Below are 226,665 nucleotides of genomic sequence, written 5' to 3'. Positions count from 1 at the left end.
ACCAGACCCTGCGGATCCTGTCCGAACTCGACCCGTCGCGGCCGCTGGCCTCGCTGGACGAGGTGCGGCCGCGCCTGGACCGGGCGGAGAACTGGATCACCACCCAGGTGCCGGCCGAGCAGCGCACCGTGGTGCGGTCCGAGCCGGACACCGCGCGGCTGGCCGCGCTCGGCGAGGCCGAGCGGGGCGCGCTGAAGCTGCTGCTGGACGGGCTGGACGCGCACTGGTCGCTGGACGGGCTCACCACGCTCGTCTACGCGGTGCCGAAGGTCCAGGCGGGTCTGGAGCCGGACGCCAAGCCGACTCCCGAACTCAAGGCCGCCCAGCGGGCGTTCTTCGCGGTCCTCTACGAGCTCCTGGTCGGCAGGGACACCGGACCCCGCCTGCCCACCCTCCTGCTGGCCGTCGGCCAGCAGCGCGCCCGCACCCTGCTGGGCGGGGCCGCCTGACGCGAGGCCGCTGACGCGGGGGCCGTCGCCCCGGCCCCGAGCTGCCGAGGAGGCGGCGCATCCCGCCCGGGGTGCGCCGCCTCACGTCTGCCGGGCGTCCCACCCTGGACGGGTCATGGGCTGCGCGGGTCACGCGGACCGCCGCCGGGCGTCGGGCCCTGCAAGGGGTCAGGGGCGCGGGGTCACACGGGCCGTCAGGAGGACGCTGCGGCGCCGGGGGACAGGTGGCCGGCGATGCGGGTGGCGCAGGCGCGGGCTTCGGGGCGCAGGCCCGGGAGGTCGGTGCCGGGGGCGGCAAGCACGGTCAGGACGCAGCCGGCCCCCGCGGGGAACAGGGCGAGGCCGCCGGCGTCGCCGCGGACCAGCAGTTCGCGGAAGTCGCCCTGGCCGGCAGCGCCGGTCAGCCGCACGCCGACGGCCGCGGCCGCGGCGGTCAGCGCGGCGAAGCCGTCCGGTTCGACGTCGGGGGCGTCGGCGGCCAGTACGAGGCCGTCCGGGCTGGTCGCGAACGCTCCGGCCACACCGGGCGTGTCGGCCCGCAGGCGTTCCAGTTCGACGCGCACCTCGGCCTCGTGCATGGTCCCTCCTCTCGGCGGGCGGCCCGCGGTCGCGGCGATGACTGCCGCGCGTGCACCGCCGCCGGATCCGGTCGGCTAGGAGAACGCTATGCAGCCGGGCGGGCGGCAGGAGGACTTTGGCACTTTCCGGCGGAACATGCGTCCCGTGAGCCTAAAATGCCCCTCTGAGGCGCCGTGGTGCCCGTGGTGGCCGCCGGTCAGGGAATGCTCTCCGCGTTGGCCTCCGAGTTCCAGCGGTACCGCAGATCCCGTATGGCGTTGACGAGTTGGCGCTCCTGGGGCGGCGTGCCCTTGTACATGGTGGGCAGGAAGCGGGCCAGCTGGCGGGCCGTCGGCATGGCGCCGTGCTCCTGCACGTAGTTGCGGTAGGCCGCGAAGTAGGCGTCCTCCGCGGACACGTCCTCCGGCAGCTCCATTCCCGCCACCGGGTACGTCTCCAGTTCGAGCACCTCGGGCTCCGGCTCGGGCACGGACTCCGACGCGGGCGCGGCCTGTTCGGCCATCTGCTCGGGCTGCGGCTCGCGGCGCGGCCCCGGGAAGGGCCGTCCGTTCGCGCCGTTGGCACCGTTCCCACCCGCGTTCGCGGCGGCTCCGTTGGCGGCGGCTGGATTGACCGCCGCTCCGTTGACCGCGGCTCCGTCGGGCGAAGTGCCGTGGGGGTTGGCGCCGTTGAGGCCCCCGCCGTTCGGCGCGACGCCGTTGAACCCGTTGCCGTTCAGCGCGCCGTAGCCCAACGGCCGCTCCTGGAACGGGCCGACCGGCGCCATCACCTGCGGCTGCCCCGGCAGGGGGCCCTGCATCTGCGGGACCTCGCCCTGCTCGTACCCCTGCTGCGGGTACGGCTGCTGGTCCTGCGGCTGGTAGCCCTGCTGCGCGGCGAACCACGGACTGTCGTGCGGGGCGCCCTGGAACTGGTAGTAGCCCTGCTCGTACAACTGCTGCTCGTACGCCTGCTGCTGGGCGTACTGCTGCTGGGCGTACTGCTGCGCCGCGTACAGCTGCTCCGGCGTCAACTGCAGCTGGCCGCCGTCCATTTGCTGCCCCGGGGCCACGGCGCCGTCCATCCCGGGGGCGCCGTTCCCGGCCGCGGGAGCAGCCGCAGCCCCCGCAGCGCCCGAAGCGCCCGCAGCCGCCTGATCCGCCGCAGCCGCCGTCCCGGCCGAGGACGCCGCGCCCGCGCCCTCCCCGGCCCCGGCCGCCCCCGACTCCAACTGCCGTACGGGAGAAGCCACTTCGATGCCGGCGGCCTGAAGTCCGGCGTCCGCGGTCTCGGCCAGCGGCACCCCGTACTTCGCCAGCCGCAGCGGCATGATCGCCTCGACCGGCGCGCGGCGCCGCCATGCGATGCCGTAGCGGGCGCGCAGCCGGGCCCGGTAGACCAGCCGGTCCTGCTCGCGCCGGATGGTCTCCTCGTAGGAGCGCAGCTCCCACAGCTTCATCCGCCGCCACAGCCGGAACGTCGGGAACGGGGCCAGGATCCAGCGGGTGATGCGGACCGACTCCATGTGCTTGTCGGCGGTGATGTCCGCGATCCGCCCGATCGCGTGCCGGGCCGCCTCCACGGAGACCACGAACAGCACCGGGATGATCGCGTGCATGCCCACGCCCAGGGCGTCCGGCCAGGCCGCCGCGCCGTTGAAGGCGATGGTCGCGCCGGTCAGCAGCCACGCGGTCTGCCGCAGCAGCGGGAACGGGATCCGCATCCAGGTCAGCAGCAGGTCCAGGGCCAGCAGCACGACGATGCCGGCGTCGACACCGATCGGGAAGACGTTGGCGAACCAGCCGAAGCCCTTGTGCAGGGCCAGAGTGCGCACCGCGGCGTACGAGCCGGCGAAGCCGATGCCCGCGATGATCACCGCGCCCGCGACGACGATGCCGATGAGAATCCGGTGCGTCCGGGTCAAACGTATCGCGGCCACCCGCGACCCCTCCTGCCGCTCAGCTCCTGTCCCCGTGACTGGACGCCCCAGAGTGCCACATCAGGATGACGCCTGAGGGTGCGTCGGGGGCACTCGGGTCGGACAAACGTACGGATACGGGGGTGGAGAGGCGGCGGTTCGTTATGCGTTCGCCGCCGCGACCGCGGCCACGACGTCCTTCGCCGCGCGCTGGGCGCCGGAGGCGACGGTCGAGGCAGAGGGGTTCTTCTTGTCCTCCAGGCCGGCGCCGTTGTACTCCACGATCACCACGACGTTGCCGCTGCGCGCCACCACCGTGTCGTTCTGCGACGTGATGTGCGCCACCGTCGCCTTGCCCACGACCGACGTGGCCTGGTCGCCGACACCGGTGGACGCGGACGCGGTGAAGCCCTTGACCGCGCTCAGCGTGCCGACCTGCTCGGTGTACCGCTTCGTGGCCTGCTCCTCGCCCGAGCCCAACTGCGCGTCGGAGTCGAAGCGCTGGAGCGTCACCGACAGCCAGCGGTACTGGTAGCCGTCGGAGCCGTTGCCGGTCCACGAGCAGCCGCCGCGGGACTGCATCTCCGAGGTCGCCGCGGCGGTGCCGCGGCTGTCCTTCGCCTTCGGCACCAGCGCGGTGACGCTGGACTTCGTGACGGTCGTGCACGCGTTGGGCAGCGTCCGGTACTTCACCGGCGCGAGCGTGGGCGAGGCCGTGGTCGCCCCCGCGGTGCTCGCCGAGCCGGACGGCGACGTCCCCGCGGAGTCCTTGCCCGAGCCGGACCCGGACGAGCAGCCGGTGAGCACCAGGGCGGGCACGGTGGCGCAGGCCAGCAGGCCGGCCAGGCGCAGGGCGGTGCGTCGACGTCGTTCCATGGGGCCGGATCCTTTGCTCATGTGCTCGGGTCTCGTCTGCTCGTGACCCGCCGCCGCACACGGCGCCGCCGGGGTCGGCCCACCACACTAAGGGGTCGGCGGACCCGCCTCCGGCCTACTGCTCGACCTTGTGCTCCAGCTGACCGGCCACGTCCTGAGCGCCTTTCTGCAGGTCAGCGCTGGTGGCCGGGTTCGCGCCGCGGGGCTCCGCGGCCGTGTAGGTGACGCTCACCACGACGTTCGAGGTGCGGAAGACCACGGTCACGGTCCGCTTCGGGCCGGTCACCGGCGTCTTCAGGACGTCGTTGAGGAACGCGGCGTTCCCCAGGTCGGTGAGCCGGCGCGGCAGCAGGTCGGGGCTGCTCTGGCCGGTCGTGCTGTTGCCGCTGCCCGCGGTCTGGCCGGTCACCGGATCGGTGCCGGTGGCCGTCGGGGTGCCGTCCGGCGACGCCGGCGGCGGGATCGAGGCGTTCGCCGCGCGCTTCTCGAAGTCCGTCTCGGCCTGCGCCTCGTCGCTGATGCTCGGGTCGTAGGACACCGCGCGCTCGAAGTCCACGGCCAGCGTGCGGGTCGCGCCGTCGCTGGTGGCGTGCCAGGAGCAGCCCACCCGGCGGTCGGTGTCGTACGTCAGCGACTCGGTGCCGGAGTAGTCCTGCGCGCCCGGCACCAGCTGCTTCAGGGTGTCCTGGTCCACCGCGGCGCACGGCTGCGGCAGGTTCTTGTACTTGCCCGGGGGCAGCGGCGAGACGGTGCTGTCGCCGCCGGCCGCGACCGACTTGGGGTCGGTGGCGGTGTCGGCCGAGGAGCCGGCGCTGGTGCAGGCGCCCAGGGTCGCGAGGGCCAGCCCCGCGGTGACCGCCATCGCGGCCACGGCCGAGGGCCTGGCGCCGGCCGGCGCGGGCCGTCGTCGCGTGGTGCGCACTCCGCGGGCCCCCTTTCTCCTCGTTGCCGCTCACCTGCGAACGCTTTCGAACCGTTTCCGCCGGAAAGCGTACGGGCAGCGGTAATTCCTTGGCGTGCCCGAGCGGGCCTTGGACACAATGTCTACCGCACGCCTCACCGCTTCCGCCCCCCGGGGCGGAAGATCGGGTGACGCATGTCACGGTCGGGCGGACCGGGATGTACCGGCACAAGCCGGGTACCCGAGAGGGTGCCCGTCGAGCGCCGCGGCCCCGGCGGACCACGCCGCCGCCCGCCGTCACACTCATCGTATTTTTTACTGGGGGATGGCCATGTCGTACACCGAGGTTCCCGGGGTCCGGGTCCCGATCCGGATGTGGGCGGACCCGTCCACCGTCGAGGACGTCGCGATGCAGCAGCTGCGCAACGTCTCCTCGCTGCCCTGGATCAAGGGGCTGGCCGTCATGCCCGACGTCCACTACGGCAAGGGCGCCACGGTCGGCTCGGTCATCGCGATGCAGGGCGCGGTCTGCCCGGCCGCGGTCGGCGTCGACATCGGCTGCGGGATGAGCGCGGTCAGGACGTCGCTGCGCGCCTCGGACCTGCCGGGCGACCTGTCCCGGCTGCGCTCGCGGATCGAGCAGGCCATCCCGGTGGGCCGCGGGCTGCACAGCGACCCGGTCGACCCGGGCTCCTTCCACGGCATGCCGACGTCCGGCTGGGACGACTTCTGGTCCCGGTTCGAGGGCCTGGCCCAGGCCGTGCACTTCCGCGAGCAGCGGGCGGCGCAGCAGATGGGCACGCTCGGCTCCGGCAACCACTTCGTCGAGGTCTGCCTGGACACCGACGACGGGGTCTGGCTGATGCTGCACTCCGGGTCGCGCAACATCGGCAAGGAGCTGGCCGAGCACCACATCGGGCAGGCGCAGAGGCTGCCGCACAACCAGGGCCTGGTCGACCGCGACCTGGCGGTCTTCATCGCCGACACCCCGCAGATGGCGGCCTACCGCAACGACCTGTTCTGGGCCCAGGAGTACGCCGAGTACAACCGGGCGCTGATGATGGCGCTGCTGCAGGACGTCGTCCGCAAGGAGTTCAAGAAGGCCAAGGTCACCTTCGACCAGGTCATCTCCTGCCAGCAGGAAGATGCCGAAGGTCGGATGAGGACCGTCGAGTACCGCCCTGGTGTCATCAGTTGTCACCACAACTATGTCAGTGAGGAGCGGTACGAGGGGGCTGATCTGCTGGTTACCCGCAAGGGAGCGATCAGTGCGGGCTCGGGGGAGTGGGGGATCATCCCCGGTTCCATGGGCACGGAATCCTTCATCGTCCGCGGCCTGGGCAACGCGGCGTCCTTCAACTCCGCGTCGCACGGCGCGGGCCGGCGGATGAGCCGCGGCGCTGCGAAGCGTGCGTACTCGACCCGGGACTTGGAGGAGCAGACGCGGGGTGTGGAGTGCCGGAAGGACTCCGGAGTGGTGGATGAGATTCCGGGGGCGTACAAGCCGATCAGGAAGGTGATCGAGCAGCAGAAGGACCTGGTGCAGGTGGTGGCGAAGCTGAAGCAGGTCGTCTGCATCAAGGGCTGACCCGGAGGGTGGGGTGGTGCTGTGAGCCGGCGGCGTTATGTGGCCCGGGGTGTCCCGGGTGGCTACCGGATCTGGGACAACAAGGGGCGTCGATGGTGGGGCGATCTCTACGAGCTGTGCCCTGACGATCTCGTCGCAGAGCTGAATGGCGCCGCCGACCCGCAGAAACTCACGGCCCTGCTCAAGCGGTATCGAGCATTGAAGCGGTAGGCGGCCAGCCGCGAGATGGTTGCGCGGCTTCCGTTCTCTGAGGGGGACCTCAAATCATGCATATGGGATGATTTGAGGTGAGCCTGGAGAAGGCCCTGGCGATTGGCGCCGCGCGACCGGGAACCGGTTCGGTTGCGCACGAGGGGGCGCAGCCGGATGTGCGTGGTGTGACGGTTCGTACACTCCGTGGGGTGGGTGGACGTCGGGGCGGCCACGGCGGTTTCCGGTCCGGTGTGAGGGTGTCCGAGGAGCGGAGTGATGGATGGTGTGCGCAGTGAGCTTCCGCGGCTGCTGACCGCGACGGAGATGGCGGCGCCGGGGGAGGCCGTCGATGTGGTGGCGGAGGATCTCCTGCGCCGCTTCGGCGCCACTGAGGTGTCTTTCCTGATCATCGACCTGACGGGCAGGGCGGTGGTGCGGCTGTCGACCGCGGCCGTGGTGGAGGCTGGGCAGCGCTGGGATCGGGTGGAACTGCTCGGTAGCGTCTACGAGCAGGTGGTCCGGACCCAGCGGCCATGCCAGGAGACGACGGACCAGGGTGAGCGGGTGATCTACCCCGTCACCAATCGCGGGGATGCGATCGGCCTGCTGGAGATGCTCCTGCCCACCGGCCCCAGTGAGGGCGTCCTGGACGCGGTGGGCGGGGCCGCGCATGCCTTGGCCTACATCGTGATCGCCAACCAGCGCTTCACCGACCTGTACACCTGGGGCAAGCGCAGCAGGCCCTTCACTCTGGCCGCCGAGATCCAGCACCGGCTGCTGCCCCTGTCGCTGTCCTGCGAGGCGGCGCAGTTCGCCCTGTGCGGGGACCTGGCATCCTCCGAGGACATCAGTGGCGACACGTTCGACTACACGCTGGACCGTGACACGCTCCACCTTTCGGTGACCGACACCATGGGGCACGACCTTGATGCCGCGCTGTCGGCGACGATCCTGCTGGGCGCCTTGCGCGGTGCCCGCCGCATGGGCGCCGATCTCGTCGAACAGGCCCGGCTGGCCGATCGGGCGCTGGCTGACCACGGGCCTTCCGGCCACGCGACCGGACAGCTGATGCGTGTCAACCTCCGGACCGGAACAGCCCACCTGGTGAACGCCGGCCACCCCTGGCCGCTGCGCATCCGCGACGGCGAGGTGGAGGAGATCGCCTGCGAGGTGGATCCTCCCTTCGGACTCTCCCTTCCGGTCTCCCGCCATCCCTATCGATGCCAGGAACTCGAACTGCGTCCCGGCGACCGTCTGATCCTGCTCACCGACGGCATGTTGGAGCGCGACGCGGAGAAGGTCGACCTTCCGGTGCTACTGCAGGAGACCCGGCGCCTGCATCCGCGGGAGACCGTGCTGATGCTGACCACCGCGGTCCTCGACGCCTGTGGAGGCCTACTCCAAGACGACGCCACCGTGGTGTGCCTGGACTGGTACGGCATCCAGGACTCCAAGCGCCATGTCGGCTCCGGCGCGGACATCCGGCGCGCTTCGCCAGGCAGGACGTCACCGTAGAGCCGAACAGACCCAGCCCGTCGTGCGGGCCTCGATGGTGTTGTGTGCGCCGGGCCGCGCACGCCCTGGCGCGCCGGGCTCACGCTTGACCGAGTGAGATCCCGCGGCCGCGGCCGCAGGTGGGAGACCGTTGCCGGGCTGATGATTGTGCGCAAGGGAGCGTGAGTTGCAGTCAGCAGGAAGATGCCGAAGGTCGGATGAGGACCGTCGAGTACCGCCCTGGTGTCATCAGTTGTCACCACAACTATGTCAGTGAGGAGCGGTACGAGGGGGCTGATCTGCTGGTTACCCGCAAGGGAGCGATCAGTGCGGGCTCGGGGGAGTGGGGGATCATCCCCGGTTCCATGGGCACGGAGTCCTACATCGTTCGCGGCCTGGGCAACGTGGCGTCCTTCAACTCGGCGTCGCACGGCGCGGGTCGGCGGATGAGCCGCGGCGCTGCGAAGCGGGCGTACTCGACGCGGGACCTGGAGGAGCAGACGCGCGGTGTGGAGTGCCGAAAGGACTCCGGCGTGGTGGACGAGATCCCGGGGGCCTACAAGCCGATCAGGAAGGTGATCGAGCAGCAGAAGGACCTGGTGCAGGTGGCTGCAAAGTTGAAGCAGGTCGTCTGCGTGAAGGGCTGAACCTGACTGCTCCTTACAGAATGGACCCTCGGAACTTCCGGGGGCCTATGGCGCGGGAGGGGGCGGGTCACGCTGGACGTCTCACCGGCATGCAAAAATTCTCCTCGAAGCGGGTGACGTCGCCCGCTTTGAAGCCCGATAATGTGACATGATCAAATTCGCCGTCCCGCCGCCGGACAGCGAGCAGTTGCGCAGCTTCCGTACGCACGCCTCCTACGTTCGAGCCTTCCGCGAGCTCGCCCTTCAAGGAGGTTGGACAGATCTTGAGACTGCGTCTGTGCAGCTTCACTCCACGGCGGCCGAACGGCTCTTCAAGCCACCGCGCACACCATGGGCTGGCAATCTCGACCAAGTGAAGAGCTGCCTGCGACGTGCTTGGAACACGGCCTCGCTGCTTGAGGCCACCCACTCTCTGGCCGAGGAACCCGAGATCGTGAGGCTGGCCAACGGTTGGGGTGCCGTCCAGACCTACTACGTCCTCTACAACGTAGCCCAAGCCACGCTGGTTGCTGAGGGGCGCGAACGTCCCAAGCAGCATGAACAGACGAAGCGTCAGTTCGTGGACCTGTGGACCTATCGCGCGGCGAAGCTAGCCCCGTGGAGCCTTGCTGCCGCTCACACCAGCGCTAAGGAGTGCGATGAGGAAGGTTTCCTAGCTGGGCCAGGCCGTCCCCTGGATATGGGTCTGCACCCGTGGACTGCATGGCAGGGAGAGCAAGCATGGGATATCGGGGCAAAAGCGTTGCGAACTACACGTTCTGCCCTGATTGAAGACAGGCTGAGGAAGGCTCGGGACCAGAAACTGTCCGCTCGTCGCAAGCTCTGGTACACGGAGTGCGGTGAACGTGCCCAGCAGGGAAAGTCGGCACGGCCGGAGCCCAAGTCCGTCAAACTCACGGCTTCCGAGCGTTCGGCCACGGAGGTAGGACTTCGGCCCGTGACAATTGCCGACTACCTCTATCGCCTTCGTGTCAAGGCCAACTATGACGACATCACAGTCTTCGTAGACGGGCCTGCTTCGGACTCGGAAGCAACAGCGATGGCCTCCGACCTCGTCGACCTGGCTTCTGCGACACTGCTGGTTCACGAGGTGCGAATTGCCGCACGCATCGGTAGCAAGGAACTCGTACGTCTCATGGACGATGCGCTGCTTCGGAGTAGTGCGTACGTTGGGCACCTGAACATGCGCCGCGATCTGCACTCCCGCCTGTAGATGCGAAGGTCTGCGTACCACCCGTTTTCTGTGGAAGCAGATGGCGGGCGTGTCGGCGGAAGAGACCTGAGCGCAACCGGAGGAGATGCAAAGCGACTTGCGGTCGTTGCCCAACCGGCGGCCATGGCGGGAGTGGACTCTCTGCCGGCCGGGGGGAACAACCCTGGCACCCACTGATCAAGAGCTTGGTGATCAGTTAGCAAACCAGAGGTGCGACCGTAGGCCGCCTTCGCGACTTCACCTGCCCGGTCGAGGCCCCTACCTGGGCCAGCTGGACCTCTTCTCTCTCAAACATGTCCTGAGCAACTGGTGGAACTCAGCCGTAGATGATTTTTGGAGAATCACCCGGCGCCCAAACTGCCCGTCAGATACCCTGAGTGACCCTGTCCTTGGGGAGGACAGGAAACAAGATGGCGGGCCATGTCGAACGTTTGAACGAGACCCGGTGAGGGGCCGTGGTGGCGGGTGGCGTTACGTGCGCTGCGAAACCGAGACTGAAGGTGCCTAGCTGAGAAAGAACCTGGGGGTTGAGTTGCACATCAAGTCGTTCCGAGTGCAAAATTTTCGTCGCCTGAAGAACGTCCGGGTGGACTTGGACGAAAAGACAACTATTTTCGTCGGAGCGAATAACAGCGGCAAGACATCCGCCACCCACGTCTTCCAGCGCTTCCTGGATCCTAAGGTGCGTTTTCAGGTCTATGACTTCACTGCAGACTGTTGGGAAAAGTTCAATAGCTTTGCCTCAGGCGCTGACAGTGATGAGGAGTCGGAACTTCCAAAAATCTACTTTGACCTGTGGTTCGAGGTGGATGACGATAATCTACACCGCGTCGTAGAACTGCTCCCTGGGCTGGGTTGGGATGGGGAGCCGGTGGGACTGCGTATGGTCTACGCACCCCGCGACCCCTCCTCGCTGATGACGAACTACCAGCAGGCTCGCGAGGAAAGAAAAATGCCTCACGAGACTTCCGAAGCCGTTTACAAGCCATGGCCCGTGGACCTTACAGACTACCTGAGAAAGAGATTGACGAGCGAGTACGAGATCAAGTACTACGTCCTCGATAGGCGTCAATGCGATGATGACCTCAATCCTAACTCTGGCTATGAGCCATTTTACTTGGGATCAAGTGGGTCAGGCGCCGGTGCGGTGGTCAACTCCCTCGTTAAGGTGGATTTCCTTAACGCTCAACGGCACCTCACTGATGCGGAATCTCACGGCCGAGCCGAGGATCTTTCAAGGCGACTGAGCAGGTATTATCAGCGAAACTTGCAGAAGTATGAGACCGACCTTGAAGCACTGAGTGCGATCGCTAACTCAGAGTCTGCGCTCAATGAACATTTTGCTCAAGCATTCGGATCGATTTTTAAGAGCATTGAGCATCTAGGATACCCAGGCGCCACAAATGCTGGGCTTGTAGTGAAGGCTTCGTTCAATGTCCAGAACGTGCTGAGCACAAGCGCCCGTGTCCACTACGTGCTGGCACCCGCTAACGGTGGTCAGGCGTCGCAGTCTGCGCAGGCATTGCCAGATCAGTACAACGGTCTAGGGTTTAAGAACCTGATCTACATGGCGGTTGAGATCCTTGACTTCCATCACTCGTGGGAGGACGCGGAAGGCCAACGCCCGCCAGTACATCTCATCATGATTGAGGAGCCTGAAGCCCACCTGCATGCACAACTGCAGCAGGTCTTCATCCGTAGGGTGTTTGAATTGCTACCGGAGGCGAAGGCGGCATTCCAGACGCAAATGGTAGTCACCACTCACTCGTCGCACATATTGTACGAAAGTAGCTTCAAGCCAATCCGCTACTTTTGTCGCCTCAAGGATTCCGCCACAATTCATCGCAGTGAAGTCAAGAATCTCTCTGTCTTCTACGATGGAGAAGCAGAAGTAACACGCTCCTTTCTGCAGCAGTACTTGAAGCTCACCCACTGTGACCTCTTCTTCGCTGATGCCGCCGTCTTGGTTGAGGGTAATGTTGAGCGATTGATTTTGCCGCTCATCATTGAGCGTCAATTTCCCCAACTCAAGGCATGTCACCTAACTATCCTTGAGGTCGGAGGGGCATTCGCCCATAAGTTCCAGCAGCTAATTGACTTCCTGGAGATTACAACTCTGGCTATCACCGACCTCGACAGCGTCAGGGCGTCCGAAAATGGTGGCAAGTGTATGACCACCGAGTCCGGGGCCGTCACTTCGAATGAGAGCCTAAAACATTGGTTTCCGGAATTAGCTTCGATTGATGAATTTCTCGCCCTGCCCGACAGTGAAAAGATCATTGAGCGCGACGGCAAGGAGTGCGGGAATATTAGAGCTGCTTATCAGACGCGTCGCCCCGTCACCTGGGGAAGCGAGACTGCCGCGCTGGCCGGTCGAACGCTTGAGGAGGCCTTTGCGCTTGAGAATCTTTCCTGGACTCAAGACCGTGCGCGAAGGGCCCTAGGGCTGTGCATAGCCGACGCAAGTAAGTTGACTTTGATGGATTTACATGAAGAAATCTACAAGCGAGTTCGGAATCTCGACAAAACGAGATTTGCCCTCGGTCTGATCGCGGAGACTGACGCGACTTGGATGGCACCTCAGTACATCCTTGATGGATTGACCTGGCTTAGTGGCAGGTTGCTGCCGTTCACCGGGAAGCCCTTGCCTGAGCTTGGGGGCGAGCAGTGAGAACACGACTTTCTGCGCCCGATACGCCTGCTGACATTGAGTTGCGGCGAATCTTGGATAAACATCCGCTTACCTGCTTTGTTGCGGTTGCCGGCGCAGGCTCTGGTAAGACTACCTCGCTTGTCAAGGCGCTCGATCACGTAGTGCAGAAGCACGGCGCCCGACTTAGGGAGCGAACACAGCAGGTTGCTTGCATCACGTATACCGAGGTAGCGGCCAAAGAGATCCATTCAGATGTGGAGAATAGCCCCCTCGTCTTGGTCTCTACCATACACAGTTTTCTTTGGTCCCTAATCAACTCATTCCAGAGAGATATAGCGAAGTGGGTCCATTGCCGTTTAGAGGGCGCGATCCAAGAAATCGTGAAAAAGCAGGCTCAATACTCCTCCCGCACTCAATCTAAGACTATCTTCAAAGACGCATCCGACCTTGAAAAATTTCGCCTTCAGCTTCAGCTGATCAACAAGGTTGACCGTTACTCGTACGGTGTTGGGAGTGACTACGGAAAGGGGATTCTTGGGCACGAGGACATCGTTACCATGGTCCCCGAGTTGATCCTCGGCAGTAAGCTGCTCGGACGTATAGTCGCTACTAAGCATCCCTACATCTTTGTCGATGAGAGCCAGGACACCTTCCCTGATGTTGTCAAGGCCCTAAAGCACGTGGTAGCCCAGAGAGAAGGTGCTGTCTGTTTAGGGTTCTTCGGAGATCCTATGCAGCAGATCTACCAGCGAGGCGTGGGGTCGATTGTTCCTGAAGACGGTTGGGTGCGGATCGAAAAGCCGGAGAATTTCCGCAGTTCAAGAGCGGTGCTTCGCGTCATCAATCAAGTGCGGTCTGAAGCTGATGGGCTGATTCAAGTTCCTGGCCGAAAGGACAGCAGCCTGTCCGAAGGCGAGTGCTTCCTCTTTGTACTTCCCGCAGATGGCCAGCGAAGTCAGAGCCTGGAGCAAGTTCGGACCTGGCTCGGGCGGAATAGTAACGCAGGGAGCTGGGCCGCAGATTCGGTTGATGACGGCCAAGGTGCGAAGATTCTCATGATCGTCCACCGCATGGTAGCCAAGCGCATGGGCTTCGAGCAGCTATATTCCGCCTTCCATGAAAGTGGCTCGAAGAGCTTGAAGGAAGCCTTTGACGAGGGAAGCGCCTGGCCGCTGCGGCCGTTTGAAGAGGTTATGTTCCCTGTATGTGCAGCGGATAGCATTGATGACCCATCAGTGATTTCAGCGATCCGCAGGAAGGGGGCTGTGCTCAACCCTGACATGCCTGACTATGGCGTCAGGGCGAGCTTGGTTCTCGCGCGGGATGGCGTAATGAAGCTTCGTAGCACTATGGCGGAGGCTGGGCCGGGATCTGTTGGAACCTCGCTGAGGATTGCGGCCGATGCCGGCCTCATCGTTCCAGACCCCCGGCTCTCCGTATACCTTGACCCGAATGGCCAGCATTCGGAAATTGTGATTCCCTCCGAAGTGCGGGATACTCTGGACGCCTTCACCGCGTGTGACATAGGGGAAGTGTCGTCCTATTTTAAGTATGTCCGACGCCAATCCCCATTCTCGACCCAGCATGGCACTAAAGGGGCCGAGTTCTCTAAGGTGATAGTGGTACTGGATGATGAAGAGGGGAAATATAATCTCTATTCGTACGAGAAGTTGTTCGGAATCAAGGGGCTGTCGAGATCCGATAAGCAGAATTTGGCGGCCGGTAAGGAATCAATCCTTGAGCGAACGAGGCGCTTGCTTTATGTCTGCGTATCGCGTGCGGCTGACTCCCTTGCCGTAGTGGTGTTTGCTTCCGACGTAGCTGCAGCTACGTCGGCGATCGAAGAATCGACTGCCATGTCGTACGGGCGAGTCATGACTGCAACGGACATTCTCTAATAGGTTGGTGGGCGGTTTTTCCAGATTCGACGAGCTCTCGCTTTGTAGTACATGGCCCCCGGAGTGCCCGACCTTGCGGCGTGACCAAGAGTCAGTAAGAGGGCCGTGGTTGTCTCAACGAAGGCCAGGTAATGCAGGCCTTCTGCCTGGCAGAGAGTTTCCGAGGCCTCGTCGACCTTGAAGAGCCCGTAGGCGGCGGCGTGGTCCTGTTCGAGGCCGCGCCCGAGGTACTCAGGGGGCCCGAAGTATTCGGGCATGACGTGTGGTTGGCCGATGGAATCGGGCCTGATCGCCCGGAGGCCCGGAGGTCGGCCGTGTGACCTCGGCCCCTTGACCAGGACGGGACCGACCGCGCGGGCCTATATGCGGATGCAGAGGAAGCCGAAGTCGTCCTGGCCATCGTCGCCGCGAACGGTGTAAAAGCTTCACCGGAACGAGGTCAACAGATCGGCGAGGGTAGAAATAGCCGGAATTCGGAAGGCGCAGTCCGGCGGAGAACTCGCGAAGTTGGATGCGTGTGCTATGGGCGAAGCGCGCTCCGTACTCCGGCCCAAGAAATCGGACGACTCGTGCCTTGCTCGGGCCGTGAGGCGGGGCGGAGGTGCCGGGCAACTCCGCCGCCGTAGCCGTGGGGGTGTCCTCAGCATCTCGTTCGCGCGTTCTACTTGGTGCTTGACCGCCAGTAGGTAAGCCAGTCGTGGGCGTGGCGGGCCATGTTCTTCTTCCAGTCTTGCGCGTCTTTGCGTGCGATGTCGTCCCAGAGGGTGGCGTTGGCTGCGGAGAAAGCGGTGACGGCGACTGGCGGGGCGGCCTGCCACGAGGGGATGTGGGTGTGGGTCCAGTGGTCTGCGGTGGGTGCGGTGTGGCCTGCTTCCATCAGTCGCAGGATGAGGACTGCGGGGTCGATCCAGGCGGCTCCGCGAGTGGGCCATGCCCAGTCGATCAGGTGCGCACGGTCGCTGATGAGGACGTTGTGGGGGGCGAGGTCGGTGTGGAGAAGGGTCTGGCCGGCAAATGGTTCTGGCGTGGTGGTGTACGCGGCCCAGCGTTGGTCGGCTTGTTTGAGGCCGATGGGCGGGCATGGGGCGGACTGGAGTTCGTTCACGGCGGCGGCGATGAGTGGCAGGTCTGCCGAGTCCGGTGAGTAGTCGGCGTGGCGGCCGGTGAAGTGCTCGTAGCCGAGCAGGTCCCAGCCTGCGGTCTGGACTCGCCACAGGAGGCGTGGGCAGGAGGGAGGGAGGTGGGGGGCGATGTCGGCTTCGCGTTGCTGGGTGCGGGCCTGGGGGTGGTCGGCGGGCACGCCTTTGACGAACACGGACGTGGACAGGGTGTGCAGGGTGGTTGCGATGCCGGAGTTCGCGCCTGCCGTTGCGGTCTGGGCGTTCAGGATGGGCCCGGTGTGCTGCTCGACGGCATTCCGGGCCTGCTCGGGTAGGTCTACCCAGTGGATGCGGTCTACGGGCAAGGGGACTCCTGGCATGAGGCGTGCGGCCGCCCCCGACCCTATGACGGGCGGGGGCGGCTTGAGTGCAGCGGCTCGGCTTAGTAGGGGTTGTCGTCGCTGGAGTTGCAGTTGCAGCCGGCGGCTTCAGAGATGGTGCTGATGTCGTCGATGATGCGGAACTCGGTGTCGCTGATCGGGCGGGGAGTGATCGTTACCGGAACCGCGGCGGTGCGGGTGGCGGGGGCCTGGTCGAGGTTGGACGCGTGGAGCGCGGTGGTCATGGAGCTACCTCTTTCCGGGTTGAGTTTCCGTGTTGGCAGTACATCTGGAGTGGTGCCTTCGCCTCCTGGTAGAGCCGGGCCATGGGCCTGCACGTGGTGCAGGTGCCGTTTTGGCCGAAGGTACAGCCCGTGCATCCGCCGGTGCGAAGTTGGAGGCCGTCGGCGATAGGGCCGAGGCGTTTGAGGCCTTCGATGCCTTCGCGAAGGAGGGGGATGTGGGGTTCGCGGCCGATCTTGCAGATCGAGGCGTGGCCGAAGGGGTCGGCGTGGAAGAAAGTGTGGCCTGCGTTGCAGCCGGTGAACGGCTTGCGGGGTCGTAAGTAGGCGGCGGCCTGGGTGGGGATGGGCGCGGCGTCGCCGTCGATGGTGGGCGACATGTTGGTGAAGACGTTGAAGCTTCCGTAGCGCTCGGCGAGGTTCACCATTGCGTCGACCTCGTGCGCGTTGTCGCTGGAGACCATGATGTTGAGCTGGAGTCGTAATTTCGCCTCGCGGGCAGCGTCCAAACCGCGGGTGAAGCGGCCGAAGGCTCCGCGGCTCCGGGTGAATCCGTCGTAGGTCTCGGCGGTGGCACCGTAGATGCTGAGCGTGAGGTGGTGGGGCGGACGTTCGGCGAACGTGGCGAGGATCTTGTCTTTGGCGAGCTGGGATCCGTTGGAGGAGACCGTGAGCATCAGGCCCAGGTCGTAGGCGTAGGCGTATGCCTGGGGGAACTCGCGGTCGATGAGAGGTTCGCCGCCGGTGATCTGGAGCCAGAGGACCCCGGCATCGCGCATGATGTCCAGCAGTCGGGTCTTGTCGGGCCAGGGCATGCCCTCGAACCGTTTGGCTCCCAGGTAGCAGTGGGGGCAGTCGTAGTCGCAGCCCTTATTGATCTCCCAGGATGCGCGGGCCATCCCGTACTGCGACGGCGCGCGTACGAGGACGGTCTCTCGGAGCGGCCGGGCAGTGTCCAGTTCGAGCCGCCATGTCTGGCGGGTGGCGTCCACCAGCCATCCCGGCATCGGGCCGTCGGTGCTTGCGGCGTGGCTTGCTTGCAGGTAGCGGCTGAGCGGGATCTGCACGCCGCGGTCGTGGCCCGGGCGCAGGACGAGGTACTCGTCCAGGAAGGGACTAATGATCAGTTCATGGCTAGGGGCGGATTCGGGCGCCGATGCGTTGCTCACAGTGCCTCCGTGGGCCGGGTCTGGGCGCGGCGTTGGGGGTGTCCGCGCTGCGGTGTGAACGGTCCGGCCCGGCACTGGTCGGCGGGCCGGACCGGTTGTTCATGCGGCGGCGGGTGTCTCTGTGGGCTCGGTGGGGGCTCCTCGGTCCCTGCCCCGGACGAGGTCCCGGGGTGCCCCCGGGTGCGACAGGACCGTGATGGCGGCGAGAATGCGGCGGACCTGGTGGGCGGTGGTGTAGCGGCCGAGGTCGTACAAGTCGACCCACGTGGTGGCCAGAATTTCGGGCTTCTCGCCCGGCGCGGCGGGCTTGGGCAGGGTGAGTTTCGTTTCGGTGGGGATGATCCCGCCGTCGTAGACGAAGTTGACGCCCTCGACGGAGGTCTCGGTGGGCGGGGTGTAGTCGACGACGAGCAGGGAGCCGACGCGGAACCCGTTGGCGGCGTCGAGGCTGAGTTCTTCGGCGACCTCGCGCGCGCAGGCGTCGTGGGGTTCTTCGTTGGCCAGGGCCCCGCCTCCGGGGAGCTGCCAGTAGTCGCGGTAGCTGGTGTTTTCCAGCAGGATCCCGCCGCGGGGGTTGCGGATGATCGCCAGGCATCCCATACGGCGCGGGGGCGGGTTCTTCCAGTCGGTGTCAGCGTGCATGTAATCCCTCGTTGACGTGCGTCAGTGTGCTGGTGGCCAGTGGGCGGTGGGGCGGGGTTCTGCGTATCGGGTCCGGGTTCGGCTGAGGCTTGGGGGACTTGGGCACGCTCAGTTGCCGTTCTTCTTTTGCTCCTTGGCGGCGGCTCGCCGCTCGGCCCGGTTCCCGATGGGATTGGGCTGCACCCCTTCGGCTGGTACCCGACCGACGTAGATCGTCAGTCCGGCTGTGGAGCGGCCCTTCTTCGTTCCCATTTGCTTCCCTTATCTGTCGTGTTGTTCTGGTTGTCCCTGCGACGCGTCGCCTGCTTGCGACCCGCGGATCCGTGGCGGGTTGCAGGGCCGTTGGGTTGCAAGGCTGGTGACCACTGCGGCCACGCGGGGGTAGCGCCCACCTCCGCCGGGGGAGAGCGGAGACCTTCCCCATGGGGCTCTCGTGGCCGCAGTGGCGTTCAGGGGCGGCGGCGGTGCCGGCCGCTGGGCGGGGCGTGAGCGCTGAGGTGATGCATAGCGCCGACGGAGGCGTAGCCGGGCAGGTCGTGGCCGCCGATGTCCTTGGAGAGCTGGGCGTCAAGGATCTGGTCGTCCAGGGCCTTCACGCACTGGGCGCAGGCGAACAGGTGTCCCGTGACGCCGCTGCTACCGGTGCCGGAGCCGATCCACAGCACTCGGGCGGATTCCCGGCCGCACCACAACCAACACCGGCCGGTCACCCAGTGGTTCTGGTCGTCCGGCTCCGGCTGCGGGGGAAGACGGGAGATCCGTCGCACCGAAAGCGTGCCGCGCCAGGGGCGAACCTGGTTGCTGCTCATGCGCTCATCACCACCGCACCACGTGCATCGGTCGGTTGACCAGCGGCGTCTACGCTCTGCTGAACGTCACCGGCCACGTGCGCGGGGAGAGGCAGTCGTGCCCAGACGAGTTTGCCCGAGGTCGGGGATGGATGGGTGTAGCCCCACGCCTCGCTGAGCGCGTCCACCAGGTGCAGACCCCTGCCGCGTTCCGCTTCGATGGAGGGACTGCGAAGGACCGGCGGACGCCGGTCTGCGTCGTAGACCGAAACCGTGAGACCACGGTCGGTCAGCCACAGCCGCAGGCCGCACGCCACGGCAACCCGCTGGCCACCGACCGACTCCATCGGTTTCACGGCATGCTGCACGGCGTTGCTCAGCAGCTCGGAAACGATCAAGAGAGCGTCATGCGTGACCGACTCCTCCACGCCCCACTCGGCGAGGACTTCGCTGGCGTGCTTCCGGCCCCACCGCACGGCGGACGCCGACGATGCCAGATCGAACCGGCTGTGAAGAGGATGTCGGTCGCTGGTCATCGCTGCCCTCCATGCGCCTTCCTAGGACACAAGCGGCGCTCGCCGCTTGCCCTGACTGCTTGCACGCACTACGCAACCGTCTGCGTACGGAGCGCGGTACCGTTGAGGCGGCGTGCGAAGTGGAAAGCGTGGAAAGTACGTCCACATGCGGAGAGTGGCAGCATGGCTGAGCACGAGCCGAACCAAGGTCTTCGGGAACTTCTCCGTGAGGCGCGGTGGTCCCAGGTCGAGTTGGCCGCCGCGATCAATCGCGCCGCAATTGAGGCGAACGTTCCCGTGAGCTGCGACAAGAGCAACGTGAACAAGTGGCTCGGCGGAACGCGTCCGCAGGCCAAGTGGCATCCGCTGATCGTCGAAGCGTTCGCTCGCCGGCTGGGCCGTCCGGTGACTCACGCCGAAGCTGGCTTGCCGCCTTCGGTGGCTGAAACAGCGACCCTCGCGGCGCTGGCCTTGCCCGGGGACACTGTTGAGGGACTTGTCTCGATCGGAAGAGAAGACATGGATCCCTCTCGCCGTAAGTTCCTCACCACGACGCTCTACGCAGCCGCGTTACCGGTGCCGGCCTACATCGACCTGGCCGGACGGGCCGAAGCGCACGCGAGTGGCCGTGCAACGCGGATCGGTGCAGGCGAAGTTGCCACGGTCCGGACGATGACCGAGCGGATCGCCGACATCCTGGACGAGTTGGGCGGTGGGCATGCTCGCCCCATGGCAGCGGCCTTCCTGGTGAACACGGTTGCGCCCTACCTACGTGCCGACGCCTCCGACTCCATCAAAAAGGACATGCTCGCGGCTGCCTCGGACCTCGTGTACCTCACCGGCTGGATGGCCATGTACGAGAAGGCCCACGGCCTCGGCCAGCGGTACTACGTGCAGGCGCTCCACCTGGCTGGCGCGGCCGAGGACCACGTGACCTACTGCCGGACCCTTCGTGGGATGGCGCTCCAGGCTGCCAATCTCAAGCATGGCAAACGGGCGCTGGACCTAGCGGACTCGGCAGCCGAAGCAGCACCGAAGGCAGGCCCGCGCCTGCAAGCCTTCCTGACCGGACAACAGGCCCAAGGCGCGGCGCTCATCGGAGACAGGCGACTTGCCTACTCTCGCCTTGCCGAAACGCAGTCCGCGCTCTCAAAGGCCGACAACCGCCGCGATGCCATCGGCGGGTACGACCAGGCCGCCTACTTCTTCCACGTGTCCAGCGTTCTCTACGCCCTCGGCGACGTGGCCGGATCAATCAGCGCCATGCAGGACTCCAACCGTGTACGCCCGCCTATCGAGAAGCAGGGACGCGCGCACGCCAACGGCCTGCTGGCACAACGCCAACTCGAAGTTGGGCACTTGGAAGCGTCATGTGCCACCTGGCAGAGCTTCCTTGACGACTACGAGCATCTGTCCTCTTCCCGCGCCGACGAGCACTTCGAGACCCTCCGGCGCCGTCTCCGTTCCCACTTGAAGAACCGGCAAGCCGCTGAGGTGTACGACCGAGCCAGGGAGCTTGCCCGGCGGAAGTCCGCGTAGCCAGCCCGGACCGATCGGGTGAAGGGCCAGACCCGAGAGGTGTGCTTACGAACTGTGGGTGGTTGGCGAGTGTTGGGCCGGTGTCCTGCCTGGGCTGGGGTCGGGCATGTTCAGGGGGCCGTACGCTCGTTGGCAGCTCGGGCAGGTCTTTGGGCCTGACCGCAATGTGTCCGAGTGGCCCCCTGGGCTTGCCCGACGCGGGTCCCGGTCCGGGGAGGTGGCTCAAGACTCGCCGGCCGCCCACCCCCAGCCCTCGATGGGTTGACCTTGGCCACGGATAGCGGGATGCCAGAGGGGCGGGCGTGCCTGTTCAGCGGCGTCGGCTGCGCCTGGCCTTGTCTCGCCTGTCCGGCTTGTGCCTTGCCTGGCCCGTTGTGGTGTTGGCCTTGGGCTGGGCGGGCGTCTTTTGTGGTCTGGGGTGGGTCGCTGTTGTTGCGCGCTGAGCGGCGGGGGGCTGCCGAAGCGGGGCGGTAGACAGGAGCGACGGCGGCCACCGGTCGCCAGCGCGCGGCGGGGGGCGGGGGGGGGGCCCCCCCGCCCCCCGAAAAAAAAAAAAAAAAAAAACACACCCCCCCGGCGGGTGGAGGACACAACGAGGCCCGGGGGGGGGGGGGGGGGGTTTTGGGGGGGGGGGGGGGGGGGGGGGGTTGGGGGGGGGGGGGGTGGGGGGGGGGGGCGGGCGCCCCCGGGCCCCCCCCCCGCGGCGGCCCGCGTAGCGGGCCGCCCTTGATCCAGTAAAGAAACTTTGAACAGCACCTCGGCCGACTGGCGTTGACGGTCACAGCTGGGCACGTGGTGGTCATCGCGCGGCCTGGCATGGACGTTTGACCGTCCGGCGCTGAACTTGGCTGTCCTGCCTCTTGCTGTGGTGGTCTGTTAACCGGCGTTCTGGCGCTCGCCCAAGGAGGCCGTGGGTACGGACGTGGTGCAGGTCCAGGGGTTCCGCGGCCTGTTGCCGGCTGTCCCACTTTTCCGGCTGAGTGGCAGCTCCGGGAGTGAAGGACCTCCAGAAGAACCGCGGGGGCCGAATACATCCGCACTTCCGTATTACCCGCCACCATCCCCGCGCAGTTCCGTCGCTCCTTCGGGGGTTGGGCGTTACGGGGGATCCGGGCTGGTAGTCCTCGCCGTGGCTGCCGATCTGGAGGCTGAAATACAGGGGATTTAACTTCCGGAAGTGCGCACTTCCACCCCTTGACCTGCGCAAACTTGGCAGCTTGCTCTTAAAGTCGCATATGTACAGGTTTTTTCGAGTGTAGATCCGTTACCTCCTGATCTGGATTCTGGGAGGTGTCCGCTTACCAGCTTGATTGGGTGCTTGTCCGCGCTGAGCCTTGCTGGCTTCGCGGTGCTGCAAATTCCCCTGACCGAGCTGTCACAACCGGGCGTGTGAGGCACCTATAGGGGGGTGAAGGTCTGCTCCGCGGTTGGGGGGTTGGTGCTCTTTGCGTCGGTGTCCGGTCCTGGGTGTGTTGCGCGGGCATGGCTCCTGCCGGTTGTTGCCGGAGCTCGAAATTTTTTTCGCGGCTGTCACAACTGGCGTTCTCGGGGTGCTTGAAGCAGATGACAGGGCGAGGCCTGGCTTCGGGAGGTTCAGGTGGGTTCGGAAGAGATCGGCTGGTTTGGGGCTCGGGTGGGCGGAGTTTGTCCACAGGCTGTGGGGCTGAGGATGCGCTGGCCGCTGGATGGGACGGGCCGGTGGCGCCGGCTGAGTTCCTTGTGGCGGACCGGTGGGGCGAGGAGTTGTGGCGTCCTGCGGGACATGGAGGGTGCTGTCGACTCGCCCGGTGTCTGGTGGGGTGAGGGTGGCGGTGTGCCAGTGGGAGGCGAAGTGACCATGAGGGGAGTGAGCGTGATCTGCATCGGGTGTGAAGTGCGTCACAACACGTGGGGAGTTGAGGTGTCTCAGTTTCGCTCAAAGGGATTCAGTAGCAACCACCTTGTCTCGCTGAGGAGTTGGCGGCCGTGGCTGTTGAATCCGGGACGTTTGGCCCATCCGGATTTCGGGTCTACAGTCCGGAAACCCGGCGGCTGGAACGGGGGTGTCGGGGTCCGTGCACGGGCTGCGCCACGGTCTATAACACGGGAAATACCGTCAGGGAAAACGCGTTTCCTGCGGATGCTTGTAGTTATCCGCCGCGCAATGCGACACGGCGAACAGCACGACGAGGGAGGGGAGGTCGCGTTGGTGACACGCAGCGGCGCAGGGGCTTCTACCACGAGATCGCGAGTGGGCTCATCCGGCGTTCGCCTGAATCGTGGGACGCGCCATCAGGGCCTCCGGTTGGCGGAGACGAACGACAGGGAGCGGTGCGGCCATGCGTGAGACGGACGGAACTTCGGTCGACACGGGCGCTCCCAGCCACCACAACCACGGGGAGGATTCGGTGGAGGTTCACGCGCTACTGCGGGAGATCGCGGATATGGCGACGCGAATAACAGCGGAGGTCGAGGACCTCGAACGGCGAATCATGGCCCTTGAGACCGTCCCGGCTACTGCGGCGGCTGGGAGCCGGCCTTCGTCTCCAGCGCCTCAACCCGCTGCGTGAGGTCGGAGACTACAGCCGACAGCTCCCGCAACTGGTCCCGCACTTCCCGCAGGAGGGTACCGACCCCGGTCGATTCGACATCGCCGGTGCCGGCTCCCTCCTGCGGGACCGGACTGGAGTTGGCGGTGGCGGCATCGGCGACATAGGTGCCGCGTCCCTGGACGGAGTAGATCAGCCCTTCTTCCCGCAGCACCCGAAGCGCGGAGTGCACCGTGGCGTTCGCGATCCCCATCGTGTCCCGCAGCTCACGCGATGACGGCAGCCGGTCACCTGGCTTGAGGCGACCGGAACGGATCTGTTCGCGGAGCTCGTCGGCGGCCATCAGGTAGGGCGCCCGAGGGCCGTAGGCAGGCAGGGTCATCCGCCCAGGATAGTCCGCTCTAGACCAGTTCCGACAGGCAGCAACCTCTCCATGTGCTCTAGGTCACATGGTTCGAGGTGGATATCTAGAGCGCTCTAGGGTATCCATGTGAGTACTCCCGGATCGACTGGCGGTCCGGGCGAGAGAGAAGAGGACAACGTGGCTAACGCCATGGCACGCGTGCACGTCGACGGCTCCCTGTACCTGGTGGCTGTCTCCAAGGCACCGAAGATGCGGCAGGACGAGAAGGGCAATGCGGAGCAGGTGTTCAACTCCGCGACGGGTGAGGCGATGTCGGTGATCTCGCTGACCGAGGTGTTCGAGGGCAGGGCCCAGGTCATCAAGATCAGCGTTCCGGAGTCCCAGGTCCCTGAGACTGCGGTGCCGGGAACGGTGGTCCGCCCGGTGGGCCTGGTCTGCTCCCCGTGGGGCATGGCGGGCATGGGCAACCAGATCAACACCGGCCTGTCCTACCGCGCCGAGCGCATCGACCTGGCCGCCGCTTCCGTCCCGGCCCCCGCTCCGGTTACGGCTGGCGAGACCCGTTCCAAGGAGGCCCAGAAGTGAGTGTGGCCGAGGGACTGTTCGGCCCTCCCAGGGCCTACCCGCTCACCTTCACCAGCGGCGATGAGCGGTTCTCTGAGCAGCTCGTGAAGAACCTCGCGGCGCTGCTGGTCGCGCACGGCTACCCGCCGGTCGTGAACGCCTTCGACTGGTCCGACTTCGAGACCGCCCTGGCCGGATTCCTGTACCGCCACAACACGGAGCAGGGGGAAGCGTGAATCCCGAAGCCGTTCAACGCGGTTGCTTGCTGCTGGCGGTGATCTGCGCGGTTGGCGTGGTGGCCTGGTGGGGCTTCGCCCTCGTGCGGTTCTGCCGTGCGGACCGGCTGACCCGGGCCAGTATGCGGCAGGCGCTGCGGATGCGGCGGGGCTGGAAGCGGCTCGCGCCGATGGTGGGGCTATCGGTCACCGACCGCACCCCGACCTTCCTCGCCTCCTTGCAGACCAAGGACGGGCAGATGCCGAAACCGCGGGTGCTCACCCCGAGGTTGCGCACGGCCGCTGACCAGTTCGGGGTGATCGTCCACGCCACATGCCTGCCCAAAGTGGGCCTGGCGGAGTACACGAAAGCCGCTCCGTATCTGGCCGATGCATGGGGAGCTGTGCGGGTGTCGGTGCTGCCGGACGGGCCCGGCAAGGTCCGCATGCGCGCGGTGCGCACCGACCCCCTGACGTTCCCGACTTCGTTCCGTTCGTCTGGTCGGGAACCGGAGGACCTGACGGTGTGGGATCTGGGGGTGGACGAGTACGCCGAACTGGTCGCGTTGCAGATGGCGAACGTGCCCGGCATGACGGTTGCCGGCCTGCCCGGCTACGGCAAGTCGTCGTTGATCGCCCGGTTGTTCGTCATGCTCGCCCCTTCGGGCGCGGTGCAGTTCGCCGTTGCGGACGGCAAGGTGTCTGCGGCCGATGAAGGCGACTATGCCGACATCGTTGACCGGTGCTTCGCGTTCGTCGGTGACGACTTGGCCGACGCCAACGCGTTGTTCAAGCGGCTGGTGGAGTTGCGGCGGCGCCGCTCGTCCAGCATCAAAAGCCTGCTGGGCCGGGCGAACATGTGGCACGGCGGCCCCACCCGGACTTGGCCGCTGGTCGTGCTCATTATCGACGAGGCCCACACCTACTTCCGCGACTACAAGGGCAGCGACCCGCAGACCAAGAAGCTCGCTGCTCTGGCGGCCGAGAACGCCCGGCTGGTGGAAGACCTGGTCAAGAAGGGCCGATCGGTCGGCATGATCACCATCCTCGCCACGCAGAAGGCCACTGGGGATGCCATCCCCACCTTCATCCGCGACGTGTGCCCGGTCGGCATGTCCTTCGCCCAGAAGACCGCCGATGCCGCCGTCGCCGCATTGGGTGAGGACATCCGCAACTGGCCCGACGCCGACCCCGTCAACCTCCAAGACCCGGCCTACGTCGGCGTGGCCTCGATGTCCATAGCCGGACGGCCCGGCTTCACCCGGGTCCGCACCCCCCTGGTCGACCCCGACCACGTCGCCCAGATCGCCCACGCAACCGCTGACCTGACCACCGACCCCGCCCAACTCCTCGCCGACTACAGGGCACCCACGCTCAACCTGGCCAAGCCCCTGCCCGGCGCCGAGACGCCCCCATACGGCCTTGCCGAGTGACACCACACCCATCGACGTAGAAAGGAGGACCGACGCGATGACTGCCCGCTCAGACGCTCTGACTCAGCGCACTGTCACGGTTGTGATGGCGGTCATCGCAGCCCTCGCCTTTACCTTCTCCTTCGGCAACGTCTGGGCCCTGGCGCTGCGCCTGGGAGTGGCCCGGCCGATCGCGCCCCTGATCGCGCCCATGGTCGACCTGTCCGTGGTTGGTCTCCTCGTCGCCCTGCGGCACCTCGCCCTCAAGGGCGTACCCGCAGACCGACTGCGCCCGGCAACTCGGCTGATGCACGTGTGCGGGCTGCTCACCCTCGCCCTCAACATCGCCGAACCCCTCACCATCCGGCATTACGGACGAGCGGCCCTCGACACCGTCGCCCCCTTGCTCTTGCTCGGCTGGGGCAAAGTCGGTCCCCTCCTACTCCGCCACTTCCGCAACCCCAACCCCGCCCCAGCACCGGCAACCGACACGGCGACACCCATTCTCGAACCCGCAAGAATCTCCGCCGCGTCCCCGCCGGCCACCGTGCCTCTCACGTCCTCGGGCCCGCGTCAGCTTCCTGCCCCACTCGTGGCAGCCGGCCGCCGCATCGCTGACCAGCACCACAAGGCGCACGGCCGGACCATCACCGCCCTGGAGCTGGCCGCCCGTCTGAGCATCACAGCCCCGCTCGCCACCGCGCTGGCCGCCCAGCTCGACGGCTGACCCGCACCACCACACCCGCTCCTGTTCAGGTCCCGGCCGGGACACCCCTGCCTCCATGTCCCCGGCCGGGTCTTGGACCCCGCACACCCTCAACACCCCTGGAAGGACCCGCAGACATGACCTCGCACGCCCTGACCCCGGGCCTTCGTGAACTCCTCGCCCTGGCCGCCGACCCCGACTTCCCCCAGGTACAGCAGCAGATCGAACGCCTGGGTGGCTGCACCGCCCCGGTCCAGCTCACCGGCTACTGCGCCACCCTCAACGCCGACACCGGAGAAGCCCTCCACGTCTTCACCACCCACGACCACCCCACCAGCCGCCTCCTGGTGCCCTGCGGCAACCGCCGCGCCTCCCGCTGCCCCGCCTGCTCACGGGTGTATGCGGCCGACACCTACCACCTGATCAAAGCCGGCCTGTCGGGCGGCAAAGGCACCCCCGACACCGTCGAAACCCACCCCCGCGTCTTCGTCACCCTCACCGCCCCCTCCTACGGGGCCGTCCACAACCACGACAAGAACAGCCGCGGAACCCGCCTCACCTGCAAGTGCGGCAGCCGGCACACGCCCGATGACCCCCGACTGGGCACCCCCGTCAACCCGCGCACCTACGACTACGCCGGCGCCGTGCTGTGGAACGCCCACGCCTCCGCCCTGTGGGCCCGCTTCACCACCTACCTACGCCGCAACGTCGCCTGCGAACTCGACCTGACCAGCGTTGCCGCCCTCAACCGGGTACTGCGGATCTCCTTCGCCAAGGTCGCCGAATACCAAAAACGGGGCCTCATCCACTACCACGCCATCATCCGGTTCGACGGCCCCGAAGGCGGTGCTGAACTCCCCCCGGCGGACGCCACCACCGAAGTCCTCACCAAAGCCATCCAAGCTGCGGCCAAAGCCGTCACCGTCACCCTCGATGACGACGCGACCGTGGGCCGACAGGTCTTCCGCTTCGGCAAGCGCACCGACGTCCGCCCCCTCAGCGCCTCGCCCGGCCAGCTCACCGGCCGCAAAGTCGCAGGCTACGTCGCCAAGTACGTCACCAAGGGCGCAGAGGACACCGGCACCATCGACCGCGCGGTGACCTGCCCCCACTGCAAAGGCCGCGGCTTCCACACCACCCCCACCGGCCGCGCCGACTGCCACCAGTGCGAGGGGACCGGCGAAGGCGTCCCCGTCCGGCACCTCGCCGTCCAACGGCACGTACGGCAGATGATCCGCACCGCATGGGACCTCGGCGGCTCACCCAGCCTGGCCCACCTCAACCTCCGCAAGTGGGCCCACATGCTCGGCTTCCGCGGCCACTTCTCCACCAAATCCCGCCGCTACTCCACCACCCTCGGCGCACTCCGCAACACCCGCCGCACATGGCGCACCAACGCCGCCCACGCCCGCATCCTCGCCCAACTCCCACCCACCGAACGCGAACACACCACCACCCTCATCACCGAGTCCTCCTGGCAATACCTCGGCCTCGGCTACACCCCCGGCGAACACCTCCTCGCCGAACACGTACGCCACTACAAGGCCCACACCTTGCACCTTGCCACCGAAGGGCAGGGCTAGAGATGACCACTGCTCTCGAACGCCCTCGGACCGGGCGACATGAAACGTCCAGCGGTGCTGGGAGCTTCAAGGGCGCCATAGTGAAAGCAGGTCCCTCGGAGTCCAACGCCGAGGGACCTGCTGACGAACTATCCGCTGAGGAGCGCGAGTGGGTAGCCAAGTGGCTGGCTCGTTCCCCGGAGTGGAGCGCTGAGAAGTGGAACAGGGTCGGCCACGTCCTCGGGGTTCAGTTCAACTGAGCTTCTCTTCCTTCCAGACAGGGATGATCGTCTCCGGATCGAACTTGTGTGACCCCTTCACCCCGGGAAGGACGATCACCGCTTCGAGCGCATCGAAAATCACCGTGCGCTTCTGCTGGAGATCCATGCCCGTCCACTGCGCTCGCACGTCGGTCACCTGGTTCTTGATGACCTCCTGCCTTGCCGCCCATGCCCGGCGCTCGTTCGAGAGCCGCTTGATCTCGGCCTCCTCTGTCTTGAGCAGAGAGAAGAACGTCGAGTCACTGACCTCGCCGGCCTGCCAACGCGCCTCAAGCGCAGTCTTCCGCCGGCTAGCAGCGGCAAGTCTTTCTTCGTCGGCCCACGCCTCCTCGACCGTGACGCGCTGTGCGTTTCGCTCTTCGATCTTCCGGAGCACAAGGTGGGTGATCAGCTTGTCGATCGCAGGTCCCTGACGGCTCAGCTTGTCGCAACCCCCGTCGAGTACAGAGCGGCACCGGTAGCTGTGAGTCTTACGAGCGGGCGCACCGTGCATCTTGCTGTTGCACATATGTCCGCTCTCGTCCTTCCTGCCGCAGCGTAGAAGTCCCGTGAGGAGATACTTGCGGGCGGAGTGGGCCCCGTCGCCTTCGCCCGCCCATCCGCCCGAACTCCGCTTGCTCTCCAGGAGTGTGGTGACGGCGTACCACTCTTTCGGCGTGACGATCGCATCCCATTTGCCGATGACGGGATTGCCCTCGGAGTCAGTGACCAACTCGCCGTTGAGCTTTCGGTATCCGCAGATGCGCGGATTGCGGAGGATCTGCTTGACCGTCTGCAACTGCCAACTGTTGCCCATGGTGGACGTGTAGCCCGAGGCGACGAAGTTCCTCGCCACGGTGGTGATGCTCTTGCCCGCAAGTAGGTCCAGAACGCCCTGTCGGACCACCGCCGACTCCCCGGGGTCCAAGGTCAGCTTGTCATCCTTCCAACCGAAGGGACGGCGGCCGGCTACAGGCTCGCCCCGTTCAGCGCGTGCCAGGTGATTCAGGCGTGCGCGACGTTTCTTCTTCTTGGTCTCGGAACGCGCCGACGCGACCCCGAGGAGCCCGCGGTACTCGGCACCGTCCCCGTAAAGGTCGTGGCGGCCCGTGTCATCGGCGTAGACCCGGTCAGGGTGGGCGGTGAACGAGTCCACGAAGCGCTCGTAGGCGTGCGCGCCGCGGTACAGGCGGTCATCCGCCACGCACACGACGCCATCGACCGGGTAACCCTGGTCAGTCTTCCCGCGCTCCAGGGCGTCGATCATGCTGTCGAAGTCGTCGCGCACGACGTTCGCCTTGGAAGCGGACTTGTCGTTGTCGATGAAGCGGTGGACGATCACCATCCGCCCCATGGCAGCGATGCGCGCACAGTGCCGGGTCTGGTCCTCGACTCCGTGGCCATCTCGCTTGTGTGCGTCGTCGGAGATGCGGCAGTAGGCCACGACAAGGAACCAGCCGGCCTCCCGCATGGCCAACGCCTCTTGAAGGCTAGGGGCGTCTGCCGGTACCCCTCTCAGCCGGTTGACCAGTAGCTCCACCTCAGCTGCGGTCAGCTTCTTCCTGGGCTGTTCCTCTGCCACCATCAGTGGTTACCCCTCCCGTTCACGAGCATCATCATATGAGCCTCATGTGAGATTGGATGTAGTCCTGACACCACAACTACGTGGCGGAGGAGCGGTACGAGGGCATGGACCTGCTGGTGACCCGCAAGGGCGCGATCCGCGCGGGCGGCGGTGACTACGGGATCATCCCGGGCTCGATGGGCACGGGCTCGTACATCGTCCGCGGCCTCGGCAACACAGCGGCCTTCAACTCCGCGTCCCACGGCGCGGGCCGCCGGATGAGCCGCAACGCGGCGAAGAAGCGGTTCACCACGCGGGACCTGGAGGACCAGACCCGCGGTGTGGAGTGCCGCAAGGACTCCGGTGTCGTCGACGAGATCCCCGGCGCCTACAAGCCGATCGAGAAGGTCATCGATCAGCAGAAGGACCTGGTGCAGGTGGTGGCGAAGTTGAAGCAGGTCGTCTGCGTGAAGGGCTGACTCGGAGGGTGGGGCGGTGCTGTGAGCCGGCGGCGTTATGTGGCCCGGGGTGTCCCGGGTGGCTACCGGATCTGGGACAACAAGGGGCGTCGGTGGTGGGGGGATCTCTACGAGCTGTGTCCCGATGATCTCGTCGCAGAGTTGAAGTAGCGACCATCTCGCGGTCAGCCGCGAGATGGTCGCGCGGTCTTCGCCCTCTGCTCAGGACGGTCAAATCATGCATATGGGATGATTTGGGGTGAGGCTGGAGGAGGTCTCGTCGGCCGGCCCGGCGCAACTGGGAACCGGTTCGGTGGCGTGCGAGCGCTCGCAGCCGGCATTGGCGCAGTGTGACGGTTTCGTACGCTCAGTGATGAGGTGGGTGGAGGTTGGCGCTGGTGATGGCGGTTTCCGGCCCGGTGTGAGGGTGTACCGAGGAGCGGAGTGATGGATGGTGTGCACAGGGAACTTCCGCGGCTGCTGACCGCAACAGAGATGGCGGCGCCGGGGGAGGCCGTCGACGTGGTGGCGGAGGATCTCCTGCGCCGCTTCGGCGCCACTGAGGTGTCCTTCCTGATCATCGACCTGACGGGCAGGGCGGTGGTGCGGCTGTCGACCGCCGCCGCGGTGGAGGCCGGGCAGCGCTGGGATCGGGTCGAACTGCTCGGTAGCGTCTACGAGCAGGTGGTCCGGACCCAGCAGCCGTACCAGGTGGCGACAGACGAGGGCGAGCGGGTGATCTTCCCCGTCACCAATCGCGGTGATGCGATCGGCCTGCTGGAGTTGCTCCTGCCCACCGGCCCCAGTGAGGACGTCCTGGACGCGGTGGGCGGGGCCGCGCATGCCTTGGCCTACATCGTGATCGCCAACCAGCGCTTCACCGACCTCTACACCTGGGGCAAGCGCAGCAGGCCCTTCACCCTGGCCGCCGAGATCCAGCACCGGCTGCTGCCCCTGTCGCTGTCCTGCGAGGCGGCGCAGTTCGCCCTGTGCGGGGACCTGGCATCCTCCGAGGACATCAACGGCGACACGTTCGACTACACCCTGGACCGTGACACGCTCCACCTTTCGGTGACCGACACCATGGGGCACGACCTCGATGCCGCGCTGTCGGCGACGATCCTGCTGGGCGCGCTGCGCGGTGCCCGCCGCATGGGCGCCGACCTCGTCGAACAGGCCCGGCTGGCCGATCGGGCGCTGGCTGACCACGGGCCTTCCGGCCACGCGACCGGACAGCTGATGCGTGTCAACCTCCGGACCGGAACAGCCCACCTGGTGAACGCCGGCCACCCCTGGCCGCTGCGCATTCGCGACGGCGAGGTGGAGGAGATCGCCTGCGAGGTGGATCTCCCCTTCGGACTGTCCTTCCCGGTCTCCCGTCAGCCCTATCGATCCCAGGCCCTCGACCTGCGCCCCGACGACCGCCTGATCCTGCTCACCGACGGCATGCTGGAGCGCGCCGCCGAGAAGGTCGACCTTCCCGCCCTGCTGCGGGAGACCCGGCACCTCCACCCCCGGGAGACCGTGCTGATGCTGACGACCGCGGTCCTCGACGCCTGCGGCGGCCGACTCGAAGACGACGCCACTGTGGTGTGCCTGGACTGGTACGGCACCAGGGAATCCAAGCGCGATGTCGGCTCCGGTGCGGACCTCCGGCGCGCTTCGCCAGGTAAGACGGCACGGTAGAGCCGAACAGGCCAAGCGCGTCGTGCGGGCCTCGATGGTGTTGAGCGGGGCGCGGCTGAACCTGTCCGCCGCCGGCGGGTCCCCGGATTCTCCGGGGGCCCGCCGGTGCGTGCGCGCACCCGCCCGAACAGCCCTGTGACGGGCGGAGGTTGGTGGCGGGGCCCGCGACGGTGCATGATCCTTGCTCGGCAGTGCAGCAGGCAGTGCAGCAGGCAGCGTTCCCAAAGGCCCGGGGGGGTATCGACATGGGACGTCGATGGGTGAAGGTCCTGGCGATCGTGGTGGTGGTGCTTGCCGTGCTGTTCACGGCCGCCGACCGGATAGCCGTGCACGTCGCGGACGATGAGGCCACGAAGTTCGCGAAGGAGAAGTACGGCTACGCGAACACCACCGACGGCCACATGAACGTGTCGATCAAGGGCTTCCCGTTCCTGACCCAGGCGATCGGCGGGGACTTCGGTCACGTCACGCTGACCGCGGAGAAGTTCTTCATCGACACCACGGGCAACACACAGGGCGGCTATCTGAACGTCGCCCGCCTCCATCTCGACCTGCACGGCGTGAACGTCACCTCGCTGGCGGCGCGCAGCGCCGAGGCCAACCGGGTCACCGGCACGCTGACCCTGTCGTACGCGGACCTGTCCAGCGCGGTGACACGGCTGGCGGGCGGCGGCGGCCCGGTGCAGGTCTCCCAGGCCCCGGGATCGGACGGTCAGGCGGCACGCGTCAAAGTCTCGGGGACGGTGCGGGGGACGGCGCTGGACGCCACGGGAACGCTCCTGGCGCAGGGCACGGAACTCTCCTTCACCCTCCCCGGCGCCGAACAGGCCGCCACCGTCTGGCAGGTCAGCCTCCCTGAGGGCGTCGGCTTCACCGAGGCCCGCGCCACCGAGGACGGCGTCGAGATCAGCCTGGTCGGCCACCAGGTGACCCTGGGGTCGACCCGCTTCGGGCGGTGAGGCGCCCATCGTGCCTGCCGCCTGCGGCGATGCGTTGCCGGGGCCGGCTGCGGCCAGCTATGTTGCCCTCCGCATCGGGCGCATCGTGAAGGACAGCCATGGACGTGGGGCCGAGAGCCACCTGGGGAGAGCAGCCGCAGCCGTCCGAGGGGGAGGAGCCGTCCGAGGGGGAGACGCGGCTCCGCTACCGTGCGAGCCGGCTCCAGCGGCTGGTGGGGGCCGCCCCGCCGCTCTGCGTCCTGACGGCCATGTCAGCGAACCTGATCCAGTGGCACGGCTCGCCGGGAGCCGCCGGCCCGCCGCTCTGGGTGTGGGTGCAGTTCATCGCGTTGCTCGTGCTGTTCGTGCTCGTCTCCTGGGCGCAGGGCTGGTGGTTCGGCATCACGCTCACCCCGCGCGACGCCGTGGTGCACGGGCTGCGGCGACGCACCATCCCGTGGACGCGGGTGGCCGACGTGCGGGCGGAGCCCTTCGCCGGCGGCCGCCGGGTCGTCCTGTACGAGACGGACGGGCGCCGGACGCCGCTGCGGATGCCCAGCACCGCGATGCTGTCCTGGGACCGGGCGTTCGAGGCGAAGGCCGCGACGATCCGCGCGTGGTGGCTGCGCCACGGCCCGGCCGGGGACGGGACGGCCGCTTCCGGGACGGCGGCGGCGCCGGAACTGCTGACGGACCGCTTGCCGGACCGGCTGCGCCTGCGCCCGACCGCGGTCCAGGTGGTGCCGCCGGTGATGGTCATCACCCTCCTCGCCATCGAGTCCACGCTCGCCGGGTTCCTCGACGGGCCGGGCATGGACCACGCGACGGCGACCAGCCGCGTGCTGGGGGCGTGCGCGGTGGTCCTGCTGCTCGCGGCCGGCCTGCTCTGCCTGCGCCGCGGCATCACCCTCACCCCCGGGCATCTGAGCGTCGACGGGCTGCCGCGCCGCCGGCGGATCGCATGGTCGCAGGTGCGGGCGATCACGGTCGAACCCCGCCGCGGCGGGCGTCGCTTGGTGGTGACCGAACGGTCCGGACGGCGTACGCCGCTGCCCGCGCCCCGCGTCGGGTCCCTGCTGTGGGACCACGCCTTCGAGGTCAGAGCGGGGATCGTGCACCGCTTCTGGCGTGCTGGTCGCGGTGCGGACGGGGCCGCCGCCACGATTGCGGACGAGGGCGCGGAGGTGACGCCGGACCGCACCGCGGAGGTGGCCCCCGGGCCGGCGTCGCGGCTCGCCCCCTACAGCGGACCGCGCTTCTGGCAGCGCGCGGTGGTCGGTGTGGTGTGCGTCGGCGCCGGCTGGATGCTCTTCCTGTCGGTCCTGGTCGGGGCCCTGCTGCTCGCGTCCGGCTGAGCGCGCGTCCGGCGCCCGCGCAGGCGCGACGACGGGAGTCCCTGGCCACCGCCCGGCGCGGCAGGGCCGCGGTGCTCTCAGGGGGCCGGCGGGCGCTGCCAACGGTCTTGGTGGGTGGGGCGGTTGTGTGGGAAAGGGCTGGCCGGGGCCTGCCGTGGGCGGGGAGGATGGGGGGATGGTTGCTGCTGCTCCTCAAGGGCCGGTCGGTGTTCCGCGGGTGGTCGGGGAGGTGGCGGCGGGGGAGCCGGTGAAGGCCGTCTGGGAGAACGAGGCCGGGGGGCTGACGTTCCAGGTGGGGCGCGGGGCCGGGCGGCGGTTCGTGAAGTGGGCGCCGGCCGGGAGCGGGGCGGACCTGCCGGCCGAGGTGGTGCGGCTGCGCTGGGCGGCGAGGTTCAGTGCGGTGCCGCGGGTGCTCGGCGAGGGCGCGGACGGCGCCGGGTCGTGGATCGTCACCGCGGGACTGCCGGGGCGCTCGGCCGTGGACGACCGGTGGAAGCGCGACCCGGGCACCGCCGTGCGCGCCATCGGAGCGGGGCTGCGCGCCCTGCACGACACGCTGCCCGTCGCGGACTGCCCGTTCGACTGGTCGGCCGAACGCCGCCTGGAGAAGGCGCGGGCGCGCGCGGCGGCGGGCCGGACCGACCCGGCGGACTGGCACCCGGACGTCCGGCACGTCGGCACCGCCGAGCAGGCACTCGCCGTCCTCGCCGACGTCCCGCCGGTCGACGCGCCCGTCGTCTGCCACGGTGACGCCTGCGCCCCCAACACCCTGGTCGGCGACGACGGAACGTGCACCGGGCACGTCGACCTCGGCGCGCTCGGAGTCGGCGACCGCTGGGCGGACCTCGCCATCGCCACCTGGAGCACGCAGTGGAACTACGGCCCCGGCTGGGAGGAGCCGCTGCTCGACGCCTACGGGATCGCGCCCGACCCGGAGCGGATCGCGTACTACCGGCTGATGTGGGAACTGTCGGACTGAGCCGGGCCGATCGGGCGGACACGCGGCGCGGGCTACGATCACGGGTGTGACGGCGACCGAACGGACCGAGCGGACGATCCTGGCGACCTCGGGCGGGCACCGCGCCGCGGCCCGCACCCGGGTGGAGTTCGACGCGCTGGTGCACCACGCGGTGGAGCTGTCGGGCGTCCACGGGCGGCGCCCGCGCGTGATGTACGTCGGTACGGCCATCGGAGACGCCGAGCACTTCACGTCGCGGATGGCGGAGGCCGCCCGCGTGGCCGGGTTCGACCTGACGCCGCTGCACCTGTTCCCGATGCCCAACCTCGAGGACGTGGAGGGCGCCGTCCTCGACCAGGACGTCGTCTGGGTGATGGGCGGCTCCGCGGCGAACCTGCTGGCGGTGTGGCGGGTGCACGGCCTGGACCGCGTGATGCGCCGGGCCTGGGAGGCCGGCGTCGTGCTCAGCGGGGTCAGCGCGGGGTCGCTGTGCTGGTTCGAGGGCGGCGCCACCGACTCGTTCGGCCCCGAACTGCGGCCTCTGACCGGCGCGTTGGGCTTCCTGCCGTACGGCAACGGCGTGCACTACGACGCCGAACCGCGCCGCCGCCCGCTGACCCACCGCCTGGTCGCGGACGGCACGCTGCCCACCGCCCACTGCACCGACGACGGTGTCGGCCTGGTCTATCGCGGCACGGAACTCGTCGAGGCGGTGACCGAGATCGCGGGCAAGGGCGCCTACGTCGTCACGCGCGACGGCGACCGCGCGGTCGAGGAGCGCATCGAACCCCGCCGGCTGCCTGGCGCGCGCTGAACCCGTCCCCCGGCCCGGGTCCGGCCCCGGCCCCGCCGGTGGTCACGCGGTCACGCGGTCACGTGGTGCGCGAGCGCCGCGTGCGGATCGGCACCCTCGGCGGTGTGGTCCGTGTGCACGGTGGCGCCGGTCAGCCCGGGCACGGCGTGGATGAGGGCGTGTTCGGCCGCGACGGCCAGCGCGTGCGCCTGGACGACCGTCAGCCGCGGGTCGACCACGATGTCCGCCTCCGCGCGCAGGGTGTGCCCGATCCAGCGCATCCGGACCAGCCCGGCGCCGCGCACGCCGTCGACGCCCAGCAGCGCCGCCTCCGCGGCGTCGACCAGCGCCGGGTCGACCGCGTCCATCAGCCGCCGGTACACCTCGCGGGCGGCGTCCTTGAGGACCAGCAGGATCGCGGCCGTGATGAACAGGCCGACGACCGGGTCGGCCCAGGGCCACCCGACCGCCACCCCGGCGGCGCCGAGCAGGACGGCGAGCGAGGTGTACCCGTCGGTGCGGGCGTGCAGGCCGTCCGCGACCAGCGCCGCGGAGCCGATCCTGCGGCCCGTGGTGATGCGGTAGTGGGCCACCCACTCGTTGCCGACGAAGCCGACGAGCGCGGCGAGCGCGACGGCGCCGACGTGGTCGATGTCCTGCGGGTGCAGCAGCCGGCCGACCGCCTCGTAGGCGGCCAGCGCGGACGAGGCGGCGATGGCCAGCACGACGACGATGCCGGCGAGGTCCTCGGCGCGGCCGAACCCGTAGGTGTAGGTGCGGGTGGCGGCCCGCCGCCCCAGCACGAACGCGATGCCCAGCGGCACGGCGGTCAGGGCGTCGGCACCGTTGTGCACCGTGTCGCCGAGCAGCGCGACCGAGCCCGACGCAGCGACGACCACCGCCTGCACGGCCGCGGTGCAGGCGAGGATCGCCAGCGACAGCCACAGCGTGCGCATGCCCTCGCGGGACGCCTTCATCGCCGCGTCGGTCCTGTCCCGCGACGAGTGGCCGTGCGGATGGAGGGCGTGCGCGACACCGTGCCCCCCGCGCGCCGGCTTCCGCGTCCGCGCCGGCTTCCGCGTCCGCGCCGGCGCCTGCGCGCCCGCCCGGCGCCCGCCGTCCGGCGCGAACGCGGGCCCCTGCACGGGCCCGTGCCCTTGCGCCGGCCCGTGCTCGTGTTCGTACCCGTGACCGTGCTCATGACCGTGTTCCCGGTCCGGTGCCGACCCGTGTCCCTGGCCCGGCGCCGCCTCGTGCTCGCGCCCGTGCGTGTCCTCGCTGCCGTCCATGACACCACCATGCCGCGCGAATCCCGTTGCGGCGACCACCGTCCTACGCGCCCTGACCAGGTGCGATCCCCTTGCAGTAACGCGCGGCTCGCAACGGGCCGCCGGACGCCACCTGCCGCGGCGGCCGCGCCGTCCCTATCGTCGGGAGGGTGACGGTCAACGGGTACGACGCGTGTGCGGAGGAGTACGCCGCGGCGGTGGCGCGGCGGGAGCAGGCGGACGGCGTGGAGCGGGGCGACCCGTTCGGTCTACTGCCCCATGTGCTGCGGGAGTTGGGGGAGATCCGCAGGCGGCGGGTGCTCGACGCCGGCTGCGGTGAGGGGTACCTGTCCAGGGTGCTGGCGGGCGAGGGCGCCACGGTGACGGGAGTGGACGTCGCGCCGCGGCTCGTGGAGCTGGCCCGCAGCCGGGACCCGGGCGGGGAGATCGCCTACGAGGTCGCGGACCTGTGCCGCCCGCAGCCGGGGCTGGCCGGCCGGTTCGACGCGGTGGCGAGCTACCTGGTGCTCAACGACGTGCCGGACCACGAGGGGTTCGCCGCCACGCTGGCCGGCGCGGTGAGGTCCGGCGGCCGGGTCGTGCTGGCGCTCAACAACCCGTACGGCGCCGTCGTCCACGGGCATGTCGACGACTACTTCGCCTCGGGCACGGTCAGCCCGTACCGCGGGCTGTGGGCGGAGGGCGTCAGGGCCCACCACCATCACCGCACACTTCAGGAGTACCTGGAGGCGTTCCTCGGCGCCGGGCTGCGGCTGGACGGGCTGCGGGACGTGCCGGCGATGGCGGACGTGCCGGGGCCCGGCACCACGCTGCCGGCCGGCACGCGCTTCCCGCGGTTCATGGTGCTGGCGTTCAGCAGGGCATAGGTGCCGCGACCGGCTGCCGCACCATGAACACGTCGACCGGGTCCTGGCTCTCCACGGTGAACCCGTGCCGCTCGTAGAGCCGCCGGGCCGCGCTGCCCTGCAGCACGTTGAGCCGCACCGGCTCGCCGTCGGCGTCGGCCTGCCGCAGCAGTGAGCCGAGGACCGCGGAGCCCAGGCCGCGGCCCTGGAGGCGCGGGGCGAGGTAGAAGTGCTCCAGCCAGCGGCCGTCATCGGCCGGGCGGAGGGTGACGCAGCCGGCGAAGGCGCCGCCGGCCTCGATGACCGAGGTGTGCCGCGCGGAGAAGGAGTCCCGCAGCCGCTGCCGCACCCGGTTCTCGTCGTAGCGGCCCAGCCGCTCCAGGTCAGGGCGCATCACGGCGGCCCGCAGGTCGGCGATCGTCTCGACATCCGCCGGCCCGGCGGAACGCAGCACCCACTCCATGCCCGGAGTATCGCCCACCACCCGCGAGCGACCGCGGGCGCCCCCGGAGGGTTTCTCCTGGGCGCCGGCGCCACGGCCGGCAGGCGGACGAACGGCTGCTCAAGGACGTGGGGTTGCCGGGCCGCCCCGACCTGGTCGCCGAACCCCTCGGTGCGCGCGGGGGGCGGCGCGGCCCCGCGGCGACACCGGATCAGGTGACCACCTGGTCCGGCGGTCCAGCGGGATCGGGGCCGGGGCCGGACATGTGCCCTGGCCCGGCCCCGCCTGATGCCGGGACCGCCCGCCGGGAGCGGACGATCCCAGCGGGTCAGTCCGCCCGGCGCGTCGCCGCCAGCAGCTTCTCCACCTGCCCGAACTCCTCCGCGCCGAGCGGCCCGTGGGCCAGCGCCCCGGCGTTCTCCTCGACCTGGGCGACGCTGCGGAAGCCCGGGATCGGCACGGTCGCCCCGCTGCGTGCCCACAGCCAGGCCAGCGCGCCCTGGGCGAGGGTGCGGCCGCCGCTGGTGAGGACGTCGCGGATGCCGTCGATCGCCGCGAGCCACTCCGGGCTGCCGGCGCCGTCGCGGAAGTACGTCATCCACGCGTAGTCCATGCGGCGCACGTCGTCCGCGGCCACCTGCCGCCGGTCGTGGTACTTGCCGCTGAGCAGGCCCATCGCCAGCGGCCCGCGGTTGATCGAGGCCTGGCCGGCCGCCTCGCACACCGCGATCATCGCGGGGTTGTCGCGGAGCACGGACATGTCGTGCTGGATCGCGGTGCTGTGCGGGGCCTGCGCCGCGAACGCCTCGGCCCTGGCCGGGTCGTCGGTGCTCCAGCCGTACGCCCGCAGGCTGCCCGCCTCGACCAGCTCCTCCAGGGTGCCGACGAGGTCGAGGGCCTGGTCGAGCGGCAGGTCGCCGATGTGCAGCTGGTACAGGTCGACGTAGTCGGTGCCCAGCCGGCGCAGCGAACCCTCCAGGCAGCTGCGCAGGTAGCCGGCGCTGCCGTCGGCCCCCTCGGAGGCCCGGGTCTCCTCGTCGAAGGTGAAGCCCCACTTGCTGGCGATCACGATCCGGTCCCGCCGGTCCCGGAAGGCCGCGCCGAGCACCTTCTCGCTGTGGCCCGCGCCGTAGCTGCTGGCCGTGTCGTAGAACGTCACGCCGAGGTCGAAGGCGCGGTGCAGCGCCCGGGTGGACTCGGCGTCGTCCACCTCGCCCCAGCCGAACTGCTCGGTGCTGCTGTTGCCGTACGGTCCGCCGATCGCCCAGCAGCCCATCCCGAGGCCGCTCACCTCGATGCCGCTGCGTCCCAGAAGTCGTCTCATGGCGGCAACTCTGGTATCTGGAGCGCGCTCCAGGTCAAGGTTTCGGTTCCGGACCGTCGCGGACCGTGCCACGCTGGGCGGGTGACGACGACCTACACCCCGGCTGCCGCGTCCGCCCGCAGCGGGTTCAGCCTGGACACGCTGCGGTACTACGAGCGGATCGGGCTGCTCTTCGACATCCGGCGCACCACGGGCGGGCAGCGCGTCTTCACCGAGGACGACCTCGACTGGCTCGGCGTGCTGCGCTGCCTGCGCGACACCGGCATGCCCATCGCGGACATGCGCCGCTACGCCGAACTGGCCCGGGACGGCGAGGCCACCTACGCCGAGCGGCTGCGCGTGCTGCGCGAGCACGCGACGCAGCTCGGCGCGCACATCGCGGCGCTGCTCGACCAGCAGCAGCACCTGCACGACAAGATCCGCTGGTACGAGGCCCAGGAGAACTCCCTGCCGGACCCGCACGCGGTCGCCGCGGCCCGGCCCGCCGCCGCGTCCGGCACCTCGCAGGACGGCCGCTGAGCCCGGGGCGCCCGCTCCCCGCGCGGAGGTGAGCCGTGGCGCCCCGGGGAAATCCGCGTGCCCGCGGGCGGCCCCGCGGTTAGCGTGGCCCCCCATGACCGACGCCGCTGACGCCACCGCCGCCACCACCCTCGACGCCGGGCGTCCCCCGCGCCTGACCCGGCTGACCTTCCACGGCCCGCTCTCCGAGGCCCGCGCCGCACGCCTCGTCGAGCGCCTGGCCCGCACCACGCCCGCGACGGTCCTCGATGTCGGCTGCGGCTGGGGCGAGTTGATGCTGCGGGTTCTGGAAGCGGTGCCGTCCGCCACCGGCGTCGGGATCGACCTGAACGGCGAGGACCTGGCCCGCGGACGGGCCAACGCCGGGGCCCGCGGGCTGGCCGGCCGCGTGGAGTTCGCCGAGGAGTCCGGCACCGGCACCGCGCGCGGTCCCGCCGACCTCGTGATGTGCCTGGGCGCCGGCCACGCCCTGAGCGACGAGGAGCCGCCCGGCCACCTCCCCGCGGCGCTCGCCGAGCTGCGCCGGCTGGTCGCCCCCGGCGGGCGGGTGCTGTTCAGCGAGGGCTACTGGCAGCGCACCCCCACCACCGCGGAACTGGCCGCCATGTGGCCCGGCGCGCACGCCGGCGAGCTGACCGACCTGGCCGGGCTCGTCGACCTCGCGGTGGCCGCCGGCTTCCGCCCCGCCTGGACCGAGACCGCGAGCACCGCCGAGTGGGACGACTTCGAGTCCGGCTACCAGTCCGACGTCGAGGAGTGGCTCGCCGCCCACCCCGGGCACCCCCTGGCGGACGAGACCCGCGAGCGCGTCGACGGCCACCGCGCCTCCTGGCTGCGCGGCTACCGCGGCGTCCTCGGCATCGCCTACCTCACCCTGATCCCGGTCGCGTGAACTGCCGCCTGCGGCAGCTCACTTGGACAGGGCGGCCATGACCCGGACGACCGACTGCCTCATGGCCGGCACGAAACGGTCCAGGCTGGGGAGCCTCGCCGGGTAGCCGTCGGCGCCCGTCGGAGGGTCCTCCACGTTCACGGGCTGCTGCAGGGCGGACAGGTCCACGGTGAACACCGCCCCGCCGTGCCGGACCAGCAGCGTGAGGCGGTCGTCCTGGCGCGTCAGCAGGAACGCCTCGTCACCGAGGCCGGGTACCGCCGTGGAGCGGCCGGTGTCCGCGCTCCCGGCCATGGAGTACGGGTCGACCTGGGTGTGCGCCCGTACGCGGTCCTCGAACTCGGCGGTGGGGTCCGTCTTCTTGTGCAGTTCCGCGGTCACGGTGACGGCGTACTGGCCCTTGAACTCGGTCGAGATCGGGCCGCTGGCGGTGAGCGTGCACTGTGCGGCGTCCAGCGCCGAGCCCGACTGCAGCTGGGCCGGTGTCGCCCCGGCGTCATCGGAGCGGAACGCGTCCGTCAGCGGCTTGAGGTTGTCGCCGTAGCAGGGCGACTCGGCGTGGTAGCCGTGCAGGTCCGGCGCCTTGGTGTGCCCGTAGCCGACCGCCTGGAGCACCAGGGCGGCCACCGCGCAGGTGACCGCGGCCGTGCCCACCACCCAGGGCCAGGGGCGCCGGCGGCCGCGCCCGTCCTGCGCGCTCACCACCTCGGCCGGAGCCTCGGCTCCCTCCTGCGCGTCCGGCTCCTCCGCCATCTCCGGATCCGTGATCACCAGGTCCCCCCCAGCTCGTCGTCTGCGCACTGTAGAGCGCGTGCCGGGGCGGGGCGGGCGGAACGGCGGGGAATTGAGCAGGGTCTGAGGTGGCCCGCACCACCCGTCCCGCGGAGCGGATCCGCGCGCGGTCAGTCCTTCAGGTCCACCAGGACGGCCGCGTGGTCGGAGGGCCACACGCCGTCGACGGGGGCGTCGCCGGCGCGCCGGACGGAGCGGACGGAGCCGAGGCCGGCGGGGCCGGGCGGGCCGACGTGGATGTAGTCGATGCGGACGCTCGGCGGGTCGAAGGACTCGGCGACGTACGGGTTGGCCGCGTCCCAGGTCGCCGACGGCTGCGCCGGGTCCGCGTACTCCCAGGCGTCGACGAAGACCTGGCCGGGCGCGGCCGGCGCGGTCTTGTAGCCGCCGAAGCGGCGCACCTCGTCGGAGTCCGGCCAGGCGTTGAAGTCGCCGGTGACGACCGGCGGGAAGTCCGTGCCGCCGCGGTGCTCCGCGACGAACGCGGACAGCGCCGCCACCTGCTCGCAGCGCACCGCGGACGCGTCGGACGCCGAGGTGAGGTGGGTGGTGAAGAACGGCACCTGGTGCCCAGGGGCGTCGATACGCGCGTGCAGGGCCAGCTTGCCGTCCTCGTCGCCCGGGCGGGCCGGCAGCTCCGCGACCTGGCGGTCCGCGATCGGCCAGCGGCTCAGCACGGCGTTGCCCAACGCGACCGACGGGTCGCCGAGCCGCCGCTGCCAGCGCTCCGGGGCGCGCGAGGGCGCCCACGTCCACTGCATGCCGAGCTGGGACGCGAACCACTCCGCCTGGTTGTCCCCGCCGCAGGCCCACACCTCCTGCAGGCCCACGACGTCCGGCCGCAGCTCGGCCAGCACGGCGAGGATCGCCTTCTGCCGTTCCTGCCACGGGCCGAACCGCCACCACACGTTCCACGTCAGCACGCGCACCAGTGCCCCCTCACGCCTCTGCGCCCCTCGACGCCCCGTCCTGCCGGGCCATCCTCACCCGTTGGCGTCGAGGAAGGCCAGGGCGCGGGAGGTGAGAAGGGCGGTGGCGGGCGCGTCGTAGTCCGGGAGGCCCGGATCGGCGAACAGATGGCCGGAGCCGGGGTAGAGGAACAACTCGGCGACGTCCGGGGCACTCTCCACCAGGGCGCGCGCGGCGTCGATGTCGCCCTCGTCGACGAACGACGGGTCGCGGTCCATGGAGTGGATCTGCACCGGCACCGCCGCGGGCCAGGCGCCGCCGAACTCCGAGGTGGGCACGCAGGAGTGGAAGAACAGCGCGCCCCTGGCTCCCGGCCGGGTCTGCGCCAGCATCTGCGCCGGCAGCACGCCCAGCGAGAACCCGGCGAGGACGATGCCGGCGGGCAGGCCCTCGGCCGCCGCCCGGCCGCGCTCGATGACCGTCCCGAAGCCGGTCTTCCGGGCGAACCCGACGCCGTCGTCCAGGTTCTCGAAGACGTGTCCCTCGTACAGGTCGGGGACGTGGACGGTGTGGCCGGCCCCCCGCAGCCCCTCGGCGAACTCCTCGACGCCCGGGGTCAGTCCGTGCGCGTGGTGGAACAGCAGTACCTCGGCCATGGCTTCCTCTCGCAGTCCCGTGCGGGGCCCGCGGCCCCCGTGCCGACGAGTATGGCCCCGGCCTCCGACAACGCCGGCCTCCGACAACGCCGGCCGCCGCGCGCGCCCGCTCCGCTCCTGCCGACGCCCCCGGCTCAGTCCCCGTGCCAGGAGTGCCACAGCGCCGCGTACGTCCCGCCGGCGGCCACCAGCTCGTCGTGGGTGCCGAGTTCGGTGACCGTGCCGCCGGCCATCACCGCGATGCGGTCGGCGTCGTGGGCGGTCTGCAGGCGGTGGGCGACCGCGATGACGGTACGGCCGTGCAGCGCCGCGGCCAGCGCCCGCTCCGTGCTGCGGGCGGTCGCCGGGTCGAGCAGCGCGGTGGCCTCGTCGAGGATCAGGGTGTGCGGGTCGGCGAGCAGGACGCGGGCCAGGGAGAGCTGCTGGGCCTGCGGGCCGTCGAGGTCGGGGACCGCCTCCAGGTCCGCGGCCCACTCCCCGGCGCCCACCGCGGCGAGCGCGTCCCGCAGTTCCGCGTCGCCGGCCGTCGGCCGGGCCAGCAGCAGGTTGGCGCGCAGGGTGTCGCGGAAGACGTGGTGGTCCTGGGTGACGAGCGCGATCTGCCGGCGCAGGCGTTCCGGCGGCAGGTCGGCGACCGGCACGCCGCCGACGGTGACCGTGCCGGTGCGCGGCCGGTCGATGCCCGCGATCAGCCGGCCCAGCGTGGACTTGCCCGCCCCCGACGTGCCGACGACCGCGAGCCGCTCACCGGGCCGCACGTCCAGGTCGACGCCGTGCAGCACGTCCGCGCCGCCCTGGTAGGCGTACCGCACGCCACTGACCACGATCCGGTCGTCCGCCGGCCGGGGCACCGGGCCCGCGGGGGCGGGGCCGCCGGGGACCGCGGCCAAGCCCTCGATCCGCGCGAACCGGGCGGTGCTGCTCTGCACCTGCTCCACCCACAGCAGGACGGCGTTCAGCGGCTCGACCAGCTGCCGGAAGTAGACGGCCGCGGCCACCACCGCGCCGAGCCCCACGGCCCCGCGGTCGTAGAGCGCGGCGCCGGCCGCCAGCACGCCCACGACGGGCAGCGTGGTGGCCAGGTCCACGCTCGGGAAGAGCACCGAGCGCAGCCACAGGGTGTGCAGCCGGGCGCGGCGGGCCTCGCCGATCGCCGCCTCGGTGGCGTCGATCCGCTGCCGCTGGAGCCGCAGTGCCTCCACGGTGCGCGCGCCCACCGTGGTGGTGGCCACGGTGTCGGCCACCGCCGCGGTCGCCGCGCCCTCGGCGAGGTAGCCCTCGCGGGCCCGGCGCAGGTACCAGCGCAGGGCGACGGTGACCACGGCCAGGCACGCGAGACCGCACGCCCCGAGTAGCGGGTCGAGCAGCAGCACCGCGACGACGATGAACAGGCACTGCAGGCCCGCGACGAACATCTGTGGCGCGGCCAGGCGCAGGGTCGCGGCGACCGAGTCGACGTCCGCGGTGCCGCGGGTGGCGAGGTCGCCGGCCGGGGCGTGCTCGACCGCGACCGCGGGCAGCGCGAGGACGCGGTCGGTGAACCGCTCTCTGACCCGCGCGGCCGCGCGCTCGCCGAACCGCGCCCCGGCGTACAGCGCGTACCGGGACAGCACGGTCTGGGCGAGGGTGGCGACGACGATGAGCAGCGCGAGCCGGTCGACGGTGTGCACCGCGGCGTGCCCGGTGGACCGCTTGACGGTGTCGACGATGGAGCCGAGCAGCCACGGGCCGACCAGGCCCGCCGCCGCGGCCAGCGCGTTGAGGGTCAGCACCGTGGCGAACGCGCCCTTGTCCGCGGCGATCTCGCCGAGCGCCGCGCGGCGCACCTGGGTCCGTCCGGCGACCGGCAGCGGGGTGGTCACGGCGCCGCCGTCTCGGTGGCGCCGGTGTCGCGTGCGACCAGGGCCCGGTAGGCGGGGGCGGCGTGCAGCAGGTCGTGGTGCGGTCCCGCCGCCGCGACCTGGCCGTCGACGAGGTGGAGCACGGTGTCGGCCTGCTCCAGGACCAGCGGCGAGGTGGTGGCGACCACCGTGGTCAGCCCGGCACGGGCCGCGCGCAGCCGGCCGGCCATCGCGGCCTCGGTCAGCGCGTCCACGGCCGACGTCGGCTCGACCGCGAGCAGCACCTCGGGCGCGGCGTACACCGCCCGCGCCATCCGCAGCCGTTGCCGCTGGCCGCCGGAGAGGTTCCCGGCCTGCGCGGTCAGCGGCGCGTCCAGCCCGCCGGGCAGCGCCTCGACGACGTCCTCCGCGACGGCGGTGCGGATCGCCGCGAGCAGGTCGGCGTCCCCTTCCCCGCTGTCCGCCACGGCCTTGCCGCCGCCGGCGAGCGCGTCCGTGTCGATGTCCGTGTCAGCGTCAGCGTCAGGCCGTCCCCCTGTCCCGCGGCCGGCCACCGCCTCGCGGAGGGTCGTGCCGAAGAGCACGGCATCGTTGTCGGCGAGGAGGATGCGGGCCCGGACGCGGGACAGGGGGACGGCCTGCAGGGGGGTGCCGCCCCAGGTGGCGCCGGACGGGGCGAACCGGGCGAGGCGGTCGAGGACGGCGGCGGAGTCGCCGGGGCGGGCGGCGGCCAGCGCGGTCAGCGTGCCCGGGGCCACGGCCACACCCGATGCGGGGTCGTGCAGCACCGCCGGTTCGCCGGGGGCCGGCTCCGGGTGGGCGCCGTCCTGGTGGCGGGGCTCCAGGGACAGGAAGGAGGTGACGCGGCGGGCGGCCACCAGGCCGCGGGCGATGTCGTTGCCCGCCTCGATGAAGAAGGTCACCGGCACCACGAGCATCGCCGTGTAGCCGTAAACCGCGACGAGGTCGCCGATGGCGAGCGTGCCCTCGGCGGCCATGCGGGCGCCGAGCCAGGTGACCAGGGCCAGGAAGAGCGCGGGCAGGCCGGTGGCGAGCGCCCCCACCCAGCTGGTGACGGCCCCGACGCGGTAGCCCTGGTCGCGCAGTTCGCCCGACCGCCGCCGGTACCGCGCGGCGTACACGTCCTTGCCGCCGAGCCCGCCCAGCACCCGCAGGCCGCTCACCACGTCCACCAGCAGGCCCGTCAACTCGCCCTGCTGCTGCCGGTATCCGGTGCCGACGTGCTGCAGCCGGCGCTGCAGCGGCCCGACCGTGGCCGCCACCAGCGGGACGCCCGCCAGCACCACGGCGGCCAGCAGCGGGGACAGGGACAGCAGCAGCACGGCGACCACCACGTAGCCGACGACCGAGCCGACGCCGGGACCGGTGACGGTCAGGGTGTCGGCGACGACATGGACGTCGTTCATGGCGATGGTGGCGACCTCGCCCGCGTCGGTGTGGCGGCGCAGCGCGTCGCCGAGGCCCGCGGCCTGCCGCACGGTGGCCCGCACGGTGCGGAACACGGCGTCCATCCGGACGCGGGTCATGGTGCGGTGCCGGGCGATGGCCGCCGCCGCGTTGACCGCGCCGACCGCGAGCAGCGCGCCCGTCCAGCCGAGCAGCGCGCCCGTGTCGTGCGCCCGCAGGCCGTCGTCGACGGCCCGGGACAGCAGGTACGGCGGGACGGTGAGCCCGGCCATCCACACGACGCTGATCGCCGCACCGGCCGCCACCCGCCCCCGCTGGCGCTTCACCAGCCACCACAGATAGCGGGCGGGGGACCGCAGGTCCTTGGCGTCGGGCGGGGTGAAGGCCATGGCCCCACCCTACGGAGGCGGCTCGGAGCCCCGGTCAGAGCTCCCGGTGGACCTTGGAATTGGAGGCCTGGGCGCGCGGGCGCAGGACCAGCAGGTCCACGTTGACGTGCGCGGGGCGGGTGACGGCCCAGGCGACGGTGTCGGCCACGTCGTCGGCGGTGAGCGGCTCCGCGACGCCGGCGTAGACGTTGGCGGCGCGCTCGGCGTCACCGCGGAAGCGGGTGAGCGCGAACTCCTCGGTCCTGACCATGCCCGGCGCGATCTCTATGATCCGGACCGGCAGGCCGTTCAGCTCCAGCCGCAGCGTCTCGGCGATGACGTGGGCGCCGTGCTTGGCGGCCACGTAGCCACCGCCGCCCTCGTAGGTGGCCAGGCCCGCGGTCGAGGAGAGCACCACGACGGTGCCGTCGCCGGAGGCGGTCAGCGCGGGCAGCAGGGCCTGGGTGACATTGAGCACACCCAGGACGTTGACCTCGAACATCGTGCGCCAGTCGGCGGGGTCGGCGGTGGCGACCGGCTCGGTGCCGATGGCGCCGCCCGCGTTGTTGACCAGCACGTGGCACGCGCCGAGGCCGGCGGCGAAGTCGTCCACCGCGGCCCGGTCGGTGACGTCCAGGGCGTGGACGGCCACGCTGCGGCCGGCCGCGGAGAGCTCCTCGGCGAGCGCCTTCAGGCGCTCGGTGCGGCGGGCGGTCAGCACGACGTGGAACCCGGCCTCGGCGAGCCTGCGGGCGGTGGCGGCACCGATGCCGCTGCTGGCACCGGTGACCACGGCGGTGCGGGGGCTGGGGCTGCTCATGGCGTGCTGCCTTTCGCGACGGGCGACGGGATCTGCTCCGCAGCATATGCGGCGGCTTTCAGGCGGTGGCCTCGGCGGGTGCGAGCGGGGCGGGCTCGGCGGCCGGTACGACGTCGGCCGCGGCGGCGGCGTCGGCCGCCTGAGCGGCCTGGGCGGCCTGGGCGTCGAGTGCGCGCAGCATCACCTTCTGGTCGAAGGCCAGCAGTCCGACGGTGGCGGCGCACATCAGCACCGCGAGGCAGGCGTGGGCGAGGGGCGAGGTGGCCTGCATGCCGATCACGCCGAGCACGGCGTGCAGGCCGACGCGCAGCGCGATCAGGCCGAGGGCCAGTATCCGGGTGCGCTTGCCCTTGAGGATCGCCTTGGCCATCTTCAGCCGGCCGCGGAGCACGGTGCGGGCCAGCACGATGTTCACGGCGAGCCCGGCGGTCAGCACGATCCAGCCGTAGTGGCTGGACTTGACCACGTCGTAGGAGGCGCCCATCAGCCCCTCGAAGGCGAAGAACCAGACGGGGACGGCTTTGAACGCGGGGGCGGCTTTGAACGCGGGGGCGGCTTTGGACGCGGGGGCGGCCGGGGGGGCCTCGGTACGTGCGACGGTGTGAGCCATGCGATGAGTTTTGCTGTCGCCCCTCGTCCGCCGGCAGAGCGGGAAATCCCCACCTCCACATGACAGATGTCACGCCTCCCCCTGAGCTAGCCCGGCTACGGCTCCCGGGGTGCCTCGCGCTGCGCGTGGCCGTCTGCTGGTCTCGTCGTGGCTGGTCGCGCAGTTCCCCGCGCCCCTGGCGGTGCACCTTCGGTGGGTGGGGTCGGGGCCGCCACGGGAGTGTCTCCTCGGAACTGTGCGCGCGGCTTTGCCCATTGGCTCACCCGGGAGGATGCACAGTTCCTGCGGGGACACTCCCGCACCGTCCCCTCCCAGCCCGTCCCCCGTCTGCGGGAGGAATGGGGACGCGGGTCACCCATGGGGGCGCGGGGTCCCCCAGCGCTTCGCCTGGGAGGTGCCCCCAGCGCGACCAGCCACGACGCACGGCGCAGCCGGCAGCGAACCTCCGGGGGCAGCCCAGATCCCGTAGGGGCGCGGGGAACTGCGCGACCAGCCACAGCCGGTCCGCACCCGGCAACGCACCTCCGGGGGCACCCCGGATTCCCGCCCCGGAGGGGCGATGCTCCAGGAGCGCGGGGAACTCCGCGCCCAGCCACACACGCACGTCGCAGACGGCAATTCACCCGGCAGGGCAGCCCAGTTGCCGCAGGGGCGCGGGGAACTGCGCGCCCAGCCACCCACGCACCGCGCAGCCGGCAACGCACGCCCGGGGGCAGCCCGGATTCCCGCCCCGGAGGGGCGATGCTCCGGGAGCGCGGGGAACTCCGCGCCCAGCCCAAACGGGCCGTTCGACGGCAATGACGCCCAAGGGGCAGCCCAGATCCCGCAGGGGCGCGGGGAACTGCGCGACGAGCCACGGCGGACCGTTGGACGGGGACGTAACCCCCGGGGGCTGCCCGGTTGCCGAGGGAGCGCGAGGGGCGGGTCAGATGGAGGAGGCGGCCTGGACGGTGTGGTGGAGGAGGAGAGCCGTGGTGAGAGGGCCCACACCCCCGGGCACGGGGGACACCGCGGCCTTGCGGCCGACCTCCTCGGCGGCCACATCCCCCACCAGCCCCCCGTCCTCCGTGGCGTTCGTGCCGACGTCCACCACCACCGCCCCGTCCCGCACATGCGCCGCAGTGATCAGGCCGGGCCGGCCCACGGCCGCGACCACGACGTCCGCCCGCCGCGTCACCGCGGCCAGATCGGGGGTGCGCGAGTGGCACACGGTGACCGTCGCGTCCCGGTCGAGCAGCAGGTGGGCGAGCGGCTTGCCGACCACCGTGGAGCGGCCCACGACGGCCGCCGACCTGCCGCGCAGCGGCACCTCGTGGGCGTCGAGCAGCTGCACGACGGCCTCCGCGGTGGCCGGGGCGAACGCGGGCAGCCCGGCGGCCAGCCGGCCCAGGCTCGACGGGTTGGCGCCGTCCACGTCCTTGGCCGGGGTGATGGCCCCGGCGAGATCCGCGGCGACCGCCCCGGGCGGCAGCGGCGTCTGCAGGATGATCCCGTGCACCTGCGGGTCGTCGCTCAGCCGGGCGAGGGTGTCCCGCAGCATTCCGGGGGCCGCGTCGGCGGGCAGCGCGACGACATCGCAGGCCACCCCGGTCTTCCCGGCCGCCCGGGCCAGGGACCTGACGTACCAGGCCGTCGACTCGTCCTCGGTGGCCACCACCACCGCCAGCCGCACCGCGACCCCGCCAGCGGCCAACTCGGCGGTGCGCGCCGTCACTTCGGCCCGGATCTCAGCCGCGCGCGCGGATCCGGTCAGGCTCGGTCCCAGGGCGGGGGCGGTCATGGGGCGGTCTCCTCGTGCTCCGGGCGTGCGGTGGTGAGCGGGCGCGCCGGGGCGGACCGGCGCGCGGTCATCGGGTGATCCGGTGGCGGACGCCCGCCGTGACGGACTCCGCGCGGGAGGCGAGGGCGTCGACGTCCGCGACGGTCGCGGCGAGGTCGGCGCGGGCGGCCTCGTCCTTGATGCCGCCGAGGTTGATCTCGACGTTCACCCGGGCGGTGGCGGCCGCCGCACGGGCCGCCTCCGCGGCGGCGGCGACGTCGGTGACGACGTTGGGGTTGCCGATCGGCAGCAGTTCCTCGGCCAGGGCGACGATCGCGGCGGCCACGGCGACGACCTCGGCCGGCGGCCGCGCGGCACCCTGCAGCGCCGCGGCGATCGCCCGCGAACGGACCGCCTTCTGCGTGTCGTCGGCCCGCGGCAGCGCGTACGCGTCGGTGACCGCGGTGAAGGCCCGCGCGTCGTCATCCGCCAACTGCAGGGCGCGGGCGCGCAGTTCGTCGCTGTCCGCGGTGATCCTGGCGATCGCGCCGGCGTGTGCCGCGTACTTCTCGCCGGTGGTGTAGCGGGCCACCATGCCGAGCAGGGCCGCGCCCTGGGCGGCGTGCAGCGCGGCGGCCGCGCCGCCGCCGGGGGCGGGCTCGCGGGCGGCGAGCCGGTCCAGATAGCCGCCGATGGTCTGGTCGTGCACCTGATGCCGCCCTTCGCGCGCTGGCCGTGTCCGGCGCCATGCTCCCATGGCCGGGCCCGCGCCGGCGGCACGGGTCAGCCGGTCAGCCGCCGCAACAGGGCCAGCAGGGTGGCGCGTTCGTCCTGGTCGAGGGGGGCGAAGGCGTCGGCGAGTACCTCGTCGGCGATGCGGTGGCCGGCCGCGAGCAACTGCTCGCCGGCCGGGGTGAGGTGGTGCTCGATGCGGCGGCCGCGGCCCGGGCGGCGCTCGATCAGGCCCTGCACGGCGAGCCGGCCGGCGAGCGTGCCGAAGGACTGCTCGGTCTGGAACGTCTCGCCGGCCAGCGCCCGGGCGGTCGCGCCGGGGGAGCGGCTGATCGCGCGCAGCGCGTCCCACTGGGCGAGCGTGGTGCCGGCCGCGGCGAGCCGGGTGTCGAGGGTGCGGTGCTGGCGGTACTGGACCTCCTTGACGGTCCGTCCCAGGAGCTGCAGTTCGGCGGGCGTGTGCGCGGGCATGGGTCGAGCCTAGCACTGATTAAGCTTGCTTATATAAACATCCTTAGTTACGGTGGACGGCATGACGCAGACGACACAGCTCGCGGTGGACGAAGCGGGCGCCGGCCGCCCCGTCCTGATCCTGCACGGCGGGGGAGGCCCGGCCACCGTCGCCGGTATCGCCGCCCACCTGTCCGGCGGCGCGGCGCCCTCGGCCCGCACCCTGACTTCCACCCATCCCGGCTGGGACGGCACGCCGCGGCCCCCGTGGTGCACCGGCATCGGCGCGCTGGCGTCCGGATACCTGGAGATGCTGGCCGAGCGCGGGCTGCGCGACGTGGTGGTCGTCGGCTCCTCGCTCGGCGGCTGGACCGCCGCGGAGATGGCCGCCCGCGACACTGCCGGCCTGGTCGGCGGCCTGGTGCTGATCGACGCCGTCGGCATCCACGTCGAGGGCGAGCCCGTCGCCGACTTCTTCGGCATGGATCCGCGCACCGCTGCCGCGCACTCCTGGCACGACCCCGACCGCTACTTCGTCGACCCGGCCGCCCTGCCCCCCGCGCAGCAGGCGGTCCGCGCGGGCAACCAGGCCGCCACCCGGGCGCTCACCGGGGGCCCGGCGATGGCCGACCCCGGGCTGCGCGACCGGCTCGCGGCCGTCGACGTGCCCGTCCTGGTGCTGTGGGGCGCCTCCGACCGCATCGTCACCCCGGTCTACGGAGCCGCCTACGCGCGGGCGTTCCCCCGGGCCCGCTTCCAACTCGTCGCGGACGCCGGCCATCTGCCGCACATCGAGCAGCCGGCCGTGACCTTCGGGCTTCTCGACGCCTATCTCGCCGGGCCCGGCAAAGAGAACCGGAAATGAAGCGGGAGTGAAATCCCCTGCCGCGGGGGAAAGTAGGAGCCGGGCGCCCGGACAGCGCTTTCTGCTCATCGCGCCGGGGTCATTTCCCGGCCCCGGTCAACTCTGGCGCGTGTGCGTGCCGTTGCGGTGATCCGCCACACGGAAAACCGGAGGATCCGGACCTGTCGGACGCGGCGGTGCGGGTCGGCTGAGCGCGGGGGCTACGGCCAGACCAGGCAGTAGAGCTGGTGGCCGGACTCCTCGCAGCGGCGGGCGAAATCCTGCCATTCGTGGAGCATCTGGTAGATGACGAACGCGTCGCGCGGTCCGCGCCGGTCGGGCACCGTCGACCAGATGAACGCGGCCGCGCCGAGCGACTCCTCGTCGGCCTTGCGCAGCGGCTCCACCACGGAGGCGGGCAGCCGGACCACGGCGTAGTCGGGGTGGAGCACCACGAGTTCGAGCGGGGGCACCTTGGACGGTGCTATGCCCTCGATGCCGGTGAGCACCATCGCCGCCATGGTCTCCGGCTTGACCTTGGTGTACATGCCCTGACCGAGTTCGTCGCCACCGAGTTCCTCGGGACGCATGGAGATCGGGACGCGTGCCGCAGTGGCACCGTCGGGCGCGCCGAAGTACTTGTAGGTCACCCCCACTCGGCCACCCCTGCTCCTGCCTTCTGCGGTCGGTCCTGCGGTCGATCGGCCTGTCTGCGAGCGCGGTTCGCGCTGCGTGTGCTGGTGCTCGTGGTGCTCGTGGTCGCGGTCCTCGGTGCTGCGGTCCTCCGGTGCGGGCCGGTCCTGCGGGGCGCGGCGCCTGCCCGTGGGTAGCGGATGCTCGGGGTCGCGGTCGCCCGGCCCCTCGCCCCGTCCGCAACCGCGGTGTTGCATTCCACTACCCGACCATCTGCTGACCCAACCATGCAACCCGATCATCGTCTCAGATGCACGGTTGAGACGTTACGGCGCAACGCCAGGCATTTGAGAGCATGTCCGCGTGAGCAATCCCCTGAGCTATCCGTACGAAGCACCAGTGTCCCAGGAACTCTTCGACCGCGCGGCGGCCGTGACGCCAGGAGGCGTGAACTCTCCGGTGCGGGCGTTCCGTGCCGTGGGCGGTACGCCCCGTTTCATGGTGTCCGGTGCCGGTGCGTACCTCACCGACGCCGACGGCCGGGAGTACGTCGACCTCGTCTGCTCGTGGGGCCCGATGATCCTCGGCCACGCCCATCCCGAGGTGATCGCCGCCGTGCAGGCGGCGGTGGCCCGCGGCACCTCCTTCGGCACGCCCGGTGAGGGCGAGGTGGCGCTGGCCGAGGCGATGGTGGCCCGCGTCGCACCGCTCGACCAGGTGCGGCTGGTGTCCTCGGGCACCGAGGCGACGATGTCCGCGATCCGGCTCGCGCGCGGCTTCACCGGCCGGACGAAGGTGGTGAAGTTCGCCGGCTGCTACCACGGCCACGTGGACGCCCTCCTGGTCGCCGCCGGATCCGGTGTCGCCACGTTCGGGTTGCCGGACACCCCCGGGGTGACGGGCGCCCAGGCCGGCGACACGATCGTGCTGCCCTACAACGACGTCGAGGCGGTCCGCCAGGCGTTCGCGGCGCACCCCGGGGAGATCGCCTGCGTGATCACCGAGGCGTCGCCGGGCAACATGGGCGTGGTCCCGCCGCGTGACGGCTTCAACGCCGCGCTGAAGCAGCTGTGCGCCGACGACGGGGCGCTGTACGTCTCCGACGAGGTGATGACCGGCTTCCGGGTCAGCCCGGCCGGCTGGTACGGCCTGGACGGCGTCCGGCCCGACCTGATGACCTTCGGCAAGGTCATGGGCGGCGGCTTCCCGGCCGCGGCCTTCGGCGGCCGCGCCGACGTGATGGCGCAGCTCGCCCCGGTCGGCCCGGTCTACCAGGCCGGCACCCTGTCGGGGAACCCGGTCGCGACCGCCGCGGGCCTGGCCCAGCTGCGGCTGCTGGACGACGCCGCGTACGCCACGGTGGACGCGGTGTCGCGGGAGATCCAGGGACTGGTGACGCAGGCGCTGGCCAAGGAGGGCGTCGCCCACCGGCTCCAGACCGCGGGCAGCATGTTCTCCGTCTTCTTCACGGACCAGGAGGTCCGCGACTTCGAGGACGCCAAGCAGCAGGAGGCGTTCCGCTTCACCGCCTTCTTCCACTCGATGCTGGCGCAGGGCGTGTACCTGCCCCCGTCGGCGTTCGAGTCCTGGTTCGTGTCGACCGCACACGACGAGCGGGCCGTGGAGCGGATCGCCGCTGCGCTGCCCGCCGCCGCACGTGCCGCAGCGGAGGCCCACGCATGAGCAGCACCACCGAGCCCACCGGCGCCGCGGGCGACGGCGCCCGCCCCGACGGCGAGCTGACCGTCGTCCACCTCATGCGGCACGGCGAGGTGCACAACCCCGGCGGCGTGCTCTACGGCCGCGCGCCCGGCTACCACCTGTCCGAGCTGGGCCGGAAGATGGCCGACCGGGTCGCCGAGCACCTGGCCGACCGCGACATCCGGTACGTCGTCGCGTCGCCGCTGGAGCGCGCCCAGGAGACCGCGTCGCCGATCGCGACCGCGCACGGGCTGCCGATCGCCACCGACGAGCGGCTGATCGAGGCGGAGAACAAGTTCGCGGGCAAGACCTTCGGTGTCGGCGACGGCGCGCTGCGCAAGCCGGCCAACTGGAAGTACCTGACCAACCCGTTCCGGCCCAGCTGGGGCGAGCCGTACGTCGAGCAGGTCGTGCGGATGACGGCGGCGCTCCACGCGGCCCGTGACGCGGCCCGCGGGCACGAGGCGGTGTGCGTCAGCCACCAGCTGCCGATCTGGATCGTGCGGTCCTTCGCCGAGCACCGCCGGCTGTGGCACGACCCGCGCAAGCGGCAGTGCACCCTGGCCAGCCTGACCACGTTCACCTTCCGGGGCGACGAGATCGTGTCGGTCGGCTACAGCGAGCCGGCGATCGACCTGGTGCCGGCGCATCTGCGCGCGGGCGCCAAGCCGGTGAAGGGCGCGGGCAAGGCGTACGGCGCCTAGCGGCGGGCGCCGCGTCCGGCCCGGCGGCACCGCGGCCGCGCCGGGGTCCCGCGGGATTTCGAAGGGGGCGTCCCCCGGGACGCCCCCTTCGGCTTGCCTGCGCGCGGGGAAGTGCCCAGGCTGGTGTGGGGACGGGGAGCGGCGGTCGCCGCTCGGTGCGGCCGCGCCGTCATGTGCTGGCGCCGCCGGTGCCGTCCCGTACCGGTGCAGAGCCTCTCGGCGCCTGTGCCGGAGCTGTGCGGGCCCGCGTCGCCGGGTCCCTGCGGGCCGCTTCCATGCGCCCCTTTTTCCGCTGCCGCGGGCGGTCATGCCGTGGCCCGCGGTTTCGCCCGGGTGGCGGAACGCGGACGGCGAACCGGTGATACGGATGGTCCGTCCAGGGGAGGCAGTCCTTCGGATTGTCATATTGGACGTCACCATGAGGAACCTGTGAACGTCATGGTGGGTGACCACTCTTCAGTCGTCTCCGAAGACGGCCCACCTTGACCACGTAGGGCCGGGACGCCGAGAACGGGGAACCGCACATGAGCCTCATGAGCCGAAGGGCACTGCTGACCACGACCGCCGGAGCCGCCGCGGGGCTCGCCGTGGCGGGGTGCGGCGACCAGAAGCCGGGCAAGGCGGCCGCCCCGCCACCCGCCCGGAAGACCGGCGAGGGGTCCGGTGCGAGCGGCGCGCACCTTCCGGACCAGGCCGTGACCCTGATCGGGGACGGCTCCACCGCACACACCGGGCCGCAGCCCAACCAGCCCACCGTCGACCGGCTGCAGCCCGGGCAGACGCCCCCGCAGTTCGTGATCTTCTCCTGGGACGGCGCCGGCGAGGTCGGCAACGGCCTCTTCCCGCGCTTCCGCAAGCTCGCCGCCGACTACGGCGCCTCGATGACCTTCAACCTCTCCGGGCTGTACCTGCTGCCCGAGGACAAGAAGATGATGTACGACCCGCCGAACAGCCCGCTCGGCGCCTCGGACATCGGCTACCTCGCGGACGACCACATCAAGATGACCCTCGACAACCTGCGCAACGCGTGGCGCGAGGGCCACGAGATGGCCACCCACTTCAACGGCCACTTCTGCTCCGGCCGCGCCAGCGTCGGCCGCTGGACCCCGGCCGACTGGCAGAGCGAGATCGACCAGGCCGTGTCCTTCGTCACGCAGTGGAAGACCAACACCGGCTGGCACGACGACGAGCCGCTGCCCTTCGACTACGCGAGCGAGCTGACCGGCAGCCGCACGCCCTGCCTGCTCGGCCAGGGCAACCTGATCCCCACCGCCGCGGCGCTCGGCTGGCGCTACGACACCAGCAACCCCGGCGGCATCCAGGTCTGGCCGGACAAGATGCAGGGCGTCTGGAACTTCCCCCTGCAGGCCATCCCCTTCCCCGGGCACAAGTTCGAAGTGCTGTCGATGGACTACAACATGCTGGCCAACCAGTCCCACGCGGCCACCAAGTCCGACCCGCGCAACTACCCCGGCTGGCGCTCGCAGGCCACCGCCTCCTACGTCGCCGGTTTCCAGCGCGCCTACGAGACCAACCGGGCGCCCATGTACATCGGCAACCACTTCGAGCAGTGGAACGGCGGCATCTACATGGACGCCGTCGAGGAGGCCTTCAAGCACATCGCGTCGGTCGCCGAGACCAGCAAGGACGTGCGGCTGGTGTCCTTCCGGCAGTTCGTGGACTGGCTCGACGCCCAGGACCCGCAGGTGCTGGCGCGGCTGCGTACGCTGGGCGTCGGCGAGAAGCCGGCCGGCGGCTGGGGCGAGTTCCTGTCCGCCTCGGCGACCGCTCCCCAGGGCGCCGCCAAGGACAGCGTGACGTCCGCCACCTGACCGCACCTGATCCTTACTTGGGGCAATTGCCGCTTTTGGTGTCGGCGTCGGGGGTGCGACAGATCGCCACAAGGGCCATGCGAAACTTTTCACATGAGTCCTACGCGCGCCCCCCGGCGCCGCGCCGCCCGCGGTGCCGCGGCCCTGGCCGCCACCGCCGCACTTGTGCTGTCCGCTGCCGCCTGCTCGTCCAGTTCGTCCTCGACGTCCAAGGACGGCGCCAACTTCGTCGGCGGCAACGGCGAGATCATCACCGTCAAGCCCGCCGACCGCAAGGACGCGCCCGCGCTCAGCGGCAAGACCGTCGACGGCGGCACCGCGAGCCTGGCCGCCTACAAGGGCAAGGTCGTGGTGATCAACGTGTGGGGCTCGTGGTGCGCCCCCTGCCGGGCCGAGGCCCCCAACCTGGCCGAGGTCGCCAAGACCGACGCGGCCAAGGGTGTGCAGTTCCTCGGCATCAACACCCGCGACACCGACGTGGCCAACGCGGTCAGCTTCGACAAGCGGTTCGGCATCACGTACCCGAGCTTCTACGACCCGTACGGGAAGCTGATCCTGCAGTTCCCCAAGGGCACCCTCAACCCGCAGGCCATCCCCTCCACGCTGGTCGTCGACCGGCAGGGGAGGGTGGCCGCGCGCGTGCTCAAGGCGCTGAGCACCGCGGAGCTGCACCAGCTGATCGACCCGATCGTCGCGGAGAAGTGACGTGGCCGGCAGCACGCTGACCGTCCTTGCGGCCGACCCCAGCCAGACGGTGCTCACCGGAGCGCTGCTGGCCGCGATACCGGTCGCGATGTTCGCCGGGCTCGTCTCCTTCTTCTCACCGTGCGTGCTGCCCCTGGTGCCCGGCTACCTGTCCTATGTGACCGGGGTCACCGGCACGGACCTCGGCGAGGCCCGGCGGGGCAGGATGGTCGCCGGCGCCTCGCTGTTCGTCCTCGGCTTCAGCGCCGTGTTCGTCTCCGGCGGCGCGCTGTTCGGCAACTTCGGCGTGACCCTGCAGGCCCACCGGGAGGTCCTCACCAAGGTCTTCGGCGCGCTCACCATCGTGCTCGGTCTGGCCTTCATGGGGTTCGTCGGCGGCATCACCCAGCGGGAGTTCCGCTTCCACACCCGGCCGGCCGTCGGCCTGGCCGGCGCGCCGGTACTCGGCGTGCTCTTCGGCCTGGGCTGGACGCCGTGCATCGGCCCCACCCTCGGCGCCGTCAACACCCTCGCCTTCCAGGACGCCAGCGCGGGCCGCGGCGCCCTGCTGATGGTGTTCTACTGTCTTGGTCTGGGCGTGCCGTTCATCGTCGCGGCGGTCGCCTTCCGCCGTACGCTCGGCGCGTTCGCGTGGGTCAAACGCCACTACAAGTGGGTCATGCGGCTCGGCGGCGGGATGCTCGTCGCCGTCGGCGTCCTGCTGGTGACCGGCGTGTGGGACCACATCACCTACCAGATGCAGATCTGGTCGAGCAGCTTCACCCCAGGGGTCTGAACCCATGAGCATCACGCAGAAGAACGGCGGCGACGCTGCGGAGACCCCCGCGGCGTCGAGCTCCCCGCAGGACCCCGAGGACCCCGGGACCGCCGGGAAGTCCGAGAGCGAGGAACTCGGCGCGGCCGGCGCCCAGCTCAGCACCCAGCCCGTCGACACCCTGGCGCAGGCGCCGGGCCTCGGCCTGATCGGCTGGGCGCGCTGGATGTGGCGGCAGCTCACCTCGATGCGGATCGCGCTGATCCTGCTCTTCCTGCTCTCGCTGGCCGCGATCCCCGGCTCGCTCATCCCCCAGCACTCCGACCAGCTGAAGGTCGACGCGTTCAAGAAGGCGCACCCCACCATCAGCCCGCTCTACGAGCGGCTGGGGATGTTCCACGTGTACAGCTCGCCGTGGTTCTCGGCGATCTACATCCTGCTGTTCGTCTCGCTGGCCGGCTGCATCGTCCCGCGCACCTGGCAGTTCGTCGGGCAGCTGCGGTCCAAGCCGCCGGCCGCGCCCCGCAACCTGACCCGGCTGCCCGCCTACAGCACCTGGCGCACCGACGCCACGCCCGAGCAGGTCAGCGCCGCCGCCGAACGCGCGCTGCGCGGGCGCCGGTTCCGCACCAGCGTCACCGGCAGCTCGGTGGCCGCGGAGAAGGGCTACCTGCGCGAGGCCGGCAACCTGCTGTTCCACGTGGCGCTGTTCGGGCTGCTGATCGGCTTCGCGGCCACCTCGCTGGAGGCGGCCCAGGGCGGCAAGCTGATCGTCGAGGGCGACGGCTTCACCAACAACCCGACGCAGTACGACGACTTCAGCGGCGGCACGCTGTACGGCAAGAGCGACCTCAAGCCGTTCGGCTTCTCCCTCGACAGCTTCGACGCCAGCTACGCCAGGACCGGGCCCGAGCGCGGCTCGGGCCGGAAGTTCCAGGCCAACATCCACTACTGGAACGGCGCGGACGGCAAGCCGGTCAAGGGCTCGATCTCGGTCAACCACCCGCTGAGCATCGGCGGCGAGCAGGTCTACCTGATCTCGCACGGCTACGCGCCGGTGGTCACCGTCAAGGACGCCCAGGGCAACATCGCCTACCAGGGCGCGGTGCCGTTCCTGCCGCAGGACAACCTCGGCACCGCGATCGGTGTGGTCAAGGTCCCGGACGCGCTCGGCAAGGACGGCAAGCCGGACGAGCTGGCGTTCCGCGGGATCTTCACCCCGACCTTCGCGCTCGACAAGGTGCAGGGCCCGCACTCGTCCTTCCCGGCCCTGGACTACCCCGCGCTGATCCTCAACGCCTACCACGGCGACCTGGGGCTGGACGCCGGGCTGCCGCAGAACGTGTACCAGCTCGACACCACCCACATGACGCAGCTCAAGGACGACAACGGCGAGCTGGTGAGCAAGGCCCTCAAGCCCGGCGACACCCTGACGCTGCCCGACGGCCGCGGCTCGCTGCGGTTCGACGGGGTCAAGACCTGGGCCAGCTTCACCATCTCCCACCAGGCGGGCAACGAGGCCGCCCTGGTGAGCGGCGCCGCCGCGATCCTCGGCCTGATGGGCTCGCTGTTCATCCAGCGCCGGCGGATCTGGGTGCGCGCACTGCCGCAGCAGGACGGCACCACGCTGGTGGAGATGGGCGGCCTCGGCCGCAGCGAGTCCGCCAGGATCGCCGACGAGATCGGTGACGTCGCCCTGCAGCTCCAGCCGGACGCACCCGCCAGACCGGACCCTGACGAGGCCCCGGACGACGACGACGGCCCGGACCCCGCCAGGACCCCTGGCAATTCAGCCCCTCAGACCGCAGACGAAGGAGCCCGCGCGTGAACATCGCTGCCGCGGTCAACGAGAACTTCGCCAACTACAGCAACTACCTCATCCGCTCGGCGATGTTCGTCTACGCGCTCGCCTTCCTCGCGCACCTGGCCGAGTGGGTGTTCGGCGCCCGCAGCCGGGTCGCGGTGCAGTCCGCCGCGCTGACCGGCGAGGCCGAGCAGAAGAGCGCCGCTCCCGGGGTGACCGTCAAGGTCACCGCGCGCGGCGGCACCACCACCCTGGAGCGGCCCAAGGTCATCACCCGCGCCTCGGCCAGCGACCGCGGCATCGCGGACGGCCCCGGCGCCGCGGGCGGCTCGGAGAAGGGCGACCTGTACGGCAGGATCGCGGTCTCCTTCACGGTGCTGGCCTGGCTGCTGCACTTCGGCGGCGTGGCGTTCCGCGCCGCGTCCGTGCAGCGCGCGCCGTGGGGCAACATGTACGAGTTCTCCACCACGTTCGGCATGGTCGCGGTCGGCGCGTACCTGGTGCTGCTCGCGCTGAAGAAGGACGTCCGCTGGATCGGCCTGTTCCTCACCACCACGGTGCTGCTCGACCTGGGCCTGGCCCTGTCGGTGCTCTACACCTCCAGCGACCAGCTGGTGCCGGCGCTGCACTCGTACTGGCTGTGGATCCACGTGTCCTGCGCGATCATCTCCGGCGCGGTGTTCTACCTGGCGGCCGTCGGCAGCCTGCTCTACCTGTTCCGGGACCACTTCGAGGTGGCGCTGACCGCCGGGCGCGCCCAGGAAGGGCGTTGGGGCGACATCATGCGGCGGCTGCCGTCCGCGGCCACCCTGGACAAGTTCGCGTACCGGATGAACGCGCTGGTCTTCCCGCTCTGGACGTTCACCATCATCGCCGGCGCGATCTGGGCGCAGGCGGCGTGGGGCCACTACTGGGAGTGGGACCCCAAGGAGACCTGGTCGTTCATCACCTGGGTCGCGTACGCCGGTTACCTGCACGCCCGCGCGACCGCCGGCTGGAAGGGCCGCAAGGCCGCCTACCTGGCGCTGGCCGCCTTCGCGTGCTTCCTGTTCAACTACTACGGCGTGAACATCTTCGTCACAGGAAAGCACTCCTACGCCGGCGTCTGAGCCGTGCGGCGGCCGCTGCGGCCGGGGGTCACTCGCCCTCGGCCGGCGGCCGGGTGTCGCCGTCCGGGCCGTTCCGCCGGTTCTGCCGGTTGAGTTCGCTCAGCGACCGGAGGAACTCCGGGTTGTCGTCCGGGGGTATCCAGTCCGCGGCCGGCGGCTCCGGCAGCTGCTGCCCCTCGGGGGAGTACCGCACGGCACCGGCGTCGGGCCGGTACCCGCGGTGCCACTCGGCGGGCGTGGCGCCGCCGGCGGCGGCCCGGCGGCCGCGGCGGCGGCCGATCAGCAGCCAGGCCAGCGGGCCGATCAGCACGGTGCCGAAGAACAGGATGATGAGCACCCAGACCACCTTGGGCATCCCGCGCACGTCCCGCTCGGGCGTGCCCAGGCAGTCCACGAAGGCATAGATCCACAGCGCGAACAGCACGAGATACGGCAGGTAGCGCAACACGGCTCGGCATCCCCCCAGGAACGGCCACGGGGGTTTTGGCCACCCCGCGATGACCCCCAAGCGTACGTTGTGCACGGAATGGAAGACTGAGCCCCATGGCTTACGACGATCTCCGCTCGTTCCTCCGGGCCCTGGAGAAGGACGGCGACCTGCGCCGGATCACCGCCGAGGTGGATCCGTACCTGGAGGTCGGCGAGATCACCGACCGGGTGAACAAGGCCGGCGGTCCCGCGCTGCTCTTCGAGAACGTCCGGGGCTCGGTGGCACCGCTGGCGATGAACGTCTACGGCACCGACCGACGGCTGCTCAAGGCGCTGGGCCTGAACGCCTACACCGACATCGGCGACAAGATCGCCGGGCTGCTCAAGCCGGAGCTGCCGCACGGCTTCGTCGGGGTGCGCGAGGCGTTCGGCAAGCTGGCCGGGATGGTGCACGTCCCGCCGAAGAAGGTGAAGTCCGGGGACGCGCCGGTGCAGGAGGTCGTGTTCACAGGCGACGACGTGGACCTGGACCGGCTGCCCGCGCTGTTCACCTGGCCGCAGGACGGCGGCTCGTTCTTCAACCTGGGCCTGACCCACACCAAGGACCCCGAGTCCGGCGTCCGCAACCTGGGCCTGTACCGGCTGCAGCGGCACGACCGCCGCACCATCGGCATGCACTGGCAGATCCACAAGGACAGCCGCAACCACTACCAGGTCGCCCAGCGGCGCGGCGAGCGGCTGCCGGTCGCGATCGCCTTCGGTTGCCCGCCGGCGGTCACCTACGCCTCGACCGCGCCGCTGCCCGGTGACATCGACGAGTACCTGTTCGCCGGCTTCGTGCAGGGCAAGCGGGTGGAACTGGTCGACTGCAAGACGGTGCCGCTGCAGGTGCCCGCGCAGGCCGAGGTGGTGCTGGAGGGCTGGCTGGAACCGGGGACGATGCTGCCGGAGGGGCCGTTCGGCGACCACACCGGCTTCTACACCCCGCAGGAGCCGTTCCCGGCGCTGACCGTGGACTGCGTGACGATGCGCAAGCGGCCGCTGTTCCAGTCGATCGTCGTCGGCCGGCCGCCCACCGAGGACGGGCCGCTGGGCCGCGCCACCGAGCGCTTCTTCCTGCCGCTGCTGAAGATCATCGTGCCCGACATCGTGGACTACCACCTGCCGGAGGCCGGCGGCTTCCACAACTGTGCGATCGTCTCGATCGACAAGAAGTACCCCAAGCACGCGCAGAAGACGATGCACGCGATCTGGGGGGCGCACATGATGTCGCTCACCAAGCTGATCGTGGTGGTGGACTCCGACTGCGACGTGCACGACCTGCACGAGGTGGCCTGGCGGGCGCTGGGCAACACCGACTACGCCCGCGACCTGACCGTCGTGGAAGGGCCGGTGGACCATCTCGACCACGCCTCGTACCAGCAGTTCTGGGGCGGCAAGGCGGGCATCGACGCCACGCGCAAGCTCCCCGAGGAGGGCTACACGCGCGACGGCGGCTGGCCGGAGATGGTCCTGTCGGACCCGGAGACGGCTGAACGGGTTACCAAGCGCTGGAAGGAGTACGGCCTGTGAGCGACGCACGCGAGGCAGCCGGCGCGCAGGTCGGCGTGAGGGCCGTGGAGTCGGGCCGAGCGGGCGGAGAAGCGAACGGAGAGACGCTGTGAGCGACGCACGCGAGGCAGCCGGCGCGCAGGTCGGCGTGAGGGCCGCGGAGTCGGGCCGAGCGGGCGGAGAAGCGAACGGAGAGACGCTGTGAGCGACGCACGCGAGGCAGCCGGCGCGCAGGTCGGCGCGAGGGCCGCGGAGTCGGGCCGAGCGGGCGGAGAAGCGAACGGAGAGACGCTGTGAGCGACGCACGCGAGGCAGCCGGCGCGCAGGTCGGCGCGAGGGCCGCGGAATCGGGCCGAGCGGGCGGAGAAGCGAACGGAGAGACGCTGTGAGTGCTGAGTCGGCCACCCCGGAACTGTTCCGCCCGGAGCCGCGGCCGGAGGGCAAGGTCCGCGCCTTCCTGCGGCTGGTGATGATCGAGCACTCGGTGTTCGCGCTGCCGTTCGCGTACATCGCCGCGCTGACCGCGATGTTCCGCAAGGACGCGAGCGTGCACTGGGGCGAACTGCTGCTGGTCACCTGCGCGATGGTGGGCCTGCGGACGTTCGCCATGGCGGCGAACCGGATCATCGACCGCGAGATCGACGCCCGCAACCCGCGCACCGCGAGCCGCGAACTGGTCACCGGCGCCCTGTCGGTGCGCACCGCGTGGACCGGCGCGCTGATCGCGGTGGTGGTCTTCCTCGGCGCGGCCGCGCTGCTCAACCCGCTGTGCCTGGCGCTGGCGCCGATCGCCGTGGTGCCGATGGTCGTGTACCCCTACGGCAAGCGGTTCACCAACTTCCCGCACGCGATCCTGGGTCTGGCGCAGGCCATGGGTCCGATCGGCGCGTGGCTGGCGGTCACCGGCAGCTGGTCGTGGGACGCGGTGATCCTGGGACTGGCGGTCGGCGTGTGGATCGGCGGGTTCGACCTCATCTTCGGCTGCCAGGACGTGGCCGCCGACCGGGCGCACGGCGTGATGTCGGTGCCGGCCAGGTTCGGCATCCCGGCCGCCCTGCACGGCGCCCGCGCCTGCCACGCCGTCACCTCCGGCCTGCTGATCTGGTACGGCGCGGCCACCGGCGCCGGCGCGTGGTGGTGGGTGGGCCTGGCGATCGTGATCGGCGCCTTCCTCTACGAGCACTCGATCGTCACCCCGCACGACCTGTCCCGGCTCAACCGGGCGTTCTTCACGGTGAACGGCGTGATCGGCATCACGCTGTTCGTGTTCGCGCTCTTCGACCTGATCAGCCGCGGGCTCGTCGGCTAGCGCGCGACCGTCGCACGACAAGGGCGCGGCCCCGGACCGAACCGGTCCGGGGCCGCGCCCTTGTCGTGACTGCGGCGTCAGAAGTCGCTGCTGTCGTCCTCGGAGACGGGCATGCCGGACATGAACAGGGCCACCAGGTCCTGCGGGTTGAGGACCTGGGCGTCCTTGGGGGCGCTGATGGAGTCGGCGCTGCCGTCCAGGGTCAGGGTCAGCGGGAGCTTGCCCTGGGCCTTGGTGTCGAGCTGCGCGACGTCGAAGGTGATCGCGGACAGCGAGCCGCCCTTGATGGCCACGTCCACCGACAGCTTCTTGTCGGGCACCTTGGCCGGGTCCAGGGACTTGGCGTCGTAGCCCGGGAGGTCCTTCAGCGCCGGCGTCAGGCTGTCCGAGAGGGCACTGGCCAGCTGCCGCGCGGGCGCGGTGACCTCGACGTGGTCGGCGCCGTCACGGCTGCCGAGGTCCTTGTACGTGACGTTGGTGGCCAGCGCCTTCTTCAGGGCGGCCGCGATCTGCTTCTGGGTGGCGGCGTCCAGCTTCGGGCCGCCGGGCAGGCCGGACAGCGGCGAGGCGGCCGAGTCCGAGGAGCCGGAGGCGCCGCCCAGGCTCTTGGCGAACTCCTGGAAGGCATTGGGGTCGAGGCTCACCCACTGGCCGTTCAGCGCGGCCTTGACCGAGGCCAGCGAGGACGGCAACTGGTCGCTCTGCGCCAGGAACTGGTCCAGCGGCGAGCTCTTGCCGCTCGGGCTCAGCTTCTCCAGGCCCTTGAGGTCGACCCGCAGGTAGGCCTTCTGGCCGACGTAGCGGATCTCGGCGAGGCCGTCCTTGGAGTCGTCGCTGGACAGGGAGAACGCGACGGCGCTGTCCTTGCCGCTCTTGCCGTCGGCCTTGCCGAGGAGGCCGACGGACTTCTGGGAGCTGACCGACAGGGACAGGTGCAGCGAGGACAGCAGCTTGGCGTTGTCCCGCGTGAAGTCGTCCTCGCCCTTGAGGGCGTTGTAGATGTCGTCGGCCGAGCCGTCGAAGCCGAGGCTCAACGTCAGGGTGTTCTGATTGCCCAGCTTCTCGAAGGCGTTCTTGACCTTGCCCTGCGGGGTCGTCGTGTCCGATCCGCAGGCGCTGGCACCCACGGATATCAGGGCCACCACTCCGGCGGCGGCCAGGCCCTTGCGCATGGTGATGATGGCGAACTCCTCGGAAGCTTTGAGAAATCTTTACGGAACTGCGTTGAGCTAAGAGTACTTGTGTCCGAGCTGTGCTCTCACGGGGGTTTCCTGTCACCTTCGCGGAGCCCTTGCTGCCGGGTTCCGGAAACGAGCCGCCGGGCGAACCCGGGGACGGGGCCAGGGACTTCGGCGAGGGGCGCGGAAGGGGCCGGGCGACGGGCTGCGCGGCGGGCGCCGCACGCCCGCCCAACAGGCGTTTCAGCGGGCGGAGCTGATGGCGTCGCGTTCGCGGAACAGGAAGGCCGCGGCCACGCCGCCCACCAGCCCGAACAGGTGGCCCTGCCACGACACCCCGGTGGCGCTGGGCAGGACCCCCCACAGGATGGAGCCGTAGAGCACGCCGACGATCAGGCCGACCACCACGTCCAGCGCCCGGTGGTCGACGAACCCGCGGATCAGCAGGTAGCCGAAGAGGCCGAAGATCAGGCCCGAGGCGCCGGCGGTGTTGGTGTGAGCGGGGGCGACCAGCCACACGCCGAGCCCGCTGATCACGATGATGGTGAACGCCACGGCCAGGTAGCGGCCGATGCCGCGCAGCGCGGCGATGAAGCCGAGCACCAGCAACGGCAGGCTGTTGGAGGCCACATGACCGAAGCCGAAGTGGGTGAACGCGGCCGGCACGATGTCCAGCAGCTCGCCGGTCTTGCGCGGGGTGATGCCGAAGGTGTCCAGCCGGTGGCCGGAGATGACGTCGACGGCCTCCAGCACCCACAGCAGCCCGACCCAGCCGGCCATCAGCGCGGCGGCGGCGGTGACCCTGGTGCCGGCGCGCAGCGGCGCGAGCACGACGTCCGTCAGTCCCGTCCGTGGTCGCGCGGGTCGTCCCGCTGCCTGTCCGTACGTCACCGCATCCCCCCTCCGGCCCAGCGGCACGGTTCCCTCCACCCGTCAGTAACGCCAGGGCGCCCGCCGCGGTTCCCGCGGCGGGGCCTCGATCGGGTGACCCGGGGGCGCACGCTCTAAGCTCGACGGCGTGAGACGAGGAAGCCACGGCCGGCAGGGCGAGCGCAGGCCCTGGGTGGTGGGGGTGTCCGGCGCGTCCGGCACGCCGTACGCGGCGTCCGTGCTGCGCGGGCTGCTGCACGCCGGCGAGGACGTCGACCTGGTGGTCAGCCGGGCCGCCCGGCTGACCCTGCTCGACGAGACCGGCAGCGCCTTCCGGGACGCCCACTGGCAGCAGGATCTGGCCGCGTGGCTGGCCCGCGGCGCCGACGGCAGCCCGGACTTCTTCCCCGCGGGCCAGGACCTGTCCGCGGTCCGCCACTGGCCGGCCGGCGACCTGGCGGCCGGGCCGTCGTCCGGGTCGTACCCGGCCAAGGGCATGCTGATCGTCCCGGCGACCACCGCGTGCGTGGCCGGGGTGGCGCTGGGGCTGTCCAAGGACCTGCTGCAGCGCGCCGCGAGCGTCACCCTCAAGGAGCGCCGGCCGCTGGTGGTGGCGGTCCGCGAGACGCCGCTGAGCGGGCAGACGCTGCGCCACCTCACCGCCCTGGACGACGCCGGGGCCGTGGTGCTGCCGGCCTCCCCGGCCTTCTACTCCGGCCCCGCGCACATCCAGGACCTGGTGGACTTCGTCGCCGGTCGGGTGCTGGACGCGGCAGGCGTCCCGCACAAGCTGTACCGCCGCTGGGAGGGATCGCTGGGTGGGGGGCGGGAGCGGGCCGGCGGTGGGCGGGAGCAGGCCGACGGCGGCCGGGCGGTGGGCGGTCCGCGGGCCGGACGAGCACCGGCGGAGTAGATGCGCAGGGCACGGACCCGGTTATGCCTTAGATTCTTGTCTCGACAGCGCAGTCACGGGACGAACGGGAGGGTCCATACCGATGGACGCGGTGGACAGACAGCTCATCCAGGCGTTGCGTGAGAACGGCCGCGCGTCCTATGCGGAGCTGGGCCGGCTGGTCGGGCTGTCGGGCCCCAGCGTCACCGACCGCATCAACCGCCTCGAACAGGCCGGCGTCATCACCGGCTACCGGGCCACCGTGGCTCCCGCCGCCCTCGGCCTCGGGGTGACCGCGCTCGTCGGGCTGCAGTTGTCGGACGCCGCCGACCACGAGGACGTGGCCCGCAGGCTGCGGGACGTCGGCGAGATCGAGGACTGCTGGTTCATCGCCGGCGACGACTCGTACATGCTCAAGGTCAGGGTCGGCGACGTCGACGGCCTGGAGCACACCATCCGCCGGCTGTCCGGCACCCAGGGTGTGGCCAGGACCCGGACGACCATCGTGCTGTCGACCAAGTGGGAGAACCGGGTCGGCGAACTGCCCGACGAGGTGTAGGGCGCGCCCGGCCGCGACGGGCGGCAGGCGTATGGTCGGTCGGGCCGACCGAACGCGGCGGAGGAGGAGACACATGGACGCCGGGCTGAAGCGTGAGCTCGAGGAGAAGGTCTACGCAGGGGAGCGGCTGACCCGCGAGGACGGCATCGCCCTCTACGAGTCGGACGACCTCGCCTGGCTGGGCGGGCTCGCCCACCACGTGCGTACGCAGAAGAACGGCGACGTCGTCCACTTCAACGTCAACCGCCACCTGAACATGACGAACGTGTGCACCGCGTCGTGCGCCTACTGCTCGTTCCAGCGCAAGCCGGGCGAGAAGGACGCGTACACGATGCGGATCGAGGAGGCCGTCCGGCTGGCCAAGGCCATGGAGGGCGACAACCTCACCGAGCTGCACATCGTCAACGGCCTGCACCCGACGTTGCCGTGGCGGTACTACCCGCGGTCGCTCAAGGCGCTCAAGGAAGCGCTGCCGCAGGTGTCGCTGAAGGCGTTCACGGCCACCGAGATCCACCACTTCGAGACGATCTCCGGCCTGTCCGCCTCGGACATCCTCGACGAACTCATCGACGCCGGGCTGGAGTCGCTGACCGGCGGCGGCGCGGAGATCTTCGACTGGGAGGTCCGGCAGCACATCGTCGACCACCGCACCCACTGGGAGGACTGGTCGCGGATCCACCGGCTGGCGCACTCCAAGGGCCTGAAGACCCCGGCGACCATGCTCTACGGCCACATCGAGGAGCCGCGGCACCGGGTGGACCACGTGATGCGGCTGCGCGAACTGCAGGACGAGACCGGCGGGTTCCAGGTCTTCATCCCGCTGCGGTACCAGCACGACTTCGTGGACATGAAGGACGGCAAGGTCCGCAACACCCTGCAGGCGCGCACCACCATGGCCAGCGGCGCGGAGGCGCTGAAGACCTTCGCGGTGTCCCGGCTGATGTTCGACAACGTGCCGCACGTGAAGGTGTTCTGGGTCATGCACGGCCTGTCCACCGCGCAACTGGCCCTGAACCACGGCGCGGACGACATGGACGGCTCGGTCGTGGAGTACAAGATCACCCATGACGCGGACCAGTTCGGCACCCCGAACAAGCTGACCCGCGACGACATCCTGGACCTGATCCGCGACGCCGGCTTCCGGCCGGTGGAGCGCAACACCCGCTACGAGATCATCCGCGAGTACCCGGGCCCGGACGCCGCGCGGCGCGAGACCCCGCAGCCGATGCGGGCGTAGCTTCCCGGCGTTCTCCGGTGCGGGGCCGGGGGCCGGGGAGGGTCGGGTAATAAGTACTATTGCCCTATGACCCTTACGTGCCAGCTGGACCCCGAGATCGACGACGAGGTCAGGGACGGCATCAGCGCGCTGTGGACCGACGTGTCCAACGCGGGCGGTGCCGTCGGCTTCGTGCCGCCCGTGACCGCGGACGACATCCGTCCCGACCTCGACCGCTCGCTGGCCGAGGTCGCGTCGGGCCGCCGCCGGCTGGTCCTCGGCCGCGACGAGGACGGCCGGATCGCGGCGACCGCGTTCCTGACGTACAACGACCACCGCCTGATGCGGCACTGGATGTGGCTGTACACGGTGATGGTCCACCCCCGCCACCAGGGCAGGGGCTACGGGCGCACCCTGATGGACACCGTGGAGCGGGCCGCGCGGACCTTCCCCGGCATCGAGGCGATCCGCCTCACCTGCCGCGGCGGCACCGGCGTCGACGGGTTCTACGGCGGCTGCGGCTACAAGGAGGTCGGCCGGGTGCCGGGCGCCATCCGGGTCGCCCCGGGTGACGACCGCGACGACATCTCGATGATGCTCACCCTCTGAGCTCCGGCCCCGGTGCCGGCCGTACCGCGGTCCGCACTCCGGCCCAGGTGCGGGACCGTGTCCCGCTGCCGCCCGGACCCTGCGGGCAGAGCCGCGGCCGGGCCGTGCTTCACTGGATCCATGCTCCGTTACACCGCACTGCGCTTCGGCCTCATCGTCGCCAGCTTCGGGGTCATCTGGGGCCTGGTCCGGCTGCGCCTCCTGCCGGCCGGGCTCGGTGACTCGAACTACCTGTGGGTGGGCCTGCTGGCCCTCGTCGTCTCGGCCCCGCTGAGCTGGGTGCTGCTGCGCGGCGTCCGCGAGAAGGCGGCCCTGCAGGTCGCCCAGCGCGTCGAGCGGACCCGGGCGAACCTCGTCGCCGCCGCCGGCGAGGAGGACGAGGCCGACGAGGCCGCCCGCACCGCCGGCGAGCCCCACACCGCCTGAGCCGCACCCGCCCGACCCGCTTCCGGCGGCTCCGCGCCCGCGTCGGCCCCGCGCGGCCTGACCCCCGCCCCCTTCTCCGCCTAGGCTGGCCCCCGGGGGACGCGAGGGGAGAGGTGGGCTGGTGGGGACACAGGGCAAGCAGCGGGTGCCGCGCGCCATACGCGAGCAGCAGATGCTCGACGCGGCGGTCGCGACGTTCGCCAAGCGCGGGTACCGGGCGGCCTCCATGGACGAGATCGCGGTCGCCGCGGGCGTCAGCAAGCCCCTGGTGTACCTCTACCTGAACTCCAAGGACGAGCTGTTCAGCGCCTGCATCCGGCGTGAGGCCGACGCCCTGAAGGCGGCCATCAGGAGCGCGGTCGAGCCCGGCGCGGCGGCCGACCGCCAGCTGTGGAGCGGGCTGCTCGCCTTCTTCGAGCACACCGCCGCGCACCCCGACGGCTGGGCGATCCTCTACAGCCAGGCGCGCACCGTCGGCGAGCCGTTCGCCGAGGAGGTCGCGGCGATGCGGGCGGAGATCGCGGAGTTCGTCCGCGTCCTGATCGCCGCCGCGTCGGTCGACGCGGGCTGCGACCCCGCTCTCGCCGACCGCGAGGTGGCCGCGCTGGCCCACGCCCTCGTCGGGGCGGCCGAGTCGCTGGCCGGCTGGGGTGCGGCGAACCCCGCCCGGGACGCGGCGAACTCCGGCCGGGAGAACGCCGCGACCCTGATGAACTTCGCCTGGTCGGGCCTGGCCAACCTGATGCACGGCCGGCGCTGGGAGCCCTCCCCGCGCTGACCGCACGCAGGGGCGGTCCGACGGGGTGCGCCCAGTCCCTGATGCGGGTGCGGGGTGTGCGCCCGCGGGCCCGGGTCTCAGCTCGCGGTGAGCCCGGTGACGTGCAGGCCGGCCCGCGAGCGTACCTCGAACCGCGGCCCTTCCGCGCAGTACGCCACCGTCGACGGCAGCAGTACCGGCCGGCGGAAGTCCGCGGTGATCCGCGTCGCGCCAGGGGCCGCCGCCACGCAGCGGGCGACCGTCCACATGCCGTGCACGATGGCCCGCGGGAAGCCGAGCGGCCGGGCGGTCACCGGGTGCAGATGGATCGGGTTGTAGTCGCCGGACACCCGCGCGTGCCGCCGCCCCAGGTCCGCGGGCAGCCGCCAGGTCTCCACCTCCGGCAGGGGAACCGGGGGTGCGGCGGGCTCGGCGGCGGGCGCCGTCTCCTCGTCGACCCGGTGCCGGGCCAGGTACGCGCTGCGGTCGGTCCACACCGCCTCCCCGCCGAGCCGCGCCTCGGTCACCATCACCACCTCGGTGCCGCGCCTATGGGCGCGCAACTCCTCGGCGTGAACGACGAGTTCGGGCCGGTTCGCGAGGGTCAGCGGGGCGTGCGCGACGATGTCGACGGAGGTGTGCACCAGGCCCATCAGCGGCAGCGGGAAGCCGCGCGCGGCCATGATCCGCGCGGCCAGCGGGAAGCCGAGGATGTGCGGGTAGGTCAGCGGCAGCAGGTCCGCGCCGCCCCCGGGCGCGGGGAATCCGCAGACCCGCGCGTAGGCCGCGATCCGCGCCGGGTCGATCCGCACCTCGCTCTCGGAGAGCCGGACGTCGGGCAGGCCGGCGCGGGGCGACGGCCGCTTGCCGACACCGGTGACCGCGCCGCGCGCGAGGGTGAGCAGCAGTGCCATGGCGGTCACGCCCCCAGCAGCGACTGGCCGCACACCCGGACCACCTGGCCGGTGACCCCGCCGGAGCCGGGCTCGGCGAACCAGGCGACCGTCTCGGCCACGTCCACCGGAAGGCCGCCCTGGCCGAGGGAGTTCATCCGGCGCCCGGCCTCGCGGATGAACAGCGGCACGGCCGCGGTCATCTTCGTCTCGATGAACCCGGGTGCCACCGCGTTGACGGTGATGCCCCGCCCGCGCACCTCGTCCGCGCCGGAGAGCGCCCGGACGAAGCCGATGATCCCCGCCTTGGACGCGGCGTAGTTGGTCTGCCCGGCGTTGCCGGCGATGCCGCTGATCGACGCGGTGGCGACGATCCGACCGCCGGGGTTGACGGTGCCCTCCTTCAGCAGGTGCGCGGTGGTGCGCAGCACGCTGCCGAGGTTGACGTCGAGCACCGCGTCCCAGCGGTCGCCGTCCATGTTGGCCAGCTTGCGGTCCCGGGTGATGCCGGCGTTGTGGACCAGCACGTCCAGGCCGTCGGGGAGGGCCGCCGCGATCCGCTCGCCGGCGTCGGGCGCGGTGATGTCCACGGTCAGGGCGGTGCCGCCGAGCCGGCCGGCGACCTCGGCCAGCGGCGCGGCGGCCTGCGGCACGTCCAGGCAGACCACGTGCAGCCCGTCGCGCGCGAGCGTCCCGGCGATGGCCTCGCCGATGCCGCGGGCGGCGCCGGTGACCAGCGCGGTACGCGGCCGGGCCGGGTCTGCCGGAGCCCCCTCGGCCGTCGCGGGCGGGCCGGGCGCCGGGCCGATCGCGATGACCTGGCCGCTGACGTACGCGGACTTGGGGGAGAGCAGGAAGTCCAGGGTGGAGCCGGCCGCCGCCCCGGGCGCCAGCCGCAGCAGCTGCACGGTCCTGCCCCGGCCGATCTCCTTGCCGAGCGAGCGGACGATGCCTTCGAGGGCCTGCTGGGCGGCGGCCTGTCCGAGGTCGGACGGGTCCGGCGGCGCGCCGAGCACCACCACCCGGCCGCAGGCGGCGAGGCCGCGCACCAGGGGGTGCAGCGTGGTGTGCACCGCGCGCAGCCCGGCCGGATCGGCGATCTCGGTGGCGTCCAGGACGATCCCGGCGTACGAGCCCGGTTCGCGGGCAGGAGAGACCTCACCGGCGGTCAGTCGCAGGACCGGCCCGTCGAGGTCGGGGCGCGCGGCGGACCAGCGGCGCAGCGGGGTGGGCTGGGGCAGGCCGAGGCTCCGGGTCAGGAAGCGGCCGGGGGCCGTACCGGTGAAGCGAAGGTAGCGATCGGCCATTGGCCTTCTCCTTACTCTGGAGTAAGTTTACCGGCGGTAAGGCTACTGGTGAGTCACCGCTCAGGCCAAGAGCGGCCAGCGCAGTCCCGGGAGACCGCATGCAGACCGTCCGCCGTGTCGCCGTCGTCGCCGGCAACCGCATCCCCTTCGCCCGCTCCGACGGCCCGTACGCCACCGCGTCCAACCAGGACATGCTCACCGCGGCCCTGAACGGCCTGGCCGAGCGCACCGGCCTCCAAGGGCAGCGGGTCGGGGAGTTCGCGGCCGGCGCGGTGCTCAAGCACAGCCGCGACTTCAACCTCGCGCGCGAGACCGTGCTCGGCTCGGTGCTCGCCCCCGACACCCCCGCCTACGACGTCCAGCAGGCGTGCGGCACCGGGCTGCAGGCGGTGTTCGCGGTCGCGAGCAAGATCGCGCTCGGCGTCGTCGACAGCGGCATCGCCGGCGGCGCGGACACCACCAGCGACGCCCCGCTCGGCGTCAACGACGAGCTGCGGCGCACCCTGCTCGCCGCCCGCCGGGCCCGCTCGCTCGGCGGCCGGGCCCGCGCGCTCGCCGGCCTGCGCCCGCGCCACCTCGTGCCCGACATCCCCCGCAACGCCGAGCCGCGCACCGGCCTGTCCATGGGCGAGCACGCGGCGGTCACCGCGAAGGAGTGGGGCATCGCCCGGCAGGCGCAGGACGAGCTGGCCGCCGCCAGTCACCAGCGGCTCGCCGCCGCCTACGACCGCGGCCTGTTCGACACCCTCGTCACGCCCTACCGCGGCCTGGAGCGCGACCAGAACCTGCGGCCGGACTCCACCGTCGAGAAGCTGGCGCGGCTGCGGCCGGTCTACGGCGGCCCCGAGGGCACCATGACCGCGGGCAACTCCACGCCGCTCACCGACGGGGCCGCGGTCGTGCTGCTGGCCAGTGACGAGTGGGCGGCCGAGCACGGCCTGACCCCGCTGGCCTACCTCACCGCCTACGAGACCGCGGCCGTCGACTTCGTGTCCGGCCGCGAGGGCCTGCTGATGGCTCCGGCCTACGCCGTCCCGCGGATGCTGGCACGGGCCGGGCTCGGACTGGCGGACTTCGACCTCTACGAGATCCACGAGGCGTTCGCCTCCCAGGTGCTCGCCACGCTCGCCGCGTGGGAAGACAAGGAGTACTGCGTCCGGCGGCTCGGCCTGGAGGGGCCGCTGGGCACGATCGACCGCGATCGGCTGAACACGGCCGGCTCCTCGCTGGCCACCGGGCACCCGTTCGCCGCGACCGGGGCGAGGATCGTCGGCACCCTGGCCCGCCTGCTCGCCGAGCGGGACGGACCGGGGCGCGGCCTGATCTCCGTCTGCGCCGCCGGCGGCCAGGGCGTGACCGCCGTCCTCACCCGCCCCTGACCTCGTCCCGTACGGCAGGAAAACCCTCAGGAGCCGCAGCAATGACGACACGTCAGACCCCCACCGTTCCCGGGCAGGCCGCCGCCGCGGGCGATCCGCAGACCGTGCGGGAGGACGGCCGCGTCGTCCAGGCGGCCGTACCGCCGCTCGTGCCCGCGCCGCGGCAGGGCAGCCTCGCCGACATCCCGTACGCCAACGCGGCCGAGGCGGCGGCCGAAGTGCTGCTGTCCCGCAAGGACGGGACCGGCGCCTGGCGGGACGTGACGGCCGACGCCTTCTGCCGGGAGGTCACCGCGGTCGCCAAGGGCCTGATCGCCTCCGGCCTCAAACCGGGCGACCGGCTCGCCATCATGGCCAGGACCAGCTACGCCTGGACGCTGCTGGACTTCGCCGGCTGGGCCGCCGGCCTGATCACCGTGCCGATCTACCCGACCTCCTCCGCCTCCCAGACCGCCTGGATCCTCGCCGACTCCGGCGCCGCGGCCTGCGCGGTGGAGAACGTCGAGCAGAGCCGGCTGATCAGCGGGCGCCGCGGCGAGCTGCCCGGGCTGCGGCACCTGTGGCAGATCGACGCCGGCGCGATCGGCCAGCTGACCGCCGAGGGCCGCGAGCTGCCCGACGCCCTGGTCACCGCGCGCCGCCAGGCGTTGAGCCCGGACTCCGTCGCCACGCTGATCTACACCTCGGGTACCACCGGCCGCCCCAAGGGCTGCGTCCTGACGCACGGCAACTTCTTCGCCGAGGTCGACAACGCCATCGAACTGCTCCACCCGGTGTTCAAGTCGGTGAGCACCGAGCCGGCGTCCACCCTGCTGTTCCTGCCGCTGTCCCACGTCTTCGGCCGGATGGTCGCGGTGGGCTGCCTGCGCGCCCGGGTCCGGCTCGGCCACGCGCCGAGCATCGCCACCGAGGACCTGCTGGCCGACCTCGCCGGGTTCAGGCCGACGTTCCTGCTGGCCATCCCGTACGTGCTGGAGAAGGTCTACAACACCGGCCGGGCCACCGCCGAGAAGATGGGCCGGGCCTCGTCGTTCGACCGGGCGGCCAGGATCGCCCAGGCGTACGGCGAGGCGCTGGTCGCCCGGCAGGTCGGCACCGGGCCCGGCCCGTCGCTGGGGCTGCGGCTGGCGCACGCGCTGTACGACCCGCTGGTCTACCGGCGCATCCGGGCCGCGCTGGGCGGCAAGGTCCGCTACGCGATCTGCGGCGGCTCACCGCTGGGCAAGCGGCTGGCCGCCTTCTACGCCGGCGCCGGCGTGATGGTCTTCGAGGGCTACGGCCTGACCGAGACCACTGCGGCGGCCACCGTCACGCCGCCGCTGCGGCCCCGGCTCGGCACGGTCGGCTGGCCGCTGCCCGGCACCGCCGTGCGGATCGCCGAGGACGGCGAGGTGCTGCTGCGCGGCGGCCAGGTCTTCGCCGGCTACTGGAACGACGGGAACGGCGGAGTGCCGCAGGTCGGCGGCTGGTTCCCCACCGGGGACATCGGGCAGCTGGACGAGGACGGCTATCTGACCATCACCGGCCGCAAGAAGGAGATCCTGATCACCGCGGGCGGCAAGAACGTCGCGCCCGCACCGCTGGAGGACCGGCTGCGGGCCCACCCGCTGGTCGCCCAGTGCATGGTGGTCGGCGACAACCGGCCGTTCGTGGCCGCGCTCGTCACGCTGGAGCCGGACGGGCTGGCGCACTGGCAGCGGATGCACCGCAAGGAGGGGCTCCGGCCGGTCGTGCTGGCCGCCGACCCGGAACTGCTGGCCGACGTGCAGAAGGCGGTGGACGAGGCCAACTCGACCGTCTCGCAGGCCGAGTCGATCCGGCAGTTCGCGGTGCTGCCGGTGGACTTCACGGAGGAGGCCGGCCATCTGACGCCGTCACTGAAACTCAAGCGGGCCGCCATCGCACGGGACTTCGCCGAGGAGATCGAGGAGCTGTACCGGCGCCGGCGCTGAACGGCCGGCCGGCGGCCGCGCAAAGGCAGGGGCCCCGCACAGGTGCGGGGCCCCTTGGTACTGCAGGTTCTGGGCGCGATCCGCGCCGAGTCCCGGACTAGCGGTGACTAGTTCGGGGTGACGTTCTCCGCCTGCGGACCCTTCGGGCCCTGCGTGACGTCGAACGAGACCGCCTGGTTCTCCTCGAGGGAGCGGAAGCCGGTCGCGTTGATCGCGGAGTAATGAACGAAGACATCCGGGCCGCCGCCGTCCTGGGCGATGAAGCCGAAGCCCTTTTCAGCGTTGAACCACTTCACGGTTCCGGTAGCCATAAAGCCCTCCTTGGGCCCAAAGGGTTGCCCTGCTCCAGAACCTGCACCAAGCGAGTCTGAAAATTACAAAAGCCTGCGGGTCACATGCTCCGCAGGCTTTGTACTGCAAGGAAACCAAACTGCAACTTGCGTCGAGCCTAGCATGAGGGGTCTTGGCGCGGGAAGAGCAACAAGATCCCTCTTCGCGGGTCGTGCGACGCGCCCGGGCCCCCCGCCGAGGAGGCCGCAGGAACCAGGAGTAGCGTCCGCGATATGGACACATCGGTGCATGACGAACGCGGCGGTCGGGTCCGGCCCAGGGTCGGCCACATCCAGTTCCTGAACTGCGTCCCCCTGTACTGGGGGCTGGCCAGAACCGGTGCACTGCTCGACCTGGAGATGACGAAGGACACCCCGGAGGTCCTCAGCAACCGGCTGGTCGAGGGCGACCTGGACATCGGTCCGGTCACCCTCATGGAGTATCTGAAGCACGCCGACGAGCTGGTCGCCCTGCCCGACATCGCGGTCGGCTGCGACGGTCCGGTGATGTCCTGCGTGATCGTCTCCCAGCTCCCGCTGGACCGGCTGGACGGGGAGCGGGTCGCCCTCGGCTCCACCAGCCGCACCTCCGTGCGGCTGGCCGAACTGCTGCTCACCGAGCAGTACGGGGTGGCGCCGGACTACTACCGGTGCCCGCCGGACCTCTCGCTGATGATGCAGGAGGCGCGGGCCGCCGTCCTCATCGGCGACGCGGCGCTGCGGGCCTCGCTGCACGACGCGCCCCGGCTCGGCCTGGAGGTCCACGACCTCGGCCAGATGTGGAAGGACTGGACCGGGCTGCCGTTCGTCTTCGCCGTCTGGGCCGCCCGGCGCGACTACCTCGCCGCGCACCCGGAGGCCGTCCGCGAGGTGCACCGCGCGTTCCTCGCCTCCCGCGACCTGTCGCTGGAGGAGGTCACCAAGGTCGCGGAACAGGCCGCCCGCTGGGAGGCGTTCGACGAGAAGCTGCTGGAGCGCTACTTCACCACGCTCGACTTCTCCCTGGGCGCGGACCAGTTGAACGGCATCGCCGAGTTCGCCCGCCGCGTCGGCTTCCCCCCGGCCGCCCGCGTGGACCTCCTCCCGCCCCTCTGACGGTCCTCTCGCCCTGTGACCTCCACGGTCACCCCCGGCCCCTCCTCCCGGCCGCCCCGGCCCGCCCTCCGGCGGGAACCCGGTGGGCGGCCGGTCGCGTCCTGGGTACTACAGAACCCAAGGATGAGGCGACCGACCGAATGCGGTGACCGACCGCACTGGGGTGGTGGGGGATGGGCAGGCCGACGGATTGGCATGTGCTGGATCTGGATCGGGATCCGGTGCCGGGGGAGCCGTACGAGGTCAGGGAACTCGCGCGGAAGTTGGGGGCGTTCGCCGATGACGTGGCCGGTGCGCTGCGGTCGGTGCGGGGTCTGAACGGTGACACCGTCATCCAGGAATGGGCCGGCCTGTCGGGGGATGAGTACCGCACGCAGTTCGGTGACCTGCCGGGCGAGTTGGACAAGCTGGAACGCTCGTACCGCCTGGCGTCGGGTGCCTTGGACGACTACTGGCCGCAGTTGGAGACGGCGCAGGCCGATGCCGATCGTGCTCTGTCTCAAGGGCGGCAGGCGCGGGCGGACTTGGATACCGCGAAGGGTCAACTGACCAACGCCGACGCCTGGGTGAAACGCGCCCAGGACAAGTCCAAGGAGTACCAGCAGGATCCGAAGCCGGGAGTGCCGCCGCCGTCGGAGCAGGACGTCCGCGACGCCGCCCGCAACGCCACCGACGCCGGCAGCGCCCACAGCACCGCCTCCGCCGCCGTCCACGACGCGCAGTCCCGTCTCGACGCGGCCAAGGAACTGGCGGCTCAGGCCGCCGGTGTCCGTGACACCGCCGCGTCCAAGGCCGAACACGCCCTGCACGAGGCGTCGGACGCCGGTATCCACAACAAGCACTGGTGGGAGAAGGCGGTCGACTGGGTCGCCGACCACTGGGACGACATCGTCGCCGCCTGCAAGATCATCGTCGCGGTCCTCGGCATCGTCGTGATGATCATCGGCGGGCCACTCGCCTGGCTGGTGCTGGCCGCAGCCGTGATCGTGCTCGCGGACACCGTCATGAAGTACCTGCAAGGCAAAGCGTCGTTGTGGGATGTGCTGTTCGCCGCGCTGGACTGCATACCGATGTTCAAGGGCCTGACCACGGCGGGCGGGCTGCTGAAGATGGCCCGTGAACTGCCGACCCTGATCAAGTCCGGTGAGGCGCTGGAGCGCATCGCGAACGCGGTGCGCAAGGGCGGCGGGTTCATCCGGTCGATGAGCCGGGACATCAAGACGCTGTTCACCTGCGGCGACCCCATCGACATGGCCACCGGTGAGATGGTCATGTCCGCCACCGACACCGAACTGCCCGGGGTGCTGCCGCTCGTTCTGGAACGCCACCACCGTTCCGGTTTCCGGGGCGGTCGATGGTTCGGCCGCTCGTGGGCCTCCACGCTGGATCAACGGCTGCTGCTGGACGACCAGGGCGTGCGGTTCACCACCGCCGACGGCATGACCCTGTACTACCCGATACCCGAGCCGGACATCGCGGTGATGCCGGTGGAGGGCCCGCGCTGGCCGCTGGTCTGGAACGGCCGGGCCGGCGCCACCATGACCGTCACCCGGCCAGAGACCGGCCACACGCTGCACTTCCGCCCGCAACCGGACGGCACACTGGCGCTGGCGGCGATCACCGACCGCAACACCAACCGGATCACGATCACCTACGACGAGCACGGCGTCCCCACCGAGGTCGCCCACAGCGGCGGTTACCGGATCGCCGTCACCACCGACGACGGCCGGATCACCGCCCTGCACCTGGCCTCCGCCGACGACCGCCCCCGCATCCTCGGCTACGGATACACCGACGGTGACCTGACGACCGTCACCAACTCCTCCGGCCTCCCCCTGCGGTTCGCCTACGACGACGCCGGACGTATCACCCGCTGGCAGGACCGCAACGACCACTGGTACGCCTACGACTACGACGACGCGGGACGCTGCGTCCGCACCGACGGCACCGACGGCATCCTCGCCTACACCTACACCTACCGCGACAGCCCGCGCGTCACCGAAGCCGTCAACTCCCTCGGCCACACCACCACGTTCGCCTACAACGACCACTACCAACTCGTCGCCGAGACCGACCCACTCGGTCACACCACCCACCGCACCTGGGACCGCTACGACCACCTCCTCTCCCTCACCGACCCCCTCGGCCGCACCACCACCTACGCCTACGACCCCGACGGCAACCCGACCACCATCACCCACCCCGACGGCAGCAGCGCCACGGTCGAGTACGGCGGCGTCCGGCTGCCCGTCGCCGTCACACAGCCGGACGGCGGACGCTGGCAGTACACCTACGACGAGCAGGGAAACCAGCGGAGCGTCACCGATCCGACGGGTGCGACGACGGTGTTCGAGCGGGACGGCCGGGGCTCGCTGGTCTCGGTCTCCGACGCGCTGGGCACCGTGCAGCAGCGCATCGAGAACGACGCCGCGGGCATCCCCCTGGTCCTGACCGACGCGGTGGGAGCCGTGGTGCGGCTCGACCGGGACCCCTTCGGGCGGATCCAGGCCGTGACCTCCCCGGCAGGGGAGACGACCGCCATGGTCTGGACGGTCGAGGGGCTGCTCGAGGAACGGGTGCTGCCCGGTGGCGCCACCGACCGGTGGACGTACGACGGCGAGGGGAACACCGTCGAGCACCGCGGCCCCGACGGGTGGGTCACGCGGTTCGGGGTCTCCGGCATGGACGCCACCACCGGGCGGACCGGTGCGGACGGAAGCGGGTACGCGTACACGTACGACACCGAACGGCGGCTTCTCTCGGTCACCAACCCGCTCGGACTCACCTGGACGTACGAGCGGGACGCGACGGGTCGGGTGGTCCGGGAGACGGACTTCGACGGGCGGTCCGTCCGCTACGTCCACGATGCCGCGGGGCAGCTGACCGAGCGGGTCAACGGCGCGGGGGAGAGCACCTGTTACACGCGTGACGCGATGGGCCGGGCGGTCGAGGTGCGGGCGGGCACGTCGCTGACCACCTACAGGTTCGACGCCGCGGGCCGCATGGTGCAGGCCGTCAACGAGGACTGCGAACTGGCCCTGACGCGTGACGCTGCCGGACGGGTGGTGGCCGAGACCGGAAACGGGCGCACGGTCACCGTCGAGTACGACGCGCTCGGGCGCCGGGTGGGCCGCGTCACGCCGTCGGGAGCGCGGTCCCGGTGGGAGTACGACCCGGCGAACAGCCCCGTGGCGCTGCACGGCGCGGGCGGGACCGTCTCGTTCGGCTACGACCGGGCCGGCCGGGAGGTCGAACGCCGCAGCGGGGACCGCCCGTTCCTCTCCCAGGAGTGGGACGGCACGGGACGCCTGGCCGCGCAGACGGTCCTCGACGCTCCCGGTGCCCCGGCACGGCGCACGGACTACCGGTTCGGCGCCGACGGCTACCTGGCGGGAATCGGCGAGGCGTCGGCGGACCGCCGGCTGACCACCGACGCGGCAGGACGCATCACCGCGGTGGACGGCGCCGGCTGGTCCCAGCGCTACACGTACGACGCCGCGGGCAACCTCACCTCGGGCGGCCCGGCGGAACCCGGAGCGGAACGGCCCGAACCCGGCGGCGAGTACACCGGTATGCGGCCGCAGCGCCTCGGCCGCACCCGGTACGCCTACGACGCCCAGGGCCGGCTGGTCCGCCGCACCCGCTCGCTGCTCTCGGGCGGCAGCAAGGAGTGGACGTACACCTGGGACGCCGAGGACCGCCTCGTCGGGGTCACCACTCCGGACGGCGCGATCTGGCGCTACCGGTACGACGCGCTCGGCCGCCGGACAGCCAAGGAACGGCTCGGCGCGGACGGCCGGGCGCTCGAACGCACCGACTTCGTCTGGTGCGAGACGCAACTCGTCGAACAGAGCGAGACCGCGGGCGACACGGTCACCACCACGACGTGGGACTGGACGCCCGACGGCGATGCCCCGGTGGCGCAGACCGAGCGCACCGCCCTGCGCGGCGCCGCCGACGAGGAGATCGACCGGCGCTTCTACGCGATCGTCACCGACCTGATCGGCACCCCCACCGATCTGATCGGCGAGGACGGGCGGGTGCACCGGCAGGGCCGCGCGACCGTCTGGGGAGCACCGCTCACCCCGCCGGACGGCGGAGCGCACTGCCCGTTACGGTTCCCCGGCCAGTACGCCGACCCGGAGACCGGACTCCACTACAACCACTACCGGTACTACGACCCCGAGTCCGCGCGGTACCTCAGCCCGGACCCGCTGGGTCTGGCCCCCGCGCCCAACAACTACGCCTACGTCCACAACCCGACGCTGTGGTCGGACCCGCTGGGCCTCGGCCCGTGCATCTCGGAGATCGCCTACGCGTCCACCGACCTGGCGAAGGCGGCTTTCGAGGCGCGCTTCAAGGACGGCATGCAGTTCTTCCCCGGCGTGCGCAACGTCGCCGCGGCCCGCGTGGAGGGGCTGGACGACATCGTCATCGGGTTCAGCAAGGGCAACAAGCTGCACGCGGAGATCGACATCATCAACCAGCTGAAGGCCAAGGGCATCAGCATGGACAAGATCACGGAGCTGTACACCGAGCGGTACCCGTGCTCCAAGATCTGCCTGCCCGCGCTGAAGGGCGGCCTCAAAGGCATCGCGAAGATCACGTACACCGTTCCCTATGCTGAGGACCACGAATTCGCCGGAGCTGCCCACGACATGCTGGTCGGTCTGATCGGTGGCGCCGCCCGTGCGCGCGGATGGAACCCGCTGAGCTGGTGACGAGGAGAGCGAGGACGTGTCGATGAACGGTCCCAGTGACCAGACGCTGGCGGCGATGCGGCGGCTCGCGGGGCAGGTGCAGGACGAGCTGGCCCTGGCCGGTCTGCCGGTCGCCGCCGGGCTGCACCGGCTGGTGAGCCAGGGCGTGCGGGTGGAGCTCGACGCGCTGGACGACGACGACCCCGGCGTCGTCGTGACCTGGCGCCCGCACCCGAGCCTCGCCAACGCCGCGGACCGCGCGGTGGCCGCGCGCGACGTCGACGCCGGCACGATGCAGCGCTTCGGCGAGATCCAGCGGGCGGTGGTCCCGGCGATCGCGGCCGTGCTCACCGCGGCGGGCTTCGTCGTCGACACCGAAGCCGGCCTGCCGCCCCACGTCGTCCGCATCACCGCGGCTCCCCCCGACGGCGGCACGGTCGGCCTGCTGGAGCCCTGAGCCCGAAAGGACCTGCCGCAGCAGGGAGTCGGGCCGCCCGCGAAGCCGGACGGGAACCATGGGGACGGGCCCGGCCGTCGTATCCCGTACAGGTCCGGTGGAGCGGCGAGGGGTGTTGGGTACGGTCGGGGGGAAGGTCGGGGGAAGGCCCAGGGGAGGCAGACGTGGGTGGGAAGGCCGATCGGCTTGCGGTCGATCTGACGGGACTCGAGGACTTCGCGCACAACCTGGACACCGTGCGGACGACCATGAACGGGACCAGGAAGCTGTTCGACTCCTACGAGGCCAAGCTGGGTTCGGACAAGGTCTCCGGTGCGCTCGACCACTTCGAGCACGGCTGGAAGGACGGCCGCAAGGAGATCGACGGGCAGTTGGAGGGGCTGTCGAAGATGGCCAACACGGCCGTCGACCAGATCCGCAAGGCAGACAAGGACCTCGCCGACCAACTGGAGAAGGCGGGCAAGGACGACGGTAAGGGCAACGCCAAGTGACCACTCCTGCAGAGCCGTTCGTGCGGGTCATGCCCGTCGAGCGGGAGGGCTTCAGCCTCACCGTGCCGATGAACTGGTGGGAGTTCGACCTGCACCCCGCCACCCGTGACGACTCGGTGCGCCGGCTGATCGCCCAACGGGTCAAGGAGAACCCGGCGTTGGCCGACCATCGGGACGTGCTCACCCGGTTCCTGAAGAAGGCCGCCCGCGACGCCTACGAGAGCGGCGCGGTCTACATCGGCTGCATGGCGCAGAACTTCGACCGGCTGCCGCTCACCGCGTCGGTGACCGTCTCGCTGGTCGGCGCCCGCCGGCCCGACGGGCAGCTGCTGCCCGCCGACCCCGCCTCGATCGCGGCGAGCCTGCGCCCCAAGGAGGCGGCCCGCGAGGGCGACACCTGGCGCAAGGTCACCACCGTCGAGATTCCCGAAACCGGCCTGGCGGCAAGGACGTTCGGCATCGAGGACGTCGCGGTGCCGGGTGACTCGCGCACCGTGCGGGCTGCGCTGATGCAGACGTTCATCCCGCTCCCGGGCCGTGCCGACCACGTCGCGCTGGTGGCGGGCAGCAGTTCCGTCGTCGACCTCGCGGAGTCCTTCTTCGACGTCTTCGACGCCGTCACCGCGTCCTTCCGATACCGGGAACCGGGGGCTGCACCCGTCACGTCCTCCCCTGTAAGTTGATGCACATCTCAGGCGCCACGGGGGTCGGCCCTGCGGCACGCGTTCGATGAGGAGTCAAGCCGCTATGGCTAATGTGAACGTAACGTACCAGGACATGCGGGACGCAGCGGGCAAGCTGCGTACCGGCCAGCACGAGATCACCGAGAAGCTGCACGCACTGCAGAAGTTCGTGCAGGACCTGGTGAACGGCGGCTACGTGACGGATCGCTCCTCGAAGCAGTTCGAGACGTCCTACAACGAGTTCAACACCGGTGCCACCAAGACCATCGAGGGTCTCGACGGCATGGCCAAGTTCCTGGAGTCGGCGGCCGACGCCTTCCAGCAGGCGGACGAGCAGCTCGCCAAGGGCCTCGGCGGCCACTGATCCCGGCCGCCCCGTACGCCCTGGTACGGAACGTGTGCGCCGCAGCGGAGTGCTACCCGCTGCGGCGCAGGCGTGTCTGCGGCGGGGCGCCCCGGACGGATCACCCGGGCGGATGCCCCGGGCTGATCCCCGGGCTGAGCCGGCCGGCCGGGGTCGGCCCTTCACCGGCCGCGCGGACCCCTGGCGTACGCTGGCGTGGTCCGATCCACCCCTGAGAAGGGACCGCCCCGGTGACTCCTCCGAACTCCCCGGCCGCCCCGGCGAGCGACATCGCAGCCGTCCTCGACCGCGCCGCCGCCGGCGGCAGGATCACCCCTCAGGAGGCGCTCGACCTGTACCGCAGCGCCCCGCTGCACGCGCTGGGCGCCGCCGCCGACGCGGTGCGCCGCCGCCGGTACGCGGGGATCGACCACATCGCGACGTACATCATCGAGCGGAACATCAACTACACGAACGTCTGCGTGACGGCGTGCAAGTTCTGCGCGTTCTACGCGGCGCCCAAGGACACCGACAAGGGCTGGACCCGCGGGCTCGACGACATCCTGCGGCGGTGCGCCGAGACCGTCGAACTCGGCGGCACCCAGATCATGTTCCAGGGCGGCCACCACCCCGACTACGGCGTGGAGTACTACGAGGAGCACTTCTCGGCGATCAAGCGGGAGTTCCCCCAGCTGGTGATCCACTCGCTCGGCGCGTCCGAGGTGGAGCACATGGCGCGGATCTCCGGGGTCAGCGCGGAGGAGGCGATCCGCCGGATCCACGCGGCCGGCCTGGACTCCTTCGCCGGCGCCGGCGCGGAACTGCTGCCCGAGCGGCCCCGCAAGGCCATCGCGCCGCTCAAGGAGTCCGGCGAGCGGTGGCTGGAGATCATGGAGACCGCGCACGGGCTCGGCGTCGAGTCCACCTCCACCATGCTGATGGGCACCGGTGAGACGAACGCCGAGCGGATCGAGCACCTGCGGATGATCCGCGACGTGCAGGACCGCACGGGCGGCTTCCGGGCCTTCATCCCGTACACCTACCAGCCGGAGAACAACCACCTGAAGGGGCAGACGCAGGCGACGCTCTTCGAGTACCTGCGGATGATCGCGATCGCCCGGCTGTTCCTCGACAACGTCGCCCACATCCAGGGCTCCTGGCTGACCACCGGCAAGGAGGTCGGGCAGCTGTCGCTGCACTACGGCGCGGACGACCTCGGCTCGGTGATGCTGGAGGAGAACGTGGTCTCCTCGGCCGGCGCCAAGCACCGCTCCAACCGGATGGAGCTGATCCACCTGATCCGCTCGGCCGGCCGCGTGCCCGCGCAGCGCGCCACCACCTACGAGCACCTGGTGGTCCACGACGACCCGGCGAACGACCCGGTCGACGACCACGTGGTGTCCCACCTGTCCTCGACCGCGATCGACGGCGGCACGGCGCATCCCGAGCTGAAGCTGCTCGTCGGCGAGCGCTGAGGCGCCGCGCGGTGCTGAGCCTGCACGCGGCGGACGCGGTGGAGCCCGGCGGCGGGCGGCCGGCGGTGCCCGGCGGAGCGGTGCTCGTGGACGGCGACCGGATCGCCGCGGTCGGCCCGCTGGACGAGCTGGCCGCGGCGCATCCCGCCGCGCGGGTCCGGCGCTGGGCCGGCACGGTGCGGCCCGGGCGGACCGAGGTGCTGGTGCTGCCGGACAGCGCGGATCCGCGCGAGTGCGGGGAGGACGTGCGGCGGCAGCTGCACGGGATGCTGCGGCGCGGGGTGACCGCGGTGGACGACGGCGCGGCCGACGGGGCCGCGCGTTCCGCGCTGGACCGCAGCGGGTTGCTCCGCGGGTCGGCGCCCGCCCTCACCGCCGGCGCCCGCGCCGACTTCGCCGCCTTCGCTCCCGACGGCACCTGCCTGGCCACCGTCCTCGCAGGCCGCCTCGTCCACCGCCTCGCCTGACTGACGTCAGGGTCAGTCCGCCCCCTCCCGCAGGGGCGCTTTGGTCCGCCCCGGCCCACCGGCCGGTGGGTGGCCGGCCGCGCTGGGGCACCTCCCAGGCGAAGCCCTGGGGGACCCCGCGCCCCTGAGGTGGCGGACGCCGTCGCCTCCGTGCCGGGGTGTGCCTCCGGGGTGGCTGGGGCAGTCGGCGGGGGCGGCCCCGGGAGGGGGGAGTTCGGGGGGCTGCGGGGCGGAATAGGGTGGGGGGGTGACGCGAGCCTCTTTGGAGAAGCAGCCGCAGGACGTCGCCGCGATGTTCGACGACGTCGCGGCGAAGTACGACCTGACGAACGACGTGCTGTCGCTCGGCCAGACCCGCTTGTGGCGGCGAGCCGTCGGGCAGGCGTTGGACGTGCGGCCGGGGGAGCGGGTGCTCGACCTCGGGGCTGGCACCGCCACCTCCTCGCTGCCGCTCGCCGCGGCCGGCGCCGCCGTCGTCCCCTGCGACTTCTCCCTGGGCATGCTCCGCGAGGGCAAGAAGCGCCACCCGGAGCTGCCGCTCACCGCCGGCGACGCCACCCGGCTCCCGTTCGCCGACGGCGCGTTCGACGCCGTCACCATCTCCTTCGCGCTGCGCAACGTGCACGACACCGACGCGGCGCTGCGCGAGATGCTGCGCGTGGTCAGGCCCGGCGGCCGCCTCGTGATCTGCGAGTTCAGCCAGCCGACGTACGGCCCGCTGCGCACCGTCTACTCCGAGTACCTGATGCGCGCGCTGCCGCCGGTCGCCAAGTCGGTGAGCAGCAACCCCGACGCGTACGTGTACCTCGCCGAGTCGATCCGGGCCTGGCCCGACCAGCGCGCGCTGGCCGGCCGGCTTCAGGGCGCCGGCTGGGGGCGCGTCGCGTGGCGGAACCTGACCGGCGGGATCGTGGCCCTGCACCGCGGGACGAAGCCGGCGGCGTAGCGCGCCGCGCGGGACGGCGATCGGCCGCGTGACGGACCGTTCGCGTGGGGCGGATGCGCCGCACGGGGACCAGGAGACACCGCGGCGTGCGGATCCGCGAACGAGTGGATCACGGGCCGCCAGGAAGCAGTCATTCCGGGAGCGGATCGGGGAACTGCCCCTCTACTCTGCGGTGTCTGAGGGGAGGACGGATCCCCGATCATCCCCGGAGTGGCCCATGTCGAACTGCCCTGCGTGCGGTAACCCCGCCTCCCCCGACGCGGACGCCCGCTTCTGTGCGCGCTGCGGCAGGGAGTTGCCGGGTGCGCCCGCAGGGCAGACCCCCGTACCGCCGCCCCCGCCCACCGCGCCGCCCGCCGCGCCCCCCACGGCTCCGCCGGCCGGCTTCCCGCCGCCCGGCCAGGCGCCCGCCGGCTACTCGCCGACCGCGTTCGTGCCCGCCGCCCCGGCCGGCTACCCGCCGGCCCCGTCCGGGCCTTCGCCCGCCGGGCAGTTCCTGCGCCGGACGTTCACCGGCCGCTGGGACGTGCCCGCGGCCGCCGCCGTGGTGCCCGCGCTCTGCTTCGCCGCCCTGGCCGTGGTGATCGGGGTGTGGACAGGCGCGTCGGTGCACGACCCGGGGGTGGGGTTCGCCACCAGGACGCGGCTGGCGCTCGCGGTGCTGCTCACCGGCGTCGGCGCGGTCCTGCACTTCAGCACGCGGGTCCCGGACTACTCCGACACAGGCTCGGCGTTCGGGGACTCCAGCGGGGCCTTCGGCGACTCCGGGGACTCCGGCTACTCCGACACCTATGTGACCTCCCACTCCACGGTCTCGCTGATCGCGCTGGCGATGACCCTGCTGTGGGTGGGCGCGCTGGTCGTCTCGCTCCGCAGGTCGCGGGCCCGGCTGGCCCCCACCGGGGGGTCGGGCGGCGCGGAGGCCGCAGTCCGCGTGGCCCTGGTGGCCGCCGCGGCCGCCCTGGTGCTCGGGCTGGTCGCCCAGCCCTCCGCCGACGACGTGCACGTGGGCACCGGTCCCGTGCTGCTGACGCTCTGGGCGTTCCTGATCAGCCTGGTCACCGCGCTGCTCACGCTCTGCTCCGCGGACGTCCGCCGCTGGCTGGCCGAACGCCCCGGACCGGCGACCGTGGTCCGCGCCCTGCGCACCGCGCTGATCGCGCTGCTGATCACCGTGGCCCTGGGCGGCCTCGTGGTGTTCGTCGTGGTGGCGGCGCACGCCCACGAGACCAGCGGCTGGGGCGTCGCGGTCGCCGCGCTGCTGCTGCCCAACCTCGGTGTCTCCGGCCTCGGTCTGGGCTGGGGCGCGCCGTTCCACCTGAGCGAGACCGGCCGTTCGTCGGAGGGCGCCCACTACTCGTTCGGACTGGGCGAGTTGGGCCATGTCTGGGACGGCTGGGCCTCCGTCGGCGCGGTCGCGGGCGGTGTCGTGTGCGCGCTGGTGATCGGGGTGCTGGCGGTGCGGCGGTCCGCCGACCGGGTCGAGCAGTTCCTCGTCGCGGGCCTGTTCACCGGCCTGTTCGTGCTCCTGGTGGCGTTCGGCGGGGTGTCGGAGGACGGCGGCTCCGCCGGCCTGACCGGGCTCGGCTCGGGCAGCGGCCACACCGCGGCCGCCACGAGCGTGCCGGAGGCGCTGATGTTCGCGCTGCTGTGGACCTGCGGCGGCGTCCTCGTCGGGCCCTACGCGTGGCGGGCGCTCGGCGGGACCGTGCCGGAGCCGAAGGCCCGCGCGTACGCGGCGGCCGGAGGCGCGACCTTCGGCCCGCAGCAGGGGCAGCCGCTGCCGTACGGGCAGCCGACGCCGTACCCGCAGCCGCCGACCCCGCCGCAGCCGCAGGCGCCTGTGCAGCCTTCGGTGCCGCAGCAGCCGACCGCGCCTGGGCAGCCCGCCGCACCCGGGCAACCGGCCGGCGCGCCGGGCCGCGGGCCGGACCAGCCGACGGTGCACGACCAGCCGACCGTCCACGACCTCGGCATGGTCCAGCCGCCCCGGCTCAACAGGCCGCCGGACCACCGCTGACCGCTGCCGGACCGCCGCTGACGGCGGAGGGGGCGTGCGGAACGGCGCTGCGCAGGAGAGCCGCCGACGCGCGGCGGGCGGTCGCCTCATACACTCGACCGCATCGTGCAGCAGCAACGCCCCCTCGCCGAAACGGGAGAGCCCACCGTGACCGACACCGCCGCCCTGTCCGAGCGCAGCGCCGATGTGATCGTCGTGGGCGCAGGGCCCGCCGGATCGACCACCGCGTACTACCTGGCGAAGTCGGGACTCGACGTCCTGCTGCTGGAGAAGACCGCGTTCCCGCGCGAGAAGGTGTGCGGCGACGGTCTGACCCCGCGGGCCACCAAGCAGCTGGTGTCGATGGGTGTCGACATCTCCGAGGAGGCCGGCTGGCTGCGCAACAAGGGCCTGCGGATCATCAGCGGCGGCATGCGGCTGGAGATGGACTGGCCGGACCTGGCCGCGTACCCGGACTACGGGCTGGTCCGCAAGCGCGAGGACTTCGACGAACTCCTCGCCCAGCAGGCGGTGAAGTCCGGCGCCCGGCTGTACGAGCGGTGCAACGTCGGCGCCCCGATCCTCGACGAGCGCACCGGCCGCATCACCGGCGTGCAGGCCAAGCTCGGTGAGGAGAAGACCCCGGCGGCCTTCTACGCGCCGCTGGTGGTGGCCGCCGACGGCAACTCCACCCGGCTGTCGCTGGCGATGGGCCTGCACCGCCGCGAGGACCGCCCGATGGGCGTGGCCGTCCGCACCTACTTCACCTCGCCGCGGCACGACGACGACTACCTGGAGTCGTGGCTGGAGCTGTGGGACCGGCGCGGCGCCCAGCCCCGCCAACTGCCGGGCTACGGCTGGATCTTCGGCATGGGCGACGGCACCTCCAACGTGGGCCTGGGGATCCTCAACTCCTCCTCGGCGTTCCGCGAGCTGGACTGGCGCGACGTGCTCAAGGCGTGGGTCGCCTCGATGCCCGAGGACTGGGGCTACACCCCGGAGAACATGACCCACCCGATCCGGGGCGCCGCGCTGCCGATGGCCTTCAACCGCCAGCCGCACTACACCCGCGGCCTGCTGCTCGTCGGCGACGCCGGCGGCATGGTCAACCCGTTCAACGGCGAGGGCATCGCCTATGCGATGGAATCCGGCCAGCTCGCCGCCGACGTCATCTCCCAGGCGCACGCCCGGGCCGGCGCGACCCAGCGGGAGCTGGCGCTGCAACGCTACCCGCGCATCCTCAAGGACACCTACGGCGGCTACTACACGCTGGGCCGCGCCTTCGTGAAGCTCATCGGCAACCCGAAGGTGCTGCAGATGTGCAGCCAGCGGGGCCTGACCCACCCGGTGCTGATGAAGTTCGCGCTCAAGCTGCTCGCCAACCTCACCGACCCGACGGGCGGCGACGCGATGGACCGCGTCATCAACGGCCTGACGAAGATCACCCCCCGCGCCTGACCCTCCCGCACTGTCCCGACCCTCACCCCCGGCCGGCCCTCGGGCCCGCCGGGGGTGTGTTTCTGGCGGGGGGTCAGTTGCTCGTCGGGGGGATGGCGTTGCGCCAGACGGTGACGTCGGCGACGACGTAGGTGCTGGCCTCGCTGCTCTTCGACGAGCGCTTGTACGTGATCAGCGCGACCGCGCTGTCGGTGCTGGCGCAGATCTGGGAACCGGGCGACAGACGGGCGGTGTCCACCTGCGTCGTGTAGCGGGTGTCCTTGAGGCAGGTGTCGAGGGAGCCGGTCTCGTCGCTGTCGAGGAGGACGAGCCGCTGCGAGTTCGTGCCGAAGTGACAGCCGGGATCGATCATGTCGGTGCAGAAGTAGTAGAGGTCGTCGTCGAGGCCCTTGGCCGGCTTGAAGTCGGCGTCGGCGAGGACCAGGTGGTACTCGTTGGCCAGCTGGACCCCGGGGTGCTGCTCGGGCTTGGGCGCCGGCGGGGTGTGGGTCCGGGTCTCCGAACCGCTGCCGGTGGAGTGCTGCGACGGTGCCGAGCTGCTGCCGCCGCTCTTCCCGGCGTTGTCGTCCTTGCCGCCGCCGCCCGCCTTGACCACCAGCGGCACCACGACGGCCAGCACGAACACCGCGATGACGGCGGGCACGATGTACACCGCCTTGCTCTTCTTCGGCGGGAGCGGCAGCGGCCGGGGCACCCCGCCGTGCGGGCCGGGAGCGCCGTGCATCGCCATCGGGTGCTGCTGCTGCGGGTAGCCGTAGCCCGCCGGGCCGCCGTGCTGCGGATAGGACGGCTGCTGCACCGGCGGGTACGCGCCGGTGCCGGGCCCGTACCCGGCGCCCGGCGGCGGGGTGGGCGGCGGCACGGGTCCGCCGGGCGGCGGCGTGCCCGCCGCCTGGGTCGCCTGGTAGGCCGTCGACGACCCGGCGGCCTGCGTGGGCTGGTGGGGGCCGGTGGACGGCGGCGCGGTGGGCGGCGGCGTGGGCGCGGTCTGCGTCGGCTGGTAGGGCCCGGGCGCCTCGCCGTCGGGGCGGGTGACGCCGGGCGGCGGAGTGCCCGCCGACTGCGTCGGGGTGTAGCCGGGCAGCGCGTGCCGCGGGATCTCGGCGGCGAGCGCGCCGGGCAGCCACTGGTCGGGGCGGCGCAGCTGGGTCCCCTCCGACGCGGCCTGGCAGAGGGTGACGACCTCCGCGGTCGAGGGGCGACGGGCCGGGTCCTTCTCCAGGCAGCGTGCCACCAGCGCCCTCAACTGCTCGGGCAGCGCGGACAGTTCGGGTTCCTCGTGCACGATCCGGTACAGCACGGCGTGCGACGGGCCCTCGCCGTACGCGGGGGCGCCCAGGGCGGCGTACGCGGCGACCTGGCCGAGCGCGAAGACGTCGGTGGCCGGGGTGATCTCGCGCATGGCGGCCTGCTCGGGCGCCATGAAGGCGGGGGTGCCGACGGTGACGCCGCTGTCGGTGAGCGCGGTGGCGTCCGCGGCGCGGGCGATGCCGAAGTCGATGACGCGCGGGCCGTCGGCGGCCAGCAGCACGTTGGACGGCTTGAGGTCGCGGTGCACCAGGCCCGCGGCGTGCACCGCCTGCAGGGCCTCGGCGATGCCGGCGACGAGCAGCAGCACCGTCTCCACCGGCAGCGCGCCGTGCTGGACGACGGCCGAGGACAGTGTCGGCCCCTGCACGTACGCGGTGGCGAGCCAGGGGGGCGAGCCGTTCGCGTCGCTGTCGATGACCGGCGCGGTGTACAGGCCCTGCACCCGCTGCGCGGACTGCACCTCCTGCGCGAACCGCCGCCGGAAGTCCGGGTCTTCGGCCAGCTCCGGCCGGATCACCTTGACCGCCACCGGCCGCCCGGCCGGGGTGTACGACAGGTACACCTTGCCCATGCCGCCGGCGCCGAGCCGGGCCGCGAGGCGGTAACTCCCCACGGCCTCCGGGTCGTCCGCCGCCAGCGGCTGGAAAACCGTGCTGTCCCCCGAGCTCATGTCGAACCGTCCTCGTCCCCGTGAAATGCCGCTTCTTTACGTCCTCTTGGCGGCATGGAGACTACCGGCACCACCGGCCCCGGGTACGCCCCCCGATCCCCCGGTTTCGTCATCCGCACAGGATCGTGACCCGCCAGTGCCCGACGGCTTCCCGCCAGGCTCGGGCGACGCCGTACGCTTCAGCCGCTCGCCGTGGAGCTGCACCACCTGACCACCCGGCTGGCGGGAGCAGCAGCCCGGTCATAGTCGCCGTGGACGTTCCGTGGCCGTTGCCGGAGCGGTGGTGGGACGCCAGGGGTTGGTGAGCTCGTAGCAGTGGCCGCCTGGGTGGCCGGCGTACTGGCTGCACGTCTCGTCCAGTGGCTCGGGGGCGCGGACGCGGCAGTCCGGCAAGACGGTCAGCGTGATCGGGGCGTCATCACTGTTCCCGCCGGAGCTGTGGTCCCAGCGGGCCCAGACCGCGCCGGAGTCGTGGCCGTCGAGGTGCAGGACGTGGGCGTGATGGTCACCGGCGGTGTGCGCCTGCAGGACACACCTCAAGTCGTGTTCGACGTCCTCGGGCTCGGTGGTGTCGGTCGGGTCGAATGCGCCGGCCACGGCCATGAGGTGATCGGGCAGCGTGCGGCCCGCGTCGCACACGGGTAACAGGGCGGGGACGAACTCGGTCGTGCGGAAGCCTTCCGCGAGGGGCGGCGGTGCGCTCGGCGACAGCATGGGGGCAGCCTGATCCAGCTCGTCGGGCGTGACCAGCGCCCATACGGCCTTGCCGTTGCTCTTGCCGTCCAGGACGCCCCACCGCCCACCGGTCAGCGCGTCCACCAGGGCCAGGCCCCTGCCGCTCTCGTCGTCCCCACCGGCTCGCTTCAGCGCGGGCTGCGCCTGTCCGGCGTCGTACACCTCGATCCGCATTCCGCCGTCCATCGGCACGAAACGCGTCGCAATCCCGTCCTCCTTGGTTGTGCGCCCATGCCGCAGCGCGTTCGTCATCAGCTCCGACAGCACCAGAGTCGCCACGTCCGAAAGGGCGGCGAGCCCCACCTCACCCATGAACGATGCCAGTTGCCGACGTGCCTGGCCGACGGCTCGCGGGGAGGACGGCCACTGCCGGGCCACGTCGCTCATGCGCACGGTCGGTGTTGCGTTCATCGATCGCGTCCTTAACTCGTCGCCGTCGATCAGACCCGGCGGTTGCCTTGCTCTCGATCAGTGAAGCGGCGGTCACGCATAGTGGGTAGCGTGGTGAGCGGACGGACCGGTATACGCGGTTTAACCCTGCACGGAGGTGTCGTGGCGACCCCGAGGAAGCCGAACACGCAGCTTCGCGAGGCCATTGCCGCGGTTGGGTGCACGTACGACGCGCTGGCGAAGGACGTCCGGCGCATCGCGGCCGAGAACGGCGAGATGCTCCAGACCAACAAGTCCGCAGTCGCGCACTGGGTCAACGGCGCAAAGCCGACCGGGCAAGCGGGTCAATATCTGGCTGAGGCGCTCTCCCGCCGGGCGGCCCGGCCGGTCACGCTGACGGAAATCGGGCTGAGGGCACTCTCCGAGCTGCTGCCTTCTGACATCGACCCGGTCATCACGGCAACGGACTTGGGCCGGGCGGAGGCGGAACGCCGTCGCTTCCTTGCGGTGGCGGCCTTCACAAGCGCCGGTGTGGCCATGCCCCTTGAGTACGACCATGAGGCCACCGCCCGTACGCTCCGGGCCCGTTGCGGGCACACGCGAGTGGGCGAGGCGGACATCGAGGTCGTCCGCCACATCACCGCCGCGTTCAGCGCGGCGGACGAACGCCTCGGCGGTGGTCATGGGCTGACCACCGTCAGCGCCTATCTCGCCGACACGGCTGCCCCGATGCTGCGGGCGCGATTCCCCAACGACCGTTGTCGCGCGGCTGCTTTCGGAGCCGTCGCCGAACTGGCGTACCTCGCGGGCTGGAAACACCACGACCTCGGCCATGAGGGCGCTGCCCAGCGCTACTACCACGTCGGTCACCAACTGGCTTGCGAGGCTGACCCGCACGGGCACGCGGCCTGGATGATGCGCGCCCTCGCCCATCAGGCACTCAGCCTCAAACAACCACGCCACTGCGTCGCACTGATCGAAGGCGCTCTGGTGCGTGGACTCGGTCACGTCGACGGCCGGACGGAAGCTCTGCTCCACATCACCCATGCTCGCGCCTACGCTGCCGCAGGCGAGAACGCACGGGCGGCTCGCGCGCTGCTCGCCTCGGAGGACGCCCTCGGTCGCGACAGCCGCCCTCAGGCCACGTTTTCCCTCGTCAGCGGTCCCGCTGAGGGTACGGTTGCCAGCCACACCGCGCGTACGCTGACCGACCTCGCCGACCACGTCGGAACTGAGCGGCAGCACCGCGCGGCCCTCAACCGGTGGGACGCGGTCACCTACAAGCGCGTCCACGCGCTCACGTACGCCGACCTCGGCGACAGCCTCGCCGCTCAGGCGCGGGCCGACGAGGCTGTGACAGCCTGGGCTCAGGCGCTCGACTTGATGGACGGCATGACGTCGGACCGCGCCCGCAAGGCGATCGCGTCGCTGCGCTCGACCCTCGCGGTCTACCAGCGGCGCAAAGTCCCAGGAGCCGCAGAGCTTGCCCGGCGGGCACGCGCAGCAGTTGCCTAGGTCCCTACCGATGGCCGACGAAGGGAATCCCGTGGTTCAGCCGAACACCCACGACCGCTCCCGAGCTCTCCCGCCCGCAGCGGAGTCCATGACGCTGCTGGTCGCCGCCGTCATCGTCCACGACACGGTCCGCGACCGTGTCGTCCTGCTCCAGCGCGGCGAACAGGCCAAGTTCGCCCAGGGCATGTGGGACCTGCCGGTCGGCAAGAGCGAACCGGGGGAGCCGATCACGGAGACGGCGGTGCGGGAACTCCGCGAGGAGACCGGCCTGATCGTCCCGCCCGAGGCCCTGCGGATCGCGCACATCATCCACGGCGCTTGGGGCGTCGAATCCCCCAACGGCTTCCTCACTGTCGTCTTCGCCACCCGCGCTTGGTCCGGCGAGCCCGAGAACCGCGAGCCCCGCAAACACGCCCAGGTCCGCTGGATTCCCACCGACGCCCTTCCCGGCTCCTTCGTTCCCAGCACCGCGGAAGCCCTCCGCTCCTACCTCTCCGGAGGCCAGGCGGTCTCCCTCCACGGCTGGGACTGACCCCGCCCGTTGCGGCCACCGCCCCCGCCGCCGGCGCCCGCGGGCGCGGGGGGCGCTGGTCCTACGCCCTGGGACCGAGGCGGGGGAGCGGGGGGCGTGGATAGCGTGGCGGCATGACGCAGAACGCCGTGCAGGACACGGAGGAGAAGAGTACGGAGGGGCCGCGGACGCGGGAGCAGCGCAAGGACGACGCGCTGCGGCGGCTGGCCGGGGACCTCGACGTGTGGGTGGCGACGGCCTCCGCGGAGGGCGTGCCCACGCTGGTGCCGCTGACGTTCTGGTGGGACGGCGAGGCGGTGTGGCTGTCCACCCGGCCCGACAACCCGACCGGCGCGAACCTCCAGGAGTCCGGCACGGTCCGGCTGTGCTTCGGGACCACGCGGGACGTCGTGCAGGTCGAGGGGTCCGTACGGACGTACACCGCACAGGAGTTGCCGCCCGGCGTGGGCGACGGCTTCGCCGCCAAGGACGGCTGGGACCCGCGCCTGGACCCGGAGCGCTACGACTTCTACCAGGTGACCCCGCAGGTGCTGCGGGCCTGGGGGACCGTCGCCGAGCTCAAGAGCCGGCTGCTGATGAGGGACGGCGCCTGGCTGGTGTGAGCCGCGCCCCCCACGCAGCGGAGGCCGCACGCAGTGGCACCCGCACGCAGCGGAGGCCGCCGCACGCTTCCCTGCCAGGGGCGTGCGGCGGCCTCCGCCGTCGTGTGCGCGGCTGTTCCGGTCGGGCCGGGCCCGCGTCAAGCCGGGCCGCGTCCGTCGGGCCGCGTCAGGTCAGGCCGTGTCCGGTCCGGTCAGAGGACCCGGACCGCCCAGTCGGGCATGTAGTCGGCCATCTGGTGAATGCCCACCGGCGTCGAGGAGTTGGCCGCGTCCAGGTACTGGCCGTTCCCGATGAAGACGCCCACGTGGTACGCGCTGCCCTGGCCGCCCCAGAAGATGAGGTCGCCGGGCTGCAGCGCGGAGATCGACACCGGGGTGCCGACCGTGGACTGGTCCTGCGAGGTGCGCGGCAGGTTCACGCCGACGGTGCCGAAGGCGACCTGGGTGAGCCCGGAGCAGTCGTAGGAGCCCGGTCCTGTGGCGCCGTACACGTACGGCTTGCCTATCTGGGACTTGAGGAAGACGATCAGCTGGTCGACCTTGCTCGACGACGCGGGCGCGGGGCTCGCGGACGAACTGGTGGCCGCGGTGGTCTTCGCGGTCACGCTGAGCGGCGTGCGCTGCGCGGAGCGCGACGCGGCGGCCTGGGCTGCGGCCCGCTCCTTGGCGGCCTGCGCGGCGGCCTCGGCCTTCGCGGCGGCGGCGTCGGCCGCCTTCTTCTTCGCCGCGGCGGCCTTCTTCGCGTCGGTCGCGGCCCGCTCCTTGGCGGCGGCGAGCGAGACGTCGATGGCGTCCTGCTCCAGCGCGGCCGCGGCCTGGCGGGTGGTGACGACGGTGGACAGCGTTGTCAGCGTCGCGGCGGCGTCGGCGGCCTGCGGTGCGTGAGCGCCCGTGGGCGCGGAGTGGTGCGTGTTGTCGGCCATGGCCGGAGCGGCCGCGCCGCTGAGAGCGAGCGCGCTGACGACACCGCCGACGAGTCCGGCCCTGCGCGCCCACTTGGCGTCGCGGGGCGCCGCGTGCCGTCGGCGGCCTGTATGGGTATGCGAATCGGACATCGGCGTCCTGGGTGAGTTCGGGGACATGCGTCACTGGCTATCAGGAACGAATGGTTCCGTTCAACAAAGGTGGGATGCACCACAGTTGACGTGCTCACGGCTCAAATGCCCTTTTCGTGATCTTGCCGCTCAGGCGCTTTGGTCCGTTTTCTGGCGTCCGGTTACGTATGCGTTCGTGCACGCGTTCACGCGCGCGATCCCTGCGGGTTTCCCGGGATCCGCCCTCCCGACCCCCGGGGGCGGCGGCGCTATCACGGGGTCCGGTCCAGGGCGAATTTGCCTCGATCGATGATCACTTGATAATGCGCGCAGTATGCTGACCAGCAGGAACGCCGTTGAATATGACGCGAAGTGATCGTTTGGCCCGCATGCGCCACATGATCACCGCTCATCCGACTTCATGATCGTTCGCCAGGTGGTGGAGATCACAAAGCTGGTCCCCACCCCCGTGTCGCAGATCACAGACCGGGAGGCATAGGATGCAGGCGACTTGGGCTTGTGAACTGCCTCACATAGACGCGATCTTCGTGTTTTCGTGACGCAGCGCAGACCGGAAGTCACGGTCCGTGCATATCAGTCACTGTCGACTGGAAGGAGCGGGGGACGGTGAACGCCTACGCGCCCATCCTCGTGTTGGGAGGCCTCGCGGCCGGCTTCGCGATCTTCTCCGTGGTGATGGCCTCGATTATCGGCCCGAAGCGCTACAACCGGGCCAAGTTGGAAGCGTACGAGTGCGGCATCGAGCCCACTCCCACGCCGGCCGGCGGTGGCCGCTTCCCGATCAAGTACTACCTGACGGCGATGCTCTTCATCGTCTTCGACATCGAGATCGTCTTCCTCTACCCCTGGGCCGTCACCTTCGACCGGCTGGGGATGTTCGGGCTCGTCGAGATGCTCCTCTTCGTCCTCACCGTCTTCGTCGCCTACGCGTACGTGTGGCGGCGCGGCGGCCTGGAGTGGGACTAGCGGACGAGCGAGCGGGCTGACGAGGGGACCAGGGGACCGAGGAGACCAGGAGCCAACCCATGGGTATCGAAGAGAAGCTGCCGAGCGGATTCCTGCTCACGACGGTGGAGACCGCGGCAGGGTGGGTGCGAAAGGCGTCGGTCTTCCCCGCGACCTTCGGCCTGGCCTGCTGCGCCATCGAGATGATGACCACCGGTGCCGGGCGGTACGACATGGCCCGGTTCGGCATGGAGGTCTTCCGCGGCTCGCCGCGGCAGGCCGACCTGATGATCGTCGCCGGCCGGGTGAGCCAGAAGATGGCGCCCGTGCTGCGGCAGGTCTACGACCAGATGCCGAATCCCAAGTGGGTCATCTCGATGGGCGTCTGCGCCTCCAGCGGCGGGATGTTCAACAACTACGCGATCGTGCAGGGCGTCGACCACATCGTGCCGGTCGACATCTACCTGCCCGGCTGCCCGCCGCGGCCCGAGATGCTGCTGGACGCGATCCTCAAGCTCCACGAGAAGATCCAGCACTCCAAGCTCGGCGTGAACCGCGAGGCGGCCGCCCGCGAGGCGGAGGAGGCGGCCCGCAAGGCGCTCCCGACGATCGAGATGAAGGGGCTCCTGCGATGAGCGACGCACCCGCGACGCCCAACGGCGGCAACGGCAACGGCGGCAACGGCGAGAACCTGCCCACGCAGCGCGACGACACCGGCGAGGTGATCGGCGTCCGCCGCGGCATGTTCGGCGCGAACAACGGCGGCGACACCTCCGGATACGGCGGCCTGGTCCGCACCGTGCGGCTGCCCGGCGCGACCGCCCGGCCGTACGGCGGGGTCTTCGACGAGATCGCCGACGAACTCGAGGGCGCGCTGGAGGAGCAGGGCCTGGTCCCCGGCGACGCGATCGAGAAGGTGGTCGTCGACCGCGGCGAGGTCACCTTCCACATCGCCCGCGAGCACCTGCTGCAGGTCGCCAGGACGCTGCGCGACGACCCCGCGCTGCGCTTCGAGCTGTGCACCGGCGTCAGCGGCGTGCACTACCCGGGCGAGCAGGGACGCGAGTTGCACGCCGTCTACCACCTGCGGTCGATCACCCACGGACGGCTGATCCGGGTCGAGACGAGCGCGCCGGACGCCGACCCGCACGTGCCCTCGCTGGTCCCGGTGTACCCGACGAACGACTGGCACGAGCGCGAGACGTACGACTTCTTCGGGATCGTCTTCGACGGCCACCCGGCGCTGACCAGGATCATGATGCCGGACGACTGGCCCGGCCATCCGCAGCGCAAGGACTACCCGCTCGGCGGCATCCCCGTCGAGTACAAGGGCGCCCAGATTCCGGCTCCCGACCAGCGGAGGTCGTACAGCTGATGTCCACCCACAGCACACCCGGCACCCCCCACGCGCCGACCCAGGCGGAGGAGCGGGAGACCACCGAAGGCCGGGTCTTCACCGTCACCGGTGGCGACTGGGACGAGCTCGCCGAGTCCGTCGCCAAGGCGGACGACGAGCGGATCATCGTCAACATGGGTCCGCAGCACCCCTCCACCCACGGGGTGCTCCGGCTGATCCTGGAGATCGACGGCGAGACGGTCACCGAGGCCCGCTCCGGCATCGGCTACCTGCACACCGGCATCGAGAAGAACATGGAGTTCCGGACGTGGACCCAGGGGTCCACGTTCGTGACGCGCATGGACTACCTCACGCCGCTGTTCAACGAGACGGCGTACTGCCTGGCCGTGGAGAAGCTGCTCGGCATCACCGACCAGGTCCCGGACCGGGCGAGCGTCATCCGCGTGCTGCTGATGGAGCTCAACCGGATCGCCTCGCACCTGGTCTGCATCGCCACCGGCGGCATGGAGCTGGGCGCCACCACGATCATGATCTACGGCTTCCGCGACCGCGAGATGATCCTCGACATCTTCGAGCTGGTCACCGGCCTGCGGATGAACCACGCGTACGTCCGCCCCGGCGGCCTCGCCCAGGACCTGCCGCCCGGCGCGGTCGACCAGGTCAGGGAGTTCGTCAAGAAGTTCCGCAAGAACCTGCCGGAGTACGACAAGCTCGCCACCGGCAACCCCATCTTCAAGGGCCGCATGCAGGACGTCGGCTACCTGGACCTGGCCGGCTGCATGTCGCTCGGCGCCACCGGCCCGATCCTGCGCGCCGCCGGCCTGCCGCACGACCTGCGCAAGTCCGACCCGTACTGCGGTTACGAGAACTACGAGTTCGAGGTGCCGACCACCGACACCTGCGACTCCTACGGCCGCTTCCTGGTCCGGCTGCACGAGATGGCGCAGAGCCTGCGGATCGTCGAGCAGTGCCTGGACCGGCTGGAGCCCGGCCCGGTGATGGTCGAGGACAAGAAGATCGCCTGGCCCGCGCAGCTCGCGCTCGGTCCGGACGGCATGGGCAACTCCCTCGACCACATCAAGAAGATCATGGGCACCTCGATGGAGGCCCTGATCCACCACTTCAAGCTCGTCACCGAAGGCTTCCGGGTCCCGCCCGGCCAGGCGTACGCCGCGGTGGAGTCCGCGAAGGGCGAGCTGGGCGTGCACGTGGTCAGCGACGGCGGCACCCGCCCCTACCGGGTCCACTTCCGCGACCCCTCCTTCAGCAACCTGCAGTCCATGGCCGCGATGTGCGAGGGCGGCCAGGTGGCCGACGTCATCGTCGCGGTGGCGTCCATCGACCCCGTGATGGGAGGTGTCGACCGATGAGCGGCGAAGTGTCCCTGGGAATCCCCGAGATGCCCGCGCCGGACTACCCGGCCGACGTCCGGGCCCGGTTGGAGAACGACGCCCGCGAGGTGATCGCCCGCTACCCCGGTTCGCGCAGCGCCCTGCTGCCGCTGCTGCACCTGGTGCAGTCCGAGGAGGGGTACGTCACCCGCACCGGCATCCGCTTCTGCGCCGAGGTCCTGGACCTCACCACCGCCGAGGTCACCGCGGTCGCCACCTTCTACACCATGTACCGCCGCAAGCCGAGCGGCGAGTACCAGGTGGGCGTGTGCACCAACACGCTGTGCGCGGTGATGGGCGGCGACGCCATCTTCGAGGAGCTGCAGCAGCACCTGGGGATCGGCAACGACGAGACCACCGCCGACGGCAAGGTCACGCTGGAGCACATCGAGTGCAACGCGGCCTGCGACTTCGCGCCCGTGGTGATGGTCAACTGGGAGTTCTTCGACAACCAGACCCCGGAGTCCGCGAAGGCGATGGTCGACGACCTGATCGCCGGCCGCGAGGTGCGCCCCACGCGCGGCGCCCCGCTCTGCGGCTACCGGCAGACCGCCCGCATCCTGGCCGGCTTCCCCGACGAGCGCGAGGGCGCGGTCGAGGCGGGCGGCGGTGCGGGTCCGGCGTCGCTGGCCGGTCTGAAGCTGCACCGCGGCGAGGTCGCCGCGGCCCGGGTCGTGCCGCCGCGCGCGGAGCCGGCGGGCACCGACGTGACCGAGGAGGACGGCGAGTGATGACCGTGGAACCGGCCGAGAAGCTGCTCGCGCCCGTCCTGTCGGCGTTCTGGGACGACCCGCGTTCATGGACGCTGGACACCTACCGCAGGCATGAGGGCTACCAGGCGCTCACCAAGGCGCTGGCCATGGCGCCGGACGACGTGATCGCCTACGTCAAGGACTCGGGGCTGCGCGGCCGCGGCGGCGCCGGCTTCCCGACCGGCATGAAGTGGCAGTTCATCCCGCAGGGCGACGGCAAGCCGCACTACCTGGTGGTCAACGCCGACGAGTCCGAGCCGGGGACCTGCAAGGACATCCCGCTGCTCTTCGCCAACCCGCACTCGCTGATCGAGGGCATCGTCATCGCGTGCTGGGCGATCCGCTCCCACCATGCCTTCATCTACCTCCGCGGTGAGACGGTCCCGGTGCTGCGCCGGCTGCACGAGGCGGTCCGCGAGGCGTACGCCGCCGGCTACCTCGGCAAGAACATCAAGGGCAGCGGCTTCGACCTGGAGCTGACCGTGCACGCCGGTGCCGGCGCGTACATCTGCGGTGAGGAGACCGCGCTGCTGGACTCGCTGGAGGGCCGGCGCGGCCAGCCGAGGCTCCGGCCGCCCTTCCCCGCCGTCGAGGGGCTCTACGCCTGCCCCACCGTGGTGAACAACGTCGAGTCCATCGCGTCGGTTCCCGCGATCATCCAGCGCGGCAAGGAGTGGTTCCGGTCGATGGGCAGCGAGAAGTCCCCGGGCTTCACGCTGTACTCGCTGTCCGGGCACGTGGCCCGGCCCGGCCAGTACGAGGGCCCGCTCGGCATCACCCTGCGCCAGCTGCTGGAGATGGGCGGCGGCATGCGGCCCGGCCACCGGCTGAAGTTCTGGACGCCGGGCGGCTCCTCCACCCCGATGTTCACCGACGAGCACCTCGACGTCCCGCTGGACTACGAGGGCGTGGGCGCCGCCGGATCCATGCTCGGCACCAAGGCCCTGCAGTGCTTCGACGAGACGACCTGCGTGGTGCGGGCGGTCACCCGGTGGACCGAGTTCTACGCCCACGAGTCGTGCGGCAAGTGCACCCCCTGCCGCGAGGGCACCTACTGGCTGGTCCAGCTGCTGCGCGACATCGAGGCGGGCAAGGGCCACCACGAGGACCTCGACAAGCTCTACGACATCGCCGACAACGTCAACGGCAAGTCCTTCTGCGCGCTGGGCGACGGCGCCGCCGCCCCGATCTTCTCCTCTCTGAAGTACTTCCGCGCGGAGTACGAGGAGCACATCGACGGCAGGGGCTGCCCGTTCGACCCGGCCCGCTCCACCGCCTGGGCCGACAAGTCCCGTACGGAGGTCAACGCGTGACCGTCACTACCAACGCACCCGCCGGGGGCGGGCAGGCGGTGCCGCCGGAGGACCTGATCTCCGTCACCATCGACGGCATCGCGGTCTCCGTCCCCAAGGGCACCCTGGTCATCAGGGCCGCGGAGCTGCTCGGGATCGAGATCCCGCGGTTCTGCGACCACCCCCTGCTCGACCCGGCCGGTGCCTGCCGCCAGTGCATCGTGGAGATCGAGGGGCAGCGCAAGCCCGTCGCCTCCTGCACCATCACCTGCACCGACGGGATGGTGATCAGCACCCAGCTCACCTCGCCGGTGGCCGAGAAGGCGCAGCGCGGCGTGATGGAGCTGCTGCTGATCAACCACCCGCTGGACTGCCCGGTCTGCGACAAGGGCGGCGAGTGCCCGCTGCAGAACCAGGCCATGCAGGTCGGCGACCCGGACACCCGGTTCGAGGGCCGCAAGCGGACCTACGAGAAGCCGGTGCCGATCTCGGCGCAGGTGCTGCTGGACCGCGAGCGCTGCGTGCTGTGCGCGCGCTGCACCCGGTTCAGCAACCAGATCGCCGGCGACCCGATGATCGAGCTGCTGGAGCGCGGCGCCCTGCAGCAGGTCGGCATCGGCGAGGGCGACCCGTTCGAGTCGTACTTCTCCGGCAACACCATCCAGATCTGCCCGGTCGGCGCGCTCACCTCGGCCGCGTACCGCTTCCGGTCCCGCCCGTTCGACCTGGTGTCGTCGCCGTCGGTGTGCGAGCACTGCTCGGCCGGCTGCGCGACCCGCACCGACCACCGGCGCGGCAAGGTCATGCGGCGGATGGCCGCCGACGACCCCGAGGTCAACGAGGAGTGGCTGTGCGACAAGGGCCGGTTCGGCTTCCGCTACGCGCAGCGGCCTGACCGGATCGCCCAGCCGCTGGTGCGCAACGCCGACGGCGAGCTGGTCCCGGCCAGCTGGCCCGAGGCGCTCGCCGCGGCCGCGGCCGGCCTGACCGCGGCGCACGGCCGGGCGGCCGTGCTCGCCGGCGGCCGGGTCACCGTCGAGGACGCCTACGCCTACGCCAAGTTCGCCCGGGTGGTGCTCGGCACCAACGACGTGGACTTCCGGGCCCGCGCGCACTCCGCGGAGGAGGCCGACTTCCTGGCCGCCGCGGTCGCCGGGCGCGGCGTCGACCTGCCGGCCGGCGGCGGGCTCACCCACCGGGCGCTGGAGGAGGCCCCGGCCGTGCTGCTGGCCGGGCTGGAGTCCGAGGAGGAGGCGCCCAACGTCTTCCTGCGGCTGCGCAAGGCGCACCGCACCCGCAAGCAGCAGACCTACGCGCTGGCCACCCACGCCACCCGCGGCCTGGACAAGGCCGGCGGCATCCTGCTGCCGGCCGCGCCCGGCACCGAGCCGGAGTGGCTGGACGCGCTGGCCGGCGGTGTCGGCCTGGACGAGACGGGCCGGCAGGCCGCCGAGGCGCTGCGCGCGCAGGGCGCGGTCATCCTCGTCGGGGAGCGGCTCGCCGCCGTGCCCGGCGCGCTGACCGCGGCGCTGCGGCTGGCCACCGCCACCGGCGCCGCCCTGGCGTGGATCCCGCGCCGGGCCGGCGAGCGGGGCGCGGTCGAGGCGGGTGCGCTGCCCGGGTTGCTGCCCGGCGGCCGCCCGGTCACCGACCCGCGGGCCCGCGAGGAGGTCGCCCGGATCTGGGGCCTGCCCGCACTGCCCACCCGTACCGGCCGGGACACCGGCGAGATCGTCGAGGCCGCCGCGTCCGGCGAGCTGAAGGCGCTGCTCGTCGGCGGCGTCGAGGTCGCGGACCTGCCCGACCCGGCCCGCGCCAGGGCCGCGCTGGACGCCGTCGACTTCCTGGTCAGCCTGGAGCTGCGGCCCAGCGAGGTCACCGAGCGGGCCGACGTGGTGCTGCCGGTCGCGGCGGTCGCCGAGAAGGCCGGCACCTTCCTCAACTGGGAGGGCCGGGTGCGGATGTTCGAGGCCGCGATCAAGCCCGACCAGGCCACCACCCGGCACCAGCTGCCCGACGCCCGCGTGCTGACGATGCTCGCCGACGCGCTCGACGTGGCGCTCGGCCTGTCCGGCCCGGCGCAGGCCCGCGCCGAACTCGACCGGATCGGCGCCTGGTCGGGCGCCCGCGGCGCCGCCCCGCTGGCCGGCTCGGTGCCGCTGCCGCGGCCCGACCAGGGCCAGGCGGTGCTCGCCGGCCACCGGATGCTGCTCGACCAGGGCCGGCTGCAGGACGGCGACGACGCGCTGGCCGCCACCCGGCACGCGGCCGTCGCCCGGCTGTCGGCCACCACGGCCGCCGAGGCCGGGGTCGAGGACGGCGGGCTGCTCACCGTCACCGGACCGGCCGGCACCACGACACTGCCGCTGCAGGTCACGCCGATGCCCGACCGCGTGGTCTGGCTGCCGCTGAACTCCACCGGCGGCGGGGTCGCGTCGGACACCGGGGCCCGCCCCGGGCAGGTCGTCGGCATCGGCGCGGCTGCCGCCGCCCACGAAGGCGAAAGCGTGGAGGGAACGCGATGACCGCCCTGTTCACCGGCGGCAGCCAACTCGCCGCCACCACCGAGGACCTGTCGTTCTTCGGCCACGACGTGTGGTGGCTGATCGTCATCAAGGCGGTCTTCTGCTTCGCGTTCGCGATGCTGACGGTGCTGATCTCCATCGTCTGGGAGCGCAAGGTCGTCGCCTGGATGCAGCTGCGCATCGGCCCGAACCGGCACGGCCCCTGGGGCATGCTGCAGTCGCTGGCCGACGGCGTGAAGCTGATGCTCAAGGAAGACGTCGTCGTCAAGCGCGCGGACAAGGTGGTCTTCATCCTCGCGCCGGTCGTCGCCGCCATCCCGGCGTTCATGGCCTTCGCGGTGGTCCCGTTCGGGCCCGCCGACAACGAGGTGTCGATCTTCGGGCAGCGCACCGCGCTGCAGCTGACCGACCTGCCGATCGGCATGCTCTACATCCTGGCCACCGCGTCCGTCGGCATCTACGGCATCGTGCTGGCCGGCTGGTCGTCCGGTTCGACGTACCCGCTGCTCGGCGGCCTGCGCGCCTCGGCGCAGATGATCTCCTACGAGATCGCGATGGGCCTGGCCTTCGCCGCGGTGTTCCTCTACTCCGGTTCGATGTCGACCTCCACGATCGTCGCCTCGCAGCACGACCGCTGGTACGTGATCCTGCTGCCGGTGTCGTTCCTGGTGTACATCGCGACGATGGTCGGCGAGACCAACCGCGCGCCGTTCGACATGCCCGAGTCCGAGGGCGACCTGGTCGGCGGCTTCAACACCGAGTACAGCTCGATCAAGTTCGCGCTGTTCATGCTCGCCGAGTACGTGAACATGGTGACGGTCTCCGCGGTCGCCACCACCCTGTTCCTCGGCGGCTGGCGCGCCCCGTGGCCGGTGTCCACCTTCTGGGAGGGTGCGAACCACGGCTGGTGGCCGATGCTCTGGTTCATCGTCAAGGTCCAGCTGCTGCTGTTCTTCTTCATCTGGCTGCGCGGCACCCTGCCCCGGGTCCGCTACGACCAGCTGATGAAGCTCGGCTGGAAGGTGCTCATCCCGGTCTCGATGGTCTGGCTGATGCTGGTCGCCGCGGTCCGCGCGATGCGCAACGAGAACTACGACTTCACCAAGATCGTGCTCTATATCGGCGGCGGGGTGCTGGCCCTGCTGCTGCTCTCGCTGATCGTGGACCTGTTCCGGGACCGCGAGGAGAAGCGCGCGGCCGGCGAGGGCGGCGCGCTCGCGCCCCCCGAGCGGTTCGACCCGATGGCCGGCGGCTACCCGGTACCGCCGCTGCCCGGCCAGCAGGCCGAGCGGGTGCCGCGGCGCCCCAGCCGCACGCAGCCCCAACTGGTGGGCGCGAACGGATCATCCGAAGCGGACGCTGCGGAGACGGAGAAGAAGGAGGACGGCGATGCCTGAGTTCCTCGGCCCGGTCGCAGGCTTCGGCGTGACCTTCAAGGCCATGTTCAAGAAGCGCCTGACCGAGCAGTACCCGGAGTACAAGAAGCCCACCGCACCGCGGTTCCACGGCCGCCACCAGCTCAACCGGCACCCGGACGGCCTGGAGAAGTGCATCGGCTGCGAGCTGTGCGCCTGGGCCTGCCCGGCCGACGCGATCTACGTGGAGGGCGCGGACAACACCGAGGAGGAGCGCTACTCCCCGGGCGAGCGGTACGGCCGCGTCTACCAGATCAACTACGCCCGCTGCATCCTGTGCGGCCTGTGCATCGAGGCGTGCCCCACGCGGGCGCTCACGATGACCAACGAGTACGAACTCGCCGACCGCACCCGCGAGTCGCTGATCTTCACCAAGGAGCAGCTGCTGGCCGGCCTGCAGGAGGGCATGGTCGACAGCCCGCACGCGATCTTCCCCGGCATGGACGAGGGCGACTACTACCGCGGCGAGGTCACCGAGGCCGCGCCGGGCACAGTCCGCCAGGTCGCGGTCTCCAAGGGCGAGAAGCCTGACGAGACGGTCGACGGCCAGGGCGCCGAGGGCGGGAACGAGAGCGCCGGCGGGAACGGCAAGCCGGCGGGAACGGGGGCCGAGGGATGATGACCGCCCTGTCCGCGCTGGCGCCGGCGTCGCCGACGATGTCGCTGGCCGCGGAGATGACCCGGACCTCCAGCGGTGAGGCCGTCCAGTTCTGGGTGCTCGGCACCGTCGCCGTCCTCGGCGCGCTCGGCACCGTCCTGATGAAGAAGTCGGTGCACAGTGCGCTGTGCCTGGCCGGCACCATGATCGTGCTCGCGGTCTTCTACCTGGCCCAGGGCGCGTACTTCCTGGGCGTGGTGCAGATCGTCGTCTACACCGGCGCGATCATGATGCTCTTCCTGTTCGTCGTGATGCTGGTGGGCATCACCGCGGCGGACTCGCTGAAGGAGACGCTCAAGGGCCAGCGGTGGATGGCCGCGGTGTGCGGCCTCGGCTTCGGCATCCTGCTGATCGCCGGCATCTCCAACGCCTCGCTGCACACCTTCGCCGGCTCCGGCCAGGCCAACTCGGGCGGCAACGTCCAGGGCCTGGCCCGGCTGGTGTTCACCAAATACGTGTGGGCCTTCGAGATCACCGGCGCGCTGCTGATCACCGCGGCCGTCGGCGCGATGGTGCTCACCCACCGCGAGCGCACCGAGGAGCGCCGCACCCAGCGCGAGCTGTCGCAGGCCCGCGTCAGGGAGGGCCTGCAGGTCACCCCGCTGCCGGCGCCCGGCACCTACGCCCGGCACAACGCGGTGGACATCCCGGCGCTGCTGCCCGACGGTTCGACGTCCGATCTGTCGGTCAGCTCCACGCTGCGCAGCCGCGGCCAGATCCGGGACGTGTCCGGTGACGCGATGCGCCGGCTGGCCGCACTGGACCAGAGCGCGGGCGAGTGGCTCGGGCGCAAGGGCCTGGAGGCCAAGGGCCCGGAGGAGTCGTCGGAACCGTCGGATGCTTCGGCGGGGGCTGACCGGACCGAGGAGGGTGCCAAGTGAGCCCGGCCAACTACCTGTATCTCGCGGCGCTGTTGTTCACCATCGGCGCCGCAGGCGTCCTGATCCGCCGCAACGCGATCGTGGTCTTCATGTGCGTGGAGCTGATGCTGAACGCCTGCAACCTGGCGTTCGTCACCTTCTCCCGGATGCACGGCAACCTCGACGGGCAGGTGATCGCCTTCTTCACGATGGTCGTCGCCGCCGCCGAGGTGGTGGTCGGGCTCGCGATCATCGTGTCGATCTTCCGTTCACGCCATTCGGCCTCGGTCGACGACGCGAACCTCATGAAGCTGTAAGGGGCTGCGACAGTGGAAACCCTGATCGGACTGCTCGTCGCTGCGCCGCTGCTGGGCGCGGGCGTGCTGCTGACCGGAGGCCGGCGGCTCGACCGCACCGGCCACCTGATCGGCACCGTGCTCGCGCTGGTGTCGTTCGCCTTCGCCGTCGTGCTGTTCGCCGACATGCTGGGCAAGAGCGCGGACCACCGCACCCTCACGTCGCACCTGTACACCTGGGTGCCCGTCGAGAGCTTCCAGGCCCAGGTCGGCTTCCAACTCGACCAGCTGTCCATGACGTTCGTGCTGCTGATCACCGGTGTGGGCTCGCTGATCCACATCTACTCGATCGGCTACATGAAGCACGACGAGAACCGGCGGAAGTTCTTCGGCTTCCTCAACCTGTTCCTGGCGGCGATGCTGCTGCTGGTGCTGGCCGACAACTACTTCCTGCTGTACGCCGGTTGGGAGGGCGTGGGCCTCGCCTCGTACCTGCTGATCGGCTTCTGGCAGCACAAGCCCAGCGCGGCCACCGCCGCCAAGAAGGCGTTCCTGGTCAACCGGGTCGGCGACATCGGCCTGTCGGTGGCGATCATGCTGATGTTCACCACCTTCGGCTCGTTCGCCTTCGCCGACGTCTTCCCGAAGGTCGGCCAGGCGTCCACCACGCAGCACGCCACGCTCACCGGCATCGGCTTCATGCTGCTGCTCGCCGCGTGCGGCAAGTCGGCCCAGGTGCCGCTGCAGTCCTGGCTCGGCGACGCGATGGAGGGCCCCACCCCGGTGTCGGCCCTCATCCACGCCGCCACCATGGTGACCGCCGGCGTGTACCTCATCACCCGGTCCGGCGCGCTCTTCAACGCCGCGCCCGACGCGCAGACCGCGGTGGTCGTCGTCGGCGCGGTCACGCTGCTGTTCGGTGCCATCGTCGGTTGCGCCAAGGACGACATCAAGAAGGCGCTGGCCGGCTCCACGATGTCGCAGATCGGCTACATGATCATGGCCGCCGGGCTCGGCCCGATCGGCTACGTCTTCGCGATCATGCACCTGGTCACCCACGGCTTCTTCAAGGCGGGGCTGTTCCTGGGCGCCGGTTCGGTCATGCACGGCATGAACGACGAGGTGGACATGCGCCGTTACGGCGGCCTGCGCAAGTACATGCCGATCACCTTCGTCACCTTCGGCCTCGGCTACCTGGCGATCATCGGCTTCCCCGGCCTGTCCGGCTTCTTCTCCAAGGACAAGATCATCGAGGCGGCCTTCGCGAAGGGCGGCACCGAGGGCTGGATCCTCGGCGGCTGCGCGATGCTGGGCGCCGCCATCACCGCGTTCTACATGACGCGCGTGATGCTGATGACTTTCTTCGGCGAGAAGCGCTGGGTGCCGGACGCCGAGGGCCACCAGCCGCACCCGCACGAGTCGCCGGCCTCCATGACGATCCCGATGGTCGTGCTGGCCTTCGGCTCGGTCTTCGCCGGTGCGCTGTTCTCGATCAACTCCCGCTTCGTGCACTGGCTGGAGCCGGTCACCGGGTTCGCCGAGGGCGACTCGCCGGTGAGCGCCGGCACCGTCACCGCGGGCACGATGGTGGTGCTGGTGCTCGGGGTGGGCCTGGCCTGGCTGATGTACGGGCGCCGGCCGGTGCCCGCGGTCGCGCCCCGCGGCAGCCTGCTGACCCGGGCCGCCCGCCGCGACCTGCTGCAGGACGACTTCAACCACGTCGTCCTCGTCCGCGGCGGCGAGCACCTCACCCGGTCGCTGGTCTACCTCGACCACTCCCTGGTGGACGGCGTCGTCAACGGCACCGCGGCCTCGGTCGGCGGCCTGTCCGGCCGGCTGCGGAAGCTGCAGAACGGCTACGTCAGGTCGTACGCCGTGTCGATGCTCGGCGGTACCGCGGTGGTCGTCGCCGCGACCCTTCTGATGAGGGCGGTCTGAAACAGCCATGGCAGACTCTTCTTTCCCCATCCTGACGGTCACCGCCGCGCTGCCCGCGGTCGGAGCGGTCGTCACGGCGGCCGTGCCCGCGGCCCGGAAGGCGGCCGCCAAGTACACGGCGCTGCTGTTCTCGCTCGGCACCCTGGTGCTGTCGCTCGTCACGCTGTTCCGGTTCGAACCGGGCGGCGCCCGCTACCAGTTCACCGAGACGCACACCTGGGTGAAGAGCTTCGGCCTCCACTACGACCTGGGGGTCGACGGCATCGGCGCCGTCATGGTGGCGCTGACCGCGCTGCTCATCCCGTTCGTGATGCTGGCCGGCTGGCACGACGCCGAGCCGCTGGAGGACACCGCGGGGCCCAACCGGCGCTGGCGGCCCACCCAGGGCTTCTTCGCGCTGATCCTGATGGTCGAGGCGATGGTGGTGCTCTCCTTCGAGGCCACCGACGTCTTCCTCTTCTACATCTTCTTCGAAGCCATGCTCATCCCGATGTACTTCCTCATCGGCGGCTTCGGGGACCGCGCCCACGCGGGCGGTGAGGACGAGGCGGCCCGCCAGCGCTCCTACGCCGCGGTCAAGTTCCTGCTGTACAACCTGGCGGGCGGCCTGATCATGCTGGCCGCGGTGATCGGCCTGTACGCGGCCACCGCCAAGCAGCTGGGCACCGGCACCTTCGCGCTGCAGGACATCCTCAACGCGCGCTCGGCCGGCAAGTTCCAGCTGGCCACCTCCACCGAGCGGTGGCTGTTCCTCGGCTTCTTCTTCGCCTTCGCGGTGAAGGCCCCGCTGTGGCCGCTGCACACCTGGCTGCCCAACGCGATGGGCGAGTCGACCGCCCCGGTGGCCGTGCTGATCACCGCGGTCGTCGACAAGGTCGGCACGTTCGCGATGCTGCGGTTCTGCCTCCAGCTGTTCCCGGACGCGTCCAAGTGGGCCACGCCGGTGATCATGGTGCTCGCGGTGATCAGCATCATCTACGGCGCCCTGCTGGCGGTCGGCCAGCGCGACATCAAGCGGCTGATCGCCTATGCCTCGGTGTCGCACTTCGGCTTCATCATCCTGGGCATCTTCGCGATGACCAGCCAGGGCCAGTCCGGCGCGACGCTGTACATGGTCAACCACGGCATCTCCACGGCCGCGTTGATGCTGGTCGCCGGGTTCCTGATCTCCCGCCGCGGCTCGCGGCTCATCGCCGACTTCGGCGGGGTGCAGAAGGTCGCGCCCCTGCTGGCCGGCACCTTCCTGGTCGGCGGCCTGGCGACCCTGTCACTGCCAGGACTCGCGCCGTTCGTCAGCGAGTTCCTGGTCCTGGTCGGCACCTTCAGCCGGTACCCGGTGCTCGGCATCGTCGCCACGCTGGGCATCGTGCTGGCCGCCCTGTACGTGCTGGTGCTCTACCAGCGCACGATGACCGGCCCGGTCAAGGCCGGCGTCGAGCGCATGTCCGACCTCAAGGCACGTGAACTCGTGGTCGTCGCACCGCTGATCGCGCTGCTGCTCTTCCTCGGCGTCTATCCCAAGCCGGTGACGGACATCGTCAACCCGTCGGTCCAGCACACGCTCTCCGACGTGCACAAGACCGACCCCAAGCCCGCGCTGGAGGCGAAGAAGTGAGCGCATCCGCTGTCGCGCCGTCCGTCCACAGCCTGTGGACGGCCGCAGCGCCCGCCACGGAGAAATTCCCGTCCCCGCACATCGAGTACGCGCAGCTGTCGCCGACGCTGATCGTCTTCGGTGTGGCCGCGCTGGGCGTGCTGGTGGAGGCGTTCCTGCCCCGCAAGTCGCGCTACACCGCCCAGGTCGGCCTGGCGGTGGTCGGCCTGGCCGCCGCGTTCGCCGCGGTCGTCGCGCTGGCGGAGAAGGGCTACGGCACCACCAAGGCGCACATCGCCGCGATGGGCGCGGTGGCCGTCGACGGCCCCGCACTGTTCCTGCAGGGCACCATCCTGCTGGTCGCGCTGGTGGCGGTGTTCACCTTCGCCGAGCGGCGGCTCGACCCCAAGGCCCACGGCCGGCACGTCGACTCGTTCGCCGCGCAGGGCTCCGCGGTGCCCGGCGGTGACCAGGAGCGGTCCGCCGTGCGGGCCGGCTTCACCACCACCGAGGTCTTCCCGCTGCTGATGTTCGCGGTCGGCGGCATGCTGATCTTCCCGGCGGCCAACGACCTGCTGACACTGTTCGTCGCCCTCGAGGTCTTCTCGCTGCCGCTGTACATCCTGTGCGCGCTGGCCCGGCGCAACCGCCTGATGTCCCAGGAGGCGGCGGTCAAGTACTTCCTGCTGGGCGCCTTCTCCTCGGCCTTCCTGCTCTTCGGCATCGCGCTGCTCTACGGCTACGCGGGCACCGTCTCCTACTCCGGCATCGCGTCGGTGATCGACGGCACCGCGAAGACCACGCCCGTGCTGGCGTCCTCGACGCAGAACGACGCGCTGCTGCTGATCGGCCTGGCGATGGTGGCGGTCGGCCTGCTCTTCAAGGTCGGCGCGGTGCCGTTCCACATGTGGACGCCCGACGTCTACCAGGGCGCGCCGACCCCGGTCACCGGCTTCATGGCCGCGGCCACCAAGGTCGCCGCGTTCGGCGCGCTGCTGCGGCTGCTGTACGTGGTGCTGCCGGGCCTGCGCTGGGACTGGCGTCCGGTGATGTGGGGCGTGGCCATCGTGACGATGGTCATCGGTGCGGTGATCGCGGTCACCCAGACCGACGTCAAGCGGCTGCTGGCGTACTCCTCGGTCGCCCACGCGGGCTTCATCCTCGCGGGCGTGATCGCCATCGACAAGAGCGGCGTCTCCTCGGTGCTGTTCTATCTGGCGGCGTACTCGTTCGTGACGCTGGGCGCGTTCGCGGTGGTCACGCTGGTGCGGGACGCCGGCGGCGAGGCCACCCACCTGTCGCGGTGGGCCGGTCTGGGCCGGCGCTCCCCGCTGGTGGCCGCGGTGTTCGCGGTGTTCCTGCTGGCCTTCGCGGGCATCCCGCTGACCTCCGGCTTCGCCGGGAAGTTCGCGGTGTTCAAGGCGGCGGCGCAGGGCGGGGCGATGCCGCTGGTCATCGTCGGTGTGATCTCGTCGGCGATCGCGGCGTTCTTCTACATCCGGGTGATCGTCCTGATGTTCTTCAGCGAGCCCAAGGCGGACGGCCCCTCCGTGGCCGTGCCCAGCCCGCTGACGTCCACGGCCATCGCCGTCGGTGTCGCCGTCACCCTGGTCCTGGGGCTCGCCCCCCAGTACTTCCTGGACCTGGCCGACAAGGCCGGCGTCTTCGTCCGCTGAGCCGCTTTTATCGCCGCGCCTCTTATTGCCGCGCCCTCGCCTCCGGGCCCTTTTGGGCCCGGTGCCTGCCGGTCGATCGTGCTCGGCCCCTCGTTCCTCGGGGCCTGCGCGCGTTCTCCCTCCAGGCACCGGCGGGCCCTTCGGCTCGGGCGCTACAGAAACGGGTGAGCCAGCACGCGCAGTGAACCCCCCGGGGGCGCCCACCAGGGCGCCCCCGGACTGCTTCCTGGACGATCCCTCTTCAGCTGGTGGCGGGGGCGTCGAGGGTGAAGGGGGGCATGCTGGTGGGCATGTCCATCGAGATCTCCGCTTGCACGTAATCCCTGCCCGCGCGGACGAGGGTCGGGGTGGGGCCGGGGTGGTGGGGGCCGGCGGCGGCGCGGAGCAGTTCGCCGTCGCCGGCGGTGTCGGAGAGGTGGAACACGAAGTCCGTGTGCTCCACCGCGCCCTTCGGAAGCAGCGTCAGGATCGCGGGCTTGCCGATGTCCACGACATCGTGCGCGCGGATCGACCGGATCGCGGACGCGGCGTCCCCGGAGTGCCGCAGCCACACGTCGTAGGTGCCGCCGTCGCCGGGCGTGACCCGGCCCGTCCAGCCCTCCGGCAGCCGCCGTGCCATGTTCCGCTCCATGGCCATGGGGTTCACCGCGGACCCGTGCCGGCCGTCGTCGTCGCCGGCCCCCTCGACGACGAGGATCCCGGCTATCGTGGCCGCCCCCACCATGACGATCCCGCCGCCCAGGGCGACGAACCTTCTTCTCCCCATGTCCCGGAGGGTACGCGGCATCGCCGGTCGCCCGTCGCGCGGATCAGGCGGTGGCGTGGACGAGCAGCGCCGTGTGGGGGAGGGCGAGCAGGCCGTCGGGGCGGCGGAACCCGCCGGCGAGGTCGTCGTAGGCGCCCCTGATCCGGGCGACGACGGCCGGCGGCTGGCGGGTCACGACCTGCCCGATGAAGGCGATGCCGGCCGCCGCGCCCGCCCACCAGTCGTCCGGGTCGACCACGTGGTCCCAGTGCTGGGGCGCGCACGCGGCGTCCGCCAGGCCGGCCTCACGCAGCAGCGCGGCCAGACCGTCCGCGGTGCGGGGGAAGTCCTCCTCGGCGGCGAGGCCGCCGGGCATGCCCGCAGGACGGGACGCGCCCGCCGCCTCCACGGCCCGCCCCAGCAGGGCCTGGCCCGGCGCGCCGGGCGACGCCCAGATGGTGAGCGCGATCCGGCCGCCGGGCGCGGTGACCCGGGCCAGCTCGGCGAGGGCGGTCCGCGGCCGTGCCACGTGGTTGAGCACGAAGTTGCCCACCACCGCGTCGAACGCGCCGTCGGCGAAGGGCAGCCGGGGGAGCGTGGCCTGCTGGACGTCGGCCCGCGGCACGTTGCGCGCGGCGAGCGCGACCATCGACGGCTCCGCGTCGACGGCCGTGACCCGGGCGCCGCGTGCGCAGGCCGCCGCGGCGACCGTCCCCGGGCCGGTCCCGACGTCCAGCAGCCGCAGCCCGGGCGCGGTGCCGTCCGGCAGCCCTGCCGCGTCCAGCAGCGCCGGCGCCGTGCGGGCGCACAGCCGCCCGAAGGTGCGCGCGTAGGGCTCGGCCCGGCTGTCCCACGTCACGCGCTCGAAGGCGTCGAAGGCATCCATGACCGGCCAACTCCGCGCCCGGCCCGGGGGTTCCCGGCCCACCGGGTACGCTGCGCCGATGAGCACCGACAACCGGGTGGGCCCCCCGAACTTCGGCACCGAGCGCGAGATGCTGCGGGCCTTCCTCGACTACCACCGGGCCACGCTCGCCATGAAGTGCGAGGGGCTGACCGACGAGCAGCTCAAGGAGCGCTCCTCGCCGCCGTCCACGCTGACGCTGCTCGGTCTGGTCCGGCACATGGCCGAGGTCGAACGCACCTGGTTCCGGCGGGTGTTCGAGGACCACGACGCGCCGATGGTGTGGTCGGAGACGCCCAACGACTTCCAGGCCGCGTACGACGGGAGCGCCTCCAGCCGGGCCGAGGCGTTCGCCGTGTGGGAGGCGGAGGTCGCGCAGGCGCGGCGCATCGAGCACGCCGCCGAGTCGCTGGACGCGGTGGGCTACCAGCCGCGCTGGGAGGAGGAGGTCTCGCTGCGCATGGTGATGTTCCACATGCTCCAGGAGTACGCCCGCCACAACGGCCACGCCGACTTCCTGCGCGAGGGCGTCGACGGCGTGGTGGGCGCCTGAACCACGCCTGACGGCCCGCGCCTGACGGCCGGCGCCCGGCCGCCGCCCAGGAGCGGCGGCCGGGCGAACCGACCCTGCGACGTGGCCTAGTTGGGCACCGCGAGCAGCAGCGCGAAGCGCTCGGCGTCGTCCGTCCACCACTGGCGGACGGTGAAGCCGCCCTCGTGCAGCTCCTCGGTGAGGGTCTCGCGGCGGAACTTGCAGGACAGCTCGGTCCGCAGATCCTCGGCCTGGGCGAAGTCCAGGGAAAGGTCGAGGTCGGGGATCTTCACGGTCTGGGCGATCCGCGACCGCAGCCGCATCTCGATCCGCTCCTCGCCGGCGTCCCACAGGGCGACGTGGTCGAACGCGTCCGGGTCGAAGTCGGCGCTCAGCTCGCGGTTGAGCACGTGCAGCACGTTCTTGTTGAACTCCGCGGTGACTCCGGCCGAGTCGTCGTAGGCGCGCACCAGCACCTCCGGGTCCTTGACCAGGTCGGCGCCGAGCAGCAGCACGTCGTCGCCGCTGAGCGCCAGCGACAGGGTGCGGTAGAAGGCGAGCCGCTGCGCGGGGTCGAGGTTGCCGATGGTGCTGCCGAGGAACGCCACCAGCCGCGGGCCCGGCTCGTCGGACAGCGCCAGGTCCGACTCGAAGTCGGCGACCGTCGCGGACACCCGCAGCCGCGGGTAGTCCCGGCAGACCGCCTCGCCGGCCTCGGCGAGCGCCGCCGCGCTCACGTCGAGCGGCGCGTACTGCTGCAGGGTGCCGCGCGCGGTCAGCGCGTCCAGCAGCAGGCGGGTCTTGCGGGACGAGCCGGAGCCCAGCTCGACCAGGGTGGCGGCCCGGGTCGTCTCGGCGATCTCCGGCGCCCGCCGCTCCAGGATCTCCTGCTCCGCGCGCGTCGGGTAGTACTCCGGGAGCCGGGTGATCTGCTCGAACAGGTCACTGCCGCGCTTGTCGTAGAACCACTTGGGCGGGAGCGTGCGCGGCGAGCTGCCGAGACCGGCGAGCACGTCGGCGTGGAGGGTGTCGGTGAAGTAGCCGGCGGGCAGCCGGTCGTCGAGGGTGAAGCGGCTCTCGCTCATGTGCGTGTCCTTGCTGTCGGTGCGCACGGGGCGCAGCGCGCTGACCCGGACGCCGGCCGGGGTGGCCAGCAGCAGCGAGCGGTCGGGGACTTCCGTCCACTGCCCGGGCGCGTCGTCGGGCTCGGAGGCGACCAGTACGTGATCGGGGCCGGTGCGGTACCACAGCGTGTCGCCCCACGCGGTGGCCGCCAGCGTCCGGCCGTCGGTGAGCAGCAGGTTGAGCCGGGCGGTGGGCCGCGCGGCGGCCACCTCCCGCACCACGGCGGACAGCGCGCCCCCCGGCGGCTGCCCCTGCCGCAGCAGGTGCAGGGCCATCGCCCACAGCAGCGCGGAGTCCGACCGGGCCTCCATGGACAGGAGTTCGGCCGCCGGCAGCGACGTGGGCAGCCGCGTCCAGTCCGGGACCGCGCCGTTGTGGCTGAACAGCCAGCGGCCGGCGCGGAACGGCGCGGCCGCCGACTCGTCCTGGGTGGTGCCCGCGGTCGCCGAGCGGACCGCGGCGAGCACCGCGCCGCTGCGCACCGTCCGCAGCAGGTCGGCGAGGTTCTCGTCGGCCCACATCGGGACGGCCCTGCGGTAGCGGGCGGGCCGCGCGGCGTCGTCGGGCCGCGGCGCCGCGCCGTCCGGCCCGACGGCGGCCGGACCGTCGTGGCCCGAGCGGGCCGGGCCCGAACTCCCGGGCTCCGCACCGCCGTCGGCGGCCGGCGGGTACCACCCCACGCCGAACCCGTCGGCGTTGACCGTGCCGTGCCGCTGCCTGCGCGGCCGCCACGCCTGCTCGTACAGGCCGCGCGGCGGCTCGGTCAGCAGCCGCGCGAGCGCCACGGGCGGGCCCAGGTAGGCCAGGTGACGGCACATCAGGCGGCCTCCCCGGGGGCCGCGTCCCGCGCGGTGCGGAACCCCGCGAAGATCTGCCGGCGGATCGGGTAGTCCCAGTTGCGGAACGTGCCCCGGCACACCACCGGCGACACCCCGAACGCACCGCCGCGCAGCACCTTGTACTCCGGGCCGAAGAACACCTCCGAGTACTCCTTGTACGGGAACGCGGCGAACCCCGGGTAGGGCGCGAAGTCCGAGGACGTCCACTCCCACACGTCGCCGATCAGCTGCCGCGCCCCGCTGGGGGCCGCGCCGGCCGGATGGCTGCCGGCCGGCGACGGCTGGAGGTGGCGCTGAGCGAGGTTGGCGTGCTCCGGCCGCGGGTCCTGGTCGCCCCACGGGTAGCGGCGGGACCGGCCGGACGCCGGGTCGTGCCGCGCCGCCTTCTCCCACTCAGCCTCGGTGGGCAGCCGCCGCCCGGCCCAGCGGGCGTAGGCGTCGGCCTCGTACCAGCACACGTGCAGCACCGGCTCGTCGTCCGGCACCGGTTCGACGTGCCCGAAGCGGCGGCGCGTCCAGCCGTCGCCGTCCCGCGACCAGAACAGCGGCGCCCGGAGCCCGGCGTCCTGCACGTGGCGCCAGCCCTCGGGCGACCACCACTGCGGGTCGCGGTAGCCGCCGGCGGCGATGAACTCCTGGTAGGCGCCGTTGGTGACCGGCACCGTGTCCAGCCAGAACGCCGGGACCTCGACGGTGTGCGCGGGCTGCTCGTTGTCCAGCGCCCACGGCTCGGTGGAGGTGCCCATGGTGAACGGCCCGGCGGGGACCAGCACCTCGCGCGGCAGCGCGGCGGCGTCCGCGGGCGCGGGCGGCGGCGTGGGCGCGTCCAGCACGGCCGGGCCCTTCCGCAGCTGGTGCGTGGCGAGCATCGTCTCGTCGTGCTGCTGCTCGTGCTGGGCGAGCATGCCGAAGACGAAGGCGCCGGCCAGCAGCGGCTCGGGGTTGCCGGGCGAGACGTCGGCCTCCGCCAGCACCTCCGCGGTCTCGGCCCGGACCGCGGCCACGTAGGCGCGGGCCTCCGCCGGGCCGAGCATCGGCAGCGCGGGCCGGTCCGCACGCGGCGTCTGGAACGCGTCGTACACGTGGTCCAGGTCCGGCCGCAGCCCCGGGCGGCGGCCGGCCTCGCGGACCAGCCACAGCTCCTCCTGGTTGGCGATGTGGGCGAGGTCCCACACCAGGGGCGACATCAGCCGCGAGTGCTGGGCGACCAGGTCCTCCTCGGACACCGGGTCGGTCAGGGCCATGGTGCGCCGCCTGGCGGCCTCCAGCGCGGCCCGGGCGCGGGCGGCCGGGTCGGCGGGTTCCGCGGCCCCGGCGGCGGCGTCAGCGGCCGCCTCGGCGTCCGGCACCGCAGGGCCGTTCTGCGGTACGGACGGGCCGAAAGCGTCAGATGAGGCTGAAGGTGCAGGTGAGACGGGATTTCGGGCAATGCCGGTGCTCGTGGTGCGAGGGTTTGTCACGAGAAGCCTTCCAGTGGGTCAGGCGCGGCTCAGCGCGTCCAACTGGTCGTCTGCGGGACATCGGCCGCGTTCCGGATAGCGCTCGGCGAAGCAGGCCAGGGCCTGGCGCAGCGCGGCGGGGGCCCCGGAGCGCGCGAGGGCGCTCTCGGCCGCGGCGAAACAGGTGCGGGCCGCCTTGGCGAGATCGGGGTCGGCCGGCCCGATCCTGGCGGCGCGCCGCCATACCTCGTCGTGGGGGAGGGGGTCCAGGGGGTCGCCCAGGTCGGCGCAGAGCGGCTCGGTGGCCGCCCAGGCCGTGGCGGCGGCCACCGGATCGTCCATCAGGGTCGCGGCCAGGACGGTGGGCACGATCCAGTCGTCGCCGTCCTGCGCGTCGATCATCCGCAGCTCCAGCCAGCCGCGCGGCCGGACCGGCGGGAACAGCGTGCTCAGGTGGTAGTCCAGGTCGGCCCGGGTGGGCCGGCGCAGGTCCGGGGCCGCGCCGCGCAGCCAGTCCCGGAAGGTCAGCCCCGGCGGTGCCGACCAGTCCCCGGCCGCGTCCGGGCGCCGGACGCACAGCAGCCGGGCGTCGAGCGCGTACCCGGCCCAGGCGGTGCCGGGGTCGGGGTGGTGGCGGGGGTGGCGGGTGCGGCCCGGGTCCATCCGGGCCCAGGTGGCCTGCCGGGTGGACAGCCATCCGGTGGGGCCGCCGGTGCCGAGCGGGGAGTTCGCGAAGGCGGCGACGAGGACCGGGCCGAGCCGGTGGGCCAGCGCCCAGCGGTAGCGGTGGCCGGTGACGCCGGGCGAGTCGTCGCCGCAGTCGAGGTTGACCTGGAGGGAGGCGGTGCGCCGCATCATGGCGCGGCCCCAGGGGCCCTCGCGGTCGAAGTAGCCCTCCATCGCCCGGTAACGCGGGTGGTCGAGCACCCGGGGCGGTTTTCTGAAGGGGTCGAGGCCCTTGCCGACGAGGACCAGTCCGGCCCGGTCGGCGGCCTCACGGAGTACGGCGAGGTCCGTGGCCATCGCCTCGACGCACGCGCCGAGCGCGGGTGCGGGCGGGGAGCTGAGCTCCACCTGGCCACCCGGCTCGCGGGTGATCCTGCTGCCCCGGGGAAGCGCCCCTGGGGCCTCGACCGGCGCGAGGGCCGCGTCAAGCCGGTCGGCGGATATCAGTGCACGGGGGTCGGAGCGGTCCTGGACCAGCCACTCCAGTTCCACGCCCGTTTGCTCGGGCGGACCGGTCTTGAAGCAGACGCCGCGCACGTGCGCTTCGGCCTCGTTCTCGTCGAGATCTCCGAGATCCTCGAGGCCGTCGGAGCCGGCTGCCATCGATCCACCTCCTCTCTGCCGGGTCGGGCGCGGGGTCACCGCGTCCGAAGCGAGGACATGTCACAAGGTGCTCTGGCGAGTGTAGTTGCCCCGGTGGCGGGACGGTCCGATCACCCGGGGGCGGGTCATTACGGAACGAGGACGCCCGCATCGGTGCCAAGGCGGCCAGGAGCGCGCAATCCGCCCTTCACCCTCCTGCTGTCTCCAGGGCCCCTCCCGTCATCCTTCCGAGGGGAGCAAATGTGTGCAATTCCGGTAATCAGGATTATACGTGCAGTGACCGGGTGCGGCCTGGTCGCAGTGCCAGGCGACGACGGTGATCCACATGCGACCGGCTACCCTGCCGTTATGAGCAGCACCAGGCTGCGCCGGAAGCTCAGAGCCGCCAGAGCCAGGGAGACTCCGGGCCGCACCTGCGGCCGGGAGTCAGATCAGCGACAGGAGTACCCCTCGTGACCGTCGTCGAGCCTTTCGGGCTGAGCGTGTGGGACGAGGCCCTCGAGGCCGACATCCGATCCGGTCTCGCGGCCGTGGAGGAGGGTCTGCTGGAGGCCACCAAGAGTGACGTGCCGTTCATCACCGACGCGGCCCGGCACCTGGTGAAGGCGGGCGGCAAGCGGTTCCGGCCGCTGCTGGTGATGCTCTCCGCGCAGTTCGGCGATCCGCACGCCCCCGGCGTGGTCCCGGCCGCCGTCGTGGTCGAGCTCACGCACCTGGCGACGCTGTACCACGACGACGTGATGGACGAGGCCGCGGTCCGCCGCGGGGTGCCCAGCACCAACGCCCGCTGGGGCAACTCGGTGGCCGTGCTGACCGGCGACTTCCTGTTCTCCCGCGCCTCCCACCTGCTCGCCGACCTCGGGCCCGAGGCGGTCCGGGTCCAGGCCGAGTCCTTCGAGCGGCTGGTGACCGGCCAGATCATGGAGACGGTCGGCCCGCGGCCCGGCCACGACCCGCTCGACCACTACATGGAGGTCATCGCCGGCAAGTCCAGCTCCCTGGTCTCGGTCTCCGGCCGGTTCGGCGGCATGATGTCCGGCGCCGACGAGTCGGTGGTGCGCATCCTCACCACGTACGGGGAGCGGATCGGCGCCGCCTTCCAGCTCGCCGACGACATCCTGGACATCACCAGCGACAGCCACGAGTCCGGCAAGACGCCCGGCACCGACCTGCGCGAGGGCATCTTCACGCTGCCGGTGCTGCACGCCCGCCGCTGGTACGCGCAGTCCGGCGGCAACGCCACCGCCGAGGAGCGGCGGCTCGACCAGCTGCTCGACGCCGACCTGACCGACGACGCCCTGCACGCCGAGGCGCTGGAACTGCTGCGCCGCCACCCGGCGCTGGAGCTGGCCCGCCGCGACACCCTGGAACTCGCGCACCAGGCCCGGACGCTGCTGGACCCGCTGCCGGACAACCCCGCCAAGTACGCGCTGGCCGCGCTGTGCGACGCGGTGGTGCACCGCACCGGCTGACCTGCCGCCCCGCACCTGCTGACGGTCCCTCGAACGCCGCGGGTGGCACGCGAGTTCCGCACTCCGACCCCGAGACGACCCGGAGAAAACCCGGTACCCGGCGGGGTACGTCCGGCCGTTGCGTCATCCCCGGGGCGTACGGTGGGTTGCTTCCGGCGGCTGATGTGCCGCCTTGGCCGATTTGGTGGGATGGAGACACCACTTCACGGCGGACCGGGTGACAATGGGGCCCGGGGAGTGGACGAGTGCAAGGCAGCTGACCGCCGCTGACGACGGAGGTAGGAACCCAATGGCACCGATCCAACCGGCACGCTACGACGACGAGGACGCGCCGGGCGGCGGAGGACGCGCACGCAGGGCGGCACGCTACGCCGTGCCCGTGGCCGTCGCGGGAGTGGCGGCCGCGACCATCAGCCTGGTCCCGGCGCTCGCGGACAGCGGCAACCCGTCGCTGCCCTCGATCACCGCGGAGCAGCTCCTGACGAAGATCGCGGCATCCGACACGCAGACCGTCGACGGCACGGTGAAGGTCACCACCGACCTGGGCCTGCCGTCGCAACTGACCGGCAGCGCCGGCGGCGCGATGTTCGGCGGCGAGGCGAGCAAGGTCCAGGGCCGCGGCGGCCAGTCGCCCGCGGCGCCGCAGTCGCAGCTCGTGCAGCTGCTGGCCGGCACCCACACCCTGCACGTCGCGGCCGACGGCCAGGACAAGCAGAAGATCTCGATCATCGAGTCCGCCGCCGAGTACAGCATCATCCACAACGGCACCCAGCTGTGGGCGTACGACAGCGCCTCGAACCAGGCGTACCACCAGACCCTGCAGCAGCACTCCGGCCAGGGCCACGAGGCCACGACGCCGCAGGACATCCCGGCCACCCCGCAGGACGCCGCCCGGCAGATCCTCAAGGCCGCCGACGGCACCGCGTCGATCACGGTGGACGGCACCGCCCGCGTCGCCGGGCACAGCGCGTACCAGCTGCTGGTCACCCCGCAGCACGCCGACACCACCACGGTCGGAGCGATCCGCATCGCGGTGGACGCCAAGACCGGCGTGCCGCTGAAGGTCACGCTGACGCCCAAGGGCGGCGGCAAGGCGGTGTTCGACGTCGGCTACACCCGGGTCAGCTTCTCGGCGCCGTCCGCGAGCACCTTCACCTTCACCGCGCCCAAGGGCGTGAAGGTCACCGAGGGCAGTGCGCAGCAAAAGGCCAAGCCCGAGAACCGCGACCGCTCCGGCACGAAGGGCGCCGAGCCCACCGTGCTGGGCCAGGGCTGGGACTCCATCGCGGTGGTGAAGTCCCAGGGCGGCCCGCTCGCCGGCGGACCCGCCGAGAAGGGCTTCAAGGGCCGGCACGGCGACGGCGGCGCCGGGTCGCTGATGAACAGCTTCGGCACGCACGTCAACGGCGCCTTCGGCTCCGGCACCGTCTTCCACACCCGCCTGGTCAACGCCCTGCTGACCGACGACGGCACCCTGTACGTCGGTGCGGTCACCCAGTCCGCGCTGACCGACGCGGCGAACGCCGCCGCCAAGTAGCACGCCCGCAAGGGGTGCCGCCCCGCCCCGGACGGCGGGGCGGCACCCGTTCCGGGCCCGTGGGGCCCGGGAGCCAGGCCCGAGAAGGAGTCGCATGGCACAGCCGTTCGTCCCGCCGCCGCAGGCCGCCCCGGTGGCCGAGGCCGGGACCGACGTGGTGATCGAGACCCGCGGTCTGGCCAAGCAGTACCGCGGCACCCTCGCCGTGGACGGGATCGACCTGCGGGTGCCGCGCGGCAGCGTCTTCGGCTTCCTGGGGCCCAACGGCTCCGGCAAGACCACCACCATCCGCATGCTCATGGGCCTGATCGCGCCGACCGCGGGCACCGCCCGGGTCCTCGGCCGGCCCATGCCGCAGTCCACCAGGAGCGTGCTGCCCAAGGTCGGCGCCCTGATCGAGGGCCCGGCCCTCTACGGCTTCCTGTCCGGCCGGGACAACCTGCTGCGCTACGACTCCGTCGACCCGACCGCCGACCCCCGCACGCGGCGGGTCCGGGTGGCCGCCGCCCTGGACCGGGTGGGCCTGTCCGCGGCGGCCGGCAAGAGGGCCAAGGCGTACTCGCTGGGCATGAAGCAGCGGCTGGGGCTGGCCGCCGCCCTGCTGCAGCCCCGCGAACTGCTGGTGCTGGACGAGCCGACCAACGGCCTGGACCCGCAGGGCATGCGGGAGATCCGCACCCTGGTCAGGGAGCTGGCCGCGGACGGCACCACCGTCTTCCTGTCCTCGCACCTGCTCGACGAGATCGAGCAGGTGTGCACGCACGCCGCCGTGATGGCACGCGGCCGGCTGATCACCCAGGGGCCGGTCGCCGAGCTGGCCAAGGACACCCGCGGGCACCTGGCGGTCACCGGCCCCGACCCGGCCGAAGCGGCACGGGTACTGGCCGGGCTCGGGGTGACCGGGCTGGTCACCGACGGCGAGCGGGTCACCGGCGACCTGCCCGCCGACCCGCCTGATCTGGCCGAGATCAATGCCGCGCTCGTCGCCGCCGGGGTGCGGGTGCGCGGCTTCGGCCTCGAACGCGCCTCGCTGGAGGACGCGTTCGTGGCCCTGACCGGGGAGGGCTTCGATGTCGCGGGCTGAGGCGAAGGCGGGCGGACCGGCGGTGGGCGAGCCGGAGCCGGCCGCCGTACGGGCGGACGGGTCGTCCGGCACGGCGGACGCGGGCGGACCCGCGGGGGCGGTCGCCGTCCGGGCGCCGAGCCCGCTCTGGACGCTGGGGCTGTTCCGCTCCGAGCTGGTCACCGTCTTCCGCCGCCGCCGGACCATGGCGCTGTGCGCGGTGCTGGCGGGCGTGCCGCTGCTGGTCGGCATCGCGGTGCGCATCGAGACCCGCGACGGCGGCTCGGTGGGCGGCGGCCGCGGCAACGGGCCGGCGTTCATCGAACAGGTCAGCAACAACGGCCTGTTCCTCACCTTCGCGGGCCTGGCCGCCACCCTGCCGTTCTTCCTGCCGATGGCGGTCGGCGTGGTCGCCGGCGACGCCATCGCCGGCGAGGCGAGCGGCGGCACCCTGCGCTATCTGCTGGTCGCCCCGGCCGGCCGAACACGGCTGCTGATCGCCAAGTACGTCTCGGTGCTGGTGTTCTGCCTGGCCGCGACGCTGGTGGCCGCGGTGTCCGCGCTGGTGGTCGGCTTCGCGCTGTTCCCGGTGGGGGACGTCACCACGCTCTCCGGCACCACCCTCTCGCTGCCCGAGGGCATGCTCAGGGCGCTGCTGATCGCGCTGCTCGTCGCGGCGTCGCTGGTCGGCATCGCGGCGCTCGGGCTGTTCGTCTCCACGCTCACCGACAGCGGCATCGGGGCCATGGCGACCACGGTCGGCCTGCTCATCACCGTGCAGATCGTCGACAGCTTCCCGCAGCTGCACGCCTTCCAGCCGTACCTGTTCACGCACTACTGGCTGAGCTTCGCCGACCTCCTGCGCGACCCGGTCACGTGGACCGGCATCGGCAAGAACCTCGGCCTGCAGGCGCTGTACGCCGCGGTGTTCGGCTCCGCGGCCTGGGCCCGCTTCACCAGCCGCGACATCACCGCATGAGGCCCGTCACGGCATGAGCCGCGTCACCGCATGAGCCGCGTCAGGGCCGTGCGGCGCCTCAGGGCGTGAAGAACGTCTTGGCGCGGCGCAGGGCCGCGTGGTCGGCGAGGACGTCGCCGGGCCGCGTGCCGTTGCCGAGGAGGACGCCGCCGAACCGCATCCGCATGTAGCGGGCGGTCAGCTCCAGGGTGCCGGCGAGCGGGTCGGCGTCGGAGGGGTCCTCGCCGGCCAGCGCGGTCACGCCCCACAGGGTGCGGCCGGCCATCCGCGCCCGGAAGCCGACGCCCGGCACCCGTAGCCAGCCCGACCAGTGGTCCAGGTAGAGCTTGGTGGAGCTGCTCACCGAGTACCAGTACAGCGGCGAGGCGATCACCAGGTCGGTCGCGCTGAGGGTGGCCGCCAGCAGCTCCCCGGCGTGCCCGCCGGGCTGCGGGTAGCGGGCGCCTTCGGCGTGCCGGACGTCCCTGAACACCGGCTGCGTCAGGTCGGCCAGCCGCAGCCAGCGCTGCGTGACGTGTTGCGGGAGCTGCTCCGCGGCCCGGCGGGCCAGCAGCTCGGTGTTGCCGCCGGCGCGCGAGCTGCCGAGCAGGAACAGGAAGCTTCGGTCGCCGAAGGCGGTGGAGGAGCCCGGGGCGGGGTCGGCGGTGGGGCCGATGCCGGGGTCGGCGGCGGGGGCGGCGGTCGGTTCGGGCGCGGGGTCACCAGAGGCGGCCGGCTCGGCAATCTCATGCATGTGCATATATTGCGCGGGCCGGGTTTCCCGGGTCAAGCCCGGTACGGGCGACGCACGTCACGTCGGGCGCCGGGGGCGTGCGGGCCTGCGGGCTCGGCGGGCGGCCGGGGCGTCCGGTGCTGCGGGCGTGCGGGCCTCAGGTCCCGGCCGCCGCCTCGGGGCGCTCGGGCGCGGGCCGGGCGGCCGTGGTCTCCGCCGCGTCCCGCAGTGCGGCCGCCTGCCGCCGGCCCCTGCGGGCGGTCCGCAGCGCGTCCCAGCTCAGCAGCACCAGCGCCACCCACACCAGCAGGAACCCGGCCCAGCGCTCGGCCGGCATCTTCTCGTGGAAGTGCACCAGCCCGATCACGAACTGGAAGACCGGCGCGAGGTACTGCATCAGCCCGATCGTGGACAGCGGCAGCCGGGTCGCCGACATGCCGAAGAAGACCAGCGGCACCGCGGTCACGAGCCCGCACGCGGCCAGCAGCGAGGCGTGCCCCGCGCCGTGGTGGGTGAACGTGGAGTCGCCGCGGGCGCCCAGCACCATCAGGAAGCAGAACGCGGGCAGGAACTGCACGGAGGTCTCGGCGGCCAGCGACTCCAGACCGCCCATCGCGATCTTCTTCTTCGCCAGCCCGTACACCCCGAAGGACAGCGCGAGCGACAGGGCGATCCACGGCAGCCGCCCGTAGCCGATGGTCAGCACCACGACCGCCGCGACGCCGATGCCGACCGCCGCCCACTGCGCGGGCCGCAGCCGCTCGTGCAGCACCAGCACGCCCAGGGCGATGGTGACCAGCGGGTTGATGAAGTAGCCGAGCGCGGTCTCCACGACGTGGCCGGAGTTGACGCCCCAGATGTACATGCCCCAGTTGACCGACACCACGGCCGCGGCGAGCGCCACCAGGGCCAGCCGCCGCGGCTGCCGCAGCAGCTCCCCGATCCACGTCCAGCGCCGCAGTGCCAGCAGCATCACCGCCACGACCGCCAGTGACCACACCATCCGGTGGGCCAGGATCTCCAGCGCCCCGGACGGCTCCAGCAGCGGCCAGTAGAGCGGGAACAGGCCCCACATGCCGTACGCCACGAAGCCGTAGACCAGTCCCGCGCGCTGCTCGCCCATCGGATCGTCCTCCCCTGCGCCGTGCGATCGGCGCGCGGCCCTCCGACGGTAGCGGCCGCGGCGCCGGGCTGCCAGGCCCGTTCCACAGAACGGTCATGACACCCCGGGCCGGGTTCCGTCCGCCGGATTCCGTCCGCCGCCGTCGCGGGCCGCAGAAATCCCGGCCCGCCGTGCAACCCGGCGGCGCCGCACGGGAGTACCTACGGTCGGACCGCCGACGGCAGTCGGCGGAACGCCGCACCGCGCAACCCGAGCACCGCACCGCCCACCCGATCCCCGCAGCAGGAAGAACGGTCCTTCGTGCAGTCGACCCACGCGCATACCCAGGAGCGCCACCCGGACGAGGAGTTCACCCGGTTCGTGGCGTCCCGCTGGCGTGCCCTGGCGCACACCGCCTACCTGCTCACCGGCGACTTCCAGGAAGCGGAGGACCTGGTGCAGACGACGCTGGCCCGGGTCTACCCGCGCTGGCGCCGGATCCGCCGCGACACCGCCGAGAGCTACGTCCGCCGCTCCCTGGTGAACGCCCACCGCAGCCGGTACCGCCGCCGCCGGGTCGTCCAGTTACTGCTGCCGCACCTCCCCGAGTCCTCGCTGGTGGAGGAGGGCCGCGACCGGCCGGGCGACGAGCGGGACGTGCTGCTGCGCGCCCTCGCCGACCTGCCGCAGCGCCAGCGGGCGGTGGTGGTCCTGCGCTACTGGGACGACCTGCCGGCGGAGGAGGTGGCGGCCACGCTCGGCTGCTCGGTCGGCACCGTCAAGAGCCAGGCGTCCCGCGCGCTGGCCAAGCTGCGCCACCACCCCGCGCTCAGCCACCACCCCGCAGCCGGCCGCATCCCGCTGCCCGACCTTCCCGGAGACCCGCGATGACCCCTGAACCCGGCCCCGACGAGCCGCTGCGGGCAGCGCTCGCCCGCTCGGCCGCCACGTACCTGCCCCCGCCCGCGCCCGTCGACCGGATCCTCGAACAGGGCCGGGCCCGCCGCGCCCGGCGCCGCGCCGGATACACGGCGGTCACCGCCGCCGTGCTCGTCGTCGGGGCGGCCGTGCCGATGGCGCTGCACCAGGGCCCGGCGGGACGGGCCGCCTCCGGCCCGGCGGCAACGGGCACCGTGCACGGGACCGGCGCGCCCACGACGCCGGCCGGCCGCACGAAGTCCGCCGCGCCGGCGGACGCGACGCCCGTCACCACGGAGGTGAGGAGCGGGCGGACGGACGGCACGGACTGGTCGGTGACCCTGGTCTTCTACCCGCGGAAGCCCGCGGGCTTCCCGACCGCCCGGCCCATGCGGGGCTTCACCCCGCCGCCCAAGTCGTCGGCGATCTGCGCGCACGTCGTCATCGGCGGGGTGCGGGTCGACCACCAGGGCGGCCGCTGGTCGGACTGCGACGAGGTGAACGGCGCCGCCGATCCCGAGGAGGGCGACTTCTTCGAGGGCCCGTGGGGGCTGCACGGCAAGGGGCTGTCCGGGACCCGGGTCTTCGTCAGCTCCCTGCGGGCCGCCGCGTCCGGTACCGTCACCCTCACCGACGGGACCGAGGTCACCGGCCCGTCGGTGACCGTCCCCGGGACCGCCTACCGCGCCTGGGCCGCCCCGATCCCCCGCGGCGCGACCATCGCGAGCGTCGACTCCTTCGACGCCCGCGGCCGCCGGATCGCCCACCAGACGAACTGGCACTGACCCGGCCTGCCCTCGTGCAGCATGCGCAGAGCCCGGCCCCGGTGGTACCGGAGCCGGGCTCTGCGCTTGCCCTGCCTTGCTCTGTGCCTGGGCCGGCGCCCTATCCGGCGACGGTCCAGGTGTCGTTGCCGGCGAGCAGCTTGGCCAGGTCGCCCTTGCCCTGCTGGACCACGGCCTGGTCCAGCTGCTCGGCCATGTCCGTGTCGTAGACCGGGCGGTCCACGTCCCGCAGCACGCCGATCGGCGTGTGGTGCAGGGTGTCCGCGTCGGCGAGGCGGGACAGCGCGAAGGCCGTGGTCGGGGAGGCGGCGTGCGCGTCGTGGACCAGTACCCGGCCCGTGTCGGCTCCGTCGGCCGTCAGGTCGATCACCTGAAGGTCGCCGGTGGCCGGGTCGCGGACCACGCCCCGGGACCCCAGGCCGTCGGCGGCGGGCGCGCCGAACCGGATGGGCTGCCCGTGCTCCAGGCGGATCAGCGCCTCCTGCGCGCTGTCCTTGTCCTTGAGGCTGTCGAACGCGCCGTCGTTGAAGATGTTGCAGTTCTGGTAGATCTCCACCAGGGCGGTGCCCGGGTGGTCGGCGGCGGCGCGCAGCACGCTCTGCAGGTGCTTGCGGTCGGAGTCGATGGTGCGGGCGACGAACGACGCCTCGGCGCCCAGGGCCAGCGAGACCGGGTTGAACGGCGCGTCCAGCGAGCCCATCGGCGTCGACTTGGTGATCTTGCCGATCTCCGAGGTCGGGCTGTACTGGCCCTTGGTCAGGCCGTAGATCCGGTTGTTGAACAGCAGGATCTTCAGGTTGACGTTGCGGCGCAGTGCGTGGATGAGGTGGTTGCCGCCGATGGACAGCGCGTCGCCGTCCCCGGTGACCACCCACACGCTCAGGTCCCGCCGGGAGGCGGCGAGCCCGGTCGCGATGGCCGGGGCACGGCCGTGGATGGAGTGCATCCCGTAGGTGTTCATGTAGTACGGGAAGCGGGAGGAGCAGCCGATCCCGGAGACGAACACCACGTTCTCGCGGGCCAGTCCGAGCTCGGGCATGAAGGACTGGACGGCGGCCAGGACCGCGTAGTCCCCGCATCCGGGGCACCAGCGCACTTCCTGGTCGGACTTGAAGTCCTTCATGCTCTGCTTGGCTTCGGCCTTGGGCACCAGCGCCAGCGCCTCAGACATCCACGCTCTCCTTCACGATGGCCTGCGCCAACTGCTCGGCCTTGAACGGCAGTCCGGTGACTTGCGTGTACGAACGCGCATCGACCAGGTACTTCGCCCGCAGCAGGTGGGCGAGTTGGCCGAGGTTCATCTCGGGGACGATCACCCGCCGGTAGCCGCGCAGGACGTCGCCCAGGTTCTTCGGGAACGGGTTGAGGTGGCGCAGGTGCGCCTGCGCGACCTGGCCGCCCTCGCGCCGGATCCGGCGGACGGCCGCGGTGATCGGCCCGTACGTCGAACCCCAGCCGAGCACCAGCGTCGCGGCGTCGCCGTCCGGGTCGTCGACCACGACGTCGGGCACCTCGATGCCGTCGATCTTGGCCTGCCGGGTGCGGACCATGAAGTCGTGGTTCGCCGGGTCGTAGCTGATGTTGCCGGTGCCGTCCTGCTTCTCGATCCCGCCGATGCGGTGCTCCAGACCCGGGGTGCCCGGTACCGCCCACGGGCGGGCGAGCGTCTGCGGATCGCGCAGGTAGGGCAGGAACGCCTCGGTGCCGTCGGCCGCGGTGTGGTTCGGCCCGGTGGCGAACTGCACCCGCAGGTCCGGCAGTTCGTCCAGCTCCGGGATCCGCCACGGCTCCGAGCCGTTGGCCAGGTAGCCGTCGGAGAGCAGGAACACCGGGGTGCGGTAGACCGTGGCGATCCGGGCCGCCTCCAGCGCCGCGGTGAAGCACTCCGCGGGGGTGGCCGGCGCCACGATCGGCACCGGTGCCTCGCCGTTGCGGCCGTACATCGCCTGCAGCAGGTCGGCCTGCTCGGTCTTGGTCGGCAGGCCGGTCGACGGCCCGCCGCGCTGGATGTCCACCACCAGCAGCGGCAGCTCGAGGCTGACCGCGAGGCCGATGGTCTCCGACTTCAGCGCCACGCCGGGCCCCGAGGTCGTGGTGACCGCCAGCGAGCCGCCGAACGCCGCGCCCAGCGCGGCGCCGATCGCGGCGATCTCGTCCTCGGCCTGGAAGGTGCGCACGCCGAAGTTCTTGTGCCGGGACAGCTCGTGCAGGATGTCCGAGGCCGGGGTGATCGGGTACGAGCCCAGGAACAGCGGCAGCTCGCTCTGCTGCGAGGCGCTGATCAGGCCGTAGGCCAGCGCCAGGTTCCCGGAGATGTTCCGGTAGGTGCCGGACGGGAACGCGCTGGCGGCCGGCGGCACCTCGTAGGAGACCGCGAAGTCCTCGGTGGTCTCGCCGAAGTTCCAGCCCGCGCGGTAGGCGGTGATGTTGGCCTCGGCGATGTCCGGCTTCTTCGCGAACTTCTTGCGCAGGAACGCCTCGGTGCCCTCGGTGGGGCGGTGGTACATCCACGACAGCAGGCCGAGCGCGAACATGTTCTTCGCCCGCTCGGCGTCCTTGCGGGCCAGCCCGCTGTCCTTGAGCGCCTCCAGCGTCAGCGTGGTCAGCGGGACCGGGTGGACCGCGTAGCCGTCCAGCGAGCCGTCCTCCAGCGGGCTGGCGGCGTAGCCGACCTTCAGCATCGCCCGCTTGGTGAACTCGTCCGTGTTGACGATGATCTCCGCGCCGCGCGGCAGGTCGCCGATGTTCGCCTTCAGTGCCGCCGGGTTCATCGCCACCAGCACGTTCGGGGCGTCGCCCGGCGTGAGGATGTCGTGGTCGGCGAAGTGCAGCTGGAAGGAGGAGACGCCCGGCAGGGTGCCTGCGGGGGCCCGGATCTCGGCCGGGAAGTTCGGCAGGGTCGACAGGTCGTTGCCGAACGACGCGGTCTCCGACGTGAAGCGGTCCCCGGTGAGCTGCATGCCGTCTCCGGAGTCACCGGCGAACCGGATGATCACCCGGTCGAGCCGCTTGGTCTCCTTCGCCGGTTTGCGCTGTTCTCCCAGGACGCCGACGGCAGGCGTGTCTCCCGGGGTCATGGGGCTGCTGACCTGGTTGGTCACTGAAACGGACCTCCTTCGAGGCGGCGGCTCACCGGTCATCGTACGTCGGTAAGGGTCGCCTTCCCCGTAGCGTCCCGGAATGTGGAGGGACGCGCGGGCAGGGGGCGGCCGCTTCCGGGGCCGGGCGGCCCGGTGTTGTTAGACAGACTGTCAGCAGTTCAGGAGTTCAGATAGGTCAGGACCGCCAGCACCCGGCGGTGATCCCCGTCACTCGGCGCCAGCCCCAGCTTCAGGAAGATGTTGCTGACGTGCTTCTCCACCGCGCCGTCGCTCACCACGAGCTGCTTGGCCACGGCCGAGTTCGTCCGGCCCTCGGCCATCAGGCCCAGCACCTCCCGCTCCCGCGGGGTCAGCCCGGCCAGCACGTCCTGCTTGCGGCTGCGGCCCAGCAGCTGCGCGACGACCTCCGGGTCCAGCGCCGTACCGCCCTCGGCCACCCGCACCACCGCGTCCACGAACTCGCGGACCTCGGCCACCCGGTCCTTGAGCAGGTAGCCGACGCCGCGGCTGCTGCCGGCCAGCAGCTCCGTCGCGTACTGCTCCTCCACGTACTGCGACAGCACCAGCACCCCGACCCCGGGGTGGTCCCGGCGCAGCTGGACCGCGGCCCGCACGCCCTCGTCGGTGTGCGTGGGGGGCATGCGCACGTCGGCGACGACCACGTCCGGCGGGGCGCCCTGGTCGGCCAGCTCCCGGACCGCCTTGATCAGGCCCTCCGCGTCGCCGACGCCCGCGACGACCTCGTGCCCGCGGTCGGTCAGCAGCCGGGTCAGTCCCTCCCGGAGCAGTACCGAGTCCTCGGCGATGACCACCCGCACCCTGTCCTCCACGTTTTCCGACGTGCGTTTCCCTATCGACTGTCCCAGCATCCCAGCATCGGCGGGGTAATGGGGAATACGGTTCCGGTGGGCAAGGTTGCGCCCGGCGAAATAGGGGTGGCGTGTTCGTGCGCCGCCCGGGGAGAGGAGAGCGTGTGCGTGCGGTCGGTTTCGACGTCATCGGGGGTCCCGAGGTCCTGCGGCAGGTGGAGCTGCCGGTACCCGCACCCGGACCCGGTGAGGTCCTGATCCGCGTCGCGTACGCCGGCCTCAACTACGGCGAGGTCCAGCACCGGCTCGGCGACTTCGGGGCGCCGGACGGCATCGAGGTGCCCGGCCTGGAGGGGGCCGGCGAGATCACCGCCCTGGGCCCCGGCGTCACCGGCCTGGCGATCGGCGACCCGGTCGCCGCGTTCCTCCCCTCGGGCGGGGGCTACGCCGAGTACGCCGTCGCCCCGGCCGAGTTCGCCTTCCCGCTGGACGGCATCTCGCTGCGCGACGGCGCCGGCGTCCTCGCCCTGACCACCGCCTACGGGGTGCTGGCCGGCGCGGCCCGGCTCGCCGCGGGCGACACCGTCCTCATCCACGCCGCGGCCGGCGGCGTCGGCTCGGCCGCCGCCCAGATCGCCCGGGCGCTGGGCGCCGCAGCGGTCCTCGGCACCGTCGGCTCGCCCGCCAAGGCCGAGTACGCCAAGCGCTTCGGCTACGACGCGCTGCACCCGCGGGAGACCTTCGCCGACCTCGTCTGCGACGTCGACGTGGTGCTCGACCCGGTCGGCGGCCCCACCCGGCTGGCCAGCCTCGACGTGCTCGCGCCCTTCGGCCGGGTCGTCGTCTACGGCGAGGCCGCCCGCCACCCGGACCTGGAGCTGCCGGTCCAGCCGCTGTGGAAGAACAACCGGACGGTGTCCGGCTACAACATCGGCGACCTCGCCCGCCGGGCCCCCGCCCGGGTCCGCGCCCACGCGCTGTCCGCGCTGTCGCTGCTGTCCTCCGGCGCCATCCGCCTGGACGTCACCGCGGAACGGCCGCTGTCCGAGGCGGCCGAGGCGCACCGGGCGCTGCAGTCCGGCAGCACCATGGGCAAGGTGCTGCTCCGGGTGGGCTGAGGCCCGCCCGGAGCAGCGGGCGCCGGCCGGTCAGGGCCGGCGCCGGGGGGATCCCCGTTGAGGACAACCGAGGCGCCGGTCAGAGGGTGATCCGGGTGCGCCCCGCGCCCACCTTCGTCGTCCGCGGCCTGCCGTTCTCCGGGAACAGGTGCAGCTGCGCCTGGCCGTCGGCGTTCACCTCGAAGCTCGCCCCGGTCGGGGTGAGCAGGAAGTCGCGGACCGCCACGCGCGCGCCGGTCGCCCGGAACACCACCTGGCCGTCCCGGGTCAGCACCGTGGTGTGCGCGTCGGCCGACACGTCGTAGACGTGCCCGCGCAGCACCACGTTGGAGATGGTGTTGGCGCCCGGCAGCGACAGCGTGCCGAACATCAGCGCCTCGGGGTCGCCCCACGGGTTGTCCGAGAGCAGCTCGTGCAGGCTCTGCACGGCCATCGCGTTGGACCACGAGTAGGTGCGCCACGCCGTGTCCACCGCGGAGTCCATGATCGACTGGCCGGGCTCGGGGTCGAAGGACTCGGGGAACCAGCTGTCCTTGTCCCAGGCGTCCAGGTACATCGCCGTGCTGCGGGCCGCGAACTGCCCGGCGACGTCGTCGAAGCCGTACCGCTTGACGCCGTCGTAGACGGTGGCGTTCATCGGCGGCCACACCGCGCCCTTCCACTGCTCGGGCGCGCTCCCCTCGTTGTACCTGTCGAAGAACTTGAAGTGCTCCGACTGCGGGTGGACCGGGCCGCCGCTGCAGTACGTCGGGTCGTTGCGGGCCACGCTGGGCACCACGTAGTCGCCCCAGAACATCTCCGGGTCGAGCAGGTGCTCGCGCACCAGCACCGTGGCGCGCTCGGGGGTCGCGATGCCGGCGAACAGCGGGTAGAAGACGGTCGGCGTCACGACCTCGTTCCACGTGCCGTCCAGGTAACGGCTCAGGTACATCCGGCGCTCGGGGTGCCACAGCCGGGCGTTGAGCAGGTCGGCGATCCTCGCGTGGTCCGCGGAGAACCGGGCCTGGTCGGCGGACTTGCCCAGCACCCCGGCCATCTTCGCCAGGACCTCGGCGAACAGCGCGTAGTAGGAGTTGAGGGCCACGTCGGTCAGGTTGGAGTTGTCCCGCTTGTCGCCGCTGCCGCCCTTCTTGGGGATCCGCTGGTAGGCCGCGTACACCGGGCTGTCGTCCAGGCCCAGGTGGTTGCCGCGGCCGCCGATCCGGTCGCCGAAGTACGGCGACTCCAGCAGCCCGTCGCCGTCGGCGTCCCACTCCGGCAGCAGGTCGTAGAAGGTCACCAGCTGCGGGTAGGTCCGCTGCACCAGGCTCAGGTCGCCGTGCTTGGCGTACAGCCGCCACACCGCGTAGGCGTGCATCGGGCCGGAGTTCTGCTGGTCGTAGCGCGGTCCGTTGATCGGCACCTGGTTCGGCGGCGCGGGCGCCGCGAAGACGTCGGTCTCGTGCTGCAGGGCCAGCGGGGTGCTGACCAGGGCGGCGCTGATGGCGTCGAACGACGAGTCCCAGCCGGTGAACAGGCCGCCTCCGCCGCCCCAGCCCCACATCACGTAGTTGCGGTGGTTGTCCTTGTCGTAGTTGGTGTTCAGCGACAGCGCGTCGCGCACCGCGTCGGCGGCCCGGCCGGCCGCCCCCGACCCGGTCAGGAACGAGGCCCGCACCCGCGACTCGGCGGCGGTGAGCGTGCGGTGCACGGTCTGCGCGTCCGGCGCGGACACCGTGAGCGGCTGCCCGCCGACGGCCGCGGTGAAGCTGAGGGTCTCGCCCTCCGCCAGCTCGTAGCGCAGCGCCGCGGCGGCGGTGCCGGACGCGCCGGAACCGCCGGTCATGGCGGCGATCATGTCGGTGACCGAGGCGTAGAAGCCGCTGGAGACCGCCGGCTGCGAGGGCGACAGCTGGAAGTAGCCAGTGGTTCCGGCGTCGACCAGGCCCTGCTCGCTGCCGGTCACCCCGGCGCCCGAGGGCGCGAACGACGCGGCCTCGCCCCACGGGGTGGCCACCTCGAGGAAGATCGTGGTGTCGTCGTCGAGCGCGGTCACCGAGCCGGTGAGGGTGCTGCCGTCCCCGGTCCTGGCATAGCGCACCTCGATGGTCCGCTTCTGGGCCTGCGCGAGGTCGTAACCGGCCTTCAGGCCGGGCAGCTTGGCGGTGGCGTCGGCGACCTCCGCGGCGGAGTACCAGTCGGGGTGGTCGATCACCTCCTGCATCGCGTCCAGGTGGGCCGGCATGATCTTGCGGTCGTCGGTGCTGACCTGGACCTGCTTGTAGGTCCCGTCGGGCGCCATCGGGCCGATCCGCCACAGGTTGTTGGTCATCTTCTCCCGGATGACCTTGTTCGCCTTGGTCAGCAGCACGATCCGCAGCGCGAACCGGGACTCGCCCTCCCCGACGAACAGCGCGCCCGTCCAGTCCTGTTCCTTCACGCCGGGCATGGCGAACGGGCGCTGCTCGGTGGGGTACGGCAGCCCGCCGCCCTGGGGGGTGCCCGCGGCCGGGGCGGTGGTGCCGGCGTCGGCGGACGCCGGGGTCGCGGCCGCTGCTCGCGCGGTACCGGGGACCCCGAGCGCGATCACCGAACCGCTGAGTCCGGTCATTCCGACGGTCTTGAGAAAACCTCGTCTTGGTACGTCGTGGTGCGTCACGTGGCGAGTTCCGTTTCCTGAGAGGACGGGGGCGGACCCGTCGACGGGAGGTCGTCGAGGGGGGCTGCCGTCCGGGCCGGCATCGTCCGGTGGACGGACCGTCGCGGGTCCGTCCACCGGGTACGACGACACCTCCCTGGCGGCGAAGACCAGACTGTGAGCGCTAACAATCTGGGCGGCTCAACTGCGCTCGAACGTGGGGGGTGGGGCACCGAGACGACGTCAACGTGGGGGTCCGGTGTCGATGGCCGAGTGTTCTCGCTCAACTTGAGGCTGTCAACCCCTCGCGTCATGAGCCCTGTTGGCGGCCGCACCGGGCCGTCGGCGACGCGGAACGGGACACCGACGGGACCATCACGGGACGACGCGGCGCCCGGCTGCGGCAGTTGCCGGCCGGGCGCGCGCCACGGCGGCCGGGGCTCCCCTTCGCGCCACCGGCCGCCGTCTTGGTGTTCCGTTTGTGCCCGCGGGCGGTTCGCGTCAGGCCCGCCAGGGCAGTTCGGCGGTGATGCGGGTCGGGCCGCCCGCGGGGGAGTCGACGACCAGCACCCCGTCCACGGAGTCCAGCCGCTCGGCGAGCCCCGCCAGTCCGGACCCGCCGGTGAGCGCCGCGCCGCCGCGGCCGTTGTCCGACACCTGCAGCATCAGCCGGTCCTCGACCTGCCACACGTCGACCGTCGAGCGGGACGCGCCGCTGTGCTTGGAGACGTTCTGCAGCAGCTCGGAGACGGTGAAGTAGGCGATGCCCTCGATGGCCGGCACCGGCCGCGCGGGCAATTCCACCGTGACCGCGACCGGCACCGTGCAGCGCGCGGCCACCGCGGAAAGCGCCGGGCCCAGGCCGCGGTCGGTGAGGATCGCCGGGTGGATGCCGCGGGCCAGGTCGCGCAGCTCCTGCAGGGCGATCTTGACCTCGCTGTGCGCCTCGTCCACCATCGCCGCGCCCGCGTGCGGGTCCTCCAGCAGCTTCTCCTTGGCCAGGCCCAGGTCCATGGCCAGCGCCACCAGCCGGGCCTGCGCGCCGTCGTGCAGGTCCCGCTCGATCCGCCGCAGGTCCGCGGCCGCGGTGTCGACCACGACCCCGCGGTCAGACTCCAGCTCGCTGACCCGGTCGGCCAGCTTCGACGGCCCGAGCAGCCCGAGGACCAGGACCCGGTCCACGTGCGCCATCCCGCGGGTCAGCCACGGCCCGGTCAGCACCAGCGCGCCGCCGGCCACCACGCACAGCAGCATGTCGGCCGGGGTGTGCAGCCACCAGCCGTGGTGGCCGTCGCTGCTGCCGTAGACCTGCAGGCCGTCCTGCCCGAAGTAGACCGGGAACACCCAGCGCCACAGCGGGTAGGTCAGCAGGCCCCAGCCGTAGGTGAAGAGGCTGATCGAGACGGTGAAGGTGAAGATGCCCCACGGGAAGTGCACGAGGGTGTAGATCACGTGCCGCCAGTTGACGCCGCTGCCCAGCTGGGCGCCGAGCTTGGCCAGCAGGCCGCCGCGGCTCCTGTTCTTCGGGCGGACCGGCGCCGGCTCGTCCACGTCCAGCCAGAGCAGGGAGCGGGCCCTGGCCCGCTCCACGACCCCGATGGCCCGGCAGCCGCCCAGCGCCAGCGCCAGCACCGGAAGTCCGATGAAGGTGATCAGCAGGCCCGCGCCGAGCGAGAGCATGGTCACCGTCCACACGAAGCCGACGATCCCCATGGGCAGGTTCAGCAGCAGGTAGCCGAACTCGCGCCAGGTCCGCGCCTCGAACGGCGCACGCAGCACCGGCGGCAGCCGGTGGTCGTGCGCGGCCCCGCGCTCCGGGGGCGGGAAGGCGTCAGCCATGGTCGGGACCGTCCTTTCTGCACTGCTCGTCATACGTCCAGACTGGCCTGTCGCGGCCCCGGACCCCATGGTGCGGATCGGCGTCTTGGGGGTGGGGCTATCCCTACCCTGCCAGGACGGCGCGCCGCAGCTCAGCAGCCGCCAGGTGGACGCACAGGTGCGGCGCGGGGCCGCCCGGCCCCGCGCCGCACCCTGGTGCGATCAGCGGACGCAATCGTCCGCGGTTCAGCTGCGGACCTGGCCCGCTTTGCGGAACTCCCGGTCACGCCACGGCAGTTCGGCGGTCACCGCGGTCGGGCCGCCGACCGGGGAGCTGACCACGAACAGCCCGTCGACCGAGCCGAGCCGCTCGGCGAGACCGGCCAGACCCGACCCGCCCGACACGTCGGCCCCGCCCCGCCCGTCGTCCCGCACCTGGATCATCAGCCGGTCCTCGGTCCGCCACAGGTCCACCGAGGCGTGCCGGGCGCCGCTGTGCTTGGAGACGTTCTGCAGCAGCTCGGAGACGGTGAAGTAGGCGATGCCCTCGATGGCCTCCGCGGGGCGGGCCGGCAGGTCCACGGTGACCGTGACCGGCACCGTGCAGCGCGACGCCACCGACGACAGCGCCGCGTCGAGGCCGCGGTCGGTGAGGATCGCCGGGTGGATGCCGCGGGCCAGGTCGCGCAGCTCCTGCAGGGCGATCTTGACCTCGCCGTGCGCCTCGCCGACCATCTGCGCGGCCGCCTCCGGGTCCTCCAGCAGCTTCTCCTTGGCCAGGCCCAGGTCCATGGCCAGCGCCACCAGCCGGGCCTGCGCGCCGTCGTGCAGGTCCCGCTCGATCCGCCGCAGGTCCGCCGCCGCGGTGTCCACCACGACCCCGCGGTCCGACTCCAGCTCGGCGATCCGCTGCTCCAGCTCGCTCGACGGCTGGAGCAGGCCGCGCACCATCGCCCGGTCCACCGTCGACATGCCCCGGGCCACGAACGGCAGCACCGGCCACGCCACGAACAGCGAGGTCAGCGTGATCGCGAAGGTGACGATGCCCCACGGCAGCCGGCAGCCGAAGTACAGCGCGTGCCGCCAGGCGACCGGGTCCTTCAGCGTCGCCCACAGCCACGGCAGGAACCCGAGGGTGCTCATCCGCAGCGGCCGCGGCTCGTCCACGTGGACGCCCAAAAATTCGCGCGCCCTGGCCCGCTCCATGGCGCCCAGCAGCCGGCAGCCGATCAGGCCGAACGCCAGCAGCGGCAGTCCCACCACCGTGACCGACAGGCCCGCGCCGATCGCCAGCACCGTCACCACATAGACGAAGCCGCCGATGGCCACCGGCAGGTTCAGCAGCAGGTTGGCGATCTCCTTCCACGTCACCGCGTCGAAGGCGAAACGCGGCGGTGGCAGCGGATCGGTCACCGAGGTGGGGGTGTCGGGGAGCGGCCGTACGGACGGCCCGGGATGCGGCGAGGCGTTCATGCCCCAAGCCTGCCGGTATACGTGCGGAGTGCGCCATGGGGTGCGCGCTCCGCCGGGGGTGGGGTTATCCCCCGGTCAGCGGGTACGCGTGGGCCGGGCGGAAGGTACGCGAGGGCCCGGTCGGGACCGATGCGCGGACACCGGCAAGGGCCGGTTAAGCCAGGGCCTAGACTCCCTCCGTATAAATCGTCTAAAGATCCATCGGGATCGCTGGACACCACGGTACGCAAGGGAACGAGGAGCGGACGGACGTGGACTACTTCCACGGCTACGCGGTCGTCGGCCTGGTCGCGGTCGTCGGTGTGCTCTTCGTGACGGTCGCGTTCGCGGCCGGCCGGCTGCTGCGGCCCGTCGTGCCGACACCGGAGAAGCTGCTCACCTACGAGTGCGGGGTCGACCCGGTGGGCGAGGGCTGGGCGCACACCCAGATCCGCTACTACGTGTACTCCTACCTCTACGTGATCTTCGCGGTGGACGCGATCTTCCTGTTCCCGTGGGCCACCGTCTTCGCCGCACCCGGCTTCGGCGGCGCCACGCTCGTGGAGATGTTCGTCTTCCTCGGCTTCCTGGCCGTCGGACTGCTCTACGCCTGGAAGAAGGGCGTACTGGAATGGACATGACCGCCGGCGCCCCGAGCGGGCAGCACCGGGAAGAGCAGCAGGCGCAGGCCGAGCCGCAGGTCCTGCCCGAGCCCCGGCGGCTCGGGCCGCTGGCCAGGCTCGCGCCCGAGCCGATGAAGGTGGTCCTGAACTGGGGCCGCCGCTACAGCCTGTGGGTGTTCAACTTCGGGCTCGCCTGCTGCGCCATCGAGTTCATCGCCGCCTCCATGGCCCGCCACGACTTCATCCGCCTCGGCGTGATCCCGTTCGCGCCGGGACCGCGCCAGGCCGACCTGATGGTCGTCTCCGGCACCGTCACCGACAAGATGGCGCCCGCCGTCAAGCGTCTGTACGAGCAGATGCCCGAGCCGAAGTACGTCATCTCCTTCGGCGCCTGCTCCAACTGCGGCGGCCCGTACTGGGACTCGTACTCCGTCACCAAGGGCGTCGACCAGATCATCCCCGTCGACGTGTACGTGCCCGGCTGCCCGCCGCGGCCCGAGGCGCTGCTGCAGGGCATCCTCAAGCTGCAGGAGAAGATCGCCCGCGAGTCGCTGGGGGAGCGGTACCGCGGTGCCGGCCCGCGGCCCGGCGCCGCCGCGCTGACCAGCGGGCTGGTCCAGCCGCCCGCCACCCCGGAAGAGGGTGGACGGTGAGCGGGTTCGACCGGCTCCCCGAGGCGGCCGCGGAACTGTTCGGCGAGGGTGCGACGGCCGCGGAGGCCTACGACCTGCTGACCGTCGACGTGCCCGCCGCGTCGTGGGTCGCGGCCCTGACCACGGCCCGCGACGACCTGGGCTGCACCTTCTTCGACTGGCTGAGCGCGGTGGACGAGCCGGGCACCGGCTTCCGGGTCTGCGCCCACGTGGTCCGGCTGCAGGGCGGCGTGCGGCGGCTGCTGATGCGCACCACGGTCCCGCACGACGCGCCCGCGCTGCCCACCGCGACCGGCGTCTACGCCGGCGCGGCCTGGCACGAGCGCGAGACCCACGAGATGTTCGGCGTGGAGTTCCCCGGGCACCCCGGCCTCGCGCCGCTGCTGCTGCCCGACGAGTTCGAGGGGCACCCGCTGCGCAAGGACTTCGTGCTGGCCGCCCGCGTCGCCAAGGCGTGGCCCGGCGCCAAGGAGCCGGGGGAGTCGCACGACGGCGGGCCCAAGCGGCGGCAGATGCTGCCGCCCGGGGTCCCCGACCCCAACGAGTGGGGCCCGCTCAAGGGCCAGCTGCCGCCTGCCCCGGCCCGGCCCGCCCGCGGCGCCAGGGCCGCGGGGGCGGGCGGTGCGGCGGGGGCGCCGGGTGCCTCGGGTGCCGCGGGCGCCGCGGGGGAGCGTCCCGCGCGGCGGATGCGCAGCGCGTCCGAGGGCTCGGCCAGCCAGGCGGCCGAGGGAGCCGAGCGCCCCGCGCGCCGGATGCGCAGCGCCTCGGGCTCCACCAGCCAGCGTGCCGAGGCCCCGGGCGAGGCCGCGGCCACCCCAGGCGCCGGCGCCGAGCAGGCCCCGGCGCGCAAGCGCGTCCCCGACGCGCCCTGGGAGCAGCCGCGCGAGCCCGAGCCGCGCGAGACCGCATCGAGCGAGCCCGCGCCCAGCCAGCCCGCGTCGAGCGAGCCCGCCGAGACCGCGGCCGACACCGTGCCCGGGTCCGACGCCGGACCCGCGGCCGAGACCCCTGATGAGGGCCGGTCCGAGACCCCTGACAAGGACCGAGCCGAGACCCCTGACCAGGACCGGGCCGAAAACCCTGACGAGGACCGAGACGAACCCCCGGCCGGAGGCGATTCGGCGTGAACGACATGCTCGACGTCGTGCTGCGGCTGGTCGCCGTCCTCGTCGTGTTCCTGGTGCTCCCGCTGCTCGTGGGCCAGACCGAGCACAAGGTGATGGCCCACATGCAGGGCCGGCTCGGCCCGATGTACGCGGGCGGCTTCCACGGCTGGGCCCAACTCGTCGCGGACGGGGTGAAGTTCGCGCAGAAGGAGGACGTCGTCCCGGCCGACGCGGACCGGCGGATCTTCCAGCTCGCGCCCGCGGTGGCCCTGCTGCCGTACCTGCTCGTGCTGATCGCGATCCCGGTCGGCCCGCACGGCTTCGTCGGCCAGGCCCTGGACGCCGGCCTGTTCTTCGTGCTGGCCGTGATGGGCGTCGGCGTGCTCGGCTCGCTGATGGCCGGCTGGGCGTCGGCCAACAAGTTCTCGCTGCTGGGCGCGCTGCGCACCGCCGCCCAGCTGATGGCGTACGAGCTGCCGATGCTGCTGGCCGCCGCCTCGGTGGCGATGGCCGCCGGCACCCTGTCGCTGCCGGGGATCGTCGAGTCGTACCACTGGTGGTGGACGCTGTGGCAACTGCTCGGCGGCCTGGTGTTCTTCACCGCGGGGCTGGCCGAGCTGCAGCGCCCGCCGTTCGACATGCCGGTCGCCGACTCGGAGATCATCTTCGGCGCCTACACCGAGTACACCGGCCTGCGGTTCGCGCTCTTCCTGCTCTCCGAGTACGCCGGCATCGTCGTGCTGTGCGGGCTGACCACCGTGCTGTTCCTCGGCGGCTGGCACGGCCCGTGGTCCGGCAGCGTCGGCTGGCTGTGGACGCTGCTGAAGGCCGCGCTGCTGTCGTTCGTGGTGATCTGGCTGCGGGTCAGCTACCCGCGGCTGCGCGAGGACCAGCTGCAGAAGCTCGCCTGGACCGTGCTGATCCCGCTGTCCCTCGCCCAGATCGCCCTGACCGGCGTCGTCAAGGTGGTGATCTCCTAAGCCATGGGTGTCCCCGGATCCGGACTGGCCAAGGGCCTGGCCGTCACGCTGCGGACGATGACCAGGAGGTCGGTCACCGCCCAGTACCCCGAAGCGCTGCCCGAACTGCCGCCGCGCTCGCGCGGGGTGATCGCGCTGTTCGAGGAGAACTGCACGGTCTGCATGCTCTGCGCGCGCGAGTGCCCCGACTGGTGCATCTACATCGACTCCCACAAGGAGACGGTGCCGGCGGCGGCCCCCGGCGGGCGCGAGCGCAGCCGCAACGTGCTCGACCGTTTCGCCATCGACTTCTCCCTGTGCATGTACTGCGGTATCTGTATCGAGGTGTGCCCCTTCGACGCACTGTTCTGGTCGCCCGAGTTCGAGTACGCGGAGACGGACATCCTCGATCTGACCCACGAGCGCGACAAGCTCCGCGAGTGGATGTGGACCGTGCCGGCCCCGCCCGCGCTCGACCCTGCCGCGGAGGAGCCCAAGGAGATAGCGGCCGCCCGCAAGGCGGCGGAGAAGGCCGCGGCCGCGCGCGCCGCCCAGCAGGACGCGGCGGAGGACGCCGCCGACACTGACGGTGCCGCCGACACTGACGGTGCCGCCGACACTGGCGGCGCTGACGGCGCTGACGGTTCGAAGGGTGCCGGCGGCGCGGCGCAGGACCGGGCACCGGGGGAGGGCGACGCATGAGCCCCGGCACCGTGCTGGCCGCGGCCGCCCACCACCCGGGCTTCCTGTCGCCGACCGGCGTCGAGATCACCTTCGTCCTCGTCGGCCTCGCCACCCTGGGCGCGGCCCTGCTGACCGTCACCACCCGGCAGCTGGTGCACGCCGCGCTGTGGCTGGTCGTCGCCCTCGGCGGGCTGGCCGTGGAGTACCTGCTCCTCACCGCCGAGTTCATCGCCTGGGTGCAGGTCCTCATCTACGTCGGCTCGGTCGTCGTCCTGCTGCTCTTCGGGCTGATGCTCACCCGGGCGCCCATCGGCCGCTCCCCGGACGCCGACTCCGGCAACCGGTGGGTGGCCGTCGCCGTCGCCGGCGCCGCCGCGGTCACCCTGGTGTGGGTGGTGGTGGACGCCTTCCGCTCCACCTGGATCGACGTCCACGGCGCTGTCCAGGGCACCTCGCACGCCACCGGCACCAGCCTGTTCCGGCACTGGGTGCTGCCGTTCGAAGCGCTCTCGGTGCTGCTGCTCGCGGCCCTGGTCGGCGCGATCGTGCTCTCGCGCCGCGACGACGGCGGCAAGGAGACGGAGTAATGCACCTCGCCTATCCCGCCGTCCTCGCCGCCCTGCTGTTCTGCGTGGGCGTCTACGGCGTGCTCGCCCGGCGCAACGCGATCCTCGTCCTGATGTCCGTCGAGCTGATGCTCAACGCCGTCAACCTCAATCTGGTCGCCTTCGACGTGTGGCTGCGCGACGCGCTCCACTCCGGCCAGGCGCTCACCCTGTTCACCATCACCATCGCCGCCGCCGAGATCGGCCTCGGACTGGCGATCGTGCTGCTGGTCTACCGCAACCGCGGCAGCTCCGACATCGACCGCCTGACCGCCCTCGCCGACCCGGCCGGACCCGGTGGCGACGGTCCCGCGCGCCCGGGGTCCGGCGCGGCGCAGGACGGGCCCGGCACCACCGCCGGCGACGAGAAGGCAGAGGCCACCGCGTGACCCTGACCGCCCTAGCCGCGCTCGTCCCCCTCCTTCCCTTCCTCGGCGCGGCGGCCGGCCTGCTGCTGGGCCGCACCGCTCCCGGCTTCGTCCGCCCGCTGGCCGTGCTGCCGAACGCCGCCTCCCTGGTGCTGGCCTCGATCGTCGCCGCCCGGCAGGGCACCGGCGCCCCGACCGACGCCGCCCACCGGCTCGCCGCCACCGGCTCGGTGCCGATCGACCTGGCCCTGCACCTGGACGGCTTCTCCGTCCTGATCGCCGTCCTGGTCGGCCTGGTCGCCACCTGCGTGCAGGTCTACTCGCTCTCCTATCTGCGCGACGACCCGCGCTACCCGTCGTACGCGGCGCTGGTCTCGCTGTTCACCGCCGCGATGCTGCTGGTCGTCTACACCGGCGACCTGATGGTGCTGCTCGTCGGCTGGGAGGTCATGGGCATCTGCTCCTACTTCCTGGTCGGCCACTACTGGGAGAGCGAGACCGCCCGCTCGGCCTCCCTCAAGGCGTTCCTGGTCACCAAGCTCGGCGACGTGCCGTTCCTGATCGGCGTGTTCGCGCTCGCCGCCGACGCCGGGACGTTCCGGATCAACGGCATCCTGGCCGCCGCGGCCGAGGGGCGGCTGCACCACCCGACGGTGATCGCGCTGCTGCTGCTCGCCGGTGTGGCCGGCAAGTCCGCGCAGTTCCCGCTGCACACCTGGCTGCCCGACGCGATGGCCGGCCCCACCCCGGTGTCCGCGCTGATCCACGCGGCGACCATGGTGGCCGCCGGCATCTACCTGGTGGCCCGGCTGCTGCCGGTGTTCACCGCGTCCACCGCCGCCCTGGCCGTGCTCGCCGCGATGGCCGCCGTGACCATGATCGGTTCCGGACTCGCCGCGCTCGCGCAGGACGACATCAAGCGGGTGCTCGCGTACTCCACGATCGGCCAGCTCGGCTACATGGCCGGCGCGCTGGCCGTCGCCGACCGCAACGCGGCCGTCTTCCACCTCCTGTCCCACGGCGCCTTCAAGGCGCTGCTGTTCCTGGGTGCCGGCGTCGTCATCCACGCCTCCGGCACCAACTCGCTGACCGCCATGTCCCGCATGGGCGGCATGGGGCGGCGCATCCCCGACGCCCTGTGGACGATGGGCCTGGGCCTGGCCGCCCTCGCCGCGCTGCCCCCGCTGTCCGGCTTCTTCTCCAAGGAGTCGGTGCTGCGGGCGGCCGAGCACGCCTCGGCCGGACACACCGCGCACGTGCCCGCCGCCGTCGGCTGGACGGTGCTCGTCGCGGGTCTGGCCGCCGCGGTCCTCACCGGCGCCTACGCCACCCGGCTGTTCCTGCTGGCCTTCCGCGGCAGCGGCCCCGAGGTCCCCGACCACGGGCGGCAGCCCGCCGCGATGACCACCGTGCTGTGGGTGCTGGCCGTGCCCACCGTGGGCTTCGGCGGTCTGGCGTACCGCAGGCTGCCCGACTGGTTCGGCGGCGCGGCGCCCAGCAGCCTCGGCCCGGTGCTGGTCACCTCCGTGCTCGGCACCGGACTCGCCGTCGTCGGCGTGCTCGCCGCCTACGGCGCCTGGCAGGGCGCCGCGGCCATCCGGGCCGCCAACCCGATCGGCGCGGTCGTCGCCGAGCCGGCGGACGCCGAACCCGCCCTCGTGGAGGCCGAGGCGATCGCCGTCCACGAAGAGGTGTACGGCGACGTCGCGGCCGCCGAGGACCGCGGCGACCCCGGCCGGCTGCTGCTCGGCCCGCTGCACCGGCCCGCCGCCCACGGCTTCCACCTCGACGCCGTGTACACCACGCTGTTCGTCCGCCCGGTGCTCGCCGCCGCGAGCCTGGTGCGCTTCCTGGACAGCCAGGTCGTGGAGACCTACGTCAGGGGCGCCGGCGGCACACCGAAGCTGCTCGGCGCGGCCGTCCGCAAGGCCCAGACCGGAAACGTCCAGACGTACCTCGGCGCGCTGCTGGCCGGTGCGGTCGTCCTCGCCGTCCTCGTCGCCGTCGGAGCGTGAGATCCCGTGAACGACACCGCACTCCAGTACGTCCTCGCGGCGATGCTCGTGCTGCCGCTGCTCGGCGCCGCGGGCGCCCTGCTGCCGATCCCCCGCGCGCTGCGTCTGGGCCGGACCCGCGAGCAGGCGCTGCTCGGCCTGGGCGTGCTGGTCACCGGCGCCGTGCTGGTGCTGGCGATCGTGCTGGCCGCCGGCTTCGACCACGGCCACCCGGCCACGATGCAGGCCACCACGGACCTCAACTGGATCCCGGCGCTGCGGATCCACCTCCACCTCGGCGTGGACGGCATCTCGCTCCCCCTTCTGGTGCTGACCGCGCTGCTGACCTTCCTGTGCGCGCTCTACTCCTGCTTCTCGATGCCGAAGGGCCCCGGGCCCCAGGCGTTCGTTGCCCTGCTGCTCCTGCTGGAGACCGGCACGCTCGCCACCTTCGCGGTGCTCGACCTGATGCTGTTCTTCCTGGCGTTCGAGACGGTGCTCATCCCGATGTACTTCCTCATCGCCCGCTGGGGCGGCGAGGGCCGGGAGCGCTCGGCGATGCGGTTCATCGTGTACACCCTCCTCGGCTCCGTGATCATGCTGCTCGGCCTGCTCCTCATCGGCGTGAAGGCGGGCACGTTCGACATGGTGACACTCGCCACTGACAACGGGTCACACCTCAGTCACTCCACGCAACTGATCGCGGCGCTCGCGGTCGGCCTCGGCCTGGCCGTCAAGGCCCCGATGTGGCCGCTGCACAGCTGGCTGCCGGACGCCCACACGTCCGCCCCCACCGTCGGATCGGTGCTGCTGGCCGGCGTGCTGCTGAAGATGGGCACCTACGGCATGGTGCGCATCCTGCTCCCCGAGACCCCCGGCGGCATGCAGACCTACGCCCCGTACCTGGGCGCGTTCGCGGTCATCGGCATCGTCTACGGCTCGCTGGCCTGCCTGGCGCTCGCCCGGCAGGGCAACGGCGGCGACCTCAAGCGGCTGATCGCCTACTCCTCGGTCGGCCACATGGGCTTCGTGCTGCTCGGCATCGCCACCCTCACCGCGACCGGCGTCAACGGCGCCCTGTTCGCCAATGTCGCCCACGGCCTGATCACCGGGCTGCTGTTCTTCCTGGTCGGCGCGGTCAAGGACCGCTACGGCTCCAGCGACCTCGACCAGCTGGCCGGACGCACCGGCGCGGCCCTCTACGGCCGGGCGCCGCGGCTCGGCGGGCTGCTCGCGTTCGGCGCCGTCGCGTCGCTCGGCCTGCCGGGCCTGGCCGGGTTCTGGGGCGAGATGCTCGCCATGTTCGGGTCCTTCAAGCCGGCCGCGGAACTCAGCCGCCCGGCCTACCTGACGTTCACCGCGATCGCCGCGTTCGGCACCCTGCTCACCGCCGCGTACCTGCTGACCGTGGTCCGCCGGGTGTGCATGGGCGACCGGGAGACCGCGGAGGCGCGCCCCGCGCTCGCCGACGTCCGCGGCTACGAGTTCGCCGCGTGGACCCCGCTGGCCGCCCTCACCGTCGTGGCCGGCCTGTGGCCCGCCGTCCTGCTCGGCCTGACGGAACCGGCCGTGCGCACCCTGCTCGGAGGCAACTGATGCCGTCCCTCGTGCAGTCCGTCGACTGGGTGGCCCTGACCCCGGTCGTCATCCCGGCCGCCCTGGCCCTGGCGGTCCTGGTCGCCGACCTCTTCCTGCCGCCCGCGCGCAAGGCGCTGCTCGGCTGGGTCACCGCCGCCGGACTGCTCGCCGCCGGCCTCACCCTGCTGCCGCTGCGCGACGGCCACCGCAGCACCTTCTGCCAGACCCCCGGCGCGTCCTGCTCGTACACCGCCGACCACTTCGCGCTGGTCGTCCAGGTGCTGGTGCTCGGCGGCGCCCTGCTCACCGCGCTGCTGTCGCTCACCACCGGCACCACCGACGAGACCGGTGAACTCCCCGGCGGCGAGTACTGGTTCCTGCTGCTGTCCTCCGCTGCCGGCGGCGCCCTGCTGCCCGCCTCGCGCGACCTGATCACGCTGATCGTCGCGCTGGAGGTCACCACCCTGCCGGCCTTCGCGCTGGTCGCGCTGCGCCGCGGCGACCGGCTGGCCAGCGAGGCCGCGCTGAAGTTCTTCCTGTCCTCGGTCACCGCGACGGCCGTGTCGCTGCTCGGCATCAGCTTCGTCTACGCGGCCACCGGCACCGTCAACCTCTCCGAGGTCGCGCACGGCCTCGGCCACACGCCCGGCCAGCTCGACCACCTCGCGAAGGCCGGCGTCGCCCTCACCCTGGTCGGCTTCGCCTTCAAGCTGGCCGCCGCCCCCTTCCACTTCTGGGTGCCCGACACCTACGCGGGCGCCCCGCTGCCGGTCGCCGCGTACCTGTCGGTGGTCGGCAAGTCGGCCGGCTTCTCCGGTCTGATCCTGCTGGCCGTGATCGCGTTCCGGCCGTACCACGACGTGTGGGGCCCGGCGTTCGGCGTGCTGGCCGCGCTCACCATGACCGTGGGCAACGCCGGGGCGCTGCGGCAGCGGCCCGGTGCCGAGCGCAGCGCCGTCCGGCTGCTCGCCTGGTCCTCGATCGGCCAGGCGGGCTACCTGCTGGTGCCGATGGCCGCCGCCTCCTCCACGGCCGACCCGGCGCACGAGATCGGCACCACCGTCGCGTACGCGCTGATGTACGGCGTGGTCAACCTCGGCGCGTTCGCCGTCGTCGCCCTGGTGAACCGCACCGCACCGCGCGGCCGGCTCACCGACTACCGCGGCCTGTACGCCCGCCGGCCGCTGGCCGCCCTCGCGCTCGCCTTCTTCCTGCTGTGCCTGGCCGGCCTGCCGCCGGGCGTCATCGGCCTGTTCGCCAAGGTCGCGGTGTTCTCCTCCGCGGTCGGCGCGCAGCACGGCTGGCTCGCGGTGATCATGGCCGTCAACGTGGTGATCGCCCTGGTGTACTACCTGCGGTGGACCGCCCTGCTGTTCACCCGTACGGAAGCGCCCGCGCCGGTGCCGGGCGCCGAACCGGCCGCCGCCGGCGAGGCACCCGCCCTGGCCGCCGGGACCCCGGTCGCGCTCGCCGTCGCCATCGCGCTGACCGCCGTCGCCGGCCTCGCGCTGTCCGGGGCGCCGCAGCTGGTGCTGCGGTACGCCCAGGGGACGCTGCTGTGACCGGCGCGGGCGCGAGCGAGGCCGGTGGCTGGGGAGGCGGACCGGATGCGCCGGGGCAGGGGAGGCGGCCGGGGCGGTCGCGCAGCGTGCGCACAAGGGAACTAACGGCGCTCGGGTGGCGTTGATCTGAGCAGGAGGTTCTCCTGAAGGGGGAGGTTCCCCAGCTGCACACCTTGGAGGGCGCACCGTGCACAGCCGGCACAACGGGTTGAAGACCGCCGTACTTCTCGGCGTTCTGTCAGCATTCATCCTGTTCATCGGCAGCTTGTTCGGCCGTACCGGTCTGATCATCGCGCTCGTCATCGCCCTGGGCACCAACGCGTACGCCTACTGGAACAGCGACAAGCTGGCGCTGCGCGCGATGCGCGCCCGGCCGGTCAGCGAGTTCGAGGCGCCCGCGCTCTACCGGATCGTCCGCGAGCTGTCGACGAGCGCCCGCCAGCCGATGCCGAGGCTGTACATATCGCCCACCGACGCGCCCAACGCCTTCGCCACCGGACGCAACCCGCGCAACGCCGCGGTCTGCTGCACCTCCGGCATCCTCGCCATCCTCGACGAGCGGGAGCTGCGCGGCGTCCTCGGCCACGAACTGAGCCACGTCTACAACCGGGACATCCTCATCTCCTCGGTCGCCGGCGCCCTCGCCTCGGCCATCGTGTTCCTGGCCCAGTTCGCCATGTTCCTGCCGATCGGGCGCTCCGACGACGACGAGGGCCCCGGCATCGTCGGCATGCTCCTGCTGATGATCCTCGGCCCGGTGGCGGCCTCGCTGATCCAGCTGGCCGTCTCCCGCTCCCGGGAGTACGAGGCGGACGCGTCCGGCGCCCGGCTCACCGGCGACCCGCTGGCCCTCGCGTCGGCACTGCATAAGCTGGAAGCAGGCACCAAGCAGCTGCCGCTGCAACCGCGCCCGGAACTGGAGACCACCAGCCACCTGATGATCGCCAACCCCTTTCGTCCCGGCGACGTCTCGAAGCTGTTCTCCACGCACCCGCCCATGGCCGATCGCATCAAGCGACTTCAGGAAATGGCAGGGCCCACACGATGAAGACGATCCTCAACATCATCTGGCTGGTGCTGTGCGGTCTGTGGATGTGCCTCGGGTACTTCCTGGCCGGACTCCTGCTGTGCATCACCATCATCGGTATCCCGTTCGGCATCGCCGCCTTCAGGATCGGCGTCTACGCCCTCTGGCCGTTCGGCTACACCGCCGTCGACCGCCGGGACGCGGGCGCCGGCTCGCTGATCGGCAACGTGCTCTGGGTGATCCTGGCCGGCTGGTGGCTGGCCCTGGGGCACATCCTCACCGGCATCGCGCTATGCCTGACGATCATCGGTATCCCGTTCGGCATCGCGAACTTCAAGCTGATCCCGCTGTCGCTGATGCCGCTGGGCAAGGAGATCGTGCCGAGCGACCGGCCCTTCGCCACCCGCTGAACCACCGTGTCCCGGCGCCGTGCCGATGCGCGAGGATGACCGTGAGCCGCAGGGCCACCGCTGCGGCCACGACATCAAGGAGACGGCGATGAGCCTGCAGGTCGGCGACACGGCACCGGACTTCACCCTCCCCGACCAGTCGGGGACGCCGGTCACCCTCAGCGAGAGGCTCGCGGAGAGGGTCGTGGTGCTGTACTTCTACCCGAAGGACAACACCCGCGGCTGCACCGCCGAGGCGTGCAGCTTCCGCGACACCTACGAGAACTTCACCGACGCCGGCGCCGAGGTGATCGGCGTCAGCTCGGACACCGTCGAGTCGCACGAGAAGTTCGCCGGCCGCCATGAGCTGCCGTTCACCCTGCTGTCCGACCGGGGCCGCACGGTGCGCAAGCAGTACGGCGCCACCACCATGGGAGTCGTGCCCGGCCGCATCACCTTCGTCATCGACCGCGGCGGCGTGATCCGGCACGCCTTCTCGGCCATGGGCAGCATCAGCACCCACGTCGACGACGCGCTGCGCGTGGTCAAGGAGCTCACCGCCACAGCCTGACTCCGCGCCGGGCCCGGACGGCTGCGGGGGCGCGGCAGTACGGCGTCGCGGCGTTGTCCACAGGCCGCCGGTTCATCCCCGACGGCGCGTCCCCCCGCGCTGTTAGAGTCGAACGCCCGGAGGCGGCGAAGGGGGGCGGCGCGATGGCAACCGACGTGTACGCCGGCGCACTTGACGAGGCGACGACCCGCGCATGGTGCGAGCGGCGGCGCAGGACCGCCCGCACGCTGCGCGCCGTCTGCGCGGTGATGTCGATCCCCGGCTGGGCCGTGCTCTTCGCCCTCGCCGACGCCGCGGGCTGGATCAGCTTCGCCTTCTGGCAGGCCGCCGCCGCGGTCGTCCTCACCTTCGCCGCCCTGGTCTGGGCCGACCTGCGGCTCGGCCGGGTCCGGCGCTACGAGCGCATCCTCGCGGCCTACCCCTGGCAGGTGCACACCGGTGCCCTGTTCACCGCCGGCAACAAGCAGCCGTACCTGCGGATCCCCGACCCCGAGCAGCCCGGGCGGTCGGTGACCGTGCGCATACGCCGCCCCGGGGTGCGGCGCTGGCAGCGCCTGGCCGGGCAGGGCGCCGGGCAGGAGCTCTGGTTCGCCGGCGACCCGCGGATCGGCGGCGCGCTGGCCCTGCCCGGCCCGGCCGCCCTGTCGCTGGCCCGGCAGAACGGCGCGGCCGGCCGGGCGAACGCGGCCGAGGCGGGACGCGACGGCGGCTCCCTGCGCGGCGTCGGCGAGGACGCCCTGGAACGGGCCCGGGCCGCGGGATTCGCCTCGGACCGGGAGTTCGAAGGGCTCTTCCAGCGGCCCTGGCGGTGACCCCTGCCGGCCGGGGTACGAAACCCCCGGCGGGGTACGAAACCCCCGGCCGGCCAGGGCTCTACCCGCTCTCCCCGCCGCGCCTCAGCGGTAGCGTCCGGCTGCCGTCAGCCCCGGCTGGTAGCCCACGCCCGCGCTGCTCGCCCCGGACGCCGTTCCCACACCGACGCTCAGTGGATCGAAGCGGCCGCCGAACACCGTGCTGGTGACGAGCTGCTTGGTCACGGCGGTGGTGAAGCCCTTGGCCGTGCCGAGCACGATCTTGGACGCCTCGGTCTGCCCGTTCATGAACATCTGCAGATGACCGAGGCTGCGGCGGGCGGCGGGGGTCATGCTCGCCAGGTCGCCCCGGTAGAACATCCGCGGGATCTTCGAGAAGCCCTTGTCGAGGAGCTCACCGGTGCCCGCACCGATGGCGTTGCCCGCCACGTTGCGCAGGAAGTTCTTCTCGACGTTCTTCCAGCCGCCGTTCATCGCGTCCTTGAGGGTGTCCTTGCCCAGCCCCTTGGCGAACGTGAACGCGAACTTGTCGAAGCCCTTGAGGTCGCTGCCGGTACGCCACACCTTGATCACGGGCGCGAACCTGCGCTCGGCACGCGCGATGCGCAGCGCCCACTTCAGACCGCCCAGCCGCCCCGCCTTGGCCAGCATGGCGAGCTTGCCCGCCACCGGGATGCAGTCGAGCGCGGCGAACAGCACGTCGCCCCAACCGGCCTTGCCTTGCGTGAACTTGATGATGGTGTCGGCCAGCACCAGCAGTGCGGCCGCCATCACGATCCACACCAGCGGGCCGCCCAGGAACAGCAGGGCGATGCCGCCGATCGCCACCACCAGCTTGGCCAGCGGGATCAGGTAGTCGTTCCACGCCTTGACCAGCGCGTCGCCGAGCTTCTGGTACCACTTCTTGTTGTGGATGCCGGCGTCCGAGGCTTCGTGCAGGTCCCTGGCCAGCACGGTGACCGCCGTGTCGTGCTGGTGGCCGGCCGTCTGCGCCTTCGTCCGCAGCTCGGCGAGCTGGGCCTGCAGGCCCGCGACCTGGCCCGCCACCTGCTGTTGGTGGGCGCCGGCCTGCTGGGCGTTGCGGGTGGCCTGCCGGACCTTCTCCGGGTCCGGCGGCGGCACGCTCGCGCCGCCTGACGGGTCCGGGTGGTCCAGTGCCGACTTCGCGCTCGTCGCCCGGTCCGCGGCGTCCTCGGCCCGGCCGAGTTCCGCCTGCTTGGCGGCCAGGTCCCCACGCAGGATCCGGGCCTGCACCAGGGCGCCGTCCGCGGCGCTCTGCTCGGTCTCCACCGAGCGGGCGAAGGTGACCAGCGCGTCCCCGGCCTTGCCGTAGGAGTCGTGCAGCTTGGTCAGCTGTCCCGGGAGCCGGCCGATCCGCTCGCGGAAGGCCGCGGCGGCCTTGCCGTTCCACTCCTCCAGAGTGTGGTCCTTGGCCGCGTTGTTGAGCAGGCCCTGAACGGTCGCCACGTCCTCGGCGAAGGTCTGGAAACGCCGGCCCTCGGTCCGTATCGCGTACACGTCACCCGGGGTCGGGTCGCCGTCCAGGTCGAGGTTGTGCCAGTCGGTGGGGCGCGCCATGAGTGTGCTCAGCCTTTCTGGGGCCGGCCGTGCCGGGGCGGGCGTGCCGGGGGCGGGAGTCAGCCGCCGGTCCGGCAGGGTCAGGGAAGGAAGCGGAACGTCTCGCAGATGCCGTCGAAGAGCTCCAGCATCGGCTCGGCGAGGGCGAGTTGGTGGGTGGCCGCGCTGATCACGGCGATCCGCGGGTCGGTACCGGGGAACGGGACGAAGGTCTGCATCATCACCATGCGCACGGTCCGGGTGTCGCCGCGGATGACCACGTCCTCGATGCCCTCGCTGCGGGCGGCCGTGGTGCCTGCGTCCGGCAGGTCGACCAGCCGTACGCGCCGCCAGGGATCGGTGGGCCTGCTGCCGCGCGGCAGCGGGGCCAGTGCGGCCATCACGCCCTCGAGCCCGCCCTGGGGTGCGCCCTCGTCGGCGGTGTCCAGGACGGTGACGGTCAGGCTCGCGGTCAGCGGCGCCTCGTCGTCGACCTCGGCCATCGCGCCGAAGTACACGACCCCGCTCTCCCACGCCTCGTCGGCCACGCGGCGCAGGGTGCGCACCAGCTCCGAGCGGCACTTCGCCAGCTCCGGCCGCTCCCGCACGCGGGCGCCTACGGCGTCGCGGATCGCCTGGTCGCGGGTCGCGGGGTGGATGTCGAACTCGTACCAGGAACTCGGCACGAGGAGGGTGATGCGGTGGACGGGCGGCCCGTCGAGGCCGGCGGCGGTCACCTGGACGTCCCCGCCGGGGACTTCCGCTGCTGCTCGTGGTCGGCCAGCGCCTTGGCGAGGTCCCCGTCGGTCTTCGTCAGCTGGTCGACCACCGTCTGCGCCATCTCGGCCACGTTGTCGATGCCGCGGTCGATCTCCTTGCGGCCGTCGCGCCAGCCGTGCAGGAAGCCGTCCAGGGCGTCCAGCGCCTCGGACGAGCCCAGCTCGCCGTGTCCGAGGGCGCGGTCCACCTGCCCGGTGTCGTCCATGCGCTGCTTGATGGACCTGAGCTCGTCGGCCAGGTCGCTCAGCCCGATCAGGCTGAGAGTGAGGTCTCCTTTGGAGCCCATGCGTGAACGTCCCCCGTCCGCGTGGCTTCACCGGTCGTGCCGGCGGTCCCGCGCCGGGGGCCAACTGCCGCCGGGGGACTGCCGGTTGATCCGACAACCCTATCGGTCCGCGGGCTCCGGCGACGGGGGAGTCCGATGCCGCGGGGGACGCGGCGCTTGGACCGGTGCGGCCGGGGCGGTGGCGGCGGGCCGCCGCCCCGGGAGCCGCGTCAGGCGTGGTTCCGCCTGCGTTCAAAGGGTTGGTCGACGACCGTCAGCGGTAGTTGACGAACTGCAGGGCGAAGTCCAGATCCTTGCCCTTCAGCAGCGCCTGGACGGCCTGCAGGTCGTCCCGGCTCTTCGAGCTGACGCGCAGCTCGTCGCCCTGGACCTGGGCCTTGACGCCCTTGGGGCCCTCGTCGCGGATGATCTTCGCGACCTTCTTGGCGTTGTCCTGGGAGATGCCCTCCTCGATGGACGCGAAGATCTTGTACTCCTTGCCGGAGAGCTGCGGCTCGCCCGCGTCCAGCGCCTTCAGCGAGATGCCCCGCTTGACGAGCTTGGTCTCGAAGACGTCCAGGATCGCCTTCACGCGGTCCTCGGAGTTCGCCTCCATCAGGATCTTCTCGCCCGACCACGAGATCGACGCCCCGACGTTCTTGAAGTCGTACCGCTGCGAGATCTCCTTGGCGGTCTGGTTGAGGGCGTTGTCGACCTCCTGCCGCTCGACCTTCGAGACGATGTCGAAACTGGAGTCGGCCATGTTCAGTGGGCTCCTTGGCTGTGTTCCCTGCTGCTTCCCTGGCGCCGGCACCACGGTGCCGGCTGCGGCCCCGACCCGGATCCCGACCCGGCGCCGCCACCCCGAAGCCTAGCCACCAGACCCCCGCGAAGCCCTGATCAATCCGGTGGCGAACCACCCCTGCGCATCGGGTATCGTTTACGTCGTCGCCACGGAGCAGCGCCCTGCGGGCCGCGATCCACGGCGTCATCCCATGGCGGTATGCCCGAGTGGCCAATGGGAGCGGACTGTAAATCCGTCGGCTTAGCCTACCGTGGTTCGAATCCACGTGCCGCCACGCGCCTTGAGGGGCCTGTGACCAGCGATTTCGCTGGGAGCAGGCCCCTCAGTCGTTGGGGGTGCAAGGGGGCCCGCGGCGGTCGGGCGGGGGCCGTTTGGGGCGGCGGGGTCAGCCGGGGGCAGGCGGAGTCACACTCCAGCGGTCTTACGTCGGGACGTCCTGCCAGGGACAATGCATATGCCACGACGGTTCTGTACGTCGTTTCCGTGAGCCGCCGAAGCGTGCGATGTCCGGGCGACGCCCTCAATGGGGAGGGGGACCGCTGGCGCCCCCCGGGACGGGGGTGCCTACGCGCGCGATCTTCGACTCAGGGAAGGTACGACCCATATGCGTGTCATCGAGCCGCTGTACGCGGAAGTCCTCCGCCGCAACCAGGGGGAGAACGAGTTCCACCAGGCGGTACGGGAGGTCCTGGAGACCCTCGACCCCGTACTGGAGCAGAGGCCGGAGTTCCTGGACGCCCGGATCATCGAGCGCATCTGCGAGCCGGAGCGCCAGCTCATCTTCCGCGTGCCGTGGTCCGACGACTCCGGCGACATCCACGTCAACCGCGGCTTCCGGGTCGAGTTCAGCAGCGTGCTCGGACCGTACAAGGGCGGGCTGCGGTTCCACCCCTCGGTGAACCTGGGCATCGTGAAGTTCCTCGGCTTCGAGCAGATCTTCAAGAACGCGCTCACCGGCATGCCCATCGGCGGCGGCAAGGGCGGTGCCGACTTCGACCCGAAGGGCCGGTCCGACGCCGAGATCATGCGGTTCTGCCAGTCGTTCATGACCGAACTGCACCGCCACATCGGCGAGTACACCGACGTCCCCGCGGGTGACGTGGGTGTCGGCGGCCGGGAGATCGGCTACCTGTTCGGCCAGTACAAGCGGATCACCAACCGCTACGAGTCCGGCGTCCTGACCGGAAAGGGCGTGGTCTGGGGCGGCGCCCAGGCGCGCACCGAGGCGACCGGGTACGGCTGCGTCCTCTTCACCGCCGAGATGCTCCGCCGCAGCGGCGAGGACCTCGACGGGCAGCGCATCGCGGTCTCCGGCTCGGGCAACGTCGCGATCTACGCGATCGAGAAGGCCCAGCAGCTCGGCGCGACCGTGGTGACCTGCTCCGACTCCGACGGCTACATCGTCGACGAGAAGGGCATCGACCTCGACCTGCTCAAGGAGATCAAGGAGGTCGGCCGCGGCCGGGTCTCCGAGTACGCGGCGCGGCGCGGCCCGCACGTCACCTTCGTCCCCGGCACCGGCCTGTGGAACGTCCCCTGCGACGTCGCCCTGCCCTGCGCCACCCAGAACGAACTGCACGAGGCCGATGCGCTGGCCCTCGTCCGCAACGGCGTGAAGGCGGTCGCCGAGGGCGCCAACATGCCCACCACCCCGGAAGCCGTCCGCGTCTTCCAGGAAGCGGGCGTCGCCTTCGCCCCCGGCAAGGCGGCCAACGCCGGCGGCGTGGCCACCAGCGCCCTGGAGATGCAGCAGAACGCCTCGCGCGACTCCTGGACGTTCGCGCACACCGAGGAGCGGCTCGCGGAGATCATGCGCCACATCCACGACTCCTGCTACACCACCGCGGAGCGCTACGGCAGCCCCGGCAACTACGTGGTCGGCGCCAACATCGCCGGCTTCGAGCTGGTCGCGGACGCCATGCTCGCGCAGGGACTCATCTGATCCCTCGCTCCGCCCCGCCGGCTGCCCGGCTCCACCCCCCTCCGCAAGCGGGGCAGGAGCCGGGCAGCCGCGGTTCTGCGGCCGGTCGGGCGGATCGCGGGCGGGCCCGGCGGCGCGCCTCCGGGTCGGCGGGCGGACCGCCCGGCCGGGTCTTCCGGGCGGACGGCGGGTCCCTCGTGAGGGTGGGCAGGCGTGCCAGGAGGCGGGCTCGGGTCGCAGGACCCCTCGGGTCGTCGCACTCTGATGGCATGAGTGAGACGTCGTCACGGCAGGACCCGCCCCCGGAGCCGGCCCCGCAGGCCGCGGCGGCGACGCCGCCCGGTGTCCCCCCGCCGGGCGGCCACCACCTCACTCCGCCGCCCCGGCGCAAGTGGCCGTGGATCGTGGCGGCCCTCGCGGTGGTCATCGTGGGCGGCATCGTGGCCCTCGCGGTGGCCGCGCACCACCAGGCGACGCAGCCGGTCACCGTGAGGTACAGCGTGACCGGCAACGCCCATTCGGTGGGTATCGACTACTCCACCTGGGACAACCAGACCATCTCCACCACCAAGCTGACCGCGCCGGCACTGCCCTGGGCGAAGCAGCTGACCACCACCGGCTTCGTGCGCGGCGGCTCGCTGACCGTGACGCTGGGCGCGTCCGGCGGCACCGCGACCTGCTCGGTCACCACCAGCGAGAACAACAAGACGTACACCGCCACCGCCACCGGCCCCTTCGCGAGCGCCCAGTGCCGCGGGTTCTGACCGGCGGCGGCGACGGAACCGCCGGGTCCCGGCCACGAACGACGGGCTGACGAGGGCCGACGACGGGCTGACGAGGGGCCGACGAGGGGCTGACGACGGGCCGACGGCTGCCGATGGCGGGCGGGTGAGGGTCCGCGCAGGGCGCGCGGACGCGCACGGCACGGCCCGGCTCGCGGCGCGGCGTACGACGCGGGCCCCCCAAAGGCATGACGCGCCCCCTTCACCGCATCGCGCCCGCCCACCCTCGCCGGAATGCCACGTTCTGCGCATATTGGCGTATGGCCACGGCCACCGGGGGAGGTGCATGGTAGCCCCATCCCCCTCCGCGCCCCGCCGCGCCCCCGTCGGCGGGGCGCACCCCTGTCCAGCCGCGTGCGGGCGGCGGGGACGGGTGTCGATGGCGGGCGTCGGCCAAGCGGACCCTCCTCCTAAGGTGTGGGCATGTCGCTGAGTTACGTCAACCTCACCTCCGGCCGGACCGTCGACCTCACCGAGGTGCGGCTGAGTTCCACCTACGGCGGGTTCCTGGAGGGCTATCCCTGCCGGCGGATCAACGACATGTCGGTCAGCGGGCTGGAGCGCGGCGCGAAGGCGGCGCACCCGCACTCGCCGGTCCACCTGGTCGCGCCCGCGCGCGAGTATCCGGAAGGGGACGCGGCCCCGGGGCCCTTCGGGCCGGTCGAGGTGCTGCCGGCCGTCCGGTGCGTCGGTGTCTTCACGTCGAATCCGGTCGACCCGGACCTCGATCCGGTGCTGCACCGGTCCGGTCTCGTCGTCGCCTGGTACCAGGCGGATCCTGACGTGCCGTCGGGGGACCGGGCGGACCAGGGGCTCCGCGACGTGCCCTGGGACGAACTGGCCGAGGACTTCGAGCTGTAGCGCGGGCAAGGGCAGGCGGGCGCGGGCAAGGACGGGCGAGCGCGGGCACCGCCGGACGCCCCGCCGGACGCGGCGGCGGGCGCGTTCGGACGAGCAGGGCGGCTGCTATGTTCGGCCGGTCGGTGGTGGTGTGAGCGCTCACGCGAGGAGTCGTCATGCGGTATCGCCCGCTGGGTCGCAGCGGCCTGCAGGTGTCGGAGATCGGGTACGGGGCCTGGGGGATCGGGGAGTCCGCGTGGATCGGGGCCACCGAGGAGGAGTCGCTGCGGGCACTGCACCGCGCGCTCGACCTGGGGGTGAACCTGGTCGACACCGCGCGCGGCTACGGGGAGAGCGAGCGGATCGTCGGCCGGGTGGTGCGCGAGCGCGCCGGGCGCGGCGGCGAGGTGCTCGTCGCCACCAAGGTGCCGCCGCGCAACGGCGTCTGGCCCGCGCCGGCCGGCCTCGACCCGGCCGAGACGTTCCCCGGGTCGCACATCCGCGAGAGCCTGCAGACCAGCCTGCGGGCCAGCGGCCTCGACCACTTCGACGTGCTGCAGTTCCACGTGTGGAGCGATGACTGGGTGGGCCGCGGCGATTGGCTGGAGACCGTCGCCGACCTCAAGCAGGAGGGCCTGATCCGGCTGTTCGGGGTGTCGATCAACGACCACGAGCCGGACAACGCGCTCGCCCTGGTCCGCAGCGGCGCCGTCGACAGCGTGCAGGTCATCTACAACGTCTTCGACCAGTCGCCCGCCGACGCCCTGTTCCCCGCCTGCCAGGAGCACGGCGTGGGCGTCATCGTGCGGGTCGCCCTCGACGAGGGCGGGCTGACCGGCCGCATCACCGCCGGCACCACTTTCCCCGAAGGGGACTTCCGCAACCGCTACTTCAAGGACGACCGCCCGGCCCAGGTCGAGGCCCACGTCGACGCGCTGACCGCGGACCTGGGCATCGAAGCAGCCGAACTGCCGGAAACGGCCCTGCGGTTCGTGCTCAGCGCCCCCGCGGTCTCCACCGTGATCCCCGGCATGCGCAGCGTCCGCAACGTCGAGCGCAACGTCGCCGTCAGCGACGGCGCCGCCCTCGGCGCCGACCGCCTGGCCGTCCTCGCCAAGCACCGCTGGCAGCGCAACTTCTACCAGTGACGGCACGGGCCGCCGGCTCCCGTCAGCCGGCGGCCCGCTCCCGTCAACAGCCGCTCGCCCCCGGCATCTTGGCCGTGCCCGGAGCCACCCGGCGTCCCGCTCGCACACAACGCCTTCCGGCGTCTCGCTCGCACCCGACGCCGCCAGGCGCCCGGCGTGCGTCCCGTTTCAGGCGTCTGATGCGCGTCCCGCGTCAGCCGGCCGCCGCGCTCCGCACCGCGTCGTCGATCGCCGTGTCCCCGGTGACCAGTTCGAGCGTGGCCCCCGCGGTCCGCGGCGCGTCCAGCAGCGCCACCAGCACCGCGGCCACGTCGTCCCGCGGGACCGCGCCGCGCCCGGTGGCGGGCGCGAGCCGGACGCGGCCGGTGCCCGGCTCGTCGGTGAGGGAACCGGGCCGCAGCACCGTCCAGTCCAGCGCGGACCGCGCGCGGATCGCGTCGTCGGCGGCGCCCTTGGCCTGGAGGTAGGCGCGGAACGTCTCGTCCGGGTAGGCGGAATCGGCGTCGGCGCCCATCGAGGAGACGATGAGGAAGCGCCGCACGCCCGCGCTCTCCGCCGCGTCCGCGAGCAGCACCGCGGCGTCCCGGTCCACCGTCGTCTTGCGGGCGATGCCGCTGCCCGGGCCCGCGCCGGCCGCGAAGACCGCCGCGTCCGCGCCCCGCAGCACCGCCGCGACCTGCTCGACGGTCGCCGACTCCAGGTCGAGCGCCACGGGTTCGGCGCCCGCCGCCCTCAGGTCGTCGGCCTGGTCGGGGTTGCGGATCAGCCCGGTCGCGCTGTCCCCGCGCGCGGCGAGCAACCGCTCCAGCCGCAGTGCGATCTGTCCGTGTCCACCTGCGATCACCGTACGCATGCGGCGACGTTACGCCTCGCGGTGCGACTGGCGTGGGAGGTCGAGCGGCGTCTCACCCGCCGAGTCGCAGTACTCGCGGACGGCGCTGGTGCGCGAGACCACCCTGCCGCGGTGGATGACGATCCGGCTGTAGCCCAGCGACAGCACCGCGGCGACGCCCTCGCCGCGCACCGCGAGCAACTCGGCGGGGAAACCCGCCTCCACGCGGACGTCCGGCAGGCCGAGCGCGGCCCTGGACTGGCCGCTGATCAGGTCGTACGACCGCACCGGCCCGCAGGCACCGTGCGAGGCCAGCAGGAACGCGGCCTCCAGCGGATCGCCGCGCCCCACCGGGTTGGCGAGGTCGCCGAGCGCGCCACTGCCCGCGCACACCCGTACGCCCGCGGCCCGCAGCGTCCGCACCGGCGCGACACCGCCGCGGTCCAGCACCGCGCAGCCGCCCTGCGGCAGCGCGGCGACCGTGACGCCCGCGGCGGCCAGCCGCTCGGCGGCGGTCGCGACCAGCTGCGGCGGCAGCGCGCCCAGGCGGTGGCAGGGGCCGAGCGTGACGCCGGGCCGCATGCCGCCGGCCATGGCCGCCAGCCGGGCGAGCCGCGCCGGGTCGTCGCCCGCGGTGTGCAGGTCGACCGGGAGGCCGAACTCCGCGGCCAGCGAGAGCACCGCCTCCGCGTACCCGCTCGGGTCCGGGTCCAGGTCCGGGCAGCCGCCGGCCGCCGAGGCGCCCATCTTCAGCGCGTCGCGCAGCATCGCGTAGCCGTCGGCGCCGGCCGCCCCGGTCAGCAGCCGTGGGACGGCGACCACCTGCACGTCGACCAGGCCGCGCAGCGACCGCCGGGCGGCGAGCACCGCCTCCAGGTCCTGGAGCCCCTGGACGTCGCCGATCCGCACATGGGAGCGGATCGCGGTGGCGCCGTGGCCGAGTTGGAGCAGGGCCGCCTCGACCGCCCGGCGCTGCACGTCCTCGGGGTCGCCCGGTGGCGGACCGCCCGCGGTCAGCGCCAGGTCGAGGTGGGCGTGCGGCTCGGCGGGGGCCGGCAGCAGCAGATAGCCGCGCAGGTCGATCCGCGTGCTCTCGGGGCCGCGGCCGGTCCGGCCCGGGGCCGGCGCCAGGCTGCCGGCGGTGCCGACGGCCTCGATCCGGGGGCCGCTCAGCCGCACGTCGACGGTCCGGCCGTCGACGAGCCTGGCCCCGCACAGCAGTACGGTGGCCGTCTCCTCAGCGGTCTCGTGACGGCTGTCACGGGGGCTGTCGGTCATCGCGCTCCTCCGGTGCGGGCAGGCGGGCGACGGGGGCGACGCGGACGGCGCGGGGGCCGCCGGTGTCGTCGGTGTCGTCGGTGTCTTCGGTACGGAAGCGGGCGTCGTGCGGAGGCAAGATCACGCGAGTCGAGCCTAGGGCGCGGTGCTGCCACTGCCCGGTACGACCCGAAGTGTGCGGATTAGTCGTACCGCGCGTCCCGGTGAACGGGGGGTCGGGCGCGGCCGCCGACGGCTGTCCGAGGGGCCCGATCTGCCCTGCCGGATACGGATTTCACGTATGGCTGCGGAGCGTGTAATGTCTTCCTCGCTCGCCCCAATAGCTCAGTCGGTAGAGCGTCTCCATGGTAAGGAGAAGGTCTACGGTTCGATTCCGTATTGGGGCTCTGGTGGATCGGTTCCCCGTCGTCACGGCGGGGGCCAGTTCATCGCAGCGGCGTAGCTCAGTCGGTAGAGCAAGCGGCTCATAATCGCTGTGTCACCGGTTCAAGTCCGGTCGCCGCTACTCTCCGTAGCCGATTGCGGGTTCGGTCCCTCGGTCGGCTACTATTCCTGTGTTCATTACACCCGTTCGTCAAGGAGCACTCACGTGGCCGCCACCGACGTCCGCCCGAAGATCACGCTGGCCTGCGTGGAGTGCAAGGAGCGGAACTACATCACCAAGAAGAACCGGCGTAACGACCCGGACCGCCTGGAGATGAAGAAGCACTGCCCGCGTTGCAACGCGCACACTGCGCACCGCGAGACGCGCTGACGCTCCGTATCCACGCTGCCGCAGTACGCCGGAACCGGCGACCGTGATCGCCACGGCTGCCTTCGACGTACGCGCCAGGCCGTAGCTCAACCGCGAGGCCGTTCCCGTGTCAAGTCACCGGGGGCGGCCTCGCGGCGTGCTGCGGCCGTACCTTTTTCCTGGCGACGTTTCGCAACCGGAGGTGCCGATGGCCCTGGACCAGTCCTTCGTCGGGCGCAGTTATCCGCCCACCGCCGCGTATGAGGTGGGGCGGGAGAAGATCCGCGAGTTCGCCGAGGCGATCGGTGACGAGAACCCGGTCTACACCGACCCGGAGGCGGCCAAGGCGCTCGGCCACCCCGATGTCATCGCGCCGCCGACGTTCCCGTTCGCGATCACGTTCAAGGCGGCCGGCCTCGTCGTGCAGGATCCCGAACTCGGACTGGACTACAGCCGGGTGGTGCACGGCGACCAGAAGTTCGCCTACACCCGCCCGGTGCGGGCCGGTGACCGGCTGACCGTCACCTCGACCATCGAGGCGATCAAGTCCCTTGCGGGCAACGACATCCTGGACGTCCGGGGCGAGGTCCACGACGAGTCGGGCGAGCACGTGGTGACGGCCTGGACGAAGCTGGTCGCGCGCGCCGCGGACACCGGCACCGAGAACGGGGAGGCGTGATGGCGGCGACGGTCGCGTACGACGACGTCGAGGTCGGCACCGAGCTGCCGGCGCAGACGTTCCCGGTGACCCGGGCGACGCTGGTCCGCTACGCGGGCGCGTCCGGCGACTTCAACCCCATCCACTGGAACGAGAAGTTCGCCCGCGAGGTCGGCCTGCCCGACGTGATCGCGCACGGCATGTTCACCATGGCCTCCGCCGCCCGCGTGGTGACGGACTGGGCCGGTGACCCGGGTGCGGTCGTGGAGTACGGGGTGCGGTTCACCAAGCCGGTCGTCGTGCCGAACGACGACCAGGGCACGGTGGTCGAGGTGTCCGCGAAGGTCGCCGCCAAGCTCGACGACCACCAGGTCCGGGTCGACCTGACCGCGATGTGCGCCGGGCAGAAGGTGCTCGGCATGGCCCGCGCCGTCGTCCGCCTGGCCTGACCGCCGCCACAGCGCGAGGTAACGCGAGAAAACGCGAGGTAAGGGGCGTCCCACTCAGGAGGGGCGCCCCTTACGCGTCGGTGTTCGCGACCACGTCACGCTCCCGGCTTGACTAGGTAGTGATTGGCCACTAACTTAGAGCCCATGGTCAGGATGAGTGCAGCGGAGCGACGTGAGAGCGTCATCCGTGCGGCGATGAGCGAGTTCGCCCACGGCGGGTACAACGGCACCTCCACCGAGGCGATCGCCCGCCGGGTCGGCGTCTCCCAGCCGTACCTCTTCCGGCTCTTCCCGAACAAGCAGGCCATCTTCCTGGCGGCGGCGCAGTACTGCATCGCCACCACCCGTGAGGTCTTCGCCGAGGCGGCCAAGGACCTGCCCGTGGAGGAGCGGCTGCCCGCCATGGCCAAGGCCTATCAGAAGCTGATCCACGACGACCCCGAGCGGCTGCTGATGCAGATGCAGACCTATGTCGCGGTGGCCGCGGCCGAGGCCGACGGGGACCGCGAGTTCGGCGAGGTGGTGCGCCGCTCCTGGCAGGAGCTGTGGGACAGCGTGCACCTGGCGCTCGGCGCCGACGTGGACGAGACGACGACGTTCCTGGCGTACGGGATGCTCGTCAACACCCTGGTGAGCCTGGGGTTTCCGGCCGGTCACCGCAACTGGGAGGGGTTCTACGAGACTGCGCGGCCCGAGTAGGTCGCGCGCCCGTCCCCGTGCGGGCTTTTTTCATGATCGTGAAAGTTAGTCATCAATAACTAACTCAGGGGAAACGATGAAGAAGCAAGCAGCACGACGGCCCGGTTCCGCCGGCTGGGCCCTTGCCATCACCAGCGTCGCCGGGTTCATGGCGGCTCTCGACAACCTCGTCGTCACCACCGCCCTCCCGTCGATCCGCAAGGACCTGGGCGGCGCGCTGTCGGACCTGGAATGGACCGTCAACGCGTACACCCTCACCTTCGCCGTCCTGCTGATGTTCGGCGCGGCCCTCGGCGACCGGTTCGGCCGCCGCCGGCTCTTCGTCACCGGCCTGACGATCTTCACCGGCGCCTCCGCGGCCGCCGCGCTGGCGCCCGGCATCAACGAGCTGATCGCCGCCCGCGCGGTGCAGGGCGTCGGCGCCGCGATCATGATGCCGCTGACCCTCACCCTGCTCAGCGCGGCCGTGCCCGCAGAGCGCCGCGGCGCGGCCATCGGGATCTGGGGCGCCGCCACCGGACTGGCGGTGGCCAGCGGACCGCTCATCGGCGGCAGCCTCACCCAGCACATGTCCTGGCAGTGGATCTTCTGGCTGAACGTGCCGCTGGGCATCGCCCTCATCCCGCTCGCCCGGTTCCGGCTCGCCGAGTCCACCGCACCCGGCGCCCGCCTCGACGGCCGCGGCACCACGCTCATCAGCCTCGGCCTGTTCGGCATCGTCTTCGCCCTGGTCAACGCGTCCGACCACGGGTGGACCAGCGGCCGTGTGCTCTCCGGGCTGATCGGCGGCGCGATCCTCGTCGCCGCGTTCGTCCGCCACGGGATCGTGGCCGAGCGGCCCATGCTGCCGATGCGGCTGTTCCGCGGACGGGCGTTCGCCGGCATCAACGTGGCCAGCATGCTGATGTTCACCGGCATGTTCGGCTCGATCTTCCTGCTCAGCCAGTTCCTGCAGAACGTCATCGGCTATTCGCCCACCGAGGCGGGCCTGCGGATGCTGCCGTGGACCGGCATGCCCATGATCGTGGCGCCCATCGCCGGCTACCTGTCCGACCGGATCGGCGGCCGCCCGGTCGTCGCGGCGGGACTGGCCCTGCAGGCCATCGGCCTCGGCTGGTTCGCGCTGATCCTTTCCCCCACCGTCTCCTACTCGGCCCAGCTGCCGGCGCTGATCATCAGCGGCACGGGCATGGCGCTGTTCATCGCACCGGCCGCGAACCTCGTCCTGTCCAGCGTCCGCACCTCCGAGCAGGGCATCGCGTCCGGGGCGAACAACGCGCTGCGGGAGATCGGCGGAGCGCTGGGCATCGCCGTCCTCGGCTCGATCTTCTCCGCGAACGGCGGGTACGGGTCTCCGGCCCGCTTCGTCTCCGGCCTGACGCCCGCGCTCTGGGTGGGGGCCGGGATCCTGGGGGTGGCGGTGGTGGCCGCTCTGCTGCTTCCCACGAGGCGTCAGGTGAACGCTCTCCGTGCGGAGGGCTCGGCTGCGGAGTCCTCTGCCACTCTCCACGCCGAGGGCTCGGCCGAGGGGTCCTCTGCCACTCTCCACGCCGAGGGCTCGGCCGAGGGTTCTGCGTCCACCCTCCGCGAGGCCGGCTCGGCCGGTACCTCTTCTCCCACCCGCCCGCCCGTTGAACCAGTTCGTCAGGTGAACGCCTCTCGTGGGTGAGCCGGGGCCGCCGGGCCGGCGACTCCTCGGAACTGTGCGTGCACCCTGTCCGCCACGGCGGCCGGGTGCATGCACAGTTCCTGCGGGGACACCGCCCCACCGTCCCCTCCCTCTCGTCGGCGGCTGACGGCCGGTGGGGGGTAAAGGGGCCTTCCCGGGTAACCCGGGAGTACTTCCTCACCCCCTCCGGCCTCCAGCCGCCGACCCCCCACCGGAAACGTCCAGCTGGCGGACTGGTTCAACGGGTGGGCGGGTGGGAGAAGGAAGAGGAGGGGGTGGGAGGAAGCGGAGGGAGCTCGCTCCTGCGCGAGGGCGCAACCCTGGACCCGGACATAATGAAGCGGTGCACGTTATGGAGAACGCCCCCCTCGCCCCGCTGACCACCTTCCGCGTGGGCGGCCCCGCGACCCGCCTCGTGACAGCCCGCACGGACGCGGAACTGGTCGAGGCCGTGCGCGCGGCGGACGCCCGCAGCGAGCCCGTCCTGCTGATCGGCGGCGGCAGCAACCTGCTGATCGCCGACGGGGGCTTCGACGGCACCGCCATCCGCATCGCCACGCAGGGCGTCGCCCTGGACGGCACGCGGCTGGAGCTCGCCGCGGGGGAGACCTGGACGGACGCCGTGGCGGCCACCGTGCGGGCCGGTCTGGCCGGGATCGAGTGCCTGGCGGGCATCCCCGGGTCGGCCGGGGCCACCCCGATCCAGAACGTGGGCGCCTACGGCCAGGAGGTGTCGAGCACGATCACCGAGGTCGTCGCCTACGACCGGCAGCGCGGCGAGACGGTGGTGCTGGCCAACGAGGACTGCGGCTTCGGCTACCGGCACAGCCGCTTCAAGGCCGACCCGGCCCGGCACGTGGTGCTGCGGGTGCGGTTCGCGCTGGAGGACGCGGGCGGGCTGTCCGCGCCGGTGAAGTACCCGGAGACGGCGCGCGCCCTCGGCGTGGAGGCCGGCGACCGGGTGCCGCTGTCCAAGGCGCGGGAGACGGTGCTGGCGCTGCGCGCGGCCAAGGGCATGGTGCTGGACGAGGGCGACCACGACACCTGGTCGGCCGGCTCGTTCTTCACCAACCCGGTGCTGGGCGCCGCGGACTACGCCGCGTTCCTGGAGCGGGCCCACGCCCGGCTGGGCGCGGACGTCACCCCGCCGGCGTACCCGGACGGCACCGACCGCACGAAGCTGTCGGCGGCCTGGCTGATCGACAAGGCGGGCTTCACCAAGGGCTACGGCACCGGCCCGGCCCGGCTGTCCGGCAAGCACACGCTGGCGCTCACCAACCGCGGCGACGCGACCGCGCAGGACCTGCTGGCGCTCGCCCGCGAGGTGCGCGACGGCGTCCACGCCGCCTTCGGGGTGACCCTGGTCAACGAGCCGGTGACGGTGGGCGTCGCGCTCTGACCCGCGGCCCGGAAGGGCCCTGAACCACCGCCCGGGCCGGCCCGCACCCGCCCGCTCCCGGCCGGCGCTCAGCCGGCCTTGGGCACCCTCGGGGGCGCCTGGCCCGGCACCCCGCCCCGCGCCTCGCCCGGCGCCGGGGCGTCCGGCGGGGCCGCCAGCCACGCGTCGATGCCGGACAGCAGCTGCTCGCGCACGTCCTGCGGCGCCCGGGAGGCCCGTACCGACTGGCGGGCCAGTTCGGCCAGCTCGGCGTCGGTGAAGCCGTGCACCTCGCGGGCGATGTCGTACTGGGCGGCCAGCCGGGAACCGAACAGCAGCGGGTCGTCGGCGCCCAGCGCCATCGGCACGCCGGCCTCGAACATCATCCGAAGGGGGACATCCTCGGCCTTCTGGTAGACGCCGAGAGCGACGTTGGAGGCCGGGCAGACCTCGCAGGTGACGCCGGAGTCGGCGAGCCGGCGCAGCAGCACCGGGTCCTCGGCGGCCCGCACGCCGTGGCCGACGCGCTGCGCGTGCAGGTCGTCCAGGCAGTCGCGGACGCTGGACGGCCCGGCCAGCTCCCCGCCGTGCGGGACGGCCAGCAGGCCGCCGTCCCGGGCGATGGCGAAGGCGCGGTCGAAGTCCCGTGCCAGGCCCCGTCGTTCGTCGTTGGACAGGCCGAAGCCGATCACTCCGCGGTCGGCGTAGCGGACCGCGAGCCGGGCCAGGGTGCGGGCGTCCAGCGGGTGCTTCATGCGGTTGGCCGCGATGATCACGGCCATCCCCACGCCGGTGTCCCGGGAGGCGGCGTGCACGGCGTCGAGGATGATCTCGATGGTCGGGATCAGACCGCCGAGCCGCGGCGCGTACGAGGTCGGGTCGACCTGGATCTCCAGCCAGCCCGAGCCGTCCCTGGCCTCCTCCTCGGCGGCCTCGCGGACCAGCCGCTGGATGTCCTCGGGGGTGCGCAGGCACGAGCGGGCGATGTCGTACAGCCGCTGGAAGCGGAACCAGCCGCGCTCGTCGGTGGCGCTGAGCTTCGGCGGTTCCCCCGAGGTCAGCGCCTCGGGCAGCCGGACGCCCTCGCGGTCGGCCAGTTCCAGCAGGGTGGCCGGCCGCATGGACCCGGTGAAGTGCAGGTGCAGGTGTGCTTTGGGAAGGCGCCGGACTTCCCGGGCCGTAGGTGCCTCGCGTTCCATCCCAAGATCCTGCTCCACGGAAGCCCCCGCCCGGAACCACTTTCTCCGAACGGGGGCCCGCCCGAAAACGGGAACGGGCCGTGACCGGCCCGTCAGGCCGCGCTCGGCGGCCTCAGTCGGAGGCCTCGCCGAGCAGCTTCTGCAGGCGGGAGACGCCCTCGACCAGGTCCTCGTCGCCCAGCGCGTACGACAGCCGCAGGTAGCCGGGTGTGCCGAACGCCTCACCGGGCACGACCGCGACCTCGGCCTCGTCCAGGATGAGCGCGGCCAGCTCGCTCGACGTCGCCGGGCGCTTGCCGCGGATCTCCTTGCCGAGCAGCGCCTTCACCGACGGGTAGGCGTAGAAAGCGCCCTCGGGGACCGGGCAGACGACGCCGTCGATCTCGTTGAGCATCCGCACGATGGTCTGCCGGCGGCGGTCGAACGCGGCGCGCATCTCGGCCACGGCCGACAGGTCGCCGGTGACCGCGGCCAGCGCGGCGACCTGGGCGACGTTGGAGACGTTGGAGGTGGCGTGCGACTGCAGGTTCGTCGCGGCCTTGACCACGTCCTTCGGGCCGACGATCCACCCGACACGCCAGCCGGTCATGGCGTACGTCTTCGCCACGCCGTTGACGACGATGCACTTGTCGCGCAGCTCGGGCACGATCGCCGGCAGCGAGGTGAACTTCGCGTCGCCGTACACCAGGTGCTCGTAGATCTCGTCGGTGAGCACCCACAGGCCGTGCTCGACCGCCCAGCGGCCGATCGCCTCGGAGTCGGCCTCGCTGTAGACGGCGCCGGTGGGGTTGGACGGCGAGACGAACAGCACCACCTTGGTGCGCTCGGTGCGGGCCGCCTCCAGCTGGTCGACGGACACCCGGTAGCCGGTGGTCTCGTCGGCGACGACCTCGACCGGGACGCCGCCCGCGAGCCGGATCGACTCCGGGTACGTGGTCCAGTACGGCGCGGGCACGATGACCTCGTCGCCCGGGTCCAGGATGGCGGCGAACGCCTCGTAGATGGCCTGCTTGCCGCCGTTGGTGACCAGCACCTGGGAGGCGTCGACCTCGTAGCCGGAGTCGCGGAGCGTCTTGGCGGCGATCGCGGCCTTCAGCTCCGGCAGGCCGCCGGCCGGGGTGTAGCGGTGGTACTTCGGGTTGCGGCACGCCTCGACCGCGGCCTCGACGATGTAGTCGGGCGTGGCGAAGTCGGGCTCACCGGCACCGAAGCCGATGACCGGGCGCCCGGCGGCCTTGAGGGCCTTGGCCTTGGCGTCCACGGCGAGGGTCGCGGACTCGGAGATCGCCCCGATGCGGGCGGAGATCCGCCGCTCGGTCGGCGACGAGGCCGGAGGTTGTGCGGGGGTGGCTGCGGGAGTAGCTGCGCTCATGTCTGCATGATCCCAGACCCCGCGGACCCCTGGCACGGGACTTTGCGGACCTCGTTCGAGCTCATCGCGAGCAAGGCGTTCGACCTGGAGCGTCTGAGCACGTACACTCATCCGTCGATGGCCCTCAAGGCAGCCGCACTGCGGTACGTTGGGGGAGTCGAAGGGTCGTAGCTCAATTGGTAGAGCACTGGTCTCCAAAACCAGCGGTTGGGGGTTCAAGTCCCTCCGGCCCTGCTCCACACGTCCAGGAACGAGGGCGTGGGCAGGATAAGCACTCGCCGTACCGCGCGACGGGCGCGGCATGGCCACGACCGGAGTCAGGTGAGGACGAGTGACCGAGATCACGGACTCCATCGACGTCCCTGAGCCTGGCACGACTCAGGATGACGAGACCGAGAAGAAGCCCCGCCGCGGTGGCAAGCGCGGCAAGAAGGGGCCTTTCGGTCGTCTCGCTCTCTTCTACCGCCAGATCGTGGCGGAGCTGCGGAAGGTCGTCTGGCCGACCCGCAATGACCTGATGACGTACACCACTGTGGTGATTGTCTTCGTTGTGGTCATCATCGCCTTCGTCAGCGTGGTTGACTGGGGATTCTCGAAGCTCGTCTCGTACGTCTTCGGCTGATCCCCGCGGGGGGCGCCCGCCGTCGCTGGCGCCCACCCGTACGAACCACCCTCTGAAGTCAGGAAGAAGCAGTCACCGTGTCTGACCCGAACGTGTACGACGGCGCCGCCACCGACGAGTCCGCCGAAGGCGAGGACACCGTTCTCGACGCGGCCGCCGCTGCGGACGACGAGGTCGAGGCCGCCGAGCACGACGAGGCCGCGGAGGCGGTGGACGCGGTGGAGGCCGCGGAAGCCTCCGACGAGGAGGTTTCCGACGAGGAGGTCTCCGAGGAGGAGGTCTCTGAGGAGGCCGGTGACGGCGAGGCCGCCGAGCCGGTCGACGCGGTGGCCGCGTTCCGCGAGGAGCTGCGCACCCTGCCCGGCGAGTGGTACGTCATCCACACCTACGCCGGCTACGAGAACCGCGTGAAGTCCAACCTGGAGCAGCGCGCCGTCTCGCTCAACGTCGAGGACTACATCTACCAGGCCGAGGTGCCGCAGGAAGAGGTCGTCCAGATCAAGAACGGCGACCGCAAGACGATCCGGCAGAACAAGCTCCCCGGCTACGTGCTGGTGCGCATGGACCTGACGAACGAGTCGTGGGGCGTCGTCCGCAACACCCCCGGTGTGACCGGCTTCGTGGGCAACGCCTACGACCCGTACCCGCTGACGCTGGACGAGATCGTCAAGATGCTCGCCCCCGAGGTCGAGGCCGCCGCCGAGGCCGCGGCGATCGCCGAGGGCACCGCCCAGCCGCGCAAGGTCGAGGTCCAGGTCCTGGACTTCGAGGTCGGCGACTCCGTGACCGTCACCGACGGCCCCTTCGCCACCCTCCAGGCCACGATCAACGAGATCAACGCCGACTCCAAGAAGGTCAAGGGCCTCGTCGAGATCTTCGGCCGCGAGACCCCGGTCGAGCTCAGCTTCGACCAGATCCAGAAGAACTAGCTTTTCGATCACCGTCAGGGCCCCTGACCAGCGGTTTCCCGTTGGGCAGGGGCCCTGACGCGTTCCAGGGACCGTTTCTCGGGCCGGTCAGCCGCGATCTCAGGACGCTGCGCCGCCAACCCCGCCGCCACGGCAACGCGTCACGCCTGTCTCCAGCCCGCCGCCGTCATCGCCCAGGGTTTCCCCGACCTCCGCGATGGCGCCAACCTCGGCCTGCGCGGCGCCTAGCGCGACAGACGGCTGTGTCGTACCCGGCGCCTAGGGTCAGGGGAGTTGGGGGCTGGGGGAGGGGTGGCGATGGAGTGGGAAGGGCTGCTGGCGCGGTACGCGTGCGCCGTGTCGTTCGCGCTGATGGAGCGGACCATGGGGGTCGGGTTCGATCCGGTGTGGCTGCGGACGCCCGTCCGGACCGTGGGCCTTCGCGCCCCCGGGGTGCTGTTTCCGGATGCGGATGCGGCCTGGGAGATGTGACAGGGGGTGCCGGGGCCCGGTGAGGCGGGCGACGGCACCCCCTTCAGGTGGAGCGAGGAGAGGGGTGGGGGGTCAGGCCTTCGAGTTGAAGACGGGGTAGTAGCCGGCCGAGTGGCCGGTGGCGGTGGGGTGGTAGGACTCCCAGCTCGGCGAGATGACCAGCGAGTGCAGGTAGTCGTCGCCGGAGCAGAGCTCGTGGCCCTTGAAGGTGCTGCGCACGTCGCCGAAGACGAAGCCGTGCGCGGCCGCCACGGACGCCGTGGTGGTGTCGATCAGGTCCGCGGCCTCGTCGATCTTCTGGTGCTTGGTGGCGCTCATGCCGATGCAGAAGACGTTCAGGGTGTACATGTCCGGGTAGCCCAGGACGACCACCTTGGCGTTGGGCGCCTTGGCGCGGATCGCGTTGTACACCGCGTCCAGCCGGCCCGGCAGGGTGTTGCGGACGTACGTCTCGGCCGTGTTGACCCGGCTGACGCACGTGCTGTCGGACCCGGTCACGCAGGTGGTCATGACGTCGGAGAAGCCCGCGTCATTGCCGCCGATGGTGATCGAGACCAGGCCGGTCGAGGAGTTCAGCGGGCCGAGCTGGCTGTTCGTCACGTCGGTGGTCACCGCGCCGGAGCACGCGGTGTCACTGAAGGACGAGGGGGAGTGCGCGTTCTTCCACAGGTAGGGGTACGCGCTCAGACTGCGGTGGCAGTTTCCGCTCGCGCTGTCGTAGTTCCCCGCGCCGTTGCCGGCCGAGTACGAGTCCCCCAGCGCCACGTACGAAGGTCCGGCGGCGTTGGCCGGACCCGCGATGACCACGCCGAACACGACGGCGAGGAGCAGCGTGGCGAAGGCTGCTAACGACTTGGTCAGTCTCACGGAACCTCCATGGCAGGAATGCTGGCTACCGATTAGTAGCAAGCGGAACCCGGCCATGGGAAGTGTTCATGTCAAAGATTCTTCCCGCGTAGACCCGACGTTCATTAGGAGCACGGGGCAATACCCGTTATCGTGGTGCGGTATGCCTGCTCGCAGGTATGGAAACTCTCAACAAGACCCGGAGAGAGAGCAATGCCTCCCAAGAAGAAGAAGGTCACGGGGCTGATCAAGCTCCAGATCAACGCTGGTGCGGCCAACCCGGCCCCGCCGGTCGGCCCCGCGCTGGGCCAGCACGGCGTGAACATCATGGAGTTCTGCAAGGCCTACAACGCGGCCACCGAGTCGCAGCGCGGCATGGTGATCCCGGTGGAGATCACGGTCTACGAGGACCGTACCTTCACGTTCATCACCAAGACCCCGCCGGCCGCGAAGCTCATCCTGAAGGCCGCGGGCGTGGACAAGGGCTCCGGCGAGCCCCACAAGACCAAGGTCGCCAAGCTGACGCGCGACCAGGTCCGGGAGATCGCCACCACCAAGCTCCCCGACCTCAACGCCAACGACCTGGACGCCGCGGAGAAGATCATCGCGGGTACGGCTCGTTCGATGGGCATCACGGTCGAGGGCTGACGCCCGAGCTCGCGCAGTGGCCGGCCGAGGTACGAGGCCGTCCGCGGAGCGAGTGAGCAGGAAGCCCGAGCGACAAGCCCGAGGGCTGACGCCCTCACCCCTGTAGGACCAGCACCTGTGGCAGGGCCTGCTCGGCCCGACACCACGACTCCAGAGAAACGTAGGAGCAGCAGTGAGCAAGCGCAGCAAGTCTCTCCGCGCTGCGGACGCCAAGATCGACCAGGAGCGCCTGTACGGGCCCCTGGAGGCCGTCCGTCTCGCCAAGGAGACCGCGACCACCAAGTTCGACTCGACCGTCGAGGTCGCCTTCCGCCTGGGTGTCGACCCGCGCAAGGCCGACCAGATGGTGCGCGGCACCGTGAACCTTCCGCACGGCACCGGCAAGACCGCCCGGGTCCTGGTCTTCGCGACCGGTGACCGTGCAGCGGCCGCGGAAGCCGCGGGAGCCGACATCGTCGGCTCCGACGAACTGATCGACGAGGTGGCGAAGGGCCGGCTGGACTTCGACGCCGTCGTCGCCACCCCGGACCTGATGGGCAAGGTCGGCCGCCTGGGCCGCGTGCTCGGTCCCCGTGGCCTCATGCCGAACCCGAAGACCGGCACCGTGACGCCCGACGTGGCGAAGGCGGTCACGGACATCAAGGGCGGCAAGATCGAGTTCCGCGTCGACAAGCACTCGAACCTGCACTTCATCATCGGCAAGGTGTCGTTCGACGACACCAAGCTGGTGGAGAACTACGCGGCGGCCCTGGACGAGATCCTGCGTCTCAAGCCGTCCGCGGCCAAGGGCCGTTACGTGAAGAAGGCCGCGGTCTCCACCACCATGGGCCCCGGCATCCAGGTCGACCCGAACCGCACCCGCAACCTCCTCGTCGAGGAGGACCCGGCGTCCGTCTGACGCCCGCGGTCCGCAGCGTTCCCGCGGCGCCCCATCCCCTGGTCGGTCCGGGGGGTGGGGCGCCGCCGCGTTGTCCGGGGCGTGCGCTAGTGTTCCGCTGCTTCGGGAGGCAGCGGGCCTCCCGCGCGTTGGGGGGGAACCCATGCGTACCGTCCGAGCCGCCGCGTCCGCGGCGGCCGCCGCCGTCCTGCTGTCCCTGGCCGCCTGCGGGCCGCTGGGCACCTCGGCCTCGTCCGGCAGCGCCACGGTCCCGCCGCGCTCGCCTGCCGCCGCGCCCGCCCGGACCTCCACGGCCCAGGCCGTCCAGGCGCTGGACCTGGTGCAGAAGCAGACGGATCACCTGCACTCGGTCAGCGCCGAGGAGACCCTCAGCATCGGTGACCGGATCTCCGCGAAGGCCCGGGTGCGTCTGGCGTGGGGGTCCGGCGGGCCGCTCGGCACGATGACGATGACGTTCACCGGCGGCCGGCAGATCCAGACGCTGCGCAGCCTCGGCATGTCGGCCACGATGGAGGCCCGGTACCTGCCGGACGGGGTGTACACCCACCTCAGCGGGGCTCAGGTGGGCGCCGCCGGCGGCAAGCACTGGGCGAAGTTCACCTACGCCGAAATGGGCATGCTCGCGGGCGACACCCCGGACTTCGGCAAGGACTTCTTCCAGAGCAACAACCCCGTGCGGTCCGTCGACCTGCTGCTGTCCGCCGGCGACCTGCGCGAGGTGGGGCGGGAGACGGTGCGGGGCGTCGCGGCCACGCACTACACCGGCACCCTGGACGTCGCCGCGCTGACATCGATGCGGGCGCCGCACCTGAGCGCGTCGCAACTGGCCGCGGAGAAGCGGGCGCTGCAGGCGCAGGGTGTCACGACCGAGACGCTCGACCTGTGGGTGTCCGCGGACCACCTTCCGCTCAAGGTGCACAAGACCGAGCGGACCGGCAAGGGCCTGGAGACCGGCACGATCTACTACACGGCCTTCGGCGTCCCCGTCCGCGTCCAGGCGCCGCCGGCTTCCGACACCATGGGCGTCGCGGGACTGCGGCCTCAGGCGACCCGCGCCTGAGCACCCGCTTGGGCCCGCTGCCCCGGCCCGCCCCGCCTCCGCGGCGGAGGCGATTTGCTCCGCGGGCAGCGGGTCCCGTACGCTCTGCGGGAAGCCAAAGACCGCTGGTTGTCGTCGTGCCCCTCAGGGGGTGGGACGGCCGAAGGATCCGCTGGATGCGGACGGCCCGCGCAGGTGACGTTGGATCGTACTCCGGGAGCGTTCGCGCGACCGTCGAGTCACGCCCCGTGCGCCTGCGCCCGGGGCGTTTGTCGTTCGAAGTCCCCTCCTTCACAGCCGGGCGGTCCGCAATCACCCGGAAGGAGGCCGAGACTCATGGCGAGGCCTGACAAGGCTGCCGCGGTTGCCGAGTTGACGGACCAGTTCCGCTCCTCGAACGCCGCTGTGCTGACCGAGTACCGCGGTCTCACCGTGGCGCAGCTCAAGACGCTGCGCCGTTCGCTCGGTGAGAACGCCACGTACGCCGTGGTGAAGAACACGCTGACCAAGATCGCGGCCAACGAGGCCGGGATCAACCTGCTCGACGACCTGTTCGCGGGTCCGTCGGCCGTCGCCTTCGTGACCGGTGACCCGGTCGAGGCGGCGAAGGGTCTGCGCGACTTCGCCAAGGACAACCCCGCTCTCGTCATCAAGGGCGGTGTCCTTGACGGCAAGGCGCTGTCCGCCGACGAGATCAAGAAGCTTGCGGACCTCGAGTCCCGCGAGGTTCTGCTCGCCAAGCTGGCGGGCGCCATGAAGGGCAAGCAGTCCCAGGCTGCCGCGCTCTTCCAGGCGCTTCCGTCGAAGTTCGTCCGCACCGCGGATGCGCTTCGCGCCAAGAAGGCCGAGCAGGGCGGTGCCGAGTAATTCGGCTCGCACTCTGACCACCGCCTGACCTAGCAGGCACCGGTCACGCGGGCCGACTGCCCGCCTACATGTACATCCGGCACCAGCCGAATTAGTGGAAGGACCGCCACCATGGCGAAGCTCAGCCAGGACGACCTGCTCGCGCAGTTCGAGGAGATGACCCTCATCGAGCTCTCCGAGTTCGTGAAGGCGTTCGAGGACAAGTTCGAGGTCACCGCGGCCGTCGCCGCCGCCGCCCCCGCCGCGGGTGGCGCGGGTGCCGCCGCCGCCGAGGCCCCCGAGGAGAAGGACGAGTTCGACGTCATCCTCACCGGCGCCGGCGAGAAGAAGATCCAGGTCATCAAGGTCGTGCGTGAGCTGACCTCGCTGGGTCTGAAGGAGGCCAAGGACCTCGTGGACGGCGCTCCGAAGCCGGTCCTGGAGAAGGCCAACAAGGAGGCCGCGGACAAGGCCAAGGAGGCCCTCGAGGGCGCCGGCGCCTCGGTCGAGGTCAAGTAACACCACCGGGGAGCGGCTGCTCCACCCGCCCGAGGGCGGCCACCCGAACGGGTGGCCGCCCTCGGGCGTTTTCGATCTCCGGCCCGGCAGGGCCTTGACGTACGGCACGCATCGCGCAATTCTCAGGACGCGTCGCCACGCAGGCCGGTCCCGGCCGGGGCGCCGCGGGGCAGCAGGGTTCACCAGGCTCCCGCAGCTTCCTCCCGGTCGCATGCATGGATCGGAGGAGATGCGGGAATGCATGGCAATGCAGCGAGACGAGTGCGGATCCGGATCCCGTTCCGAGGGGGAGCCGGGCCCGCGAGACGGGCAGAGGGGGCGACGATTCGGTACTCCGAATCACAGCTCTGGACATCAGTGGGCCAAGTGGCTACACTGACCCTTTGCGCTGCCTGTTAGCTGCTGCCTGGCCCGTCACCAGCGGCATGCCTCTGTCTGAGCATTGAAGAAGACGCCTGTCATCAGGGCTTTTCCTCCGTGGCCTCAGGGGCGGACCGGTATGCGCGTAGTGAGTCCGAGCCCTCGGAAGGACCCCCTCTTGGCCGCCTCGCGCAACGCCTCGACTGCCAATTCGAACAACGGCGCAAGCACCGCACCGCTGCGCATCTCTTTCGCGAAGATCCGTGAACCGCTCGAAGTTCCGAACCTCCTCGCGCTCCAGACCGAGAGCTTTGACTGGCTGCTCGGCAACGCCGCGTGGAAGGCCCGGGTCGAGGCGGCCCTGGACAGTGGGCAGGACGTCCCCAGGAAGTCCGGTCTGGAGGAGATCTTCGAGGAGATCTCCCCGATCGAGGACTTCTCCGGGTCGATGTCGCTCACGTTCCGTGACCACCGCTTCGAGCCGCCGAAGAACTCGCTGGACGAGTGCAAGGAGCGCGACTTCACGTACGGCGCCCCGCTCTTCGTCACGGCGGAGTTCACCAACAACGAGACCGGCGAGATCAAGTCCCAGACCGTCTTCATGGGCGACTTCCCCCTGATGACGAGCAAGGGCACCTTCTGCATCAACGGCACCGAGCGTGTCGTCGTCTCGCAGCTGGTCCGCTCGCCGGGTGTCTACTTCGACAGCCAGATCGACAAGACGTCCGACAAGGACATCTTCTCCGCCAAGATCATCCCGTCCCGGGGTGCCTGGCTGGAGATGGAGATCGACAAGCGCGACATGGTCGGCGTCCGCATCGACCGCAAGCGCAAGCAGTCGGTCACGGTGCTGCTCAAGGCGCTCGGCTGGAGCACCGAGCAGATCCTCGAGGAGTTCGGCGAGTACGAGTCGATGCGGGCCACCCTGGAGAAGGACCACACCCAGGGCCAGGACGACGCGCTCCTCGACATCTACCGCAAGCTGCGTCCGGGTGAGCCGCCGACCAAGGAGGCCGCGCAGACGCTGCTGGAGAACCTGTACTTCAACCCCAAGCGCTACGACCTGGCCAAGGTCGGCCGCTACAAGGTCAACAAGAAGCTCGGCGCGGACGAGCCGCTGGACGCCGGCGTGCTCACCACCGAGGACATCCTGGCGACCATCAAGTACCTGGTGAAGCTGCACGCCGGTGAGACCGAGACGGTCGGCGCCTCCGGCCGCTCGATCATGGTCGAGGTCGACGACATCGACCACTTCGGCAACCGCCGCATCCGCAACGTCGGCGAGCTGATCCAGAACCAGGTCCGTACGGGTCTCGCCCGTATGGAGCGCGTCGTGCGCGAGCGCATGACCACCCAGGACGTCGAGGCGATCACGCCGCAGACCCTGATCAACATCCGGCCGGTCGTCGCCTCCATCAAGGAGTTCTTCGGCACCAGCCAGCTGTCGCAGTTCATGGACCAGACGAACCCGCTGTCGGGTCTGACCCACAAGCGCCGGCTCAACGCGCTCGGCCCCGGTGGTCTGTCCCGTGAGCGGGCCGGCTTCGAGGTCCGTGACGTGCACCCGTCGCACTACGGCCGCATGTGCCCGATCGAGACGCCGGAAGGCCCGAACATCGGTCTGATCGGCTCGCTGGCCTCCTACGGCCGGGTCAACGCGTTCGGCTTCATCGAGACCCCGTACCGCAAGGTCGTCGACGGCCAGGTCACCGACGACGTCGACTACCTGACCGCCGACGAGGAGGACCGCTTCGTCATCGCGCAGGCCAACGCGCCGCTGACCGACGAGCTGCGGTTCGCCGAGTCCCGCGTGCTGGTCCGCCGCCGTGGCGGCGAGATCGACTACATCCCCGGCGACGACGTCGACTACATGGACGTCTCGCCGCGCCAGATGGTGTCGGTCGCGACCGCGATGATCCCGTTCCTGGAGCACGACGACGCCAACCGCGCCCTGATGGGCGCGAACATGATGCGCCAGGCCGTGCCGCTGATCAAGGCGGAGTCGCCGCTGGTCGGCACCGGCATGGAGTACCGCTGCGCGGTCGACGCCGGCGACGTGATCAAGGCCGAGAAGGACGGCGTGGTGCAGGAGGTGTCCGCCGACTACGTCACGATCACCAACGACGACGGCACGTACACCACCTACCGCCTCGCCAAGTTCTCCCGGTCCAACCAGGGCACCTCGTTCAACCAGAAGATCCAGGTGGACGAGGGGGCCCGCGTGGTGGCCGGCCAGGTGCTGGCCGACGGCCCGTCCACCGAAGAGGGCGAGATGGCCCTCGGCAAGAACCTGCTGGTCGCGTTCATGCCGTGGGAGGGCCACAACTACGAGGACGCGATCATCCTGTCGCAGCGCCTCGTGCAGGACGACGTCCTGTCCTCGATCCACATCGAGGAGCACGAGGTCGACGCCCGTGACACCAAGCTGGGCCCCGAGGAGATCACCCGGGACATCCCGAACGTCTCCGAGGAGGTGCTGGCGGACCTCGACGAGCGCGGCATCATCCGGATCGGCGCCGACGTGGTCGCCGGCGACATCCTGGTCGGCAAGGTCACCCCGAAGGGCGAGACCGAGCTGACCCCGGAGGAGCGGCTGCTGCGCGCGATCTTCGGTGAGAAGGCCCGTGAGGTCCGCGACACCTCGCTGAAGGTGCCGCACGGCGAGACCGGCAAGGTCATCGGCGTGCGCGTCTTCGACCGCGAGGAGGGCGACGAGCTGCCGCCCGGCGTCAACCAGCTGGTGCGCGTCTACGTGGCGCAGAAGCGCAAGATCACGGACGGCGACAAGCTGGCCGGCCGCCACGGCAACAAGGGCGTCATCTCCAAGATCCTGCCGGTCGAGGACATGCCGTTCCTGGAGGACGGCACCCCGGTCGACATCATCCTCAACCCGCTCGGCGTCCCGTCCCGGATGAACCCGGGACAGGTGCTGGAGATCCACCTCGGCTGGCTGGCCAAGCAGGGCTGGGACGTCTCCGGTATCGGCGAGGAGTGGGCCCGCCGCCTGCAGGCGATCGGCGCCGACCAGGTGGCCCCGGACACCAACGTGGCCACCCCGGTCTTCGACGGTGCCCGCGAGGACGAGATCGCCGGCCTCTTCGAGTCCACGATCCCCAACCGCGACGGCGACCGGATGGTGCTGCCGTCCGGCAAGGCGCGGATGTTCGACGGCCGCTCCGGCGAGCCGTTCCCGGACCCGATCTCGGTCGGGTACATGTACATCCTCAAGCTGCACCACCTGGTGGACGACAAGCTGCACGCCCGGTCCACCGGTCCGTACTCGATGATCACCCAGCAGCCGCTGGGTGGTAAGGCGCAGTTCGGCGGGCAGCGCTTCGGCGAGATGGAGGTGTGGGCGCTGGAGGCGTACGGCGCCGCATACGCACTCCAGGAACTGCTGACCATCAAGTCCGACGACGTCCTCGGCCGCGTGAAGGTGTACGAGGCCATCGTCAAGGGCGAGAACATCCCCGAGCCCGGCATTCCCGAGTCCTTCAAGGTGCTCATCAAGGAAATGCAGTCGCTGTGCCTCAACGTGGAGGTGCTGTCCTCGGACGGCATGTCCATCGAGATGCGGGACACCGACGAGGATGTCTTCCGCGCTGCGGAAGAGCTCGGCATCGACCTGTCCCGGCGCGAGCCGAGCAGCGTCGAAGAGGTCTGACGGGTTCCGCCCGGGCCCTGCACGTCAGGGCCCTGGCGGCCCCCACGACCCGTTCAGACCATTTGAGAATCAACCCTGAGAGGGATTGACGACACAGTGCTCGACGTCAACTTCTTCGACGAGCTGCGGATCGGCCTCGCCACCGCGGACGACATTCGGACCTGGTCGCACGGCGAAGTGAAGAAGCCGGAGACCATCAACTACCGCACCCTCAAGCCGGAAAAGGACGGGCTCTTCTGCGAGAAGATCTTCGGCCCCACCCGGGACTGGGAGTGCTACTGCGGCAAGTACAAGCGTGTCCGCTTCAAGGGCATCATCTGTGAGCGGTGCGGCGTCGAGGTGACCCGTGCCAAGGTGCGCCGCGAGCGGATGGGCCACATCGAGCTGGCCGCCCCGGTCACCCACATCTGGTACTTCAAGGGTGTCCCGTCGCGCCTCGGCTACCTGCTGGACCTCGCCCCGAAGGACCTGGAGAAGGTCATCTACTTCGCGGCGTACATGATCACGTGGGTGGACGACGAGCGCCGCACCCGCGATCTGCCGTCGCTGGAGGCCCAGGTCTCCGTGGAGCGGCAGCAGGTCGAGCAGCGCCGCGACGCCGACGTCGAGGCCCGGCAGAAGAAGCTGGAGGCGGACCTCGCCGAGCTGGAGAACGAGGGCGCCAAGGCCGACGTGCGCCGCAAGGTGCGCGAGGGTGCCGAGCGCGAGATGAAGCAGCTGCGCGACCGCGCCCAGCGCGAGCTGGACCGGCTCGACGAGGTGTGGGCCCGCTTCAAGAACCTCAAGGTCCAGGACCTGGAGGGCGACGAGCTGCTCTACCGCGAGCTGCGTGACCGCTTCGGCACGTACTTCCAGGGCTCGATGGGTGCCGCGGCGCTGCAGAAGCGCCTGGAGTCCTTCGACCTGGACGAGGAGGCCGAGCGCCTCCGCGAGATCATCCGCACCGGCAAGGGCCAGAAGAAGACCCGTGCGCTCAAGCGCCTCAAGGTCGTCTCGGCGTTCCTGCAGACCACCAACAAGCCCAACGGCATGGTGCTGGACTGCGTCCCGGTGATCCCGCCGGACCTGCGTCCGATGGTGCAGCTGGACGGTGGCCGCTTCGCGACCTCCGACCTGAACGACCTGTACCGCCGCGTGATCAACCGCAACAACCGCCTGAAGCGGCTTCTCGACCTCGGCGCGCCCGAGATCATCGTGAACAACGAGAAGCGCATGCTCCAGGAGGCCGTGGACGCGCTCTTCGACAACGGCCGCCGCGGCCGCCCGGTCACGGGCCCCGGCAACCGTCCGCTGAAGTCGCTGTCCGACATGCTCAAGGGCAAGCAGGGCCGGTTCCGCCAGAACCTGCTCGGCAAGCGCGTCGACTACTCCGCCCGTTCGGTGATCGTCGTCGGCCCGCAGCTCAAGCTGCACCAGTGCGGCCTGCCGAAGGCCATGGCGCTGGAGCTCTTCAAGCCGTTCGTGATGAAGCGCCTGGTGGACCTGAACCACGCGCAGAACATCAAGTCGGCCAAGCGCATGGTCGAGCGCGGCCGCACGGTCGTGTACGACGTGCTGGAAGAGGTCATCGCCGAGCACCCGGTGCTGCTGAACCGTGCACCGACGCTGCACCGTCTGGGCATCCAGGCCTTCGAGCCGCAGCTGGTCGAGGGCAAGGCCATCCAGATCCACCCGCTGGTGTGCACCGCGTTCAACGCGGACTTCGACGGCGACCAGATGGCCGTGCACCTGCCGCTGTCCGCGGAGGCGCAGGCCGAGGCCCGCATCCTGATGCTGTCCTCGAACAACATCCTCAAGCCGGCCGACGGCCGTCCGGTCACCATGCCGACCCAGGACATGGTGCTCGGCCTGTTCTTCCTGACCACGGACTCCGAGGAGCGCGAGGTCAAGGGCGAGGGCCGGGCGTTCGGTTCCGCCGCCGAGGCGATCATGGCGTTCGACAACCGCGAGCTGTCGATGCAGGCGCCGATCGACATCCGGTTCCCGGTGGGCACCGTCCCGCCGCGCGGCTGGACCCCGCCGGAGCCCGTCGAGGGCGAGGAGCCGTACCAGCTGGGCGACAGCTTCCGGCTGCGGACGACCCTGGGCCGCGCGCTCTTCAACGAGCTGCTGCCCGAGGACTACCCGTTCGTGGACTACGCGGTCGGCAAGAAGCAGCTCTCGGAGATCGTCAACGACCTCGCCGAGCGCTACCCGAAGGTCATCGTGGCGGCGACGCTGGACAACCTGAAGGCGGCCGGCTTCCACTGGGCGACCCGGTCCGGCGTGACCGTGGCCATCTCCGACGTCGTGGTGCCCGAGGCCAAGAAGGCGATCATCGCCGGCTACGAGGCGCAGGACGAGAAGGTCCAGAAGCAGTACGAGCGCGGTCTGATCACCAAGCAGGAGCGGTCGGACGAGCTCATCGGCATCTGGACCAAGGCGACCAACGAGGTTGCCGCGGCGATGAACGCCAACTTCCCGAAGACCAACCCGATCTTCATGATGGTCGACTCGGGCGCCCGCGGAAACATGATGCAGATGCGTCAGATCGCGGGTATGCGCGGCCTGGTCTCGAACGCCAAGAACGAGACCATCCCGCGTCCGATCAAGGCGTCCTTCCGTGAGGGCCTGTCCGTGCTGGAGTACTTCATCTCCACCCACGGTGCCCGTAAGGGTCTGGCCGACACCGCGCTGCGTACCGCCGACTCGGGTTACCTGACCCGTCGTCTGGTGGACGTCTCGCAGGACGTGATCATCCGCGAGGAGGACTGCGGCACCGAGCGCGGTCTGAAGCTGCGGATCGCGGACCGCGCCGAGGACGGCTCGCTGCGCAAGACGGAGGACGTCGAGACCAGCGTGTACGCGCGGATGCTCGCCGAGGACGTCGTGGTGGACGGAAAGGTCATCGCGCCGGCCAACGTGGACCTGGGCGACGTGCTGATCGACCAGCTCGTGCGGCACGGGGTCGAGGAGGTCAAGACCCGCTCGATCCTCACCTGCGAGTCGGCCGTCGGCACCTGCGCCTACTGCTACGGCCGTTCGCTGGCCACCGGCAAGCTGGTGGACATCGGCGAGGCCGTCGGCATCATCGCGGCCCAGTCGATCGGTGAGCCCGGTACCCAGCTGACCATGCGTACCTTCCACACCGGCGGTGTCGCCGGTGAGGACATCACGCAGGGTCTGCCGCGTGTCGTCGAGCTCTTCGAGGCCCGTGTCCCCAAGGGTGTCGCCCCGATCTCCGAGGCGGCCGGCCGGGCGCGGATCGAGGAGACCGAGAAGACCAAGAAGATCGTCGTCACCCCGGACGACGGCGCCGACGAGATCGCCTACCCGATCTCCAAGCGCGTCCGGCTGCTGGTGGGCGAGGGCGACCACGTCGAGGTCGGCGAGAAGCTGACCGTGGGTGCCACCAACCCGCACGACGTGCTGCGCATCCTGGGCCAGCGTCAGGTGCAGATCCACCTGGTGCAGGAAGTGCAGAAGGTCTACAACTCGCAGGGTGTGTCGATCCACGACAAGCACATCGAGATCATCATCCGGCAGATGCTGCGCCGGGTGACGATCATCGAGTCCGGCGACGCGGAGCTGCTGCCCGGCGAGCTGGTCGAGCGCGGCCGGTTCGAGACCGAGAACCGCCGTGTGGTCTCCGAGGGCGGTCACCCGGCCTCGGGTCGTCCGCAGCTGATGGGTATCACCAAGGCGTCGCTGGCCACCGAGTCCTGGCTGTCGGCGGCCTCCTTCCAGGAGACGACCAGGGTGCTGACGGACGCGGCGATCCACGCCAAGTCCGACTCGCTGCTGGGCCTGAAGGAGAACGTCATCATCGGCAAGCTGATCCCGGCCGGTACGGGCCTGTCCCGCTACCGCAACATCCGGGTGGAGCCGACCGAGGAGGCCAAGGCCGCGATGTACTCGGCCGTCGGCTACGACGACATCGACTACAGCCCGTTCGGCACCGGCTCCGGCCAGGCGGTGCCGCTGGAGGACTACGACTACGGCCCGTACAACGGCTGACGTCGCCTCCGGTTCGTCCCTCGGGGCGGTCACTCCCTCGCGGAGTGGCCGCCCTGCGGCATGATGGAAGCATGCTGGCGGGCGATGCGGACCGGGACCGTGCGGTGAACGTCCTCAAGGACGCGTTCACCGACGGCCGGCTGACCCAGGCCGAGTACGAGGAGCGGATCGACCGGGTCTACCACGCGCGCACCTACCGCGAGTTGGACCTGCTGATCGGTGACGTGCCGCGGCCGGTGCCGCGGACCTTCGCGCCGGCCGCACCGCCCCGCACCAACAACTACGCGATCGCCTCGCTCGCCTGCGGTATCGCCGGCACGTTCCTGGTGGTACCGGCGTTCCCCGCCGTGGTGCTCGGCCACATGGCGCGGCGCCAGATACGCAGGACCGGCGAGCAGGGGGACGGCCTCGCGGTCGGCGGCCTCGTGCTCGGCTACGTCGTCTCCGCGGCGGCGGCCGCTTTCGTGGCCCTCATCGTGGTGCTCGTCGCGATCGCGTCCAACAGCTGAGACCGGGGGGCGTTTCGGGCCCGTATGCATTTGTTTTGACCGCAGCCGATGCGGTAGGTACGCTCTGACCTTGTGCCTGGGGTGTGCCCGGGTTCTTGTGCGTGCCATCGGACCGCATGGGAGCCCCGAGGCCTGTGACACCCGCATCCAGCACCCTTCCGGGACCTTCGGAGATGTGCGGGGTGCGCGACACACCCGACCGCGTGGGTCGGTCCCCAGGTTAGAAGTATCGAGATCGGCACACAGAAACCGGAGAAACGGTGCCTACGATCCAGCAGCTGGTCCGAAAGGGCCGGCAGGACAAGGTCGAGAAGAACAAGACGCCCGCGCTGAAGGGGTCCCCCCAGCGTCGTGGCGTCTGCACGCGTGTGTACACGACCACCCCGAAGAAGCCGAACTCGGCCCTCCGCAAGGTCGCGCGTGTGCGCCTGACCAGCGGTATCGAGGTCACTGCTTACATCCCGGGTGAGGGCCACAACCTGCAGGAGCACTCGATCGTGCTCGTGCGTGGCGGTCGTGTGAAGGACCTGCCGGGTGTTCGCTACAAGATCATCCGCGGTTCGCTGGACACGCAGGGCGTCAAGAACCGTAAGCAGGCCCGCAGCCGCTACGGCGCCAAGAAGGAGAAGTAAGAATGCCTCGTAAGGGCCCCGCCCCGAAGCGCCCGGTCATCATCGACCCGGTTTACGGCTCCCCGCTGGTGACGTCCCTCGTCAACAAGATCCTCCTGCACGGCAAGCGCTCCACCGCCGAGCGCATCGTGTACGGCGCTCTCGAGGGCCTGCGTGAGAAGTCCGGTTCCGACCCGGTGATCACCCTGAAGCGCGCGCTCGAGAACATCAAGCCGACCCTTGAGGTCAAGTCCCGCCGCGTCGGTGGCGCGACCTACCAGGTGCCGGTCGAGGTCCGCCCGGGCCGCCAGAACACGCTGGCCCTGCGCTGGCTGGTCGGCTACTCCCGCGCGCGCCGCGAGAAGACCATGACCGAGCGTCTGATGAACGAGATCCTCGACGCCAGCAACGGTCTGGGCGCCTCCGTGAAGCGCCGCGAGGACACGCACAAGATGGCCGAGTCCAACAAGGCCTTCGCGCACTACCGCTGGTAGTCACGAACCCCATCGAGAACCGAGAGAAGACTGAGCCACATGGCCACCACTTCGCTTGACCTGGCCAGGGTCCGCAACATCGGGATCATGGCCCACATCGACGCGGGCAAGACGACGACCACCGAGCGGATCCTGTTCTACACCGGTGTCTCCTACAAGATCGGTGAAGTCCACGACGGCGCTGCCACCATGGACTGGATGGAGCAGGAGCAGGAGCGCGGCATCACCATCACGTCGGCCGCGACGACCTGTCACTGGCCGCTGGAGGATGTCGACCACACCATCAACATCATCGACACCCCGGGCCACGTCGACTTCACCGTCGAGGTGGAGCGCTCGCTGCGCGTCCTCGACGGTGCGGTGACGGTGTTCGACGGCGTCGCCGGTGTGGAGCCGCAGTCCGAGACGGTCTGGCGGCAGGCTGACCGCTACGGCGTTCCCCGCATCTGCTTCGTCAACAAGCTCGACCGCACCGGCGCCGAGTTCCACCGCTGCGTCGACATGATCGTGGACCGCCTCGGCGCGACCCCGATCGTGATGCAGCTGCCGATCGGCGCCGAGGCCGACTTCAAGGGCGTGGTCGACCTCGTCCGCATGAAGGCCCTCGTGTGGTCCGCCGAGGCGACCAAGGGCGAGATGTACGACGTCGTCGACATCCCGGCCACGCACACCGAGGCTGCCGACGAGTGGCGCGGCAAGCTGCTGGAAGCCGTCGCGGAGAACGACGACGAGATGATGGAGCTGTACCTGGAGGGCACCGAGCCCACCGAGGAGCAGCTGTACGCGGCGATCCGCCGCATCACCATCAACTCCGGCAAGGGCGGCGGCACCACCGTCACCCCGGTGTTCTGCGGTACCGCGTTCAAGAACAAGGGTGTGCAGCCGCTGCTCGACGCCGTCGTGCGCTACCTGCCGTCCCCGGTCGACATCGAGGCCATCGAGGGCCACGCGGTGAACAACCCGGAGGAGGTCGTCACCCGGCGGCCGTCCGACGAGGAGCCGCTGTCCGCGCTGGCGTTCAAGATCATGAGCGACCCCCACCTGGGCAAGCTCACCTTCGTCCGGATCTACTCCGGTCGCCTGGAGTCCGGTTCCGCGGTGCTGAACTCGGTGAAGGGCAAGAAGGAGCGCATCGGCAAGATCTACCGCATGCACGCGAACAAGCGTGAGGAGATCGAGTCGGTGGGCGCCGGCGACATCGTCGCCGTCATGGGCCTGAAGCAGACCACCACTGGTGAGACGCTGTGCGATGACAAGAACCCGGTGATCCTGGAGTCCATGGACTTCCCGGCGCCGGTCATCCAGGTCGCGATCGAGCCCAAGTCCAAGGGTGACCAGGAGAAGCTGGGTGTCGCCATCCAGCGTCTCGCGGAGGAGGACCCCTCCTTCCAGGTCCACTCCGACGAGGAGACCGGCCAGACCATCATCGGCGGCATGGGCGAGCTGCACCTCGAGGTGCTGGTCGACCGTATGCGGCGCGAGTTCAAGGTCGAGGCCAACGTCGGCAAGCCGCAGGTCGCGTACCGCGAGACCATCCGCAAGACGGTCGAGCGGGTCGACTACACCCACAAGAAGCAGACCGGTGGTACCGGTCAGTTCGCGAAGGTGCAGATCGGCATCGAGCCCCTCGAGGGCGGCGACGCGTCCTACGAGTTCGTCAACAAGGTCACCGGTGGCCGCATCCCGCGGGAGTACATCCCGTCCGTGGACGCCGGCGCGCAGGAGGCCATGAAGTTCGGCATCCTGGCCGGCTACGAGATGGTGGGCGTGCGTGTGATCCTGCACGACGGCGCCTTCCACGAGGTCGACTCCTCCGAACTCGCCTTCAAGATCGCCGGTTCGCAGGCGTTCAAGGAGGCCGCGCGGAAGGCCAGCCCCGTGCTGCTCGAGCCGATGATGGCCGTCGAGGTCACCACGCCCGAGGACTACATGGGCGACGTCATCGGCGACCTCAACTCCCGCCGTGGCCAGATCCAGGCCATGGAGGAGCGCAGCGGCGCCCGGGTCGTCAAGGGCCTGGTCCCGCTGTCGGAGATGTTCGGCTACGTCGGTGACCTGCGGTCGAAGACCTCGGGCCGGGCCAGCTACTCCATGCAGTTCGACTCCTACGCCGAGGTTCCGCGGAACGTCGCCGAGGAGATCATCGCGAAGGCCAAGGGCGAGTAGTCACCGCGTTATTTCGCGGAGTCTCCCACCCTTTAGGCTTGACAGCAGGCTTCGGGGTATTTCCGGTGCGTTCGTACCGGAGTACCGGAAATACCCCGGCAGTCGGCATTCCAGCAAAGATCACCTGGCGCCGATGAAGCAAGGCGTACAGATCCACTTCCAGGAGGACCCCAGTGGCGAAGGCGAAGTTCGAGCGGACTAAGCCGCACGTCAACATCGGCACCATCGGTCACATCGACCACGGTAAGACGACCCTTACCGCGGCGATCACCAAGGTGCTGCACGACGCGTACCCGGACCTGAACGAGGCTTCGGCCTTCGACCAGATCGACAAGGCTCCCGAGGAGCGCCAGCGCGGTATCACCATCTCCATCGCGCACGTCGAGTACCAGACCGAGTCGCGTCACTACGCCCACGTCGACTGCCCCGGTCACGCGGACTACATCAAGAACATGATCACCGGTGCCGCGCAGATGGACGGCGCGATCCTGGTGGTCGCCGCGACCGACGGCCCGATGCCGCAGACCAAGGAGCACGTGCTCCTGGCCCGCCAGGTCGGCGTCCCCTACATCGTGGTGGCCCTGAACAAGGCCGACATGGTGGACGACGAGGAGATCCTGGAGCTCGTCGAGCTCGAGGTCCGCGAGCTGCTCTCCGAGTATGAGTTCCCGGGCGACGACCTGCCGGTCGTGCGCGTCTCCGCGCTCAAGGCTCTCGAGGGCGACAAGGAGTGGGGCGAGAAGCTCCTCGGCCTCATGAAGGCCGTGGACGAGGCGATCCCGACCCCCGAGCGCGACGTCGACAAGCCGTTCCTGATGCCGATCGAGGACGTCTTCACGATCACCGGTCGTGGCACCGTCGTCACCGGTCGTATCGAGCGCGGTATCCTCAAGGTCAACGAGACCGTGGACATCATCGGTATCAAGCAGGAGAAGACCACCACCACGGTCACCGGCATCGAGATGTTCCGCAAGCTGCTCGACGAGGGCCAGGCCGGCGAGAACGTCGGTCTGCTGCTCCGCGGCATCAAGCGCGAGGACGTCGAGCGCGGCCAGGTCATCATCAAGCCGGGTTCGGTCACCCCGCACACCGAGTTCGAGGCGCAGGCGTACATCCTGTCCAAGGACGAGGGCGGCCGCCACACGCCGTTCTTCAACAACTACCGCCCGCAGTTCTACTTCCGTACCACGGACGTGACCGGCGTCGTGACCCTCCCCGAGGGCACCGAGATGGTCATGCCGGGCGACAACACCGCCATGTCGGTTCAGCTGATCCAGCCGATCGCCATGGAAGAGGGCCTGAAGTTCGCCATCCGCGAGGGTGGCCGGACCGTCGGCGCCGGCCAGGTCACCAAGATCAACAAGTGACCTCGCGCCCGCGGCGGGCCTAGCCGTACGAAGGGCCCCGAGTGCATCCGCACTCGGGGCCCTTCGGCGTTCGCGGGACGGGCGTGCGGCGGCGGTCAGAGCGGTATGCGGGCGTGCACGAAGCGGGTGTCGGCGGGGCGGCGGTAGCTCACGGCTATCGCGCCGTCGGGGGTCGGGACGGCGACCGGGTAGTCGCCGGGCCGGGGCAGTCCGGTGGGGGGCTGGACGCGCACCGGCCCGCCGGGTATCTCCTGCGCCCAGTGGTGGACGGTGTCCCGCCCGGCGGCGAACACATGGGCGCGGCCGGCACGGTCGGCTATCAACGCCAGGCCCTCCTGGACCTCGCCGCCGCGCAGGTCCTGCCAGGGACCCCAGCCGGTGGCGGGGTCCAGCGCCCGGGTGCTCAGGCCCTTGGCGGCGTTGCGGACGAAGACGTGCACCACGCCGTCGGGCGTGGCCAGCGCGCTGGGGGCTCCCGTGCGGCGGGCCCGGTCACCGCGCTCGGGGTTGCCCAGCGACATCCAGCGGCCGGCGCGCCACATGACGACGTCCCGGGTGTTGGGCCCGCCGGCGCCCTGGAGCGCGGCGAACCGCAGGGCGAACAGCAGCGTGCCGCCGTCCGGCAGCGGCACCGCCGACAGGGCCGGTGCGAGCGGCCCGCCGCCGAGGTCCTGCGGCGGCCCCCACACGCCGGGCCGGGTCTCGGCGCGGCGGATCACGCGGGTGCCGCGGACCTCGAAGGAGCTGCGGCGGCCGGGCGTCCCGGTGACCGCGGTCGGCGGGGTCGCCGGATAGCGCTGGTGGGTCGAGCGCACCCAGCCCTTGCGGTTGCTCATCGGCTGGTTGCGGCCCTGCCCGTAGTCGCCGCAGCCGCCGGGGTTACCGCACGCCCAGGTCTGGTCGCCGCCGTACTGGAAGAGCAGCCGGCCCTTGAGGGCGACGGTGGCCGGCGGCAGATTGAACGGCCAGCGCTGGTTGTAGTAGCCGCGGTAGACGGCGGTGCCGACGTCGGGGGCGGTGCCGTCGCGGGCCGTCGCGGTGGACACCCAGTGCGTGAGGGCCTTCCAGGCGAACAGCGCGGCCGCGGTGTGGTCGCGGTGGTCGGAGTAGCCGGGCTGGTCGTCGTCGATCCGGTGGGTGCGGTCGTGCACTTGGAGGTCGGGGTCCGGGTCCAGGGTGCGCACCAGCGTCGGCCGGTAGTGGTCGAGCAGTCCGGCCAGCGCGGCGACCAGGGTGTCGTGGGTCCAGGTGGCCGGCTGGTCGGCGGGGGAGGGGGCGCCCTCGGCGACCACGTAGGGCAGGGTGACGCCGGGCGTGGCCCACATCAGCGGCAGGCTCGCGCCGGGGCCGGGTTCGTTCATGGACACCTGGAGGAACACCAGGGTGGCGTGGGCGCGGCCGTTGCCGAGGGTGTTGATCTCGGCGTAGGGGCCGCTGCCCGGCAGCAGCGAGATCACCTCGCGGTTCCAGGTGGTGAAGTGGGGCAGGCCCAGCATCGTGGCGTACGCCTGCCGCAGTCCCTGGTGCCGGGCGGAGGAGTAGGCGGCGCGGTCGTGGTGGTGCCGGTGCCTGTGCTTCTCGAACGGCTCGTGGTTGACGCCGGTCGACTCGCCGCCGGTGACGTACACCGACACCACCGGGACCCCGGACTGCAGGCTGTGCAGGGTGTCGGGGTTCATGAAGTACAGGTCGTCGTCCGGGTGCGCGAGGACCTGGAGGACCAGCGGGGTGGCGCCGGCGCGGTAGGACTGCGGGACCGCGGGCGCTGCCGGGGTCCTGGGGTGCGGCCTGCTCGGTCCGCATCCGGCCAGTGCGGCCCCGGCCGCCGCCGCTCCCGCGGCGCCCAGCAGAGCGCGCCTGGTCGGCGGTCTCGGTGGCGTGTCGTTCACACGCCGTCTGAGGGCTGGACAGCCGGAAGCGTTCCTTCCGCCGGCTGTGATCCGCGCCGGGGGCCGCGGCGGTCCGTGCCGTGCCCTCCGGCGTGGCGCCCTGCCCCGCGGTCCGCGGGCGTTCGGGCAGGCAACGGCCGTGCCTCGCCGCGCAGATGGACCGCCTCAGGTTTGACTGCGGGGGGCTGCGGGGTATGCTGCCGGGCCCGATTGGCGTGGGCCATGTCCCTTATGGCACACTAGCCAAGTTGCTCGGTCGAGCGCCGATGCTGCGCGCCTCCCGTCGGGAGGACCGGAAGCGAGTCCCACAGTACTCGTCGTCCTACCTGCCTTTCGGGGCAGCGCTGGGACGGACGTACGGGAATCTTCCGGGAAGGGTCAGCGCGGCTCCGACCAGGCATCCGGTGGGAATCTCTCCCACGCAACCCCCTGGTCCAGGGCTTTCCGCATGCGGAAAATCATGTGCGAGGGGCGCGACACGCCCGACCGCGTGGGTCGGGGAAGCGGATGCCAGGGCGTATAGAGACAAGGACTACGGAGTAGCCATGGCGGGACAGAAGATCCGCATCCGGCTCAAGGCCTACGACCACGAGGTCATCGACTCCTCGGCGAAGAAGATCGTCGAGACGGTGACCCGCACTGGTGCGCAGGTCGCGGGCCCGGTGCCGCTGCCCACTGAGAAGAACGTGTACTGCGTCATCAAGTCGCCGCACAAGTACAAGGACTCGCGCGAGCACTTCGAGATGCGCACGCACAAGCGCCTGATTGACATCCTCGACCCCACGCCCAAGACCGTCGACTCGCTGATGCGCCTGGACCTTCCGGCCGGCGTCGACATCGAGATCAAGCTCTGAGGGCCGGTGATCTGAGAGATGGCTAAGCAGATCAAGGGCATCCTGGGCGAGAAGCTCGGCATGACGCAGGTCTGGGACGAGAACAACCGTGTCGTCCCGGTGACCGTCGTCAAGGCCGGCCCCAACGTCGTGACCCAGGTGCGTACTGACGACGCCGACGGCTACGAGGCCGTCCAGCTCGCCTTCGGCGAGATCGACCCGCGCAAGGTGAACAAGCCCCTCAAGGGCCACTTCGCCAAGGCCGACGTCACCCCGCGCCGCCACCTGGTGGAGCTGCGTACCGCCGACGCCGGCGAGTACACGCTCGGCCAGGAGATCACCGCCACGGTGTTCGAGGCGGGCGTCAAGGTCGACGTCACCGGCAAGAGCAAGGGCAAGGGCTTCGCCGGTGTCATGAAGCGCCACAACTTCCGTGGCCTCGGCGCCGGACACGGTGTCCAGCGCAAGCACCGCTCCCCGGGCTCCATCGGCGGCTGCGCCACCCCGGGTCGTGTGTTCAAGGGCCTCCGCATGGCGGGCCGTATGGGCAACGAGCGGGTCACCACCCAGAACCTGACCGTTCACGCCGTTGACGCGGAGAAGGGCCTGCTGCTCATCAAGGGCGCGGTTCCCGGTCCGAACGGCGGCCTCGTCCTGGTCCGCACCGCGGCCAAGGGGGCCTGAGGATATGAGCACCATTAACGTTCTGTCGCCCTCCGGCGACACCGCCGGGACCGTCGAGCTCCCGGCCGAGATCTTCGACGCCAAGGTCAGCATCCCGCTGATCCACCAGGTCGTCGTCGCGCAGCTTGCCGCGGCCCGCCAGGGCACGCACAAGGTCAAGACGCGTGGCGAGGTCCGCGGTGGTGGCAGGAAGCCGTACCGCCAGAAGGGCACCGGCCGCGCCCGCCAGGGTTCGACCCGCGCGCCGCAGTTCGCCGGCGGTGGCGTCGTGCACGGTCCCGTGCCGCGCGACTACTCGCAGCGGACGCCCAAGAAGATGAAGGCCGCCGCGCTGCGCGGTGCCCTCACCGACCGGGCACGGCACGACCGCATCCACGTGGTGACCGGCGTCGTCGAGGGCGAGAGCCCCTCCACGAAGTCGGCCAAGGCACTGCTGAACAAGATCAGCGAGCGCAAGAACCTGCTCCTGGTCGTGGAGCGTGCCGACGAGGCCGCGTGGCTCTCGGCCCGCAACCTGCCCCAGGTGCACATCCTGGACGCCGGCCAGCTGAACACGTACGACGTGCTCGTCTCCGACGACGTGGTCTTCACCCAGGCCGCCTTCGACCGGTTCGTCGGTAACGGCGCCGCCGACACCGAAGGGAGCGACGCCTGATGGCCGAGCAGACCGCGATCACCAGCAAGACCTACACGGACCCCCGTGACATTCTGGTCAAGCCGGTGGTCTCCGAGAAGAGCTACGCGCTGCTGGACGAGAACAAGTACACGTTCGTCGTCGACCCGCGCGCGAACAAGACCCAGATCAAGCAGGCCGTCGAGGCGGTCTTCCAGGTCAAGGTCACCGGGGTCAACACGATCAACCGGCAGGGCAAGCGCAAGCGCACCCGCACCGGTTTCGGTAAGCGTGCCAACACCAAGCGCGCCATCGTGACCCTTGCCGAGGGCGACCGCATCGACATCTTCGGCGGTCCGGTCTCCTAACGGAGGCCGGGTCGAGTCGAAGTCCGGAATATTCCGAGGACTGAGAAATGGGTATCCGCAAGTACAAGCCGACGACTCCGGGCCGTCGTGGCTCCAGCGTCGCCGACTTTGTCGAGATCACGCGGTCCACGCCGGAGAAGTCGCTGGTCCGCCCGCTGCACAGCAAGGGCGGCCGTAACAACGCCGGTCGTGTGACCGTCCGCCACCAGGGCGGTGGCCACAAGCGCGCCTACCGTGTCATCGACTTCCGTCGGCACGACAAGGACGGCGTGCCCGCCAAGGTCGCGCACATCGAGTACGACCCCAACCGCACCGCGCGCATCGCGCTGCTGCACTACGCCGACGGCGAGAAGCGCTACATCCTCGCCCCGGCCCGCCTGCAGCAGGGCGACCGGATCGAGAACGGCCCCAACGCCGACATCAAGCCGGGCAACAACCTGCCGCTGCGCAACATCCCGGTCGGTACCACGATCCACGCGATCGAGCTCCGGCCCGGCGGCGGCGCGAAGATCTCCCGCTCCGCGGGCGCTTCGGTCCAGCTGCTGGCGAAGGAGGGCACCATGGCCACCCTTCGCATGCCGTCCGGCGAGGTCCGGATGGTCGACGTCCGCTGCCGCGCCACCATCGGCGAGGTCGGCAACGCCGAGCAGTCCAACATCAACTGGGGCAAGGCCGGCCGCATGCGGTGGAAGGGCGTTCGCCCGACCGTCCGCGGTGTCGCCATGAACCCGGTGGACCACCCGCACGGTGGTGGTGAGGGCAAGACCTCCGGTGGTCGCCACCCGGTCTCCCCGTGGGGTCAGAAGGAGGGTCGTACTCGTTCTCCCAAGAAGGCGAGCAACAAGTACATCGTCCGCCGCCGCAAGACGAACAAGAAGCGCTAGGAGCGGGTGTAGATGCCGCGCAGTCTCAAGAAGGGGCCCTTCGTCGACGACCACCTGAGCAAGAAGGTGGATGTCCAGAACGAAGCCGGCACCAAGAACGTCATCAAGACCTGGTCCCGCCGCTCGATGATCGTCCCGGCCATGCTCGGCCACACGATCGCGGTGCACGACGGCCGTAAGCACGTCCCGGTGTTTGTCACTGAGTCGATGGTCGGCCACAAGCTCGGCGAGTTCGCGCCGACCCGCACCTTCCGCGGCCATGAGAAGGACGACCGCAAGTCGCGTCGTCGCTGATCGAAGCAGATCACGCGTGCCGACTTCGACGACACAGTCAGACACCGAAGGGACAACCATGGAAGCCAGGGCCCAGGCGCGGTACATCCGCGTCACGCCCATGAAGGCCCGCCGCGTGGTGGACCTCATCCGTGGCATGAACGCCACGGAGGCTCAGGCGGTCCTGCGTTTCACGCCGCAGGCCGCGAGCGAGCCGGTGGGCAAGGTGCTGGACAGCGCCATCGCCAACGCCGCGCACAACTACGACCACACGGACGCCGAGTCGCTCTACATCAGCGAGGCGTTCGTGGACGAGGGCCCGACCCTGAAGCGGTTCCGGCCGCGCGCCCAGGGCCGTGCCTACCGGATCCGCAAGCGGACCAGCCACATCACCGTGGTCGTCGCCAGCAAGGAAGGGACCCGGTAATGGGCCAGAAGGTTAACCCGTACGGGTTCCGGCTCGGTGTGACCACGGACTTCAAGTCCCGCTGGTACGCCGACAAGCTGTACAAGGACTACGTCAAGGAAGACGTCGCCATCCGCCGGATGATGACGCAGGGCATGGAGCGGGCCGGCATCTCCAAGGTGGAGATCGAGCGCACCCGCGACCGCGTCCGCGTCGACATCCACACCGCCCGGCCGGGCATCGTCATCGGCCGCCGCGGCGCGGAGGCCGACCGTATCCGCGGTGACCTGGAGAAGCTGACCGGCAAGCAGGTCCAGCTGAACATCCTCGAGGTGAAGAACCCGGAGATGGACGCCCAGCTGGTGGCCCAGGCCGTCGCCGAGCAGCTGTCCTCCCGCGTCTCCTTCCGCCGTGCCATGCGCAAGAGCATGCAGGGCACGCTGAAGGCCGGCGCCAAGGGCATCAAGATCCAGTGCGGTGGCCGTCTCGGCGGCGCCGAGATGTCCCGCTCGGAGTTCTACCGCGAGGGCCGGGTTCCCCTGCACACCCTGCGCGCCAACGTGGACTACGGCTTCTTCGAGGCCAAGACCACCTTCGGCCGCATCGGTGTGAAGGTGTGGATCTACAAGGGCGACGTCAAGAACATCGCCGAGGTCCGCGCCGACAACGCCGCCGCCCGCGCCGGCAACCGTCCGGCCCGTGGCGGGGGCAACGAGCGTCCGCAGCGTCGCGGTGGCGAGCGCGGTGGCCGTGGCCGTCGTCCTCAGACGGAAGCCGCCCAGGCCCCCAAGGCCGAGGCGTCCGCCCCCGTCGAGGCTCCGGCTGCGGAGACCCCCGGAACGGAAGGCTGAGTAACCCATGCTGATCCCCCGCAGGGTCAAGCACCGCAAGCAGCACCACCCGAAGCGCGACGGCATGGCCAAGGGCGGCACGGAGCTGGCGTTCGGTGAGTACGGCCTGCAGGCCGTCACCCCCGCCTACGTGACCAACCGGCAGATCGAGTCCGCTCGTATCTCCATCACCCGTCACATCAAGCGTGGCGGCAAGGTCTGGATCAACATCTACCCGGACCGCCCGCTCACGAAGAAGCCGGCCGAGACCCGCATGGGTTCCGGTAAGGGTTCGCCGGAGTGGTGGATCGCGAACGTCAAGCCCGGACGGGTGATGTTCGAGCTGTCTTTCCCGAACGAGAAGGTTGCTCGTGAGGCGCTGACCCGCGCCGCACACAAGCTTCCGATGAAGTGCCGCATCGTGCGGCGCGAGGCAGGTGAGTCGTGATGGCGGCCGGTACCACGGCGACCGAGCTGCGCCAGCTGGGCGACGAGGAGCTCGTCGGCAAGCTGCGTGAGGCCAAGGAGGAGCTGTTCAACCTCCGCTTCCAGGCGGCCACCGGACAGCTGGAGAACAACTCCCGGCTCAAGACCGTCCGCAAGGACATCGCCCGGATCTACACCCTGATGCGTGAGCGCGAGCTGGGCATCGAGACGGTGGAGAGCGCCTGATGAGCGAGAAGAATGTGACTGAGACGACCGAGCAGCGCGGCTTCCGCAAGACCCGCGAGGGCCTTGTGGTCAGCGACAAGATGGACAAGACCGTTGTGGTCGCCGTCGAGGACCGGGTGAAGCACGCCCTGTACGGCAAGGTCATCCGGCGCACCAACAAGCTCAAGGCGCACGACGAGCAGAACGCCGCCGGCATCGGCGACCGCGTCCTCCTGATGGAGACCCGGCCGCTCTCGGCGACGAAGCGCTGGCGAGTCGTGGAGATCCTCGAGAAGGCCAAGTAAGGCCCAGTAATCCCTGAGCGGGTGTCCGCTCAGGACCGTTCCGTCAGGCTCGGCGGTGGGCGTGGCAACACGCCCCCGCCGGGAACCGACGCGACAAACAGGAGATAGACGTGATCCAGCAGGAGTCGCGACTTCGTGTCGCCGACAACACAGGTGCCAAGGAGATCCTTTGCATCCGTGTTCTCGGTGGCTCGGGTCGCCGCTACGCGGGCATCGGTGACGTCATCGTCGCCACCGTCAAGGACGCGATCCCCGGTGGCAACGTGAAGAAGGGCGAGGTCGTCAAGGCTGTCGTCGTGCGCACCGTCAAGGAGCGCCGCCGTGCCGACGGCTCGTACATCCGCTTCGACGAGAACGCGGCGGTCATCCTCAAGAACGACGGTGACCCGCGCGGCACCCGCATCTTCGGCCCCGTGGGCCGTGAGCTGCGCGAGAAGAGGTTCATGAAGATCGTCTCGCTCGCGCCGGAGGTGCTGTAACCGATGAAGATCAAGAAGGGCGACCTGGTCCAGGTCATCACGGGCAAGGACAAGGGCAAGCAGGGCAAGGTCATCGTGGCCTACCCCCGCGAGGACCGTGTCCTGGTCGAGGGTGTCAACCGGGTCAAGAAGCACACCAAGGCCGGCCAGTCCGACCGCGGTTCCAAGACCGGCGGCATCATCACCACCGAGGCGCCGATCCACATCAGCAACGTGCAGCTGGTCGTGGAGAAGGACGGCAAGAAGGTCGTGACCCGCGTCGGCTACCGCTTCGACGACGAGGGCAACAAGATCCGCGTTGCCAAGCGGACCGGTGAGGACATCTGATGACTGCCACCACTGTTACTGGTGCAGCGCACCCGCGTCTGAAGACGCGCTACCGCGAGGAGATCGCGGGCAAGCTGCGTGACGAGTTCAAGTACGAGAACGTCATGCAGGTCCCCGGTCTCACCAAGATCGTGGTCAACATGGGTGTGGGCGACGCCGCCCGCGACTCCAAGCTGATCGAGGGCGCCATCCGCGACCTCGCCACGATCACCGGCCAGAAGCCGCAGGTCACCAAGGCCCGTAAGTCCATCGCGCAGTTCAAGCTGCGTGAGGGCCAGCCGATCGGTGCCCACGTCACCCTCCGCGGTGACCGCATGTGGGAGTTCCTGGACCGTCTGCTGTCGCTGGCGCTGCCGCGCATCCGCGACTTCCGTGGTCTGTCCCCCAAGCAGTTCGACGGCCGGGGCAACTACACGTTCGGTCTCACGGAGCAGGTCATGTTCCACGAGATCGACCAGGACAAGATCGACCGGGTCCGGGGCATGGACATCACCGTGGTCACCACGGCGACCAACGACGACGAGGGTCGTGCCCTGCTTCGTCACCTCGGCTTCCCGTTCAAGGAGAACTGACCGTGGCGAAGAAGGCTCTGATCGCTAAGGCCGCTCGCAAGCCCAAGTTCGCTGTGCGCGCGTACAACCGCTGCCAGCGCTGTGGCCGGCCGCACTCCGTCTACCGCAAGTTCGGCCTGTGCCGTGTGTGCCTTCGTGAGATGGCTCACCGCGGCGAGCTGCCGGGCGTCACCAAGAGCTCCTGGTAATCCGAGTATTCGGATTCCCGGAGCTCTCGGTAAGCAGTTGGACGGCGGGAGCCCAGCCCCCTATCCCGTAAGGTAGAGGGGTTGGGCGCTCGCCGCCCGCATCGACTTACTACGCCGTAGGTCCACCGCACCGCACCCGTCCCCACATCGCTGGGGGAGAAGGACGGCGCACCAGGAAACCCCGGCGAGAGAGGCCCAGGGCCAACTCATGACCATGACCGACCCCATCGCAGACATGCTGACCCGTCTGCGGAACGCGAACTCGGCGTACCACGACGACGTGTCGATGCCGTTCAGCAAGATCAAGTCGCACATCGCGGAGATCCTCCAGCAGGAGGGCTACATCACCGGCTGGAAGGTCGAGGAGGCCGAGGTCGGCAAGAACCTCACCCTCGAGCTGAAGTTCGGCCCGAACCGCGAGCGCTCGATCGCCGGCATCAAGCGGATCAGCAAGCCGGGTCTGCGGGTCTACGCAAAGTCCACCAACCTGCCGAAGGTGCTCGGCGGCCTGGGCGTGGCGATCATCTCCACGTCGCACGGTCTGCTCACCGGCCAGCAGGCGCAGAAGAAGGGCGTGGGTGGGGAAGTCCTCGCCTACGTCTGGTAACCGGGAAAGAGAGGTAGAGCAATGTCGCGCATCGGCAAGCTGCCCATCTCGGTTCCCGCCGGAGTGGACGTCACCCTCGACGGCCGCACGGTCGCGGTGAAGGGCCCCAAGGGCTCGCTCACCCACACCGTCGCCGCGCCGATCGAGATCGCCAAGGGCGAGGACGGCACTCTGCTCGTCACGCGTCCCAACGACGAGCGTGTCTCGAAGGCCCTGCACGGCCTGTCCCGCACGCTGGTGGCGAACATGATCACCGGCGTGACCGCGGGCTACAGCAAGGCACTGGAGATCAGCGGTGTCGGCTACCGCGTCCAGGCGAAGGGCACCAGCCTGGAGTTCGCCCTGGGCTACAGCCACCCGATCCTCGTCGAGGCCCCTGAGGGGATCTCCTTCAAGGTCGAGTCCCCGACCAAGTTCACGGTCGAGGGCATCGACAAGCAGAAGGTCGGCGAGGTGGCCGCCAACATCCGCAAGCTGCGGAAGCCCGACCCGTACAAGGCCAAGGGCGTCAAGTACGCCGGCGAGGTCATCCGCCGCAAGGTCGGAAAGGCTGGTAAGTAGCCATGGCATACGGTGTGAAGATCGCCAAGGGCAAGGCGTACAAGGGTGCGGCGCTCAAGCGTCGGCACATCCGGGTCCGCAAGCGGATCTCCGGTACCCCCGAGCGCCCGCGCCTGGTGGTGACGCGGTCCAACCGCGGCATCACCGCGCAGGTGATCGACGACCTCGCGGGTCACACGCTCGCGTCGGCGTCGACCCTCGACGCGTCCATCCGCGGCGGCGAAGGCGACAAGAGCGCCAAGGCCAAGCAGGTCGGCCAGCTCGTGGCCGAGCGTGCGAAGGCCAAGGGCGTCGGCGCTGTCGTGTTCGACCGTGGCGGCAACCAGTACGCCGGGCGCATCGCCGCCCTGGCGGACGCCGCCCGCGAAGCCGGCCTGAAGTTCTGAACCGGCCCGTAGCTAGCGGAAACGAAGAGAGGTAATTCCCATGGCTGGACCCCAGCGCCGCGGAAGCGGTGCCGGTGGCGGCGAGCGACGGGACCGTAAGGACCGGCGGGACGGCGGCCAGCAGGCCGAGAAGACCGCCTACGTCGAGCGGGTCGTCGCGATCAACCGCGTCGCCAAAGTTGTGAAGGGTGGTCGTCGCTTCAGCTTCACCGCGCTGGTCGTGGTGGGCGATGGTGACGGCACCGTCGGTGTCGGCTACGGCAAGGCCAAGGAGGTGCCGGCCGCCATCGCCAAGGGTGTGGAGGAGGCCAAGAAGCACTTCTTCAAGGTCCCCCGTATCCAGGGCACCATCCCCCACCCGATCCAGGGCGAGAAGGCTGCGGGCGTCGTCCTGCTCAAGCCGGCTTCCCCCGGTACCGGTGTGATCGCCGGTGGCCCGGTGCGTGCCGTGCTGGAGTGCGCCGGTATCCACGACGTGCTGTCCAAGAGCCTCGGCTCGGACAACGCGATCAACATCGTGCACGCCACGGTGGCCGCTCTCCAGGGCCTTCAGCGGCCCGAGGAGATCGCCGCCCGCCGCGGTCTGCCGATCGAGGACGTCGCGCCGGCGGCCCTGCTGCGCGCGCGTGCCGGGGTGGGTGCCTGATGGCGCGCCTGAAGGTCACGCAGACCAAGTCCTACATCGGCAGCAAGCAGAACCACCGTGACACCCTGCGTTCGCTCGGCCTGAAGCGGCTGAACGACGTGGTGGTCAAGGAGGACCGCCCGGAGATCCGCGGCATGGTCCACACCGTCCGCCACCTCGTCACGGTCGAGGAGGTCGACTGATCATGGGTGACAACCCGATCAAGATCCACAACCTCCGTCCGGCTCCGGGCGCCAAGACCGCCAAGACCCGCGTGGGTCGTGGTGAGGCGTCCAAGGGCAAGACGGCCGGTCGTGGCACCAAGGGCACCAAGGCCCGCTACCAGGTTCCGGAGCGCTTCGAGGGTGGGCAGATGCCCCTCCACATGCGGCTCCCGAAGCTCAAGGGCTTCAAGAACCCGTTCCGCACCGAGTACCAGGTCGTCAACCTGGACAAGCTCGCCTCCCTCTACCCCGAGGGTGGTGAGGTCACCGTGGCCGACCTGGTCGCCAAGGGTGCCGTGCGCAAGAACCAGCTCGTCAAGGTGCTCGGCACCGGCGAGGTCTCCGTGGCGCTGCAGGTGACCGTGGACGCGGTCTCCGGCTCCGCCAAGGAGAAGATCGCCGCCGCAGGCGGCAGCGTGACCGAGCTCGTCTGAGGTCTCTGTCACACCTGACCGGGGATGCCCAGCACCGCAGGGCATCCCCGGTCTGCCGCTTTACCGGCGTGCTGTGCCCCAGCTGTGGGCGCTACCGCTGCTATTGCTGTCCGGCTGGTCATTCCTAGTCGGGGCGCCTCGCCGGTAAGGTGGCCAACGCTGCTCTTTCCCGATCCTCATCAGACCGTCCTTCCGCCGTGGCGCGGGGGGTGCAGGAGGCACCGTGCTCACCGCGTTCGCCCGGGCGTTCAGGACGCCCGACCTGCGCAAGAAGCTGCTCTTCACGCTGGGCATCGTGGTGGTCTACCGGCTCGGCGCGCATGTGCCGGTGCCCGGCATCGACTACACGGTGGTCAATGAGTGCATCAAGGACACGAAGGGCAACAACAGCCTCTTCGGCCTGGTGAACATGTTCAGCGGTGGCGCGCTGCTCCAGCTGACGATCTTCGCGCTCGGGATCATGCCGTACATCACGGCCAGCATCATCCTGCAGCTGCTCACCGTGGTCATCCCCCGTCTGGAAGCCCTCAAGAAGGAGGGCCAGGCCGGCACCACGAAGATCACCCAGTACACCCGCTACCTGACGGTGGCGCTCGCTGTCCTGCAGGGCACCGGCCTGGTGGCCACCGCCCGCTCCGGCAGCCTGTTCTCGAACTGCACCCAGGCCTCGCAGATCGTGCCCAACCAGTCGATCTTCACCACGGTCACCATGGTCACCTGCATGACCGCCGGTACCGTGATGATCATGTGGCTCGGTGAGCTGATCACCGACCGCGGCATCGGCAACGGCATGTCCCTGCTGATGTTCGTGGCCATCGCGGCCGGCTTCCCCGGCTCGCTGTGGGCGATCAAGGTGTCCGGCAAGATCGCCGGCGGCTGGGTCGAGTTCCTCGCGGTGATCGCGATCGGCCTGGCGATCGTCGGCCTCGTGGTCTTCGTCGAGCAGGCCCAGCGGCGCATCCCCGTGCAGTACGCGAAGCGCATGATCGGCCGGCGGTCCTACGGCGGTACGTCCACGTACATCCCGCTGAAGGTCAACCAGGCGGGTGTGATCCCGGTCATCTTCGCCTCGTCGCTGCTCTACATCCCGGCGCTCATCGTCCAGTTCTCCGGATCGACGGCCGGCTGGGCGCAGTGGATCAGCCGCAACATGACCAAGGGCGACCACCCGATCTACATGGCCGCCTACTTCCTGCTGATCGTCTTCTTCGCCTTCTTCTACGTCGCGATCTCCTTCAACCCCGAAGAAGTCTCGGACAATATGAAGAAGTATGGTGGGTTCATCCCGGGTATCCGGGCCGGCCGCCCCACCGCCGAATACCTGAGTTACGTGCTGAACCGCATCACGTGGCCTGGTGCGCTGTACCTGGGTCTCATCGCGCTCGTTCCGACGGTCGCCATCGCGATCTTCAACGGGAGCAACGGCAACTTCCCGCTGGGCGGCACCAGCATCCTCATCATCGTCGGTGTGGGTCTGGAGACCGTGAAGCAGATCGAGAGCCAGCTCCAGCAGCGCAACTACGAAGGGTTCCTCCGCTGATGCGAATCGTCCTGGTCGGGCCGCCCGGCGCAGGCAAGGGGACGCAGGCCGCGTTCCTCGCCAAGAACCTGTCCATCCCGCACATCTCCACGGGTGACCTGTTCCGCGCCAACATCAGCCAGGGCACCGACCTCGGCAAGCAGGCGAAGGCGTACATGGACGCGGGTGACCTCGTCCCCGACGAGGTCACCATCGGCATGGCCGAGGACCGGCTGAACCAGCCGGACGCCGCCAAGGGCTTCCTGCTCGACGGCTTCCCGCGCAACGAGTTCCAGGCGCGGGCGCTGGACGCCTACCTGGCCGCGCACGACATCGCCCTGGACGGCGTGCTGGACCTGGAGGTCCCCGAGGACGAGGTGGTCAAGCGGATCGCCGGCCGCCGGGTGTGCCGCAACAACAGCGCGCACGTCTTCCACGTCGACTACAGCGCCCCGGCCACCGAGGGCGTCTGCGACGAGTGCGGCGGCGAGCTGTACCAGCGCTCGGACGACACCCCGGACAAGGTGCGCAACCGCCTCGAGGTCTACCACCGCGAGACCGAGCCGATCATCGACTACTACAAGCAGCAGAACCTGGTGGTCACCATCTCCGCGCTCGGCGCGGTGGCCGAGGTGACGCAGCGGGCGATGGACGCCCTGCGCCGCGGGGAGTAGCAGCGGCGGCGGGGGCGGGCCGCCCGAGCACGCGGCCCGCAGGCATCGCAACACAGCACGGCACACGGCCGTGGTGCCCGGCAGGGCGCCACGGCCGTATGGTTGAACAGGCAGGCAACCCCGGTCCTCCGGGGCGGGCAGAGTCAAGGAAGGCGTCAGCCGCGATGGTGGAGATGAAGACCCCCGAGCAGATCGCGAAGATGCGGGCGGCCGGGCTGGTCGTCGCGGCGATCCACGAGGCGACCCGGGCGGCCGCGGTCCCCGGCGCCACGACCAAGGACCTGGACGAGATCGCCGCCAAGGTGATCGCCGACCACGGCGCCAAGCCCAACTTCCTCGGCTACGGCGGTTTCCCCGGCAACATCTGCACCTCGGTCAACGACGTGGTGGTGCACGGCATCCCCGACCGCGCCACGGTCCTCAAGGACGGCGACGTCATCGCCATCGACGCCGGCGCGATCGTCGACGGCTGGCACGGCGACGCGGCCTTCACCTGCTTCGTCGGCTCCGGCCACGCCCCCGAGCTGCTGGAGCTGAGCCGGGTCACCGAGGAGTCCATGTGGGCCGGCATCGCCGCGTTCCGCAAGGGCAACCGGCTGGAGGACATCTCCCGCGCCGTCGAGTCGTACATCCGCCGGCAGCCGCGGCCGGCGACCGGCAAGTACGGCATCGTCGAGGAGTACGGCGGCCACGGCATCGGCACCGAGATGCACATGGAGCCGCACCTGCTGAACTACGTCACCAAGAAGCGCGGCCGCGGGATCAAGCTGGTCCCCGGGGTGTGCCTGGCGATCGAGCCGATGGTGACCCTCGGCTCCCCGCACACCCACGTGCTGGAGGACGAGTGGACGGTGAAGTCCGACGACGGCTCGTGGTCCTCGCACTGGGAGCACTCGGTGGCGCTGACCGAGCAGGGTCCGCTGGTCCTCACCGCTCCGGACGGCGGCAAGGCCAAGCTGGCCGAGTACGGCATCACCGCGGCTCCCGACCCGCTGGCGTGACATCCCCCTTTCGAGTGGGGCACCGGGAGGCGTAGCGATCACGCTGCGTGGGCAGGCTTCCCGATTCGTGTTTCGGCGAAGCCTCGCGTAGACTCATACGTCGGCCCCGCGTGTCTTCCGGCATGTCCGGAGCCGACCCCGGTAGCCGATCCCGAAAGCAGGACATGGCCAAAAAGCAAGGCGCCATCGAAATCGAGGGCACCGTGATCGAGTCTCTGCCGAACGCGATGTTCAAGGTGGAGCTGCAGAACGGTCACAAGGTCCTCGCGCACATCAGCGGCAAGATGCGGATGCACTACATCCGGATCCTCCCGGATGACCGGGTCGTGGTGGAGCTGTCTCCCTACGACCTGACGCGCGGACGGATCGTCTACCGATACAAGTAGATCTCAAGACCCGGAGAACCTCAGACCCATGAAGGTCAAGCCGAGCGTCAAGAAGATCTGCGACAAGTGCAAGGTGATCCGCCGTCACGGCCGGGTCATGGTCATCTGCGACAACCTGCGCCACAAGCAGCGCCAGGGCTGACGCACACCGACCCGCACTCGCAGACTTCGCGCGACGCACATACGTACATACGCAGCACCCGTCGCCCCTCCAGGGCGATGGCACCCCCGGTGGAGGCCGGGGACCCGACTCGTACCTCATACGGCGACCGGGAGCCGGTGTTGCGGAAGACCTCCGAAACCATCAGGAGCCCAGAAGATGGCACGCCTTTCAGGCGTTGACCTCCCGCGTGAGAAGCGCGTGGAGATCGCCCTCACCTACGTCTTCGGCATCGGCCGCTCGCTCTCGAAGCAGGTGCTGGCGGAGACAGGTGTGAACCCTGACACCCGCGTGCGCGACCTTGCCGAGGAAGACCTCGTCAAGCTGCGCGAGTACGTGGACAACAACTTCAAGACCGAGGGTGACCTCCGTCGCGAGATCCAGGCCGACATCCGCCGCAAGGTCGAGATCGGCTGCTACCAGGGTCTGCGCCACCGCCGCGGCCTGCCGGTCCACGGCCAGCGCACGCACACCAACGCCCGCACCCGCAAGGGCCCGCGTCGCGCGATCGCCGGCAAGAAGAAGCCGGGCAAGAAGTAGTCCTCAGCGGACCACGCCATAAGCGGTCTTCGCTGTAGGACCGACCACCTCCACCGGGAGAAACCAGGACATGCCTCCTAAGGGCCGTCAGGGCGCAGCCAAGAAGGTGCGCCGCAAGGAAAAGAAGAACGTCGCTCACGGGCACGCCCACATCAAGAGCACGTTCAACAACACCATCGTCTCGATCACCGACCCGCAGGGCAACGTGATCTCCTGGGCCTCCGCCGGCCACGTCGGCTTCAAGGGCTCGCGCAAGTCCACTCCGTTCGCCGCGCAGATGGCCGCCGAGTCGGCCGCCCGCCGCGCGCAGGAGCACGGCATGCGCAAGGTCGACGTCTTCGTGAAGGGTCCCGGCTCCGGCCGTGAGACCGCGATCCGCTCGCTGCAGGCCACCGGCCTCGAGGTCGGGTCCATCCAGGACGTCACCCCGACCCCGCACAACGGCTGCCGCCCGCCGAAGCGCCGCCGCGTCTGACCAGCTGAAACAGGAGATACGAGACAATGGCGCGTTACACCGGGGCCGACTGCAAGCGTTGCCGTCGGGAAAAGCAGAAGCTCTTCCTCAAGGGAGCTAAGTGCGAGAGCGCGAAGTGCCCGATCGAGATCCGTCCTTACCCCCCGGGTGAGCACGGACGCGGGCGCACCAAGGACAGCGAGTACCTGCTTCAGCTGCGTGAGAAGCAGAAGTGCGCGCGGATCTACGGTGTCCTCGAGAAGCAGTTCGTGAACTACTACAAGGAAGCGAACCAGAAGTCCGGCAAGACCGGTGAGAACCTTCTGCGCATCCTCGAGTCCCGCCTCGACAACGTGGTCTACCGGGCCGGCTTCGCCAAGTCCCGCGACCACGCCCGTCAGCTGGTCCGTCACGGACACTTCACCGTCAACGGCCACAAGAACGACATCCCGTCGGCTCGTGTCGCCGTGAACGACATCGTCGAGGTCCGCGAGTCCTCCCGGAACATGGTCCCCTTCCAGGTGGCCCAGGGGGAGGCCGGCGACAAGACCGTGCCCGCGTGGCTCGAGGCCAACGCCGGCAAGCTGCGGATCCTCGTGCACAGCCTGCCCGAGCGCCAGGTGATCGACACCCAGGTGCAGGAGCAGCTGATCGTCGAGCTCTACTCGAAGTAATTCCTCGAGCGCTCACGGTCACGGGCGGCACGGTTTCCAGGCTCCTCCGGGAGTCCTGGGCCGTGTCGCCCGTACCCTCGTAGTACAGGGGGCGTCAAATAGCGGGCGCCCACGACTGAAGGACCGAACACATGCTGATTGCTCAGCGTCCCTCGTTGACCGAAGAGGTCGTCGACGAGTTCCGCTCCCGGTTCGTGATCGAGCCGCTGGAGCCGGGCTTCGGCTACACCCTCGGCAACTCGCTGCGTCGTACGCTCCTCTCCTCGATCCCGGGTGCGGCTGTCACCTCGATCCGGGTCGACGGGGTCCTGCACGAGTTCACCACCGTGCCGGGCGTCAAGGAGGACGTCACCGACGTCATCCTCAACATCAAGCAGCTGGTCGTCTCCTCGGAGCACGACGAGCCGGTCGTGATGTACCTGCGCAAGCAGGGCCCGGGTGTGGTCACCGCCGCCGACATCGCGCCGCCGGCCGGTGTCGAGGTGCACAACCCCGATCTGGTTCTGGCCACCCTGAACGCCAAGGGCAAGCTGGAGATGGAGCTGACCGTCGAGCGCGGTCGCGGCTACGTCTCCGCGGTGCAGAACAAGCAGCAGGGCCAGGAGATCGGCCGGATCCCGGTCGACTCCATCTACAGCCCGGTGCTCAAGGTCACCTACAAGGTCGAGGCGACCCGTGTCGAGCAGCGCACCGACTTCGACAAGCTGATCGTCGACGTCGAGACCAAGCAGGCCATGCGGCCGCGTGACGCCATGGCGTCGGCCGGCAAGACCCTGGTCGAGCTGTTCGGCCTGGCCCGCGAGCTGAACGTCGACGCCGAGGGCATCGACATGGGCCCGTCCCCCACGGACGCCGCCCTGGCCGCGGACCTCGCCCTGCCGATCGAGGAGCTGGAACTCACCGTCCGCTCCTACAACTGCCTCAAGCGCGAGGGCATCCACTCCGTGGGCGAGCTCGTCGCGCGGTCCGAGGCGGACCTGCTCGACATCCGCAACTTCGGTGCGAAGTCGATCGACGAGGTCAAGGCGAAGCTGGCCGGCATGGGCCTGGCCCTTAAGGACAGCCCGCCCGGATTCGACCCGACCGCCGCCGCCGACGCCTTCGGCGCCGACGACGACGTCGACGCCGGCTTCGTCGAGACCGAGCAGTACTGACCCGCCTCCGGCGCGGGGCCGGGACACTACCGGTCCCGCCACGGAGGTGCCCCGAAGGGGCGCCGTCCAGGGCGTGGGCCCTGGCAGTCCGGGGCGAGCCCGGAACCCCACGAGCTGGCAGCCGCCAGTTCGCACTGACATCGGTACCTGACACGGCCGGTGCAGCGTAGAAGGAGAAAGACATGCCTCAGCCCGCCAAGGGTGCCCGTCTGGGCGGCAGCGCCGCGCACGAGAAGCTGCTCCTCGCGAACCTCGCGAAGGCGCTCTTCGAGCACGGCCGCATCACCACGACCGAGGCCAAGGCGCGCCGGCTGCGCCCGGTCGCGGAGCGCCTGATCACCAAGGCGAAGAAGGGCGACATCCACAACCGTCGCCAGGTGCTGCAGCAGATCACGGACAAGAGCATCGTCCACACGCTCTTCACCGAGATCGCGCCGCGGTACGAGAACCGCCCCGGTGGTTACACCCGCATCACCAAGATCGGCCCCCGTCGCGGCGACAACGCGCCGATGGCCGTCATCGAGCTGGTCGAGGCGCTGACCGTGCAGCAGTCCGCGGTCGGCGAGGCCGAGGCCGCCACCAAGCGTTCCGCCAAGGACCGCGCCGGTGACGAGGCCCTGGCCGACGTCAAGAAGGACGCGGAGCCCGAGGACGCGGCCGTCGAGGACGCCGCGGACGAGGAGTCCAAGGACGCCTGAGCGTCCTGAAGGATCGGCGAGCGGGCCCGTACCCCTGGGGGTGCGGGCCCGCTCGTATGGCAGGCGAGTGGTGAGGAGCAGGCGTGAGCGACGATCCCACGCCCGGGCGGGTCCGGGTCCGGCTGGACCTGTCGTACGACGGGGCGGACTTCTCCGGCTGGGCCAAGCAGCGCAGCCGGCGCACCGTGCAGGGCGAGCTGGAGTCGGCGATCCGGACGGTGCTGCGGCTGCCGGAGCCGGTGGAGCTGACCGTGGCGGGCCGCACCGACGCGGGCGTGCACGCCCGCGGGCAGGTGGCGCACGTCGACCTGCCGGCCGAGGCGTGGGCCGCCGAGGGCGAGCGGCTGCGCCGGCGGCTGGCCGGGCGGCTGCCGTGGGACGTGCGGGTCTGGCAGGTCGCCGAGGCGCCGGCCGGCTTCAACGCGCGCTTCTCGGCGATCTGGCGCCGGTACGCCTACCGCGTCGGCGACCATCCCGGCGGGGTCGACCCGCTGCTGCGCGGCCATGTGCTGTGGCACGACCGGCCGGTGGACGTGGACCTGATGAACGCGGCGGCGGAGCACATGCTCGGCGAGCACGACTTCGCCGCGTACTGCAAGAAGCGGGAGGGCGCGACGACCATCCGCACCCTGCTCGACCTGCGCTGGGAGCGGACCGCGGACGGCCTCGCGGTGGCCACGGTGCGGGCTGACGCGTTCTGCCACAACATGGTGCGGGCGCTGGTCGGCGCGATGCTGCTGGTCGGCGACGGGCACCGGCCGGTCGGCTTCCCCGCGGAGGTGCTGGCCGGGCGGGTACGGCACTCCGCGGTCAACGTGGTGCGTCCGCACGGCCTCACCCTGGAGGAGGTCGGCTACCCGGCCGACGACCTGCTCGCCGCCCGCAACCGCGAGGCCCGCAACCTGCGCACCCTGTGCCGTTAGCACCGGCCGCCGACCGGCGGGACCGGGCGGCGGCCGGGCGGCGGGGTGCGGGCCCACGGCGGGTCAGTTGCGGGACGGGTCCGCGGCGGCGGCGTCGCGGCCGCGCTGGATGATCCGCTGGAACGCGTAGTTGGACGCGTCGTTGGCGGACTGCAGCGCCACCTTGTCCGTGCCGCTGATCGTCTTGCCGTTCTTCAGGCCGGCGATGGCGAAGTAGGCGTAGCGGCCGACCGTGTTGGAGGTCATCCGGCAGGCCACCGCGTGGCAGAAGTCCGTCACGCCGCCGCCGTTGAGCGGGGCCAGGTACTGGGCCGTCTTCTGCAGCTTCAGCGCGTGCGTGTTGTCGTCGAAGACGGCCACGCCGACCGTGACGGCGGTGGTGCCGTTGGTGAAGGTGGCGCGGATCAGCTGGTGGCAGCCGCCCTTGGCCAGGGCCTGGGCCAGGCCCGCCCGGGCGCCCGCGGCGCATGTGGTGGTCGTCGCGGTGGCCGTCTTGGTGTAGACCCGGCCGCCCATCAGGAACTGCTTGCCCGGGAAAAGGGTGGCCGGGGTGAGCGGCGCCTTGTCCTTTGCCGCGGACGACAGGTAGTCGAGCGGGTTCGCCGGCGGCGGCGGGGCCACCGAGGAGAACGAGGGCGCGGGGGGCAGCGACTGCGTGGTGGTGCCGGTGCTGCCGGAGGAACTGGGCCCGGCGATCGGGTGGTCGGAGTTCTTGCCCGACATCACCACGGCGGTCGCCACGCCGCCGGCGACGACGGCGATCGCGACGATGCCGCCGGTGAGCATCGTCACCTTGCGGCGGCGGGCGCCGCGGGCCTGCTGCTGGTCGGCCAGGGCGTTCCAGTCGGGAGTGGCCGGGTCGCTGGGCCGGGGCGTGGAACGGGGCGCGGAAGGCGCCTGCGGGGCGTTCTGGCGGGGGAGCCCGGCGCCGGGGGCCTGCCGGCCGAACCCCTGCTGTCCGGGGTCCTGGGCGCCCTGCTGTCCGGGGTCCTGGGCGCCCTGCTGGCCGGGGCCCTGGGCACCCTGCTGTCCGGGACCCTGCTGGCCGGGACCCTGCTGTCCGAAGCCCTGCTGGCCGGGGGCGCTCTGGGCGGCGTGCCGGCCGGCCTGCTGACCGCCGGCGGGCCTGCCGCCCTGCTGGGGCCCGTGCTGCGGCTCCTGCGGGGGTGTGCCGCCCTGCTGCGGGCCGCCGGCCCATCCCTGGGGCGGCTGGGCCGGGGCCGGGGCCTGCGGGAGCTGGGGCTGCTGCGGCGGGGGCTGGAGCGCCTGCGACTGCTGGTGCGGGCCCGGCCGGTTCGCGGCGGGCCCCTCGCGCTGCGGAAGCCGCGGCTGCCCGCTGGGGGCCGCCCGGTCGCCCTCGCCGTCCGGTGCTCCCTGGCCGGCGCCCGGTCCGCCCGCCGCGCCCTGTGCGGGCTCCTGGCCGGGGCCCTGGCCGGGGCCCTGGCCAGGGTCCGACGACCAGGGCTCGCCCTGTGTGCCCGGTGGCGCCGCGAACTGCTGCCGCGGGTCGTGCGCGGCCGGCTCGTGCGGCTGGTGCGTCTCGAACGAGCGCTGCTGCTGCCGGCTGGACGGGATGACGCGTCCCTCCAGGACCTCGCGTCCCTCGGGGGCGTTGGGGCTGGGGGGCTGCGATGGCTGCTGCCCGGGGCCTTCAGTCATGTCGCGCATCATATTGCCGGTCCGGCTCGGCACCATCGCCGGGAAGCCCGGCGAAAACGACTTGGGGCCGCCACCTGCGGCGGGGAGAATTCACGCCATGGGTCATGTCGAAGCTGCGCACGTCGAGTACTACCTGCCTGATGGGCGGGCCTTGCTCGGCGACGTCTCGTTCCGGGTGGGAGACGGCGCCGCGGTGGCCCTGGTGGGCCCCAACGGTGCGGGGAAGACCACACTTCTGCGATTGATCGCCGGCGACATCAAGCCGCACGGCGGGACCGTCACCGTCAGCGGCGGCCTGGGCGTGATGCCCCAGTTCGTCGGTTCCGTCCGGGACGACCGCACGGTCCGCGACCTGCTGGTCTCCGTCGCGCACCCGCGCCTGCGGGCCGCCGCCGCGGCGGTCGACGCGGCCGAGCTGGCGATCATGGCGCAGGACGACGAGCCGGCGCAGATGGCGTACGCGACGGCGCTGAACGACTGGGCCGAGGCCCGCGGGTACGAGGCCGAGACGCTCTGGGACATGTGCACCATGGCCGCGCTCGGCGTGCCCTACGAGCGGGCCCAGTGGCGCGAGGTCAAGACGCTGTCGGGCGGCGAGCAGAAACGGCTGGTGCTGGAGGCGCTGCTGCGCGGCCCCGACGAGGTGCTGCTGCTCGACGAGCCGGACAACTACCTGGACGTGCCCGGGAAGCGTTGGCTGGAGGAGCAACTGGCGCAGACCAAGAAGACGGTGCTGTTCGTCAGCCACGACCGCGAACTGCTGGCCCGCAGCGCCGAGCGGATCGTCAGCGTCGAGCCCAGCCCCGGCGGCAGCGACGTGTGGGTGCACGGCGGCGGCTTCGCCACGTACCACCAGGCGCGCGCCGAGCGCTTCGAGCGCTTCGAGGAGCTGCGCCGGCGCTGGGACGAGAAGCACGCCCAGCTGAAGAAGCTGGTGCTGGACATGCAGCAGTACGCGGCCCGCAGCGACGAGATGGCCTCCCGCTACCAGGCCGCCAAGACCCGGCTGCGCAAGTTCGAGGAGGCGGGCCCGCCGCCGGAGCCGCCGCGCAAGCAGGACATCAGGATGCGGCTGCAGGGCGGCCGCACCGGGGTGCGCGCGGTGACCTGCCAGAAGCTCGAACTGACCGGCCTGATGAAGCCGTTCGACCTGGAGGTCTTCTACGGCGAGCGGGTCGCGGTGCTCGGCTCCAACGGCTCGGGCAAGTCGCATTTCCTGCGGCTGCTCGCCGGGGACGCCTCGGTGGCCCACAGCGGCGCGTTCAAGCTGGGGGCGCGGGTGGTGCCCGGCCACTTCGCGCAGACCCACGCGCACCCGGAGCTGGAGGGCCGCACGCTCGTCGACATCCTGTGGACCGAGCACGCCCGCGACCGCGGCCGGGCGATGTCGGTGCTGCGCAGGTACGAGCTGGAGCGGCAGGGCGACCAGCCGTTCGACAAGCTGTCCGGCGGGCAGCAGGCCCGCTTCCAGATCCTGCTGATGGAGCTGCAGGGCACCACCGCGCTGCTGCTCGACGAGCCCACCGACAACCTGGACCTGGAGAGCGCCGAGGCGCTGCAGGACGGCCTGGAGGCGTACGACGGCACGGTGCTCGCGGTCACCCACGACCGCTGGTTCGCCCGCTCCTTCGACCGCTACCTGGTCTTCGGCTCGGACGGCCTGGTCAGGGAGACCTCCGAACCGGTCTGGGACGAGCGCCGGGTGGAGCGCAAGCGCTGACCGCCGTCAGTGGTGGATGGGCAGCGGGGTCGTCTCGGCCAGACGGCGCCCGGTGCCGCCCCAGTGCAGCGCGATGACCTCGGCCATGATCGCCACGGCGGTCTCCTCGGGGGTGCGGGCGCCCAGGTCGAGGCCGATGGGGGAGGCGAGGCGGGCGAGCGCCGGTTCGGGCAGCCCCGCCTCGCGCAGCCGGCGCAGCCGGTCCTCGTGGGTGCGGCGGCTGCCCATCGCCCCGACGTAGCGGGCGGGGGAGCGCAGCGCCCGTTCCAGCAGCGGGATGTCGAACTTCGGGTCGTGGGTGAGCACGCAGATCACGGTGTTCTCGTCGATCGCGGTCCGGTCGAGGTACCGGTGCGGCCAGTCCACCACCAGGGTGTCGGCCTCGGGGAAGCGCTTGCGGGTGGCGAACACCGGCCGCGCGTCGCACACCGTGACGTGGTAGCCGAGGTAGCGCCCGATGCGGGCGACGGCGCTGGCGAAGTCGATCGCGCCGAAGACCAGCAGGCGCGGCGGCGGCGCGAAGGACTGCACGAACACCGCGAGGTCCTCCCGGCGCTGCTCGCCGCCGCGGCCGGTGCGCACCACCGCGGTCGTGCCCTGGGCGAGCATGCCGCGGGCCCGCACCGTGACGGCCGCGTCCAGGTCCGGGTCGCCGAGGCTGCCGGTGGCGCCGTCGGGGGTGACGACGAGGTCCCGGCCGGGCGGGACGGGCTGCTCGCCGCCGCCCCGCGGAGGTGTCGCGGGGAGCTGGTCGCCGTGGGCGCCGGCGTGCTCGTCGATGAGTGTGGCGACCGCGACCGGACGGTGCGCGGCGATCGCGTCGAGCACCGCCGGCAGCTGCGGGAAGCGGTCGCCGCCGGCCGGGCGGACCAGCAGCTGGAGGGTGCCGCCGCAGGTCAGGCCGACCTCGAAGGCGTCGTCGTCGCTGACGCCGTAGGTGGCGAGGGCCGGCTGCCCGGTGGAGATCACCTCACGGGCCAGCTCGTAGACCGCGCCCTCCACGCAGCCGCCGGAGACGCTGCCGACCACGTCGCCGTCCGCCGCGACCGCCATCGCCGCACCGGGCTGCCGCGGCGCCGACTTCCAGGTACGGACGACGGTGGCCACCGCGAAATCGGTGCCCGCGGCCTGCCAGGCGCCGATGCCTTCCGCGATGTCTCGCACGTTGACGCTCCGCTGGGTGAGGGTCCACTTCCATGGTCGCGCGGGCCGGCCCGGCCTGCGGTGCGGCGACCCGGCCGCGGTACCGGGCGGCAGGGCCCAGCCGAGGATGGGGACGGGTAAAGCCGCATGTCAACCGCGGGTTAACGGTTTGCTGAAGTCGTGCGCTCGCGCTCCGTCACCCGGGCGGCGGTAAAATTAAGGGGTCGCTTAACTCGCCGTTGACTTCACCGGCCGCCGGGTGCGCAATGTGCCCGGACGAGCCGAAGGGGCAACCCCGGGACCGGCAGGGAAGCGGGCCCCGGCGAAAGGGGCGTGTGCGCACATGCAGGTTCCCGCGCCGTTCGAGTACCAGCGCGCGACCAGCGTCGGGCAGGCGATCGGACTGCTGGACCGGCTCGGCGACACCGCCAGGCTGGTCGCCGGCGGCCACAGCCTGCTGCCGATGATGAAGCTGCGGCTGGCCAACTTCGAGTACCTCATCGACATCAACGACCTCCACGACGAGCTCGGGTACATCACCGTCGAGCCGGACATGATCCGGATCGGCGCCCTGACCCGCCACCGCGAGCTGCTGGAGTCCGACGCGCTGGCCGCCGCGTTCCCGATCTTCCGGGACGCCGAGCGGGTGATCGCCGACCCGGTGGTCCGCAACCGCGGCACCCTCGGCGGTTCGCTGTGCCAGGCCGACCCGTCGGAGGACCTGTCCGCGGTGTGCACCACGCTGGACGCCCGGTGCGTGATCACCGGCCTGGGCGGCGAGCGCGTGGTGCCGATGGACGACTTCCACGTCGGCCCCTACGAGACCGCGGTGGGCGACGCCGAGATGCTCACCGAGGTCCGGCTGCCGATCCGGCCGGGCGGCTCCAGCGCCTACGAGAAGGTCGAGCGCCGGGCCGGCGACTGGGCGGTGGTGTCCGCCGGGGCCGCGGTGTGGCTGGACGGCGGCGGCCTGATCACCGACGCCCGGGTGGGCCTGGCCGCGGTCGGCCCCAACACCGCGGGCATCCCCGGCATCGCCGAGGCGCTGCGCGGCCGGGCGCCGTCCGAGGAGCTGTACGAGCAGGCGGGCGGTATCGCCGCGGCGGCGGCCGACCCGGTCACCGACCGGCGCGGCAGCGCCGAATACAAGCGCCACCTGGCCCGCGAGCTGACCGTACGGGTGCTGCGCACCGCGGTCGCCAGGACCGGGCAGCGGGAAGGGGTGTGAGCATGCAGGTCACCATGACCGTCAACGGCGAAGAGGTCTCCCGGGAGATCGAGGGCCGGCTGCTGCTGGTCCACTTCCTGCGCGACCACCTCGGCCTGACCGGTACCCACTGGGGCTGCGACACCAGCAACTGCGGCACCTGCGTGGTGTGGATGGACGGCGAGCCCGTCAAGTCCTGCACCGTGCTGGCCGCCATGGCCGGCGGCCACGACGTGCGGACCGTCGAGGGACTGGAGCACGACGGCGAACTGGACCCGGTGCAGCGCGGCTTCATGGAGTGCCACGGCCTGCAGTGCGGCTTCTGCACCCCGGGGATGATGATGACCGCCCGCGCGCTGCTGGACCGCAACCCCGACCCGTCGGAGGAGGAGATCCGCGAGGCGATCTCCGGCCAGATCTGCCGCTGCACCGGCTACGCCACCATCGTGCGCTCGATCCGCTGGGCCGCGGCCGAGGAGGCCGGCACCCGCACCACCGTCCCCGCCGACGCCTCCGCGCTCGACCAGGACGCCACGACCACCTCGGGGAGCGCGTCATGACCACCGCCCCGTCCCGCCCGGCCGCCACCGCCTTCCACGACAACGACCACAAGCCGGTCGGCCACGGCCGGATGCTCCGCAAGGAGGACCCGCGGTTCATCCGCGGCAAGGGCCGCTACGTGGACGACCTGCAGCTGCCCGGCATGCTGCACCTGGCGATCCTGCGCTCGCCGTTCGCCCACGCCAAGGTCCTGTCGGTGGACACCAGTCTGGCCGAGGCGCACCCGAAGGTGCGCCTGGTGGTCACCGGGGCGATGCTCGCCGAGAAGGGCCTGGCGTGGATGCCGACCCTCTCCAACGACGTGCAGGCGGTGCTGGCCACCGACAAGGTCCGTTTCCAGGGCCAGGAGGTGGCGTTCGTCATCGCCGACGACCGCTACGCCGCGCGCGACGCGCTGGAGCTGATCGACGTCGAGTACGAGCCGCTGGACCCGGTGATCGACGTGCGCACCGCGCTGTCCCCGGACGCCCCGGTGATCCGCGACGACCTGGAGGGCAAGGCCGACAACCACGTCTTCGACTGGGAGACCGGTGACGCGGCCGCCGCCGAGGAGGTGTTCTCCCGCGCCGACGTGGTGGTCACCGAGGACATCGTCTACCCGCGGGTGCACCCGGCGCCGATGGAGACCTGCGGCGCGGTCGCCGACTACGACGCGGTCGACGGCAAGCTCACCCTGTGGTCCACCTCCCAGGCCCCGCACGCCCACCGCACCCTGTACGCGATCGTCGCCGGCCTGCCCGAGCACAAGATCCGGGTGGTCTCGCCCGACATCGGCGGCGGCTTCGGCAACAAGGTGCCGATCTACCCGGGCTACGTGTGCGCCATCGTCGGCTCGCTGCTCACCGGCAAGCCGGTGAAGTGGATGGAGGACCGCTCGGAGAACCTGCTCAGCACCGGCTTCGCCCGCGACTACGTGATGCGCGGCGAGATCGCCGCCACCTCCGACGGCCGGATCCTCGGCATCCGCACCCATGTGCTCGCCGACCACGGCGCGTTCAACGGCACCGCGGCACCGGTGAAGTACCCGGCCGGCTTCTTCGGCGTGTTCACCGGCAGCTACGACCTCCAGGCCGCGTACTGCAAGATGACGGCCGTCTACACCAACAAGGCGCCGGGCGGGGTCGCGTACGCGTGCTCGTTCCGCATCACCGAGGCGGTGTACCTGGTCGAGCGGATCGTGGACTGCCTGGCGCACCACCTGGACATGGACCCGGTGGAGCTGCGCAAGAAGAACTTCATCCGGCCCGAGCAGTTCCCGTACCGCACCAAGACCGGCTGGGTCTACGACTCCGGCAACTACCTGCCCACGATGGAACTCGCCCAGCGGATCGCCGGATACGACGAACTGCGCCGGGAGCAGGCCGAGAAGCGGGCCCGCGGCGAGCTGATGGGCATCGGCGTCTCGTTCTTCACCGAGGCGGTCGGCGCCGGGCCGCGCAAGGACATGGACATCCTGGGCCTGGGCATGGCCGACGGCTGCGAGCTGCGGGTGCACCCCACCGGCAAGGCCGTCGTGCGGCTGTCGGTGCAGACCCAGGGGCAGGGCCACGAGACGACGTTCGCGCAGATCGTCGCCGAGGAGATCGGCATCCCCCCGCAGGACATCGAGGTGGTGCACGGCGACACCGACCAGACGCCGTTCGGCCTGGGCACCTACGGCAGCCGCTCCACGCCGGTGTCGGGCGCGGCGGCGGCCCTGGTGGCGCGCAAGGTCCGCGACAAGGCGAAGCTGATCGCCTCCGGGATGCTGGAGGTGTCGGTCGCCGACCTGGAGTGGACCAAGGGCGCCTTCCACGTCAAGGGCGACCCCTCGGCGTCGGTGACCATCCAGGACGTCGCGATGCGCGCGCACGGCGCGGGCGACCTGCCCGAGGGCGTCGAGGGCGGCCTGGAGGCGCAGATCTGCTACAACCCGGAGAACCTCACCTACCCGCACGGCGCGTACATCTGCGTGGTCGACATCGACCCGGGCACGGCGAAGGTGACGGTCCGCAAGTTCGTCGCGGTGGACGACTGCGGGACCCGCATCAACCCGATGATCATCGAGGGCCAGGTGCACGGCGGGCTCACCGACGGCGTCGGCATGGCGCTGATGGAGATGATCGCTTTCGACGAGGACGGCAACTGCCTCAGCGGCTCGCTGATGGACTACCTGATCCCGACCGCGCTCGAAGTGCCGGACTGGGAGACCGGGTTCACCGTCACCCCGTCCCCGCACCACCCGATCGGCGCCAAGGGCATCGGCGAGTCCGCGACCGTCGGCTCGCCGCCCGCGGTGGTCAACGCCGTGGTCGACGCGCTCAAGCCGTTCGGGATCCGGCACGCCGACATGCCGCTGACGCCGTCCCGGGTCTGGGAGGCCATGCAGGGGCGGCTGCAGCCGCCGATCTGAGGCGGGCACGGGAGCGGGACCGGGCGCGCGGCGCGGGACGGCGCGCGCCGCACGGGACGGCGCCGGCGAGCGCGACGAGGTCGCGGACGGCGGCGGGAAGCGAGGAGGCGGAGCGAGGTGTCCGAGGCGGTGAGCGCTCGCGCCAGGCAACTGGCGGCCGAACGGGTGCCGTTCGTGCACGCGAGGGTGGTCAGGGCGCAGGCCCCGGCGTCCGCGCACGCCGGGGACGAGGCCATCGTGCACCGCGACGGCACCATCGACGGCTTCGTCGGCGGGGTGTGCGCGGAGGGCACCGTGCGCAGCGCCGCCATGGGCGTGCTCGGCGGTGGCGAGCCGCTGCTGCTGCGGGTGCTGCCCGAGTCCGAGACCGGCTTCCCTGAGACGCCCGGCGCCCGCGTGGTCGTCAACCCCTGCCTGTCCGGCGGGGCGCTGGAGATCTTCCTGGAGCCGGTGCTGCCGCCGCCGCTGGTCGAGGTGGTCGGCGGCACGCCCGTCGCCGAGTCCCTGGTGGCGTTCGCCCGGCTCCTGGGCTGGGCCACCTCCCGGACGCTGCCTGCCGGGCCGCTGCGCGAGCGGACCGCCGCAGTGGTGGTGGCCGGCCACGGGCGCGACGAGGAGGAGTCCGTGCGGGCCGCGCTGGCCGTGGGCGTCCCCTACATCGCGCTGGTCGCCAGCCCCCGCAGGGGCGCGGCCGTCCTCGACGAGATGGGCCTGGACCAGGCGGAACGCGACCGGATCAGCACCCCGGCCGGGCTGGACATCGGCGCCCGCACCGCGCCCGAGGTGGCCCTGTCGATCATGGCGGAGCTGCTGCCGGCGCTCCGGGCGACCGAGGCGGCGGCCGCGGCCTCGGGGACGGCCGCGGAACCGGCGTCCGCCGCGGCACCGCGGGCGGCAGCCGGCCCGGCAGCGGGAACGGGCCCGGCGCTCGGAGCGGCTTCCGGCCCTGCGGCGGCCGGGGACGGCCCACCGCGCGTGGTGCGCGACCCGGTGTGCGGCATGGAGGTCACCGTGCTGCCCGACACCCCCCATCTGACCGCCGGGGACGCCGAGTTCTGGTTCTGCGGGGCCGGCTGCCGGGACCGCTACGCGGCCGGGCTGGTGGGCTAGTCCGTGGGCGCGCTGTTCGCGGATGCCGCCGAGGTGCGCCGGCGGCTGGAGGACGTCGGCCACCTCGTCGACGACGGCACCGCCACCGCCCTGTACCTGGCCTCCGTCCTCCAGCGCCCGCTGCTGCTGGAGGGCGAGCCCGGCGTCGGCAAGACCAGCGCCGCCAAGGCGCTCGCCGAGGCGCTGGCCACCGACCTCATCCGGCTGCAGTGCTACGAGGGCCTGTCGGCCGGCGAGGCACTCTACGAATGGAACTACCAGCGGCAGCTGCTCGCCATCCGCCTGCACGAGGCCGGCGGCCGCACCCTCGCCGACGCGGACCTGTTCACCGAGGAGTTCCTCCAGGACCGGCCGCTGCTGCGGGCCGTCCGGCACCCCGGCCCGCAGCCGCCCGTGCTGCTGATCGACGAGATCGACCGGGCCGACGACGAGTTCGAGGCGCTGCTCTTCGAGTTCCTCGGCGAGGCGTCGATCACCGTCCCCGAACTGGGCACCTTCACCGCGGCCCGCCCGCCGCTGGTGGTGCTCACCTCCAACCGCAGCCGCGAGCTGCACGACGCGCTGCGCCGCCGCTGCCTCTACCACTGGATCGACTTCCCCGGCCCCGAGCGGGCGGTCCGCATCCTGCGCCGCACGGTGCCGCAGGCGGGGGAGCCGCTGATCGGATCCGCGACCGAGTTCATCGGCCGCGTCCGGCACCTGGACCTCGACAAGCCGCCCGGCATGGCCGAGGCCATCGACTGGCTGGCCGCGCTGTCCGCCCTCGACGTCTCGCGGCTGGTGCGCGGCGACATCCTGCGGACCCTCAGCGCGCTCGCCAAGAGCCCCGACGACCGGGCCACCGTCATCGGCGCCCTCGACGGGCTCGGCTACGCGGAGGCCACCGGCCGATGACCCCGGCGCCCTGCCACCCCGTCCTTCCGAGGAGGAAGCACACGCCATGAAGATCGAGAACGAGTTCGGCGTCGACGTTCCGGTCGAGCGGGCTTGGGAGGCGCTGACCGACCTGGAGAGCCTGGCCCCGTGCATGCCCGGCGCCCAGCTCACCGGCGTCGAGGACGACGTCTACAAGGGCCGGGTGAAGGTCAAGGTCGGCCCGGTCATCAGCCAGTTCGCCGGGACGGCGCGCTTCGAGGAGAAGGACGACGCGGCCCATCGCGCGGTGATCCGCGCCGCCGGCAAGGACGCCCGCGGCGGCGGCAACGCCTCGGCCCGCATCCACGCTCGCCTGCACCCCGAGGGCACCGGCACCCGCGTCCACGTGGACACCGACCTCACCATCAGCGGCCGGCTCGCCCAGTTCGGCAGCGGCATGATCAAGGAGATCTCGGAGAAGCTGCTGGCCCAGTTCGTCCAGAACCTGGAGGCCCAGCTCCATTCCGCCCCACCGCCCACGGAGGAGGGCGCGCGTGGGGAAGAGGGTGCGGGGGCCGCCGCGCCTGTCGCGCCGGCGCCTGGGGGAGGGGGTGCGCCTGGGGCGTCGGCTTCTGGGGGACCGGTTGCGTCTGGGGAGGGGGGTGCGGGGGCCGCCGGGCCTGGGGCGCCCGCGCCTGCGGAGGGGGGTGCGCCTGGGGTGTCGGCTTCTGGGGGGCCGGTTGCGTCTGGGGCGCCGGCTCGGGCGGAGGAGGGTGCGTCTGGGGAGGGGGGTGCGGGGGCCGCCGCGCCTGGGGCGCCCGCGCGTGCGGAAGGGGGTGCGCCTGGGGAGGGGGGTGCGGGGGCCGCCGGGCCTGTCGCGCCCGCGCGTGCGGAGGGGGGTGCGTCTGGGGTGCCGGCTTCTGGGGGACCGGTTGCGTCTGGGGCGCCGGCGCGTGCGGAAGAGGGTGCGCCTGGGGAAGAGGGTGCGGGGGCCGCCGCGCCTGGGGCGCCGGCGCGTGCGGAGGGGGGTGCGCCTGGGGCGTCGGCTTCTGGGGGACCGGTTGCGTCTGGGGAAGAGGGTGCGGGGGCCGCCGGGCCTGGGGCGTCCGCGCGTGCGGAAGGGGGTGCGCCTGCGGCGCCGGGTGCCTCGGAGGCCGCATCGGCTCCCGCTGCGGAGGAGGGGGCGTCCGGCACGTCCGCGCCTGCGGCGCCGGCCGCCGGGGCCAAGCGCAACGCGCCGGAGCCCGAAGCGCTCGACCTGATGAGCCTGGCCGGCTCGTCCGTCTACAAGCGGCTGATCCCCGTGGCCGTCGTCGCCCTGATCGTGATCGGCGTGGTGGTGTGGCTGATCGTCCGCTGACCCCGCTTCCTCGCGTCCCGCCCGGAGGCGGCTCCGGCCCGGGGGCCGCGGCCGGTGCGCTGCTCCCCGCCGTGGACCGCGGCGCGTTCGCGGTGGCGCTGGCGGAACGGCTGCGGGCGCGCGGGGTGCGGGTCGGCGGGACGGCGATGGCGGACTTCGTCCGGGCGCTGGCCGTGTCGCCGCCGTCGTCGCGGGACGCGCTGTACTGGACGGCACGGGTGTGCCTGGTCGCGCGGCACGAGGAACTGGCCGCGTTCGACGCGGTCTTCGACTCCGTGTTCGGCGACGCCGTGCTGCCCGTGGACCCCAACGCCCGCCGCACCGGCCGCGGCGCCACCCCGCCCGCAGGCGGCGGCGCGCACAACCGGGCACCGGCCGGCGCGGCACCGTACGGCCCGGAGGAGGAGGGCGGCGGCCTGCCCTGGGTGACGCTGCCGCCCGCCACCGCGGCGGGCCGGCCGTCCGGCGACGAACTCCTCACGGTGCCCGAGCGGCTCCCGAGCAGCCTGGCCGCCGCGGCGGAGACGCCGTTCGGCGAGCTGAGCCCCCGGGAGACGGCGCTGCTCGGGCAATGGCTGGAACGCGCGCTGCCGGTCTGGCCGGTGCGGCGCTCCCGCCGCTTCACGCCCCGCGCGGTCGGCTCGCGCATCCAGGTGCGGGCGACTCTCGCCCGGGCGCGGCGGACCGGCTGGGAGCCGGTCCGGCTCGTGCGGGCCGGGCCCGTGATGCGGCCGCGCCGCGTCGTGGTGCTGTGCGACGTCAGCCGCTCGATGCAGCCGCAGGCCGTCGCCTACCTGCACCTGATGCGGGCGCTGGCGCTGACCACCGACGCGGAGGTGTTCGCGTTCGGGACGACGGTCACCCGGCTGACGACGGTGCTGGCGCGGCGGTCCGCGGAGGAGGCGGTGGCCGAGGCGGAGCGGCGGGTCGTCGACCGCTTCGGCGGAACACGGATCGCGTCCAGCCTGCGGGCGCTCCTCGCCTCGCCGTACGGCGGGTTGCTGCGCGGAGCGGTCGTCCTGGTCGGCTCCGACGGGTGGGACGGCGATCCGGCCGACGAACTGGCCGCGGCCATGGCCCGGTTGCGGCGGCGCGCCCACGCGGTCGTCTGGCTCAACCCCCGTGCCGCTTCTCCCGGGTTCGCGCCCAGGACGGCCTCGATGGCGGCCGCACTCCCCTTCTGCGACCTCCTCCTCCCCGCCGACACCTTCGCCTCCCTGGCCCACGTCCCCCACGCCGTCGCCTCCTTGCGGTGAGGCGGCGGTGGGGGGTGGGGGTGGGGGGTGGAGGTAGGGCGCGGGTGGGTGGGCGTGGGGGGTGGAGGTAGCTCGCAGGGTGGACGGACCGGCTGGACGTGATCGGTGCGGGTAGCTCGCAATGTGGACGATTCGGCTGAAGGTGATCGGTTGCCGTAGTCCGCAGAGTGGACGTCCTGGCCCTTATTGCCGCGCCCTCGCCTCCGGGCCCTTAGATCCGGTGTCTGCCGGTCGATC

Annotated in this window: 215 protein-coding genes, 4 tRNA genes and 4 pseudogenes (1 of these 223 only partly in view); 160 read left to right on the top strand and 63 right to left on the bottom strand. The window is 71.2% G+C overall.

Annotation, left to right across the window (positions count from 1 at the left end; all coding sequences use genetic code 11):
- Positions 1–449, top strand: the final stretch of a protein-coding gene (gene lysS, locus ACH4TG_RS28475) for a lysine--tRNA ligase (protein ID WP_398245390.1). It extends 1,336 nt beyond the left edge of the window; 449 of the gene's 1,785 nt are visible here — the last part of the coding sequence; its start codon lies off the left edge, out of view; its stop codon occupies positions 447–449.
- 194 nt (positions 450–643) lie between these two features.
- Here the strand turns inward: lysS and ACH4TG_RS28470 are convergent, their stop codons facing one another.
- The 4 genes from ACH4TG_RS28470 to ACH4TG_RS28455 all read right to left on the bottom strand — a co-directional run bounded on the left by ACH4TG_RS28470 (position 644) and on the right by ACH4TG_RS28455 (position 4,723).
- Positions 644–1,027, bottom strand: a complete 384-nt coding sequence (locus ACH4TG_RS28470; RefSeq protein WP_398245389.1) for a roadblock/LC7 domain-containing protein — start codon at positions 1,025–1,027, stop codon at positions 644–646.
- Between the two features lie 197 nt (positions 1,028–1,224).
- The gene (locus tag ACH4TG_RS28465) at positions 1,225–2,946 is read right to left on the bottom strand and encodes a DUF2637 domain-containing protein (RefSeq protein ID WP_398245388.1); all 1,722 of its coding nucleotides are present in this window, start codon (positions 2,944–2,946) and stop codon (positions 1,225–1,227) included.
- 141 nt (positions 2,947–3,087) lie between these two features.
- Entirely contained in the window at positions 3,088–3,801 is a 714-nt protein-coding gene (locus ACH4TG_RS28460) for a DUF3558 family protein (RefSeq protein ID WP_398245387.1), read from the bottom strand.
- Between the two features lie 115 nt (positions 3,802–3,916).
- Entirely contained in the window at positions 3,917–4,723 is an 807-nt protein-coding gene (locus ACH4TG_RS28455; protein ID WP_398245386.1) for a DUF3558 domain-containing protein, read from the bottom strand.
- A gap of 310 nt (positions 4,724–5,033) precedes the next feature.
- Between ACH4TG_RS28455 and ACH4TG_RS28450 the strand changes: the two genes are divergently transcribed.
- From ACH4TG_RS28450 to ACH4TG_RS28420, 7 genes and pseudogenes are all read left to right on the top strand, one after another.
- Complete coding sequence (locus ACH4TG_RS28450) at positions 5,034–6,290, top strand: RtcB family protein (protein WP_398245385.1); 1,257 nt, start codon at positions 5,034–5,036, stop codon at positions 6,288–6,290.
- A 21-nt stretch (positions 6,291–6,311) separates the two neighbouring features.
- Entirely contained in the window at positions 6,312–6,500 is a 189-nt protein-coding gene (locus ACH4TG_RS28445) for a hypothetical protein (protein ID WP_398245384.1), read from the top strand.
- Between the two features lie 258 nt (positions 6,501–6,758).
- Positions 6,759–7,997 (top strand): PP2C family protein-serine/threonine phosphatase, encoded by a 1,239-nt coding sequence (locus ACH4TG_RS28440; RefSeq protein ID WP_398245383.1) that lies wholly within the window; start codon positions 6,759–6,761, stop codon positions 7,995–7,997.
- A 224-nt stretch (positions 7,998–8,221) separates the two neighbouring features.
- Positions 8,222–8,623 (top strand): annotated as a pseudogene (locus tag ACH4TG_RS28435) (RtcB family protein); the annotation flags it as partial.
- Positions 8,624–8,771: 148 nt separating this feature from the next.
- Complete coding sequence (locus ACH4TG_RS28430) at positions 8,772–9,836, top strand: hypothetical protein (protein ID WP_398245382.1); 1,065 nt, start codon at positions 8,772–8,774, stop codon at positions 9,834–9,836.
- Between the two features lie 532 nt (positions 9,837–10,368).
- Positions 10,369–12,507 carry an ATP-dependent endonuclease gene (locus ACH4TG_RS28425; protein ID WP_398245381.1) on the top strand — a complete coding sequence of 713 codons (2,139 nt, stop codon included), beginning with the start codon at positions 10,369–10,371 and terminating at the stop codon, positions 12,505–12,507.
- Positions 12,504–14,387 (top strand): UvrD-helicase domain-containing protein, encoded by a 1,884-nt coding sequence (locus ACH4TG_RS28420; protein WP_398245380.1) that lies wholly within the window; start codon positions 12,504–12,506, stop codon positions 14,385–14,387. Before ACH4TG_RS28425 ends, ACH4TG_RS28420 begins: the two co-directional genes overlap by 4 nt.
- A 661-nt stretch (positions 14,388–15,048) precedes the next feature.
- Here the strand turns inward: ACH4TG_RS28420 and ACH4TG_RS28415 are convergent.
- The 7 genes from ACH4TG_RS28415 to ACH4TG_RS28385 all read right to left on the bottom strand — a co-directional run bounded on the left by ACH4TG_RS28415 (position 15,049) and on the right by ACH4TG_RS28385 (position 19,244).
- The gene (locus ACH4TG_RS28415) at positions 15,049–15,852 is read right to left on the bottom strand and encodes an aminoglycoside phosphotransferase (protein WP_398245379.1); all 804 of its coding nucleotides are present in this window, start codon (positions 15,850–15,852) and stop codon (positions 15,049–15,051) included.
- A gap of 77 nt (positions 15,853–15,929) precedes the next feature.
- The gene (locus ACH4TG_RS28410; protein ID WP_398245378.1) at positions 15,930–16,112 is read right to left on the bottom strand and encodes a hypothetical protein; all 183 of its coding nucleotides are present in this window, start codon (positions 16,110–16,112) and stop codon (positions 15,930–15,932) included.
- The gene (locus ACH4TG_RS28405) at positions 16,109–17,278 is read right to left on the bottom strand and encodes a radical SAM protein (protein ID WP_398245377.1); all 1,170 of its coding nucleotides are present in this window, start codon (positions 17,276–17,278) and stop codon (positions 16,109–16,111) included. The genes ACH4TG_RS28410 and ACH4TG_RS28405 overlap by 4 nt, the downstream gene beginning before the upstream one ends.
- A 99-nt stretch (positions 17,279–17,377) precedes the next feature.
- Entirely contained in the window at positions 17,378–17,920 is a 543-nt protein-coding gene (locus ACH4TG_RS28400; RefSeq protein ID WP_398245376.1) for an NUDIX domain-containing protein, read from the bottom strand.
- Positions 17,921–18,028: 108 nt separating this feature from the next.
- Positions 18,029–18,172 (bottom strand): hypothetical protein, encoded by a 144-nt coding sequence (locus ACH4TG_RS28395; RefSeq protein WP_398245375.1) that lies wholly within the window; start codon positions 18,170–18,172, stop codon positions 18,029–18,031.
- Between the two features lie 197 nt (positions 18,173–18,369).
- Positions 18,370–18,729 (bottom strand): hypothetical protein, encoded by a 360-nt coding sequence (locus tag ACH4TG_RS28390; RefSeq protein WP_398245374.1) that lies wholly within the window; start codon positions 18,727–18,729, stop codon positions 18,370–18,372.
- Positions 18,726–19,244 carry an ATP-binding protein gene (locus ACH4TG_RS28385; protein WP_398245372.1) on the bottom strand — a complete coding sequence of 173 codons (519 nt, stop codon included), beginning with the start codon at positions 19,242–19,244 and terminating at the stop codon, positions 18,726–18,728. The genes ACH4TG_RS28390 and ACH4TG_RS28385 overlap by 4 nt, the downstream gene beginning before the upstream one ends.
- A 162-nt stretch (positions 19,245–19,406) precedes the next feature.
- Between ACH4TG_RS28385 and ACH4TG_RS28380 the strand changes: the two genes are divergently transcribed.
- Entirely contained in the window at positions 19,407–20,762 is a 1,356-nt protein-coding gene (locus ACH4TG_RS28380) for a hypothetical protein (protein ID WP_398245371.1), read from the top strand.
- Positions 20,763–23,255: 2,493 nt separating this feature from the next.
- On the opposite strand, the gene ACH4TG_RS28375 is transcribed toward ACH4TG_RS28380, so the two are convergent.
- Positions 23,256–23,672, bottom strand: a complete 417-nt coding sequence (locus tag ACH4TG_RS28375) for a winged helix-turn-helix domain-containing protein (protein WP_398245370.1) — start codon at positions 23,670–23,672, stop codon at positions 23,256–23,258.
- Between the two features lie 171 nt (positions 23,673–23,843).
- Between ACH4TG_RS28375 and ACH4TG_RS28370 the strand changes: the two genes are divergently transcribed.
- From ACH4TG_RS28370 to ACH4TG_RS28350, 5 genes are all read left to right on the top strand, one after another.
- Positions 23,844–24,239 carry a hypothetical protein gene (locus tag ACH4TG_RS28370; RefSeq protein ID WP_398245369.1) on the top strand — a complete coding sequence of 132 codons (396 nt, stop codon included), beginning with the start codon at positions 23,844–23,846 and terminating at the stop codon, positions 24,237–24,239.
- Complete coding sequence (locus tag ACH4TG_RS28365) at positions 24,236–24,454, top strand: hypothetical protein (protein ID WP_398245368.1); 219 nt, start codon at positions 24,236–24,238, stop codon at positions 24,452–24,454. The genes ACH4TG_RS28370 and ACH4TG_RS28365 overlap by 4 nt, the downstream gene beginning before the upstream one ends.
- A complete protein-coding gene (locus ACH4TG_RS28360) occupies positions 24,451–25,866 on the top strand; it encodes a cell division protein FtsK (RefSeq protein WP_398245367.1) in 1,416 nt (471 codons plus the stop codon). The genes ACH4TG_RS28365 and ACH4TG_RS28360 overlap by 4 nt, the downstream gene beginning before the upstream one ends.
- An 85-nt stretch (positions 25,867–25,951) precedes the next feature.
- On the top strand, positions 25,952–26,572 hold the full coding sequence (locus ACH4TG_RS28355; RefSeq protein ID WP_398245365.1) for a DUF2637 domain-containing protein: 621 nt from the start codon (positions 25,952–25,954) through the stop codon (positions 26,570–26,572).
- 116 nt (positions 26,573–26,688) lie between these two features.
- Complete coding sequence (locus ACH4TG_RS28350; RefSeq protein ID WP_398245364.1) at positions 26,689–28,134, top strand: replication initiator; 1,446 nt, start codon at positions 26,689–26,691, stop codon at positions 28,132–28,134.
- Positions 28,135–28,365: 231 nt separating this feature from the next.
- Here ACH4TG_RS28350 and ACH4TG_RS28345 read toward each other — a convergent pair whose 3' ends face one another.
- Entirely contained in the window at positions 28,366–29,958 is a 1,593-nt protein-coding gene (locus tag ACH4TG_RS28345; protein ID WP_398245363.1) for a recombinase family protein, read from the bottom strand.
- A 68-nt stretch (positions 29,959–30,026) separates the two neighbouring features.
- On the opposite strand from ACH4TG_RS28345, the pseudogene ACH4TG_RS28340 reads away from it, so the two are divergent.
- The 6 genes and pseudogenes from ACH4TG_RS28340 to ACH4TG_RS28315 form a co-directional block, all read left to right on the top strand.
- Positions 30,027–30,416: pseudogene (locus ACH4TG_RS28340) on the top strand (RtcB family protein); the annotation flags it as partial.
- Between the two features lie 426 nt (positions 30,417–30,842).
- Positions 30,843–32,081, top strand: coding sequence for a PP2C family protein-serine/threonine phosphatase (locus tag ACH4TG_RS28335; RefSeq protein WP_398245362.1), 1,239 nt, complete (start codon positions 30,843–30,845; stop codon positions 32,079–32,081).
- A gap of 245 nt (positions 32,082–32,326) precedes the next feature.
- A complete protein-coding gene (locus tag ACH4TG_RS28330; protein WP_398245361.1) occupies positions 32,327–33,040 on the top strand; it encodes a DUF2993 domain-containing protein in 714 nt (237 codons plus the stop codon).
- A gap of 98 nt (positions 33,041–33,138) precedes the next feature.
- Entirely contained in the window at positions 33,139–34,374 is a 1,236-nt protein-coding gene (locus tag ACH4TG_RS28325; RefSeq protein WP_398245360.1) for a hypothetical protein, read from the top strand.
- Positions 34,375–34,549: 175 nt separating this feature from the next.
- Entirely contained in the window at positions 34,550–35,353 is an 804-nt protein-coding gene (locus ACH4TG_RS28320) for an aminoglycoside 3'-phosphotransferase (RefSeq protein WP_398245359.1), read from the top strand.
- Positions 35,354–35,399: 46 nt separating this feature from the next.
- Complete coding sequence (locus ACH4TG_RS28315; RefSeq protein ID WP_398245358.1) at positions 35,400–36,146, top strand: Type 1 glutamine amidotransferase-like domain-containing protein; 747 nt, start codon at positions 35,400–35,402, stop codon at positions 36,144–36,146.
- 50 nt (positions 36,147–36,196) lie between these two features.
- Here the strand turns inward: ACH4TG_RS28315 and ACH4TG_RS28310 are convergent, their stop codons facing one another.
- Positions 36,197–37,414: a cation diffusion facilitator family transporter gene (locus ACH4TG_RS28310; RefSeq protein ID WP_398245357.1), complete on the bottom strand. Its 1,218-nt coding sequence runs from the start codon at positions 37,412–37,414 to the stop codon at positions 36,197–36,199.
- A gap of 149 nt (positions 37,415–37,563) precedes the next feature.
- On the opposite strand from ACH4TG_RS28310, the gene ACH4TG_RS28305 reads away from it, so the two are divergent.
- On the top strand, positions 37,564–38,280 hold the full coding sequence (locus tag ACH4TG_RS28305; protein ID WP_398245356.1) for a class I SAM-dependent methyltransferase: 717 nt from the start codon (positions 37,564–37,566) through the stop codon (positions 38,278–38,280).
- Here ACH4TG_RS28305 and ACH4TG_RS28300 read toward each other — a convergent pair.
- Both ACH4TG_RS28300 and ACH4TG_RS28295 read right to left on the bottom strand, forming a co-directional pair.
- On the bottom strand, positions 38,267–38,722 hold the full coding sequence (locus ACH4TG_RS28300; RefSeq protein WP_398245355.1) for a GNAT family N-acetyltransferase: 456 nt from the start codon (positions 38,720–38,722) through the stop codon (positions 38,267–38,269). The genes ACH4TG_RS28305 and ACH4TG_RS28300 overlap by 14 nt on opposite strands.
- 307 nt (positions 38,723–39,029) lie before the next feature.
- On the bottom strand, positions 39,030–40,025 hold the full coding sequence (locus ACH4TG_RS28295) for an aldo/keto reductase (protein WP_398245354.1): 996 nt from the start codon (positions 40,023–40,025) through the stop codon (positions 39,030–39,032).
- An 81-nt stretch (positions 40,026–40,106) separates the two neighbouring features.
- Between ACH4TG_RS28295 and ACH4TG_RS28290 the strand changes: the two genes are divergently transcribed.
- Together ACH4TG_RS28290 and ACH4TG_RS28285 are read left to right on the top strand one after the other, a co-directional pair.
- Positions 40,107–40,544, top strand: a complete 438-nt coding sequence (locus ACH4TG_RS28290; RefSeq protein ID WP_398245353.1) for a MerR family transcriptional regulator — start codon at positions 40,107–40,109, stop codon at positions 40,542–40,544.
- Positions 40,545–40,638: 94 nt separating this feature from the next.
- The gene (locus ACH4TG_RS28285; RefSeq protein ID WP_398245351.1) at positions 40,639–41,436 is read left to right on the top strand and encodes an SAM-dependent methyltransferase; all 798 of its coding nucleotides are present in this window, start codon (positions 40,639–40,641) and stop codon (positions 41,434–41,436) included.
- A gap of 18 nt (positions 41,437–41,454) precedes the next feature.
- Here the strand turns inward: ACH4TG_RS28285 and ACH4TG_RS28280 are convergent, their stop codons facing one another.
- From ACH4TG_RS28280 to ACH4TG_RS28235, 10 genes are all read right to left on the bottom strand, one after another.
- Positions 41,455–42,189 carry a hypothetical protein gene (locus ACH4TG_RS28280; RefSeq protein ID WP_398245350.1) on the bottom strand — a complete coding sequence of 245 codons (735 nt, stop codon included), beginning with the start codon at positions 42,187–42,189 and terminating at the stop codon, positions 41,455–41,457.
- Between the two features lie 149 nt (positions 42,190–42,338).
- Entirely contained in the window at positions 42,339–43,157 is an 819-nt protein-coding gene (locus ACH4TG_RS28275) for an endonuclease/exonuclease/phosphatase family protein (protein ID WP_398245349.1), read from the bottom strand.
- Between the two features lie 54 nt (positions 43,158–43,211).
- Complete coding sequence (locus ACH4TG_RS28270) at positions 43,212–43,793, bottom strand: dienelactone hydrolase family protein (protein WP_398245348.1); 582 nt, start codon at positions 43,791–43,793, stop codon at positions 43,212–43,214.
- A gap of 134 nt (positions 43,794–43,927) precedes the next feature.
- Complete coding sequence (locus ACH4TG_RS28265; protein ID WP_398245347.1) at positions 43,928–45,655, bottom strand: ABC transporter ATP-binding protein; 1,728 nt, start codon at positions 45,653–45,655, stop codon at positions 43,928–43,930.
- Complete coding sequence (locus ACH4TG_RS28260; protein ID WP_398245345.1) at positions 45,652–47,451, bottom strand: ABC transporter transmembrane domain-containing protein; 1,800 nt, start codon at positions 47,449–47,451, stop codon at positions 45,652–45,654. The genes ACH4TG_RS28265 and ACH4TG_RS28260 overlap by 4 nt, the downstream gene beginning before the upstream one ends.
- Before the next feature lie 34 nt (positions 47,452–47,485).
- Positions 47,486–48,250: an SDR family NAD(P)-dependent oxidoreductase gene (locus tag ACH4TG_RS28255; protein WP_398245344.1), complete on the bottom strand. Its 765-nt coding sequence runs from the start codon at positions 48,248–48,250 to the stop codon at positions 47,486–47,488.
- A 58-nt stretch (positions 48,251–48,308) separates the two neighbouring features.
- A complete protein-coding gene (locus ACH4TG_RS28250; RefSeq protein WP_398245343.1) occupies positions 48,309–48,860 on the bottom strand; it encodes a hypothetical protein in 552 nt (183 codons plus the stop codon).
- A 925-nt stretch (positions 48,861–49,785) separates the two neighbouring features.
- Entirely contained in the window at positions 49,786–50,640 is an 855-nt protein-coding gene (locus ACH4TG_RS28245; protein WP_398245342.1) for a bifunctional 5,10-methylenetetrahydrofolate dehydrogenase/5,10-methenyltetrahydrofolate cyclohydrolase, read from the bottom strand.
- A 67-nt stretch (positions 50,641–50,707) separates the two neighbouring features.
- Positions 50,708–51,328: a cyclodeaminase/cyclohydrolase family protein gene (locus tag ACH4TG_RS28240; protein ID WP_398245341.1), complete on the bottom strand. Its 621-nt coding sequence runs from the start codon at positions 51,326–51,328 to the stop codon at positions 50,708–50,710.
- Between the two features lie 74 nt (positions 51,329–51,402).
- The gene (locus tag ACH4TG_RS28235) at positions 51,403–51,822 is read right to left on the bottom strand and encodes a MarR family winged helix-turn-helix transcriptional regulator (RefSeq protein ID WP_398245340.1); all 420 of its coding nucleotides are present in this window, start codon (positions 51,820–51,822) and stop codon (positions 51,403–51,405) included.
- A 61-nt stretch (positions 51,823–51,883) separates the two neighbouring features.
- On the opposite strand from ACH4TG_RS28235, the gene ACH4TG_RS28230 reads away from it, so the two are divergent.
- The gene (locus tag ACH4TG_RS28230) at positions 51,884–52,666 is read left to right on the top strand and encodes an alpha/beta fold hydrolase (RefSeq protein ID WP_398245339.1); all 783 of its coding nucleotides are present in this window, start codon (positions 51,884–51,886) and stop codon (positions 52,664–52,666) included.
- A 200-nt stretch (positions 52,667–52,866) separates the two neighbouring features.
- Here the strand turns inward: ACH4TG_RS28230 and ACH4TG_RS28225 are convergent, their stop codons facing one another.
- Positions 52,867–53,535: a hypothetical protein gene (locus ACH4TG_RS28225; RefSeq protein WP_398245338.1), complete on the bottom strand. Its 669-nt coding sequence runs from the start codon at positions 53,533–53,535 to the stop codon at positions 52,867–52,869.
- A 118-nt stretch (positions 53,536–53,653) separates the two neighbouring features.
- Between ACH4TG_RS28225 and hemL the strand changes: the two genes are divergently transcribed.
- From hemL to ccsB, 7 genes are all read left to right on the top strand, one after another.
- Entirely contained in the window at positions 53,654–54,961 is a 1,308-nt protein-coding gene (hemL, locus tag ACH4TG_RS28220; protein ID WP_398245423.1) for a glutamate-1-semialdehyde 2,1-aminomutase, read from the top strand.
- Positions 54,958–55,683 (top strand): histidine phosphatase family protein, encoded by a 726-nt coding sequence (locus tag ACH4TG_RS28215; RefSeq protein ID WP_398245337.1) that lies wholly within the window; start codon positions 54,958–54,960, stop codon positions 55,681–55,683. Before hemL ends, ACH4TG_RS28215 begins: the two co-directional genes overlap by 4 nt.
- 524 nt (positions 55,684–56,207) lie before the next feature.
- Entirely contained in the window at positions 56,208–57,515 is a 1,308-nt protein-coding gene (locus tag ACH4TG_RS28210) for a hypothetical protein (RefSeq protein WP_398245336.1), read from the top strand.
- Positions 57,516–57,608: 93 nt separating this feature from the next.
- Positions 57,609–58,220: a TlpA family protein disulfide reductase gene (locus tag ACH4TG_RS28205; RefSeq protein WP_398245335.1), complete on the top strand. Its 612-nt coding sequence runs from the start codon at positions 57,609–57,611 to the stop codon at positions 58,218–58,220.
- A 16-nt stretch (positions 58,221–58,236) separates the two neighbouring features.
- Entirely contained in the window at positions 58,237–58,995 is a 759-nt protein-coding gene (locus ACH4TG_RS28200) for a cytochrome c biogenesis CcdA family protein (RefSeq protein ID WP_398245422.1), read from the top strand.
- Between the two features lie 4 nt (positions 58,996–58,999).
- Positions 59,000–60,802, top strand: coding sequence for a cytochrome c biogenesis protein ResB (locus tag ACH4TG_RS28195; protein ID WP_398245334.1), 1,803 nt, complete (start codon positions 59,000–59,002; stop codon positions 60,800–60,802).
- Positions 60,799–61,887, top strand: coding sequence for a c-type cytochrome biogenesis protein CcsB (gene ccsB, locus ACH4TG_RS28190; protein ID WP_398245333.1), 1,089 nt, complete (start codon positions 60,799–60,801; stop codon positions 61,885–61,887). Before ACH4TG_RS28195 ends, ccsB begins: the two co-directional genes overlap by 4 nt.
- Before the next feature lie 28 nt (positions 61,888–61,915).
- On the opposite strand, the gene ACH4TG_RS28185 is transcribed toward ccsB, so the two are convergent.
- The gene (locus tag ACH4TG_RS28185; RefSeq protein WP_398245332.1) at positions 61,916–62,335 is read right to left on the bottom strand and encodes a PLD nuclease N-terminal domain-containing protein; all 420 of its coding nucleotides are present in this window, start codon (positions 62,333–62,335) and stop codon (positions 61,916–61,918) included.
- Positions 62,336–62,430: 95 nt separating this feature from the next.
- Between ACH4TG_RS28185 and ACH4TG_RS28180 the strand changes: the two genes are divergently transcribed.
- Entirely contained in the window at positions 62,431–63,888 is a 1,458-nt protein-coding gene (locus ACH4TG_RS28180) for a menaquinone biosynthesis decarboxylase (protein ID WP_398245331.1), read from the top strand.
- A gap of 364 nt (positions 63,889–64,252) precedes the next feature.
- The gene (gene mqnP / locus ACH4TG_RS28175; protein WP_398245330.1) at positions 64,253–65,176 is read left to right on the top strand and encodes a menaquinone biosynthesis prenyltransferase MqnP; all 924 of its coding nucleotides are present in this window, start codon (positions 64,253–64,255) and stop codon (positions 65,174–65,176) included.
- A 77-nt stretch (positions 65,177–65,253) separates the two neighbouring features.
- On the opposite strand, the gene ACH4TG_RS28170 is transcribed toward mqnP, so the two are convergent.
- Together ACH4TG_RS28170 and ACH4TG_RS28165 are read right to left on the bottom strand one after the other, a co-directional pair.
- Positions 65,254–66,348, bottom strand: coding sequence for a hypothetical protein (locus ACH4TG_RS28170; protein WP_398245329.1), 1,095 nt, complete (start codon positions 66,346–66,348; stop codon positions 65,254–65,256).
- Positions 66,349–66,597: 249 nt separating this feature from the next.
- A complete protein-coding gene (locus ACH4TG_RS28165) occupies positions 66,598–67,134 on the bottom strand; it encodes a rhomboid family intramembrane serine protease (protein WP_398245421.1) in 537 nt (178 codons plus the stop codon).
- Positions 67,135–67,372: 238 nt separating this feature from the next.
- Here ACH4TG_RS28165 and ACH4TG_RS28160 point away from each other — a divergent pair, with 238 nt between their 5' ends.
- The 6 genes from ACH4TG_RS28160 to ACH4TG_RS28135 all read left to right on the top strand — a co-directional run bounded on the left by ACH4TG_RS28160 (position 67,373) and on the right by ACH4TG_RS28135 (position 71,704).
- Positions 67,373–68,137 (top strand): UbiX family flavin prenyltransferase, encoded by a 765-nt coding sequence (locus ACH4TG_RS28160; protein WP_398245328.1) that lies wholly within the window; start codon positions 67,373–67,375, stop codon positions 68,135–68,137.
- A gap of 82 nt (positions 68,138–68,219) precedes the next feature.
- Positions 68,220–68,675 (top strand): Lrp/AsnC family transcriptional regulator, encoded by a 456-nt coding sequence (locus ACH4TG_RS28155; RefSeq protein ID WP_398245327.1) that lies wholly within the window; start codon positions 68,220–68,222, stop codon positions 68,673–68,675.
- A 73-nt stretch (positions 68,676–68,748) separates the two neighbouring features.
- Positions 68,749–69,912 carry an aminofutalosine synthase MqnE gene (gene mqnE / locus ACH4TG_RS28150; RefSeq protein WP_398245326.1) on the top strand — a complete coding sequence of 388 codons (1,164 nt, stop codon included), beginning with the start codon at positions 68,749–68,751 and terminating at the stop codon, positions 69,910–69,912.
- Positions 69,913–69,978: 66 nt separating this feature from the next.
- On the top strand, positions 69,979–70,500 hold the full coding sequence (locus ACH4TG_RS28145) for a GNAT family N-acetyltransferase (protein ID WP_398245325.1): 522 nt from the start codon (positions 69,979–69,981) through the stop codon (positions 70,498–70,500).
- A 120-nt stretch (positions 70,501–70,620) separates the two neighbouring features.
- Positions 70,621–70,926 (top strand): DUF4229 domain-containing protein, encoded by a 306-nt coding sequence (locus tag ACH4TG_RS28140; protein ID WP_398245324.1) that lies wholly within the window; start codon positions 70,621–70,623, stop codon positions 70,924–70,926.
- 145 nt (positions 70,927–71,071) lie between these two features.
- The gene (locus tag ACH4TG_RS28135) at positions 71,072–71,704 is read left to right on the top strand and encodes a TetR/AcrR family transcriptional regulator (protein ID WP_398245420.1); all 633 of its coding nucleotides are present in this window, start codon (positions 71,072–71,074) and stop codon (positions 71,702–71,704) included.
- A gap of 77 nt (positions 71,705–71,781) precedes the next feature.
- On the opposite strand, the gene ACH4TG_RS28130 is transcribed toward ACH4TG_RS28135, so the two are convergent.
- A complete protein-coding gene (locus ACH4TG_RS28130; protein WP_398245418.1) occupies positions 71,782–72,597 on the bottom strand; it encodes a MaoC family dehydratase in 816 nt (271 codons plus the stop codon).
- Positions 72,598–72,602: 5 nt separating this feature from the next.
- A complete protein-coding gene (locus ACH4TG_RS28125) occupies positions 72,603–73,883 on the bottom strand; it encodes a 3-oxoacyl-ACP reductase (protein ID WP_398245323.1) in 1,281 nt (426 codons plus the stop codon).
- A gap of 98 nt (positions 73,884–73,981) precedes the next feature.
- Here ACH4TG_RS28125 and ACH4TG_RS28120 point away from each other — a divergent pair, with 98 nt between their 5' ends.
- Positions 73,982–75,262 carry an acetyl-CoA C-acetyltransferase gene (locus ACH4TG_RS28120; RefSeq protein WP_398245322.1) on the top strand — a complete coding sequence of 427 codons (1,281 nt, stop codon included), beginning with the start codon at positions 73,982–73,984 and terminating at the stop codon, positions 75,260–75,262.
- A gap of 41 nt (positions 75,263–75,303) precedes the next feature.
- The gene (locus ACH4TG_RS28115) at positions 75,304–77,214 is read left to right on the top strand and encodes an AMP-dependent synthetase/ligase (RefSeq protein ID WP_398245320.1); all 1,911 of its coding nucleotides are present in this window, start codon (positions 75,304–75,306) and stop codon (positions 77,212–77,214) included.
- A gap of 107 nt (positions 77,215–77,321) precedes the next feature.
- Here the strand turns inward: ACH4TG_RS28115 and ACH4TG_RS28110 are convergent, their stop codons facing one another.
- On the bottom strand, positions 77,322–77,525 hold the full coding sequence (locus ACH4TG_RS28110) for a cold-shock protein (protein WP_398245319.1): 204 nt from the start codon (positions 77,523–77,525) through the stop codon (positions 77,322–77,324).
- Positions 77,526–77,777: 252 nt separating this feature from the next.
- On the opposite strand from ACH4TG_RS28110, the gene ACH4TG_RS28105 reads away from it, so the two are divergent.
- From ACH4TG_RS28105 to ACH4TG_RS28055, 11 genes are all read left to right on the top strand, one after another.
- Positions 77,778–78,638, top strand: a complete 861-nt coding sequence (locus ACH4TG_RS28105; protein ID WP_398245318.1) for a menaquinone biosynthetic enzyme MqnA/MqnD family protein — start codon at positions 77,778–77,780, stop codon at positions 78,636–78,638.
- Between the two features lie 197 nt (positions 78,639–78,835).
- Complete coding sequence (locus ACH4TG_RS28100; protein WP_398245317.1) at positions 78,836–83,359, top strand: DUF6531 domain-containing protein; 4,524 nt, start codon at positions 78,836–78,838, stop codon at positions 83,357–83,359.
- Positions 83,360–83,381: 22 nt separating this feature from the next.
- A complete protein-coding gene (locus tag ACH4TG_RS28095; protein WP_398245316.1) occupies positions 83,382–83,795 on the top strand; it encodes a hypothetical protein in 414 nt (137 codons plus the stop codon).
- Between the two features lie 164 nt (positions 83,796–83,959).
- Positions 83,960–84,286, top strand: a complete 327-nt coding sequence (locus tag ACH4TG_RS28090) for a hypothetical protein (protein WP_398245315.1) — start codon at positions 83,960–83,962, stop codon at positions 84,284–84,286.
- A 29-nt stretch (positions 84,287–84,315) separates the two neighbouring features.
- Positions 84,316–84,969: a hypothetical protein gene (locus ACH4TG_RS28085; RefSeq protein ID WP_398245417.1), complete on the top strand. Its 654-nt coding sequence runs from the start codon at positions 84,316–84,318 to the stop codon at positions 84,967–84,969.
- Positions 84,970–85,033: 64 nt separating this feature from the next.
- Positions 85,034–85,333: a WXG100 family type VII secretion target gene (locus ACH4TG_RS28080; RefSeq protein WP_398245314.1), complete on the top strand. Its 300-nt coding sequence runs from the start codon at positions 85,034–85,036 to the stop codon at positions 85,331–85,333.
- A 230-nt stretch (positions 85,334–85,563) separates the two neighbouring features.
- Positions 85,564–86,787, top strand: coding sequence for a cyclic dehypoxanthinyl futalosine synthase (gene mqnC / locus ACH4TG_RS28075; protein WP_398245313.1), 1,224 nt, complete (start codon positions 85,564–85,566; stop codon positions 86,785–86,787).
- 11 nt (positions 86,788–86,798) lie between these two features.
- Entirely contained in the window at positions 86,799–87,254 is a 456-nt protein-coding gene (locus ACH4TG_RS28070) for an imidazolonepropionase-like domain-containing protein (RefSeq protein WP_398245312.1), read from the top strand.
- A 247-nt stretch (positions 87,255–87,501) separates the two neighbouring features.
- Positions 87,502–88,200 carry a demethylmenaquinone methyltransferase gene (locus tag ACH4TG_RS28065; protein WP_398245311.1) on the top strand — a complete coding sequence of 233 codons (699 nt, stop codon included), beginning with the start codon at positions 87,502–87,504 and terminating at the stop codon, positions 88,198–88,200.
- Between the two features lie 217 nt (positions 88,201–88,417).
- A complete protein-coding gene (locus ACH4TG_RS28060; RefSeq protein ID WP_398245310.1) occupies positions 88,418–90,220 on the top strand; it encodes a hypothetical protein in 1,803 nt (600 codons plus the stop codon).
- Positions 90,221–90,367: 147 nt separating this feature from the next.
- Positions 90,368–91,657: a geranylgeranyl reductase family protein gene (locus ACH4TG_RS28055; protein ID WP_398245416.1), complete on the top strand. Its 1,290-nt coding sequence runs from the start codon at positions 90,368–90,370 to the stop codon at positions 91,655–91,657.
- A gap of 73 nt (positions 91,658–91,730) precedes the next feature.
- Here ACH4TG_RS28055 and ACH4TG_RS28050 read toward each other — a convergent pair whose 3' ends face one another.
- Positions 91,731–93,638, bottom strand: coding sequence for a serine/threonine-protein kinase (locus ACH4TG_RS28050; RefSeq protein ID WP_398245309.1), 1,908 nt, complete (start codon positions 93,636–93,638; stop codon positions 91,731–91,733).
- A gap of 240 nt (positions 93,639–93,878) precedes the next feature.
- Positions 93,879–94,784, bottom strand: coding sequence for an ATP-binding protein (locus ACH4TG_RS28045; RefSeq protein WP_398245307.1), 906 nt, complete (start codon positions 94,782–94,784; stop codon positions 93,879–93,881).
- Between the two features lie 141 nt (positions 94,785–94,925).
- Here ACH4TG_RS28045 and ACH4TG_RS28040 point away from each other — a divergent pair, with 141 nt between their 5' ends.
- The 3 genes from ACH4TG_RS28040 to ACH4TG_RS28030 all read left to right on the top strand — a co-directional run bounded on the left by ACH4TG_RS28040 (position 94,926) and on the right by ACH4TG_RS28030 (position 97,412).
- Complete coding sequence (locus tag ACH4TG_RS28040; protein ID WP_398245306.1) at positions 94,926–96,278, top strand: tetratricopeptide repeat protein; 1,353 nt, start codon at positions 94,926–94,928, stop codon at positions 96,276–96,278.
- Positions 96,279–96,288: 10 nt separating this feature from the next.
- Positions 96,289–96,810, top strand: a complete 522-nt coding sequence (locus tag ACH4TG_RS28035; protein ID WP_398245305.1) for an NUDIX domain-containing protein — start codon at positions 96,289–96,291, stop codon at positions 96,808–96,810.
- A gap of 113 nt (positions 96,811–96,923) precedes the next feature.
- A complete protein-coding gene (locus ACH4TG_RS28030; RefSeq protein ID WP_398245304.1) occupies positions 96,924–97,412 on the top strand; it encodes a pyridoxamine 5'-phosphate oxidase family protein in 489 nt (162 codons plus the stop codon).
- A 191-nt stretch (positions 97,413–97,603) separates the two neighbouring features.
- Here ACH4TG_RS28030 and ACH4TG_RS28025 read toward each other — a convergent pair whose 3' ends face one another.
- A complete protein-coding gene (locus ACH4TG_RS28025; protein ID WP_398245303.1) occupies positions 97,604–98,467 on the bottom strand; it encodes a C40 family peptidase in 864 nt (287 codons plus the stop codon).
- A 606-nt stretch (positions 98,468–99,073) separates the two neighbouring features.
- Here ACH4TG_RS28025 and ACH4TG_RS28020 point away from each other — a divergent pair.
- Genes ACH4TG_RS28020 through nuoN form a run of 14 tightly spaced genes read left to right on the top strand, consistent with a single transcriptional unit; the run spans position 99,074 to position 115,166 of the window.
- Positions 99,074–99,433, top strand: coding sequence for an NADH-quinone oxidoreductase subunit A (locus tag ACH4TG_RS28020; protein WP_398245302.1), 360 nt, complete (start codon positions 99,074–99,076; stop codon positions 99,431–99,433).
- Positions 99,434–99,492: 59 nt separating this feature from the next.
- Positions 99,493–100,047, top strand: coding sequence for a NuoB/complex I 20 kDa subunit family protein (locus tag ACH4TG_RS28015; RefSeq protein WP_398245301.1), 555 nt, complete (start codon positions 99,493–99,495; stop codon positions 100,045–100,047).
- Entirely contained in the window at positions 100,044–100,787 is a 744-nt protein-coding gene (locus tag ACH4TG_RS28010) for an NADH-quinone oxidoreductase subunit C (RefSeq protein ID WP_398245300.1), read from the top strand. The genes ACH4TG_RS28015 and ACH4TG_RS28010 overlap by 4 nt, the downstream gene beginning before the upstream one ends.
- The gene (locus ACH4TG_RS28005) at positions 100,787–102,139 is read left to right on the top strand and encodes an NADH-quinone oxidoreductase subunit D (protein ID WP_398245299.1); all 1,353 of its coding nucleotides are present in this window, start codon (positions 100,787–100,789) and stop codon (positions 102,137–102,139) included. The genes ACH4TG_RS28010 and ACH4TG_RS28005 overlap by 1 nt, the downstream gene beginning before the upstream one ends.
- Positions 102,136–102,891: an NADH-quinone oxidoreductase subunit NuoE gene (gene nuoE / locus ACH4TG_RS28000; protein ID WP_398245298.1), complete on the top strand. Its 756-nt coding sequence runs from the start codon at positions 102,136–102,138 to the stop codon at positions 102,889–102,891. The genes ACH4TG_RS28005 and nuoE overlap by 4 nt, the downstream gene beginning before the upstream one ends.
- On the top strand, positions 102,891–104,225 hold the full coding sequence (gene nuoF / locus ACH4TG_RS27995; protein WP_398245297.1) for an NADH-quinone oxidoreductase subunit NuoF: 1,335 nt from the start codon (positions 102,891–102,893) through the stop codon (positions 104,223–104,225). Before nuoE ends, nuoF begins: the two co-directional genes overlap by 1 nt.
- The gene (locus tag ACH4TG_RS27990; protein WP_398245296.1) at positions 104,222–106,729 is read left to right on the top strand and encodes an NADH-quinone oxidoreductase subunit G; all 2,508 of its coding nucleotides are present in this window, start codon (positions 104,222–104,224) and stop codon (positions 106,727–106,729) included. Before nuoF ends, ACH4TG_RS27990 begins: the two co-directional genes overlap by 4 nt.
- Positions 106,726–108,126, top strand: coding sequence for an NADH-quinone oxidoreductase subunit NuoH (gene nuoH, locus ACH4TG_RS27985; protein WP_398245295.1), 1,401 nt, complete (start codon positions 106,726–106,728; stop codon positions 108,124–108,126). Before ACH4TG_RS27990 ends, nuoH begins: the two co-directional genes overlap by 4 nt.
- Positions 108,119–108,763 (top strand): NADH-quinone oxidoreductase subunit NuoI, encoded by a 645-nt coding sequence (nuoI, locus tag ACH4TG_RS27980; RefSeq protein ID WP_398245294.1) that lies wholly within the window; start codon positions 108,119–108,121, stop codon positions 108,761–108,763. The genes nuoH and nuoI overlap by 8 nt, the downstream gene beginning before the upstream one ends.
- Positions 108,764–108,801: 38 nt before the next feature.
- Positions 108,802–109,683: an NADH-quinone oxidoreductase subunit J gene (locus tag ACH4TG_RS27975; protein ID WP_398245415.1), complete on the top strand. Its 882-nt coding sequence runs from the start codon at positions 108,802–108,804 to the stop codon at positions 109,681–109,683.
- The gene (nuoK, locus tag ACH4TG_RS27970; protein WP_398245293.1) at positions 109,680–109,979 is read left to right on the top strand and encodes an NADH-quinone oxidoreductase subunit NuoK; all 300 of its coding nucleotides are present in this window, start codon (positions 109,680–109,682) and stop codon (positions 109,977–109,979) included. Before ACH4TG_RS27975 ends, nuoK (ACH4TG_RS27970) begins: the two co-directional genes overlap by 4 nt.
- A 12-nt stretch (positions 109,980–109,991) precedes the next feature.
- Entirely contained in the window at positions 109,992–111,896 is a 1,905-nt protein-coding gene (gene nuoL, locus ACH4TG_RS27965) for an NADH-quinone oxidoreductase subunit L (RefSeq protein WP_398245292.1), read from the top strand.
- 7 nt (positions 111,897–111,903) lie between these two features.
- Entirely contained in the window at positions 111,904–113,511 is a 1,608-nt protein-coding gene (locus tag ACH4TG_RS27960; protein ID WP_398245291.1) for an NADH-quinone oxidoreductase subunit M, read from the top strand.
- Positions 113,508–115,166, top strand: a complete 1,659-nt coding sequence (gene nuoN / locus ACH4TG_RS27955) for an NADH-quinone oxidoreductase subunit NuoN (RefSeq protein ID WP_398245290.1) — start codon at positions 113,508–113,510, stop codon at positions 115,164–115,166. The genes ACH4TG_RS27960 and nuoN overlap by 4 nt, the downstream gene beginning before the upstream one ends.
- Positions 115,167–115,407: 241 nt before the next feature.
- On the opposite strand, the gene ACH4TG_RS27950 is transcribed toward nuoN, so the two are convergent.
- Together ACH4TG_RS27950 and ACH4TG_RS27945 are read right to left on the bottom strand one after the other, a co-directional pair.
- Positions 115,408–115,932: a hypothetical protein gene (locus tag ACH4TG_RS27950; RefSeq protein WP_398245289.1), complete on the bottom strand. Its 525-nt coding sequence runs from the start codon at positions 115,930–115,932 to the stop codon at positions 115,408–115,410.
- A 43-nt stretch (positions 115,933–115,975) separates the two neighbouring features.
- Entirely contained in the window at positions 115,976–116,797 is an 822-nt protein-coding gene (locus ACH4TG_RS27945; RefSeq protein ID WP_398245288.1) for a class I SAM-dependent methyltransferase, read from the bottom strand.
- A gap of 58 nt (positions 116,798–116,855) precedes the next feature.
- Between ACH4TG_RS27945 and ACH4TG_RS27940 the strand changes: the two genes are divergently transcribed.
- Entirely contained in the window at positions 116,856–117,368 is a 513-nt protein-coding gene (locus ACH4TG_RS27940) for a DinB family protein (protein ID WP_398245287.1), read from the top strand.
- 86 nt (positions 117,369–117,454) lie between these two features.
- Here ACH4TG_RS27940 and egtD read toward each other — a convergent pair whose 3' ends face one another.
- From egtD to egtA, 4 genes and pseudogenes are all read right to left on the bottom strand, one after another.
- Positions 117,455–118,432, bottom strand: coding sequence for an L-histidine N(alpha)-methyltransferase (gene egtD / locus ACH4TG_RS27935; protein ID WP_398245413.1), 978 nt, complete (start codon positions 118,430–118,432; stop codon positions 117,455–117,457).
- Between the two features lie 219 nt (positions 118,433–118,651).
- A pseudogene (locus ACH4TG_RS27930) lies at positions 118,652–118,993 on the bottom strand (class II glutamine amidotransferase); the annotation flags it as partial.
- A 296-nt stretch (positions 118,994–119,289) separates the two neighbouring features.
- The gene (egtB, locus tag ACH4TG_RS27925) at positions 119,290–120,555 is read right to left on the bottom strand and encodes an ergothioneine biosynthesis protein EgtB (protein WP_398245412.1); all 1,266 of its coding nucleotides are present in this window, start codon (positions 120,553–120,555) and stop codon (positions 119,290–119,292) included.
- Positions 120,556–120,789: 234 nt separating this feature from the next.
- The gene (gene egtA / locus ACH4TG_RS27920; RefSeq protein ID WP_398245286.1) at positions 120,790–122,079 is read right to left on the bottom strand and encodes an ergothioneine biosynthesis glutamate--cysteine ligase EgtA; all 1,290 of its coding nucleotides are present in this window, start codon (positions 122,077–122,079) and stop codon (positions 120,790–120,792) included.
- A gap of 452 nt (positions 122,080–122,531) precedes the next feature.
- On the opposite strand from egtA, the gene ACH4TG_RS27915 reads away from it, so the two are divergent.
- The 4 genes from ACH4TG_RS27915 to ACH4TG_RS27900 all read left to right on the top strand — a co-directional run bounded on the left by ACH4TG_RS27915 (position 122,532) and on the right by ACH4TG_RS27900 (position 127,130).
- Positions 122,532–123,551 carry a polyprenyl synthetase family protein gene (locus ACH4TG_RS27915; protein ID WP_398245285.1) on the top strand — a complete coding sequence of 340 codons (1,020 nt, stop codon included), beginning with the start codon at positions 122,532–122,534 and terminating at the stop codon, positions 123,549–123,551.
- Positions 123,552–123,840: 289 nt separating this feature from the next.
- Positions 123,841–125,088, top strand: a complete 1,248-nt coding sequence (locus ACH4TG_RS27910; protein WP_398245284.1) for an outer membrane lipoprotein carrier protein LolA — start codon at positions 123,841–123,843, stop codon at positions 125,086–125,088.
- Positions 125,089–125,182: 94 nt separating this feature from the next.
- Complete coding sequence (locus tag ACH4TG_RS27905; protein ID WP_398245283.1) at positions 125,183–126,172, top strand: ABC transporter ATP-binding protein; 990 nt, start codon at positions 125,183–125,185, stop codon at positions 126,170–126,172.
- Entirely contained in the window at positions 126,159–127,130 is a 972-nt protein-coding gene (locus tag ACH4TG_RS27900) for an ABC transporter permease (protein ID WP_398245282.1), read from the top strand. Before ACH4TG_RS27905 ends, ACH4TG_RS27900 begins: the two co-directional genes overlap by 14 nt.
- A 58-nt stretch (positions 127,131–127,188) precedes the next feature.
- On the opposite strand, the gene ACH4TG_RS27895 is transcribed toward ACH4TG_RS27900, so the two are convergent.
- On the bottom strand, positions 127,189–127,863 hold the full coding sequence (locus ACH4TG_RS27895; protein WP_398245281.1) for a flavodoxin family protein: 675 nt from the start codon (positions 127,861–127,863) through the stop codon (positions 127,189–127,191).
- A 136-nt stretch (positions 127,864–127,999) separates the two neighbouring features.
- Complete coding sequence (gene rarD, locus ACH4TG_RS27890; RefSeq protein WP_398245280.1) at positions 128,000–128,965, bottom strand: EamA family transporter RarD; 966 nt, start codon at positions 128,963–128,965, stop codon at positions 128,000–128,002.
- Between the two features lie 300 nt (positions 128,966–129,265).
- Here rarD and ACH4TG_RS27885 point away from each other — a divergent pair, with 300 nt between their 5' ends.
- Positions 129,266–129,835 carry a SigE family RNA polymerase sigma factor gene (locus tag ACH4TG_RS27885; protein ID WP_398245279.1) on the top strand — a complete coding sequence of 190 codons (570 nt, stop codon included), beginning with the start codon at positions 129,266–129,268 and terminating at the stop codon, positions 129,833–129,835.
- Positions 129,832–130,647, top strand: a complete 816-nt coding sequence (locus ACH4TG_RS27880; RefSeq protein WP_398245278.1) for a hypothetical protein — start codon at positions 129,832–129,834, stop codon at positions 130,645–130,647. The genes ACH4TG_RS27885 and ACH4TG_RS27880 overlap by 4 nt, the downstream gene beginning before the upstream one ends.
- Before the next feature lie 100 nt (positions 130,648–130,747).
- On the opposite strand, the gene ACH4TG_RS27875 is transcribed toward ACH4TG_RS27880, so the two are convergent.
- The 3 genes from ACH4TG_RS27875 to ACH4TG_RS27865 all read right to left on the bottom strand — a co-directional run bounded on the left by ACH4TG_RS27875 (position 130,748) and on the right by ACH4TG_RS27865 (position 134,566).
- Positions 130,748–131,818: a 2-oxoacid:ferredoxin oxidoreductase subunit beta gene (locus ACH4TG_RS27875; protein ID WP_398245277.1), complete on the bottom strand. Its 1,071-nt coding sequence runs from the start codon at positions 131,816–131,818 to the stop codon at positions 130,748–130,750.
- On the bottom strand, positions 131,811–133,748 hold the full coding sequence (locus ACH4TG_RS27870) for a 2-oxoacid:acceptor oxidoreductase subunit alpha (protein WP_398245276.1): 1,938 nt from the start codon (positions 133,746–133,748) through the stop codon (positions 131,811–131,813). Before ACH4TG_RS27870 ends, ACH4TG_RS27875 begins: the two co-directional genes overlap by 8 nt.
- A gap of 158 nt (positions 133,749–133,906) precedes the next feature.
- On the bottom strand, positions 133,907–134,566 hold the full coding sequence (locus ACH4TG_RS27865; protein WP_398245411.1) for a response regulator: 660 nt from the start codon (positions 134,564–134,566) through the stop codon (positions 133,907–133,909).
- A gap of 155 nt (positions 134,567–134,721) precedes the next feature.
- Between ACH4TG_RS27865 and ACH4TG_RS27860 the strand changes: the two genes are divergently transcribed.
- A complete protein-coding gene (locus tag ACH4TG_RS27860; protein ID WP_398245275.1) occupies positions 134,722–135,675 on the top strand; it encodes a zinc-binding alcohol dehydrogenase family protein in 954 nt (317 codons plus the stop codon).
- A 79-nt stretch (positions 135,676–135,754) separates the two neighbouring features.
- Here the strand turns inward: ACH4TG_RS27860 and ACH4TG_RS27855 are convergent, their stop codons facing one another.
- The 3 genes from ACH4TG_RS27855 to ACH4TG_RS27845 all read right to left on the bottom strand — a co-directional run bounded on the left by ACH4TG_RS27855 (position 135,755) and on the right by ACH4TG_RS27845 (position 141,583).
- The gene (locus ACH4TG_RS27855) at positions 135,755–138,265 is read right to left on the bottom strand and encodes an MGH1-like glycoside hydrolase domain-containing protein (protein WP_398245274.1); all 2,511 of its coding nucleotides are present in this window, start codon (positions 138,263–138,265) and stop codon (positions 135,755–135,757) included.
- 528 nt (positions 138,266–138,793) lie between these two features.
- On the bottom strand, positions 138,794–140,131 hold the full coding sequence (locus ACH4TG_RS27850; RefSeq protein WP_398245273.1) for a sensor histidine kinase: 1,338 nt from the start codon (positions 140,129–140,131) through the stop codon (positions 138,794–138,796).
- A gap of 225 nt (positions 140,132–140,356) precedes the next feature.
- A complete protein-coding gene (locus tag ACH4TG_RS27845) occupies positions 140,357–141,583 on the bottom strand; it encodes a sensor histidine kinase (protein ID WP_398245271.1) in 1,227 nt (408 codons plus the stop codon).
- Between the two features lie 251 nt (positions 141,584–141,834).
- On the opposite strand from ACH4TG_RS27845, the gene ACH4TG_RS27840 reads away from it, so the two are divergent.
- From ACH4TG_RS27840 to ACH4TG_RS27775, 14 genes are all read left to right on the top strand, one after another.
- Complete coding sequence (locus ACH4TG_RS27840) at positions 141,835–142,203, top strand: NADH-quinone oxidoreductase subunit A (RefSeq protein WP_398245270.1); 369 nt, start codon at positions 141,835–141,837, stop codon at positions 142,201–142,203.
- Positions 142,200–142,838 (top strand): NADH-quinone oxidoreductase subunit B, encoded by a 639-nt coding sequence (locus ACH4TG_RS27835; protein WP_398245410.1) that lies wholly within the window; start codon positions 142,200–142,202, stop codon positions 142,836–142,838. The genes ACH4TG_RS27840 and ACH4TG_RS27835 overlap by 4 nt, the downstream gene beginning before the upstream one ends.
- Positions 142,835–143,965 carry an NADH-quinone oxidoreductase subunit C gene (locus tag ACH4TG_RS27830; RefSeq protein ID WP_398245269.1) on the top strand — a complete coding sequence of 377 codons (1,131 nt, stop codon included), beginning with the start codon at positions 142,835–142,837 and terminating at the stop codon, positions 143,963–143,965. Before ACH4TG_RS27835 ends, ACH4TG_RS27830 begins: the two co-directional genes overlap by 4 nt.
- On the top strand, positions 143,962–144,924 hold the full coding sequence (locus ACH4TG_RS27825; RefSeq protein WP_398245268.1) for an NADH-quinone oxidoreductase subunit H: 963 nt from the start codon (positions 143,962–143,964) through the stop codon (positions 144,922–144,924). Before ACH4TG_RS27830 ends, ACH4TG_RS27825 begins: the two co-directional genes overlap by 4 nt.
- A gap of 3 nt (positions 144,925–144,927) precedes the next feature.
- On the top strand, positions 144,928–145,605 hold the full coding sequence (locus ACH4TG_RS27820; protein WP_398245267.1) for a NuoI/complex I 23 kDa subunit family protein: 678 nt from the start codon (positions 144,928–144,930) through the stop codon (positions 145,603–145,605).
- A complete protein-coding gene (locus ACH4TG_RS27815; RefSeq protein ID WP_398245266.1) occupies positions 145,602–146,174 on the top strand; it encodes an NADH-quinone oxidoreductase subunit J in 573 nt (190 codons plus the stop codon). Before ACH4TG_RS27820 ends, ACH4TG_RS27815 begins: the two co-directional genes overlap by 4 nt.
- Complete coding sequence (nuoK, locus tag ACH4TG_RS27810) at positions 146,174–146,581, top strand: NADH-quinone oxidoreductase subunit NuoK (RefSeq protein ID WP_398245265.1); 408 nt, start codon at positions 146,174–146,176, stop codon at positions 146,579–146,581. The genes ACH4TG_RS27815 and nuoK (ACH4TG_RS27810) overlap by 1 nt, the downstream gene beginning before the upstream one ends.
- Complete coding sequence (locus tag ACH4TG_RS27805) at positions 146,578–148,575, top strand: NADH-quinone oxidoreductase subunit L (protein ID WP_398245264.1); 1,998 nt, start codon at positions 146,578–146,580, stop codon at positions 148,573–148,575. The genes nuoK (ACH4TG_RS27810) and ACH4TG_RS27805 overlap by 4 nt, the downstream gene beginning before the upstream one ends.
- 42 nt (positions 148,576–148,617) lie before the next feature.
- Positions 148,618–150,150, top strand: coding sequence for a NuoM family protein (locus tag ACH4TG_RS27800; RefSeq protein ID WP_398245409.1), 1,533 nt, complete (start codon positions 148,618–148,620; stop codon positions 150,148–150,150).
- Positions 150,150–151,694 (top strand): NADH-quinone oxidoreductase subunit N, encoded by a 1,545-nt coding sequence (locus ACH4TG_RS27795; protein WP_398245263.1) that lies wholly within the window; start codon positions 150,150–150,152, stop codon positions 151,692–151,694. Before ACH4TG_RS27800 ends, ACH4TG_RS27795 begins: the two co-directional genes overlap by 1 nt.
- 187 nt (positions 151,695–151,881) lie before the next feature.
- The gene (gene htpX, locus ACH4TG_RS27790; protein WP_398245262.1) at positions 151,882–152,742 is read left to right on the top strand and encodes a zinc metalloprotease HtpX; all 861 of its coding nucleotides are present in this window, start codon (positions 151,882–151,884) and stop codon (positions 152,740–152,742) included.
- Positions 152,739–153,131 (top strand): YccF domain-containing protein, encoded by a 393-nt coding sequence (locus ACH4TG_RS27785; RefSeq protein ID WP_398245261.1) that lies wholly within the window; start codon positions 152,739–152,741, stop codon positions 153,129–153,131. Before htpX ends, ACH4TG_RS27785 begins: the two co-directional genes overlap by 4 nt.
- A gap of 25 nt (positions 153,132–153,156) precedes the next feature.
- Positions 153,157–153,681: a peroxiredoxin gene (locus tag ACH4TG_RS27780; RefSeq protein ID WP_398245260.1), complete on the top strand. Its 525-nt coding sequence runs from the start codon at positions 153,157–153,159 to the stop codon at positions 153,679–153,681.
- A gap of 143 nt (positions 153,682–153,824) precedes the next feature.
- Positions 153,825–154,493 (top strand): hypothetical protein, encoded by a 669-nt coding sequence (locus ACH4TG_RS27775; protein WP_398245259.1) that lies wholly within the window; start codon positions 153,825–153,827, stop codon positions 154,491–154,493.
- A gap of 84 nt (positions 154,494–154,577) precedes the next feature.
- Here ACH4TG_RS27775 and ACH4TG_RS27770 read toward each other — a convergent pair whose 3' ends face one another.
- From ACH4TG_RS27770 to ACH4TG_RS27755, 4 genes are all read right to left on the bottom strand, one after another.
- A complete protein-coding gene (locus ACH4TG_RS27770; protein WP_398245258.1) occupies positions 154,578–156,071 on the bottom strand; it encodes a WXG100 family type VII secretion target in 1,494 nt (497 codons plus the stop codon).
- Between the two features lie 80 nt (positions 156,072–156,151).
- Positions 156,152–156,787, bottom strand: coding sequence for a hypothetical protein (locus ACH4TG_RS27765; protein WP_398245257.1), 636 nt, complete (start codon positions 156,785–156,787; stop codon positions 156,152–156,154).
- Positions 156,784–157,116 carry a hypothetical protein gene (locus ACH4TG_RS27760; RefSeq protein WP_398245256.1) on the bottom strand — a complete coding sequence of 111 codons (333 nt, stop codon included), beginning with the start codon at positions 157,114–157,116 and terminating at the stop codon, positions 156,784–156,786. The genes ACH4TG_RS27765 and ACH4TG_RS27760 overlap by 4 nt, the downstream gene beginning before the upstream one ends.
- Before the next feature lie 253 nt (positions 157,117–157,369).
- Positions 157,370–157,858 carry a YajQ family cyclic di-GMP-binding protein gene (locus tag ACH4TG_RS27755; protein ID WP_398245255.1) on the bottom strand — a complete coding sequence of 163 codons (489 nt, stop codon included), beginning with the start codon at positions 157,856–157,858 and terminating at the stop codon, positions 157,370–157,372.
- Positions 157,859–158,092: 234 nt separating this feature from the next.
- On the opposite strand from ACH4TG_RS27755, the gene ACH4TG_RS27750 reads away from it, so the two are divergent.
- The 5 genes from ACH4TG_RS27750 to ACH4TG_RS27730 all read left to right on the top strand — a co-directional run bounded on the left by ACH4TG_RS27750 (position 158,093) and on the right by ACH4TG_RS27730 (position 162,591).
- Positions 158,093–158,174: transfer RNA gene (locus ACH4TG_RS27750), tRNA-Tyr, on the top strand.
- Between the two features lie 330 nt (positions 158,175–158,504).
- Positions 158,505–159,842, top strand: a complete 1,338-nt coding sequence (gene gdhA / locus ACH4TG_RS27745; protein ID WP_398245254.1) for an NADP-specific glutamate dehydrogenase — start codon at positions 158,505–158,507, stop codon at positions 159,840–159,842.
- Positions 159,843–160,090: 248 nt separating this feature from the next.
- Positions 160,091–160,585, top strand: coding sequence for a hypothetical protein (locus tag ACH4TG_RS27740; protein ID WP_398245253.1), 495 nt, complete (start codon positions 160,091–160,093; stop codon positions 160,583–160,585).
- 441 nt (positions 160,586–161,026) lie between these two features.
- Positions 161,027–161,464 (top strand): hypothetical protein, encoded by a 438-nt coding sequence (locus tag ACH4TG_RS27735; RefSeq protein WP_398245252.1) that lies wholly within the window; start codon positions 161,027–161,029, stop codon positions 161,462–161,464.
- A gap of 155 nt (positions 161,465–161,619) precedes the next feature.
- The gene (locus tag ACH4TG_RS27730) at positions 161,620–162,591 is read left to right on the top strand and encodes an aldo/keto reductase (RefSeq protein WP_398245251.1); all 972 of its coding nucleotides are present in this window, start codon (positions 161,620–161,622) and stop codon (positions 162,589–162,591) included.
- A gap of 193 nt (positions 162,592–162,784) precedes the next feature.
- Here the strand turns inward: ACH4TG_RS27730 and ACH4TG_RS27725 are convergent, their stop codons facing one another.
- The 3 genes from ACH4TG_RS27725 to ACH4TG_RS27715 are packed head-to-tail and all read right to left on the bottom strand — an operon-like array spanning position 162,785 to position 164,825.
- Entirely contained in the window at positions 162,785–163,444 is a 660-nt protein-coding gene (locus tag ACH4TG_RS27725; RefSeq protein WP_398245250.1) for an NAD(P)H-binding protein, read from the bottom strand.
- Between the two features lie 9 nt (positions 163,445–163,453).
- Positions 163,454–164,701 carry an amidohydrolase family protein gene (locus tag ACH4TG_RS27720; RefSeq protein ID WP_398245249.1) on the bottom strand — a complete coding sequence of 416 codons (1,248 nt, stop codon included), beginning with the start codon at positions 164,699–164,701 and terminating at the stop codon, positions 163,454–163,456.
- The gene (locus ACH4TG_RS27715; protein ID WP_398245248.1) at positions 164,682–164,825 is read right to left on the bottom strand and encodes a hypothetical protein; all 144 of its coding nucleotides are present in this window, start codon (positions 164,823–164,825) and stop codon (positions 164,682–164,684) included. Before ACH4TG_RS27715 ends, ACH4TG_RS27720 begins: the two co-directional genes overlap by 20 nt.
- 189 nt (positions 164,826–165,014) lie before the next feature.
- On the opposite strand from ACH4TG_RS27715, the gene ACH4TG_RS27710 reads away from it, so the two are divergent.
- From ACH4TG_RS27710 to ACH4TG_RS27675, 8 genes are all read left to right on the top strand, one after another.
- A tRNA-Thr gene (locus ACH4TG_RS27710) sits at positions 165,015–165,087 on the top strand.
- A gap of 46 nt (positions 165,088–165,133) precedes the next feature.
- A tRNA-Met gene (locus tag ACH4TG_RS27705) sits at positions 165,134–165,206 on the top strand.
- 84 nt (positions 165,207–165,290) lie between these two features.
- Positions 165,291–165,455 carry a 50S ribosomal protein L33 gene (gene rpmG / locus ACH4TG_RS27700; protein ID WP_004571794.1) on the top strand — a complete coding sequence of 55 codons (165 nt, stop codon included), beginning with the start codon at positions 165,291–165,293 and terminating at the stop codon, positions 165,453–165,455.
- Between the two features lie 187 nt (positions 165,456–165,642).
- Positions 165,643–166,113, top strand: a complete 471-nt coding sequence (locus tag ACH4TG_RS27695; protein ID WP_398245247.1) for a MaoC family dehydratase N-terminal domain-containing protein — start codon at positions 165,643–165,645, stop codon at positions 166,111–166,113.
- Positions 166,113–166,541, top strand: a complete 429-nt coding sequence (locus ACH4TG_RS27690) for a MaoC family dehydratase (RefSeq protein ID WP_398245246.1) — start codon at positions 166,113–166,115, stop codon at positions 166,539–166,541. Before ACH4TG_RS27695 ends, ACH4TG_RS27690 begins: the two co-directional genes overlap by 1 nt.
- A 144-nt stretch (positions 166,542–166,685) precedes the next feature.
- On the top strand, positions 166,686–167,240 hold the full coding sequence (locus tag ACH4TG_RS27685) for a TetR/AcrR family transcriptional regulator (protein WP_398245245.1): 555 nt from the start codon (positions 166,686–166,688) through the stop codon (positions 167,238–167,240).
- Positions 167,241–167,316: 76 nt separating this feature from the next.
- Positions 167,317–168,909, top strand: a complete 1,593-nt coding sequence (locus tag ACH4TG_RS27680; protein WP_398245244.1) for an MFS transporter — start codon at positions 167,317–167,319, stop codon at positions 168,907–168,909.
- Between the two features lie 343 nt (positions 168,910–169,252).
- Positions 169,253–170,308, top strand: coding sequence for a UDP-N-acetylmuramate dehydrogenase (locus ACH4TG_RS27675; protein WP_398245243.1), 1,056 nt, complete (start codon positions 169,253–169,255; stop codon positions 170,306–170,308).
- Positions 170,309–170,376: 68 nt separating this feature from the next.
- Here the strand turns inward: ACH4TG_RS27675 and ACH4TG_RS27670 are convergent, their stop codons facing one another.
- A complete protein-coding gene (locus ACH4TG_RS27670) occupies positions 170,377–171,486 on the bottom strand; it encodes an adenosine deaminase (RefSeq protein WP_398245242.1) in 1,110 nt (369 codons plus the stop codon).
- 112 nt (positions 171,487–171,598) lie between these two features.
- Complete coding sequence (locus ACH4TG_RS27665) at positions 171,599–172,858, bottom strand: pyridoxal phosphate-dependent aminotransferase (RefSeq protein ID WP_398245241.1); 1,260 nt, start codon at positions 172,856–172,858, stop codon at positions 171,599–171,601.
- Positions 172,859–173,019: 161 nt separating this feature from the next.
- Here ACH4TG_RS27665 and ACH4TG_RS27660 point away from each other — a divergent pair.
- The 4 genes from ACH4TG_RS27660 (at position 173,020) to ACH4TG_RS27645 (ending at position 174,880) form a co-directional block, all read left to right on the top strand.
- A tRNA-Trp gene (locus ACH4TG_RS27660) sits at positions 173,020–173,092 on the top strand.
- A 97-nt stretch (positions 173,093–173,189) separates the two neighbouring features.
- Positions 173,190–173,480, top strand: coding sequence for a preprotein translocase subunit SecE (gene secE / locus ACH4TG_RS27655; RefSeq protein ID WP_398245240.1), 291 nt, complete (start codon positions 173,190–173,192; stop codon positions 173,478–173,480).
- A gap of 77 nt (positions 173,481–173,557) precedes the next feature.
- A complete protein-coding gene (nusG, locus tag ACH4TG_RS27650; protein WP_398245239.1) occupies positions 173,558–174,409 on the top strand; it encodes a transcription termination/antitermination protein NusG in 852 nt (283 codons plus the stop codon).
- A gap of 297 nt (positions 174,410–174,706) precedes the next feature.
- The gene (locus ACH4TG_RS27645) at positions 174,707–174,880 is read left to right on the top strand and encodes a hypothetical protein (protein WP_398245238.1); all 174 of its coding nucleotides are present in this window, start codon (positions 174,707–174,709) and stop codon (positions 174,878–174,880) included.
- 72 nt (positions 174,881–174,952) lie between these two features.
- Here the strand turns inward: ACH4TG_RS27645 and ACH4TG_RS27640 are convergent, their stop codons facing one another.
- The gene (locus ACH4TG_RS27640) at positions 174,953–175,747 is read right to left on the bottom strand and encodes an SGNH/GDSL hydrolase family protein (RefSeq protein ID WP_398245237.1); all 795 of its coding nucleotides are present in this window, start codon (positions 175,745–175,747) and stop codon (positions 174,953–174,955) included.
- Positions 175,748–175,939: 192 nt separating this feature from the next.
- Here ACH4TG_RS27640 and rplK point away from each other — a divergent pair, with 192 nt between their 5' ends.
- The 12 genes from rplK (at position 175,940) to tuf (ending at position 192,843) form a co-directional block, all read left to right on the top strand.
- Positions 175,940–176,374 (top strand): 50S ribosomal protein L11, encoded by a 435-nt coding sequence (gene rplK, locus ACH4TG_RS27635; protein ID WP_069462611.1) that lies wholly within the window; start codon positions 175,940–175,942, stop codon positions 176,372–176,374.
- A 172-nt stretch (positions 176,375–176,546) separates the two neighbouring features.
- Positions 176,547–177,272 (top strand): 50S ribosomal protein L1, encoded by a 726-nt coding sequence (gene rplA, locus ACH4TG_RS27630; protein WP_398245236.1) that lies wholly within the window; start codon positions 176,547–176,549, stop codon positions 177,270–177,272.
- Positions 177,273–177,414: 142 nt separating this feature from the next.
- Complete coding sequence (locus ACH4TG_RS27625; RefSeq protein ID WP_398245235.1) at positions 177,415–178,332, top strand: hypothetical protein; 918 nt, start codon at positions 177,415–177,417, stop codon at positions 178,330–178,332.
- Between the two features lie 315 nt (positions 178,333–178,647).
- A complete protein-coding gene (gene rplJ / locus ACH4TG_RS27620; RefSeq protein ID WP_398245234.1) occupies positions 178,648–179,178 on the top strand; it encodes a 50S ribosomal protein L10 in 531 nt (176 codons plus the stop codon).
- A 111-nt stretch (positions 179,179–179,289) separates the two neighbouring features.
- Positions 179,290–179,676: a 50S ribosomal protein L7/L12 gene (rplL, locus tag ACH4TG_RS27615; protein ID WP_398245233.1), complete on the top strand. Its 387-nt coding sequence runs from the start codon at positions 179,290–179,292 to the stop codon at positions 179,674–179,676.
- A gap of 538 nt (positions 179,677–180,214) precedes the next feature.
- Complete coding sequence (gene rpoB / locus ACH4TG_RS27610) at positions 180,215–183,700, top strand: DNA-directed RNA polymerase subunit beta (RefSeq protein WP_398245232.1); 3,486 nt, start codon at positions 180,215–180,217, stop codon at positions 183,698–183,700.
- A 96-nt stretch (positions 183,701–183,796) separates the two neighbouring features.
- Positions 183,797–187,696: a DNA-directed RNA polymerase subunit beta' gene (locus ACH4TG_RS27605; RefSeq protein ID WP_398245231.1), complete on the top strand. Its 3,900-nt coding sequence runs from the start codon at positions 183,797–183,799 to the stop codon at positions 187,694–187,696.
- A 71-nt stretch (positions 187,697–187,767) separates the two neighbouring features.
- On the top strand, positions 187,768–188,205 hold the full coding sequence (locus ACH4TG_RS27600; protein WP_398245230.1) for a DUF1707 and DUF4190 domain-containing protein: 438 nt from the start codon (positions 187,768–187,770) through the stop codon (positions 188,203–188,205).
- 260 nt (positions 188,206–188,465) lie between these two features.
- Positions 188,466–188,837 carry a 30S ribosomal protein S12 gene (gene rpsL / locus ACH4TG_RS27595; protein WP_014144289.1) on the top strand — a complete coding sequence of 124 codons (372 nt, stop codon included), beginning with the start codon at positions 188,466–188,468 and terminating at the stop codon, positions 188,835–188,837.
- A 2-nt stretch (positions 188,838–188,839) separates the two neighbouring features.
- On the top strand, positions 188,840–189,310 hold the full coding sequence (gene rpsG / locus ACH4TG_RS27590) for a 30S ribosomal protein S7 (RefSeq protein WP_398245229.1): 471 nt from the start codon (positions 188,840–188,842) through the stop codon (positions 189,308–189,310).
- 39 nt (positions 189,311–189,349) lie between these two features.
- Entirely contained in the window at positions 189,350–191,476 is a 2,127-nt protein-coding gene (gene fusA / locus ACH4TG_RS27585; RefSeq protein ID WP_398245228.1) for an elongation factor G, read from the top strand.
- Positions 191,477–191,649: 173 nt separating this feature from the next.
- Positions 191,650–192,843, top strand: coding sequence for an elongation factor Tu (gene tuf / locus ACH4TG_RS27580; RefSeq protein ID WP_398245227.1), 1,194 nt, complete (start codon positions 191,650–191,652; stop codon positions 192,841–192,843).
- 95 nt (positions 192,844–192,938) lie between these two features.
- On the opposite strand, the gene ACH4TG_RS27575 is transcribed toward tuf, so the two are convergent.
- Positions 192,939–194,732, bottom strand: a complete 1,794-nt coding sequence (locus ACH4TG_RS27575) for a PIG-L family deacetylase (protein ID WP_398245226.1) — start codon at positions 194,730–194,732, stop codon at positions 192,939–192,941.
- A 545-nt stretch (positions 194,733–195,277) separates the two neighbouring features.
- On the opposite strand from ACH4TG_RS27575, the gene rpsJ reads away from it, so the two are divergent.
- The 32 genes from rpsJ (at position 195,278) to truA (ending at position 213,165) form a co-directional block, all read left to right on the top strand.
- Positions 195,278–195,586 (top strand): 30S ribosomal protein S10, encoded by a 309-nt coding sequence (gene rpsJ, locus ACH4TG_RS27570; protein WP_014144312.1) that lies wholly within the window; start codon positions 195,278–195,280, stop codon positions 195,584–195,586.
- Between the two features lie 18 nt (positions 195,587–195,604).
- The gene (gene rplC / locus ACH4TG_RS27565) at positions 195,605–196,249 is read left to right on the top strand and encodes a 50S ribosomal protein L3 (RefSeq protein ID WP_398245225.1); all 645 of its coding nucleotides are present in this window, start codon (positions 195,605–195,607) and stop codon (positions 196,247–196,249) included.
- A gap of 4 nt (positions 196,250–196,253) precedes the next feature.
- A complete protein-coding gene (rplD, locus tag ACH4TG_RS27560; protein WP_398245224.1) occupies positions 196,254–196,904 on the top strand; it encodes a 50S ribosomal protein L4 in 651 nt (216 codons plus the stop codon).
- Entirely contained in the window at positions 196,904–197,230 is a 327-nt protein-coding gene (gene rplW, locus ACH4TG_RS27555; protein WP_398245223.1) for a 50S ribosomal protein L23, read from the top strand. The genes rplD and rplW overlap by 1 nt, the downstream gene beginning before the upstream one ends.
- A gap of 47 nt (positions 197,231–197,277) precedes the next feature.
- Positions 197,278–198,114, top strand: coding sequence for a 50S ribosomal protein L2 (gene rplB / locus ACH4TG_RS27550; RefSeq protein WP_093713210.1), 837 nt, complete (start codon positions 197,278–197,280; stop codon positions 198,112–198,114).
- Positions 198,115–198,126: 12 nt separating this feature from the next.
- Positions 198,127–198,408: a 30S ribosomal protein S19 gene (gene rpsS / locus ACH4TG_RS27545; RefSeq protein ID WP_014054167.1), complete on the top strand. Its 282-nt coding sequence runs from the start codon at positions 198,127–198,129 to the stop codon at positions 198,406–198,408.
- Positions 198,409–198,466: 58 nt separating this feature from the next.
- Positions 198,467–198,814 carry a 50S ribosomal protein L22 gene (rplV, locus tag ACH4TG_RS27540; protein WP_398245222.1) on the top strand — a complete coding sequence of 116 codons (348 nt, stop codon included), beginning with the start codon at positions 198,467–198,469 and terminating at the stop codon, positions 198,812–198,814.
- On the top strand, positions 198,814–199,644 hold the full coding sequence (gene rpsC, locus ACH4TG_RS27535) for a 30S ribosomal protein S3 (protein ID WP_398245221.1): 831 nt from the start codon (positions 198,814–198,816) through the stop codon (positions 199,642–199,644). The genes rplV and rpsC overlap by 1 nt, the downstream gene beginning before the upstream one ends.
- Before the next feature lie 7 nt (positions 199,645–199,651).
- Positions 199,652–200,071, top strand: a complete 420-nt coding sequence (gene rplP, locus ACH4TG_RS27530) for a 50S ribosomal protein L16 (protein WP_398245220.1) — start codon at positions 199,652–199,654, stop codon at positions 200,069–200,071.
- Positions 200,071–200,295: a 50S ribosomal protein L29 gene (gene rpmC, locus ACH4TG_RS27525; protein WP_222962199.1), complete on the top strand. Its 225-nt coding sequence runs from the start codon at positions 200,071–200,073 to the stop codon at positions 200,293–200,295. The genes rplP and rpmC overlap by 1 nt, the downstream gene beginning before the upstream one ends.
- On the top strand, positions 200,295–200,579 hold the full coding sequence (rpsQ, locus tag ACH4TG_RS27520) for a 30S ribosomal protein S17 (RefSeq protein WP_069462149.1): 285 nt from the start codon (positions 200,295–200,297) through the stop codon (positions 200,577–200,579). Before rpmC ends, rpsQ begins: the two co-directional genes overlap by 1 nt.
- A 110-nt stretch (positions 200,580–200,689) precedes the next feature.
- Entirely contained in the window at positions 200,690–201,058 is a 369-nt protein-coding gene (gene rplN, locus ACH4TG_RS27515; RefSeq protein ID WP_037912379.1) for a 50S ribosomal protein L14, read from the top strand.
- A 3-nt stretch (positions 201,059–201,061) separates the two neighbouring features.
- Positions 201,062–201,385: a 50S ribosomal protein L24 gene (rplX, locus tag ACH4TG_RS27510; protein WP_398245219.1), complete on the top strand. Its 324-nt coding sequence runs from the start codon at positions 201,062–201,064 to the stop codon at positions 201,383–201,385.
- On the top strand, positions 201,385–201,957 hold the full coding sequence (gene rplE, locus ACH4TG_RS27505; RefSeq protein WP_398245218.1) for a 50S ribosomal protein L5: 573 nt from the start codon (positions 201,385–201,387) through the stop codon (positions 201,955–201,957). The genes rplX and rplE overlap by 1 nt, the downstream gene beginning before the upstream one ends.
- 2 nt (positions 201,958–201,959) lie before the next feature.
- A complete protein-coding gene (locus ACH4TG_RS27500; RefSeq protein WP_030890724.1) occupies positions 201,960–202,145 on the top strand; it encodes a type Z 30S ribosomal protein S14 in 186 nt (61 codons plus the stop codon).
- A gap of 208 nt (positions 202,146–202,353) precedes the next feature.
- Positions 202,354–202,752, top strand: coding sequence for a 30S ribosomal protein S8 (gene rpsH / locus ACH4TG_RS27495; protein ID WP_398245217.1), 399 nt, complete (start codon positions 202,354–202,356; stop codon positions 202,750–202,752).
- A gap of 21 nt (positions 202,753–202,773) precedes the next feature.
- Positions 202,774–203,313 carry a 50S ribosomal protein L6 gene (gene rplF, locus ACH4TG_RS27490; protein WP_398245216.1) on the top strand — a complete coding sequence of 180 codons (540 nt, stop codon included), beginning with the start codon at positions 202,774–202,776 and terminating at the stop codon, positions 203,311–203,313.
- 2 nt (positions 203,314–203,315) lie between these two features.
- A complete protein-coding gene (rplR, locus tag ACH4TG_RS27485) occupies positions 203,316–203,699 on the top strand; it encodes a 50S ribosomal protein L18 (protein ID WP_398245215.1) in 384 nt (127 codons plus the stop codon).
- A gap of 40 nt (positions 203,700–203,739) precedes the next feature.
- Complete coding sequence (rpsE, locus tag ACH4TG_RS27480; RefSeq protein WP_093713222.1) at positions 203,740–204,345, top strand: 30S ribosomal protein S5; 606 nt, start codon at positions 203,740–203,742, stop codon at positions 204,343–204,345.
- A complete protein-coding gene (gene rpmD / locus ACH4TG_RS27475; RefSeq protein WP_037912396.1) occupies positions 204,345–204,527 on the top strand; it encodes a 50S ribosomal protein L30 in 183 nt (60 codons plus the stop codon). Before rpsE ends, rpmD begins: the two co-directional genes overlap by 1 nt.
- Before the next feature lie 2 nt (positions 204,528–204,529).
- Positions 204,530–204,982, top strand: coding sequence for a 50S ribosomal protein L15 (gene rplO, locus ACH4TG_RS27470; protein WP_069462142.1), 453 nt, complete (start codon positions 204,530–204,532; stop codon positions 204,980–204,982).
- Between the two features lie 223 nt (positions 204,983–205,205).
- Positions 205,206–206,522, top strand: a complete 1,317-nt coding sequence (secY, locus tag ACH4TG_RS27465) for a preprotein translocase subunit SecY (protein WP_398245214.1) — start codon at positions 205,206–205,208, stop codon at positions 206,520–206,522.
- The gene (locus tag ACH4TG_RS27460; protein WP_398245213.1) at positions 206,522–207,175 is read left to right on the top strand and encodes an adenylate kinase; all 654 of its coding nucleotides are present in this window, start codon (positions 206,522–206,524) and stop codon (positions 207,173–207,175) included. The genes secY and ACH4TG_RS27460 overlap by 1 nt, the downstream gene beginning before the upstream one ends.
- Before the next feature lie 164 nt (positions 207,176–207,339).
- Complete coding sequence (gene map / locus ACH4TG_RS27455; protein WP_398245212.1) at positions 207,340–208,176, top strand: type I methionyl aminopeptidase; 837 nt, start codon at positions 207,340–207,342, stop codon at positions 208,174–208,176.
- A gap of 164 nt (positions 208,177–208,340) precedes the next feature.
- Positions 208,341–208,562 carry a translation initiation factor IF-1 gene (gene infA / locus ACH4TG_RS27450; RefSeq protein WP_003956442.1) on the top strand — a complete coding sequence of 74 codons (222 nt, stop codon included), beginning with the start codon at positions 208,341–208,343 and terminating at the stop codon, positions 208,560–208,562.
- A 28-nt stretch (positions 208,563–208,590) separates the two neighbouring features.
- The gene (gene rpmJ / locus ACH4TG_RS27445) at positions 208,591–208,704 is read left to right on the top strand and encodes a 50S ribosomal protein L36 (protein WP_003956441.1); all 114 of its coding nucleotides are present in this window, start codon (positions 208,591–208,593) and stop codon (positions 208,702–208,704) included.
- 177 nt (positions 208,705–208,881) lie between these two features.
- Positions 208,882–209,262 carry a 30S ribosomal protein S13 gene (gene rpsM / locus ACH4TG_RS27440; protein WP_398245211.1) on the top strand — a complete coding sequence of 127 codons (381 nt, stop codon included), beginning with the start codon at positions 208,882–208,884 and terminating at the stop codon, positions 209,260–209,262.
- A gap of 70 nt (positions 209,263–209,332) precedes the next feature.
- On the top strand, positions 209,333–209,737 hold the full coding sequence (gene rpsK / locus ACH4TG_RS27435) for a 30S ribosomal protein S11 (RefSeq protein ID WP_037912406.1): 405 nt from the start codon (positions 209,333–209,335) through the stop codon (positions 209,735–209,737).
- Between the two features lie 26 nt (positions 209,738–209,763).
- On the top strand, positions 209,764–210,390 hold the full coding sequence (rpsD, locus tag ACH4TG_RS27430) for a 30S ribosomal protein S4 (RefSeq protein ID WP_398245210.1): 627 nt from the start codon (positions 209,764–209,766) through the stop codon (positions 210,388–210,390).
- Between the two features lie 131 nt (positions 210,391–210,521).
- A complete protein-coding gene (locus tag ACH4TG_RS27425) occupies positions 210,522–211,544 on the top strand; it encodes a DNA-directed RNA polymerase subunit alpha (protein WP_033177813.1) in 1,023 nt (340 codons plus the stop codon).
- 182 nt (positions 211,545–211,726) lie between these two features.
- The gene (gene rplQ, locus ACH4TG_RS27420) at positions 211,727–212,242 is read left to right on the top strand and encodes a 50S ribosomal protein L17 (RefSeq protein ID WP_398245209.1); all 516 of its coding nucleotides are present in this window, start codon (positions 211,727–211,729) and stop codon (positions 212,240–212,242) included.
- Positions 212,243–212,325: 83 nt separating this feature from the next.
- Positions 212,326–213,165: a tRNA pseudouridine(38-40) synthase TruA gene (gene truA, locus ACH4TG_RS27415; RefSeq protein WP_398245208.1), complete on the top strand. Its 840-nt coding sequence runs from the start codon at positions 212,326–212,328 to the stop codon at positions 213,163–213,165.
- 63 nt (positions 213,166–213,228) lie between these two features.
- On the opposite strand, the gene ACH4TG_RS27410 is transcribed toward truA, so the two are convergent.
- Positions 213,229–214,824 (bottom strand): hypothetical protein, encoded by a 1,596-nt coding sequence (locus tag ACH4TG_RS27410; RefSeq protein WP_398245207.1) that lies wholly within the window; start codon positions 214,822–214,824, stop codon positions 213,229–213,231.
- Positions 214,825–214,921: 97 nt separating this feature from the next.
- Here ACH4TG_RS27410 and ACH4TG_RS27405 point away from each other — a divergent pair, with 97 nt between their 5' ends.
- Positions 214,922–216,544, top strand: a complete 1,623-nt coding sequence (locus ACH4TG_RS27405; protein WP_398245206.1) for an ABC-F family ATP-binding cassette domain-containing protein — start codon at positions 214,922–214,924, stop codon at positions 216,542–216,544.
- 6 nt (positions 216,545–216,550) lie between these two features.
- Here the strand turns inward: ACH4TG_RS27405 and ACH4TG_RS27400 are convergent, their stop codons facing one another.
- Positions 216,551–217,708: an XdhC family protein gene (locus ACH4TG_RS27400; RefSeq protein WP_398245205.1), complete on the bottom strand. Its 1,158-nt coding sequence runs from the start codon at positions 217,706–217,708 to the stop codon at positions 216,551–216,553.
- A gap of 322 nt (positions 217,709–218,030) precedes the next feature.
- On the opposite strand from ACH4TG_RS27400, the gene ACH4TG_RS27395 reads away from it, so the two are divergent.
- The 7 genes and pseudogenes from ACH4TG_RS27395 (at position 218,031) to ACH4TG_RS27365 (ending at position 226,428) form a co-directional block, all read left to right on the top strand.
- Positions 218,031–218,915, top strand: a complete 885-nt coding sequence (locus ACH4TG_RS27395; protein WP_398245204.1) for an FAD binding domain-containing protein — start codon at positions 218,031–218,033, stop codon at positions 218,913–218,915.
- A 2-nt stretch (positions 218,916–218,917) separates the two neighbouring features.
- Positions 218,918–219,454, top strand: a complete 537-nt coding sequence (locus ACH4TG_RS27390) for a (2Fe-2S)-binding protein (RefSeq protein ID WP_398245203.1) — start codon at positions 218,918–218,920, stop codon at positions 219,452–219,454.
- Positions 219,451–221,847: an aerobic carbon-monoxide dehydrogenase large subunit gene (locus tag ACH4TG_RS27385; RefSeq protein WP_398245202.1), complete on the top strand. Its 2,397-nt coding sequence runs from the start codon at positions 219,451–219,453 to the stop codon at positions 221,845–221,847. The genes ACH4TG_RS27390 and ACH4TG_RS27385 overlap by 4 nt, the downstream gene beginning before the upstream one ends.
- Positions 221,848–221,976: 129 nt before the next feature.
- A complete protein-coding gene (locus ACH4TG_RS27380) occupies positions 221,977–222,957 on the top strand; it encodes an XdhC family protein (RefSeq protein WP_398245201.1) in 981 nt (326 codons plus the stop codon).
- Between the two features lie 3 nt (positions 222,958–222,960).
- Positions 222,961–223,851, top strand: a complete 891-nt coding sequence (locus tag ACH4TG_RS27375; RefSeq protein WP_398245200.1) for an AAA family ATPase — start codon at positions 222,961–222,963, stop codon at positions 223,849–223,851.
- A gap of 46 nt (positions 223,852–223,897) precedes the next feature.
- Positions 223,898–224,272 (top strand): annotated as a pseudogene (locus ACH4TG_RS27370) (SRPBCC family protein); the annotation flags it as partial.
- An 881-nt stretch (positions 224,273–225,153) separates the two neighbouring features.
- Positions 225,154–226,428 (top strand): VWA domain-containing protein, encoded by a 1,275-nt coding sequence (locus ACH4TG_RS27365; protein ID WP_398245199.1) that lies wholly within the window; start codon positions 225,154–225,156, stop codon positions 226,426–226,428.
- Positions 226,429–226,665: the final 237 nt, after the last annotated feature.

Origin of the sequence: Streptomyces sp. NPDC020917 (genome assembly GCF_044333795.1) — a bacterium.
Classification (GTDB): Bacteria; Actinomycetota; Actinomycetes; order Streptomycetales; family Streptomycetaceae; genus Actinacidiphila.
This window is presented reverse-complemented; position numbering and strand designations above follow the sequence as displayed.

Bases quoted from the DNA above. Each gene is read 5' to 3' on its own strand.
- ACH4TG_RS28470 (WP_398245389.1), bottom strand. From the start codon at position 1,027: ATGCACGAGGCCGAGGTGCGCGTCGAACTGGAACGCCTGCGGGCCGAC.
- ACH4TG_RS28460 (WP_398245387.1), bottom strand. From the start codon at position 3,801: ATGGAACGACGTCGACGCACCGCCCTGCGCCTGGCCGGCCTGCTGGCC.
- ACH4TG_RS28450 (WP_398245385.1), top strand. From the start codon at position 5,034: ATGTCGTACACCGAGGTTCCCGGGGTCCGGGTCCCGATCCGGATGTGG.
- ACH4TG_RS28440 (WP_398245383.1), top strand. From the start codon at position 6,759: ATGGATGGTGTGCGCAGTGAGCTTCCGCGGCTGCTGACCGCGACGGAG.
- ACH4TG_RS28430 (WP_398245382.1), top strand. From the start codon at position 8,772: ATGATCAAATTCGCCGTCCCGCCGCCGGACAGCGAGCAGTTGCGCAGC.
- ACH4TG_RS28410 (WP_398245378.1), bottom strand. From the start codon at position 16,112: ATGACCACCGCGCTCCACGCGTCCAACCTCGACCAGGCCCCCGCCACC.
- ACH4TG_RS28400 (WP_398245376.1), bottom strand. From the start codon at position 17,920: ATGCACGCTGACACCGACTGGAAGAACCCGCCCCCGCGCCGTATGGGA.
- ACH4TG_RS28395 (WP_398245375.1), bottom strand. From the start codon at position 18,172: ATGGGAACGAAGAAGGGCCGCTCCACAGCCGGACTGACGATCTACGTC.
- ACH4TG_RS28390 (WP_398245374.1), bottom strand. From the start codon at position 18,729: ATGAGCAGCAACCAGGTTCGCCCCTGGCGCGGCACGCTTTCGGTGCGA.
- ACH4TG_RS28385 (WP_398245372.1), bottom strand. From the start codon at position 19,244: ATGACCAGCGACCGACATCCTCTTCACAGCCGGTTCGATCTGGCATCG.
- ACH4TG_RS28380 (WP_398245371.1), top strand. From the start codon at position 19,407: ATGGCTGAGCACGAGCCGAACCAAGGTCTTCGGGAACTTCTCCGTGAG.
- ACH4TG_RS28375 (WP_398245370.1), bottom strand. From the start codon at position 23,672: ATGACCCTGCCTGCCTACGGCCCTCGGGCGCCCTACCTGATGGCCGCC.
- ACH4TG_RS28370 (WP_398245369.1), top strand. From the start codon at position 23,844: ATGGCACGCGTGCACGTCGACGGCTCCCTGTACCTGGTGGCTGTCTCC.
- ACH4TG_RS28355 (WP_398245365.1), top strand. From the start codon at position 25,952: ATGGCGGTCATCGCAGCCCTCGCCTTTACCTTCTCCTTCGGCAACGTC.
- ACH4TG_RS28350 (WP_398245364.1), top strand. From the start codon at position 26,689: ATGACCTCGCACGCCCTGACCCCGGGCCTTCGTGAACTCCTCGCCCTG.
- ACH4TG_RS28345 (WP_398245363.1), bottom strand. From the start codon at position 29,958: ATGGTGGCAGAGGAACAGCCCAGGAAGAAGCTGACCGCAGCTGAGGTG.
- ACH4TG_RS28335 (WP_398245362.1), top strand. From the start codon at position 30,843: ATGGATGGTGTGCACAGGGAACTTCCGCGGCTGCTGACCGCAACAGAG.
- ACH4TG_RS28330 (WP_398245361.1), top strand. From the start codon at position 32,327: ATGGGACGTCGATGGGTGAAGGTCCTGGCGATCGTGGTGGTGGTGCTT.
- ACH4TG_RS28325 (WP_398245360.1), top strand. From the start codon at position 33,139: ATGGACGTGGGGCCGAGAGCCACCTGGGGAGAGCAGCCGCAGCCGTCC.
- ACH4TG_RS28320 (WP_398245359.1), top strand. From the start codon at position 34,550: ATGGTTGCTGCTGCTCCTCAAGGGCCGGTCGGTGTTCCGCGGGTGGTC.
- ACH4TG_RS28310 (WP_398245357.1), bottom strand. From the start codon at position 37,414: ATGGACGGCAGCGAGGACACGCACGGGCGCGAGCACGAGGCGGCGCCG.
- ACH4TG_RS28300 (WP_398245355.1), bottom strand. From the start codon at position 38,722: ATGGAGTGGGTGCTGCGTTCCGCCGGGCCGGCGGATGTCGAGACGATC.
- ACH4TG_RS28295 (WP_398245354.1), bottom strand. From the start codon at position 40,025: ATGAGACGACTTCTGGGACGCAGCGGCATCGAGGTGAGCGGCCTCGGG.
- ACH4TG_RS28285 (WP_398245351.1), top strand. From the start codon at position 40,639: ATGACCGACGCCGCTGACGCCACCGCCGCCACCACCCTCGACGCCGGG.
- ACH4TG_RS28280 (WP_398245350.1), bottom strand. From the start codon at position 42,189: ATGGCGGAGGAGCCGGACGCGCAGGAGGGAGCCGAGGCTCCGGCCGAG.
- ACH4TG_RS28270 (WP_398245348.1), bottom strand. From the start codon at position 43,793: ATGGCCGAGGTACTGCTGTTCCACCACGCGCACGGACTGACCCCGGGC.
- ACH4TG_RS28260 (WP_398245345.1), bottom strand. From the start codon at position 47,451: ATGGCCTTCACCCCGCCCGACGCCAAGGACCTGCGGTCCCCCGCCCGC.
- ACH4TG_RS28255 (WP_398245344.1), bottom strand. From the start codon at position 48,250: ATGAGCAGCCCCAGCCCCCGCACCGCCGTGGTCACCGGTGCCAGCAGC.
- ACH4TG_RS28250 (WP_398245343.1), bottom strand. From the start codon at position 48,860: ATGGCTCACACCGTCGCACGTACCGAGGCCCCCCCGGCCGCCCCCGCG.
- ACH4TG_RS28245 (WP_398245342.1), bottom strand. From the start codon at position 50,640: ATGACCGCCCCCGCCCTGGGACCGAGCCTGACCGGATCCGCGCGCGCG.
- ACH4TG_RS28235 (WP_398245340.1), bottom strand. From the start codon at position 51,822: ATGCCCGCGCACACGCCCGCCGAACTGCAGCTCCTGGGACGGACCGTC.
- ACH4TG_RS28230 (WP_398245339.1), top strand. From the start codon at position 51,884: ATGACGCAGACGACACAGCTCGCGGTGGACGAAGCGGGCGCCGGCCGC.
- ACH4TG_RS28225 (WP_398245338.1), bottom strand. From the start codon at position 53,535: ATGCAACACCGCGGTTGCGGACGGGGCGAGGGGCCGGGCGACCGCGAC.
- ACH4TG_RS28215 (WP_398245337.1), top strand. From the start codon at position 54,958: ATGAGCAGCACCACCGAGCCCACCGGCGCCGCGGGCGACGGCGCCCGC.
- ACH4TG_RS28210 (WP_398245336.1), top strand. From the start codon at position 56,208: ATGAGCCTCATGAGCCGAAGGGCACTGCTGACCACGACCGCCGGAGCC.
- ACH4TG_RS28205 (WP_398245335.1), top strand. From the start codon at position 57,609: ATGAGTCCTACGCGCGCCCCCCGGCGCCGCGCCGCCCGCGGTGCCGCG.
- ACH4TG_RS28195 (WP_398245334.1), top strand. From the start codon at position 59,000: ATGAGCATCACGCAGAAGAACGGCGGCGACGCTGCGGAGACCCCCGCG.
- ACH4TG_RS28180 (WP_398245331.1), top strand. From the start codon at position 62,431: ATGGCTTACGACGATCTCCGCTCGTTCCTCCGGGCCCTGGAGAAGGAC.
- ACH4TG_RS28170 (WP_398245329.1), bottom strand. From the start codon at position 66,348: ATGCGCAAGGGCCTGGCCGCCGCCGGAGTGGTGGCCCTGATATCCGTG.
- ACH4TG_RS28165 (WP_398245421.1), bottom strand. From the start codon at position 67,134: ATGGCCGGCTGGGTCGGGCTGCTGTGGGTGCTGGAGGCCGTCGACGTC.
- ACH4TG_RS28155 (WP_398245327.1), top strand. From the start codon at position 68,220: ATGGACGCGGTGGACAGACAGCTCATCCAGGCGTTGCGTGAGAACGGC.
- mqnE (WP_398245326.1), top strand. From the start codon at position 68,749: ATGGACGCCGGGCTGAAGCGTGAGCTCGAGGAGAAGGTCTACGCAGGG.
- ACH4TG_RS28145 (WP_398245325.1), top strand. From the start codon at position 69,979: ATGACCCTTACGTGCCAGCTGGACCCCGAGATCGACGACGAGGTCAGG.
- ACH4TG_RS28140 (WP_398245324.1), top strand. From the start codon at position 70,621: ATGCTCCGTTACACCGCACTGCGCTTCGGCCTCATCGTCGCCAGCTTC.
- ACH4TG_RS28130 (WP_398245418.1), bottom strand. From the start codon at position 72,597: ATGGCACTGCTGCTCACCCTCGCGCGCGGCGCGGTCACCGGTGTCGGC.
- ACH4TG_RS28125 (WP_398245323.1), bottom strand. From the start codon at position 73,883: ATGGCCGATCGCTACCTTCGCTTCACCGGTACGGCCCCCGGCCGCTTC.
- ACH4TG_RS28120 (WP_398245322.1), top strand. From the start codon at position 73,982: ATGCAGACCGTCCGCCGTGTCGCCGTCGTCGCCGGCAACCGCATCCCC.
- ACH4TG_RS28115 (WP_398245320.1), top strand. From the start codon at position 75,304: ATGACGACACGTCAGACCCCCACCGTTCCCGGGCAGGCCGCCGCCGCG.
- ACH4TG_RS28110 (WP_398245319.1), bottom strand. From the start codon at position 77,525: ATGGCTACCGGAACCGTGAAGTGGTTCAACGCTGAAAAGGGCTTCGGC.
- ACH4TG_RS28105 (WP_398245318.1), top strand. From the start codon at position 77,778: ATGGACACATCGGTGCATGACGAACGCGGCGGTCGGGTCCGGCCCAGG.
- ACH4TG_RS28095 (WP_398245316.1), top strand. From the start codon at position 83,382: ATGAACGGTCCCAGTGACCAGACGCTGGCGGCGATGCGGCGGCTCGCG.
- ACH4TG_RS28085 (WP_398245417.1), top strand. From the start codon at position 84,316: ATGCCCGTCGAGCGGGAGGGCTTCAGCCTCACCGTGCCGATGAACTGG.
- ACH4TG_RS28080 (WP_398245314.1), top strand. From the start codon at position 85,034: ATGGCTAATGTGAACGTAACGTACCAGGACATGCGGGACGCAGCGGGC.
- ACH4TG_RS28060 (WP_398245310.1), top strand. From the start codon at position 88,418: ATGTCGAACTGCCCTGCGTGCGGTAACCCCGCCTCCCCCGACGCGGAC.
- ACH4TG_RS28050 (WP_398245309.1), bottom strand. From the start codon at position 93,638: ATGAGCTCGGGGGACAGCACGGTTTTCCAGCCGCTGGCGGCGGACGAC.
- ACH4TG_RS28045 (WP_398245307.1), bottom strand. From the start codon at position 94,784: ATGAACGCAACACCGACCGTGCGCATGAGCGACGTGGCCCGGCAGTGG.
- ACH4TG_RS28035 (WP_398245305.1), top strand. From the start codon at position 96,289: ATGGCCGACGAAGGGAATCCCGTGGTTCAGCCGAACACCCACGACCGC.
- ACH4TG_RS28030 (WP_398245304.1), top strand. From the start codon at position 96,924: ATGACGCAGAACGCCGTGCAGGACACGGAGGAGAAGAGTACGGAGGGG.
- ACH4TG_RS28025 (WP_398245303.1), bottom strand. From the start codon at position 98,467: ATGTCCGATTCGCATACCCATACAGGCCGCCGACGGCACGCGGCGCCC.
- ACH4TG_RS28015 (WP_398245301.1), top strand. From the start codon at position 99,493: ATGGGTATCGAAGAGAAGCTGCCGAGCGGATTCCTGCTCACGACGGTG.
- ACH4TG_RS28010 (WP_398245300.1), top strand. From the start codon at position 100,044: ATGAGCGACGCACCCGCGACGCCCAACGGCGGCAACGGCAACGGCGGC.
- ACH4TG_RS28005 (WP_398245299.1), top strand. From the start codon at position 100,787: ATGTCCACCCACAGCACACCCGGCACCCCCCACGCGCCGACCCAGGCG.
- nuoE (WP_398245298.1), top strand. From the start codon at position 102,136: ATGAGCGGCGAAGTGTCCCTGGGAATCCCCGAGATGCCCGCGCCGGAC.
- nuoF (WP_398245297.1), top strand. From the start codon at position 102,891: ATGACCGTGGAACCGGCCGAGAAGCTGCTCGCGCCCGTCCTGTCGGCG.
- nuoH (WP_398245295.1), top strand. From the start codon at position 106,726: ATGACCGCCCTGTTCACCGGCGGCAGCCAACTCGCCGCCACCACCGAG.
- nuoI (WP_398245294.1), top strand. From the start codon at position 108,119: ATGCCTGAGTTCCTCGGCCCGGTCGCAGGCTTCGGCGTGACCTTCAAG.
- ACH4TG_RS27975 (WP_398245415.1), top strand. From the start codon at position 108,802: ATGTCGCTGGCCGCGGAGATGACCCGGACCTCCAGCGGTGAGGCCGTC.
- ACH4TG_RS27960 (WP_398245291.1), top strand. From the start codon at position 111,904: ATGGCAGACTCTTCTTTCCCCATCCTGACGGTCACCGCCGCGCTGCCC.
- ACH4TG_RS27950 (WP_398245289.1), bottom strand. From the start codon at position 115,932: ATGGGGAGAAGAAGGTTCGTCGCCCTGGGCGGCGGGATCGTCATGGTG.
- ACH4TG_RS27945 (WP_398245288.1), bottom strand. From the start codon at position 116,797: ATGGATGCCTTCGACGCCTTCGAGCGCGTGACGTGGGACAGCCGGGCC.
- ACH4TG_RS27940 (WP_398245287.1), top strand. From the start codon at position 116,856: ATGAGCACCGACAACCGGGTGGGCCCCCCGAACTTCGGCACCGAGCGC.
- egtD (WP_398245413.1), bottom strand. From the start codon at position 118,432: ATGAGCGAGAGCCGCTTCACCCTCGACGACCGGCTGCCCGCCGGCTAC.
- egtB (WP_398245412.1), bottom strand. From the start codon at position 120,555: ATGGCCCTGACCGACCCGGTGTCCGAGGAGGACCTGGTCGCCCAGCAC.
- egtA (WP_398245286.1), bottom strand. From the start codon at position 122,079: ATGGCAGCCGGCTCCGACGGCCTCGAGGATCTCGGAGATCTCGACGAG.
- ACH4TG_RS27910 (WP_398245284.1), top strand. From the start codon at position 123,841: ATGGCACCGATCCAACCGGCACGCTACGACGACGAGGACGCGCCGGGC.
- ACH4TG_RS27905 (WP_398245283.1), top strand. From the start codon at position 125,183: ATGGCACAGCCGTTCGTCCCGCCGCCGCAGGCCGCCCCGGTGGCCGAG.
- ACH4TG_RS27900 (WP_398245282.1), top strand. From the start codon at position 126,159: ATGTCGCGGGCTGAGGCGAAGGCGGGCGGACCGGCGGTGGGCGAGCCG.
- ACH4TG_RS27895 (WP_398245281.1), bottom strand. From the start codon at position 127,863: ATGCATGAGATTGCCGAGCCGGCCGCCTCTGGTGACCCCGCGCCCGAA.
- rarD (WP_398245280.1), bottom strand. From the start codon at position 128,965: ATGGGCGAGCAGCGCGCGGGACTGGTCTACGGCTTCGTGGCGTACGGC.
- ACH4TG_RS27880 (WP_398245278.1), top strand. From the start codon at position 129,832: ATGACCCCTGAACCCGGCCCCGACGAGCCGCTGCGGGCAGCGCTCGCC.
- ACH4TG_RS27875 (WP_398245277.1), bottom strand. From the start codon at position 131,818: ATGTCTGAGGCGCTGGCGCTGGTGCCCAAGGCCGAAGCCAAGCAGAGC.
- ACH4TG_RS27855 (WP_398245274.1), bottom strand. From the start codon at position 138,265: ATGACCGGACTCAGCGGTTCGGTGATCGCGCTCGGGGTCCCCGGTACC.
- ACH4TG_RS27850 (WP_398245273.1), bottom strand. From the start codon at position 140,131: ATGGCTGACGCCTTCCCGCCCCCGGAGCGCGGGGCCGCGCACGACCAC.
- ACH4TG_RS27845 (WP_398245271.1), bottom strand. From the start codon at position 141,583: ATGAACGCCTCGCCGCATCCCGGGCCGTCCGTACGGCCGCTCCCCGAC.
- ACH4TG_RS27835 (WP_398245410.1), top strand. From the start codon at position 142,200: ATGACCGCCGGCGCCCCGAGCGGGCAGCACCGGGAAGAGCAGCAGGCG.
- ACH4TG_RS27820 (WP_398245267.1), top strand. From the start codon at position 144,928: ATGGGTGTCCCCGGATCCGGACTGGCCAAGGGCCTGGCCGTCACGCTG.
- ACH4TG_RS27815 (WP_398245266.1), top strand. From the start codon at position 145,602: ATGAGCCCCGGCACCGTGCTGGCCGCGGCCGCCCACCACCCGGGCTTC.
- nuoK (WP_398245265.1), top strand. From the start codon at position 146,174: ATGCACCTCGCCTATCCCGCCGTCCTCGCCGCCCTGCTGTTCTGCGTG.
- ACH4TG_RS27800 (WP_398245409.1), top strand. From the start codon at position 148,618: ATGCTCGTGCTGCCGCTGCTCGGCGCCGCGGGCGCCCTGCTGCCGATC.
- ACH4TG_RS27795 (WP_398245263.1), top strand. From the start codon at position 150,150: ATGCCGTCCCTCGTGCAGTCCGTCGACTGGGTGGCCCTGACCCCGGTC.
- ACH4TG_RS27785 (WP_398245261.1), top strand. From the start codon at position 152,739: ATGAAGACGATCCTCAACATCATCTGGCTGGTGCTGTGCGGTCTGTGG.
- ACH4TG_RS27780 (WP_398245260.1), top strand. From the start codon at position 153,157: ATGCGCGAGGATGACCGTGAGCCGCAGGGCCACCGCTGCGGCCACGAC.
- ACH4TG_RS27775 (WP_398245259.1), top strand. From the start codon at position 153,825: ATGGCAACCGACGTGTACGCCGGCGCACTTGACGAGGCGACGACCCGC.
- ACH4TG_RS27770 (WP_398245258.1), bottom strand. From the start codon at position 156,071: ATGGCGCGCCCCACCGACTGGCACAACCTCGACCTGGACGGCGACCCG.
- ACH4TG_RS27760 (WP_398245256.1), bottom strand. From the start codon at position 157,116: ATGGGCTCCAAAGGAGACCTCACTCTCAGCCTGATCGGGCTGAGCGAC.
- ACH4TG_RS27755 (WP_398245255.1), bottom strand. From the start codon at position 157,858: ATGGCCGACTCCAGTTTCGACATCGTCTCGAAGGTCGAGCGGCAGGAG.
- gdhA (WP_398245254.1), top strand. From the start codon at position 158,505: ATGCGTGTCATCGAGCCGCTGTACGCGGAAGTCCTCCGCCGCAACCAG.
- ACH4TG_RS27740 (WP_398245253.1), top strand. From the start codon at position 160,091: ATGAGTGAGACGTCGTCACGGCAGGACCCGCCCCCGGAGCCGGCCCCG.
- ACH4TG_RS27735 (WP_398245252.1), top strand. From the start codon at position 161,027: ATGTCGCTGAGTTACGTCAACCTCACCTCCGGCCGGACCGTCGACCTC.
- ACH4TG_RS27730 (WP_398245251.1), top strand. From the start codon at position 161,620: ATGCGGTATCGCCCGCTGGGTCGCAGCGGCCTGCAGGTGTCGGAGATC.
- ACH4TG_RS27725 (WP_398245250.1), bottom strand. From the start codon at position 163,444: ATGCGTACGGTGATCGCAGGTGGACACGGACAGATCGCACTGCGGCTG.
- ACH4TG_RS27720 (WP_398245249.1), bottom strand. From the start codon at position 164,701: ATGACCGACAGCCCCCGTGACAGCCGTCACGAGACCGCTGAGGAGACG.
- ACH4TG_RS27695 (WP_398245247.1), top strand. From the start codon at position 165,643: ATGGCCCTGGACCAGTCCTTCGTCGGGCGCAGTTATCCGCCCACCGCC.
- ACH4TG_RS27690 (WP_398245246.1), top strand. From the start codon at position 166,113: ATGGCGGCGACGGTCGCGTACGACGACGTCGAGGTCGGCACCGAGCTG.
- ACH4TG_RS27685 (WP_398245245.1), top strand. From the start codon at position 166,686: ATGGTCAGGATGAGTGCAGCGGAGCGACGTGAGAGCGTCATCCGTGCG.
- ACH4TG_RS27680 (WP_398245244.1), top strand. From the start codon at position 167,317: ATGAAGAAGCAAGCAGCACGACGGCCCGGTTCCGCCGGCTGGGCCCTT.
- ACH4TG_RS27670 (WP_398245242.1), bottom strand. From the start codon at position 171,486: ATGGAACGCGAGGCACCTACGGCCCGGGAAGTCCGGCGCCTTCCCAAA.
- ACH4TG_RS27665 (WP_398245241.1), bottom strand. From the start codon at position 172,858: ATGAGCGCAGCTACTCCCGCAGCCACCCCCGCACAACCTCCGGCCTCG.
- ACH4TG_RS27645 (WP_398245238.1), top strand. From the start codon at position 174,707: ATGGAGTGGGAAGGGCTGCTGGCGCGGTACGCGTGCGCCGTGTCGTTC.
- rplK (WP_069462611.1), top strand. From the start codon at position 175,940: ATGCCTCCCAAGAAGAAGAAGGTCACGGGGCTGATCAAGCTCCAGATC.
- ACH4TG_RS27625 (WP_398245235.1), top strand. From the start codon at position 177,415: ATGCGTACCGTCCGAGCCGCCGCGTCCGCGGCGGCCGCCGCCGTCCTG.
- rplJ (WP_398245234.1), top strand. From the start codon at position 178,648: ATGGCGAGGCCTGACAAGGCTGCCGCGGTTGCCGAGTTGACGGACCAG.
- rplL (WP_398245233.1), top strand. From the start codon at position 179,290: ATGGCGAAGCTCAGCCAGGACGACCTGCTCGCGCAGTTCGAGGAGATG.
- ACH4TG_RS27600 (WP_398245230.1), top strand. From the start codon at position 187,768: ATGCTGGCGGGCGATGCGGACCGGGACCGTGCGGTGAACGTCCTCAAG.
- rpsG (WP_398245229.1), top strand. From the start codon at position 188,840: ATGCCTCGTAAGGGCCCCGCCCCGAAGCGCCCGGTCATCATCGACCCG.
- fusA (WP_398245228.1), top strand. From the start codon at position 189,350: ATGGCCACCACTTCGCTTGACCTGGCCAGGGTCCGCAACATCGGGATC.
- rpsJ (WP_014144312.1), top strand. From the start codon at position 195,278: ATGGCGGGACAGAAGATCCGCATCCGGCTCAAGGCCTACGACCACGAG.
- rplC (WP_398245225.1), top strand. From the start codon at position 195,605: ATGGCTAAGCAGATCAAGGGCATCCTGGGCGAGAAGCTCGGCATGACG.
- rplD (WP_398245224.1), top strand. From the start codon at position 196,254: ATGAGCACCATTAACGTTCTGTCGCCCTCCGGCGACACCGCCGGGACC.
- rplW (WP_398245223.1), top strand. From the start codon at position 196,904: ATGGCCGAGCAGACCGCGATCACCAGCAAGACCTACACGGACCCCCGT.
- rplB (WP_093713210.1), top strand. From the start codon at position 197,278: ATGGGTATCCGCAAGTACAAGCCGACGACTCCGGGCCGTCGTGGCTCC.
- rpsS (WP_014054167.1), top strand. From the start codon at position 198,127: ATGCCGCGCAGTCTCAAGAAGGGGCCCTTCGTCGACGACCACCTGAGC.
- rplV (WP_398245222.1), top strand. From the start codon at position 198,467: ATGGAAGCCAGGGCCCAGGCGCGGTACATCCGCGTCACGCCCATGAAG.
- rpsC (WP_398245221.1), top strand. From the start codon at position 198,814: ATGGGCCAGAAGGTTAACCCGTACGGGTTCCGGCTCGGTGTGACCACG.
- rplP (WP_398245220.1), top strand. From the start codon at position 199,652: ATGCTGATCCCCCGCAGGGTCAAGCACCGCAAGCAGCACCACCCGAAG.
- rpmC (WP_222962199.1), top strand. From the start codon at position 200,071: ATGGCGGCCGGTACCACGGCGACCGAGCTGCGCCAGCTGGGCGACGAG.
- rpsQ (WP_069462149.1), top strand. From the start codon at position 200,295: ATGAGCGAGAAGAATGTGACTGAGACGACCGAGCAGCGCGGCTTCCGC.
- rplX (WP_398245219.1), top strand. From the start codon at position 201,062: ATGAAGATCAAGAAGGGCGACCTGGTCCAGGTCATCACGGGCAAGGAC.
- rplE (WP_398245218.1), top strand. From the start codon at position 201,385: ATGACTGCCACCACTGTTACTGGTGCAGCGCACCCGCGTCTGAAGACG.
- rpsH (WP_398245217.1), top strand. From the start codon at position 202,354: ATGACCATGACCGACCCCATCGCAGACATGCTGACCCGTCTGCGGAAC.
- rplF (WP_398245216.1), top strand. From the start codon at position 202,774: ATGTCGCGCATCGGCAAGCTGCCCATCTCGGTTCCCGCCGGAGTGGAC.
- rplR (WP_398245215.1), top strand. From the start codon at position 203,316: ATGGCATACGGTGTGAAGATCGCCAAGGGCAAGGCGTACAAGGGTGCG.
- rpsE (WP_093713222.1), top strand. From the start codon at position 203,740: ATGGCTGGACCCCAGCGCCGCGGAAGCGGTGCCGGTGGCGGCGAGCGA.
- rpmD (WP_037912396.1), top strand. From the start codon at position 204,345: ATGGCGCGCCTGAAGGTCACGCAGACCAAGTCCTACATCGGCAGCAAG.
- rplO (WP_069462142.1), top strand. From the start codon at position 204,530: ATGGGTGACAACCCGATCAAGATCCACAACCTCCGTCCGGCTCCGGGC.
- ACH4TG_RS27460 (WP_398245213.1), top strand. From the start codon at position 206,522: ATGCGAATCGTCCTGGTCGGGCCGCCCGGCGCAGGCAAGGGGACGCAG.
- map (WP_398245212.1), top strand. From the start codon at position 207,340: ATGGTGGAGATGAAGACCCCCGAGCAGATCGCGAAGATGCGGGCGGCC.
- infA (WP_003956442.1), top strand. From the start codon at position 208,341: ATGGCCAAAAAGCAAGGCGCCATCGAAATCGAGGGCACCGTGATCGAG.
- rpmJ (WP_003956441.1), top strand. From the start codon at position 208,591: ATGAAGGTCAAGCCGAGCGTCAAGAAGATCTGCGACAAGTGCAAGGTG.
- rpsM (WP_398245211.1), top strand. From the start codon at position 208,882: ATGGCACGCCTTTCAGGCGTTGACCTCCCGCGTGAGAAGCGCGTGGAG.
- rpsK (WP_037912406.1), top strand. From the start codon at position 209,333: ATGCCTCCTAAGGGCCGTCAGGGCGCAGCCAAGAAGGTGCGCCGCAAG.
- rpsD (WP_398245210.1), top strand. From the start codon at position 209,764: ATGGCGCGTTACACCGGGGCCGACTGCAAGCGTTGCCGTCGGGAAAAG.
- ACH4TG_RS27425 (WP_033177813.1), top strand. From the start codon at position 210,522: ATGCTGATTGCTCAGCGTCCCTCGTTGACCGAAGAGGTCGTCGACGAG.
- rplQ (WP_398245209.1), top strand. From the start codon at position 211,727: ATGCCTCAGCCCGCCAAGGGTGCCCGTCTGGGCGGCAGCGCCGCGCAC.
- ACH4TG_RS27410 (WP_398245207.1), bottom strand. From the start codon at position 214,824: ATGACTGAAGGCCCCGGGCAGCAGCCATCGCAGCCCCCCAGCCCCAAC.
- ACH4TG_RS27405 (WP_398245206.1), top strand. From the start codon at position 214,922: ATGGGTCATGTCGAAGCTGCGCACGTCGAGTACTACCTGCCTGATGGG.
- ACH4TG_RS27395 (WP_398245204.1), top strand. From the start codon at position 218,031: ATGCAGGTTCCCGCGCCGTTCGAGTACCAGCGCGCGACCAGCGTCGGG.
- ACH4TG_RS27390 (WP_398245203.1), top strand. From the start codon at position 218,918: ATGCAGGTCACCATGACCGTCAACGGCGAAGAGGTCTCCCGGGAGATC.
- ACH4TG_RS27385 (WP_398245202.1), top strand. From the start codon at position 219,451: ATGACCACCGCCCCGTCCCGCCCGGCCGCCACCGCCTTCCACGACAAC.